208 protein-coding genes, 12 pseudogenes, 3 riboswitches and 1 other annotated feature are annotated in these 194,437 nt (G+C 34.5%); of the genes and pseudogenes, 164 read left to right on the forward strand and 56 right to left on the reverse strand.

Features of this window, described 5'->3' with window-relative positions; all coding sequences use genetic code 11:
• The first annotated feature begins 202 nt into the window (after nt 1-202).
• Nucleotides 203-988 (forward strand): glycosyltransferase family 2 protein, encoded by a 786-nt coding sequence (locus tag ABH961_RS15795; RefSeq protein WP_098078140.1) that lies wholly within the window; start codon nt 203-205, stop codon nt 986-988.
• Here the strand turns inward: ABH961_RS15795 and ABH961_RS15800 are convergent.
• The 5 genes and pseudogenes from ABH961_RS15800 to ABH961_RS15820 form a co-directional block, all read right to left on the reverse strand.
• Entirely contained in the window at nt 957-1,880 is a 924-nt protein-coding gene (locus ABH961_RS15800; protein ID WP_098078143.1) for an NAD-dependent epimerase/dehydratase family protein, read from the reverse strand. The genes ABH961_RS15795 and ABH961_RS15800 overlap by 32 nt on opposite strands.
• On the reverse strand, nt 1,877-3,100 hold the full coding sequence (locus ABH961_RS15805; protein ID WP_404519626.1) for a methyltransferase domain-containing protein: 1,224 nt from the start codon (nt 3,098-3,100) through the stop codon (nt 1,877-1,879). Before ABH961_RS15805 ends, ABH961_RS15800 begins: the two co-directional genes overlap by 4 nt.
• A gap of 12 nt (nt 3,101-3,112) precedes the next feature.
• Entirely contained in the window at nt 3,113-4,168 is a 1,056-nt protein-coding gene (rfbG, locus tag ABH961_RS15810; RefSeq protein WP_098078147.1) for a CDP-glucose 4,6-dehydratase, read from the reverse strand.
• A gap of 1 nt (nt 4,169) precedes the next feature.
• A complete protein-coding gene (gene rfbF, locus ABH961_RS15815) occupies nt 4,170-4,937 on the reverse strand; it encodes a glucose-1-phosphate cytidylyltransferase (RefSeq protein WP_098048014.1) in 768 nt (255 codons plus the stop codon).
• Between the two features lie 114 nt (nt 4,938-5,051).
• A pseudogene (locus ABH961_RS15820) lies at nt 5,052-5,847 on the reverse strand (glycosyltransferase family 2 protein).
• A gap of 275 nt (nt 5,848-6,122) precedes the next feature.
• Between ABH961_RS15820 and ABH961_RS15825 the strand changes: the two are divergent.
• From ABH961_RS15825 to ABH961_RS15840, 4 genes are all read left to right on the forward strand, one after another.
• Nucleotides 6,123-6,530, forward strand: coding sequence for a MerR family transcriptional regulator (locus ABH961_RS15825; RefSeq protein ID WP_000285638.1), 408 nt, complete (start codon nt 6,123-6,125; stop codon nt 6,528-6,530).
• Nucleotides 6,531-6,651: 121 nt separating this feature from the next.
• On the forward strand, nt 6,652-7,980 hold the full coding sequence (locus ABH961_RS15830) for a hemolysin family protein (RefSeq protein ID WP_046957914.1): 1,329 nt from the start codon (nt 6,652-6,654) through the stop codon (nt 7,978-7,980).
• A 52-nt stretch (nt 7,981-8,032) separates the two neighbouring features.
• A complete protein-coding gene (locus tag ABH961_RS15835; RefSeq protein ID WP_048546511.1) occupies nt 8,033-8,446 on the forward strand; it encodes an ATP synthase subunit I in 414 nt (137 codons plus the stop codon).
• A gap of 354 nt (nt 8,447-8,800) precedes the next feature.
• Nucleotides 8,801-9,349: a DUF2179 domain-containing protein gene (locus tag ABH961_RS15840; protein ID WP_048546510.1), complete on the forward strand. Its 549-nt coding sequence runs from the start codon at nt 8,801-8,803 to the stop codon at nt 9,347-9,349.
• A gap of 95 nt (nt 9,350-9,444) precedes the next feature.
• Here the strand turns inward: ABH961_RS15840 and ABH961_RS15845 are convergent, their stop codons facing one another.
• Nucleotides 9,445-9,684, reverse strand: coding sequence for a DUF3923 family protein (locus tag ABH961_RS15845; RefSeq protein ID WP_000747680.1), 240 nt, complete (start codon nt 9,682-9,684; stop codon nt 9,445-9,447).
• Nucleotides 9,685-9,760: 76 nt separating this feature from the next.
• Nucleotides 9,761-10,141 (reverse strand): hypothetical protein, encoded by a 381-nt coding sequence (locus ABH961_RS15850; protein ID WP_098078153.1) that lies wholly within the window; start codon nt 10,139-10,141, stop codon nt 9,761-9,763.
• A 354-nt stretch (nt 10,142-10,495) separates the two neighbouring features.
• On the opposite strand from ABH961_RS15850, the gene ABH961_RS15855 reads away from it, so the two are divergent.
• A complete protein-coding gene (locus ABH961_RS15855) occupies nt 10,496-11,410 on the forward strand; it encodes a tetratricopeptide repeat protein (RefSeq protein WP_098078156.1) in 915 nt (304 codons plus the stop codon).
• A gap of 81 nt (nt 11,411-11,491) precedes the next feature.
• Here the strand turns inward: ABH961_RS15855 and ABH961_RS15860 are convergent, their stop codons facing one another.
• On the reverse strand, nt 11,492-12,688 hold the full coding sequence (locus tag ABH961_RS15860) for an MDR family MFS transporter (protein WP_098078159.1): 1,197 nt from the start codon (nt 12,686-12,688) through the stop codon (nt 11,492-11,494).
• 112 nt (nt 12,689-12,800) lie between these two features.
• Between ABH961_RS15860 and ABH961_RS15865 the strand changes: the two genes are divergently transcribed.
• The 4 genes from ABH961_RS15865 (at nt 12,801) to ABH961_RS15880 (ending at nt 19,330) form a co-directional block, all read left to right on the forward strand.
• The gene (locus ABH961_RS15865) at nt 12,801-13,343 is read left to right on the forward strand and encodes a CGNR zinc finger domain-containing protein (RefSeq protein WP_141519997.1); all 543 of its coding nucleotides are present in this window, start codon (nt 12,801-12,803) and stop codon (nt 13,341-13,343) included.
• A gap of 41 nt (nt 13,344-13,384) precedes the next feature.
• Nucleotides 13,385-14,140 carry a class I SAM-dependent methyltransferase gene (locus ABH961_RS15870; RefSeq protein ID WP_098078164.1) on the forward strand — a complete coding sequence of 252 codons (756 nt, stop codon included), beginning with the start codon at nt 13,385-13,387 and terminating at the stop codon, nt 14,138-14,140.
• Between the two features lie 149 nt (nt 14,141-14,289).
• Nucleotides 14,290-16,794 (forward strand): collagen-like protein, encoded by a 2,505-nt coding sequence (locus ABH961_RS15875; protein ID WP_142330308.1) that lies wholly within the window; start codon nt 14,290-14,292, stop codon nt 16,792-16,794.
• A gap of 22 nt (nt 16,795-16,816) precedes the next feature.
• The gene (locus ABH961_RS15880; protein WP_404519631.1) at nt 16,817-19,330 is read left to right on the forward strand and encodes a BC_3345 family exosporium-associated protein; all 2,514 of its coding nucleotides are present in this window, start codon (nt 16,817-16,819) and stop codon (nt 19,328-19,330) included.
• Nucleotides 19,331-19,384: 54 nt separating this feature from the next.
• On the opposite strand, the gene ABH961_RS15885 is transcribed toward ABH961_RS15880, so the two are convergent.
• Both ABH961_RS15885 and ABH961_RS15890 read right to left on the reverse strand, forming a co-directional pair.
• Complete coding sequence (locus ABH961_RS15885) at nt 19,385-19,528, reverse strand: hypothetical protein (RefSeq protein ID WP_000945246.1); 144 nt, start codon at nt 19,526-19,528, stop codon at nt 19,385-19,387.
• Nucleotides 19,529-19,624: 96 nt separating this feature from the next.
• A riboswitch (cyclic di-AMP (ydaO/yuaA leader) is annotated at nt 19,625-19,767 on the reverse strand.
• A gap of 29 nt (nt 19,768-19,796) precedes the next feature.
• On the reverse strand, nt 19,797-20,267 hold the full coding sequence (locus ABH961_RS15890) for a GNAT family N-acetyltransferase (protein ID WP_404519632.1): 471 nt from the start codon (nt 20,265-20,267) through the stop codon (nt 19,797-19,799).
• A gap of 136 nt (nt 20,268-20,403) precedes the next feature.
• Between ABH961_RS15890 and ABH961_RS15895 the strand changes: the two genes are divergently transcribed.
• Both ABH961_RS15895 and ABH961_RS15900 read left to right on the forward strand, forming a co-directional pair.
• Entirely contained in the window at nt 20,404-20,652 is a 249-nt protein-coding gene (locus ABH961_RS15895) for a GlsB/YeaQ/YmgE family stress response membrane protein (protein WP_000539721.1), read from the forward strand.
• Between the two features lie 63 nt (nt 20,653-20,715).
• Nucleotides 20,716-21,837: an AI-2E family transporter gene (locus ABH961_RS15900; protein WP_048546503.1), complete on the forward strand. Its 1,122-nt coding sequence runs from the start codon at nt 20,716-20,718 to the stop codon at nt 21,835-21,837.
• A gap of 28 nt (nt 21,838-21,865) precedes the next feature.
• On the opposite strand, the gene ABH961_RS15905 is transcribed toward ABH961_RS15900, so the two are convergent.
• A complete protein-coding gene (locus ABH961_RS15905; protein ID WP_048546501.1) occupies nt 21,866-23,023 on the reverse strand; it encodes a 1-deoxy-D-xylulose-5-phosphate reductoisomerase in 1,158 nt (385 codons plus the stop codon).
• Between the two features lie 138 nt (nt 23,024-23,161).
• Nucleotides 23,162-23,370 (forward strand) — a binding site (T-box leader).
• A 43-nt stretch (nt 23,371-23,413) separates the two neighbouring features.
• On the opposite strand from ABH961_RS15905, the gene ABH961_RS15910 reads away from it, so the two are divergent.
• From ABH961_RS15910 to ABH961_RS15945, 8 genes are all read left to right on the forward strand, one after another.
• Nucleotides 23,414-24,412, forward strand: a complete 999-nt coding sequence (locus ABH961_RS15910; protein WP_404519634.1) for a tryptophan--tRNA ligase — start codon at nt 23,414-23,416, stop codon at nt 24,410-24,412.
• A gap of 77 nt (nt 24,413-24,489) precedes the next feature.
• Nucleotides 24,490-24,639: a hypothetical protein gene (locus ABH961_RS15915; RefSeq protein ID WP_000256359.1), complete on the forward strand. Its 150-nt coding sequence runs from the start codon at nt 24,490-24,492 to the stop codon at nt 24,637-24,639.
• Nucleotides 24,632-25,390: an ABC transporter ATP-binding protein gene (locus ABH961_RS15920; protein WP_141501819.1), complete on the forward strand. Its 759-nt coding sequence runs from the start codon at nt 24,632-24,634 to the stop codon at nt 25,388-25,390. Before ABH961_RS15915 ends, ABH961_RS15920 begins: the two co-directional genes overlap by 8 nt.
• Nucleotides 25,387-27,876, forward strand: a complete 2,490-nt coding sequence (locus tag ABH961_RS15925; RefSeq protein WP_404519636.1) for an FtsX-like permease family protein — start codon at nt 25,387-25,389, stop codon at nt 27,874-27,876. The genes ABH961_RS15920 and ABH961_RS15925 overlap by 4 nt, the downstream gene beginning before the upstream one ends.
• 374 nt (nt 27,877-28,250) lie before the next feature.
• Nucleotides 28,251-28,814: a maltose O-acetyltransferase gene (locus ABH961_RS15930; RefSeq protein ID WP_048546494.1), complete on the forward strand. Its 564-nt coding sequence runs from the start codon at nt 28,251-28,253 to the stop codon at nt 28,812-28,814.
• A gap of 69 nt (nt 28,815-28,883) precedes the next feature.
• Entirely contained in the window at nt 28,884-30,077 is a 1,194-nt protein-coding gene (locus tag ABH961_RS15935) for an MFS transporter (protein ID WP_000417597.1), read from the forward strand.
• A gap of 122 nt (nt 30,078-30,199) precedes the next feature.
• On the forward strand, nt 30,200-31,240 hold the full coding sequence (locus tag ABH961_RS15940) for an ROK family transcriptional regulator (protein WP_141497561.1): 1,041 nt from the start codon (nt 30,200-30,202) through the stop codon (nt 31,238-31,240).
• A 45-nt stretch (nt 31,241-31,285) separates the two neighbouring features.
• Nucleotides 31,286-31,666 carry a VOC family protein gene (locus ABH961_RS15945; RefSeq protein WP_098847466.1) on the forward strand — a complete coding sequence of 127 codons (381 nt, stop codon included), beginning with the start codon at nt 31,286-31,288 and terminating at the stop codon, nt 31,664-31,666.
• A 75-nt stretch (nt 31,667-31,741) separates the two neighbouring features.
• Here ABH961_RS15945 and ABH961_RS15950 read toward each other — a convergent pair whose 3' ends face one another.
• A complete protein-coding gene (locus ABH961_RS15950) occupies nt 31,742-32,191 on the reverse strand; it encodes an NUDIX hydrolase (protein WP_098152270.1) in 450 nt (149 codons plus the stop codon).
• Nucleotides 32,192-32,208: 17 nt separating this feature from the next.
• Nucleotides 32,209-33,048 (reverse strand): DUF2785 domain-containing protein, encoded by an 840-nt coding sequence (locus ABH961_RS15955; RefSeq protein WP_098847464.1) that lies wholly within the window; start codon nt 33,046-33,048, stop codon nt 32,209-32,211.
• Between the two features lie 123 nt (nt 33,049-33,171).
• Here ABH961_RS15955 and ABH961_RS15960 point away from each other — a divergent pair, with 123 nt between their 5' ends.
• Both ABH961_RS15960 and ABH961_RS15965 read left to right on the forward strand, forming a co-directional pair.
• Nucleotides 33,172-33,894: a GNAT family N-acetyltransferase gene (locus ABH961_RS15960; RefSeq protein WP_048546483.1), complete on the forward strand. Its 723-nt coding sequence runs from the start codon at nt 33,172-33,174 to the stop codon at nt 33,892-33,894.
• 175 nt (nt 33,895-34,069) lie between these two features.
• On the forward strand, nt 34,070-35,092 hold the full coding sequence (locus ABH961_RS15965; RefSeq protein ID WP_098847461.1) for a tyrosine-protein phosphatase: 1,023 nt from the start codon (nt 34,070-34,072) through the stop codon (nt 35,090-35,092).
• Between the two features lie 93 nt (nt 35,093-35,185).
• On the opposite strand, the gene ABH961_RS15970 is transcribed toward ABH961_RS15965, so the two are convergent.
• Nucleotides 35,186-35,692 (reverse strand): DUF1648 domain-containing protein, encoded by a 507-nt coding sequence (locus ABH961_RS15970; protein WP_306472363.1) that lies wholly within the window; start codon nt 35,690-35,692, stop codon nt 35,186-35,188.
• Between the two features lie 237 nt (nt 35,693-35,929).
• Between ABH961_RS15970 and ABH961_RS15975 the strand changes: the two genes are divergently transcribed.
• Nucleotides 35,930-36,640 (forward strand): YjjG family noncanonical pyrimidine nucleotidase, encoded by a 711-nt coding sequence (locus ABH961_RS15975; protein ID WP_098202103.1) that lies wholly within the window; start codon nt 35,930-35,932, stop codon nt 36,638-36,640.
• Nucleotides 36,641-36,812: 172 nt separating this feature from the next.
• Complete coding sequence (locus tag ABH961_RS15980; protein WP_098222354.1) at nt 36,813-37,775, forward strand: tubby C-terminal domain-like protein; 963 nt, start codon at nt 36,813-36,815, stop codon at nt 37,773-37,775.
• Nucleotides 37,776-37,983: 208 nt separating this feature from the next.
• Here the strand turns inward: ABH961_RS15980 and ABH961_RS15985 are convergent, their stop codons facing one another.
• Together ABH961_RS15985 and ABH961_RS15990 are read right to left on the reverse strand one after the other, a co-directional pair.
• Nucleotides 37,984-38,187 (reverse strand): helix-turn-helix transcriptional regulator, encoded by a 204-nt coding sequence (locus tag ABH961_RS15985; protein WP_048544541.1) that lies wholly within the window; start codon nt 38,185-38,187, stop codon nt 37,984-37,986.
• Complete coding sequence (locus tag ABH961_RS15990) at nt 38,175-38,534, reverse strand: DUF3796 domain-containing protein (protein ID WP_033656368.1); 360 nt, start codon at nt 38,532-38,534, stop codon at nt 38,175-38,177. The genes ABH961_RS15985 and ABH961_RS15990 overlap by 13 nt, the downstream gene beginning before the upstream one ends.
• A gap of 180 nt (nt 38,535-38,714) precedes the next feature.
• On the opposite strand from ABH961_RS15990, the gene ABH961_RS15995 reads away from it, so the two are divergent.
• The 5 genes from ABH961_RS15995 to ABH961_RS16015 all read left to right on the forward strand — a co-directional run bounded on the left by ABH961_RS15995 (nt 38,715) and on the right by ABH961_RS16015 (nt 43,238).
• A complete protein-coding gene (locus tag ABH961_RS15995; RefSeq protein ID WP_000958865.1) occupies nt 38,715-38,909 on the forward strand; it encodes a hypothetical protein in 195 nt (64 codons plus the stop codon).
• 88 nt (nt 38,910-38,997) lie between these two features.
• On the forward strand, nt 38,998-39,723 hold the full coding sequence (locus ABH961_RS16000; protein WP_048544545.1) for an ABC transporter ATP-binding protein: 726 nt from the start codon (nt 38,998-39,000) through the stop codon (nt 39,721-39,723).
• Nucleotides 39,716-41,374, forward strand: a complete 1,659-nt coding sequence (locus ABH961_RS16005; protein WP_098122787.1) for a putative ABC transporter permease subunit — start codon at nt 39,716-39,718, stop codon at nt 41,372-41,374. Before ABH961_RS16000 ends, ABH961_RS16005 begins: the two co-directional genes overlap by 8 nt.
• A gap of 56 nt (nt 41,375-41,430) precedes the next feature.
• Nucleotides 41,431-42,189, forward strand: coding sequence for an SDR family oxidoreductase (locus tag ABH961_RS16010; protein ID WP_048544550.1), 759 nt, complete (start codon nt 41,431-41,433; stop codon nt 42,187-42,189).
• 338 nt (nt 42,190-42,527) lie between these two features.
• A complete protein-coding gene (locus ABH961_RS16015) occupies nt 42,528-43,238 on the forward strand; it encodes a hypothetical protein (RefSeq protein WP_098132335.1) in 711 nt (236 codons plus the stop codon).
• A 50-nt stretch (nt 43,239-43,288) separates the two neighbouring features.
• Here the strand turns inward: ABH961_RS16015 and ABH961_RS16020 are convergent, their stop codons facing one another.
• Nucleotides 43,289-44,221, reverse strand: a complete 933-nt coding sequence (locus ABH961_RS16020; RefSeq protein WP_098069011.1) for a hypothetical protein — start codon at nt 44,219-44,221, stop codon at nt 43,289-43,291.
• Between the two features lie 71 nt (nt 44,222-44,292).
• Nucleotides 44,293-44,769: a XoxI protein gene (locus tag ABH961_RS16025; protein WP_098847457.1), complete on the reverse strand. Its 477-nt coding sequence runs from the start codon at nt 44,767-44,769 to the stop codon at nt 44,293-44,295.
• A gap of 269 nt (nt 44,770-45,038) precedes the next feature.
• Here ABH961_RS16025 and ABH961_RS16030 point away from each other — a divergent pair, with 269 nt between their 5' ends.
• Nucleotides 45,039-46,109 carry a pyruvate kinase gene (locus ABH961_RS16030; RefSeq protein ID WP_088110342.1) on the forward strand — a complete coding sequence of 357 codons (1,071 nt, stop codon included), beginning with the start codon at nt 45,039-45,041 and terminating at the stop codon, nt 46,107-46,109.
• 146 nt (nt 46,110-46,255) lie between these two features.
• Here ABH961_RS16030 and ABH961_RS16035 read toward each other — a convergent pair whose 3' ends face one another.
• Together ABH961_RS16035 and ABH961_RS16040 are read right to left on the reverse strand one after the other, a co-directional pair.
• Complete coding sequence (locus ABH961_RS16035; RefSeq protein WP_002008111.1) at nt 46,256-46,537, reverse strand: DUF1292 domain-containing protein; 282 nt, start codon at nt 46,535-46,537, stop codon at nt 46,256-46,258.
• A gap of 155 nt (nt 46,538-46,692) precedes the next feature.
• On the reverse strand, nt 46,693-47,376 hold the full coding sequence (locus ABH961_RS16040) for an NAD(P)H-dependent oxidoreductase (protein ID WP_048544559.1): 684 nt from the start codon (nt 47,374-47,376) through the stop codon (nt 46,693-46,695).
• Between the two features lie 129 nt (nt 47,377-47,505).
• Here ABH961_RS16040 and ABH961_RS16045 point away from each other — a divergent pair, with 129 nt between their 5' ends.
• Complete coding sequence (locus tag ABH961_RS16045) at nt 47,506-47,886, forward strand: winged helix-turn-helix transcriptional regulator (protein WP_000340656.1); 381 nt, start codon at nt 47,506-47,508, stop codon at nt 47,884-47,886.
• A 121-nt stretch (nt 47,887-48,007) separates the two neighbouring features.
• Here ABH961_RS16045 and ABH961_RS16050 read toward each other — a convergent pair whose 3' ends face one another.
• Both ABH961_RS16050 and ABH961_RS16055 read right to left on the reverse strand, forming a co-directional pair.
• Entirely contained in the window at nt 48,008-48,319 is a 312-nt protein-coding gene (locus tag ABH961_RS16050; protein WP_098847455.1) for a hypothetical protein, read from the reverse strand.
• Between the two features lie 162 nt (nt 48,320-48,481).
• Nucleotides 48,482-49,759: a histidine--tRNA ligase gene (locus tag ABH961_RS16055; protein WP_048544563.1), complete on the reverse strand. Its 1,278-nt coding sequence runs from the start codon at nt 49,757-49,759 to the stop codon at nt 48,482-48,484.
• 340 nt (nt 49,760-50,099) lie between these two features.
• Between ABH961_RS16055 and ybaK the strand changes: the two genes are divergently transcribed.
• From ybaK to ABH961_RS16075, 4 genes are all read left to right on the forward strand, one after another.
• Nucleotides 50,100-50,576 carry a Cys-tRNA(Pro) deacylase gene (gene ybaK / locus ABH961_RS16060; RefSeq protein WP_048544564.1) on the forward strand — a complete coding sequence of 159 codons (477 nt, stop codon included), beginning with the start codon at nt 50,100-50,102 and terminating at the stop codon, nt 50,574-50,576.
• A 93-nt stretch (nt 50,577-50,669) separates the two neighbouring features.
• Nucleotides 50,670-51,521: a P-loop NTPase family protein gene (locus ABH961_RS16065; protein ID WP_098047993.1), complete on the forward strand. Its 852-nt coding sequence runs from the start codon at nt 50,670-50,672 to the stop codon at nt 51,519-51,521.
• Between the two features lie 314 nt (nt 51,522-51,835).
• On the forward strand, nt 51,836-52,960 hold the full coding sequence (locus ABH961_RS16070; protein ID WP_404519643.1) for a helix-turn-helix domain-containing protein: 1,125 nt from the start codon (nt 51,836-51,838) through the stop codon (nt 52,958-52,960).
• Nucleotides 52,961-52,976: 16 nt separating this feature from the next.
• Nucleotides 52,977-53,936 (forward strand): alpha/beta hydrolase family protein, encoded by a 960-nt coding sequence (locus tag ABH961_RS16075; protein ID WP_098653445.1) that lies wholly within the window; start codon nt 52,977-52,979, stop codon nt 53,934-53,936.
• Nucleotides 53,937-54,130: 194 nt separating this feature from the next.
• Here ABH961_RS16075 and ABH961_RS16080 read toward each other — a convergent pair whose 3' ends face one another.
• The 3 genes from ABH961_RS16080 to ABH961_RS16090 form a co-directional block, all read right to left on the reverse strand.
• A complete protein-coding gene (locus tag ABH961_RS16080) occupies nt 54,131-54,787 on the reverse strand; it encodes a GAP family protein (protein WP_048544572.1) in 657 nt (218 codons plus the stop codon).
• Between the two features lie 12 nt (nt 54,788-54,799).
• Entirely contained in the window at nt 54,800-55,558 is a 759-nt protein-coding gene (locus ABH961_RS16085) for a MerR family transcriptional regulator (RefSeq protein WP_000581359.1), read from the reverse strand.
• Between the two features lie 65 nt (nt 55,559-55,623).
• Entirely contained in the window at nt 55,624-55,767 is a 144-nt protein-coding gene (locus tag ABH961_RS16090; RefSeq protein ID WP_001183897.1) for a hypothetical protein, read from the reverse strand.
• 215 nt (nt 55,768-55,982) lie between these two features.
• Here ABH961_RS16090 and ABH961_RS16095 point away from each other — a divergent pair, with 215 nt between their 5' ends.
• From ABH961_RS16095 to ABH961_RS16125, 7 genes and pseudogenes are all read left to right on the forward strand, one after another.
• Complete coding sequence (locus ABH961_RS16095; protein ID WP_048544577.1) at nt 55,983-56,558, forward strand: TetR/AcrR family transcriptional regulator; 576 nt, start codon at nt 55,983-55,985, stop codon at nt 56,556-56,558.
• Nucleotides 56,559-56,607: 49 nt separating this feature from the next.
• Nucleotides 56,608-57,828 carry an MFS transporter gene (locus tag ABH961_RS16100; RefSeq protein WP_098048035.1) on the forward strand — a complete coding sequence of 407 codons (1,221 nt, stop codon included), beginning with the start codon at nt 56,608-56,610 and terminating at the stop codon, nt 57,826-57,828.
• 127 nt (nt 57,829-57,955) lie between these two features.
• Complete coding sequence (locus tag ABH961_RS16105; protein WP_048544578.1) at nt 57,956-58,414, forward strand: DUF2262 domain-containing protein; 459 nt, start codon at nt 57,956-57,958, stop codon at nt 58,412-58,414.
• A gap of 349 nt (nt 58,415-58,763) precedes the next feature.
• Nucleotides 58,764-58,895, forward strand: a pseudogene (locus ABH961_RS16110) (helix-turn-helix domain-containing protein); the annotation flags it as partial.
• Nucleotides 58,894-59,229: pseudogene (locus ABH961_RS16115) on the forward strand (alpha/beta hydrolase); the annotation flags it as partial. The pseudogenes ABH961_RS16110 and ABH961_RS16115, both read left to right, overlap by 2 nt.
• Before the next feature lie 195 nt (nt 59,230-59,424).
• A riboswitch (purine riboswitch) is annotated at nt 59,425-59,528 on the forward strand.
• A gap of 175 nt (nt 59,529-59,703) precedes the next feature.
• A complete protein-coding gene (locus ABH961_RS16120; RefSeq protein ID WP_404519645.1) occupies nt 59,704-60,582 on the forward strand; it encodes a 5'-methylthioadenosine/S-adenosylhomocysteine nucleosidase in 879 nt (292 codons plus the stop codon).
• 473 nt (nt 60,583-61,055) lie between these two features.
• A complete protein-coding gene (locus tag ABH961_RS16125; RefSeq protein ID WP_048544587.1) occupies nt 61,056-61,883 on the forward strand; it encodes an endonuclease I family protein in 828 nt (275 codons plus the stop codon).
• 142 nt (nt 61,884-62,025) lie between these two features.
• Here the strand turns inward: ABH961_RS16125 and ABH961_RS16130 are convergent, their stop codons facing one another.
• Entirely contained in the window at nt 62,026-63,456 is a 1,431-nt protein-coding gene (locus ABH961_RS16130) for a YfcC family protein (RefSeq protein ID WP_098122793.1), read from the reverse strand.
• Between the two features lie 200 nt (nt 63,457-63,656).
• On the opposite strand from ABH961_RS16130, the gene rraA reads away from it, so the two are divergent.
• From rraA to ABH961_RS16160, 6 genes are all read left to right on the forward strand, one after another.
• Nucleotides 63,657-64,136, forward strand: coding sequence for a ribonuclease E activity regulator RraA (gene rraA, locus ABH961_RS16135; protein WP_098069020.1), 480 nt, complete (start codon nt 63,657-63,659; stop codon nt 64,134-64,136).
• A 338-nt stretch (nt 64,137-64,474) separates the two neighbouring features.
• Complete coding sequence (locus ABH961_RS16140; RefSeq protein ID WP_404519648.1) at nt 64,475-66,229, forward strand: DUF4430 domain-containing protein; 1,755 nt, start codon at nt 64,475-64,477, stop codon at nt 66,227-66,229.
• 57 nt (nt 66,230-66,286) lie between these two features.
• Nucleotides 66,287-67,099 carry a DUF4430 domain-containing protein gene (locus ABH961_RS16145; RefSeq protein ID WP_141559063.1) on the forward strand — a complete coding sequence of 271 codons (813 nt, stop codon included), beginning with the start codon at nt 66,287-66,289 and terminating at the stop codon, nt 67,097-67,099.
• 22 nt (nt 67,100-67,121) lie between these two features.
• Nucleotides 67,122-68,000 carry an energy-coupling factor transporter transmembrane component T gene (locus tag ABH961_RS16150; RefSeq protein ID WP_098047986.1) on the forward strand — a complete coding sequence of 293 codons (879 nt, stop codon included), beginning with the start codon at nt 67,122-67,124 and terminating at the stop codon, nt 67,998-68,000.
• Nucleotides 67,979-69,634 (forward strand): ABC transporter ATP-binding protein, encoded by a 1,656-nt coding sequence (locus tag ABH961_RS16155; RefSeq protein WP_048544600.1) that lies wholly within the window; start codon nt 67,979-67,981, stop codon nt 69,632-69,634. The genes ABH961_RS16150 and ABH961_RS16155 overlap by 22 nt, the downstream gene beginning before the upstream one ends.
• Nucleotides 69,607-70,308 carry an ECF transporter S component gene (locus ABH961_RS16160; protein ID WP_048544603.1) on the forward strand — a complete coding sequence of 234 codons (702 nt, stop codon included), beginning with the start codon at nt 69,607-69,609 and terminating at the stop codon, nt 70,306-70,308. The genes ABH961_RS16155 and ABH961_RS16160 overlap by 28 nt, the downstream gene beginning before the upstream one ends.
• Before the next feature lie 168 nt (nt 70,309-70,476).
• Here the strand turns inward: ABH961_RS16160 and ABH961_RS16165 are convergent, their stop codons facing one another.
• A complete protein-coding gene (locus ABH961_RS16165) occupies nt 70,477-70,668 on the reverse strand; it encodes a hypothetical protein (protein WP_000545003.1) in 192 nt (63 codons plus the stop codon).
• Between the two features lie 122 nt (nt 70,669-70,790).
• A riboswitch (SAM riboswitch) is annotated at nt 70,791-70,889 on the forward strand.
• Between the two features lie 40 nt (nt 70,890-70,929).
• Between ABH961_RS16165 and ABH961_RS16170 the strand changes: the two genes are divergently transcribed.
• The 6 genes and pseudogenes from ABH961_RS16170 to ABH961_RS16195 form a co-directional block, all read left to right on the forward strand.
• Entirely contained in the window at nt 70,930-71,247 is a 318-nt protein-coding gene (locus ABH961_RS16170) for a hypothetical protein (RefSeq protein ID WP_002096439.1), read from the forward strand.
• Between the two features lie 253 nt (nt 71,248-71,500).
• The gene (locus ABH961_RS16175; RefSeq protein WP_098047983.1) at nt 71,501-71,890 is read left to right on the forward strand and encodes an SWIM zinc finger family protein; all 390 of its coding nucleotides are present in this window, start codon (nt 71,501-71,503) and stop codon (nt 71,888-71,890) included.
• A gap of 23 nt (nt 71,891-71,913) precedes the next feature.
• Nucleotides 71,914-72,489, forward strand: coding sequence for an NAD(P)H-dependent oxidoreductase (locus tag ABH961_RS16180; RefSeq protein WP_098069024.1), 576 nt, complete (start codon nt 71,914-71,916; stop codon nt 72,487-72,489).
• Nucleotides 72,486-72,626 (forward strand): annotated as a pseudogene (locus tag ABH961_RS16185) (group-specific protein); the annotation flags it as partial. The gene ABH961_RS16180 and the pseudogene ABH961_RS16185, both read left to right, overlap by 4 nt.
• Before the next feature lie 253 nt (nt 72,627-72,879).
• On the forward strand, nt 72,880-73,992 hold the full coding sequence (locus ABH961_RS16190) for an RNA-guided endonuclease TnpB family protein (RefSeq protein WP_098047982.1): 1,113 nt from the start codon (nt 72,880-72,882) through the stop codon (nt 73,990-73,992).
• Between the two features lie 141 nt (nt 73,993-74,133).
• Nucleotides 74,134-74,333, forward strand: a pseudogene (locus ABH961_RS16195) (hypothetical protein); the annotation flags it as partial.
• Nucleotides 74,334-74,373: 40 nt separating this feature from the next.
• Here ABH961_RS16195 and ABH961_RS16200 read toward each other — a convergent pair.
• Nucleotides 74,374-75,720 carry a short-chain fatty acid transporter gene (locus ABH961_RS16200; protein WP_098078209.1) on the reverse strand — a complete coding sequence of 449 codons (1,347 nt, stop codon included), beginning with the start codon at nt 75,718-75,720 and terminating at the stop codon, nt 74,374-74,376.
• A gap of 265 nt (nt 75,721-75,985) precedes the next feature.
• Here ABH961_RS16200 and ABH961_RS16205 point away from each other — a divergent pair, with 265 nt between their 5' ends.
• Nucleotides 75,986-76,114, forward strand: coding sequence for a hypothetical protein (locus ABH961_RS16205; protein ID WP_255256184.1), 129 nt, complete (start codon nt 75,986-75,988; stop codon nt 76,112-76,114).
• The gene (locus ABH961_RS16210; RefSeq protein ID WP_098069026.1) at nt 76,104-76,580 is read left to right on the forward strand and encodes a hypothetical protein; all 477 of its coding nucleotides are present in this window, start codon (nt 76,104-76,106) and stop codon (nt 76,578-76,580) included. Before ABH961_RS16205 ends, ABH961_RS16210 begins: the two co-directional genes overlap by 11 nt.
• A gap of 97 nt (nt 76,581-76,677) precedes the next feature.
• On the opposite strand, the gene ABH961_RS16215 is transcribed toward ABH961_RS16210, so the two are convergent.
• A complete protein-coding gene (locus ABH961_RS16215; protein WP_098069027.1) occupies nt 76,678-77,223 on the reverse strand; it encodes a transcriptional regulator in 546 nt (181 codons plus the stop codon).
• 122 nt (nt 77,224-77,345) lie between these two features.
• Here ABH961_RS16215 and ABH961_RS16220 point away from each other — a divergent pair, with 122 nt between their 5' ends.
• Genes ABH961_RS16220 through ABH961_RS16230 form a run of 3 tightly spaced genes read left to right on the forward strand, consistent with a single transcriptional unit; the run spans nt 77,346 to nt 79,272 of the window.
• Nucleotides 77,346-77,585, forward strand: a complete 240-nt coding sequence (locus ABH961_RS16220; protein ID WP_098078211.1) for a PLD nuclease N-terminal domain-containing protein — start codon at nt 77,346-77,348, stop codon at nt 77,583-77,585.
• Nucleotides 77,582-78,487, forward strand: coding sequence for an ABC transporter ATP-binding protein (locus tag ABH961_RS16225; RefSeq protein WP_098047980.1), 906 nt, complete (start codon nt 77,582-77,584; stop codon nt 78,485-78,487). Before ABH961_RS16220 ends, ABH961_RS16225 begins: the two co-directional genes overlap by 4 nt.
• Nucleotides 78,484-79,272, forward strand: coding sequence for an ABC transporter permease subunit (locus ABH961_RS16230; protein ID WP_048544619.1), 789 nt, complete (start codon nt 78,484-78,486; stop codon nt 79,270-79,272). Before ABH961_RS16225 ends, ABH961_RS16230 begins: the two co-directional genes overlap by 4 nt.
• 420 nt (nt 79,273-79,692) lie before the next feature.
• On the opposite strand, the gene ABH961_RS16235 is transcribed toward ABH961_RS16230, so the two are convergent.
• The 3 genes from ABH961_RS16235 to ABH961_RS16245 all read right to left on the reverse strand — a co-directional run bounded on the left by ABH961_RS16235 (nt 79,693) and on the right by ABH961_RS16245 (nt 82,685).
• The gene (locus tag ABH961_RS16235; RefSeq protein WP_404519652.1) at nt 79,693-80,952 is read right to left on the reverse strand and encodes a serine hydrolase domain-containing protein; all 1,260 of its coding nucleotides are present in this window, start codon (nt 80,950-80,952) and stop codon (nt 79,693-79,695) included.
• A gap of 101 nt (nt 80,953-81,053) precedes the next feature.
• Nucleotides 81,054-82,253, reverse strand: coding sequence for an MFS transporter (locus tag ABH961_RS16240; RefSeq protein WP_098069028.1), 1,200 nt, complete (start codon nt 82,251-82,253; stop codon nt 81,054-81,056).
• A gap of 15 nt (nt 82,254-82,268) precedes the next feature.
• The gene (locus tag ABH961_RS16245) at nt 82,269-82,685 is read right to left on the reverse strand and encodes a MarR family winged helix-turn-helix transcriptional regulator (protein ID WP_000343678.1); all 417 of its coding nucleotides are present in this window, start codon (nt 82,683-82,685) and stop codon (nt 82,269-82,271) included.
• A gap of 174 nt (nt 82,686-82,859) precedes the next feature.
• On the opposite strand from ABH961_RS16245, the gene phaZ reads away from it, so the two are divergent.
• The 44 genes and pseudogenes from phaZ (at nt 82,860) to ABH961_RS16465 (ending at nt 115,940) form a co-directional block, all read left to right on the forward strand.
• Nucleotides 82,860-83,777 carry an intracellular short-chain-length polyhydroxyalkanoate depolymerase gene (phaZ, locus tag ABH961_RS16250; RefSeq protein ID WP_116443062.1) on the forward strand — a complete coding sequence of 306 codons (918 nt, stop codon included), beginning with the start codon at nt 82,860-82,862 and terminating at the stop codon, nt 83,775-83,777.
• 61 nt (nt 83,778-83,838) lie between these two features.
• Nucleotides 83,839-84,072: a hypothetical protein gene (locus ABH961_RS16255; RefSeq protein WP_098078214.1), complete on the forward strand. Its 234-nt coding sequence runs from the start codon at nt 83,839-83,841 to the stop codon at nt 84,070-84,072.
• 114 nt (nt 84,073-84,186) lie between these two features.
• Nucleotides 84,187-85,383, forward strand: a complete 1,197-nt coding sequence (locus ABH961_RS16260) for an MFS transporter (protein ID WP_404519655.1) — start codon at nt 84,187-84,189, stop codon at nt 85,381-85,383.
• Complete coding sequence (locus tag ABH961_RS16265) at nt 85,367-85,567, forward strand: NETI motif-containing protein (RefSeq protein ID WP_000166305.1); 201 nt, start codon at nt 85,367-85,369, stop codon at nt 85,565-85,567. Before ABH961_RS16260 ends, ABH961_RS16265 begins: the two co-directional genes overlap by 17 nt.
• A gap of 307 nt (nt 85,568-85,874) precedes the next feature.
• Nucleotides 85,875-86,297 (forward strand): hypothetical protein, encoded by a 423-nt coding sequence (locus ABH961_RS16270; protein WP_098078218.1) that lies wholly within the window; start codon nt 85,875-85,877, stop codon nt 86,295-86,297.
• Between the two features lie 26 nt (nt 86,298-86,323).
• On the forward strand, nt 86,324-86,629 hold the full coding sequence (locus ABH961_RS16275) for a WXG100 family type VII secretion target (protein WP_098078221.1): 306 nt from the start codon (nt 86,324-86,326) through the stop codon (nt 86,627-86,629).
• A 22-nt stretch (nt 86,630-86,651) separates the two neighbouring features.
• Nucleotides 86,652-87,371, forward strand: coding sequence for a DUF5081 family protein (locus ABH961_RS16280; protein WP_404519657.1), 720 nt, complete (start codon nt 86,652-86,654; stop codon nt 87,369-87,371).
• On the forward strand, nt 87,371-87,697 hold the full coding sequence (locus tag ABH961_RS16285) for a hypothetical protein (RefSeq protein ID WP_001198193.1): 327 nt from the start codon (nt 87,371-87,373) through the stop codon (nt 87,695-87,697). Before ABH961_RS16280 ends, ABH961_RS16285 begins: the two co-directional genes overlap by 1 nt.
• Nucleotides 87,698-87,730: 33 nt before the next feature.
• The gene (locus ABH961_RS16290) at nt 87,731-89,608 is read left to right on the forward strand and encodes an ADP-ribosyltransferase (RefSeq protein ID WP_404519659.1); all 1,878 of its coding nucleotides are present in this window, start codon (nt 87,731-87,733) and stop codon (nt 89,606-89,608) included.
• 42 nt (nt 89,609-89,650) lie between these two features.
• Nucleotides 89,651-90,430, forward strand: coding sequence for a hypothetical protein (locus tag ABH961_RS16295; protein WP_048544637.1), 780 nt, complete (start codon nt 89,651-89,653; stop codon nt 90,428-90,430).
• Nucleotides 90,431-90,449: 19 nt separating this feature from the next.
• A complete protein-coding gene (locus ABH961_RS16300; RefSeq protein WP_048544639.1) occupies nt 90,450-91,163 on the forward strand; it encodes a pentapeptide repeat-containing protein in 714 nt (237 codons plus the stop codon).
• A gap of 215 nt (nt 91,164-91,378) precedes the next feature.
• The gene (locus ABH961_RS16305; protein ID WP_350472228.1) at nt 91,379-92,113 is read left to right on the forward strand and encodes an HNH endonuclease; all 735 of its coding nucleotides are present in this window, start codon (nt 91,379-91,381) and stop codon (nt 92,111-92,113) included.
• Entirely contained in the window at nt 92,110-92,598 is a 489-nt protein-coding gene (locus ABH961_RS16310; protein WP_001233226.1) for an SMI1/KNR4 family protein, read from the forward strand. The genes ABH961_RS16305 and ABH961_RS16310 overlap by 4 nt, the downstream gene beginning before the upstream one ends.
• A gap of 615 nt (nt 92,599-93,213) precedes the next feature.
• The gene (locus tag ABH961_RS16315) at nt 93,214-93,996 is read left to right on the forward strand and encodes a recombinase family protein (protein WP_098635548.1); all 783 of its coding nucleotides are present in this window, start codon (nt 93,214-93,216) and stop codon (nt 93,994-93,996) included.
• Nucleotides 93,997-94,154: 158 nt separating this feature from the next.
• Complete coding sequence (locus tag ABH961_RS16320) at nt 94,155-95,390, forward strand: IS110 family RNA-guided transposase (protein WP_404519664.1); 1,236 nt, start codon at nt 94,155-94,157, stop codon at nt 95,388-95,390.
• Nucleotides 95,391-95,482: 92 nt separating this feature from the next.
• Nucleotides 95,483-95,995 carry a hypothetical protein gene (locus ABH961_RS16325; RefSeq protein WP_016118296.1) on the forward strand — a complete coding sequence of 171 codons (513 nt, stop codon included), beginning with the start codon at nt 95,483-95,485 and terminating at the stop codon, nt 95,993-95,995.
• A 15-nt stretch (nt 95,996-96,010) separates the two neighbouring features.
• On the forward strand, nt 96,011-96,520 hold the full coding sequence (locus tag ABH961_RS16330) for an Imm6 family immunity protein (protein ID WP_000526867.1): 510 nt from the start codon (nt 96,011-96,013) through the stop codon (nt 96,518-96,520).
• 235 nt (nt 96,521-96,755) lie between these two features.
• Nucleotides 96,756-97,556, forward strand: coding sequence for an HNH endonuclease (locus tag ABH961_RS16335; RefSeq protein ID WP_141520063.1), 801 nt, complete (start codon nt 96,756-96,758; stop codon nt 97,554-97,556).
• Nucleotides 97,557-97,573: 17 nt separating this feature from the next.
• Nucleotides 97,574-98,041, forward strand: a complete 468-nt coding sequence (locus tag ABH961_RS16340; protein WP_098079964.1) for a DUF6985 domain-containing protein — start codon at nt 97,574-97,576, stop codon at nt 98,039-98,041.
• Between the two features lie 244 nt (nt 98,042-98,285).
• Nucleotides 98,286-98,498 (forward strand): polymorphic toxin type 15 domain-containing protein, encoded by a 213-nt coding sequence (locus ABH961_RS16345; RefSeq protein WP_098079962.1) that lies wholly within the window; start codon nt 98,286-98,288, stop codon nt 98,496-98,498.
• Nucleotides 98,499-99,068: 570 nt separating this feature from the next.
• On the forward strand, nt 99,069-100,076 hold the full coding sequence (locus tag ABH961_RS16350) for a DUF7018 domain-containing (lipo)protein (RefSeq protein ID WP_404519665.1): 1,008 nt from the start codon (nt 99,069-99,071) through the stop codon (nt 100,074-100,076).
• Nucleotides 100,077-100,517: 441 nt separating this feature from the next.
• Complete coding sequence (locus tag ABH961_RS16355) at nt 100,518-101,033, forward strand: SecY-interacting protein Syd (RefSeq protein WP_170957022.1); 516 nt, start codon at nt 100,518-100,520, stop codon at nt 101,031-101,033.
• Nucleotides 101,034-101,433: 400 nt separating this feature from the next.
• On the forward strand, nt 101,434-101,904 hold the full coding sequence (locus ABH961_RS16360; RefSeq protein WP_000700046.1) for a DUF6985 domain-containing protein: 471 nt from the start codon (nt 101,434-101,436) through the stop codon (nt 101,902-101,904).
• Nucleotides 101,905-102,130: 226 nt separating this feature from the next.
• Nucleotides 102,131-102,586 (forward strand): immunity protein YezG family protein, encoded by a 456-nt coding sequence (locus ABH961_RS16365; RefSeq protein ID WP_098069157.1) that lies wholly within the window; start codon nt 102,131-102,133, stop codon nt 102,584-102,586.
• Nucleotides 102,587-102,739: 153 nt separating this feature from the next.
• A pseudogene (locus tag ABH961_RS16370) lies at nt 102,740-103,154 on the forward strand (SMI1/KNR4 family protein).
• Between the two features lie 99 nt (nt 103,155-103,253).
• A complete protein-coding gene (locus ABH961_RS16375; RefSeq protein WP_098069156.1) occupies nt 103,254-103,532 on the forward strand; it encodes an immunity protein Imm33 domain-containing protein in 279 nt (92 codons plus the stop codon).
• Nucleotides 103,533-103,637: 105 nt separating this feature from the next.
• Nucleotides 103,638-104,033, forward strand: coding sequence for an immunity 22 family protein (locus ABH961_RS16380; RefSeq protein ID WP_098069155.1), 396 nt, complete (start codon nt 103,638-103,640; stop codon nt 104,031-104,033).
• A 137-nt stretch (nt 104,034-104,170) separates the two neighbouring features.
• Nucleotides 104,171-104,587, forward strand: a complete 417-nt coding sequence (locus tag ABH961_RS16385) for a hypothetical protein (protein ID WP_098069154.1) — start codon at nt 104,171-104,173, stop codon at nt 104,585-104,587.
• 307 nt (nt 104,588-104,894) lie between these two features.
• On the forward strand, nt 104,895-105,551 hold the full coding sequence (locus ABH961_RS16390; protein ID WP_404519667.1) for an SMI1/KNR4 family protein: 657 nt from the start codon (nt 104,895-104,897) through the stop codon (nt 105,549-105,551).
• 336 nt (nt 105,552-105,887) lie between these two features.
• Nucleotides 105,888-106,376 carry a hypothetical protein gene (locus tag ABH961_RS16395; RefSeq protein WP_002096458.1) on the forward strand — a complete coding sequence of 163 codons (489 nt, stop codon included), beginning with the start codon at nt 105,888-105,890 and terminating at the stop codon, nt 106,374-106,376.
• A gap of 79 nt (nt 106,377-106,455) precedes the next feature.
• A pseudogene (locus tag ABH961_RS16400) lies at nt 106,456-106,548 on the forward strand (cytoplasmic protein); the annotation flags it as partial.
• Between the two features lie 113 nt (nt 106,549-106,661).
• Entirely contained in the window at nt 106,662-107,315 is a 654-nt protein-coding gene (locus tag ABH961_RS16405; protein WP_098069151.1) for an SMI1/KNR4 family protein, read from the forward strand.
• 72 nt (nt 107,316-107,387) lie between these two features.
• On the forward strand, nt 107,388-107,855 hold the full coding sequence (locus ABH961_RS16410) for a DUF2004 domain-containing protein (RefSeq protein WP_048566031.1): 468 nt from the start codon (nt 107,388-107,390) through the stop codon (nt 107,853-107,855).
• A 28-nt stretch (nt 107,856-107,883) separates the two neighbouring features.
• Entirely contained in the window at nt 107,884-108,339 is a 456-nt protein-coding gene (locus ABH961_RS16415) for an immunity protein YezG family protein (RefSeq protein ID WP_098069150.1), read from the forward strand.
• Between the two features lie 56 nt (nt 108,340-108,395).
• Nucleotides 108,396-108,920 carry a hypothetical protein gene (locus tag ABH961_RS16420; protein WP_098069149.1) on the forward strand — a complete coding sequence of 175 codons (525 nt, stop codon included), beginning with the start codon at nt 108,396-108,398 and terminating at the stop codon, nt 108,918-108,920.
• Between the two features lie 87 nt (nt 108,921-109,007).
• A complete protein-coding gene (locus ABH961_RS16425; RefSeq protein WP_098069148.1) occupies nt 109,008-109,475 on the forward strand; it encodes an Imm30 family immunity protein in 468 nt (155 codons plus the stop codon).
• 12 nt (nt 109,476-109,487) lie between these two features.
• Nucleotides 109,488-110,027, forward strand: coding sequence for a T6SS immunity protein Tdi1 domain-containing protein (locus ABH961_RS16430; RefSeq protein WP_098069147.1), 540 nt, complete (start codon nt 109,488-109,490; stop codon nt 110,025-110,027).
• 85 nt (nt 110,028-110,112) lie between these two features.
• Nucleotides 110,113-110,598 (forward strand): annotated as a pseudogene (locus ABH961_RS16435) (immunity protein YezG family protein).
• Nucleotides 110,599-111,014: 416 nt separating this feature from the next.
• Nucleotides 111,015-112,778, forward strand: a pseudogene (locus ABH961_RS16440) (VaFE repeat-containing surface-anchored protein).
• A gap of 322 nt (nt 112,779-113,100) precedes the next feature.
• Nucleotides 113,101-113,535 carry an SMI1/KNR4 family protein gene (locus ABH961_RS16445; protein ID WP_000409723.1) on the forward strand — a complete coding sequence of 145 codons (435 nt, stop codon included), beginning with the start codon at nt 113,101-113,103 and terminating at the stop codon, nt 113,533-113,535.
• A gap of 102 nt (nt 113,536-113,637) precedes the next feature.
• Nucleotides 113,638-114,108 carry an Imm30 family immunity protein gene (locus ABH961_RS16450; protein ID WP_046957988.1) on the forward strand — a complete coding sequence of 157 codons (471 nt, stop codon included), beginning with the start codon at nt 113,638-113,640 and terminating at the stop codon, nt 114,106-114,108.
• A gap of 254 nt (nt 114,109-114,362) precedes the next feature.
• On the forward strand, nt 114,363-114,818 hold the full coding sequence (locus ABH961_RS16455; RefSeq protein ID WP_048544690.1) for a YrhA family protein: 456 nt from the start codon (nt 114,363-114,365) through the stop codon (nt 114,816-114,818).
• Nucleotides 114,819-114,877: 59 nt separating this feature from the next.
• Complete coding sequence (locus tag ABH961_RS16460; protein WP_000444063.1) at nt 114,878-115,369, forward strand: ankyrin repeat domain-containing protein; 492 nt, start codon at nt 114,878-114,880, stop codon at nt 115,367-115,369.
• Between the two features lie 97 nt (nt 115,370-115,466).
• Nucleotides 115,467-115,940 carry an Imm30 family immunity protein gene (locus tag ABH961_RS16465; protein ID WP_098069143.1) on the forward strand — a complete coding sequence of 158 codons (474 nt, stop codon included), beginning with the start codon at nt 115,467-115,469 and terminating at the stop codon, nt 115,938-115,940.
• Between the two features lie 184 nt (nt 115,941-116,124).
• On the opposite strand, the gene ABH961_RS16470 is transcribed toward ABH961_RS16465, so the two are convergent.
• Entirely contained in the window at nt 116,125-116,379 is a 255-nt protein-coding gene (locus ABH961_RS16470; protein ID WP_000900620.1) for a SunI/YnzG family protein, read from the reverse strand.
• Nucleotides 116,380-116,691: 312 nt separating this feature from the next.
• Between ABH961_RS16470 and ABH961_RS16475 the strand changes: the two genes are divergently transcribed.
• Both ABH961_RS16475 and ABH961_RS16480 read left to right on the forward strand, forming a co-directional pair.
• Nucleotides 116,692-117,024, forward strand: a complete 333-nt coding sequence (locus ABH961_RS16475; RefSeq protein WP_098079956.1) for a DUF3895 domain-containing protein — start codon at nt 116,692-116,694, stop codon at nt 117,022-117,024.
• 96 nt (nt 117,025-117,120) lie between these two features.
• A complete protein-coding gene (locus ABH961_RS16480) occupies nt 117,121-117,477 on the forward strand; it encodes an Imm3 family immunity protein (protein ID WP_098079954.1) in 357 nt (118 codons plus the stop codon).
• A gap of 252 nt (nt 117,478-117,729) precedes the next feature.
• On the opposite strand, the gene ABH961_RS16485 is transcribed toward ABH961_RS16480, so the two are convergent.
• The 3 genes from ABH961_RS16485 to ABH961_RS16495 all read right to left on the reverse strand — a co-directional run bounded on the left by ABH961_RS16485 (nt 117,730) and on the right by ABH961_RS16495 (nt 119,027).
• On the reverse strand, nt 117,730-118,113 hold the full coding sequence (locus tag ABH961_RS16485) for a DUF1433 domain-containing protein (protein WP_000758183.1): 384 nt from the start codon (nt 118,111-118,113) through the stop codon (nt 117,730-117,732).
• Between the two features lie 82 nt (nt 118,114-118,195).
• Nucleotides 118,196-118,567, reverse strand: a complete 372-nt coding sequence (locus ABH961_RS16490; RefSeq protein WP_048544696.1) for a DUF1433 domain-containing protein — start codon at nt 118,565-118,567, stop codon at nt 118,196-118,198.
• Nucleotides 118,568-118,643: 76 nt separating this feature from the next.
• Nucleotides 118,644-119,027 carry a DUF1433 domain-containing protein gene (locus ABH961_RS16495; RefSeq protein WP_046957991.1) on the reverse strand — a complete coding sequence of 128 codons (384 nt, stop codon included), beginning with the start codon at nt 119,025-119,027 and terminating at the stop codon, nt 118,644-118,646.
• 58 nt (nt 119,028-119,085) lie between these two features.
• Between ABH961_RS16495 and ABH961_RS16500 the strand changes: the two genes are divergently transcribed.
• From ABH961_RS16500 to ABH961_RS16560, 13 genes and pseudogenes are all read left to right on the forward strand, one after another.
• Entirely contained in the window at nt 119,086-120,267 is a 1,182-nt protein-coding gene (locus tag ABH961_RS16500; protein ID WP_404519670.1) for a cytoplasmic protein, read from the forward strand.
• 12 nt (nt 120,268-120,279) lie between these two features.
• Nucleotides 120,280-120,663, forward strand: a complete 384-nt coding sequence (locus tag ABH961_RS16505; protein ID WP_048544701.1) for a hypothetical protein — start codon at nt 120,280-120,282, stop codon at nt 120,661-120,663.
• Between the two features lie 228 nt (nt 120,664-120,891).
• The gene (locus ABH961_RS16510; protein ID WP_060487696.1) at nt 120,892-121,860 is read left to right on the forward strand and encodes a hypothetical protein; all 969 of its coding nucleotides are present in this window, start codon (nt 120,892-120,894) and stop codon (nt 121,858-121,860) included.
• A 20-nt stretch (nt 121,861-121,880) separates the two neighbouring features.
• A complete protein-coding gene (locus ABH961_RS16515) occupies nt 121,881-122,336 on the forward strand; it encodes a DUF6630 family protein (protein ID WP_404519672.1) in 456 nt (151 codons plus the stop codon).
• Between the two features lie 394 nt (nt 122,337-122,730).
• Nucleotides 122,731-123,189, forward strand: coding sequence for a toxin-antitoxin system YwqK family antitoxin (locus ABH961_RS16520; protein WP_097858647.1), 459 nt, complete (start codon nt 122,731-122,733; stop codon nt 123,187-123,189).
• A 184-nt stretch (nt 123,190-123,373) separates the two neighbouring features.
• On the forward strand, nt 123,374-123,862 hold the full coding sequence (locus tag ABH961_RS16525) for an SMI1/KNR4 family protein (protein ID WP_098802428.1): 489 nt from the start codon (nt 123,374-123,376) through the stop codon (nt 123,860-123,862).
• 61 nt (nt 123,863-123,923) lie between these two features.
• The gene (gene imm47, locus ABH961_RS16530) at nt 123,924-124,712 is read left to right on the forward strand and encodes an Imm47 family immunity protein (protein ID WP_142330331.1); all 789 of its coding nucleotides are present in this window, start codon (nt 123,924-123,926) and stop codon (nt 124,710-124,712) included.
• Nucleotides 124,713-124,883: 171 nt separating this feature from the next.
• Nucleotides 124,884-125,435, forward strand: coding sequence for an SUKH-4 family immunity protein (locus tag ABH961_RS16535; RefSeq protein ID WP_048544719.1), 552 nt, complete (start codon nt 124,884-124,886; stop codon nt 125,433-125,435).
• A gap of 70 nt (nt 125,436-125,505) precedes the next feature.
• Nucleotides 125,506-125,769, forward strand: coding sequence for a hypothetical protein (locus ABH961_RS16540; protein ID WP_048544721.1), 264 nt, complete (start codon nt 125,506-125,508; stop codon nt 125,767-125,769).
• Between the two features lie 13 nt (nt 125,770-125,782).
• Nucleotides 125,783-126,421 carry a hypothetical protein gene (locus ABH961_RS16545; protein WP_098069135.1) on the forward strand — a complete coding sequence of 213 codons (639 nt, stop codon included), beginning with the start codon at nt 125,783-125,785 and terminating at the stop codon, nt 126,419-126,421.
• Nucleotides 126,422-126,429: 8 nt separating this feature from the next.
• A pseudogene (locus ABH961_RS16550) lies at nt 126,430-126,573 on the forward strand (SecY-interacting protein Syd); the annotation flags it as partial.
• A 19-nt stretch (nt 126,574-126,592) separates the two neighbouring features.
• Entirely contained in the window at nt 126,593-127,015 is a 423-nt protein-coding gene (locus ABH961_RS16555; RefSeq protein WP_048544725.1) for an immunity 22 family protein, read from the forward strand.
• Nucleotides 127,016-127,242: 227 nt separating this feature from the next.
• On the forward strand, nt 127,243-127,704 hold the full coding sequence (locus tag ABH961_RS16560; protein ID WP_098069134.1) for an Imm30 family immunity protein: 462 nt from the start codon (nt 127,243-127,245) through the stop codon (nt 127,702-127,704).
• Nucleotides 127,705-127,771: 67 nt separating this feature from the next.
• On the opposite strand, the gene ABH961_RS16565 is transcribed toward ABH961_RS16560, so the two are convergent.
• On the reverse strand, nt 127,772-128,479 hold the full coding sequence (locus tag ABH961_RS16565) for a DNA alkylation repair protein (RefSeq protein ID WP_262720870.1): 708 nt from the start codon (nt 128,477-128,479) through the stop codon (nt 127,772-127,774).
• Between the two features lie 291 nt (nt 128,480-128,770).
• On the opposite strand from ABH961_RS16565, the gene ABH961_RS16570 reads away from it, so the two are divergent.
• From ABH961_RS16570 to ABH961_RS16585, 4 genes are all read left to right on the forward strand, one after another.
• Nucleotides 128,771-129,109 carry a DUF4064 domain-containing protein gene (locus ABH961_RS16570; RefSeq protein WP_060486431.1) on the forward strand — a complete coding sequence of 113 codons (339 nt, stop codon included), beginning with the start codon at nt 128,771-128,773 and terminating at the stop codon, nt 129,107-129,109.
• Between the two features lie 101 nt (nt 129,110-129,210).
• Entirely contained in the window at nt 129,211-129,540 is a 330-nt protein-coding gene (locus tag ABH961_RS16575; protein WP_098122567.1) for a hypothetical protein, read from the forward strand.
• A gap of 55 nt (nt 129,541-129,595) precedes the next feature.
• Entirely contained in the window at nt 129,596-130,552 is a 957-nt protein-coding gene (locus ABH961_RS16580) for a DUF3994 domain-containing protein (protein WP_000992215.1), read from the forward strand.
• 155 nt (nt 130,553-130,707) lie between these two features.
• Nucleotides 130,708-131,166, forward strand: coding sequence for a hypothetical protein (locus tag ABH961_RS16585; protein WP_098069131.1), 459 nt, complete (start codon nt 130,708-130,710; stop codon nt 131,164-131,166).
• 144 nt (nt 131,167-131,310) lie between these two features.
• Here the strand turns inward: ABH961_RS16585 and ABH961_RS16590 are convergent, their stop codons facing one another.
• The gene (locus ABH961_RS16590) at nt 131,311-132,561 is read right to left on the reverse strand and encodes an MFS transporter (protein ID WP_098222027.1); all 1,251 of its coding nucleotides are present in this window, start codon (nt 132,559-132,561) and stop codon (nt 131,311-131,313) included.
• A gap of 224 nt (nt 132,562-132,785) precedes the next feature.
• Here ABH961_RS16590 and ABH961_RS16595 point away from each other — a divergent pair, with 224 nt between their 5' ends.
• Nucleotides 132,786-133,367 (forward strand): TetR/AcrR family transcriptional regulator, encoded by a 582-nt coding sequence (locus ABH961_RS16595; RefSeq protein ID WP_098079561.1) that lies wholly within the window; start codon nt 132,786-132,788, stop codon nt 133,365-133,367.
• Between the two features lie 81 nt (nt 133,368-133,448).
• Here the strand turns inward: ABH961_RS16595 and ABH961_RS16600 are convergent, their stop codons facing one another.
• The gene (locus ABH961_RS16600; RefSeq protein ID WP_048544744.1) at nt 133,449-133,892 is read right to left on the reverse strand and encodes a DUF7832 domain-containing protein; all 444 of its coding nucleotides are present in this window, start codon (nt 133,890-133,892) and stop codon (nt 133,449-133,451) included.
• A 632-nt stretch (nt 133,893-134,524) separates the two neighbouring features.
• On the opposite strand from ABH961_RS16600, the pseudogene ABH961_RS16605 reads away from it, so the two are divergent.
• From ABH961_RS16605 to ABH961_RS16615, 3 genes and pseudogenes are all read left to right on the forward strand, one after another.
• Nucleotides 134,525-135,438: pseudogene (locus ABH961_RS16605) on the forward strand (S-layer homology domain-containing protein).
• 326 nt (nt 135,439-135,764) lie between these two features.
• Nucleotides 135,765-136,514: a DnaD domain-containing protein gene (locus tag ABH961_RS16610; RefSeq protein ID WP_098079563.1), complete on the forward strand. Its 750-nt coding sequence runs from the start codon at nt 135,765-135,767 to the stop codon at nt 136,512-136,514.
• An 82-nt stretch (nt 136,515-136,596) separates the two neighbouring features.
• Nucleotides 136,597-138,987, forward strand: coding sequence for a penicillin acylase family protein (locus ABH961_RS16615; RefSeq protein ID WP_098079565.1), 2,391 nt, complete (start codon nt 136,597-136,599; stop codon nt 138,985-138,987).
• 259 nt (nt 138,988-139,246) lie between these two features.
• Here the strand turns inward: ABH961_RS16615 and ABH961_RS16620 are convergent, their stop codons facing one another.
• The 3 genes from ABH961_RS16620 to ABH961_RS16630 all read right to left on the reverse strand — a co-directional run bounded on the left by ABH961_RS16620 (nt 139,247) and on the right by ABH961_RS16630 (nt 143,406).
• The gene (locus tag ABH961_RS16620) at nt 139,247-141,034 is read right to left on the reverse strand and encodes a helix-turn-helix transcriptional regulator (protein ID WP_098079567.1); all 1,788 of its coding nucleotides are present in this window, start codon (nt 141,032-141,034) and stop codon (nt 139,247-139,249) included.
• Nucleotides 141,035-141,148: 114 nt separating this feature from the next.
• A complete protein-coding gene (locus ABH961_RS16625; RefSeq protein ID WP_048544752.1) occupies nt 141,149-141,727 on the reverse strand; it encodes a sensor domain-containing protein in 579 nt (192 codons plus the stop codon).
• Between the two features lie 353 nt (nt 141,728-142,080).
• Nucleotides 142,081-143,406: an erythromycin esterase family protein gene (locus ABH961_RS16630; RefSeq protein ID WP_048544754.1), complete on the reverse strand. Its 1,326-nt coding sequence runs from the start codon at nt 143,404-143,406 to the stop codon at nt 142,081-142,083.
• Between the two features lie 361 nt (nt 143,407-143,767).
• Between ABH961_RS16630 and ABH961_RS16635 the strand changes: the two genes are divergently transcribed.
• The 8 genes and pseudogenes from ABH961_RS16635 to ABH961_RS16670 all read left to right on the forward strand — a co-directional run.
• Nucleotides 143,768-144,646: a CPBP family intramembrane glutamic endopeptidase gene (locus ABH961_RS16635; protein WP_048544756.1), complete on the forward strand. Its 879-nt coding sequence runs from the start codon at nt 143,768-143,770 to the stop codon at nt 144,644-144,646.
• 363 nt (nt 144,647-145,009) lie between these two features.
• A complete protein-coding gene (locus ABH961_RS16640) occupies nt 145,010-146,077 on the forward strand; it encodes a glycoside hydrolase family 113 (protein ID WP_098077719.1) in 1,068 nt (355 codons plus the stop codon).
• Nucleotides 146,078-146,166: 89 nt separating this feature from the next.
• Nucleotides 146,167-146,358: a DUF378 domain-containing protein gene (locus tag ABH961_RS16645; protein WP_000670803.1), complete on the forward strand. Its 192-nt coding sequence runs from the start codon at nt 146,167-146,169 to the stop codon at nt 146,356-146,358.
• Nucleotides 146,359-146,568: 210 nt separating this feature from the next.
• Nucleotides 146,569-147,651, forward strand: coding sequence for a 3-phosphoserine/phosphohydroxythreonine transaminase (gene serC / locus ABH961_RS16650; RefSeq protein ID WP_048544850.1), 1,083 nt, complete (start codon nt 146,569-146,571; stop codon nt 147,649-147,651).
• Nucleotides 147,652-147,663: 12 nt separating this feature from the next.
• Nucleotides 147,664-148,836, forward strand: coding sequence for a 3-phosphoglycerate dehydrogenase family protein (locus tag ABH961_RS16655; protein WP_087984206.1), 1,173 nt, complete (start codon nt 147,664-147,666; stop codon nt 148,834-148,836).
• Nucleotides 148,837-148,851: 15 nt separating this feature from the next.
• Nucleotides 148,852-150,099: a DUF1015 domain-containing protein gene (locus tag ABH961_RS16660; RefSeq protein ID WP_404519676.1), complete on the forward strand. Its 1,248-nt coding sequence runs from the start codon at nt 148,852-148,854 to the stop codon at nt 150,097-150,099.
• Nucleotides 150,100-150,242: 143 nt separating this feature from the next.
• A complete protein-coding gene (locus ABH961_RS16665; RefSeq protein WP_098643119.1) occupies nt 150,243-150,752 on the forward strand; it encodes a DUF4303 domain-containing protein in 510 nt (169 codons plus the stop codon).
• Nucleotides 150,753-150,824: 72 nt separating this feature from the next.
• Nucleotides 150,825-150,962, forward strand: a pseudogene (locus ABH961_RS16670) (enoyl-CoA hydratase); the annotation flags it as partial.
• Between the two features lie 234 nt (nt 150,963-151,196).
• Here ABH961_RS16670 and ABH961_RS16675 read toward each other — a convergent pair.
• The 5 genes from ABH961_RS16675 to ABH961_RS16695 form a co-directional block, all read right to left on the reverse strand.
• Nucleotides 151,197-151,592, reverse strand: a complete 396-nt coding sequence (locus ABH961_RS16675) for a DUF3224 domain-containing protein (protein ID WP_404519677.1) — start codon at nt 151,590-151,592, stop codon at nt 151,197-151,199.
• Nucleotides 151,593-151,718: 126 nt separating this feature from the next.
• The gene (locus tag ABH961_RS16680) at nt 151,719-152,750 is read right to left on the reverse strand and encodes a S66 family peptidase (RefSeq protein WP_404519678.1); all 1,032 of its coding nucleotides are present in this window, start codon (nt 152,748-152,750) and stop codon (nt 151,719-151,721) included.
• A 644-nt stretch (nt 152,751-153,394) separates the two neighbouring features.
• On the reverse strand, nt 153,395-153,613 hold the full coding sequence (locus ABH961_RS16685) for a hypothetical protein (RefSeq protein WP_097843133.1): 219 nt from the start codon (nt 153,611-153,613) through the stop codon (nt 153,395-153,397).
• Complete coding sequence (locus ABH961_RS16690) at nt 153,610-154,713, reverse strand: tetratricopeptide repeat protein (protein WP_404519679.1); 1,104 nt, start codon at nt 154,711-154,713, stop codon at nt 153,610-153,612. The genes ABH961_RS16685 and ABH961_RS16690 overlap by 4 nt, the downstream gene beginning before the upstream one ends.
• A 285-nt stretch (nt 154,714-154,998) precedes the next feature.
• Nucleotides 154,999-155,511, reverse strand: a complete 513-nt coding sequence (locus tag ABH961_RS16695; protein WP_404519680.1) for a hypothetical protein — start codon at nt 155,509-155,511, stop codon at nt 154,999-155,001.
• 467 nt (nt 155,512-155,978) lie between these two features.
• Between ABH961_RS16695 and ABH961_RS16700 the strand changes: the two genes are divergently transcribed.
• The gene (locus ABH961_RS16700) at nt 155,979-156,620 is read left to right on the forward strand and encodes an ATP F0F1 synthase subunit alpha (RefSeq protein ID WP_098079575.1); all 642 of its coding nucleotides are present in this window, start codon (nt 155,979-155,981) and stop codon (nt 156,618-156,620) included.
• Nucleotides 156,621-156,797: 177 nt separating this feature from the next.
• Here the strand turns inward: ABH961_RS16700 and ABH961_RS16705 are convergent, their stop codons facing one another.
• Nucleotides 156,798-157,052, reverse strand: coding sequence for a SunI/YnzG family protein (locus tag ABH961_RS16705; protein WP_000900575.1), 255 nt, complete (start codon nt 157,050-157,052; stop codon nt 156,798-156,800).
• 274 nt (nt 157,053-157,326) lie between these two features.
• On the opposite strand from ABH961_RS16705, the gene ABH961_RS16710 reads away from it, so the two are divergent.
• The 4 genes from ABH961_RS16710 to ABH961_RS16725 all read left to right on the forward strand — a co-directional run bounded on the left by ABH961_RS16710 (nt 157,327) and on the right by ABH961_RS16725 (nt 161,011).
• Entirely contained in the window at nt 157,327-157,596 is a 270-nt protein-coding gene (locus ABH961_RS16710; RefSeq protein WP_048544779.1) for a 2TM domain-containing protein, read from the forward strand.
• A 338-nt stretch (nt 157,597-157,934) separates the two neighbouring features.
• On the forward strand, nt 157,935-158,774 hold the full coding sequence (locus tag ABH961_RS16715; protein WP_000747489.1) for a YitT family protein: 840 nt from the start codon (nt 157,935-157,937) through the stop codon (nt 158,772-158,774).
• A gap of 181 nt (nt 158,775-158,955) precedes the next feature.
• Nucleotides 158,956-159,633 carry a response regulator transcription factor gene (locus ABH961_RS16720; RefSeq protein WP_088110328.1) on the forward strand — a complete coding sequence of 226 codons (678 nt, stop codon included), beginning with the start codon at nt 158,956-158,958 and terminating at the stop codon, nt 159,631-159,633.
• A 1-nt stretch (nt 159,634) separates the two neighbouring features.
• The gene (locus ABH961_RS16725; protein ID WP_098706660.1) at nt 159,635-161,011 is read left to right on the forward strand and encodes a sensor histidine kinase; all 1,377 of its coding nucleotides are present in this window, start codon (nt 159,635-159,637) and stop codon (nt 161,009-161,011) included.
• 186 nt (nt 161,012-161,197) lie between these two features.
• Here ABH961_RS16725 and ABH961_RS16730 read toward each other — a convergent pair whose 3' ends face one another.
• Nucleotides 161,198-162,457, reverse strand: a complete 1,260-nt coding sequence (locus ABH961_RS16730) for an MFS transporter (RefSeq protein ID WP_098847762.1) — start codon at nt 162,455-162,457, stop codon at nt 161,198-161,200.
• Between the two features lie 69 nt (nt 162,458-162,526).
• The gene (locus tag ABH961_RS16735) at nt 162,527-163,150 is read right to left on the reverse strand and encodes an ArsR/SmtB family transcription factor (protein WP_088122595.1); all 624 of its coding nucleotides are present in this window, start codon (nt 163,148-163,150) and stop codon (nt 162,527-162,529) included.
• Nucleotides 163,151-163,335: 185 nt separating this feature from the next.
• Here ABH961_RS16735 and ABH961_RS16740 point away from each other — a divergent pair, with 185 nt between their 5' ends.
• On the forward strand, nt 163,336-164,400 hold the full coding sequence (locus ABH961_RS16740) for an ABC transporter permease (protein WP_098048344.1): 1,065 nt from the start codon (nt 163,336-163,338) through the stop codon (nt 164,398-164,400).
• Nucleotides 164,400-165,071, forward strand: coding sequence for an ABC transporter ATP-binding protein (locus tag ABH961_RS16745; protein WP_000202604.1), 672 nt, complete (start codon nt 164,400-164,402; stop codon nt 165,069-165,071). The genes ABH961_RS16740 and ABH961_RS16745 overlap by 1 nt, the downstream gene beginning before the upstream one ends.
• Before the next feature lie 64 nt (nt 165,072-165,135).
• Here the strand turns inward: ABH961_RS16745 and ABH961_RS16750 are convergent, their stop codons facing one another.
• Complete coding sequence (locus ABH961_RS16750; protein WP_048566079.1) at nt 165,136-166,254, reverse strand: LPXTG cell wall anchor domain-containing protein; 1,119 nt, start codon at nt 166,252-166,254, stop codon at nt 165,136-165,138.
• A gap of 150 nt (nt 166,255-166,404) precedes the next feature.
• Entirely contained in the window at nt 166,405-166,986 is a 582-nt protein-coding gene (locus tag ABH961_RS16755) for an ATP-binding protein (protein WP_141499146.1), read from the reverse strand.
• 216 nt (nt 166,987-167,202) lie between these two features.
• Here ABH961_RS16755 and ABH961_RS16760 point away from each other — a divergent pair, with 216 nt between their 5' ends.
• The 14 genes from ABH961_RS16760 (at nt 167,203) to cuyA (ending at nt 183,651) form a co-directional block, all read left to right on the forward strand.
• Complete coding sequence (locus tag ABH961_RS16760; RefSeq protein WP_404519685.1) at nt 167,203-168,123, forward strand: class I SAM-dependent methyltransferase; 921 nt, start codon at nt 167,203-167,205, stop codon at nt 168,121-168,123.
• 365 nt (nt 168,124-168,488) lie between these two features.
• Nucleotides 168,489-169,247, forward strand: coding sequence for a DUF975 family protein (locus ABH961_RS16765; protein WP_098124343.1), 759 nt, complete (start codon nt 168,489-168,491; stop codon nt 169,245-169,247).
• Nucleotides 169,248-169,418: 171 nt separating this feature from the next.
• Nucleotides 169,419-169,832 (forward strand): DUF6892 domain-containing protein, encoded by a 414-nt coding sequence (locus ABH961_RS16770; protein WP_098079596.1) that lies wholly within the window; start codon nt 169,419-169,421, stop codon nt 169,830-169,832.
• A gap of 91 nt (nt 169,833-169,923) precedes the next feature.
• Complete coding sequence (locus ABH961_RS16775; RefSeq protein WP_098079598.1) at nt 169,924-170,568, forward strand: hypothetical protein; 645 nt, start codon at nt 169,924-169,926, stop codon at nt 170,566-170,568.
• A 677-nt stretch (nt 170,569-171,245) separates the two neighbouring features.
• On the forward strand, nt 171,246-172,235 hold the full coding sequence (locus ABH961_RS16780; protein WP_048544797.1) for a beta-ketoacyl-ACP synthase III: 990 nt from the start codon (nt 171,246-171,248) through the stop codon (nt 172,233-172,235).
• Nucleotides 172,225-173,388, forward strand: a complete 1,164-nt coding sequence (locus ABH961_RS16785) for an ATP-grasp domain-containing protein (protein ID WP_141500211.1) — start codon at nt 172,225-172,227, stop codon at nt 173,386-173,388. The genes ABH961_RS16780 and ABH961_RS16785 overlap by 11 nt, the downstream gene beginning before the upstream one ends.
• Nucleotides 173,385-174,371, forward strand: a complete 987-nt coding sequence (locus tag ABH961_RS16790) for an NAD-dependent epimerase/dehydratase family protein (protein WP_098048349.1) — start codon at nt 173,385-173,387, stop codon at nt 174,369-174,371. The genes ABH961_RS16785 and ABH961_RS16790 overlap by 4 nt, the downstream gene beginning before the upstream one ends.
• Nucleotides 174,368-175,219 carry an MBL fold metallo-hydrolase gene (locus ABH961_RS16795; RefSeq protein ID WP_098079600.1) on the forward strand — a complete coding sequence of 284 codons (852 nt, stop codon included), beginning with the start codon at nt 174,368-174,370 and terminating at the stop codon, nt 175,217-175,219. Before ABH961_RS16790 ends, ABH961_RS16795 begins: the two co-directional genes overlap by 4 nt.
• Nucleotides 175,212-176,549 (forward strand): F390 synthetase-related protein, encoded by a 1,338-nt coding sequence (locus ABH961_RS16800; protein WP_098079602.1) that lies wholly within the window; start codon nt 175,212-175,214, stop codon nt 176,547-176,549. The genes ABH961_RS16795 and ABH961_RS16800 overlap by 8 nt, the downstream gene beginning before the upstream one ends.
• Nucleotides 176,546-177,691: a hypothetical protein gene (locus tag ABH961_RS16805; RefSeq protein WP_098079603.1), complete on the forward strand. Its 1,146-nt coding sequence runs from the start codon at nt 176,546-176,548 to the stop codon at nt 177,689-177,691. The genes ABH961_RS16800 and ABH961_RS16805 overlap by 4 nt, the downstream gene beginning before the upstream one ends.
• Nucleotides 177,692-177,889: 198 nt before the next feature.
• On the forward strand, nt 177,890-179,002 hold the full coding sequence (locus tag ABH961_RS16810) for an aminopeptidase (RefSeq protein ID WP_098077675.1): 1,113 nt from the start codon (nt 177,890-177,892) through the stop codon (nt 179,000-179,002).
• A gap of 371 nt (nt 179,003-179,373) precedes the next feature.
• Nucleotides 179,374-180,915 (forward strand): serine hydrolase domain-containing protein, encoded by a 1,542-nt coding sequence (locus tag ABH961_RS16815; protein WP_404519689.1) that lies wholly within the window; start codon nt 179,374-179,376, stop codon nt 180,913-180,915.
• A gap of 196 nt (nt 180,916-181,111) precedes the next feature.
• Complete coding sequence (locus tag ABH961_RS16820) at nt 181,112-182,344, forward strand: DUF4073 domain-containing protein (RefSeq protein WP_098048353.1); 1,233 nt, start codon at nt 181,112-181,114, stop codon at nt 182,342-182,344.
• A 311-nt stretch (nt 182,345-182,655) separates the two neighbouring features.
• Nucleotides 182,656-183,651, forward strand: a complete 996-nt coding sequence (cuyA, locus tag ABH961_RS16825; protein ID WP_098122555.1) for a D-cysteate sulfo-lyase — start codon at nt 182,656-182,658, stop codon at nt 183,649-183,651.
• 170 nt (nt 183,652-183,821) lie between these two features.
• On the opposite strand, the gene ABH961_RS16830 is transcribed toward cuyA, so the two are convergent.
• The gene (locus ABH961_RS16830; RefSeq protein WP_098048354.1) at nt 183,822-184,112 is read right to left on the reverse strand and encodes a hypothetical protein; all 291 of its coding nucleotides are present in this window, start codon (nt 184,110-184,112) and stop codon (nt 183,822-183,824) included.
• 102 nt (nt 184,113-184,214) lie between these two features.
• Here ABH961_RS16830 and ABH961_RS16835 point away from each other — a divergent pair, with 102 nt between their 5' ends.
• The 3 genes from ABH961_RS16835 (at nt 184,215) to ABH961_RS16845 (ending at nt 187,580) form a co-directional block, all read left to right on the forward strand.
• Nucleotides 184,215-184,637 carry a hypothetical protein gene (locus tag ABH961_RS16835; protein WP_098048355.1) on the forward strand — a complete coding sequence of 141 codons (423 nt, stop codon included), beginning with the start codon at nt 184,215-184,217 and terminating at the stop codon, nt 184,635-184,637.
• 956 nt (nt 184,638-185,593) lie between these two features.
• The gene (locus tag ABH961_RS16840) at nt 185,594-187,039 is read left to right on the forward strand and encodes a L,D-transpeptidase family protein (protein ID WP_098847770.1); all 1,446 of its coding nucleotides are present in this window, start codon (nt 185,594-185,596) and stop codon (nt 187,037-187,039) included.
• Between the two features lie 325 nt (nt 187,040-187,364).
• Nucleotides 187,365-187,580 (forward strand): hypothetical protein, encoded by a 216-nt coding sequence (locus ABH961_RS16845; RefSeq protein WP_001104093.1) that lies wholly within the window; start codon nt 187,365-187,367, stop codon nt 187,578-187,580.
• Between the two features lie 178 nt (nt 187,581-187,758).
• Here ABH961_RS16845 and ABH961_RS16850 read toward each other — a convergent pair whose 3' ends face one another.
• Both ABH961_RS16850 and ABH961_RS16855 read right to left on the reverse strand, forming a co-directional pair.
• Nucleotides 187,759-189,132 carry a sensor histidine kinase gene (locus tag ABH961_RS16850; protein ID WP_098079611.1) on the reverse strand — a complete coding sequence of 458 codons (1,374 nt, stop codon included), beginning with the start codon at nt 189,130-189,132 and terminating at the stop codon, nt 187,759-187,761.
• A complete protein-coding gene (locus ABH961_RS16855) occupies nt 189,129-189,803 on the reverse strand; it encodes a response regulator transcription factor (RefSeq protein WP_098079613.1) in 675 nt (224 codons plus the stop codon). The genes ABH961_RS16850 and ABH961_RS16855 overlap by 4 nt, the downstream gene beginning before the upstream one ends.
• Nucleotides 189,804-189,979: 176 nt before the next feature.
• Between ABH961_RS16855 and ABH961_RS16860 the strand changes: the two genes are divergently transcribed.
• The gene (locus tag ABH961_RS16860) at nt 189,980-190,450 is read left to right on the forward strand and encodes a lipoprotein (protein WP_048544827.1); all 471 of its coding nucleotides are present in this window, start codon (nt 189,980-189,982) and stop codon (nt 190,448-190,450) included.
• A 20-nt stretch (nt 190,451-190,470) separates the two neighbouring features.
• Nucleotides 190,471-190,794, forward strand: coding sequence for a PepSY domain-containing protein (locus ABH961_RS16865; protein WP_141520043.1), 324 nt, complete (start codon nt 190,471-190,473; stop codon nt 190,792-190,794).
• A gap of 260 nt (nt 190,795-191,054) precedes the next feature.
• On the opposite strand, the gene ABH961_RS16870 is transcribed toward ABH961_RS16865, so the two are convergent.
• On the reverse strand, nt 191,055-191,387 hold the full coding sequence (locus tag ABH961_RS16870; protein WP_404519692.1) for a DUF1904 family protein: 333 nt from the start codon (nt 191,385-191,387) through the stop codon (nt 191,055-191,057).
• Nucleotides 191,388-192,068: 681 nt separating this feature from the next.
• On the opposite strand from ABH961_RS16870, the gene ABH961_RS16875 reads away from it, so the two are divergent.
• The 4 genes from ABH961_RS16875 to ABH961_RS16890 all read left to right on the forward strand — a co-directional run.
• The gene (locus tag ABH961_RS16875; protein ID WP_000272493.1) at nt 192,069-192,257 is read left to right on the forward strand and encodes a DUF4177 domain-containing protein; all 189 of its coding nucleotides are present in this window, start codon (nt 192,069-192,071) and stop codon (nt 192,255-192,257) included.
• Between the two features lie 495 nt (nt 192,258-192,752).
• Nucleotides 192,753-193,193, forward strand: coding sequence for a DUF7018 domain-containing (lipo)protein (locus tag ABH961_RS16880; protein ID WP_098706572.1), 441 nt, complete (start codon nt 192,753-192,755; stop codon nt 193,191-193,193).
• Between the two features lie 91 nt (nt 193,194-193,284).
• Entirely contained in the window at nt 193,285-193,767 is a 483-nt protein-coding gene (locus ABH961_RS16885; protein WP_048543670.1) for a hypothetical protein, read from the forward strand.
• 418 nt (nt 193,768-194,185) lie between these two features.
• Nucleotides 194,186-194,437 (forward strand): MarR family transcriptional regulator (locus ABH961_RS16890; protein ID WP_404519693.1); only part of this gene is annotated, 252 nt, incomplete at its 3' end.

Genomic DNA, 194,437 nt, shown 5'->3' on the forward strand with positions numbered 1-194,437 from the left:
TAGTACATGAGTGCATTCCTCCTTCATATTTTATAATGATATTATAACTTAATTTTCAGCTTATTGGGATGTTTCTTTAGAAAATGGAAATGGTCGTTGTTTAAGAAAGCATAGTATATGGTAGAAAAACATATTTTTAAAATATAAGAAACCAATTACATAACTGATAAGTATAGTAAGAGTAGGATGAAAAAGTAGATTAATAGAGAACGAGGAGGAGATTGTTATAACTACAACCGTTATTTCTCATTTTTATAACGAAGAGTATTTATTACCGTGGTGGCTTGCTCATCATACGAAACTGTTTGATCATGGCATTTTAATTAATAAAGGTTCAACAGATCGTTCGGTTGAAATTTGTAAAAAATTCGCGCCGCACTGGGAAGTACGAGATTCTGCAAATCCAGAATTTGATGCATTAGCGACAGATCATGAAGTGATGAGGGTAGAACAAGAAGTAAAGGGATGGAAAATGATTTTAAATACGACTGAGTTTCTTTGTGTGCAAGATAAAAATCAGTTTTGGAAATCACTAAATGAATTGGGAGGGAGGATGTATTGGCTGGAAGGGATTATTATGGTCGATGATCTTAACTATAATTATCCGGACCTTAACTTTGGAATATCTTTAATGAAACAGCGATTTCACGGTTATTTACCAGAAGATTGGCCGTTATGGAGAAGAGGTAGATTTATTCATAATCATGAACATGGAAGTTATACGGTTGGAAGACATTTATCTGCACATGAATCTATGATTTATCCGCCACTTGCGTGTATTGCATGGTTTGGTTTCAGCCCTTGGAACGATGCGATGAGAAAGAGGAAATTACAAATTGGCCCGACTCTTTCTGAAGCTAGTAAGCATGGGGGAATGGGAACACATCATATTATTACACCTGAAAAATTAGAAGAATGGTATAAGGATTTAGCGAGAGGTACGAAGGATTTACGTTTTAGTGGTGCGTATCGTTATGCTTTTTTATAAATGATTCCCACCATAAAATTGTTTCTTCAATCCCAGTATTTAGATCGTATGTTGGTTTCCAGTTTACTTCAGTTTTTAAACGTTCTACATTAACGCCGACGAATAAAGGTTCATCTTTAGAGAAAGGGATCGCACCTAGTTTAATTAAATATTCTTTTCCTATCTTTTTAGCAATGATAGAAGCTAATTCTTTAATTTGTACAGATTGACCAGAAGCGATATTGATTGTGCCTGTAACGCCATGTTCTAATACTGTTACGAGAGCATCAGCGACGTCGCTCACATGGAGGAAATCTCTTGATTGTTTTCCATGTGTACATAGTGCTTCCTCATTTTTTAATAAGGAAGTGATAATGTTAGAAATGAGCCGATTCCCTTGTTCGTGAGGGCCATACATATGAAAGATGCGGCCCCAACACATGCTGAGGCTGGTTTGCTCAGCGTACGTTTGTAGCCAAGAGTGTAGTGCGTTTTTACATAATGCATACGGTGTTTTATAGGAAAGAAGCGGTGAATCTTCAAATAGTACGCCGTTAAACCATTCATATTCTGCGCCAGTACCTGCAACAATGACTCGCTTTCCACCGCATGTTGTGAAGTGTTGAATTAATGAGATACTGGATGTAAGCCAATAGTAATTATTAATAGATACGTAACACGCTGGCGGCACCGCTTCCCAAGCTAAATGAATGAGATGACTAGGTTTAATGTCGTAAATGAGTTTTTTTACTTCTTCATCGCAAAGTAAGTTTACTTTATGCCAATGGCAAGTAAGGTGAGAAGGCTTATTTGTATTGTAGGTGGCGTGCACTTCATAGCCCTTTTGTATAAGAGAATTTACAACATATTTACCAATCCATCCACTACCGCCTGTTACAAGGATTTTTTTCATGGCTCAATCACCTCAACTTCTGGAATCGTTACTAAAAATTTGCCGCCCCATTCACGAATGAAAGAGCATTCTTTCATAATTTCATCTTTTAAATTCCAAGGAAGTATGAGAATGTAATCGGGTTTTGTACGTTTAATTTCTTCTGGAGATTGTATTGGAATACGGGTGCCTGGTAGAAGGAGATTTTGTTTGTGAGGGTTTTTATCTACTGTATAAGCTAGAAATTCTTTGCCTATCCCGCAATAATTTAAAAGGGTGTTTCCTTTAGCTGGAGCACCGTAACCGATAATTTGTTTGTTTAAAGCTTTTGCTTCGATAAAAAATTTTAAAATATTTATTTTCAACTGTTCGATGCGTTTAGAAAAAAGGAGATAGCAATCTAATGTATCTAGCCCGTGATCTACTTCTTTTTGGATTAAGTTTGTAACATTGGAATGGATAGTGGATGAGTCACTATAATGCTTTATAAAAATGCGCAAGGAACCACCGTGCGTTGCAAGTTCTTCTACATCGACAATTTGTAAATGGTGATGAGCTAAAACTTTTTGAAGACTTATAAGTGAGAAATAGGAGAAATGTTCATGGTAGATCGTATCAAACTGTTTAAATGATATGAGATTTAATAAGTGCGGGAATTCAATTGTTATCGTGCCATCTTGTTTTAATAACGTTTTTAAACCGGCAACAAAATCATGCAAGTTCGGGACGTGTGCTAATACGTTATTTGCGACGATTAAATCAGCTTGTGGTAATTTCTCTGCTAAATCATTGCTGAAAAAATTCACTTCAGTAGGAATTCCTTTTTGAATAGCGATTTCTGCTACATTTTTTGCTGGTTCAATTCCTAACGTTTCGATATGTTCTTTTTGAAAGTATTGTAATAAGTACCCGTCGTTACTCGCGATTTCAATCACTTTCGAATGATTGGTTAAGTTGAAACGCTTAATCGCCATTTCTACATATTGCTTAGCGTGTAGTAGCCAACTGGAGGAGTAAGAGCTGAAGTATAAATAGTCATGAAAAATGTTGTGCGGAGATTCAAATTCATCTAATTGTACAAGTAAACAAGAGTTACAAACAAATGTGTGCAGCGGATAGAATGGTTCCATTTTATATGAGTGTTCAGGATCTACAAATGAGTTAGCGAGAGGGGAAACACCTAAATCTAGAAAAGTATTTGTTAGTAATGAGTGGCAAAAACGGCATTTTTTCAGTTCCATTTTATAGCCCCCTTATAAATTTTTGAATGCATCGATTTGTTGGCGCGTGAAAGATTCCATATTTTCACCAGATGCATATTTCTTGTACCAATCAACAGTCCAAGCGATAGAGTGATCTGTTGATAACTTAGGAGTCCAACCGAGTTTATTTACTGCTTTTGTACTATCGAGTGTTAAAATAGGTGATTCATAAGGAGTGTTTGTATGAGGAGAAAGGATTGTTAGTGGTTTATTCCATAATTTCATTATAGATTGAATGACATTATGAACGGTTCTGTTAGGTTCATTTATCGGGCCGAAATTCCACGCCGCTGCACATTCGGCGTCTTTCCAAAGTTTTTCAGCTAAAAGGATATAGCCATGTAAAGGATCTAATACGTGTTGCCACGGGCGAATAGCGTTTTTGTTTCTAATATTTAATGTACCATCTTGTAAATATGCACGAATGATATCCGGGAATAATCGGTCTTCTGCCCAATCACCACCGCCGATGACGTTACCTGCTCTTACTGAGGCAAGATGCAGAGTGTTAGTGCGAAAGAATGATTTTTGATATGATGTTGCAACTAGTTCAGCACAAGCTTTACTAGCACTATAAGGATCGAAACCTCCTAGCCGGTCAGTTTCCACGAATGCCCGGTTACCGCTCCCGTCATTTTCATAACATTTATCACTTGTAACATTAATGATGCCGCGTATACTTTCTATATGTTTTGCCGCTTCTAATACGTGAACAGTACCTAAAACATTCGTCTTAAATGTTTCGATAGGATTTTTGTATGAAGTGGTGACGATTGGCTGGGCTGCTAAATGAAATAGTATGTCCGGGTTATGTTGTTTCAGGGCATGGAATAAAGAATCGTAATCTGTAATATCGCCTTTAATTGATGTGCATTCTTTTGCTACGTTACCTTGTTCAAAAAGGTTAGGGAAGGATGGGGGATGAGAAGAATAGCCAACTACTTCTGCGCCTAAAGAACTTAAAAAAAGGGTGAGCCATGAGCCTTTAAAGCCAGTATGTCCCGTAATGCATACTTTTTTCTTATTCCAAAAAGATGATGAAGCCATATTACCAAACCTTCCACGGAGCGTTATTACTTTCCCATAGCTCGACTAATTTATTTTTATCGCGCAATGTATCCATCGGATGCCAAAAACCAGTATGTTCATATGCAGCCAATTCGTTTTTGTTTACTAACTGAACTAAAGTGTCTGTTTCAAAAACAGATGTATCTCCACTAATGTAATTGAAAACATCAGGATTTAAAACGAAAAATCCACCGTTAACCCATCCGCCATCACCTAGTGGCTTCTCTTGAAAGGATGTTACAGATTGTTTATCTAAGACGAGAGAACCGAATCTACCAGGAGGTTGTACGGCTGTAACAGTAGCCGTTTTGCCGTGTTTTTTATGAAATGCAATGAGTTCTTTTATATTTACATTACTTAATCCATCGCCGTAAGTGAGGCAGAAAGGTTCGTCCCCGATGTAATTTTGTATTTTTTTAACTCGTCCACCTGTTTCGGTATTTAGACCGGTATTAATCAGTGTAACTTTCCATGGTTCTATACGATGAGAATGGTTAGTAATCGTATTGTCGTTTAAATGTATCGTGAAATCGGACATGTGTAAGTTGTAATTTAGAAAAAATTCTTTAATTGCATATCCTTTATAGCCTAAGCAAATAATAAATTCAGTAATCCCGTAATGGCTATACAAACTCATAATGTGCCATAGAATAGGTTTTGTTCCAATTTCAATCATAGGTTTTGGTTTTAAATGAGTTTCTTCCCCAATCCTTGTTCCGTATCCACCTGCAAGAATAACAGCTTTCATTTTTTCCTCCTAAAATAAAAATTTATAATATATACAGTATTCATATGAAATACAAATGGTATGGTTTTTAGCTAAGTGCGTAAAAATATGTGAAACATGATAGGATGAGAAATATTAAGGTTTGAATTTAGGGAATAATTGTTGATACTCAGGGTGATTACGTAGATCTTGTGTCGTCTTAGTTAGCAGTAAAAATCGAACTTCGAGTTCCTCAGAGGACTGACCATATTGTGTTTGAAGTCCCATTTGAACGGCCTCTTTTAAAAGGGTAGGTGTAATTTGTAATTTTCTTGCCTTTGTATGTTCGTTCCAAGGGCTAAAATAAAATTTAAAAATGAATGAAGGGGAGTTATAAACGATAGGTTGGTGCTGCGTAAAATGTCTGCCTGGTAAATATGCGCCGTCAAGATGGTTGTGTATAAATCTCCAGGCACAGCCGATTTCTGGTTTATAAGGAAAGAGCCCGTGATATCGTTGCTCTACTAATGGAATAGAATATCTTAGTTTTGAATAATTGTAATTATGCTTATCAATCATGACAATCATTCTAATCGCATACATATTTTGGCCTAACGTATGAAGTGATGAGAAAAACTCTTCTATATTGTTACAACAAAGAAATTCCGTAGTATTTAATACCATTTTCCAACCTGAAACCTCTCTTTCAATTTCCATCACCTCAATATCAGTATTAGTGGGATCGAAATCAAGGAATCTTGAATTTCGTACTTCCCAGTTGGGAGCAAATAATTTACAAATTACAACAGAACGATCTGTAGAACCTCTATTAATTAATATGCCGTGATCAAATATTTTTGTATGATGGCATAAGCCACCATGGTAATAAATACTCCTCGTTATAAAAGTGAGAGATAATTGTCCTAGTGATTTTAATCTCCTCCAGTTGCATAAATAATGATTTTATTTCAATATTATTATCATATGTTTTAAATTAAGGAAGGTTGAAAGGAATGTGTGATTCCATTTTTACATTTGGTATCGGCATATCGAAAAAACAGTAATCTAACTATTTAGATAGAGTTATAGAGTGAGAATATACTACATACTTAGATAGCATGTGGAATTTTGTATAAATTATGAATAATAAACCGTCACGTTTGACTGTACAGTTTATGTATTGTATGATGGTAGTAATATAAACAAGGGGGGAAGATCGTTGGGAAGGTGTATCGAATCGGACAGTTGGCTCTCATGGCTCACGTGTCGAAACGCACGATTGATTATTATACGAATCTAGGAATCTTAAAAGCGGAGCGATCTCAATCTAATTATCGCTATTACGATGAAACAGCATTTGAGACATTACAATTTATTGAGAAGTGCAAAGAAATGCATATGCCGCTTTGTGAGATTAAAGAGAAAATCGAGGAGAAGAAGAAGCTGCTCGGTATCAATGAACACGTTTCGAAACAAGTGAATGAAGTGACAGACCATATTCATCGATTAGAAGCAGAGTTAACGGAGTTAAAGCCGCTTTTAGATGGATTGACTGATTCACAACGTGAAAAAATATCGAAATCTTTATCTGGTCAAACGACAGCTTTAATACAGACACTTGTTCTATTATTATAGAAAAAAGTGAAATCCGACCTCTTTAATTTTTGTATCGGGCTATGTTTTCTAATGAACAAATAAGAAAACATTATAGTATACAGGAGGTGGACACCTTAGTTTTTTAAACTAAGGGGATTCATTGGAAATATTTAATTTAGTCATGGTTGCGATTTTAATCGCATTTACTGGATTTTTCGTAGCAGCAGAGTTTGCGATTGTAAAGGTACGTTCAAGTCGTATTGATCAGCTTGTTGCGGAAGGGAAACGCGGTGCTTTAGCAGCGAAAAAGGTAACAACAAATTTAGATGAATATTTATCTGCTTGTCAATTAGGTATTACAGTTACAGCTATGGGATTAGGTTGGTTAGGTGAACCGACAATTGAAAAGTTATTACACCCGTTATTTGAGAAATGGAACATAAATCCTTCTATCTCATCAGTATTAACATTTGGTCTTGCTTTTATGCTAATGACGTATCTACACGTTGTAGTAGGGGAATTAGCTCCGAAAACGATGGCAATTCAAAAGGCTGAACAAGTAACATTGTTATTGGCAGGTCCGTTAATGATGTTCTATAAAGTCATGTATCCATTTATTTGGGTATTAAACGGTTCAGCTCGTGTTGTAACTGGCTTATTCGGTTTAAAACCGGCTTCAGAACATGAAGTAGCTCATACAGAGGAAGAATTACGCCTTATCCTTTCAGATAGCTATGAAAGTGGCGAAATTAATCAGGCTGAATACAAGTATGTAAATAACATTTTTGAATTTGATAATCGTATTGCAAAAGAGATTATGGTACCGCGAACAGAAATCATTGGTTTCTACCTGGAAGATTCAGTAGAAGAACACATGAAAGTAATCCAAAATGAACGATACACACGTTATCCGATTTTTGGAGAAGATAAAGATGATATTATCGGTATGGTCAATGTAAAAGATTTCTTTATTCGATATATGAACAACGATAAAGAAGATTTATCATCGATTCGCACGTATATGCGTCCGATTATTGAAGTGATGGAAACAACTCCAATTCACGATTTATTACTTCAAATGCAGAAGAAGCGAATTCCGATGGCTGTTTTATATGATGAGTACGGAGGAACAGCCGGAATTGTAACGCTTGAAGATATCTTGGAGGAAATCGTCGGCGAAATTCGTGACGAATATGATGAAGATGAAGCACCACCAATTCAGCATGTAAATGAGCACCATAAAATCGTTGATGGAAAAGTGCTTATCTCCGAAGTGAAAGATTTATTTGGATTACACATTGAAGAAGATGATGTGGATACAATTGGTGGCTGGATTATGATGCAAAATCATGAAATTGAAGAAGGACAACACGTTGAGGCGGAAGGTTATGAATTTAAAGTGTTAGAAAAAGATGCTTACCAAATTAAACGTGTTGAAATTCGTAAGATGGAACAAGAGCAAGAAGAAGAGAAAGCAGCAACTGTGTAAGTTGCTGCTTTTCTTCTAAAGTATAAAAAATGTGAAATTAGGAGCGGATATTTTGATTCAAGCAGCCTTACGTGTATATCGATTACAATTGTATGCGATCTTTAGTGGTTTACTACTTATGTGGACGATTACTCCGTTTGGAAAACAAGTAACAGGGTTTGGTATCGGATTAGCTGTAAGTGCATATTGCCTTTGGTTATTGGCTCGCAGAGTGGAGAAACTCGGGAAAAGTATCGTAATGAAAGAAAAGGCTCCTGGATTAGGAGTTTTAAACCGATTTGCAGCAGCCATTTTAGGAGCTATTATTATGTATGAAATTGAGCATGAAATGGAAATGTGGGCATTCGGTACAGGCATTTTAGGTGGTCACTTTTTAATGATTGCGAATTTAGCTTATGCAAATGTGCAGTTAGTGAAAGAAGAAGAGAAGCAAAGAGAACAGGCTTCGAAAAACATAGAGCTATGATGAAAGGGACCAAATCGAGGTTCCTTTTTTAGTTTAGCGATAATATAAAGTGAAGGCTAATAATCAGTGGGGGTTTTCTTCATCCCCCACTGATTATTAGCCTTCACCAATCGGACTTTTATGGGCAGTTGATCCCCCACCTAACTTCTTTGCTTTCGCTGGATTTTGAGGTAGGGGTCTTACTGCCCATTAAAGCGGGATAAAAGGAATCAAATTAACGACAAATATAATACGCTTCTTTTTTACGTTTTTCAATAGTATGAAAAATAATAAAAAAAAATTAAAAAACCCATCGATTTCTAAAGGTTATGTATGTTATCATGACAAAAGACTTTTTGAAAGAGGTGGATACCAATGTTACAAGCGTTACTTATTTTTGTGCTTCAAATTATTTACGTTCCCATTTTAACAATCCGTACGATTTTGCTTGTAAAGAATCAAACAAGATCCGCTGCTGGTGTTGGATTGTTAGAAGGAGCTATTTACATTGTCAGTTTAGGTATTGTGTTTCAAGATTTATCAAATTGGAAGAACATCATTGCCTATGTCATTGGCTTTAGTGCGGGACTGTTATTAGGCGGTTATATAGAGAATAAATTAGCAATTGGTTATATTACGTATCAAGTTAGTTTACTAGACCGTTGTAATGAATTAGTAGATGAATTACGTCACTCTGGATTTGGCGTTACAGTATTTGAAGGTGAAGGTATTAATTCTATACGTTATCGCTTAGATATCGTAGCAAAGCGTTCTAGAGAAAAAGAACTGTTAGAAATTATTAATGAAATTGCACCAAAAGCGTTTATGTCTTCTTATGAAATCCGTTCATTTAAAGGTGGATATTTAACGAAGGCGATGAAGAAAAGAGCGTTAATGAAGAAGAAAGATGAACATGCATCGTAAAAAAGGGGAGTATAAGCCCATATGTAAAAGAGAGGAATCTATTTTGATGTAGATTCCTCTCTTTTTTATGAAAAAATTATCTGTTAATTGAAAAACTAAATCGTATAATTATTTTTTCTACTCATTCTCAAATTTATGATTAGCCATATAACTTGAAAAAATACCGGTATGATAAACGCGATTAATAAAACGATAAGTGATATGGATTTAATTTCGGGTGTTTGGATAACACCAGCACCATCAACGTCGCGTAACCAAATAATAGCGGCCCATATTCCAAAAACGATAATCCAAAATATGTTACCGATCCACCAAGAAATCCATCGTTTTTTCATGTTAACACCCCTTACATTTCTCCTCTGTTAAAAGTATATTTTTGTTTGTTACATTTATAAGGAAATACCTATAAAATTAATCTTTTTTAACTGTATATCTAACTTGTTTAAACGTTACCATCTCTCCATCTTTATGATCATCTTGCGTTTGCAAAAGTTGAACTTTTGGTTTGTAATCTGTCCTATGAGCGTGCTCGATATCTTTAATGTTAACTTTGTAGGATTCGCCATTATTAATTTTTTGTTCCAATACTTTTTTATTGGCGACATAAATAAACGTCACTTTATTTTCATCAATGCCTTCAGTCTTAAATTCTAATTCGTTATCTTTTGTTGTAATCGTCGGTGTTAATAATTCAATACTGCCTTTTCCAGTTTCTAAAGAATTTTCTGCTATAGTTGAACATCCGGATAATATGATTCCGATGAATAGAAGAGCACTTAATTTCTTTCTCATAACATCCCCCAATTTTAAGTAATTTTTGATTTTGGCATTGCTAGACTGCTAGTGTGGAACGTAACTGTTTAGCTAGCACTCTTTTTAATTGTACCATAATATGTAAATTTAAACAGGCTGTATATCCAATTTAAGGGTTTTGAAAAGTTTACTTATTGTTTTAAATCAGTATCTTTCCAGTAGGTATATATTTTCTGTAGAAAGCAGTGTTGTCAAAATCATTATGAATTGGCTATCCAACTACATGATGACATGTAGACAGGCGAAAGAACTTATTTTTATAGAAATTACAATTTTTTCATATTAAAATAACGATGTGGAATAGATGAATTCATTCACTTCGGAGGTAGTTACTTGAACATTAACGAGAAGGCAATTGAAATGTTTGAACAAAATAAATATGAGGAAGCAATGGAACTGTTTCAACGAGCTGTACATGAATCTAGAGGTGTACAATCTCTCAATAATCTTGCTTGGATGTACTTTTATGAGGAAGAGGATGATGATAAAGCTCTTGAATTAATAAGAGAAGTTGTTAAGTTGAATCCTTCCTCATACTTTCCTTATAACATCTTAGGGGAAATTTACACGAAACAAGAAAAGTGGGAAGAAGCGAAAGAAGTATTACAAAAGTCTATTTCGATGCAACCATCGGGTGAAGCATTTCACAATGTAGCTGTAGCGCATTATAACCTTGGAGAGTTAGAAAAAGCTTCGGAATTTTTCTTGCGAGTTGCAGGGGATTCGGACTATATCATGTATAGCTATGTAAAATGTTTAATTGATTTAGGGCGAACGACAGAAGCGAAAGAGAAGTTAGATGCTTTTAACAGGAGATCTGATGATTTTTTAGGAGAAATTCATGTAGCAGATTTATATGTTGAGTTGAATTGCTATAAAGAAGCAATTGAATGGTTCGAAAAGGGATATAAAGAAGTTTGGAAAAGCCCCAATTGGATTGGTAGATTTGTTTATGCTTTATATAAAGCTAATAATTTCACCCGTATAAATGAAGTTATACGGGAATCTATCGAAGCGAAAACAGCAGAAATAGAAGATGTTCAGAATGAAGAAGTAGAAGAAAACTGGACAGAAAAAGATAAGAAAGAGTTAATTGAGGAATATACAGAAGAGAATAATTGTTATAAAAAAATGATAGAACGTATCAAATCTGGATATGTTCCAGGGTTAGAATTTGAAAATTATCATATAGGGGCTTGTTATTTGTTTGGTTGTAAAAGACATAATTATCTTGAATATGAAGAATAAAAAAATTCGACTGTCACATATGATGGTCGAATTTTTTATTATAGGCTGGTTGTCTAAAGGTACCATCTCAATTGTAATGTGTTAAAGGTGTTTTGTATTATTACATAGGTATATATCTTCTTTAGAGAATCCTTTTTTAATATTTAAAATATGTAGTGAAATAAAACCGATAAGTCCAATTCCACCGAAAATAAGCCATGGTGTATACATTCCGCTTAAGTTGGCTGTAAAAGATGTACCGGTATAATTACCGATGATAAAACCAAATGCGAGTGATAGTTGATAAAATCCGAAGTAAGTAGCTGTATATGATTCGTTACTGTAATTTGCAATAGCGATATCAGCGTTAGGTAATACGAGTGTTTCGCCAATTGTAAATAAAATTACACAAATAAATAGCCAATATGGGTGTGGAAATAAAGGAATGAGTAAAAAAGAAAAACTCATTAATAAAACACCGTATTTAATAATCGAAAGTGTATTGTATTTATGAAATAGTTTACGAAATAATACCATAAATATGACGCCTGTTATTGCATTTATCGTAATAACGAGTGTAGCAAGCGGATTGCTATTACTAATGTTTTTCATATGAAGTGGAAGTGCGACAGTAAGCTGAGTAAACATAATATAGAAGAAAATCATGATAAATGAAAACAGAAGAAAAGGCTTGTTTTGTAAGATAGCCTGTATTCCAAATGTAATAGACGTGTTTTCAGTAGTGACTTGGAAGTGATTTTTAAGTAAGTAAAAGATAAAAGCGAATAACAGCATAAGTGATCCTGTTAGAGAGAAAGCATAGATGGGATTGAGTAAGAGTAAGAACCCTCCTGCAATTGGTCCGATTATTGCACCGCAATTAAAACTAAGGTTTAAATATGTAAATAAATTTTTTCTCATATGAGCTGGTTGTGAGCCGAATATGGCGCGCGCAGCAGGTTCGTAAAATGCCGTTCCGAAGCCAATAAGTGCAGAAGAAATAGAAATTGTATAGAAATCAGAGCATATTCCTAAAGCGATAAATCCGATTCCTCTTAAAAATAATCCGGCTATCATCATGATGATATAGCCTATTTTGTCAGCAATTAATCCTGAGAATAAAGGGATAACTCTTGATGTGATTGTCATAACAGTCAACACTGTTCCTACTTGAACAGCAGAAAAATGAAGAAAGCTTAATAGATAAATAGCTAAAAATGCGTATACTGCAAAATACCCAAAAGACATAAAGAATGAAGAAATAAGCATGAAACGTATCGGTATTGAGAAACTTTTCATAGAACTCCTCCTAATATTGTAACCAGTAAAATTGTTTAATGGTTAACTAATTTATATTATAATTATACATAAAGTCAGAAAAAAGTAAATTTTAAGAAGAAGGTGGATGAAATTGAATCAAAATGCACCAAATGAATTAGAATATATTCGGGAATTTTTAAATACATGGAAAATACCAAACGATACGAGAGAGCCAATTGATATGCTGCAAACAGAAGAGGATATAAACCTCTTTATGAAAAAATATTTTCATAAAGAGGTTCCATTTCATACGATAGAGGAATTAAAAAGTTTTCGAGAAGATATTCGGTTAACGGTTGAAGGCGAAGGATCATTGCAAAAGTGGTTAGAGAAATACCCATTTCATGTACATGTAAAGGAAGGTATGAAAGGTATTACATATGAGCCTGTGCACGAAGAGAATGTATATACAAAAGTATTAAGCATTGTGTTAATGTCAATTCAAGAAAATTTGTGGGGGAGGTTAAAAGCATGCCCAGATTGTCGCTGGGTATTTTATGATCATTCGCGAAATGGAAGTAAAAGATGGTGCGGTATGTATGCTGGAGAAGAAGGTGGAAGAGCGTGCGGTACGATTGCGAAAGTGAAAAATTACCGGGCGAAGAGAAAAGGAAGATCAGGTTATAATGTGTAATTTATATTAGGGGAAGAAAATGGGATGGGGGAATGTAGAATATGAAAGGGACACAAATGTTAACTTTAAATAAAAAGTGCTGGGATAAAGTTGCGCCATATTTTTTTCAAGTGGATTGTTTACCGAAGTATGGTCCGTATACCGCGTCTGAAGATGAGATTCATTTGTTCGATTCAATTAGTAATAAAAAGGTTCTTGATATTGGATGTGGAAGTGGGCATTCGTTGCAATATATGGCAGAACATGGGGCAGAGGAAGTATGGGGTCTTGATCTTTCTAGTGAACAAATTAAAACAGCGAATGAAACGTTAAAGTGTTGGAATCCAAAGTTAATATGTGGAGCAATGGAAGAGGAAGGAGATATTCCGAAAGGGTATTTTGATATTGTATATTCCATTTATGCATTAGGTTGGACTTCAGATTTAGGAAAAACGTTGGAATTGATTTATTCGTATGTAAAGCCGGGAGGAAGTTTTATTTTTAGCTGGGAGCATCCCATATATTCAAACTTACAGTATGGTACAGAAGAAATTACTTTAAAGTCTTCTTATCATGAGGAAACTCCTATTACGTTTGAAACATTTAAAGGAGAAAATGTACAAGCGACATTATATAAGAGAAAAATAAGTACATACATAAATGAGTTAAATAGAGTGGGATTTACAATTGAGAGAATAGAAGAGCCTGAACCAGCGACCTCGTTTGATGGAGAACGAGCTGAGACGTCTACGAAATATTATTCATTATATAAAGCGAGAATGGTGCCAACTACTTTTATTATTAAGGCGAGAAAGTAAAGTGTTTTTATAAAAAGAAGCCTATCATTTCAAATAGATGAAATGATAGGCTTCTTTATTTTTTAAAAAATGAGGTCAGAGGTGTACTTTTCTTATAAAAATGCATTTCATATAAAAGGTGTAATTATTTTTGGGGAAGGGGGATTGTTGTGCGTCGTCATAGAAAGTGCAAAAAATTTGGAGTGGCACTGCCTCTTCCGCTTATAGGAGCAACGGGTCCTACTGGTAATAGTGGTCCAACTGGTCCAACTGGAGGGCATGAAGGTCCTGTCGGGCCTCCGGGAATCACTGGACCTATAGGAGCAACGGGTCCACAAGGCTCTCAAGGTATTCAAGGCATACAAGGTTCGCGAGGAACAATAGGAGCTCAAGGAATACAAGGTGCCATTGGTGATACTGGAGAGCAAGGAATTACAGGTCCAGTCGGCTTACAAGGTCCTCAAGGATTAATTGGAGAGCAAGGTCCTGTTGGCGATATTGGATTACAAGGACTAGAAGGAATACAAGGAATTACAGGCCCTGCTGGTAGTCAAGGTATACAAGGCGTCCAAGGGATACAAGGAGAAATAGGCGAACGAGGACAAACGGGAGCACAAGGAATGCAAGGTGTGACAGGTGAAGCTGGTATTACAGGTGTAACAGGTCCACAAGGTCCTCAAGGTGCGCAAGGAATACAAGGGGAGGACGGAACTACAGGTATACAAGGAGAAGAAGGTCCACAAGGAATACAAGGAATTACTGGAGAGCAAGGACACCAAGGTGATCAAGGGATACAAGGTGTAACTGGTCCAACTGGTTCTACTGGAATACAAGGCCCTCAAGGCATAAGCGGAATAAAGGGGATAACAGGTGTAATAGGCCCTCAAGGTCCACAAGGAATACAAGGGATACAAGGAGTAAGGGGATCCACAGGTTTTCAAGGACCAAAAGGAATACGAGGGATAACAGGAGCAACCGGATATACTGGTACACAAGGTGCAGAAGGTCCACCTGGAGGGCCAACAGGAATAACCGGTCCAATTGGTCCCTCTAGTGGAGTGACTGGTCCATCTGGCCCGCCCGGTCCACCTGGAGGACCAACAGGTCCAACGGGTGAAACTGGTGAACGTGGTGTAACAGGGGGAACTGGTGTAATAGGAGTGCAAGGGTTACAAGGAATAGCTGGTCCAACTGGTCCTCAAGGTGTAAGAGGAGCGCAAGGAGCTCAAGGTGTAGTTGGAGCAGTTGGATTTCAAGGAGCACAGGGGCCCCAAGGCTTTCAAGGAATAACAGGAGCAACCGGTGTAGAAGGCCCAATAGGCATACAAGGTCCACAGGGAGAAATTGGTCCAACTGGTGCAGAAGGTCCTAAAGGTGTGCAAGGTATACAAGGGGTAACAGGTCCAACAGGGGCACAAGGAATACAAGGGTTACAAGGAATAATAGGTCCTGCAGGAGTGGCAGGAGCGGCAGGAGTCCAAGGCCCACAAGGAATACGAGGAGAAACAGGAGCAACTGGAGCACAAGGTATACAAGGCCCTCAAGGGATACGAGGGGAAACAGGAGCAGCTGGCGTTCAAGGGCTGCAAGGACCTCAAGGAATACAAGGGGAAAATGGATTGACTGGTCCACAAGGTGCTCAAGGTATGCAAGGAGTTCAAGGAATAACAGGTCAGGCAGGTGCCATTGGTTTACAAGGGTCTCAAGGAATACAAGGTATAGTAGGCCCAACAGGAGCGCAAGGCTCTCAAGGTATGCAAGGAATACAAGGAATAACAGGTCCGACAGGTGCGCAAGGAATTAGAGGTCCTCAAGGGAATATAGGGGAAGATGGGATAACGGGCCCACAAGGCGTGCAAGGTGCGCAGGGTATTCAAGGCCCACAAGGTCCACAAGGAAACGTTGGAATTATTGGTGAAACAGGAGAAACAGGAGCGACCGGAGCAACAGGGGCGACCGGAGTACAAGGGATACGAGGCGTTCAAGGGATTATAGGGATACAAGGAAGTACAGGAAGTACAGGACCTACCGGAGCAACCGGAGTAACTGGAATACAAGGTACTCAAGGTATTCAAGGTTTGCAAGGCCCAACTGGAGTAAGTGGAATGACAGGGGTTAGTGGTAGTCAAGGGCCAGCCGGGGCGCAAGGTAGTCAAGGGCCGATTGGAGCTGTGGGACCTACCGGAGCCACTGGTAGTATAGGGGTTATAGGTTTCTTAGGAATAGCAGGTGCAACAGGGGCGACTGGTTTACCTAGTGGTGGTTATTTCTTTTCTACTTCAACGAGTGCAATTGCAGCGAATGCGTTAATATCAATTAATTCCGGAGCTACAGTTTTTGGTTCTGATGTCAGTTTAACAAATGCAACAACTGTAACGTTAAGTACGCCGGGAATATATTTAGTCAGCTATTATTTTCAAGGTGATCCAAATGGGGGGAATGAAACGATTTCCGTGAGGCTCACGTTAAATGGAACGCAAGTCGCAGGGAGTTTTATTTTTTATGTTACAGGAGGTACTTTTGTATTAGAACCAGCGGTTTCGAATACGATGGTCATTAATGTTACTTCTTCAAATGCTACTTTATCTTTGCAAAATGGTCCATTAGCTATTGGGCATGTAACGACATTATCTGGTGTGATAACAGCTAGTTTAAATGTATTAAAAATAGTTTGATACGTTAGTTATAACGGGGGAGATGCTTGTGAGGGATCAAGATAAGTGTAGTAAGTTTCAAGCACCTATTCCTTTTCCGGCGTCAGGTATTACGGGGCCAACTGGTCCAACGGGTCCGACAGGTTCTTTAGGTGGACCGACTGGCCCGCAAGGAATACAAGGCGTACAAGGATCAATTGGTCCAACAGGTCCGACAGGAATTCAAGGAGTGCAAGGGGTGCAGGGAGAAATTGGCCCAACTGGTCCAACTGGCTTAACAGGACCACAAGGTGCTCAAGGTAGTCAAGGTCCGATGGGTCCTCAAGGCCCGCAAGGAATTCAAGGTGTTCAAGGTATACAAGGCGAAAGGAGTTCGACTGGTCCAACAGGTATTCAAGGGATACAAGGAATACCTGGACCAATGGGAGAAACAGGTCCAACCGGAATACAAGGTATACAAGGAGTGCAAGGAGAAATTGGTCTAACCGGCCCAACCGGAATACAAGGTATACAAGGAGTGCAAGGAGAAATCGGTCCAACTGGTCCAACTGGAAATACGGGTATACAAGGTGTTCAAGGTAATTTAGGGAGTAGTGGTTTACAAGGGGTAACAGGAATACAAGGCATTCAAGGGCCGATTGGTCCAACTGGTCCAACAGGTTCTCAAGGAATACAAGGGGAACAAGGGCCGATGGGACCAACAGGAGCAACTGGCATTCAAGGTTTACAAGGTCCACAAGGTGAGATGGGTCTAACCGGTCCAACCGGCTCTCAAGGAATTCAAGGGGTGCAAGGTGTAATAGGCCCAACAGGGGCAACTGGCTTGCAAGGGGATCCAGGTCCAACCGGCTCGACAGGTCAGGCGGGAGTAACTGGTCCAACGGGATCTGCAACAGGTCCAACAGGAGCAACGGGTCCAACAGGTCCGCCAGGAGGCCCAACAGGTCCAACGGGTCCAGCAGGATCACCAGGAGGTCCAACAGGTCCGACGGGAGCAACTGGTGCAACGGGATCGACAGGAGCAACGGGAGCGACTGGAATTCAAGGAGTGCAAGGAGTACAGGGACCAACAGGAGCAACAGGTTTAACGGGTTTGCAAGGAGTGCAGGGACCAATGGGGGCAACAGGTCCAACGGGTGATCAAGGTATTCAAGGACCCCAAGGTGTAATGGGAGTAACAGGCCCAACCGGTTTACAAGGTTTACAAGGTTTACAGGGACCGGTAGGAGCAACCGGCCCAACCGGCCCGCAAGGCGTGCAAGGCGCGCAGGGTCCAATCGGGCAGGCAGGCCCGCAAGGAATACAAGGCATACAAGGTGAGCAAGGAGTAATGGGAGCAACTGGCCCAACAGGCTTACAAGGTCTGCAAGGAATCCAAGGTCCACTCGGTCCAACCGGTCCTCAAGGTTTACAAGGAGTGCAAGGTCTAAGTGGAATAACAGGTCCAACTGGCCCTCAAGGTATACAAGGAATTCAGGGGCCACAAGGAGATATAGGTCCAACGGGAGCGACTGGAATACAAGGAGTACAAGGTCCAGAGGGTCCAACAGGTCCAACTGGTGCAACAGGCCCGCAAGGAATTCAGGGAATACAAGGGATACAAGGTCCAACGGGTCCACAGGGCATTCAAGGTCTGCAAGGAATCCAAGGTCCGATTGGTCCAACAGGCCCAACTGGACCTCAAGGAATACAAGGAATAACCGGATCAACAGGTCCAACCGGTCTAACCGGGGCAACAGGACCTACGGGAGCAACTGGTCCACAAGGAATCCAAGGAATCCAAGGTCCACAAGGGGTAACGGGGCAGGCGGGAGCAACAGGAGCGACGGGAGTAACGGGTCCACAAGGGATCCAAGGAATCCAAGGCCCACAGGGGATAACGGGTCCGACGGGAGCAACTGGAGCGACGGGAATAACAGGTCCACAAGGAATCCAAGGAATTCAAGGTCCACAAGGTGTGACGGGAGCAACCGGATCAACCGGAGCGACTGGAGCGACTGGTGCAACAGGACCGACAGGAATCCAAGGAATACAAGGAATAACAGGAGCAACAGGGGGAACGGGAGTAACAGGCCCAACAGGTGTCACGGGCCCAACCGGTTTAACAGGAGCAACTGGATCATCTGCTATATCAACAGGTGGCGGCTATTTCTTTTCTACATCAACGAGTGCCATTGCAGCCAATGCCAATATTCCAATTAATAGTGGATCTACAGTATATGGAACAGGTGTATCTTTAACTAGTGCCACAACGGTTACCGTATCTACGCCAGGAATATATTTGGTAAGTTATTATTTTCAAGGAGATGCAAGTGCTGGGAATGAGACAGTATCTGTCAGATTATTATTAAATGGAGCTCAACTAACAGGGAGTTTTATACAAAACGTAACGACATCAACTGTAGTAATCGAACCTGCCATTTCAAATACACTTCTTGTCAATGTAACGAGTGCTAATTCCACGTTAGTATTACAAAATGGTCCGTTAGGTGTAGGGCATGTGACGACTATAGCAGGTGCGATTACGGCAAGTTTAAATGTAGTGAGAATTTTATAAGAAATATAAAAAACACAAGGAATGTCTATACAGACACACCTTGTGTTTTTTTCTTTATCTTTTCGGTTGAAAAATATGTTGAAAGAAGTATTTGTGATGTAAGTTATCTACAACTTTATTTGCTTGATATGTGCGATGTTGTTCGAGTCGAAGTCTTTGCTCCATCATTTTTATTGCGTGATCAGATAAACGTAACATTATACATGTCTCCTTTTCTATAAATATAGGTGTCTATTGGTATCGATTCCATATTTATAATTAAGGAGGTACACTTTGTAACATAGGCAAAAAGCACCTTCCTCTCCCATTACGCTTACGAGGTTAGCTGTCGGACTCGGGAAGTGAGAGTTTCCCTACTTAAAAAAGATTCGCCCCAAGTAGCATGGCTACAAAAATGGTTCCCCCGCTCCAAAATTTGGACTCAGCAAAAGGTTTTATAAAGTAAAAGATAACATAAATAAATTAATTAGTCAAACTGTTTATTGTTTTCTGATTTTTTTAGTGAGGTTAAAACCACTCCATCAGGTAATATAATATCATTTATTTTAATAAATCCATGTTTTTTATATAAAGACAGAGCAGGTGTATTTTCTTTCCCTGTTTGTACAATATATGTTTGTGAAGGGGAGAACATGTCAAATACATAAAGTAGTAGTTTTGTGGCGATTCCTTTATGAAAATGATCGGGGGATACTACTAAACGATGAATATCAACTTCCTCTTCATCCGTTTTAAAAGAAATAAACCCAGCAAGTGTATCTTCATAAAAATAGCCGTAAAAAATTTCATCACATAATTGAATATCGGCTACAGTATCATAAAGACGAGGAATAGCCGTACTATTTATATATTTTGCCTCAATTTCATAAGCGGGTATTTGAATGTTTAAAATAGAAGTAGCGGTGTTGTGAGAAGTTGTTATTAATTTTTGAATCATAGGGTAAAACCTCCTTATAGGCTTTATTTTCATAGATTTGACAAGATTTTTCTTTATTGGATATAATAATTATAATAGTTACATAATAATTTAGTATTAAAAAGAAATACACTATAATAGAAATGGAGGACTAAAAATGGGATGGATTATCACATTAATAGTTGGTGCTATTATAGGTGCAATTGCAGGTTCTATAACGGGTAAAAATTTTCCGGGTGGTATGTTTGGAAATATTATCGCAGGTTTGTTAGGTGCTTCATTAGGTGGTAGGCTATTTGGATCTTTTGGGCCATCATTTGGTGGGATTCATGTCGTGCCAGCATTATTAGGTGCAATCGTATTAATTCTTATTGTATCATTTGTAGTGAAAGCTGCAAGAAAATAAAGATATAGATCATGATGAAAAGCCCTGAATAAGGGCTTTTCATCATTCGAAGAGGTGGTTTCATTGGAGAAATTAAATATTAGAAAAAGAGATAAGTTGAAAAAGTTTTTTAGAGAACAAAATTATTTAGCGGTGTTACTCGGCTTTGCGTTATTGTTTATTAACATATTACTGCTAACGAAAATTTCTTTTGTTTTTACTCCGTTTATCGTCTTTTTAAAAACAATTTTCTTCCCCGTATTATTAGCGGGAGTGCTATTTTATATTTTGCATCCATTCGTTTCGCTTTTAGAAAAGAAAGGTGTTTCCAGAATCGTATCAATCGCTTCTATATATATAATAGTACTAGGATTATTTGTATTTTTAGTTGTAACAGTAATCCCGATTATTAAAGATCAAATTGATGCATTAATAGATAACTTACCGTATTTCGGTCATGAAATTGAACGAGCAGCACGTAGATTCGGGGAAAGTAATTTACTGGGCAAAATTCAAGAGAATTTAAATATTGATGTAGCAAGTATGGTAAAAGACTACACCGTTGATTTTACGAAGTCACTATCATCAGTAACTGGAAATGTAACTGGATTTTTAAGTACTGTTACAGAGGTCGTTTTAACGTTTGTAATGGTTCCGTTTATATTGTTCTATCTTTTAAAAGATGGTGAACAATTACCGAACCACTTTTTAAAGTTTATTTCAGAGCAAAGACAACCAGCAGCGATGAGAATACTAGATGATATGCATTATGCGATTAGCTCGTATATTAGAGGACAAATTATCGTTAGCTTGTTTATCGGTATTATGCTATTAATCGGTTACCTTATTATTGGTATTAAATATGCGGTATTACTCGCTATTTTAGCAATGATTGTAAATATCGTTCCGTACGTAGGACCAATCATTGCAATTACACCAGCATTAATTATCGCATTTATTGACTCGCCAGCAATGGTGTTAAAAGTAATTATCGTTATGATGGTCGTACAATTAGCAGAAGGTAAATTTATTTCTCCGCAAGTTATGGGAAAAAAGCTAGACATTCACCCAATTACTATCATTTTTATTATTTTAACTGCCGGAAATTTATTTGGAATTATGGGGATTATTTTAGCAATTCCAGGATATGCGATATTAAAAGTGTTAGTAACGCATAGTTATAGATTTGTTAAGTTGAATACGTAAAAAAAGAGCTAAAACAGATAAAACTGTTTTAGCTCTTTTTTATTAATAATTGATTTGCGTATTGGCGTGCCCATTGATCAGCTTCTAATATAGCATCGAGTGAAGGATCTTTTACATTATGATGGGCTTCAACTGTATTGTAAATTGTTTTTTCAATATCGAAAAATGCAATTTCATTTTTAAGAAATAATGCATTTGCAATTTCGTTCGCTGCATTTAATACAGCTGGAGTTGTACCGCCAATTTTGCCACATTCAAATGCGTATTGTAGACAGGGGAACTTCTCTAAATTTGGTTTTTCAAAATGCAAACTACCAATTTCTAATAAATTTAATTTTTCATAGGATGAAGGTAGTCGAGTAGGGTAGTGAAATGCATATTGAATCGGCATTCTCATATCAGGGGCACCGAGCTGTGCCATGACTGATCCATCAATAAACTCTACTAAAGAGTGAATGATACTTTCTTTATGAATCATAACATTAATTTTTTCATAAGGAATATCGAATAGCCACTTAGCTTCCATCACTTCAAACCCTTTATTCATTAACGTGGCAGAATCTATCGTTAGTTTTGCCCCCATTAACCAGTTTGGGTGTTTTAAAGCATCCTTCGCTTGTAATGTTTTCATTTCTTCACGTGTTTTATCACGAAAAGCGCCGCCAGAAGCTGTAACAATTAATTTTTCGATTTCCTTATTATTTTCCCCATTTAAACACTGGAAAATAGCTGAATGTTCACTATCGACAGGAATTAGGCGGCATCCGTTTTGTTTCGCTAGTTCGGTTACGATATGTCCAGCTGCAACTAAAGTTTCTTTGTTAGCGATGGCGATATCTTTCTTCGCCTTTAATGCTTCAATTGTTGGGAGTAAACCTGAAACACCGACAACTGAACTTAATACAAGATTTGTATCAGGATGGGTAGATACTTCAATTAAACCATCAGTTCCATATGTAATTTTTGTATTTGTTGAAATACGAGAACGCAATGTGTCCGCTAATTCTTTTGTCGCTACGCTTACAATACGAGGCTGAAACGATTCGATTTGCTTTTCGAGAAGATCGATATTATAATTTGCGGTTAAACCGACGATTTTAAAATGTTCAGGATGAGCGGAAACGACATCTAATGCAGATGTGCCAATGGATCCCGTTGAACCTAAAATGGATATATATTTTACCATGAAAAAACCTCCAAAGTTGTTTCGAGTATTTCTGCAAACCTATATATTATTAGACAATCAAGGTGAAAATTCCTGCCATATAAAACAGGAAATTAGGGTTTAATTGGAAAGGGAATGTGATAAACTGTAAAAAAATAACGAAAAGCAATGAAAGAGAAGAGTACATATTCGAAACTTTTCAGAGAGCTGATGTGTGGTGGAAATCAGTAAGGGATGAATATGGAATGGGCTCCGGAGCTTCTCGCTGAAATGAGTAGGCAAAGACGGTTACTTCACGTTAAGAAGTTGAAGTGAGCTATTAATGATAGCTAATTAAGGTGGTACCGCGGGAGTCTCTCGTCCTTTTTTAAGGATGAGGGGCTTTTTTATTTTGAGAAAGGAGGGGTTAGTGTGAGTGAAAAAATAATGTTAACAGGAATTAAGCCAACTGGTTATCCGCATCTAGGAAATTATATTGGTGCGATTAAACCTGCGCTGCAAATGTCAAAGAATAATGAAGGAAACGCATTGTATTTTATAGCGGATTATCATGCGTTAAATGCTGTGCATGATTCAGAAAAGTTCAGTAGTTATACGAAAGAGGTAGCAGCTACTTGGTTATCACTCGGACTTGGAGAAGATGTTATTTTTTACCGACAAACAGAAGTGCCAGAGATTTTAGAACTAGCTTGGATATTAGCTTGTCTAACTCCGAAAGGTCTTATGAACCGTGCTCATGCGTATAAAGCGAAAGTAGAGCAAAATAAAGAAGCAGGGTTAGAGGTAGATGCTGGAGTGAATATGGGATTATATACGTACCCGATTTTAATGGCAGCTGACATATTATTATTTCAAGCTACTCATGTACTAGTCGGGAAAGACCAAATTCAGCATATTGAAATCGCGCGTGATATTGCGTCATATTTTAATCATACATTCGGCATAACATTTACGCTTCCGGATTATGTCATACAAGAAGAAGGTGGCATTTTACCTGGTCTTGATGGAAGGAAGATGAGTAAAAGTTACGGAAATGTGATCCCATTATTTGCAGAACAAGAAAAACTACGAAAGTTAATATTTAAAATCAAAACAGACTCCTCACTTCCGAATGAACCGAAAGAACTAGAAACGTTATATACAATTTATAAAGAATTTGCGACAGAAGATGAAATACAGTCGATGCGTGAAAAGTATGAAACTGGTATTGGATGGGGCGATGTAAAAAACGAGTTGTTTCGCGTTGTAGACCGCGAATTAGCTGGACCTCGTGAGAAATATGTGATGTATATGAATGAGCCGAATTTATTATATGAAGCGTTAGAAAAAGGTGCTGAGAAGGCGCGTGAAATTGCGAAGATAAATTTAGCAGAAATTAAAAAACGGATTGGATTTGAGAGGGGGCGCTGAGCGTTCCCTTATTTTTTTACAAAAAAAATCGAACGAAATCCCAATTTGTTACCAATATAGAGTGAGGAGGGATAAAAATGGTTACAATTCTCGAATTAAAAATGTTGCTAGTTCAAATAGGAACAGAAATTGTACCACCTAGTAATTTAAAAGAAAAAATTTTAATTCAGGTTAATTTGGTGGAGGGAATAAAACTTAATAATGTTGAGGTGAATAATGATGAGTGAAGTTGTGTTAGCAGTTCAAGATTTAAGTAAAACATATGAGAGTATAGATACAAATGTTAGGGCGTTACAAAATGTAACTTTGGAGTTAAATAAAGGAGAACTCCTTGCCATAATGGGAACGAGTGGATCTGGAAAGAGTACATTACTAAACATTCTTGGTGCTCTAGATAAGCCTGATGAGGGGGTTATCTATGTAAATGGTGAAGTGCCTACAAATATGTTTGTTGAACCATATGCGACGGAGTACAGGCGGGATAACATAGGATTTATCTTCCAGTCATTTCATTTATTAAAGGATTTATCTGTAGAAGAAAATATTGCGTTACCCCTCATATTATCAACTGATTCAGAAGAAGAGATACGAGAAAAAACAAATAAAATATTAGATGTTCTTGGTTTAGTAAATTGGAGAAATCATCGACCAGTTCAGCTTTCTGGGGGACAACAACAACGTGTTGCAATTGGTAGGGCATTAATAACATCTCCTCCAATTGTTCTTGCAGATGAACCTACTGGAAATTTAGATTTCAATACGTCTAATGATATTTTACGAGTACTAGTCAATATGAAACAAAGATTCAATCAAAGTATGATTCTTGTTACTCATGATCCTCACATTGCTACGTATGCAGATCGGGTTCTCTTCTTTCATGATGGAGAAAATGTTGATGATTATACGTGTACTCATGGAGTAAATGATATGAATATCATTTTAGATAAATTTAAAAAATTACTGGAGAAATCAAAATGATAAAATCAGTACGAGGATTAAGTTTACGCTTTTTTAAGACGAATAAATTTACTGCTATTTCCTCTATAGTTAGCGTTATGTTGGCTGTTTGTCTAATTGTTACGATGGTTGTATTTTCGAGTCATGCGAAACAGTCTGTTATAAATGAAGTGAAAAATGTATATGGAGATATGGATTTATCAGTTGGATATAACCCTGATCAAAATAAGTTGATGGATAAATCTTTACTACAAAATATTAAAGAACAAAAAAATATTGAATACATATCAAAAGTATTAGTAAATCATTTGCAAGTGAATAAATTGAATACCGCTATTTATACAGTAGGTGTTCAAAATGATTCGTTATCGAAAAGTCGATATCACTTCTCTAAAAATCTATCAAATGAGGAAGTAACATTAAATGATGGATTAGCGGAAACTTTACAAGTAGAAGTTGGGGAAAGGATTGAAATAGAAAATAAATCCTATGTAGTAAAAGAAGTGTTACCTGATATAGAAGCTGGAGGTTCAGCTCCGGATATACTCGTTTTATCAGAAGGTGCAGTGAAACAGCACGTATATGAAAAAACAGGTAAACACAATGAGGCTACTTATGTGTTGATAAAAGCAAAAGAGAATGCCGATGTATTAGCATTGTCTAGTCAAATTCATAAAATAGACAAAGAATTAAGAATCGATATTGCGGAGGAAGACGAGTTTTTAAAAAGGAACTTAGCATCATTACATATTTTTATAATCGTTTTATCTATATTAATACTTATTATTACTGCGTTATTATTGATATCTAATTTTGAAGTGTTTTTATATAAATATAAAAGTCAATTTGCTATTATGCGATCAATGGGAGCAACAACGAAACAAATGTTTAAAGTTATATTTATTCAATGTAGTGTAATTAATTTCTTTGGTGGAATATTTGGTCTGTTACTAGCTATAATCAGTAACCGTTTTTTACAAAGTTGGCTAGAGCATATATTTGCTTTTCAAATTAAATCAATGAATTTCGATTATGAAGTAGCAACTATAACGATGGTTTGTAGTATCTTTTTTATTGAAGTGTTTATGTTATATCCTTCATACAGAAGTTCGAAAATATTGCCAATAAAGCTTATGCGCGAAAATGAAGAATCCGATTTTTCTAATGAAAAAACACGCAGTATGATGGGGAAAGTCCTTTTAATTAGTAGCATATTTTTAACTGCTTTAGGTGGATTTGTAGCAAATACAGGAGATACGCAGGCGATAGTGATATTAATTGGAGCTATATTTCTCGTTTTAGGAGTATATATTTTATTTCCGACTTATCTTTCTTCGATATTAATAGCATGTCTACCTATGATGAAAAAAATATTTGGAAGAAATACATTTGTTGCTATTAAAAATGTAATTCCGCAAGTAAGGAAAAATACATTTGTTATCCTAATGATAAGTACAATGATGGTGATAGTTGTCTTCGGCTCCACTATATTTAAAACGATGCAAAAAAATAATGAAAGATATTTAAAACGCGAATTTCCAACACATATTGTTGTGGAAAATCGTTTGAATAATGATTCAACAATTACCTTACCTCATATACAAAATGTATTTAAAGAAATAAGTAGTGTAAAAGGAGCAAGTACAATTAGTACGAACTCACTGGCAGAATTAAAGCAAGGTAAAAATTATATTACTTTTGACTATAGTTTAGGTGATTTGAAAGAAATGGAAAAGCAAGGGTTACTGTCAGAAGTACCAGCAAATTTGGAGAATAGTATAATTGTTACAAAAGAGTTAGCGGAGCGGTATAAACTTCATGTAGGTGATATCGTTCAATTGGGGCTATTTTCAGAACAGGAACAAAAAGTTAGACCGACTAGTAAGGTGGAAATTGGGTTAATTGTTAATGAGCTACCGAATTCTCCTGCGGTACTCATGGATTGGAGGAATGTAACATATAAACAAGATTATACAGCCTTTGAGCGTGCATTTATTAGTTCAAATAATGAGAGAGAGACGTTGGAGCAATTAAAGAAATTGAAAGGCCAATATCCACAATTAAAAATAAGTAGTTATACTCAATCGTTAAAGCAATCTAATTTAATGTTTCAGCAAAGGTGGTCCATCTTCATCGTTGTTATTGTAGTAATTTTGTTTAGTGTAACATTAGGGGTATGCAATACACTTATAAATAATATTCAATCTAAAAGAAAAGAATTTGCTATTTTACGAGCAATAACAGTTAAGAAAAAGGGAATTGTACAAGTTATTTTGACGCAAGTTAATTTATATGTACTTATTGGAATCGTACTAGGGGCTGTTATAGGAATATTATTAACCTATATGGTAAGTATAATAGATCGTACATCTTTATTTTTTGATTTCAAACTTATCGTAACGGTAATAGCGGGGATGTTCGGAATAGTCCTTATTATTTTTATACCTTTTGCTAATAGAATAGGAAAAAGGGATCTTATTCAAGAGTTAAATAAGGATAATAAATGAAAGAGATTAACCCAAGTAGTTATTCAGCTACTTTTGGGTCAATCTCTTTTTTATTAACACTTGATTTGCATATTGGTTTGCTCATTAATAAACATATAGTATAGCGCCTAAAGGAGAGGATTTCATGTAACGATGAGTCTCAACGGTTTTAATGAAAAACAATGGATAAATCATTATATTAGTTAAATGTCACCAAGTAATATCATTAGGTGAAGTAAGAATTCACATTTCCTTTCAAAACTTATTAGTTGCACATATTAAAAAATATGCTAATATAGGGATACTTATTAAACCTGTTTAATAAGTATAATTAAAGTCACTTATTAAAGTTGTTTAATAAGTGTAATTCATTCTATAACGAGGGAGAGGATTGTATGAAAACAGAGAAAGAAAAGATGTTAGCGGGAGAAATGTATGTTGCGGAGGATGAAGAATTAGTGGCTGATAGGGTGGAGGCAAAACGTTTAACACGCCTTTATAACGAGGCGATGGAGACAGGAGATGAAAAACGTTTTACATTATTAAATCAGCTTTTAGGTTCTTCAGCTGATGGGAAAGCCCAAATTAATCCTGATTTTCGTTGTGATTACGGCTACAATATCCATGTTGGAAAGAGCTTTTTCGCAAATTTTAATTGTGTGATTTTGGACGTTTGTGAAGTACGAATCGGTGATAATTGTATGTTTGCACCAGGTGTCCATATTTATACGGCCACTCATCCTTTACATCCGGTGGAACGGAATTCTGGTAAAGAATATGGAAAGCCTGTAAAGATTGGTAACAACGTTTGGGTTGGCGGGGGAGCTATAATTAACCCTGGTATTTCAATTGGAGACAACGCTGTAATTGCCTCAGGGGCAGTTGTGACAAAAGATGTACCTTATAATGTAGTTGTTGGTGGTAATCCAGCTAAAGTTATTAAAACGATAGACTTATAGAAATCGTTTTTTACGGGTATATGAATAAACTGGTGTCTTATCGTATAGACAATGTGAAAGGTGTTTCATATGGAGAAATATAGTGCGGACAATCATACAAAGACATTACTTGCCTCTCGAAACGCTCTTTTTCTCTTATTTGCTTTGCCAGGTGTCGCGTTTGCTACATGGATTTCAAGAACAGCAGCTACTCGAGATATGTTAGCAGTGTCAAATGCAGAAATGGGCTGGATTTTGTTCGGACTATCTGTTGGTTCAATAATTGGTTTACTGAGTGCAAGCCGCTTCATTGACTGTAAGGGAGCTAGAGACGTTATTATAGGCAGTATGTTTTTTATGATTGTTGGATTGATTTGTTTAGGTATAAATATTTATTTTGTTTCTAGTATGGGGGCTTTTAGTAGCTTACTAGTATTTGGAGTAGGCTACGGATTGGCGGAAGTCGCATTGAATGTAGAAGGTTCTTCCATTGAGCAGAAATTAGGAACAACTCTTCTTCCGAAATTCCATGGCTTTTTTAGTGTAGGAACTTTAGTAGGCGCGCTCAGTGGTTCTGTCGCAGCGTCGCTTCACATCCCGATTCTGTATCAGTTTCTTGTGATTTCGGTCATGTTTCTATTACTTGTATGTATGGTGTATCGTTTTCTTCCGCATGGAACAGGAAAGAAGGAGAAATCGCGGAACAAAAGGAGAGAGAAGCGTACTTCCTTACGTATGGAAAAAAAGGTGCTTTTAATTGGTCTTTTTGTGCTTGGAATGGCATTTGCAGAAGGTAGTGCAAATGATTGGCTACCTATCGTGATGGTAGATGGACATGAGCAAAGTATAGTGGCAGGTTCTATTATGTACGCAATTTTTGTATTAGCAATGACGTTAACTCGTATGTGTAGCAGCTATTTCCTTGATCGATTCGGTCGTGTCGCTGTCGTACGTGCCACTATTATGATGGCGATTCTAGGAATTTCAATCGTAATATTTGGGAGTAATTCGTATTTTCTAGCATTTGGTGTAGTACTGTGGGGGATTGGTGCAGCGCTAGGGTTCCCAATTGGTCTGTCAGCTGCTGGAGATGACCGTGAAAATGCGACTTCTAATGTTGCTGCAGTTTCTATCATTGGTTATACAGCCTTTTTAGTCGGACCACCATTTTTAGGGATACTTGGGGAAGCATTCGGAATACGTAATGCCTTGCTAGCTGTTTTATTATTTGTTCTTTTGTCTGGAATTGTATCGTCTATTACGAGAGAGAATACACCGAGCTAAATAAGGATTGCATGCAGCGGAAATATATCATCTCTATTGCTTTAGAAAATGATGTATGATATATTGTCAACGCAACTTATTAAAAGTGTTTAATAAGTATGTTGATTAAGGTGGTGAGCGATTTGAGTGAACAATTTGTTACTCAAAAATCGATTAAAGAGACGATCTTTCGCGGCATTCGTACGGCTCTTCTAGAGCAAGGAAGTGCGACGAAAGTTGAACTTAGTAATACATTAGAAATTAGTTTTCCAACGATAAGTAAATTTATAGAAAATATGAAACAAGATGGTGAAGTCACTTTAGTCGGTTTAGATGATTCAAGTGGCGGAAGAAGAGCGAAACGATATGCGTATAATCCGGAATATATGTTAGGATTAGCGATATTTTTAGAGAAAAATGAAACAAACTATACCATTTTTAACTGTTTAGGGGAAGTAAAAGAACAAGGAAGTACTTCAAGTTTATTAATTGATACTGGCGTAAATCTATTATCTAAACATATTGAAAGTCTTATAGCTACATTCCCGAAAATAAGCTCTATATCAATTGGTGTGCCTGGTTCGGTTGATAATGGTCGTATTTTTTATATACCTGGTTATGAAAAGTTCCAAAATTTTAATTTGAAAAGTCATTTGGAGGATCTGTTTTCTATACCTGTAGTAATAGAAAATGATATGAATGCCGCAGTCCTTGGCTATTATAAAAATACTGGAAATAATGATAAATCATCTCTTGTATATTTGTATTCAGGTCAAAACGGCCCAGGGGCGGGAATTATGATAAATGGAGATGTGGTACGAGGGAGTACCTTTTTCTCAGGGGAGATATCTTTCGTTCCACAGTATGATAATAAAAACTTCTTACAATCTTTGAGAAGTGAAGATGCAGTAAGAGATTCAAATAATCCAGAGCAATATAATATAGATGCTATTACTCGTTTAATAGCTACATGTATAGCTATTATTAACCCGCATGCCTTTATCTTTTGTGATGATGAAGTGAACCAATTTGTAATAGATCAAATTGTAAAAACTTGTCCGAAGTACATTCCAGCGGAACATATTCCGAAAATAACAGTGAGCGATTGGAAAGAAGATTATTTATATGGATTAAAAAGCCTTGGACTTGATCTGATGATTATAAGAGCAAGTAAAGAAAATTAAATATCAAATTGTTGGTTGAATACTGTAAAAGAAAAGGTGTCGATTATGAAAATTGAACATGTAGCAATTTGGGTAAATGATTTAGAAGGTATGCGTGATTTTTATAAACAGTACTTCGGTGGTGAAGAAAATAGCTTATATCACAATCCGAAAAAGCAGTTTGAATCTTATTTTATAACTTTTGAAGGTGGAGCGCGTCTAGAACTTATGAGGCAAGTAGGGATAGACGGTAATACACAAACACAAACAATGGGATATGCGCATATTGCTTTTTCTGTAGGTAGTAAAGAAAAAGTGAATGAATTAACTAATATATTAAGAGAAGCAGGATACCCTGTATTAAACGGCCCACGTACTACAGGGGATGGTTACTATGAAAGTGTAGTAAGCGACCCTGAAGGAAATCAGATTGAGATAACAATCTAACATAAACAAGCTCATTTCGCGTTATCATGACGGGAAATGAGCTTGTTTTATTTCTATAAAAATATGTAATGTTTTTTAATTGGAGTGCTGAAACTCCTTAATAATTCTCTCAATAACAGGAGGAAGATTACTAGGTAACTCATCAAGCGGAAAGAAGCGTAGTTCTTTCGATTCCGTTTGGTCGCATACAAGTTCGCCATTGAATTCGCGGCAAATATAAACAACGAGTACACCGTGTACTTGATCGCCGTTTGGATAGATTTGAAAGAGATCTGGTCCTGAGTATGTACGGAATAGTTCTGGATTTTTAATGAAAAGTCCAGTTTCCTCATATACTTCTCGTTGTAAAGCGTCTTCTAACGTTTCGTTATATTCTAAGGCGCCGCCAATAATACCCCAGCGCTTAAAATCTGTACGTAGCTGCAGTAATATTTCATTTTTCTCATTTAATATAATGGCGTGTGAACCTATTAAAATAAGTGGATGATTTCCTATTAAATTTCTCATATCTTCAATATAACCCATAGTTGTTCTCCTTATAGTTAATAATAGTTAGGAAGTTCTTTTAACATTCTTTCTGTTTTACGTGCTGTATAGGCTAAGTTATGATCATCTTTCGTTCTGAAAAATAATGTGCGTAAAAAGGTTTTAATGTTGGCACATAATATACAATACTCATTAAGTGAAAGGCGTTTTCTAATTTGAGGTAGCCTTTTTATTTTTTTATAAATAATTGAAATTAACTCATCTTGCGGAAAATCATGATATAGCATCGATAGTAACGGTGTAACAATTCGTTCATCTTCATTATTATGAAATAGATCCGATGGGATAAAAATTTTATTTAATAAACAATGAATTAATTCTTCATACCACTCAAAGGTCGTATAGGAATTGTGAACAATTTCAGTAAAGGCATCTGATACGTGGGCAAGACAATGAGCCCATCCTTTATTTTCAATATAGCCTCGAAAATCCGTTTCTAAGTTTGTATATGAAATGAGTTTGTTTTTTATTTCTTCAATATCTTCCTCTGTGAAAAAGTAGTGCGAGTTAGCGAATTGGAGTATTAGCGCGATTAACGAAACAGTGTAAGAACGTGTGAAAACCCCATCTGTATGTGGGGAGTGAATATCACAATATAAATACTCATCGCTTAAACAAGTTTGCAGAAGTAATTTCAGCTGATCATCCATAAGGAATTCATGATGAATGAAATAGGAAAAGCATTTATATATAAGTTGGTAACGAACGTAACTATCAGTCGTTCCGACATACTGAAGCATATTGAGCGTTAACTCATTTATATCTATATGTTGCAGTTGCGTATAGTCATTTTGTTGTATAAGCTCTAACTGTTGTTGTAACGTTGTAATATCCAATGGAGAACCTCCTCCGCACTTTAAAGATGCGATGTTTTCTAGTATTCTATATATTCAAGGACAATCCTGCTCATGCAAGGAGAACAAGTAGAAATTCGAGTATGACATAGATGAGGGAAGTATATGATGACTATAGAACAGTTAGAAAAACATTTTAAAATAAGAAGAAATGCTTCTTCTATCATGATAAAAGAAAATAATGCAGAGTCTTTTACAGAAGAGCAATTAAAGGAAATGATGCAATATTGCGTTGCTGAGGCTAAAAAAGAGGGAATAGAAAACTTACATTTTGAGATTTCTTCAAAAAGCCCAAATTACGATGTGTATAAGAAATGTTTTGAAACGTATTTATTTGAATATGTTACTGAAAACATGATTGTGTTTAAGGATATATATGAAGTAGAAGATGTAGGAAGTGAAATTGATTTTAAGCTGATTGAAGAAGTAGGAGAAGATACATTTTATTCTCTTTGGAACGAAATGACGGAAGAGCACGTCACTTATGATCAATTTGTAAATATGATGCTACAAGAAATTGGTGAGCAATGGAAAGAGCATTGTTTAACAGCGAGTGTAGGTGAAGAGCCGGTAGGAATTGTAATCCCGCATATTGAAAAGGGGACGTTAGAAGAAGGAAAACTCATGTATTTCGCAGTCGCTCCAAATATGCGAAATAAAGGGTATGAAACGGTATTCTTTACAGGAGCAATGTTTGTCTTAAAAGAAATAGGCGCATCATATTATATTGGCGAGACAAATGTACAAAATGAGTGGATGAAGGATGTTTTTGAAAAGAATGGATGTCAGTTATTAAGTTCTACTGAGCGATATGTGAGGAAGGTTTAGGAGGGTGAAAAAGGTTCTTGAACTTGTTTAACGGGAATCCGTGTACAAATTTTGAACAAGTAAAAGAACTTCTTGCCTGTTTGTAAGATAAAAAGAAAAATGAGAACGACAAAATAGATATTTCTATAATACAATAAAGAAAGATTCGATTATACGAGAAAGTGTTGGTGAAAGAATGGAGCAGCAAAGAAATTGGTTACAAGCGACTGTAGAAAGAAATGAAGACAATACGCTATATATAAAGTGGGAAAATAATATAGAAGAAGTTCGTATTTATTGGAGTACTTCACCAGATCATATTGAAGAAACTGGAGAATTACTTGCAACGGTAAATGGAGAATCATCATGTACAATTGAAAACCCGAGTGAAAATGAGCGTCCATATTTTAGACTAGTTGGAAGTAATGGACAAGCAGTGACAGTAGCTGAGCGTAGATTGCCATTACAAGGCGCGTTTAACTTCCGTGATATGGGAGGATATGAAACGACTGAAGGCCGTAAAGTAAAATGGGGTAAATTGTACCGTTCTGAAGAATTAGCAGGACTAACAGAGTGGGATATCGACTATTTACAAAAGTCTGGCTTAAAGTTAATTTGTGACTACCGTACAGACTTTGAGGTAAAGCATAAGCCAAACCCAGAAATTACAGGCGCTCGTCAAGTGTGCTTACCAGTTATGCAAGACTTAGCGAAAGATTTAAATATAAACGAGTTTTTCCAAGTTGGTGACCTTTCTATGCTAGGGAAGCCGGGTGAGTATCTTGTGAAAATGAATCAAGATTTCGTAAGTGGTAATGAGGCATTTGTGAGCTTCTTAAACTTAGCGCAAAACCCGGAAAACTTACCGTTAGTAAACCACTGTACAGCTGGAAAAGACCGTACAGGATTTGGATCAGCACTATTATTACTTTTACTAGGTGTACCGGAAAAAACAGTAATGGAAGACTACTTACTAAGTAACGGTTTCCGTGAAAAGTTAAATGAAAAAATGATGGCCTTTTTAGGTGCAAAATTACAAAACGATGAAAGTAGAGCAATATTAGGTGCAATGTTTGAAGCGCGTGCTGAATATTTACAAGCTGCGATTGATGAATTGAAAAAGCAATACGGTTCAGTTGAAGCGTATGCTGAAAAGGCACTCGGCTTTACGAAAGAGTCGTTAGAGGAAATGAAAGAGTTATTGCTAGAGGATAAATAAGAATTCGGGAGGCTGATGTGGATTAGCCTCCTTTTCTTATTGTTGATATAATTTCGTTCCATAAAGAGCTCGATAACGAAATATCGGTTCGTATTATGAGATGTTTCGTTGCTTTATTATTCCTATCACAATTGGAATAGCTGTCCCAATTAATAATATCGGTAAAAATAATTTTCCAAAACCGCCGCTCCAATCTAGAGCTATTGAAATTGTTTCAAATTGGATGAAAGCAAAAATAAGTAAACAGACATTTTTTAATTGATTAAGCATTTTTCTGCTATTTAAATAAAACTGTTTAGCATTCGATTCATTAAATCTTTTTGGATAGTTATGAACTTCTGGAAACTTTTCTAAAGTCTGCATGAGAAGGAGTATGAATGCCCCTATTCCTGGTAGAAGTAAAAGTTCCCACTTTGATCCCCAACGATCTACAGTCCCATATGCGTTATAATGTGCGGGTACTTCCTCAGGTAATCTTCCCCAAATGATAATCAAAAAAATGATTGATCCAAAGAATAATGAATATCCAATGATATCTCCAACCCATTCACTTTTTGTTTTTGGGATTTGTATTTTAGGTCTTCCCCATGAATTTACTATGTCTTTCCGCCCCTTTCTATTCCTGTATTCCTTTTTAAAAATTGGATTCATTATCCAAATTATCTCAAATTTATAGTATTTTCACAATTAATTATTTTTGAATAACATGATTCGTGTGTCTGAAACAACTTTAAGATTGCTGTACAGCTATTATTCGTAAAGGGAAAAAGTTCGACTTAAGAGACGATTAATGAGAAAATACAAGTTGTAAATAACGTACTAGTTGAGGAGAGCATAATGAAATACAAAGTTATATTATTCGACGTAGATGATACATTATTAGATTTTCCTGAGACGGAAAGAAACGCATTACATAACGCGTTTGTACAGTTTGGCATGCCTACAGGGTATAATGATTACCTTGCAAGTTATAAAGAGATTAGTAATGGATTATGGAGAGATTTAGAAAATAAAATGATTACACTAAGTGAATTAGCGGTAGATCGATTTAGACAATTATTTGCACTGCATAATATAGAAGTAGATGCGCAGCAATTTAGTGATGTATACCTTGAAAACTTAGGGAAAGAAGTACATCTTATAGAAGGTGCAGTACAATTATGTGAGAAACTACAAGATTGCAAGTTAGGTATTATTACGAATGGATATACGAAGGTGCAACAATCGAGAATTGGAAATTCGCCTTTATGTAATTTCTTTGATCATATTATTATTTCAGAAGAGGTTGGTCATCAAAAACCAGCACGTGAGATTTTTGATTATGCATTTGAGAAGTTTGGAATTACTGATAAATCAAGTGTATTGATGGTTGGAGATTCGCTAACTTCTGATATGAAAGGCGGAGAAGATTACGGCATTGATACGTGTTGGTATAATCCAAGTTTGAAAGAAAATAGGGCAAGTGTTAAGCCGACTTATGAAGTGGAGAGCCTGCTACAAATTTTAGAAATTGTGGAAGTGGCGGAAGAAAAGGTAGTTTCATTTTAAATGTGTTGATATTTGTCGATAAGTCGATATTCTTTGTCGAATCGTCGATATATCGAAAAAATCGTTGATATATTTTGAGTTACGGTAGATATATTGGAAAAATCGTCGATATAATTTGAGTTGGGTTCAATTTATAGGTACGATCGGTGTAATAACTAGAGGTGAGTAAAGAATGTTAACGTTTTTATTTGAGTTAGACAAGAGTATTCCGCACAAGGAAGAGCCACGGTATACCGCTTATGCAAATGGCTTTATTGAAGGGGATGTAACGATTCTTGTCGGTGACAGCGTACTGTTCCAGAAGTCGTGCATGAAGGTTGCAGAGCTTGGTATTTATTTAGGACAGTGGATGGAACAAGTGCAACATGGGCAGAACGAACAGTTGAATTATGAAACGAGTGATCGTGAGGAAGTAATTCTTGGATTCTTATACGAAGAGGAAGATCAGTGGAGAATAGCTTCCAGTTGGCAGCAATTTGAACTTAAGGAGCGTATATCCACTACAGCATTAGTAGAAAGTGTTGAGCGTTATTTAAATGAGCTAAATAAGGAACTGCGCGCGATAGAATATCCTGTGACGTTTGATCAGTACTTAAGAGGAGAGCGAATGATGCAGCTTTCTTACAAGCGACTGTGTGATAGTAAGGCGGATACGACGTCAATAGAGGTTTATAATGAAAGCGAAAGAGTAGGCGCAGTACGGGGCTATTATAAAAATACGTTGATGAAAGTGCTAGACTTTATTCCGAAAGTCGGTAGTAATATCATTTATGAAATAAAGGATAGTAAGGACAATATTCGCGTCGTTGCAAAGGATGTAAGTAGGCAGCGTCAAAGAAGGATTTTAGTAACGTATATCGATAATAATGATGCAGAGCATGAAATACTTGTATGTGACGGAAAGTTATTAGATGCAAATTTCTTATTTACTTTTACATATAAGGGAGAAGAATATGTTGTTCACAAAACTTCAATTGGGCTTGGAAAGTTATTACGAAACGGCTATGTAATCGCAGATTGGAATATTCGTCTTGAGGAAGATATGTATGATATTGAGATGAATGTATATGATGAGAATTATATAGAGGATCAATATTTATTGTTAGGCGTATTTCATGCGATTCTGTATGGGTGATTAGTTGAATAAATGAAAAATACCGGTATTCTTTGTGAAAAGAATGCCGGTATTTTTTATCCCACTTTAATGGGCAGTAAGACCCCTACCTCAAAACGCAGCGAAAGCAAAGAATTTAGGTGGGGGGCGGGCTGCCCATAAAAGTCCGATTGGTTCAACTAATAATCAGTGGGGGGTGAAGAAAACCCCCACTGATTAAAGTTTCACATTATTTATCCTCAAAAATAAAAATCTCATCAATCGTACTATGAAGTGCCTTCGCTATATCGTGAGCTAGTTGTAAGGAAGGGTTATATTTTCCTTTTTCGAGATGGCTTATCGTTTCACGACGTACACCAACAGTTTTCGCTAAATCTTCTTGTGTCATGTTCGATTTGGCGCGGTATTCTTTTATTCTCGTTACGAACGCCATGGCGCATCTTCCATTTCATCAACAGGTTTATCATAAAAGAACATAGAGAAGCCGAACGTAAGAATGAGTGTGCTGAAAATAAGAGCGATATCAATCTCTTGTAGCGCCGGGTTTGGAAATAACATTTCAATAAACATAATGATAGCGGTCGTTAGTAATGTAACGATAAATGCATTGCGGCACGATTTATTGACGATTTGTTCAAATAGTTCATCGTGTTGAACCGTTCTATACGTTGTGAAAAAGGAGAAGAAACAAAACATAGTAAACAATCCTTTTTCATAAAAAAAGCCGAGGAAACCGAAGAAACCGAGAAATCCTAAATATTTTATCCAAGTTGTTTTCACGATAGATTCTCCTTTCAGTGTTAGAAATAAATCACGTTATGTTATAAATATATCACATATAAAAATGTATAGTAATAATAGTTTTCCAATTCTTTTCATAATAATAGTAAAAAGAGGAAATATACTGCGAAATAAAGAGGATAATATTGTAAAATGGTTGTAAGGAGGGGGGAGGAAGGAATGTTAACTTGGATCATGATCGTTGTATTACTTGTAGTCATTACTGTAGTGGCGACGGTGTTAATTGGGCGAAATGGTGATGCGAATTATAGTAAAGCGACAAAAGGGAATATTAAACGGCTGACGATGATTTATATTATATTAGCTGTCGTTTTAATCGTTGGATTAGGCGTGTATATTTATTTTAAAGGTTAAAAAACTGAAAAAATATAAAAATCTAAAAATAGAAGTATGCTATAATATTAATATAGTTATTTGGTAATTAAGGAAAGGATTGGATGGAATGATTGAAATTACGAATGTGTCAAAAAGTTATAATGGGTCTACCTATGCAGTAAAAGATTTAAGTTTATCTGTGCCTAGCGGAGAAATCTTTGGATTTTTAGGACCGAATGGCGCGGGTAAATCAACGACAATTAAGATGATTACTGGTATTCATGGTGTGGACAAAGGAACGATTACGATTAACGGTAAAGATATTATGAAATATCCGATGGAAGCGAAAAAGACGTTTGGTTATGTTCCAGATAGCCCAGATATGTTTTTACGATTAAAGGGAATTGAATATTTAAACTTTATGGCAGATATGTATGAAGTGCCGAAAGAAGTACGCCAAGAACGAATCGAGTCTTTAGCGAAGAAATTTGATCTTTACAATGCGTTATCGGATCAAATTCAAAGTTACTCGCACGGTATGAGACAAAAAATCGTTATTATTGGTGTGCTCGTGCATGAGCCAGATGTATGGATTTTAGATGAACCGTTAACGGGGCTTGATCCGAAATCTGCATATATTTTAAAAGAAATGATGAGAGAACATGCGGATAAAGGAAAAATCGTATTTTTCTCGACACACGTATTAGAAGTGGCAGAAAAAATATGTGACCGCGTTGCAATTATTAATAAGGGAAATCTTCAGTTTAAGGGGAATTTAGATGAAATGAGAGATCATTTTAAATCCAATGAATCACTTGAAAAAATGTTCTTGGAGATGACGGGCAATGAGTAAAATTTGGACGTTAACGAAAGTATTATTGAAATTAAATTATGCAGATTTCATAACAGATAAGAAGAAGCGATGGGCGTATGTATTTTCATTTGCAGCCATTTTATTTGTAGGATTTTTAATATTTGGTTCTATCACGCACGGAATGTATGAAGGTATGAAACATTTAGGGCAAGACCCAGGAATGATTATCGCAATGGGACTTGCGATTGCGAGTATATGGGTATTTTTAATGAGTATAACGAACATTTTAACTGTATTTTACTATAGTAATGACATTGAAATGTTATTACCGTTACCATTGAAACCAGCCCAGATTATTTCGGCAAAATTTTTAACGGTATTAATTACACAATACGTAATGAGTTCATTCATTTTATTACCAATCTTTATTACGTACGGGTTAAAAAGTAGCGCATTTATTACCTATTACATATACATGATTTTTATTTACTTACTGTTCCCGATTGTGCCGTTAGTATTAGCTTCGTTACTGATGACAGTTATTATGAGATATACAAATATAGCGAAAAATAAAGACCGAGGAAATATATTTATTGGAATCGTCAGTATACTATTTATTGTAGGAATTAATGTATTTTTACAGTGGAAAAATAAAAGCTCGTTTTCTGAAGATGCAATTACGAATTACCTTGCGAACAACCAATCTTCTCTTCTAGTACAAATGACAAACTATTTTCCAACTACATATTTTGGAGCAGTGGCATTAGTAGAAAATGCAAATTGGAAGGGACCTTTATACGTAATCATCTTTGCACTTATTTCATTTGTATTTTTTGTGTTGTTTTATTACATTGCAGAGCGTACATATTTAAAAGGGGTTATTGGACTTTCAACGAGTACAGCAAAAAAAGAGGTTATTTCAGCAGAAGGCTTACAGAAATCAACGGTACAAAGTTCACATTTGAAAGCGTATGTGAAAAAAGAATTTAAAACGTTATTCCGTACACCACAATTTTTCTTAAATTGTATCGTACAAACTTTCGTTATGCCGATTATGTTATTCTTTGTTTTATTCGTGCAAGATGGGAATTTAAAGTGGATTACAGGGTATATTGATAACCCAAAATCAGCAGGATTGGCGATTGGTGTAGGACTTTGTGCATCGTTATTTTTAATGGGAAGTAACGTTATCGCAACAACATCATTTTCACGTGATGGAAGCTCTTGGTTTGTGAATCGTTATTTACCTGTAAAAGCTTCGGATATCTTTTTTGCGAAAGCAATTACTGCTTGGTTAATTAATGTGATTATTTTAGCAGTATTCGGTATTACGATGGCAGTTGTAGCTGGGATTTCTCCTGTATTCATGTTACTGTGGTTTTTACTAAGTGCGAACGGTTTACTGTTAATTAATTTAATTGGTACACGCTGGGATGCACAAACTGCAGATATACATTGGGATACAGAGCAGAAATTATTTAAGAGCCGATATACAACTTTGTGGAACTTTTTAGCTAATATTTTTATAGCTTTAGTTATTGTAGCGGGAGTAAGTCTATTATACTTCTTCCTTCAAGTAGGACTGTGGGTTATGTTTATCGTTTTATTTGTAATGTTTACGATTGTAAATTATATCTTCATTAAAATTTTAAAATTAGGTGCAGAACGCATATTATCAAATATTGAATAAAAAGATAGATCCTCTGTATTCGTGCAGGGGATTTATCCATAGATGGAGGAGAAAAGGTGAAGAAAATAGCAATTGTAACAGGGGCAACTCGTCTGAATGGAATTGGTGCAGCTGTATGCAAGGTGCTTGCTCAAAAAGGGATAGACATTTTTTTCACGTACTGGTCTCAGTATGATAAAGCGATGCCGTGGGGAATGCATGACAAAGAGCCCTTTTTGTTGAAAGAGGAGATTGAAAGTTTAGGTGTTCGATGTGAAATGGCAGAAATCAATTTATCGCAGTCGTATTCGCCAAATCGTTTGTTTTATATGGTCTCAGAACGTTTAGGTGATCCATCTATTTTAATTAATAATGCAGCGTATTCTACACATACGAGAATTGAAGAATTAAATGTAGAACAGCTAGATAAACATTATACAGTAAATGTCCGCGCTACTATGCAATTAAGTTCATTATTTATAAAACATTATGCACTGAAAACGAATGGAAGTATTATTAACCTTACTTCAGGACAGTCACTAGGGCCAATGCCTGATGAACTAGCATACGCAGCAACGAAAGGAGCAATTGAAGCATTTACAAAATCAGTAGCACCAGTTGCGATGGAGAAGGGGATTACAGTGAATGCTGTTGATCCAGGACCGACGAATACAGGATGGATTACAGAGGAACTGAAGCATCATTTAGTATGGAAGTTCCCACAAGGTAAAGTAGGAGAACCGTCAGATGCAGCACGCTTAATTTCTTTTTTAGTAAGTGAAGAAGCAAAATGGATTACGGGGCAAGTCATTCATTCGAACGGTGGTTACTCATAAATATATTATGTTAACAATTGTTGAGAAACAAAAAAATAAAAGAAAATTTTATTTTTTTGTTTAAATAAAATGTCAAGAAAGATAAAAATTTGATAGGAGAGTATATCGTCATATGAAGATAGTAATTATTCATTTGACAATATACTCTTTTTCTTTTACTACAGAGAAGAAAAATGAAGTAGAAGAAACTCGAATATTCAAATGGGTTTATCAGTTTTTGTACGTATTATTATGAAGATTACTGTCGGAAAGATGGTGATTCATGTGAAAAGGGATTTTTTAAGGGGAAATCGAATCGTAAAGGGGAGGATAAATAAAGTAAACATAGGGGGATTTATATGAAAATGAAAAAGGTCGCTATCGCATCGATAACAATTGGTACAATGCTTACTATGGCAGCTTGTAGTCCTTCAGCAGAGAAAGAGACAGAAAAGAAAGAGCAAGTAACAGCGCAAAATGAAGGAGAATCAAAAACGACAAGTGCAGATGAGACGTCAAAAATAACGAAAGATACTGAAAAAGATACAAATACTTCTTCAAATGAAAAAACAGATAAGGATGCAAAAAATACGAAAGAATCATCAGGAACAGAGAGTAACGGTAAAACGTCATCTCAAAATGAGAATGTGAAAACAAAAGAAAAAGAGACGACAGGAAAAATGAATGACGAAACGACTAGCGGAAAAACAACAGATCAAAGTACAAGTACAAACTCAAACGGAAAAACAACGAAAGATCCGAAGAAAAGCGTAGCTGTGAAAACAAATGTAAAAGAAGTTGCTGCATTGATTGATAGTTTAGACAAGCAATTAGCTGCAAATCCGAAATTAGAAACAGTAAATAAACTTGGAAAACAAATTAATGAAAAGTGGGATGTAATCGAGAAAGAGTTAGAAGCATCTCATCCAGCTGAATATAAAACAATCGGACAAAGTATGTATCCGTTAATTGTAGGAGCGGAGAAAGAAAAGATAGATATTAATAAAATGAAATCATTAACGACGAAAACGAAAAAAGATTTAACTCAGTTATTAACGAAACTTTCGTAGTTTGAAAAGCCTACTGTGGAAGTAGGCTTTTTTGTATTTTTTGTAAAAGTCTATTTATTTTCAATTACGATACGAAATGAACCGAATGCTTGTTGACTGACATAATCTTCTTCGCTAGTTTTATAAGGAAATGGAAAAGCGACGAGCTGAAAATTACTTTCCTGATCCACTGAAGGCAATGTAAAATTGAAAATTTGTCTCGTTTCAGGTGCGACCGCAGTATAAACGACTTTTTTATCATTAAATATTTCAACTTGTTCCCAATCTTTAAATGCCACGATTGCGTAAGTCATTTCATCTTTTGTTTCATTACCATTTGATAAGGTTAATTGTCTGCCTTCTTTATCAGAGAAGACAGTTTGTAAGTTCTCTTCATTGTTCGTAACAAATAATGGTTCATAAAGACCATCTTTTAAAATAGCATTTGGATCTATAAAGGTGAGTTTTATTTTTTCGCTTCCCTCCTGAGGGGGATTTGTTGAGTATCGCATACTTAAAATTTCTTCTAATATAACCGCTTTACTTAAGTCATTATCTTTTAATTTATATTCAGGTTTTTTAATTATTAAAAAGGTTAATTCACTTGCATTAGGAGAAGTGTGTAAAGAGATTCTCGTAGTAATTGAACTATTTGGTTTCATATCAAAAGAATAGTGTGATACTTCATTAGCAGCTTCTTCTATTTTAAAAGGTTTTTGTTCGTAATCTTCTAGGACAATTAATCCATATTTTCGGTCTTCATCAACATTATGTATGAATGATAACGATACATTTATTTTATTATTCTCCATAGTAATTTTACTACCATTATTAATATGTTGACCTTTAGTATTCTTCAATCCGTAAGAAATAGTATTGGTTTGTTGCTCTCGCTTATTTTCTTTAGGAGATGTATGTGGTTGTATGATTGAAGTAGGGAACAAAACATAAATTATAATTAATGAAATAAGTATAACACTGATAATAATATACATTTGTTTCATAAATAGCACCTCAATATATTTAAAATATAAGAGAAAAAAGATATGCAAGATGCATATCTTTTTTCTCTTTCTTACCAGGAAGCTTTAGTTTCGTGATTCACATCATTATAACCACTCAATTTATAGGTATGATTACCAATAGCGTAATCATCTCCATAATAAACACTTGTGTTGGTCGCTGTAGCACTTACATAAGTTGATTTTTTGGCACTATTACTTTTCATATTCACTAATGAGCCATCGCCATTGAAAGTTCTTGCTTTTGCATAAATATAGTCTTCGATCGTAGTTGATTTCGATTTAGCAACTGCATATGGGTTACCAAAAAAGGGAGTATACACGCTAATATTAGAGTCATTCTTAGGTGCAGCTGCAACAGTCAAACTAGGAACATTAGATGTTTTTGCTGATTGAACAGCATCATTGTTAACCAAAACGGGCTGCTTGTCTGCAGTGCCCACCTCTGAAGCACTTGCGTTATTAGTAAAACCAAAACCTAAAACCGCTAACCCTAAAGTTGTCACCGTTAAAGATTTTTTCATATTCACTAATTTTCCCACCTTTTTTAATTTTGAGTTCGAACTCAATTCATACAATATATGAGAATTTTGAAACTCTCAATAACTTGTCCCATACTTAACTGTTCTTTTACTTTTGATTCAACATTTCTTCATTTGCAAAAAATCGAATATATCTTCTAATGCTTAGCTAGCAAGGGAAACAGGTTTAACTTTATGAAATTCGTGTAAATTTAAATCTATTCATTACATGATCTCTGTTATTTTTAAGGTTATGTGGGAAACTTATCTAAAAAAGGATGGTGATAAAAATGACAATCGATCGAGTTTGTACAATTGGGCCAGCAAGTCATAATAAAGAAACGTTAGCGCAGTTAATAAACAATGGTATGAAAATAGTGCGCTTGAATTTATCACATGGCACGCATGAAAGTCATAAAGACATCATTCGTTTAGTCAAATCGTTAGACGATTCTATTAAAATTTTAGGCGATGTACAAGGTCCTAAAATAAGGTTAGGTGAAGTAAAAGGAGAACAAATTACACTTCAGGCGGGAGATTCTTTTATTTTACATACGCAACCAGTTACAGGGAGCAATAGAGAAGCAAATGTTGATTATGCAGGAATCGCGAATGATGTGAAAGTTGGAAGTAGAATTTTAATTAACGATGGCGAAGTTGAGTTAATCGTTGAAAAGATAAGTACGGAAAAAATAGAAACAAAGGTGAAAACAGGTGGTAATATCTCATCTCATAAAGGGGTGAATTTACCAGGGGCAATCGTTAGTTTACCAGCTATTACAGAGAAAGATAAAAAAGACATTCAGTTTCTTCTAGAAGAGGATGTTGATTTTATCGCATGTTCTTTCGTACGGAAACCTAGTCATATAAAAGAAATACGAGATTATATACAACAGTACAAAGAAACGTCACCTAATGTAATTGCCAAAATAGAAACGATGGAAGCGATCGGGAATTTTCAAGATATATGTAAAGAAGCAGACGGAATTATGATTGCAAGGGGGGATTTAGGAGTAGAGTTACCGTATCAATTTATTCCGCTCTTGCAGAAAATGATGATTCAGGAATGTAATCGAACGAATACATATGTTATTACAGCAACACAAATGCTTCAATCTATGGTAGATCATTCTATTCCAACAAGGGCTGAGGTAACTGATGTGTTTCAAGCTGTACTGGACGGAACGAATGCAGTTATGCTTTCTGCTGAAAGTGCATCAGGCGAGCATCCGATTGAAAGTGTAAGAACATTACGTCTCGTTTCTGAATTCGCTGAGCATGTGAAAAAAGAGGGGCCATTTGTGATGAAAGATGTACTGGAATTGTTGCATAAGTCTTTGGGTGAGTGATAAAGTGAAACTTTAATCAGTGGGGGGGGGGTGTCCATCCCCCACTGATTATCAGCCCTCACCAATCGGGCTTTTACTGCTCGGCGAATAGCGGGATAAATAAAAAGAGGGCGGATATGCATCCACCCTCGTGTTTTTCATTCTTATTATTCTTGCTCTTGCTCGTCCAAAATTTTATCAAAAGCAGCAGATACTTTATCAAACTCTTCATCATTTTCAATGTATGAAAACTCATTATCTTCTTCTACTTTTAAAAAGAAAATATCAATGTCTTCCTCAGATTCTGTTTGAATGTCTTCTACGAAGGCAACTGCAATATATTCTGCGCCTTCGACATCCATCGCTCCGAGTACTTCTACTTCCTGATCCTCATTATTCTCATCACTGAGAGTAAACACTTCGCCAACTTCAATATCAGACATATCCATTCTCCTCCTGTTCGACTCTAAAAAATAGAGCGCTCAAACTGTATACATACTAACATATCTTTCCATGAAAAATCAATTTCATACATTAGAAAAACAACTGATTCTTCAATAGAATAAGTATTTAGCTAGAAGGAGTTTTATTTGTGAATGCTATATTACTTAATCCATTCAACAATTGTATCCATAGTTTGTCTTGTTTTATCACGCTTTGGCTCTTCTTTACGGTAACCAAAGGCAACCATAACAGATACTTCAAGATTATCGCCAGTGATAATGCCTTCTTGACGAAGTAAAGAATCTATTTTCTCTTTATCAAATCCTTCTATTGGACAAGAATCAATGCCGATTTGAGCTGCACTCGTCATCATATTACCTAAAGCAATATAAGTTTGCTTAGATGCCCAATCAAATACAGCACGATCGGATTGTAATAAGTTAAAATCTGTTTCCTGGAACTTTTTGAAGAATTCATATCTAATTTTTTGAGTGTCTTCAGGTAATCCAATAATATCGTTCATCATATGTTTAATATACTCTGCATCATAATGCATATCTTTAATATTTCTTGAAAGAACAATGACAAAGTGACTAGCTGTTGCAAGTTGACCACCAGCGCCCCATGAATATGGTTGTAGTTTTTCTCTTACTTCTTTATTTTGTACGACAACAAATTTCCAAGGTTCATATCCGAAAGAAGAAGGGGATAATCTGCCTGTTTCTAAAATGAAATGAAAATCTTCTTCTGAAATTTTTTGCATAGGATCGAACGCTTTACATGCATGTCTGAAATGGAAAGCCTCCATAATTTTCTCTTTTGTAATTTGTTTTGTATTTGTCATAAAAGTTCCTCTTTTCATTAATTTATTTTTGTAAGTAAATTATATTTTTAAAGTAACATAGATACAAGTACGCACATTTATGTGTTATAGTATCAAAAAAGATACTATTGGTAAGGGAAGGGACTTATGATGGATTGTTCAAACGAAAATAATATAAATTACCCATTTTTAAATAAATATTCTTGTCCAGTGGAAGCTATGGTTGAGGTTATTGGTGGAAAATGGAAAGGGGTTATTTTGTATCATTTATTAGATGGTACAAAGAGATTTAATGAATTAAAAAGATTAAAACCTAATATCACACAAAGAATGTTAACACTGCAGCTGAGAGAACTTGAAGCAGATGGCATTATACATCGTGAAGTATACCGTGAAGTGCCGCCAAAAGTAGAATATTCGTTAACGGAGCTTGGTGAATCACTACGTCCAATGATTCTATTAATGATGGAATGGGCAACTCATAATATGGAGAAAGTTTTGGAGAGTAGAAATACGAAAAATAATAGTTAAGAGTTGTAGAAATAAAAGGTGTTTTCCATATGTGAAGAAACCTTTTATTTTTTACTTTCTTAAATTTTGGTTGTAATTAAAATGCATGTGAATCTATTCTGGGGATGTGCTGTTGATTTTGCTATGAATTAAAAACTTCCTTTTTAGTAGTAGAAGCTGCATCTAATAAAAGGAAAACAGCTGCTATAATATGTAGAACGACGTCTATATAAGGAAAGAAGGCAACTAGAGTAACGATAATACCTATATAATGAGCGTACGTATTCATGCCTGCTTTGTTAGCTAATAAAATAGTAGTAATATGTAAAGCAATCAATAGTAGTAAAGGTATCCAGTCTAGATTAACAAGACTTGGAAATATATAATAGCAAGGAAGTAATAATAGATGATAGATCCCTGTAGTCCACTTTAGTGTTTGTATGTAAGTTTTCAAAGTAAATCCTCCTAAAACAATTAATATCTATATATTACCAAAAATAATAGGTAATTGGATATTAAATACTTGTGATTTTTAGTAGGATATAATTGTTTTATGTTAACTAATGGTTTCGTTATCTATAAAATAGAAAAACCACCCAAACGAGGGTGGTTCGTATTATAAATAACTATTTAAAGAAGAAAGGGGAACCTTCACCTCACTACCTTCCTTCATATTCCGCAGCATAACGGTTTCTGTACTAAGTTCTTCTTCCCCAATAATAAGCACATAAGGGATATTCTCTTTATTTGCATAATTAAGGGCACGTTTTAATTTGCGGCCTGCTAGTTCGAGTTCGACTTTTAAGGAAGTTGTAGAACGTAATTGCTGGGCAATTTGTAAGCATTGTAATTCTGTCCCGAGTGGGATGATAAATACATCCGCTGTAGATGATATTGTTTCTTTCTGCGAGAGTGCTGTGTAAATAACGTCTAAGCCGAATGAAATACCGACTGTTGGATAGCTCATATTATCACCACGGAATGCCCCAATAATATTATCGTATCGACCACCGCTACCGATACTAGATGTAATCGATCCATCTTTTAAAAAGATTTCATATACGGTACCTGTATACATTGTAAGTCCTCGCGCTAAAAATGGATTGAATATAGCATTTTCATTTATTCCGAGAGCGATTAAATATTGCTGTAATTGTTGTAGTTCGTTTACTCCATCGGCAACGAGTGGAGTATTGAAAGCGTCTTTAAAGTCATCAATCGAAAGCTTTAGACAAGATAAAACGGTATTACATATTGTATCAGCCATTTCTTCAGAAATTCCGCGCTCAAGTACATCTTTTCGTACACCATCAATCCCAATCTTTTCGATTTTGTCTAATGATAAAATGACGTCACTCGTTCGTTCAGTAGGGATGTTAATAGACTGGAGAATACCGTTCAACAATTTTCGGTTATTATATTGGATCGTTACTTCTAAGTTTAACGTTCGGAACAGTTCAAACGCCATACTCATAAGTTCCGCTTCTGCCATGACAGATTCTACACCGACTATATCAACGTCACATTGAATGAACTCACGAAATCTTCCTTGTTTAATGGGCCCATCTCGAAAGACTTTTCCAATTTCATACCGTTTAAAAGGGAGGCGGATGTTCGGATTCATTGCCACGACTTTTGCAAATGGAATGGTTAAATCATAGCGTAAGGCAAGTTCGCGTTTTCCTTGATCTTGAAGTGTATATATTTCTTTTAAAATTTCATCACCGCCGCCGTATTTGTAAGACATAAGCTCATACATATTTAACGTTGGTGTTTCTAACGGTTTACATCCGTATCGTTCAAACGTATCTTCACAAGCTCTTTTAATTTTATTTCGCAACACTTGCTCCTCTGGTAAATAGTCTTTCGTTCCTTTTACATTTTTCATTTCCATTGTAATCACTCCTTTTTAAAATTAAAAAAAGCTATGCAGGTATAAAAATACCCACATAGCTTTATGAACGCTTCGTGGGTCAACAGGAAAAGCCCTGTACCCACGAAGAAAAATTTTTCTTCGGATACACGGCGTTACGTATGATGATGAAGTTGGAAAGAAGTATTAACATTTCGCATGACAAATCTCTCCTTAACATAAGTTTTTCCAAATTATATCAGATGATTTTTGAATTATCAATATTTTTAGTTTTGAAATATACGTGAAGTTATGTAGGATAAATGGAAAAAGGTGTATAATAAAACTTAATAATATGAAATAACCTTTTAAGGAGAAACCCATGAAAAAAGATAAAACAAATGCGATGCGAATATTAGATAAAGAAAAGATCGAATATTCGATGATGTCATATGATCCGGAAGATGGAAAAATTGATGGCGTATCAGTAGCCGGGAAAATTGGACGAGAAGTGAGAGAAGTATATAAAACGTTAATCGCTCAAGGAAATAGTAAAAATTATCATGTGTTTATCATCCCGGTAGATGAGGAACTAAATTTAAAAGCTGCCGCAAAAGCGGTCAGCGAAAAGAAGATTGAAATGATTCCTGTAAAAGATATTACGAAAGTATCAGGATACATTCGCGGTGGTTGTTCACCAGTAGGAATGAAAAAGTTATTTTCTACATGCATTGATGCGACTGCTCAATCGCTTGAAACGATCATTGTAAGCGGCGGGAAGATTGGTATACAAATCGAGCTGAAAGTGGATGACTTAGCGAAAGTAACGAGAGCGCAGTTTGGTGAAATAACGAAATAATGATACATAGGAAAAGAAGTTCTAGTTTTATTAAATTTAGATAAAGATTTATAGGATAATTAGTCCGTTTTGTCTTTGAAAGGTGTAGATTTTTTGAATACGAAATTAATCATAGTAGAAGGGCTTCCTGGCTTTGGGAAATCCACCACTGCAAGCTTGCTTTACGATATTCTAATTGAAAAAAATATTGACGCTGAGTTATTTCTTGAAGGGAATCCAGATCACCCTGCTGATTATGATGGGGTATCTTGTTTTGATAAAATTGAATTCGAAAGTTTGTTAGTGAATAGTGGTAATTTTAAGGAAGTAATTAGTGATAGAGTCACGAAGCGAGAAAACAATTATTTATTGCCATATAAAAAAATTAAAAATGAATACAGCTCTAATTTTCCTGAAAATTTATTAAATACCATTTTTAAAAATGATATATATGAATTACCGCTAGAGAGGAATATTGAATTAATAACTGAAAAATGGAGGAATTTTGTTGAAATAGCCAACAACGAAAATAAAATTTATATTTTTGAATGTTGCTTCATACAAAACCCATTAACAATCGGGATGGTTAAATATGGTGCAAAAAAAGAGAAAGTTATAAGTTATATTAATGCATTAGAGAAAATTATAGAGAAATTAAATCCAGTATTGTTTTATATAGAACAAGATGATTTGGAATTCTCATTCAGAAAGGTATTTAATGAAAGAGATAAAGAATGGTCTGCTGGATTTATTGAGTATTATACAAATCAAGGGTATGGGAAGATGAAAGGCTATCACGGTTTAGACGGAACAATTAAAGTTTTAGAAGCAAGAAGAGATATTGAAAGAGAAATATTTGATATGTTAAATATAAAAAAGACAAAAATTGATAATTCACAGTATGAAGCTATCAAATATAAGTCAATGATAATTGAAAAATTGGAATCACTTGAATTTCTAGATTAATGTAGTGCTTTAAGTGAGCAAGAAACTAAGGGTTTTTAACTTCGGCTTTCGAAAATTATACAAATAATCTGTTCACTGGATTCTCATAGAAAACTGTAGTGAGATAAAATATTTGATGTTGAAGCATGTCAAAATCTTAACTAGATGGTTAGTATCGGTACCCCACAATAAAAAGGCAGGAACATATCAAATATGTTCCTGCCTTTCATTTTAGAGAGATGTTTCCTAACAGTTGATTTTGTTAACGAAAGTCGACTTTAAATTCATATTTTGTATAGAATATAGTACATATAATAAACGTATGAGGTGATACAGTGAGAGAGATTCATATTCATAAAATTATTGCGGATAAGAGAAAAGAAAAGGGAATTACGCAGGAAGAGTTAGCGGTGTATATCGGAATTACGAAGGCGTCTGTTTCCAAATGGGAGACGGGGCAGAGTTATCCAGACATTACATTTTTACCACTGCTAGCATCGTACTTTAACATAAGTATAGATGAATTAATCAGTTATAAACCGCAAATGGAACAGGAAGATATTAAGGATTTATATCATAGACTAGCGGAAGCTTTTAGTGAAGAACCGTTTGATGAGGTAATGAAGGAGTGCAGAGAAATAATCAAAAAATATTATTCTTGTTTTCCGCTATTACTTCAAATGGGACTACTTTTTATTAACCACCATATGTTAACAGAGGATACGGATAAAAGAACTGAAATTTTAGAAGAGGCAATGTCTCTCTTTAGCAGGGTACAGGAAGAAAGTGATGATGTTTCTCTTGTGAAAGAGGCGGCATCGTTTCAAGCAACTTGCTATCTTATACTCAATAGACCAAATGAGGTGCTTCAATTACTTGGCGAAACGATACGTCCTAATTTTCCAGAAGAGGATTTAATCGCACAAGCGTATCAAATGCTTGGAAATGCTGAAAAGGCGAATGAAATGATGCAAATTAGTATGTACCAACATTTAATACAACTCGTTGCCACAATACCGAATTATGTAGTAGTAAATGCCTCAAGCGCTGAAAAGGTAGAGATAATCTTAAATAGAGCTTTCATGTTAATAGATATATATGAAATAGAAACATTACATCCTAATATGACTTTAAAAATATACTATGCTGCTGCACAAGTATATTGTATGCAAGGCAATTTTGAAAGAGCATTAGAAATGTTGCAGAAATATGTAGCAGTTTGTGCAGCTAGTTTCACAGTAAATAGCCTGCATTTACACGGCGATTCATATTTTGATGCGATTGATGAATGGTTTGCAGAATTTCCGCTTGGTGCTAAAACGGTTAGAAATGAAGAGATTATAAAGCGAAGCATGCTAAAAAGTATTGCAGAGAACCCCATTTTCGCATCTATGAAAGATGTAAGAGAGTACAAAAATATAATAGCGAGTTTGAAATTTAAATTGGATATAAAAGAATAGAAGGAGGATAAATATAATGACTTTTGACGAATATGAAGTAGCGATAAATAGTGAATTTACTTTGCGCGGTACGATTACTAAACCGAAAGCTGACGGGAAGTATACTGCGGTTGTTATTATCGCTGGATCTGGAGAGATTGATCGTGATGGAATGATCGTACCGTTAAAGCTTGAATCGAATATTTATAAAGGTTTAGCGCATGTAATGGCGAGACTTGGAGTAGTGACGCTCCGTTTTGATAAGCGCGGAGTAGGAAAGAGTGAAGGGGAATTTCTGAAGACTGGGATGTGGGATTTAGTTAGTGATATAGAGGCTATGATTACGTATTTAAAAGAACAACCATTTGTTGATCCGGAAAATATCATTTTAGCTGGTCATAGTGAAGGATGTATGTTAGCGACTGTAGTAAACGCAAGAACCCCAGTTAATGGACTCATACTTCTTACAGGAGCTGCGGAATCGTTAGAAGAAGCTACTAAAAGACAAAGGGAGATTATTTATAAGGAGTTAAAAGAGCAAAAAGGAATAAAAGGAAAGTTAATGCGTCTTCTCAATATTGAGAAACGGGGAGAAAAGCAGGCACAAAAGGCAACAGAGAAAATGATAAACTCCAAAAAAGATATTGTTAAAATTGGATTTAAGCCAATGAATGCAAAATGGCTTAGAGAGCATTTTCAGCATGACATTTATAAAGATTTAATAAAAGTAACATGTCCAGTACTAGCAATTGCTGGTGATAAAGACTTTCAGGCAAATCCTGAAAAAGCGAAGAGAATTGGTGGTTATGTGAAAGGTAATTATGAAGTACATGTAATAAAAAATATGGATCATACCTTGAAATATTTCGAAGGTGATTTTAAAGCGTTGGAATTTAAAAAGATTTATGTGGAAGGAGCAGATAAGCCACTACATCCGAAGCTGGAAGAAATAATTACGAATTGGATGAATACGAATTTTATCCTGCATCAAAATTAGATGAATATGAGGAAGATGGAAGGGAGAGTAACTGCCTGTAAAAGACGGATTGGCGCAGGCTAGGCTTGTAGGTGTAAGTTCTTCTACATTAGTAATTTCGAGCATAATAATCCCTTCCTTATTGTAAATTCTCTAATTCGTTTAACATCACTTTTGAGCTAATAAGATCTTTTCTAATACTTTGGTAAAACACCCTATAAATAATCCAGGCTATTTAATATTAAGAGGAAGCCAACTATACACATAATCCATGACAGAGCTGATCCTGTACTATTAGCGATTTTCATTCGGAGCCTCTCGAGAGGTTTTTGCATCCACCGACCAAACAGGAGATAGAAGAGAAATAGCACGAGAGAGGGCAATACCATAATAAAGTTGTATCCAGCTAAAATAGAAGACCATTCTACCCATGATAGATTAGAAGTAGTTAGTATGCCAATTGCTGCAAAATAAGGAAAGGCAGTTCCCGCTTCAATTAATGTAGTAGTGAATCCGAGTGCAATTATTGAAAGAATGCTATTTGATTTTGGTGAAGGGAGCTTTGAACTTTTCTTTGGTGGAATATAAAAGCTTGCGATGAATAATAGGGCTCCAATAATAAATAATGTCCAGCTTACGATTCGGTTTTGAAATACGCCAGAAATAATCTCAAATAAAAAATTTAACCCTAGCATGAGTGAAACTCCAACAACAAAATAACATCCAGCTACCGTCAATAAATAAACGAATAAACGTTTCGTGAGACGCTCTTTATCTGTTAAAAGTAGATATATTGTTACTCCTATTGTAGTAGGGCTTAGCGTGTCCAATATAGCTAATCCGCCTATTAGGAGAAGTTGTTCTGTACCCATCGTGATTTCCCCTTATTTCGGCTCAGGCTTATTTTTTTCATTCATAAAAATGGCATATGCCTCGTTCATAAACTGAAGCACATCTTGATCAATTGGGTATAAACTAAGTTTCTCTGATTGTTTGGGAGACATCCTTATCTCCCAAAGCTTATTTAGAAATTCATCCTCACCTTCAAATTCTTCTAAGCGTTTTTCCTCCATTCTTCTCATGATATTTTGAACTTTTGTTGCCTTTGGACCGTCCTTCATATAACGTTTTAACTGGCCGATGAGAGCAATCCATTCAAGTGAATCAGAACAGTCACTTGACATTTTAGGAACCTTTTCCAATAATTTTATTTCTTTTTCTTTAAATACAGATTCGCGATAATACTGTTGTATATCTTTATCTTTGCTGGATAATTGCATAATCTTCTGAATCGCAATCCAGCTTTCTTCTCCTTCTATCGCAATTCCATTTATCAATTCCCGTAAGGATAATTCTATTTTCTTTAGATGTTCCTGCTCTTTTATTACATAAGATAATTGATTCTGTAAACTATCCGACCAATCCCATTCATTGAAGTCGAGCATATTTTTAATCTCTTGTAACGGAAATCCAACTTTTTTTAAAAATTGAACTTGCTGTAGTTTTTTTATTTCTTCATTTGTATATAAACGATGGCCACCTTCTGTTTTTGATGCTGGTTTTAATAATCCGATTTTATCGTAATAACGCAGTGTCCTTACTGTAACGCCTGCCAGTTCTCCAACTTTATTAATGTGTATCAACTGATAAACCTACCTTTCTGAACGTTAAGATTTTATCGTTAACGATTATTTTCTTCATACCACATCTATTCTTCTTTACTAAAAAGATTTTTAAGTAAGTAACCTGATCCTAATCCAATTAGTACACCAGGAAATGCATAATCCAATGTCAGTCCGATCCCTGCACCTATAATGACACATCCATAAATAATAATATCGCCTTGTTGCATCTAAAAACCTCCTATTTTTCTAATTTCTTTTATGAAATTGCGAAATAGTAGCTACTTAACAGTATATAAAATGACCCAACGTCAACTTCAAGTGTTTTTGATTTGTATTAATAAATTTATAAAACCTTCTAACGGAAGAGTTAATTTTGAAATATTTTGTGGACTTACCGTTCCGGAATATTTATACTAAATTATATAATAGGGGGTGTTGTTAAATGGGTAGAAAGATTAGTTTTAACAAAGAACATGCTTTAAATAAAGCGATGCATTTATTCTGGGAGAAAGGTTATGATGCTACATATATATCAGATCTGATTGAGACGATGGGTATAAGTCGATCTACTCTCTATGATAGTTTTGGAGATAAGGATGCACTATTTAAACTAGTTTTGGAACATTATAAAAACTATGGCTCTCAAAAGAGAAATTTACTTTTTAGTGGGATAAACACGAAAGCATCACTTACATCCTTTTTTTATCAACATATTGAAAAATGTTATTCAGATGAAATTCCAAAAGGTTGTATAATAACAAATTCTTCACTGCTTATTGGACAAATTGATCCTGCCATAGAAGAAATACTTATAAATGATTTTAATGAACTTGAAAACGTATTTAAGCAAGTCATTGAAGAAGGAAAAAGGAGTGGGGAAATTTCACAAGAGGCTGATACTGAATTAGTTGCATATTCTTTATTAAGTTTAAATCATAGCCTGAATGTAATGTCCAAATATAAAAAAGAGAAAAATTTAGCCTATCGTCTAGTGGATAAGACTATTGCAGACCTATAGTCTTTCTTTTTTTAATGATTTCGGAACGGACGTTCCGAAAAAGAAAGGAATGGTAAAGTTGAATAACAAGACAAATTTTCTAATATTTATTTTGGCGATTAGTTGTGGCTCACTTGCTGCAAATATTTATTATGCACAACCAATTGTACAATTCATTGCAAAAGACTTGAATATCTCCTCGGATTTATCTGGATTGCTCACTACTTTGACGCAAATTGGGTATGGATTGGGATTGTTTTTTATCGTACCAATGGCAGATTTATTTAAAAGTAAGAAAATAATAGGGATTCTTATCGGGCTAACTATTCTTTCATTAATTGGTACGCTAATTTCGACAAATGGAATTATTTTTTTACTATTAACCACTATAATTGGTATTGGAGCCTGTGCGGCTCAAATGTTAGTTCCGCTAACAATGAGGATTGTGCCTATTGAAGAGACTGGGAAATATGTCGGTAAAGTAATGAGTGGTTTATTGATTGGCATTATGATTGCTCGCCCATTATCTATCGGAATAGCTGACTGGTTCGGGTGGAGAATGGTATTCGTTTTTTCATTAATAGTCTTAGTTGTTATCTTACTGTTAATTATAAAATTTTTACCCGACTATGAAGTGGTATCAACTAGTAACATGCGATATCAAAATTTAATAGCTTCTATGGTAAAACTATTAATACATACTTCATCGTTACAACAAAGAGCTTTTTATCACGCATGTTTATTCGCGACATTCAGTCTTTATTGGACAGTTATTCCAATTTTATTAAGGGCAGAACCATTACATTACTCAAATAATGAAATTGCATTGTTTGGCTTTGTTGCAATAGCTGGAGCTTTATTAACTCCTACTATTGGTAAAATAGCAGATAAAGGTTATATTTTTACAATGACTAATGTATCAATGGCGCTTGTATTATTATCAATCATACTATTATTTTTTGTTCAAGATCATTCACTATTTAGTATGATATTAATACTTATCTCAGGCGTTTGCATCGATATTGGTGTAGCAGGAAATTTATTATTAGGTCAAAAAGTTATCTTTAGTTTGAATCCCGAGATAAGAAACAGACTGAATGGATTATATATGACCATCTTCTTTTTGGGGGGAGCCGTTGGTTCATGGGTTGGAAGTTATACGTACTATAAATTTAATAGTGAAGTAACTTTACTCATTGGAGCAGCTTTTCCTTTAATCGCCTTATTTGTTCATTTCATAAAGAATAATACAAAAAAATTATCGAAAACCAAAAGTGAGTTCATATCATGACTATTTATGTCTCTAAAAAGTCAGGGTTAAAATCTAGTTTGGGATACCTTTGATAGGCAAGGGGATCTTCACATGCCTATCAAGCTAATTAAAGTTTCTTTTTCACAGATAGAAAGGAAATGAAATCATGGAAAAATCAATAAAAAGTGAATTAATTGGAATGTTTATCTTTAATGAAACTTTTCATACATATGAACAAAACGAAGGAAAAGTACATTGGGGATTGGATATTGGAAAAGAGCTTGTACATGTACATGAAATGATGAAAAGAGCAGAAAAGCTTTATGTATGTTTAGAAGAATTTGATAAAAAAGCTAAGGTCGCTATAGCGAAAGAATTAATAGAGTATAAAAATGATTTTTGGCCTGAATATGATGAGAATGATGAACATTTAGATTGGGATGCTGTAGATGCAGGCGAATATGATATGACGAAAGAAACATTTGAGCAATCTATTACTCTTATGGACATTGTAATTAGAGAAAATGATATATATTGCGAATATAATGATGGAGATGTATTTGGTGGACATAGAATCCATGCTTCTTTTGACAATGAGTACAATTTATTAGATGCAGAGATTTAGTTTTGAGCGGTGAAAGTAAAAAGGATTGATTACTATAATCAATCTTTTTTGTCATTATTATAAGATAACGGTGAAATACTAGGTAGAGAGTTGCATAGTTTTAACGTATTATCCGAAAGGAGTCTCCTTCCTGGGGCGTGTGAAAGGCGATAGTCTAGCGGTAGGCGGGAGATGAATTTCGGTTTGGTGTAGCCAAACATTTGGTTTTCCTATTTATTTCGCCCTTGATATAATCAGTCTTATAAGAGGTAACGTTTGGTATAACAATGAAAGTAGATAATAATCTTTTAGGTTGTGTGATTACCGTCATAGCTTATGGGAAATGAAGCGAAAAATGAGGTGAATGGATATGGCAAAGCAGAATAAGGCGTACAAATTTCGTCTGTATCCCACAGAAGAACAAGCACATCTCATACGTAAAACGTTCGGATGTATACGCTTTGTGTATAATAAAATGCTGGCTGAACGGAAAGAACTATATTTATAAAGATTTAAAACAAGTAACATGTTCAGTACTAGCAATCGCTGGTGATAAAGACATTCAGGCTGATCCAGAAAAAGCGAAGCGAATTGGTCATTATGTGAAAGGTGATTCTGAGGTACATGTAGCAAAAAATATGGATCATAGTTTAAAAAGTTTTGAAAGAGATTTTAAAGTATTAGAGCTTCAAAAGAACTATAAAGAGGGAGCGGGAAAGCCACTTCACCCGATGCTAGAAGAAATAATTGTGAATTGGATAAGTGCGAATTTTATCTCGCAATATGAGGGGAATAAGACTTCCAGCTCAATATTAGGCGGAAGTGAGGAAGATTAATTGTTGGTACAAGGTCTGTTGTTGTAGGCGGATTTAGTTTAGTATTTGGGTTGTAAGTTTTTTGTGATATTTTCCATTTTAAAATGGGGGATATGATTAATTAACCTATTAAAAACGAACATTAAAAACATTTTTAATAAAAATGTTCACTTTTAGATTGCGTGCACACTAAAAGTTTGATATATTACCAATATAATAATTTTACACATCATCACTCGTATATACTCGGTAATATGGTCCGAGCGTTTCTACCTAGTTCCCAATGAAAGAACTGGACTACGGGTTAAAGTGTTCGGCCGTGCTGTTCAATGAGCGCTATCGATCTATAATTTTGCATTTGTTTTACCTTATGCTTAATTAACTTTGACTATCGTAGTTCTAGAAAGTAGAGATTCTTCTACAATTTCTAGAACTTTTTTGTTTGGACCAAAAGTATCGAGTATAGAAAACAACAAGAGAAAGAGGAGATTATTTATGAAGAAGAATACGTTGAAAAAATGTGCTGCCCTAGTAACTACTGTTGCATTGTCATTCTCGATACTTGCGGGATGTAATGCGAGTCCGAAACAAGTTGAGGCAAAAAACAATCAAAAACCAATCTTAATTCAAGGGCCAATGCCGATAGAAGCTGAAAAGTTTGCAAAAAAGTTGAAAAATGTGAAAGAAGAAAAGTCTGGAACTTTCGTATTTTATAAAGGCACTGTCGATAATTATCCTGTAATCGTAGCGAAAACAGGTAAAGGAATGGAAAATACAGCAGCTGCTACAGCAGTGGCTATTGAAAAATATAAGCCTAAGGCGATTATTAACCAAGGAACATCAGGTGGACACGATCCAAATTTAAACGTATTTGATATTGTTTTAGGAAAACAAGTAGCAAACATAGGTTCATTAAAAACAACAAATATGGATGAGAATCAAGGGATTGAACCGACAAAATGGATTTCAATGGACTTAATGGCTTCTGAAGGAAGTGCAGGAGAAGATCCAAATGCTGAGAAAATCCGATACTACGAGGGAGATAAGGATTTACTTGCAGCAGCTAATGCGGTAAAAGATAAATATACAAAAGGTAAAGTGGTTGAAGGGACTATAGGTTCAGCAGATCTTTGGAATAATGAAGTTGATAGAATTAAATGGTTCCATACAAAATACGGTACATCTGTTGAAGAAATGGAAGGTGCTGCCGCAGCGCAAATCGCAAAAGCTTATGACGTACCATTTTTAGGGATTCGAGTATTATCTAACAATAAAACAAACGGCGGAAAATACAATCCAAATACAGCGGCGGCAAATCAAGAATATGTATATGAAGTAGTTAAAAAGTATATAGATTCGATACCAAATAAATAGTAGTAGTTCTGTCTCAATATAAAAATGTTATCATTACTGCGCAATGTGTTGTGAACTCAGAATTACCAAAGTTTCTTTAATTAAAATAGATTGGTGCCTTACATGGTATCCAATCTATTTTTGTACTTATTTTTCAGAGGAAGAAGGGTTTTACACCAAAAAATAAAGACAATTATAGAAAAAGGAAAAGTCGAACGATTGATCAAATATGCATAATTGCATGAAAAAATTGAAATTTATAAGTTAACATTAAACTACTTTTTAATTGTAAAGAATATTTTAATAATCTTTACTAGAGAAGGATATTCGTTGAGAAGTAGATAAACCAAAAGTGTGGAAATAATACAGACTCAATAGAGTTTTGTATTAAATAAAAAGAAAAGGATGGGTATGGCTTTCTAAAAGTTTTTTGGGGTTAGAAAGCATTTTTTAGTTAATAGCTTCAAATTATATTTTAAAGGGGAAATGGGTATATGAAGTTTCGAAATACAAAGCTTGCTATGGTTACACTATCTTCATTTTTTATTTTAAGTACTGCATCTCTATCATTCACAGATATCATACACGGTGAAGTAGCTTCTGCATCACCACAAGAGATTACTGTAAAAAGCTATGATGATACATATTATAATAATGCAATAGGAAAAACGGGTTTAGAGTTAAAGAAGGAACTTCATAATATTATTGATGATCATACAAAGTTATCATACAGTGCGGTTTGGGAAGCACTAAGAGATACTGATGAAGATCCAAATAATAAAAACAATGTGATACTCTTATATACTGGGCGTTCGCAAGGGAAACTTACGAATGGTTCAGGAGTTGATAATTGGAACCGAGAGCATGTTTGGGCAAAATCTCACGGTGATTTTGGAACGACTGCAGGAGCTGGAACAGATTTGCATCATTTAAGAGCGACGGATGTATCTGTAAATAGCTCACGTGGAAATCTGGATTTTGATAATGGTGGTGTGAATCATTCGGAAGCGACAGAATGTAAATATGATAGTGATTCTTGGGAACCTCGTGATAGTGTAAAAGGAGATATCGCTAGAATGCTATTTTACATGGCTGTTCGTTATGAAGGAGATAACGGCGAAATAGACTTAGAATTAAATGAAAAGGTGAATAATAATAAAGATCCATACATGGGCAAACTATCCGTTTTACTAAAATGGAATGAACAAGACCCTGTAGATGATTTAGAGCGAAAGCGTAATGAAGTGATTTTTACGAAATATCAACATAATCGTAATCCCTTTATTGATCATCCGGAATGGGTAAATAAAATTTGGAAGTAAAATACTTAAAGGTATTTTACTTTGAGAGAAGGGATTGATCACTATGATCAATCCCTGTTTATATCTATACTAGAATAAGTGATCTTTATAGGATTGGAGAATAGAATCGATATTTTATTAAGTAAAGTATAATATGAGTCTTTTAATACGGTCCCCACTCAATATTCACACCAACAATAAGAAAAATAAGTCCGATGATAAACCAAATGAATGCAAGTGGAGCCATGAAGCGAATCCATTTGCCGTAAGAAATGCCGCTCGCTGCGAGTACGCCCATTAAAACACCGGAAGTTGGATTGAGGCAGTTTACTACACCTTCTCCAAGCATAACAGCTTGTACTGTAACTTGACGTGTAATGTGCATGAAATCAGCTAATGGAGCTAATATCGGAATGAAAATAACAGATTCTCCTGTCCCCGATGAAATGAGGAAATGTAATGCGGCACTACTTACATACATGCCGATAACGCCAAATACAGGGCTTTGTCCTTCGAGAGACTGTGCGAGTTGGTTAACGATTGTATCAAGTAATTTGCCTTGTTCTAAGATGACTGAAATACAACGAGCCATTCCGACGATCAAAGCACCGTATATGAGATTTTGGCAGCCTGCTAGAAAAGTAGAAGCGATATCGTTCGCTTTCATACCACCTATTATTCCAGCTGTAATTGCTATGAAAATAAAAGTAGCGGTCATTTCTGCGTCCGTCCAATGGAGACGAAAAGCGCCTATTAAAAATGCAATTAACGATAAAGCCGAAACGAGTAAAATTAATTTGTGACGTATTGTCCAAGGAACTTCAGTTTTCTCTAGTTCTTTCTCACTTGAAAGAGCATTACTTGGAAACCAGTTGTCGCCGAGTAGGCTTCCTTTATTCGATTGTTTTAAGCGTTTTATATACCAATTAATATATAGAATGGTAGCCAATAAAAAAGAGATATAAATTGCCGTACGTAAACCAATTCCCGAAAACATCGGAAGTTCTGCGATTTTTTGTGAAATGCCTAAAGGTGAGGGAGATAAAATAGTAGCATTAAAACCAGCATAAGTGCCTAAATAAATAATTGCTACGCCAACGATAGCGTCCCATTTTAATGTGCGTGCCACGATGATGCCAATGGGGATAAAGCCGATAACTGAGTTAACGATAATGCCAGTCGTTCCGAGAATGGAAAAGAGTGCGGCGACAATACATATGAAAAGTAATTGCTGATTACGAAATTTGTTAATAACATGATAGATTAAACCGTCAAGAGCACCTGTTTTTTCAAGAATCGCAATAGCGCCACCCGTAAATAAAATTAAGAAGATGATCGGAGCAGCAAGTGTCATTCCTTTTTCAATAGCAGTAAAAAAAGAAACAAACCCTACTGGCGATTGTGGAACAGAATGATAACTTCCTGGTATTGTCGTCGTAACAGTCCCGTTTGTAACTCTTTTAAATTCTCCAGCAGGAACGAAATAAGTAGCTATTGCACATAGTAAAGCAATAAAAAATAGTAGTACATACGCATCAGGCATTTTAAACTTTCGTTTACTAGGTTGTTTTTTTACTTCAGTTTGTAATTGCATAAAACCCCTCCTTTTTCACCTAATTAATTTTTAATATTCTGAAATTTATCTGTGAAATAGATTATAATAAAGGTGGCTTCTTAAGGCAATAGTTTTTGTGTCCTTTTCCTGCATATATAAATTATCGCAACAATAGACAGGGAAACGAAAATAATCCAAGAATATGTTAAATAGAAAGTAAAAGGAAAAGAGGGAAAAAGATGTGGAAAACTACGGATCTATGTGATGAGTTTGAAAAAGAATTACAAATATGTCGCCAGTCTTTTCGATCTTTTGGGAAGAAAGAACAATTTCACGGGAAAATTGCAACGGTGAAAGTGAAGGATGATAATGTACTAGTGAAGGAAGGGTTGCAAACATTACCAGAAGGAACGGTATTAGTTGTTGATGGCGGAGCGTCTACGAATTGTGCGTTACTCGGTGATAATTTGGCAGCTATTGCGGAGGAAAGAAAGCTAGCAGGAATTATTGTATATGGATACGTTCGTGATTCTAGTGAACTAAAGAACATTAATATAGGTATTTTAGCGTTAGGGACAATGCCGAATAGAAGTGTAAAAGAAGGGAAAGGAGAACGAAATATTTCATTGCAATTTGGGCAAGTTGAATGGAAGCCGAATGAATATGTGTATGTGGATGAAGATGGCGTCATTATTAGTGAAAAGAGTTTGCATCGTTAATGGTTAGTAAGTTACTATTCTTAGAAAATAAATCCGATAAAGCATGGACAAAATTCTTTGTCAATAGTAAAATAATACAGAAATTTATAATTAACAGAATGTATAGGTTTATCGTTTTACGATAACTGAAATGGAAGTAAGTAGTGCCTAGAAAAGTGAATGTTATCACAATGATACGTTCATAAACAAAATTATTTTTCCTATACAAATATAGCCGCGAATGATGTGGGTAGGAGGTGTTGCACAGTTTGTTCGACACTTACAAAAAAAGAGTGTCAATTGCACGCCCTTGAAGGGTCTTTTTTTGTGTGAATAGTAGTAAGGGAGGAAATTTTGGGATGGCAATGTTGAAAAAATGGCTGCTTACGTCGTTAATGGCAGTTACACTCGTATTTGTTTCTTTTGCGAATACAGTACATATTACGTTTGCTGAAGGAAATACAGCAAAACTTGCAATTATTGGTGAATCACAAAAGGGCATTATGTTATGCCCGAAAGAAGAGCAAATTACAGATGGGGAAACAGCTTTAAGTTTGCTGCAAAAAGTCATGGGGGACAAAGTAACAGCAGAGACGATGTCGTTTGGAACGTATGTTAAAGGCATTGACGGCTTAATGGCTGGGGACACAAGCGGCTGGTTGTATGATGTAAATGATAAATCTGCAGAAGTTGGAGCAGATAGTTATAAATTAAAGTCTGGAGATGTTGTTGTCTTTCGTTTTGTTGCAGACTGGAGCAATATGAGCCAGGAAACATTACAGCAAACATTAGATAAATTTGGTACTTGTAAAACTGTAGAAGAACCAAAGACAGATGACCCAAAACCAGAAGAACCAAAAACAGATGATCCAAAAACGGATGATCCAAAACAAGAAAAACCAGAAGAACCAAAGACAGATGATCCAAAACCAGAAGAACCAAAAACAAATGATGAAAAGATAGAACAACCAAAGCAAGAGAACATTCAAGTTCCAGCAGCGAAAGTAAATGACGCGATCTCTAAGACATCTGAAAAGATGTTACAAGATGGAATTGAAAGTGATTGGGTAGCTTTAGGCCTTTCTCTTTCTGGAAAGAATGTTCCAATTGAGGCGAAATTAAATTATGTTAAGTCAGTAACTGAAAAAGTAGAAAAGCGCATTAACCGTTTTTCAGCGACAGATTTAGCTAGAACGATTATTATGATGAATGCAATGCAAGCAGACCCTACAAAGGTTGGCGAACATAATTTAGTTCAAAAATTGTATGAATCAGATAAAGTAAATTCTGTTACAGGTTATACATTTGCTTTACTTGCATTTGATACGAAGAAATATGAAGTGCCAGTGAATTCAAAATGGAATCGAGTTGCTTTAGTAGATGCGCTTTTAAACTCACAGCATACAGATGGCGGCTGGACTTACGATAGCGCAAGCAGTAAAGACAGTGCTAGTAGCGTTGATGTAACAGGTATGGTTTTATCAGCATTAGCTCCATATCAAGATCGACCAGATGTGAAGACAGCTGTAGAAAAAGCTGTTGCCTATTTATATAAAGAGCAACTAGAAAATGGTGGTTTTTCTGCTGATGGACAAGAAAACTCTAATAGTGTTGCGCAAGCAATTATTGGACTATCACTTGTGAAAGATGTAGATCAAAACCGTCTACATAAGGCAGTGCAAAATCTACTGTCATATCAACTTCAAAATGGTGAATTCAAATGGTTACCAAGTGATCAAAACGGTAGCGGAATGGCTACAGAGCAAGCATTCTTAGCTTTACTTCAGTTTAAAGATCTTGGAAAATCGATTTATGACTGGTCAACTGTATCTGTTCCTGAAATCGATAAAAAACCAAATGTGGATTCAGAGAATGTTGTAGTAGAAAAAGAAGTTACTGAACAACCAGAAGAACAAAAGCAAGTACAACAAGAAACGAAAGATGACACTCTAAAAGTTGTTGTTGATAACGAACCGGTTAAAAGCAAAAAGTCAGGAAACGGTAGCACGTTACCAAAAACAGGAGCATCTTCTCATAGTGCAGCTACAGAAGTAGGTATGGGTGTATTATGTATTGCTTCTGCATATGTATTATGGAGACGTAAAGCAGCTTAACAAAAATTAGGAGCAATCATTTGCTCCTAATTTTTAATATGAAAGGTGAGAGGCAACATGAGTAAGATGAAATGGTTTATTTCTTTAATGCTTTCACTTGGGCTACTTGCCGGGTGTGAAGAGGCAGCTGTAAAGCCTGAGAAGAAAGTAGAACCAAAACAAGAAGAGAAAAAAGATGAAGCGAAGCTGGAAGAAAAACCGGAGGAAAAACAAGCTGAACAAGAGAAAAATAAGCAAGACGAACAGAAAGAGAAACAAGAGCAAAAAGTAGAAGAGAAGCCGAAAGAAGAAAAGCCGCAGGCACAACCGGAAGTAAAGCAAGAAGAGAAACCTAAAGAACAGCCTGCTGCTAAGCAACCAGAACAGCAAAAAGCACAAGAAGAGAAACAACAAGAGCAACCGAAAGCACAAGAAGGAAAAGAAGAAGCGAAGGTTGTGAATCAGCCGAAAGAAACACCGAAGCAGGAGCAGAAGGTTGATCCGAATAAAGAGCAACAAGCAACTGTACCAACGCCACCAACACCGGTACCAGATCCAGTACCGCCAGTGCCAGATCCAGTAATACCAAAACCAAAACAAGTCACTATCTCAGTAAAAGGTGATAAAGGGTACTTATTAGGTGCGAAAAAAATGGATGTACAAGAAGGCGATACTGTTTATAAAGTATTGCAGCGTACAGGTTTAGATGTGGATGCGAGTGGATCTAAAGGCGATGTTTATGTAAAAGGGATTAATGATTTATATGAAAAAGATATTACAGCTACTAGTGGATGGAAATATCGTGTGAACGGTTCGTTTCCAAACCATAGTGCGGGTGTAGTGACAGTGAAGCCAGGAGATACAATCGAGTGGGTGTATGTATTAAAATAAGAAAGGTATTCGGTAAAGGACTATGAAAATAAGTTTTTCTTCTTTACATCCTTTTGTGAATTTTTTCTATTATATCGGGGTGATGATACTATGTATGATGTGTCTTCATCCTCTTTTTTTAATTGGGGCAATTCTATTAATCGTTATAATCAATGTGATGCAAGGGAATAGCGAAAAGATAAGAAAGATGTTACCGAGCACAATCGTTTTCTTTTTTATGGTCATTTTATTTAATTCATTATTAACACATAGAGGTCGAACTACATTATTTTGGTTAGGTGATAGCCGTATTAAGCTTGAGGCGATTATGTTTGGAGTAGTAATGGGGTTATTACTAGTTGCAATTATGTTTACGTTTGCTTCGTATAATGATATTATTTCAAGTCATAAATTTTTATATTTGTTTTCTAGAATTTCACCGAAAGTGGCATTGTTAACGATGATTACAGTGAGATTTGTTCCTTTGTTTATGAGGCGATTACAGAAAATAACACTCGTCCAAAAGACAAAAGGTGTACAAGTAGATGCAGGCTCAATTGTGGAACGAGTGAAAAATGGTATGCAATTGCTGCAAGTATTATTAATTTGTTCATTAGAAGATGCGCTGCAAACAGCAGATTCTATGCAAGCCCGTGGATTTGGTGTAACGAAGCGTACGACATATATTCGGTATAGAATGGAAAGACGAGATTGGTACACGCTCAGTTATTTAAGTATTCTACTTATCATTGCTATTATATGTAGTACGTATGGCGGAGGAAAGTTAATCATTTATCCGAAAGTCGAATCTATTCTATTTCAGCAATACGATGGAATGATGTTTGGCGTATTTACGATGTTTATTAGTCTACCAATTATAATGGAAGGAAGGGAGTGGATATGGTGGCGCATGCAGAAATAAACAATTTATCATTTGTATATGCTGATGAAAACGAATATGCGTTACAGCATATTTCTCTTTCTATTCAAAAAGGAGAGTTTATTACACTTGCTGGAGGATCAGGATCCGGGAAGACGACTTTATTAAAACATTTTAAAAAAGAATTACTTCCAATTGGTAAGCGTACTGGGGATACATATTATGATGGTACTTTATTAGAAAATGTACCGGATTTGTTATCTGCCCAAGAAATTGGTATGGTATTTCAAAATCCAGAAAATCAGCTCGTAATGGATACGGTCATTCAAGAATTAGCATTTTCTTTAGAAAATATCGGGTTACCATCACAGATTATTCAAAAACGAATAGCAGAGCTTATTAGCTTCTTAGGATTTCAAGATTTATTGCATCAATCTGTTCATACGTTATCTGGCGGGCAAAAGCAGCTTGTCAATTTAGCTGCGGTATTAGTTATGCAGCCGAAATTATTATTATTAGATGAACCAACGGCGCAGTTAGATCCAATTGCTGCGAAAGAGTTTTTAGGATTGTTAAAACGAATTAACGAAGAACTTGGCATTACGATCGTTTTAAGTGAACATCGTTTAGATGAGGTGGTACCACTTGCTACACGTGTTATTTGTATGAATAATGGTCAAATCGTGTATGATGGAAATCCTAAAACGGTTATAGCGAACATGTGGGAAGTTGAAAAATTCCGTCCATTTATTCCGCAAATTCCAAGATTATTTTTAGAATGGAACGCGGAAGATATTCCGTTTACAGTGCGAGAAGCGCAAATGAAACTGAATAATTTTTCAGAGATATCCTATGTGAATGAGCCAATAGCACAAAGTGAAAAGCACGAAGTTATTTTAAGTGCAGAGCATATATCTTTTCAATATGAAAAAAATAGTCCACTTATTTTACGAGATTTAACCGTATCGATTGAAAAAGGAAAATGGGTAGCACTCGTTGGGAAAAATGGGACAGGGAAGTCTACACTGTTAACGATTTTGGCGGGGTTACAAAAAGCGAGAAGAGGGAAAGTAAAGTGGAATGGGAAAGTGATACATAAAATTGATTCGAAAGAACGATTTAAAAGTATTGGGTATGTATCACAGCATCCGTATTATCATTTTACATTTGATACAGTGTGGGAAGAAGTGTATGAGCGTGCACGTGAATTATACGGAGAACAAGGAAAAGAAATAGCAGAACATCAGCTTAAAAAGTTTTGGCTATATGCACTTAAAGAACGCCATCCACATGATTGTAGCGGGGGAGAGCAACAACTACTTGCATTATGTACAACGTTATTAACAAAGCCAACTTTATTACTACTTGATGAACCGACAAAAGGATTAGATCCGTGGAAGAAAGAAAGAGTAGGAGAGCTATTTAGAAAACTGCAAAAAGTAGGTACAACAATTGTAATGGCAACGCATGATATTGAGTTTGCAGCGAAATACGTTGATCAATGTATGATGTTATTTGACGGAGCAGTCATTATGAATGATGCACCGAAAGAATTTTTTAGTGGAAACTTCTTTTATACAACATCTATCAATCGATTCATTCGAAAAGAATTGCCATATGCATTAACGTGGGAGGATGTGTACGAAGCGTGTCCAAACGATATGTTGCATTCATAATATGTATTTTTGCAGTTATAATAGGTACATTACTCTTTACTACACTTATCATGGATGGTTATTACATGTTAAGTAGTTTGTTTTTATTAGTCGTTATTATGTTACCTTTCTATATCCGTTTTGAAAGGAAGGTGTTTGTTTCACGTGAAATTGTTCTCGTTGCCGTGTTAGCGGCAATTGCAGCAGTTAGCCGTGTACCGTTTTCTCTTTTACCAAGTGTACAACCGACTTCTTTTGTTATTATCGTTTCTGCAATTGTGTTTGGAAGCGAAACTGGATTTATGATCGGGGCAACAGCGGCGATTGTGTCTAACATCTTTTTAGGGCAAGGTCCGTGGACGCCGTGGCAAATGTTTTCATGGGGTATGATTGGTTTTATAGCAGGCTTACTTCGTAATACGTTTTTAATGAAAAAGTTATGGGGGAGACTACTATACGGGTTCTTCGTGGGCTTTTTATTTGGCTGGATCATGAATTTCTGGGGGCTTCTCGGTTTTATACGTGAAGCAACGTGGGAAACAGTCATTTCGTATTATATCGCAAGTTTTTATTTCGATTTGAGCCATGCAATTTCAAATGTTGTGTTCTTACTATTATTTAGTACGTCTTGGATTACGATTCTTACGAGATTTAAAAAGAAATACGGCATATTAGATAAGCATAACATGGTATAGAAAAGCATACTCATATAAGGTAGGGTCGCGACTTACATATTCGTTTGCCTCTTTCATGCTTCTTACATATTGTAAGGAGCATTTTTCTGTATATTTTTTAATTATAACGGTAATAATTATGAAGTATGCCATTTGAAAAAACTTCCCACCTTATGATGGGAAGTTTTTTCAATCTTGTTCTAAAATATGAACCGTGTAATCACAACGTTGAATAGCTTGTTCGATCGCATAAAGTGATTGTTCAATACGAGCGCGATTAAAATCTTTTTCAACAGTCTGTAGCGCTTCTTCTAAACAATGTTTTGCTTCTTGTAATGATTGAAAAGAATTTTGGACATATCCGCGAGCATTTTCGTGCATTTCATAATCCTCCTTGCATATTCATATATGTATAGTATGAACAGTAAGGAACAAAATATAATTTGTTATATTTGTTTGACAATTAGAATGAAATTACGTATAGTAAGAATTAAGTGAATATTTTCTTATCCAGAGAGGTGGAGGGACTGGCCCGATGAAACCCAGCAACCGCGATGCAGGTGCTAATTCCAGCAGAACATATTTGTTCTGGGAGATAAGACGAAGATATATACGTAACTTCTTCTTATCGGAGAGGTTTTTTTGTTGCAAAAAAACCGATTACGAAAATTTATATTAAGAAGAAAGGGGTTGCGAAGTACTGTGACACTCGAAAAATACGTAAAACTGCGTAGTACAGTTTATGAATATATGATAGAGCAAGATAAGCCAATATCATTGTTAGATATTCAAGAACATATCGTTTCGCATCATGAAGGAAAATTCACGAAAAAGATGTTACATCAATTTTATTTATCAAGACTATTAGATGAACTGAAACTGGATGGGAAAATTACATTAGCTGATGAATATCTCTATACTGAAAAAGGGGTATTTTATAAGGCGGGAAAAGGGAGCTAAGCTCTCTTTTTTTGAAGTATGTAGAGTAAAAGACTGCTTAAGCAGCCTGATACAAGGGAATGGTGTTGAGTGTGTAGTGTCAAAGATTGAATGTGCCTGAAAGAGGCACTTCATATCGGCTGCAAATGAAAAGAGACACCTCCGCCGAATAGGTGTCAGTCGTTTTGTCATATAGACTTGCTATTTGACAGTTATTAGAATAACATGCAGGGGTTGTGGAAGTCAAAAGGGAATTAAAGGAAGAGGTGTTGTTATGTACGCTTATTTATTACAGGATATAACGAAATGGATTCCGAAATACATTGTAGATAGAGGATACGAATATTATGAAGATGGACATGTAGAAGATGTTGAAATACACGATAAGAAAATATTTGCTTTCGTTACTGGAAATGCAGGAAATTATGAAGTAATTATTGACCTTGAAGATTTTACAGAAAGTAGCTGCGAGTGTCCTTATGAGAATCTTTGCAAGCATATGGCGGCAGTTGTTTATGATATTCAAGGTGCTGGTGAAAGTACGGTAAAAGAGAAACTGAAAGATTTAGAAAAGGAAGAGTTACTTACAGTATTAAATCGTTTATTACAAAGTTCGAAAAACGTACAAATTGTAGAGAAGATGTTAAAGAAGGGGAAACTTTAACTTATAGAGGGAGTTGTTTTGTAGTGAATGTACTAATTGTATACGCTCATCCTAGTCCTTCCAGTTTTAATGCGGGGATATTAAAGCATGTGCAAAAAGGATTACAAGAAACTAATCATTCGGTTACGGTACTTGATTTATATAAGGAGCAATTTGATCCAGTCCTTGTATTTAATGAAGAGAAGAAAAGACGTGATTTAGTAAATGAAGAAGAAACAGCTCGGTACAGAACGTTAGTGGAAGAAGCAGATACTCTTCTCTTTATATATCCAGTATGGTGGTGGGGGATGCCTGCTATTTTAAAAGGATTTATTGATCGTATTTTTGTAGCTGGATTTGCTTATAAATATGAAGGGGCCCTGCCGAAAGGGTTATTGAAAGGTAAGAAGGCATGGGTAATTAATACATTAGACTCACCGTTATGGTATGTCGCGCTACTATATAGATCAGCGGATTGGATTATGATGAAGAGAGGTGTGTTACGTTTTTGCGGCATTCGCCATATAAAACGATCAGTTTTTCAATCTGTGAAAACGAGTAAAGTAGAGAAGCGGGAAAAGTGGTTATTACAAATAGAAGAAAAGGCTCGTACATTATGAGTGAAATCGAACGTATAATAAAGTGTTGCAATTATGATAATGAACTTTTTCGTACATATATTAATTGTTTAATCCAATTGAAGAAATGTAGTGAAACGTTTCTTCAAATTCAAATACAATTAAGAAATGATTATTTAACATATTATCCGAAAGAAGTCTCTTTCCTCAGGCATGTGAAAGACGATAGTCTAGCGGCAGGTGGGAGATGAATTTCGGTTTGGCGTAGCCAAACATTTGGTTTTCCTATTTATTTCACCTCTGATATAATCAGTCTTATAAGAGGGGGATTTTGGTATAACAATGAAAGTAGATAATAATCTTGTAGTGTTCAGGTTGTGTGATCACCATCATAGCTTATGGGAAATGAAGCAGAAAATGAGGTGAGTGGATATGGCAAAGTATAATAAGGCGTACAAATTTCGTCTGTATCCAACAGAAGAACAAGCACATCTCATACGTAAAACGTTCGGATGTGTACGCTTTGTGTATAACAAAATGCTGGCTGAACGAAAAGAAGTATATGAAAAGTATAAAGAGAACCAGGAAGAACTGAAGAAACAAAAATTCCCTACTCCTGCGAAATACAAAGTAGAGTATGAATGGCTGAAAGAAGTCGATTCTTTAGCATTGGCTAATGCGCAATTAAACTTGCAAGCTGCGTATAAGAATTTTTTTAGTGGTCAAAATGATTTTCCTACATTCAAAAGTAAAAAGAGTAGAAAATCTTATACAACGAATCGAGTAAACGGAAATATTATGTTATTTCATGGTTATATCAAATTACCGAAACTGAAAATAGTGAAACTGAAGCAACATAGGGCAATCCCGCTAAATCATATCATTAAATCGTGTACGATTTCGATGACACCTACTGGTAAATACTATGTGTCCATCTTGACTGAATATGAAAAAGAGATTGTACAAAAAGAAGTACAAAGTGTAGTTGGATTAGACTTCGCAATGGCTGAATTGTATGTGAGTAGCGAAGATGAGAAAGCCAATTATCCTCGCTTTTATCGTCAGATGTTAGACAGATTAGCAAAAGCGCAACGAGTATTATCAAGACGCATGAAAGGTTCAGAGCGCTGGAATAAACAACGCATTCGTGTAGCGAAATTGCATGAAAAGGTAACCAATCAACGTAAAAATTTCCTTCATCACAAGTCTAAAGAATTAGCTACGATTTTTGACGTTGTAGCAATCGAAGACCTACACATGAAAGGAATGTCACGAGCACTTAGATTTGGTAAAAGTGTAGCGGATAACGGTTGGCGGATGTTCACGACATTTTTAGCATATAAGCTACAAGAACAAGGAAAACAGCTTGTAAAAATAGATAAATGGTTTCCTTCTACAAAGATGTGTAGTCGTTGTGGAAATAAAAAAGAAATGCCATTATGTGAACGCACATATGCGTGTTCGTGTGGACTCACAATCAGTCGTGACTATAACGCAGCGATCAATATCAAAAAGGAAGCCATCCGCTTATTAGTGTTGGCATAAATAGTAACAAAAGAACCTTTGGAACAAGGGAGTTAGCTCGGCTGTCCTAGGGCAAATTCGTTAGCTATCAAAAGTAGCGATGAACCGAGAAGCCCCCACTCGGGGTAAGCTCGTAAGAGGTACTAAGTGGTGGGTAGTTCACTAAGAGGAATTTGTGAAAGTGAAGTGGATGAGGTAGTAAGAGGAAGTAAAGAGTATGATACATATTTTCTTCCTAAAGCATTACAGTGGAATTTCCTTAAAAACAATCCACATTTAATTGAAAAAGTATGTGAAGAATTTTTTGCATTTGAGGCGTTATGGAGTGGGAGGACGTAATAAATTGCGTGGGAAATAAGTGATTTATTATGTAAAAAAGCTAGTATAAAACTAGCTTTTCGTTTAAATAAATAAGAAGCATAGACTAATGATAAATCCTGCATATAGTAAGTTAACAACGCAAAATCCCATAATATCACGAGCACCTAAACCAGCTATCGCTAATGCCGGTAATGCCCAGAATGGTTGAATCAAATTCGTCCAAGCATCGCCCCACGCAATGGCCATTGCTGTTTTTGCAGCAGGTACACCAAGTTCGGCACCAGCTGGAATCATAATTGGTGCTTGCACAGCCCATTGACCGCCACCAGATGGAACAAAAATATTAACGATGCCAGCACTTAAAAAAGTAAAGAGTGGGAAAGTCGTTTCGTTTGACATGCTAATAAAGAAATTCGAAATAGCTCCTCCAAGTGAAAGTCCGTCACTATTTGCTCCAATCATCATTCCCATAATTCCAGCATAAAACGGAAATTGAAGTAAAATACCAGAAGCACTTTTCGTAGAGTCCGAAAAAGCGCGAATATATTGAATCGGAGTACGGTGGAAAATAAGTCCAGCAATTAATAACATAAAAATCACGATATCGAGAGTAAGGTTAAAGCCTTTCGTATAAAAGTAATTGAAAATATAAATGAGACCTAACAATCCAACACAAAGTGTAATAATGATGCTATTTTCCATTTTTTCAGCGAACGTATTGTTCCCTACTTCTTGAGCGGCAGCTTCTTCATGAAATACGCTAGGATCTACCGTTATCGTATGTTTTTCATCTGGATGCATCGCTTTATTAATGAGAGGCATCGTAACGAGAAAAATAATAACTGGAACGAGAGCGTATGGTGAGAATAATGTTTCTGTTATTGGAATCGCTTCTTTTATACTTCCCGCTGTCGTTTTAATTAACGTTTCGCCGCCAGTTGCTAACGTAAGAGGAATAGAAGCAGAAAGCCCCGCATGCCAAATGAGAAATCCAGAGTAAGAAGAAGCAATTGCTAGTCTATAATCTAATCCTTCAAGCTGCCTTGCCACTTCTTTTGCATATAAAACAGATACAACAATACCAAATCCCCAGTTTATGTATGCTCCTAGTAAACTTACGATTGAAATGGCAATAATACCTTGTCCATTCGTTTTCGGTAGTTTTGCCGCTTTCGTTAATCCTTTTTTAATGAGAGGCGCGTTTGCTAAAGCAGATCCTGTCACGAGTACAAGTGCCATTTGCATAGAAAAGGCGAGTAGTCCCCAAATGCCATTACCCCAGTGATTAATCATTTCCACAGGTGTTTGGTGCGTTGCAAACATGCCGAAGAAGATAACAAAAACAGTTAATAAACATGATAAAATAAACGGTTCGGGCAAGAAACGTTGCACTAAGGCAACGCAACCATTTGTAAAAGAACGAAACAAAATAGATCAACCTCCTTATGTATATGTATTACAATTATTCGAGGTTGTTTTTGGGATTACCTTTAATATACTGAAAAATAAGATAATTATACAAGTAGAGAAAATAAGAGCAAGATTATTGCGAATTTCTAATATAGTATATAAATGTCTAGCATTTACACCAAAAAATACAAAGGGAATTCAAAATAACTATTGATTTGAAATAACACCGGTTGTAAAATAGTGGTGGATATTCTTGGTTTTGGAAAAAGGGAGTGGTGTTGTAATGAACAAAACGAAATTGTTTATTGGATCTTCTTTAATTGCTTCGTTAAGTACTTCAGTTTTTCCAAATTCTTTAGTTACAATCACAAGACAATACAAAGAGAATTTAGTGTGTACGAATGGGTGGTAATAGATCAGCGAGAAAATGTGGAATAATCATATTGGTTTTGTTTTTTATTTTGAGTGCTTGTTCTAGTGAAAATAATAATACTTTTAAACAAGCAGATATTGAAAAGGGAATAGTGTATGAATTACTTTCTAAAAATACAAATACGAACACTGAAATATCTTATAAAATAAAAATGACGAATAATACCGATTATGTTATTGCGCAAAATAATGTTATGTTTTCATTTCCTAAATCCCCAACAAAATCTGCTCAAACAACTAATCCATTTAAAGTGTTAGCTAAAGGTAATAAATTAAATGTTAAACCTGGGGATAGTGTTGTTTTGGAAGTATCATTTTCTCCTGATTTTTATTCTGAATTTAAGAATACAGAAGTGACTAAAGCGAATTTGTATATAACGGGTTATATCGATAAATTAGCTGATGAAAATCATTTTGATTTTATTAAAAGTATTAATTTAGATTGAAAAAGTGAGCTATTTAACATGTTAGTGTTAAATAGCTCACTTTTATTTAGAAGAATGCACTAAGTTAAGTTAGACAGGCAAAATGGGGGTATGTAGTTTACGTTTCTGGAATAATTGTAATAGCGATGGTCCGAATCGAAGCCTCAATTTCGTCGTTTTTACTTTGGCTATTGTAGTATTTAATCATTAATTCGTTAAGTTCATTTTGAAACTTTCCAAAGTGTTCTTCATCTAGCTTTAATTCTACTACAGAAAAAGTAGCCTTATCTTCTTGACTGTTTTGTTCCTCTAATTTCTTAAGGTAACTTTGATATTGTGTCATAAGTGATAACTGGTAGTAGGAAATGTAGTTTAACTTTTGATCATCAGATAAGCCTTTCCATTCACTTCCTTCAATTTTTGCATCTTCTTCATTGATTGCGTAATATTTTTCAGAAACAGATTTCACCTTTTTTTCTTTAATTACATGGACGATACCAGAATCAACCATAGTTTGTAGCTGTCTATATAGTGTTGCTTGTGGTACATTTTTAATGATTTTTACCATTTCTAATGGTGTTAGCCCATCGTCCTTATTTCTCATTAACACTTGGCAAATTTTCATTCTTACAGGATGCATTAAAATTTCAACTTTATTACTCATTATATCACCTTATGTATTGTTTTTTATTCTCATTATAAATAATGAGAATAATGATTGCAATCCATCCGTTTTTATTTTATCATTATCAATAATGATAATGAGATTTGAAAGGAGTGATGACAATGAAAATACATTATGGATTGAATGATCTTAAAGACATTGATATTATGGCTTTTCTACCCATTATATTGCCAGTTATTGCAGTCGGGGCACTTTTAGTTTTCATTGCATTCATTGATTTATACCGAAATAGAAAAACAAGAAAAAATGTACTTGTATGGACGCTAATTATTATTTTTGTTAACGTATTGGGACCTATTCTGTACTTTGTTATAGGGAGAAAGGACAGTGAGAAATTATGAAATTAGAGATTAGAAATGTAACAAAATCATTTAAAGGGAAAATTGCTGTCAATACTTTCTCGATGGAACTGCAATCAGGGGAATGTGTAGGGTTAATCGGACCAAATGGAGCAGGGAAATCCACATTAATAAAAGTGATTTCGGATATTATTAATCCAGATGTTGGTGAAGTGTTATTGAATGGGATAAAAATATCAAAAATGAAAAGAGAAATTGGCTACTTACCGCAATACCCTAATTTTTTTCATTGGATGACGGCGCGAGAAACCCTTATGTTTATGGGGCAACTTTCAGGGGTGAAAAAAGAAGTGTTGTCAAAGTCTATACCAGAAATTTTGGAGAAAGTTGGATTAAGTGGAGAAGAAGGTTCAAAGGTGAGTACCTTTTCTGGAGGAATGAAACAAAGACTCGGTATTGCACAAGCATTACTGCATAAACCTTCGCTGATTGTCATGGATGAACCGGTATCCGCATTAGATCCAATCGGTAGAAGGGAAGTATTAAATCTCATTGAAGAAATAAAAAAAGATACGACTATTTTATTATCAACCCATATATTAAGTGATGCAGAAGAAATCTGTGAACGATTTGTCATGATTAAAGATGGAACAAAGATAGAAGATACAACAATTACTGAACTTTTACACCGGAATAGTGAAAATAAATTAATGATTGAAATAACAGCTAAAGATCAAAAGTGGATTGAAGTTGTAAAAAAATTACCGTATGTGAAGGACGTTGAAGTGGTTGGGCTTAAAATCAAAGTGAAGGTTGAAAGTATTGAAATAAATAAAAATATGTTATTGCAAAATGCACTCGAACATAAAGTGGACATCGTTAAATTTGAAATGAGCAACGATACTTTAGAAGAAATTTTCTTGAAATTGGTGGTGCAAAAATGAATAACTCAATTGTATTGATAAAAAAAGAATGTGTTCAAATGTTACGTGATTTTAAGATTATTTGGCTACCAATTGTTTTTATATTTTTAGGCGCAACACAACCGATAGTAACTCATTATTTGCCATCAATTTTAGAAGCGTTAGGTGGAGGACAGGGAATTACTATTGATCCGAATATGGCAGCGCAACAAGGGGGTGAAGTATTAGCGAGTACTTTGGGATCTCAGTTTGATCAGCTTGGACTTATGATTCTAGTGATTTCTATGATGGGTACTATTCAAACAGATAAAGCAAATGGTATGTTGGCTTTTATTTTAACAAGACCCGTTACTGTTACTTCATATGTAGGTGGGAAAATAGTGTCGAACTATTTAATGGTAGCGTTTAGTGTAACAATTGGATACGTTACTTCTTATCTATATGTAAATTATCTTTTTACTGCTGTTCCATTTGCACAACTAATTACTGGATTACTATTTTATCTAATTTGGGTTCTTTTTATCGTATCTTTCACAACAATGATAAGTGCTATTTTTCACAGTCAAGGTATGATTGCGTTAATTTCAATTGTTTTCCTTTTAGCCTGTAGAGTAATCGTCGGTTTGAATCCAATAATGGATCAGCTTAATCCAGCCAGTATGAGTAAGTATGCAATGGAAACGTTAGTTACGGGGGGAGTAAATTCAAACGCAATAATTACTGGATTACTAACTATAGTTTGGATTTTATTTACACTCTTCGTAACGTATTATTGGATTGCTAGTAAAAAGTTTAATGATGAATAACCGTGATGAGGGTAATGGTTTTAAGTAAAACACCCCAACAAGAAAAAGCTTCCACTACTGTGGAAGCTTTTCGAATTGAAAGTGTTGGAAGTACTACGAGAACAGTGGTGCCTTATGAATAAGGGGCAATAAAAAAATTCTGGATGCAAGAGGATTTTTTTATTGGGAATAGTAAGGATGAGGGGAGGTGCATTACATATGGGAAAAGGTAGAAGTAATAATGCTGGTAAAAAGCAACCAAATTTCGATGATTCATCTAATTTCGCTAAACAAAGTCAACCGACAGAAAAGAAGAAGAAATAAAAAAAGGAGCTCTCTTTATCAAGAGAGCTCCTTTTTTAGAGATATTGATGTTTCAACACAACAGATCGTGTGTTCAATCAAATAGTCATAAATGTAAGGTTTAAACTCCTGCTTCCACTACTGTGGAAGCTTCTCTAAATGATGTGCAATATCAATATACATATTTGAGTAAATTGAATGGATTTCATTACTTGGTGTAGCGTTAGAAGAGAAGTGGACAATGACCATATTTGCTTTCGGATCGATGTAAAGTGTTTGTCCATAACTGCCTAACACTTCGAAAGCACCTTGTTCATTGTGCGGAATCCACCATTGATTATGATAAGAAATGGAAGCTCCAGGGCCAACTGCAAGTTCACCTTCTTGGACATTTTTTATATCTTCAGTAATAGTAGAAGGGAGAATTTGTTTTCCGTTATATTCCCCGTTGTTTAATAGTAATTGCCCGAATCTAGCCATATCTCTAGCAGTTGCATTTAAACCAGCGCTAGCTTGTTCAACTTTTGTTTCATCGGTGACATAATAAGCATTTTCTTCCATACCAATTTGAGACCATATGCGCTCGCTAACATTTTCAGCTAATGATTTACCAGTGATCTTTCGAATCACCCAAGCGAGTGTTTCAGCTGATCCGTTATCGTAAGAAAAATCGGAACCAGGCGGTGCAGTTTCTTCTGCTTCTCGTAACATATCATAAATTTTCATCGGACCGTCGTAGTTTTTACCTCTAGGTAAAATATTGCTCGCTAAATATAGTTGTGCATCTTGATTTTCTAACGCTGGATGTTCGTATCCGTGAGTAGGGTATTCTACAGAAACTTGCATATCCAATAATTGCTGAAGCGAGGCATTACCGAACGGTGTATTTTTTAATTCTTTTATATATGTGTCAGCTGTTTTTTCTAAGTCAATACGATTTTCTTCAGCGAGAGATTGTATAATTGCACCGGTAAAAACCTTTGCTAATGATGCCATGCCATGAGGTTCACTCTCGTTATATCCATTGAAATATCGTTCATAAACAAGTTGTCCATTATGTACAACGACAAAAGCATCCGTTTTATTATCGTCTAAAAGTTTTTTTAGAGGAGTTGTATGTCCAAATCTACGCTCCACAGCAAAATCGTCTAAGTTTTGTGATGCGGTAGAGAAGTGGGAAACGTGATCCGGGTTATTATTTACCTCGTTAATTAAAGTGAATTCTTTCATATGTGTGTACGACCAACGTAAGTAAGGATCATCTAACCAATTTTTCTTCGTCACGTTATTTTTCGACGGGATTGTTTTATTATGTTTGAAGTATGTAAAAACGAGCCCTGTAATTACAAATATGAATGTGATTATGAGTAAGAGTAGGGGAGATTTTTTAAGTTTCATATCGGTCCCTCCTTTTTTATTTCTATTATAAGTATACGCTTCTATTAAAAGAAATACAAAATAAGGAAAGTAAACGGGGAAGTTTACTTTCCTTATTCATGTTAAGCGGAAACTTTTCCATCTGTATGCTGTTTCTTGAATTTTTGTTTTCGTCCGTGTAATCCATAATATAGAAGTAAAGTGAAGGCAACGATAATAGCTGCGATAAAATACATGTTATGGTAACTGGATTTCGCTGCGACGATACCTAAAATGAAAGAACCAAAGCCAATACCACTATCAAAGAATGAGAAGTAAGTAGCTGTCGCAGAACCACGTCGGTGGTTTGGAGCGGCAGAAATTGCAATCGTTTGGAAGCTAGGAATTAATGTCCCGTAGCCTAAACCGATTAGCATACCTGCGCCAAGGAACCAAAATGAAGTTTGTGCTTGACTTAAAATGAACATCCCAATTGTGAAAATAAGGATAGCTGGGTAAACAAGTACATTTTCACCGAAGCGATCAAAAATCTTACCTGTAAATGGACGAGAAATTACAACAACAAGTGCGTATAAAATAAAGAAGTAACTTGCAATGTCAGCTAAACCGAGCTCTTTTGCATAAATAGGAATAAAGGATAAAATGCCACTATAAGAAAAGGCTAAAACAAATCCTGTAAGAGCGATCGGAATAGAAGATGGTTCAAGTAAGTCTTTCCATTTCATTTTTTCTTGTCTTTGTTTCTTTATTGGTGCTTCATGCGGAATATTTACAAGTAGTCCTAATAAAAATGCAAGTAATGAAAATACGGAACAAACGATAAATAATACAGTAAATGAAAAATGAGAAATAATTGTTAAACCTAAAAAAGGACCAATTACCATCGGCAGACTCATGAATACGCCGAAATAGGCAAGTGCTTCGCCGCGTCTATGAGCTGGCGCAACATCTGTGACAATCGTACCTGTTGCTGTCGTTGCCATACCGAACCCAATACCATGTAAGAAGCGAAGGGAAAGTAATAAAAATAAACTTTGCGCACCGAAATACATAACAGTAGCGGCTAAAAATAATGAAAGTGAAATAAATAATATTTTCTTTCTTCCTAAATCATCGAGCCATTTTCCTGTAAATGGTCGACATAAAACAGATGAAATAAGAAATACAGTTGCAACTAAACCGATTTCCTCAGGTTTTCCTTTTAGGTTGTCTATAACGTAGACAGGCAAAGTAGTCATAAGCATATAAAATGTTAAGAAGAGAAATAGACTACTAAAACAAGTTCCGAGGAAATCCTTCGTCCAAAGTTTCTCACTTTGCATCGTCATCCCTCCAATTTAATCTAAATTTTTAATAATTTGTTGTAACACTTGAAATGCTTGATGTAACTCATCTTCGTTAATATCTTCTAGCGTCTTTTCTTCAAAAGTATCAACTTCTTCTTGCCATACCGGAATCATTTTTATCGCTGTTTCTGATAAAGAAATAAGCTTTTCACGGCGATCTTTTCCTTCTGTACGAATAATCCATCCCATCGTTTCCATACGTGTTAACGTACGAGTCATCGTTGGTGATTCAACATTTAAATACTGACATAATTCTGTTTGCGTACAAGAACCAGTTTGATTGATGCGGAAAATAACAGCCCATTGCGCACTAAATAACCCAGTTGGAGATACGCGTTCATTAAATTTCTTTGTGAATTTTCGAGAAGTCTGGCTGACAATGTGAAAAAAATGTTGTTTTTCGTCCATGTATTTTGATCCTTTCAAATTAGTTACCTAGCTAACTATATACTTTTTCATTATAATTGTCTAGTAATAGACATGTTGATTTATGTAAAAAATTCGTATAGGTTTTATGTTGCGAACATATATTCTGCATGCTATTCTTTAAGTAAGTAAAGAATTTTCTTTCTATTAAATAGAATGGGGGAACTTGTGATGATTAAGCCTGCAACAATGGAGTTTGTTTCACTATCGAATGGAGAAACGATTGCGTATCAGGAAGTTGGAAGGCAAAATGCAGAAAGTCTTGTACTCATTCACGGAAACATGACATCGTCACAACATTGGGATTTAGTAATTGAAAAGCTGCAAGATCAATACCATATTTACGCTCTTGATTTAAGAGGATTTGGCCAATCAACGTATAATCAATCGATAGATTCATTACAAGACTTTGCAAGAGATGTAAAACTATTTATTGATCAATTAAAACTAGAAAAATTTTCATTAATGGGCTGGTCAATGGGCGGTGGTGTTGCGATGCAATTTACAGCGAATCATCCAACGTTTGTCGAAAAGTTAATTTTAGTAGAATCAGTGGGCATGAAGGGATATCCAATTTTTAAAAAAGATATTAACGGGCAGCCGATCGTATCAAGTTTAGTAAAGACGAAAGAAGAGGTCGCACAAGATCCCGTACAAATTGCTCCAGTACTAGACGCGATAAAAAATATGAATAAATTATATTACCGTACAATATGGAATTTATTAATATATACACATAATCAACCTGAACCGGATCGTTACGAAAAGTATTTAGATGATATGTTAACACAGCGTAATTTCGTAGATGTAAATTATGCGCTCATTACATTTAACATTTCGGATGAACATAACGGGGTTGTAGAGGGAAATAAGCAAATTCATCATATTAAAGCGCCGACACTTGTCATACAAGGTGACAGAGATTACGTCGTACCGCAAGTAGTCGGTGAGGAATTAGCAAAACATTTGCCGAATGCAGAGTTGAAAGTGTTAGAGGATTGCGGTCATTCACCGTTTATTGATTGTTTAGATGTATTTATAAAACATGTGGAGGATTGGTTAGAAGAGAAATAATCCCCGAAATGAGAAATGTTGCATATACTATAACATTTGTATGTAAAAGGGGAGAGTATTAATGCATAAACCATTTTTAATCGCTTATTCGCCATATAATCATCATATATATACAAAAATAATGATAGCTCCGATGTATATGCAAGTTTCACCAGCTGTAGTTCCTTTACAAATGCAATACCCGCAGCCACCAATTGCTAGTGCACAGCAATACGTGTATGAAACGGATTTTTATAAACATCCATATTTCAAGCAATTCCATAACAATGTGAAAGCACAAGTTTGGGAAGGATAAGAAGCTAAAAGAATCATTCTTTTAGCTTCTTTTTTTATTTTGAATATTCGTACACGCGTTTGAAGAAACAGTTTATAATGAAAGGTGGAAAGCGTGAGAAGGAGAGGGAAAGGGATGTCACTGCGTTTTACATTTTGGATTATGGTTGGGATTGTAGCAATCTCGGGTTTGTCACAAGGGATGCTCTTACCGGCCATTGCAATGATTTTTGAACAAGAAGGGGTTAGCTCAAGTATTAATGGTATTCATGCAACGGCATTATACATTGGGATATTAGTTATTTCGCCGTTTCTTGAAAAACCGATGCAAAAGTTTGGAATGAAGCCAATTATCGTTATTGGTGGGTTTCTCGTTATTATTTCATTATTCTTCTTTACACAAATTTTTTCATTTTGGGTATGGTTCGTACTTAGATTTCTAGTTGGAGTCGGAGATCATATGCTTCATGTCGGAACACAAACATGGATTACGACAACATCAGACCCAAGTAAAATAGGTAGACAAGTATCGATATACGGTGTATTCTTCGGAATTGGTTTTGCCGTCGGCCCGTATTTAGCAAGCACTGTGCAGTATGGTCTTGCAACGCCGTTTATTATATCTACTATACTTTGTTTAATAGGTTGGCTCCTATTACTTCCAACGAAAAATGCATTCCCAGCGCAAGATGAAAGAGAAGTGAAGAGCGAATCATCATTTTCTCGTTATAAACAAGTTGTTGGATTAGGATGGATTGCGCTACTGGGACCACTTGCATATGGCGTACTGGAAGCAATGCTAAACAGTAACTTACCAGTATACGCGCTTCGTAAAGGATGGTCTGTTTCAGAAGTATCCTTCTTATTACCAGCATTTGCAGTTGGGGGCATTATTACACAAATTCCGCTCGGGATATTGAGTGATAAATACGGAAGGGACCGTATTTTAACGTGGACGTTCAGCGTAAGTACGGGCATTTTCTTGCTGGCAGCCGTATTTGATCAATATTACTGGATCGTCTTTGCCTGCATGTTGTTAGCGGGTATGGTCATTGGATCGTGCTTCTCTTTAGGGCTTGGATTTATGACAGATTTATTACCGAGACACTTATTGCCAGCAGGTAATATATTATCTGGAATCGCCTTTAGTTTAGGAAGTATACTGGGACCTGTATTAGGAGGCGTATTTATAGAAAAAATACAGTATACAAGCTTTTTTATTGCGGTTATGATTATAATGGGAATTCTCGCAATGGTATATATGATCTACATGAAGAATCAATTCGCATCAAGAAAAATAGAAAGTAGGTTAGGGCATGACAAAACAACCTAATAAAAAGAAATTTGAAGTACTCGAAAACGAAACAATTACAGACTGCTTAGCACGTATGGAACAAGAAGGCTATGCACCATCTCGTCGTATGGAAGAACCAATCTTTCATGAAGTGAAGAAAAACGGCAAAACAGAAGTTGAACCGTGCGGTAGAAAGATTGTCTTTGAGGGGAAATTGAAGTAATCCGAATAGCAAATTCTCTTTATAGTATAGAGCCACCCAATTCATTTGAGTTGGGTGGCTTTTTTTAACTGACTAATGAAAGACTAGGCTAAACGATCTTCATTTGTAAAGGTAGTATAGATAGGAATTAACTACATAAAATTGAAGAAAAATGCGAAAGCTTTTTATAAAATATGGAAATGTTAAAACCCCTTTGATAAAATAGCAATATGCAAAAATAATTATTTATAAATTCTCAATGTAATGAATATTCATGTTTAAATATACGAATTTAACTACGTAGTTATTGTGCTAAAGGGGGAGAAAGATGTTAGATGAATTGTACAATGCTTTTTTAAATGCATCGGGTTTTACAGAAAGCGCGAGGAAACGAGATCGATATGATGATTTACATGATTATTTAAAAGATCAAGAAAGAGAGTTAAAACAATTCATTCAAGAGGCTGAATCAGCGAAAAGAGATTATGAGAGTAAAAGTAATGGCTTAGAAGCTAATAAAATTCCGGCAGTTGAATTTGAACAAAAACGTCATGAAAAGGATGAAGACTTACATACAGTATTATCCTATTTTAAAAGTGCATTAAGCGATGTTGGATCTGCAAAAAGTACAGCTTATGCAAAGTATTTGGAATATAAAGCGAAAGCAGAAGCGGAGAAAGCGTCAGCATACGCTGCAGCGAACAAGGCTTTTGAAGAAAAGAAAAAGGAATTTGAAAACTTTATCCATTAAGCATAAGAAGAATGGAGGGAATCCACATGAGTGGTAAAGAGGTTGAAATTATAGGAAGTAACACAGCAAGTGCCATTTCTTACGCGCAAAATATTGAAAATGGTATGAAGGATTCTTTAAATCAAGCGAAAAACTTAAAAGCGTACGTTACATGTGCGAACTGGAATGGAAAAACGAGAGATGCCTTTTTAAGTTATCTAGATTTAATCATTCAATATAACTCAGAAATGGTAGAGGCATTTGAAGGACATACGAAAGCTTTGAAAGAGTTAGAGAAAAGTATTCAAACGTATGGCGATATATCGGAAGTAAGGGCGATAAAAAAATTGTGATGGAGAAATGAGGGATAAAAGAATGAGAAAAGAAATGGTTTTTGCACCTGCTGAATTATATGTTCTCGCGGGTGCAGCTGGGGTTACGGATATATTTGGATTGCCAAACCGTGACGTAATTATTTTACTTGATGAAGAATGTGTCACGAAAGCAACTACGAGTTTAAAAGAAAAAGGCTTACTTACAAGTGAAAATGGAATTACCCCTGCAGCTTTTCAAATAATTGAGCTATTAAAGGAATATGAAAATTGTCATGAATACACGAGAATGAATAATGTATTAATTGGCTTTTTGAAAGATGATAAAGACCGAGTGGCTGTATTAACAGAAATAGAACCAAATAAAAAATACGAGATCGACTACATACCAAAGCCAGACGTATATTTTTCCTTATTAACACGCATCCCTTTCTTATTGAGAGAACCGAGGGACATAGAAGATACATTTTTCTCAAAGAGAATGACAGAAACAGAACAACAAACATTTGAGGAAAAAGATTTATCAAATAAAGATGTTATAGCGATAGAAACGTATAAGAGGCCTCGTAGTAATAGAGGAGGAAAATGGGAATGTTTCTTATATTTCACTGAAGGAGAAGATTACGTTCAAATAGATGTAGAACGTAATCGATATGACTGGGTGAGCCTCTATGCGGTGAATAAGAAATTGTATGACGTGTTAAAAATGCCGTATAAAAAATTAATTGACCCGAGACAATTTTCGTTAGGAGGTATTGAATAATGCAAGTATCAATGGGAGACGGTGGTTCTGGTGGTGGAGAAGAAGTATTAGTTAATTTTCAAGAACTACTTGATATAGTAATGAAATTAGAAGATATATATAAAATCCATGTAGACGTCATTGGAACGAATATTGAGAGTTTATTAAGCAGTGATTTTTATCAAAAAGGTGAAGCGATGAGAGTAATTGAAAAATATCCTGATATATTACACAAAACACTTGAATTTGCTGAACACTATTCTAGGTCGGCGAGACTTGTAAGGGTCGCATGTGTAGAAATGCTTGAAAAGGACGAACAATTACGTGAAATATTAAGTAAGTTGTAGAAATCACCATACGGCTGGGGGGATGAAAACGAAATGGATGTGAAATATAGACCTGAACCATGGCAAAACATGGGGGATGGTATGAATCGAATTACAAAAGATGCACTCATAAAATTACAGCGCGCAAATGAATTATTGAAAAAAATTGATGGAAGAATACGAGATTTAGACTCAGATGGCAGTATACATTTTAACCCAAAAGATCAATCGCAAAAAATCGGGGAATTACTTGATAGCTATTCGACATTACAAAGATATTGCGGAGAAGCAGGGCGATTGGTCTCTGAACATATAGATAAACCTTTTTTAGTAGAAATGGATAAATTCGCTCAAAAAATGAGAGATACATCTATTCTCAGTTTCGAAACAGATAACCGAATTGGCTCCACAACAACGACAGTATTACCAGATGCGCACGCAGGGTACGGAAGTGTACCACAAACAATAAAAACAAAAAAAGATAAAATAACAGTAGAAGATATTTTTAGAGATTCACCTGCATTTGATAACGTACTGAGAGAGGAATACAAAGAACTAAAAAAACAAAACCCAGATGCAAAATTAAATTATGAAGAATACAAGAAAGTAGTCCCATCCACACGAGGATTTGAATACAAATCGATAGAAGATGAACAGAAAAAACTAGAAATGGTGCGAGACATAGGAATAGGCGTAGGAATCATCATCACAACAATCCTTTGCCCACCACTCGGAACCGCTGCGGCAGTTGTATACGGCGCTGTACAAATCAAAAGTGGTATCGACGGAGAAGACTGGGGAACACACCGGAAATTGAGCCAAGAAGAGCGGGTAGGAAACATCATTTTTGGCGGATTAGACGCAATCCCAGTTGTTGGAGCAGTAGGAAAAGGAGTAAAAGCATTCAAAGACACGAGTGAATTGGCTGATTTAGCGAAATTATTAAAATACAAAGAAGGAATGCCTGGTTTTAATCCAAATTTGGGTGGAAATGTGGTACAATCGCTTAAGGAAAATAATCTATTAAAAAATTTAAAAATACAAGGCTGGAAAACCGTAGGTAAGATTAATGATGCAGACTACTTCATTAAAGGTCTAGTGGCAAAAGGTGTGGACTCCGTAACCCCATTCGCTAAAGGTGTAGAAATAATGCCAGATGGAAGTGTCGTTAGATCTGGAACGAACTATAGCGGGAAATTCCAAGAAGCCCATGATGCCTCAAAGGCGAGTATTCAGAGTAGGATCTCGAATTTGGAGAGTGGTGGGGTTAAGGGTACGGGTAGTAACGTAAACCCAAATAAAATTACGCTAACTCAGGAAAGAGAAAAATATTATCGAAAGAAAATAGATGAAGCTAAAGCGCGAGGAGATTATAAAGCAGCAGATGATATTAGATATGATCGTCATTGTGAAGAAACGAGACAACCTTTAGAGCGTAAAGATTGGGATGCTAGGACTGAAAATTTAAGAAAGAGCCAAGAGCGTGGAAGAGAAGAAGAAATAAAAGGGAGAAAAGCTTTGGGAGAACACCTAAATCGTACATTAGAGGACAATAACTCTGGCAAGGTTGTTACGTATACATCCAGTGAAGGGCATCTTACGCGTCCAGATAGTATAGGTCGTAATGCTAAGGATGAAATCGATTTAGTTCATGATCACAAACACAAAATAAGTGACAAAGAACACGTTATTCATAATGACAGTCAAATGCGTGCTGAAAGAGAGATGCTCGAAGATAAAAGTGGAAGTCATATTGTGACAATATCAAGTGATAAACCCGATTTGAATGGAATTCCTCCTCATCCAAGACCAAGTGGACCTTTAGCGAAGGAGAGTGACATTTTCTATACTGATCCGAATAGTGGTAAAGTGACACATAAGTGGGAAACACACCCAGATATCCCAGGTGGAGGTATATGGATAAAAATATAGATAAGTATGTAACTTTACTTTTTAGTATTAAGGGGGATTTAAATGAAACCTAATTATTTTACAATTGCAATGTATCCTACAGTATCGATTAATCAGGAAGAGATACTAGGTCGTCTTTTGGACGTGTTTGATTCGAATGAAAAATTTGCTCCTACTCATTGGGGTAACAGTGAAACCGTACGTGTAGAATATAATCGTGGGGAAATTCTTGAAAAGGTGATTTTGGAACGTAAAGTATCAGAAGTACACTTGTATCGTGATAAAGCAGTGCACTATAGAGGAAGCTTTAAAGTTAACTGGAGTCATAGGTCATATCTTGAGTTTGAGTTTCATAAATCAATACCTAAAAGTTTATGGTCTGCTTTTTTTGAGCTATCCGATCAAATCGCAGAAATTGTAAAACCACGTTTTGGGGTGTCGCAAATTTTTTGGAAAGCGTCTTATCCATGGAATACTGAACGTGAACGGTTACATATGTGGATGAATATGTCTGCCTTACCTATACCGGTAAGGTTTCTTCCTAACGGTCCTTTGGGGATAGGCGCTAGAACATATTTGAGTGGTCATATTTTAGACATGTTTGATAAGGAATTATTACTAAATAGCCCAGCTGTCGTATCAGAGCTGGATTGGGGTGGGATTTGTATAGATCTTTTACAAAATCCATTAGAAGCCGATATAGATATGTTACTTGATAGTTGGTTACATGTAATGAAATACTTAGAACCAGCTCAAGTAATGGCCATGCCAAGTTTTCATGAAAGTCGAATGGTTGTAACTTATTCTCCAAATGTTGCTTGGAAGGAGTATCTGGAAAGTTAAATGAAAGGAATTTTTAATCATGGATGAGAAAAATAATGATAGAATAAGAGTCATGGAAATATTAAATCAATCTCAATACAATGATGAAATTATAGATGGGCTAGATATGAGCAATTTAGACCTTACTTTTTCTGATTTGTCAGAGGTGATGGCAGAGGGTATCATGGCAAAACAAGTCCATTTAAGAGCTTCTTCACTAATGAGAGCATCGTTTTTTGATTGTGATTTTGAGTTTGCTGATTTCAGAAGCTGTAATTTAGAGGAAATACATATTGCAGATTGTAGATTTGGTGAAGCTAATTTCTCTAAAGCCAATATGAAATATGCAAAGGTAAATATAAGTAGTTGTTTTGAAACATGTTTTGATGAAGTTGATTTTTCATATGGAGAATTAGTTGGAACGATATTAAATCATGCTACTTTTCGACGAGCAAATTTATATAAAATAGATGCAAAACAGGCCGACTGTACGGGAACGGATTTCAGCAGCGCGAATCTTACAGAAGGCCATTTTGAAAAATCATATTTAGGAAATTCAAATTTATCAGAAGTAAATGCTAGAAATGCTGATTTTACAAACGCAGATTTAACAGGAGCAATCCTTTTAAATGGGAATTTCACGGATGCGAATTTTACCGGTGCTAAACTTGACAATGTAGTTTGGAAGGGAGCAAAGGTAGAAGGAGCCAAGTTTGACGAAGATGTTAAGGAACAAGTCTTAAAAATGATTTAAATATGATGGGAAGTATATACATTTAAGCACTCGAAAACCTATGATTGGTAGCGAGTGCTTTTTTCTTAGAGATATTAGAGATTGATAAATAAGTAAAAATCAATATAGATTATTTTTAAGGATTGTTAGATAGATTAAGTCGTGAATATTATATAATTGAAAAATTAGTAAAAGGTGTGGACTCCGTAACCCCATTCGCTAAAGGTGTAGAAATCATGCCAGATGGAAGTGTCGTTAGATCTGGAACGAACTATAGCGGGAAATTCCAAGAAGCCCATGATGCCTCAAAGGCGAGTATTCAGAGTAGGATCTCGAATTTGGAGAGTGGTGGGGTTAAGGGTACGGGTAATACTGTTCATAGATCTGAAATTGACGAAGTAATTAAAAATAATTACGATAAAGACGGAAATTTGATTAATAGATCAATTGTGCCTAAGGGATATGATAGTGTTGAAGATTTCTTAAAACAAGTAGATGATACTACTATCAAAGAATTTGGGTATGATAGTGTTGAAGAGTTTAAAGAAGTCGTGGGACTAACAGAAACATATTTGAATACTAAAACGAAAAATAATATATTAAATAAGCCTTTAGCAGGAGGAACACATGTGAAAAAAGGAGTAGATTTTGATATTTTAGGATTCCCAATATTTAAAGGGGACGATGTTAAATTTACAATGAGACTAGATAAGAATTTACATATTAGTCCAGATGAGGCACAGTTTAAGGAATGTACAAGGAAATTAAAAGAAGCGATTGATTCAGGCAAGATTCCAAAAGAATTGTTTTCTCCAGATCAATTAGCTCAAATAAATGCTGGTAAGGCAAGAATAAAAGGATTAACTTGGCATCACCATCAAGTCCCTGGCAAGATGCAATTAGTTATTTCAAAAGTACATAAAGTAAATCACTTAGGTGGAAATAAATTATGGGGAGATGGAATTAGATGAGAAAAGTAGAGTGGCAATTTGCTGATGCAACTGTAAGTGAAGATTTTGTAGGGGAAATTGGTAATGAAATAGGTGTTAAATTTCCAAACGATTATATAAAATGTGTAGCTGTGAATAATGGTGCTAATGTGGAACCAGAAATATTTAATGTGAATAATCATGAGAGAGTTTTTGGGACTTTATTATCTTTTGATGAAAATAGTGACGAATATATAGTTGAAGTATATAATGACTTTAGTGATACATTACCTAAAGAATTAATTCCATTTGCATTTGACCCAGCAGGAAATTTAATTTGCTTTGATTATAAAAATCATGAAGAAAATCCAATTGTTGTTTTTTGGGAACATGAAGATGCATGGGAAAAGGAAGCGCTGATGGAAAGTGAAGGGATTACGGCAGAAGAAGCAGAGAAAATCGCAAGAGAAAATGTATTTTACATTGCAGATACATTTACTGATTTTTTAAGTAAATTACACGATTAAAAAATATAATGATGAATGAAAAATAAATTTTATGTGAAGTGGATAGAAAAAATAATAGGGTGTTTGAAAATAGATACTCCATGATGGTTGTACCATCATAGAGTACTATGTACAATGATAGAATAGAAAACGAAGTACGAGCTTAGGCGATATGACATTTTACTGTGCGACGAATACAAAGACATGGAATGGACATAAAACTAACGAACTCGTACAAGCTCGTAATTTTTACTGTAGTAGTTGTCACGACATATAAAAGGTGTCATACTGTTGCCATAAAACTTACAAATTTAATGCTACTTAAAAACAGATGAACTTAAAGCACTTGATTGTCAACTAGAGGCAACAAGTGCTTTTTTGCGTTTTAGCGTAGAAATTTAAAAGAGCATTATAATTTTATAAGTGCATTAAGTGTTAAATTTTTATTGTTGTTTTATAGATTGTAATGGCTATGTACAGTGTACGACGATAGTAGAGGGAAAAATAAAGGGTTGTGTTATTTTTTGAAGTCATCGTAAAGTACGTTTTAACGGATGGACGTTATGCACACGTTATCCGCAAAAAACGGGTAAACGTTACAGGGATTGTAATTGCTGTAACGGGAAGGGACTCAATATGGAAGAGAAAGTAGTTGGTTATGTACGAGTTTCAACAGAAGGTCAAGTACGTGAAGGGTACAGCTTGGCGTATCAAGTAGAAGAAATTGAACGGTACTGTAACGAGAATGAATTACAACTGCTTCACATATACGAAGATAAAGGAATTAGCGGAGCGACAGTAGATGAAGATGGATTAACAGTTGAACGTGAAGGTTTACAAGAATTATTGTCAGATATGACATATCATCAAGTGAGCCACGTGATTGTACTAAATACATCTAGGTTATGGCGCTCTGATATGGCAAAAGTGTTAATACAACGAGAGCTAAAGAAATACAAGGTAGATGTGAAAGCAATTGAACAACCCAATTACAGTATATACACACATGACCCAAATGATTTTTTAGTAAATGGCATGTTAGAGCTATTAGACCAATATCAACGTCTCGAGATTGCGTTGAAGCTAAGTAGAGGCAGAAAGAAAAAAGCGGAACAAGGTGGATATGCAGGGGGCGGTGTGATGTTTGGTTATAGGGCAAACAAAGGACAAAAAGTGTTAGAAGTAGATGCTAGTAAAGCAATCGTTGTACGTAGGCTATTTGAGCTACGACACTTTTTTAAGCATTGGTCACTTACTCAATTGGCAGAGCGACTGAATACGGAAGGCTATCGTACAGAGAAAGGAAAGCTGTTTACGAAAGTACAAGTGAAACGCATGTTAGACCGAGAGAGTTTTTATCGAGGGATATATACATACGGGCAAATACAAGTAAACGGTAAACATCCAGCAATTATATAACAGTCGTACTTAAAAAAATCGCTCATTTTACTATAAGTACTTATGAAATTATGAAAATGGATAGGCTTGCGTACCTATGCGCATCGGAAGATGAACGCTCGAACTAAGGTTGCCGACATTTTTATATATGACTAAATCATTGAATAGAGGGATGAGTTATGCATAATAGACAGAACTATTTGTATGTAGGAGTAGATTTACATAAGGAGCATCATACGGCTGTTATTATTAATTGTTGGCAAGAGAAACTAGGAGAAATACAATTTGAGAATAAACCATCTGCATTTTCGAAGTTCTTATTAGAAGTAGAGACATATGTGTGTGATGGGATAACTGTTGTATTTGGTTTAGAAGATGTTGGTGGTTACGGAAGAGCGTTAGCGAAATATTTAGTAAATCATGAACAAGTAGTGAAAGAAGTAAATCCAGCTTTATCATTTTTAGAGCGAAAAAGCCATGTGACGACACAAAAAAGTGATAGTTGGGATGCGGAATGTGTAGCACGCATATTGGTAAACAAATTTAATCAATTGCCAGATGCAAAGCCAAACGATTTATTTTGGTCGATACAACAACTAGTATCAAGAAGGAATGCATTAGTAAAAGCACAAAGTGCGTTAAAGAATCAACTACATATTCAATTAAATCATCATTATCCAAGCTATAAAAAGTTTTTCTCAGAGTTAGATGGGAAAACAGCATTAGCGTTTTGGCAGCAATATCCGTCATCCTCTTGTTTAGAGGGGACGAATATAAAGCAATTAACAGCTTTTTTATTAGATGTTAGCAACAATACATGTTCAGTAAAGAAAGCAAGCGACATATTAAAACTTGTAAAAGAAGATAGACAAACAATGAAAGAGTATCAGGAAACGCGAGATTTTTTAGTAAGAAGTATTGTAAGGGACATTGAGTTTAAAAAGAAGGAAATGAAATACATCGAAAGAGAATTAAAACAGCTAGTAAAACTACTAGATTATCAATTAGAGACGATGCCGGGAATAGAACTTGTGACGGCATCAGCATTAATTGCAGAAATTGGGGATGTAAGACGATTTCCAAATGCCAATAAATTAGCACGATTTGCGGGGATTGCGCCGGTTTACTTTGGTTCTGGCGGAAAAGGTAAGACACATAAAAGCAAACAAGGAAACAGGGCGTTACACGCTTTATTTTATAATTTAGCTGTACAGCAAGTGCAAGTAGCGAAAAGAAGTAAGATGCCACGAAATCCAGTGTTTCATGCGTACTATCAGAAGAAACTAAAAGAAGGAAAAACAAAGGGACAAGCATTGGTATGTATTATGAGAAGGCTTGTAAACATTGTTTATGGCATGATGAAATATAAAACAGCTTATGAATTGCCGGTAGTGGAAGAAAAAGAAGAAGTTTAATAAGGTTTACGTGGTTTGTTTTTTTATTGTGAGGGTTTAAGATTACAACATAGGGTACGGGTAATAGTAAAATCCAATTAGGTAAAGAAGATTTGGATGCTTTACGGAAAAAGTGGAATGTTCCAGAGACTAATACAATAGCAGTTGGTAAAACAGATGTAAAAGGCCTTAGGGATTTGGCTTTTGAAGGAGGGTCTCCAGAAGTTAGAAAAGAAGCTGGACTGCCTTCATTGGATACAATCTTACCAAATAGGGAGATTAGGGCTCCATATGACCATTTAAAAAATCCTAAGTTAGCACAGTTTACAAGACATGCTGAAGAAGGAGTTTTAAATGAGTTTGATTATGCTATAAAAAAAGCAGGAATCGAACCAACGGAAGTAACGGGTACACTTAGAATTCATCAATCTAACCCAAGAGGTGTATGTAATAAGTGTAGCAAAGGATTACTGAAACCACATCCTATTGAAAAGAGTGGTATATTTTATCAAGCTAGCAAAAAATATCCTAACTTAACAATAGAAGTAACATCGGAGATTGATGGCAGTGTTAAAACTAATGGATTGTTATCTTTTGTTTTAAAAGATGGAAAGATCATTGAATAATTTAAGGAGGAAATCATGGGTAATATATTAATCGAGAATTTACAAAAAGAAGTTAAAGTAGGCTTTGTTTTAGCAGTTGCTGAAAGAGTATTTTCTATAATCAGCAAGGATGATGAAAGATATCCGGATGGAAGGGAAGCCTTGGACAAATGTTGGTTATGGATTGAATCTCATGCTGTTACTGGGGATGAATTATATGAGCTTATTGATAACGCAGACTTTACAGGAATTTCAGAATTTGCAGAGGAAGAAGAAGATTTGAATATTGCTAGGATCTGGTCACTATTAGTTGATGCTGTCGCTTATACTTCTTGGGAAGCCTATAAAAATGAAAAAGTAAAATATTTACCACAGTCATTAGAAAGTATTACTACCGATAGTATTACAATTTTCTTAAATAGTGCAGTGGAAACCAGCTTTATTACTGTAGAGGAAATCAAAGAAATGGAAACAGTTATTAATAATTACTCGAGTACAAATACTGAAATTCCAACAAAAAGAGAAGATTTTATAAATATATTTTAAGTAAGTAATAAATTTGGGGATTTTTTATAATATTTAGCTCTTGGTTTGTTTATAAAGAATAATTAAGCTAGTTTGCATATATTAGACATATAGAGCATTGCTATTTGTAATAAATTGATATAGGTTTCTTAATATTTTTTTGTTAAACTGCACTTAAAGTTTAAAAAAACACTTGATTGTGAAGTGAACCCAAAAAGTTAGACAAATATTATAAGCATCTAGTGAGGAATGAATCTTGTATTGTGTAGGATTCATTCCTTTTAATTTTGTCTTAGCAAGTGTCAAGGTTCCTGTTTACAGAACAAATGATAACGGAACTCTCGAACGTGTTGGAACTAACGTAGAAGGCTGGGTACATGGGCACTGCATTGATAGTAATCAGAAGATACAAGATGAGATTGATAGTGTTAGAGCTTCGCTTGCGGAGATACGGGGAAGTGGTGGTACTAAGGGTACGGGTAATAGAGAGGCTGAAGTTCCACCAGCCTTCAAGCAAGAGGAATTTGCCAGTACATATGAATCAAGATTCAAGCAAACACCCGCAGAAACGAATTCAAATGTCGTTTTTGAAGGGGTTAGAGGTGAGTCTTTATGTACCCTAAAACCACCACCAGATCCTACGTTACAGAAAATCTTAAATGAAGCTGGTATTAATGGAATTGAGTATAAAAATGGAGTTCCTGATTTTTCACCAGTAGCAAAAGCGCAATTTGAAATTGAATACATGTTAGGCGGGACCGGCAAGCACGGAACAAAAGCTAGAACTATTAATTTTAAACAAGCAGATCAAAAGTTGGCTGAACAGCTTAACAATTCACCAGAGTTGGCAAGCAAATTTGGAATGACTCCTGGGAAAATTAAAGCGGGAGACATTGCAGATTATCGAGAAGAATACAAGTTAACGTGGCACGAATTAAATGATGTGAAGACTATCCAACTTGTACCATCAGAAATAAATGGCAAATTTGGACATCTTGGCGGCGTAGGAGAGATAAATGCAGGAGCGTTTAAGTCAGGGGAATTTGCCAATAAATAGAAAGGGGAAAATTTAAAATGAAAATAAATGATGAAGTTTTTGGTGAGCTTGAATATGATTATGTCTGGAGTAGAGATACTACCATTGAGTTTTGCGGCAAAGAAGCCGATATTGCTTTGATGATAGATGGTGAAGAAGATGGTGAATTTAGTGAAAAACAGTATGCTTCGTATAATTCTTTAATACAAAATTGGGGGCATCTTCAACAAAGTATTTTGCAACCAATTTTAGATTATTACAAGCAAAAACGACATGAGCTTGGGTATGATGTTTCATATAATGAAAATTATCCTTTAATTGAAACGATTGATCAGCTTCTTGAAAGGATCAGGCTAGTGGAGATTTATGTCCCATCTGCTAGACGCTTTGAAGGCAGATATATTGGACTAACATTTGACTGTACATGGGACATGGAAAATGGGGTAGGTATTCGTCTAATAAATGAAGAAGTAGCTAGGGTAGGATACCAAGATGTTGCAATTTAAGCATTACTATTTGTTATAAATACACATAACAGAGTATGAAAAATTAGTTCGTTTTGGAAGTTAATGAAAAAACAGTAGAGATAGGTACTAGAAATCTCTGCTGTTTTTTTATGCAAATGGAAGAATTAATATTGAAGGTTATTCCTATCGTACATACCATTGAGGTCTTTTCCTATTTGTAAATCCATCTGATAAGGGTACGTGTGAAGTAAAGGACCTACATAACGTTCCGCGAATTGATGAAATGGAAGTAAACTGTAATTATAAAACTAAATTAGATTCAGAAGAATTTGCAAGACAGTTAAAGGATCAAGAAAAAGGTATGAATGCATTAAATGTATATGAGTACCAGCAAAATCGGAAGCGATTTATTGATGAAGGTAGAGCAATAGGAGGAAATGTAGCACAACAAGCAGCAGGAGAAAGAGTATTAAGAGATAAATTGAATAAGGATTAACACTTAAAGAAGTGAATGAATGAAAACTCAAGCGGTCTTATATAATCCAGGTCAAGTCGCTGGGGAGATTTAGTATTTATGTTCTCAATGGAGGATTGAATAAATGTTCTAGATGAACAAATTTGAAAAATATCTTCGAGTGTGAATGAAGAGCAATTGAAGGAATTTGAAATGATATCGGAGGTTTCTAAATTTGGAAGATAAAATATTAAATGAAGAATACGTTATGAATAATGGCGAGAAGTTTGGAGAGGATTTATCCTTTTTATGTTTGTTATTTGATGAGAACGCACAATATTTGGAAGTCTAAGTCCAAGCCCATCGACTTAAGATTTTTATAACAACCCATTCTAAAAATCACATATATTTTTGTTTCGGGATGAATAAGGATAAATTTGGAATAAAGGTATACAAAGGGGGATTCTCTACAACCGTAATACATGTTATCATATTATTAAAATCCCTAAAATTTCCTTTAAGAGCAAAAATGAGCTTATATTTGTTTATTTATTTTATGTTACAGTTCCATATGGTAGTCAATTAAAAAACTTTTAAATAGGAGTATACATAATGAAAGCAAAGAAACTCGTAATGTTAGCAATTCCAGTTATGTTATTAGTAGGTTGTGGGACAGATAAAGTAGACTCAAAAGCGAAGGATAAAGTAGAGTCTAAAGCAGAAACAAAAGAGAAGTTATCGAAAGACATTTATCCAGTACGTATGACTAGCTTATCATCTGAGTTAATGGGAAAAATCACGAATATAGTAGAAGTAGCAATGAATAAAGAAAAGGATGAGAAAACTTTAAAGAAAGAAGTCCTAAAACAAGAATCTGAGTTACAAACAATCATTGCTAAATTTGATAAGATTGAACCACCAAAAGAGTATGCAAAATCACATAAAGATTTACTAAAAGCAGTTGATTGTTATAGTAAAGCTTACTCAAAACAAGCTAAGTATTTTAAAGCAAATGAGAAGGATATAGACCCTGATAAGAAACAGGAAATCACAGAGTTAATCGAACGAGGTAATAAGTATTGGATATCAGGATTCCAACCTGTCCAAGACGAAACATCTAGAGTAGGCGCTGTGAATGCAAATAAAGCTGTAAAGGATAAGCAGAGTGCATTGGGGGATACAGACTCTGACACGATAAAAAGAACAGATGATGCCCCTAAGTCAAACGATGTATCTAATTTAGAAGAAGTTACGAAGTATAAGCAAGACATTATAGACAGTTCGAATGCAATTGCAGATACAATGCACTTAATTGAAGGAATAGCAGGTTCAGACATCAAGGCTTATGTACAGAAGAAAAGTGAAATCCAACTAAGTGTAGGTGGAGCAAAAGCAAATGCTAAGAAACTAAAGGAATTAAAAGCACCTTCAGGATTTGAGGGAGAACAAAACGAGATAAAACAATCCATGCAATATTATGAAGATGCTTTCCAACTTCTATTTGATGCAATAGAGCAAGAAGACCAAGCTAAACTTCATGAGTCAATGGGTAAGACGCATATAGGTGCAAAGATATTTGATGAAGCAACAAAGGGTATTGCAGATAAATCAAAACAATAAAGGGAATATGTAAATAAAACGTAAATTGTTATCTTTAGTTGTTCCAATCATGTCATTGTCAGGAGTAGCTTGTTCTAGCAAAGACATTGCAGAAGAAAAGAAGACTGATAGTTTGCAAGTAGCTGTAGATTATCAACTACCCCCACTGAGATGAAACATTTCAGTGGGGGCTTGAGTTAGGACGCTAGGTCTTTTCGTCTATCGCTAGGAAGTTTGACGCTCTAGCATTCATGCCACCTTATGGTAACGCCCCAAGTATGTTTTTGGTTGGTACTAGAAACGAACAATCGTTTCGAAAAACGGCAGTCCTGTTGTGATAATATCAAGTGATAAACCCGATTTAAATGGGATTCCTCCTCAACCAAGACTTTGGGGAAATGACCAAAAATATGCTGAACTATTAGAAAAGTAAGGGTGATTATTTTGGTAATGAAGGATGCTATGAGCAAATATTTTAATTTAAGAAAAGAATATTTTGATAAAGGGTTAGATTTTTTATTTAAAACGCCATATAACGAAGAAGTGGATTCATTTATATATATAGGTGAAATGGATGATGAAGAAGAAATTTCATGGAAACCTATTGAAAAAAATAATAAGAATGATTTAACGACGATTGAGGAAAAATTTGAAATTAAATTGCACACTTCAATTGATGATTATTTTAATTCTTATTGGTTTGCTGATTTAGATGGATTTATTGATAATCATTATATTAGGTTAGAACCTGTATTACCAAATATCGAATTGGATTCCTTCGAAAGTAATTTAGAAGGGTATAAAAACAATCATAATAAGGTTGATAAGACTCCAATAGGTGTAGAAGGGAACGGTTTAATAGTTGTATTAGATAATGTAAGTGGTAAGGTTGAATTGGAGGGGTTTGAACGAGGTTCGTTTGAAGCGCTTTCGGATAGTCTAGATGAGTTAATTTCTAATTTAAAGTTACAAAAATAATATACTAAGAACATTTATATGAAAAAATGTCTGATATGAAGTGTAGACCGAGTGTTAGATACAATTGGACTGCAGTATTTTATAGAAAGATATGATTAAGATCAAGCTAAGACCTACAAAATTTATGCTATTTAAAAAACATATGAAATTAATGCACTTGATTGTCTACTTAAGGCAACAAGTGCTTTTTTTATTAGTGCATGCAATGCTATAAAATTATTTTATATGAATTCAAGTTAACAAAATTTGCTAATATTATATAATTAAAAATATATTAGCAAAAGACATGGAAAATACCCCATTCTTCATAAAAGATCAAGAAACATTACTTAATGGAAGTACACGTAAATAGGGTGGAACGAACTTCGGGAGAAAGAGTAAACAATAAAGGAGATATGTAATGAAAATAAATGATGCCGATTTTGGCGAACTTGAGTTTAATAATTATGATTGGATTGGATATAAAAACATTGATTTTTTTGGGAACGAAGTTAAGGTGACGTTAATAGTTAGGGGAGAAGATGATGGTCATTTTGAGAAAGAACAATATACGGCATATAACTTTTTAATAGAAAGATGGCTACAATTACAACAAAGTATTTTAGAGTCTATATTAGATTATTATAAACAAAAAAGAGATGAACTTGGTTACGATGTTGAGCCTAACGAAAGTTATCCTTTAATAGAAACAGCTACTCAAGTTCTTGAAAAAATAACCTTAGTTGGAATTTTTATTCCGGATAATGATCTTATCGATTTTCTTGATATTGGACTTACATTTGACTGTACGTGGGATATGGAAAATGGATTAGGTCTTTGTCTTATGAAAGGTGAAGTAACAGAGGTAGGTTATCAGGATGTTGTACTTTAAATTTTGAAGCCTATTTTTATAGAGACAATAATATTGTTTAATTATTCATTCGTAATATATGAGCTGCAGCTTTAAAAGTAAAATCACCAAAAGAAGTAACAGTTAAGGTTGATGTAATATACTTTGGGAATGATATGAGTCTATACAAATTTATAGTTACTTACAATATAGATGGTAAGCCAGGTAATGCAAAATTAAAAATTTTATAAAAGGAGGGAAATGTAGTATGAAAGAGTTTGAAGATAGATTTAGTGAATTGCAAGCTGATATGGTATCCATATGCATGGAATATGTTAAAGATAGAGCGGATAAAGTATATGTGTACGCTTCATGTGAAGAAGATATGATTTCTAGTAGTTTCTTTTATTTCATTAACAATAAGTATGTAGAGTGTCACAAGGTTAATGATGCATTGGAAAATGGAGAAAAAAGATATGATGTATCTCCAGAACAAATGTTTCAGGTTCTACAAATTATAAGTGAAGATATCGAAGGAATTGAAATGTTATGCAAAGAATACGAAAAAGATATGCCAACTGAGATGAAATTAATATACGATGCTAAGAGTGGTAAGTTTAAAGCTGAATATGAGTATGATTTAATCCATACAAGTGATGATATAAAAACGGCGGATGATTTTGCTGATGAGTGGTTTGAGGAAGTGAAAAATAATAACCTTTAAAAAATCAAAATTAATAGATATATTTAAATTGAATTAATAACTCATGAAAGTTTGAGCATTCATTTGTAGAATAGCGATAATACCAAATTCCAGATAAAGTGCAATTGGTATCAACCACTTAGATGAAAATAAATTATGGGGAGATGGTATTAGATGAGTCATATAGAATGGGATAACCCAGATAAACTTGTTAGTCGGCATTATGTGCTAGAGGTAGCCCGAAGCTTTTGATGTAAACGAAGTAGAGCGGGTATTTGGCTCGTTACTTTCTTATGATGAAAAACGCATAGAGAATATATTAAAGATTTATGAAAATTATAAAGGAACAATTCCTAATCAGGTTATTCCTTTTGCAATTGATCCTTCAGGAAATTTGATCTGTTTTGATTATAAAAATCATGAAGAAAATCCAATTGTCATCTATTGGGAGCATGAAAGCGCATGGGAGAAAAAAGTGTTAATAAAAAGTGAAGGGATTACAACAGAAGAAGCAGAGAAAGTTGCAAGGGAAAATGTATTTTTTGTTGCTAATACGTTCACAGAGTTCTTAAGTAAATTACATGATTAATAGAAAGTTAAAATGAAAGGGTTATATCATAATTAATTAGAGGAATGGGGAAAAATGAATCAAAAAAAACTATTAAATTATTAAAAAACTGGTGCCTGTATTGTTTCAAAAAATATAATTAATAAAACAGGAAAATTGAAACGGATATTGAGAGAGAATTTAATAGAAGCAGCAGATGATAGTTGGAAATTCGTTTCGGAATTTGATGATGATAATTCCATTGATGATTCTGAAAATTTAGCGTTGTGTGATTTTAATGCCGTAGCAAATATTGAACTGGCCATTCTGGGAATATACGAGCTACCAATAGGTAGTGATTTACAATTAGTTTCTGAAAATGGAAAAATAAGATTTATTAATAATTTAACTGGTGAATAATTGAAACATTAAAAAAGAATTTAAGAAGCTGATTACATTATATCTGTAACAGTGTGCCTAATTTATTACTATTAGAACATAGAAAAATTGGAAAGGAGGATTAATATGGAAAGTCCAGGAGTTGTTTCTCTTTGGTCTGGAAATTGTACTAGCAAAATGGTGTTAAGAAAGTATGTAGAAATAAAATATGATAATGAGGGGAACAGGATTCCTTCGCGTTTTATGACTGATTTTCAAATAGATTTCATTGAGTATAACCAAGACTTATTAGAATGTACATATAATGAACATGTTACATCGTCTTTGTCTGAATTACTACAGAATGCTTCGTATTCTGAATTAATTATAAGTGAACTTATAGATTTTTATGGTGAAAATTTAGAAGAACAATACAATACTGTCATTAGGTTATATGATTTTGAGTATGAAGAACTTGTTGAAGAAGCAAAACTGGATAGTAGGAACTTTAAGTATATAGGATCGGTAATTTATGAAGATTAGAAATTTAATGTAATGACCACGTATATATATTACACCGGATTAAATGTATTAAAGTATTTTTTGAAGTAAAGAAAAGCCTTTCTTTTCAAAAGACAAAAGGTGCTTTTTTACATAGGTAATTTTGGAGGTAGATAGGAATGGCTTATGTAACAGGTGAAAAAGGTATCTTTATACAAAAATTAATGGATAAGAGTAATGAAGAGTTTGATAAAGGGAATTTAGAAGAGTCTGTTTTTTTATTGGAGCAAGCATGGGGAGAGCTTCCAAATGATAAAATAACTTATGATGAAAGTTTTTTAATAATATGGGGTATTTTAGATATCTCGATTTTATTAAGTGATGTTGAACGGATGAAAAAATGGGTTGATAAAATATTTGTCGCAGATCCTGAAAGAGGAGATACAGGCGAACGAGAATTTTGGGCTGGCAAGGTGGCTTATGAAGTAGGAGATTTCTCTAAAGCTAGAGGGTATTTAGAGATAGCTAATAAGAAATCTAGAGGTAGATGTTTTAGTACAGAGGATGGAGAGTATTTGATTTTTTTAAAGAGTTAATGAAATAATCTCCAATCGACTAAATTGAAGGATTTTAAAATGATATCGGGAGTTTCTAAGTTAGGAAGATGAAATATTAAAGGAGGTTTCACAGATCTTATAAACAATTTATTTATACCCTCGGCATAGTAGTCCTGCAAATACATATTCGGATATAAATTACTTTATTTTGACTGTATATACAGAATCTTCATATGAGGTAAAGAAAAAATAACAATATCTATTATTAATATTCTTGGCTTAGTTTGTTAGTAAACAACCAGATACAAAAGAATACATATAAAGTATGAATAGGGATGTAGTAAAAATGACAATGATACAATTTAATTCTTATCATCAAAAAGTAGAGATAAAGAGAAATTTAGAACTTATTAACTTAGAACATAAAAAAATTAGAGAGTATGTAAATTTTGATGTATGTTCTTTTGAGCAATTAGATGAATTTCAAGTAGGATACAGTATTGACACCGATGGAAACTCCCTTGTAACCGATGAGGAAGATACTTGGGACGCAAATTGGATTGTTATTGCATATGAAACTATGTGTGGAGATCCAATTATTATTGATTTAAGTGAGGAAGGATACCCTATATCTTCACTCATGCACGGAATGGACAGTTGGAGTGGTGGCGATTTTCTTGCAGATTCCATGGACTCATTTATTAATTTTATGAAAGATATAGGCGATTTTCTTACTGAGAAACAAGTGTTAGAAGGTAAAAGAATGATACAAACTAAAGAATTGGAAATATTGCTAAATGAGTTTTTGGAAAGAAATAAATTTACTGATTTTGAAATATGGCACTCTTTATTAAATCCATTATTTGATATTGCAGAAGAATATGAGCAAACAATGGAGATAAAAGTAAAAAAGATGAAGGAAGAAGGAAAGAAAATAACGGAGATTGCTCACATGCTTAATATAAAACCTAAAGAAGTGTATGAGTATATTAAAAAAGTTTAATAGAAACTCTTCACTTTTAAGAGAATAATCAAGCACGGTGAATGGAGCAATACAGGCAGAAAATGCTCGAATTTTTATAAAGCCGAAACAAAAAATCTGCTGAAGAAGAATCCATTTTGATCAATCTTTTTTTCAAAATGGATTCTTTTTATTTATTGTAAAACCTAGGATTAAGAGTTGTTTTCGATTAGACTTTAGGGTATTGGGGTTTCGAGGCAGCTCTGCATGAGCAAAGATACTTACAAAAAATCAATGAAATTCAAATGAATATCCATAAGTGAATACAGTATGGAGAATGGGACTGAAGGACGAAGGACGCGAAAGGTGGCTACTGGGATGAAGTATGGTGAAAATACTAAGTTAGTTGAGGAAGTTATCGAGTATATACAAAAAAGAAGCTTATTTGATAGGAATGATATAAAGTTACATGAATTATTACATGACATTGAAATGATTCATGATTTTGATAAAGCACAGGAATTGGCTTGGTCTCAAGATTTGGATGTTACCCAAATCGTTTGGGATGATATGAAATCGGATGAAAGTGCAAAATTATTAGAAGGAACTTATAACCCTAATATGGAATCAAAAAAAGAGATGTTATATGAAGTTTTTTCTGATAACTATAATTATTATCAGGCGTTTATTTCTATTGATCATATAAATATTCTTGAAGAAGTAGAAAGAGACCTTGAGATGTGTGCACTAAATCGTTTAGTAAATGGAAAAGTGGATAATTTTTATCCCGCATTAACGGGCAGTAAGACCGCCACCTCAAAATTCAGCGAGAGCAAAGAAGTTAGGTGGGGGATCAACTGCCCGTAAAAGCCCGATTGGTTCAACTAATAATCAGTGGGGATGAACAAAACCCCCACTGATTAAAGTTTCACTTTATGAAAAGGTATTTAAGGTGTATAAAATGGGAGGATGGCCTTGTGGATGGAAAGGTGAGTACATGAAAGGGAAAATGATTGTCTACTTACCAAATGAAAAATGAAGGCTTACATACCGACATACTTTATGAATTTCATGAAATCTATTGCGAAACGATTATAGAGAGATGACAGGCGATACGTTTAAATATCTTGATAGTTTAGGAGGAATTATTAAATGATTAATCTATTTAATATTCCAGATTTGATAGAAAAGTCAGCAGCGAGTGATATTGAAATTCAAGCAGTAGAAAATCGTATGAATGTTACATTACCTAATGTATATAAGGAATTATTGAGATGTACAAATAGCTTTTCAATCGGTAGTGGGTTACTTATTTATGGTACGGAGCATATTGCAGAAAGGAACGAGGTTTTGGAAGTAGATGAGTATGCGAGGGGGTATGTCTCAATTGGTGATGACGGTGGGGGTAATGTATTTTTAATGGCTCAACATGCAGAGGAAAAAGAGGTGGTAGTAATTGATTCTGGGGACATGAATCCAAGCCATGCTACTGTAATTACCACTGATTTTAAAAAATGGGTAAATAGTGGTTGTGTAAGTGAAATAGAACAGAAAACGATACATAAGTCGTCTGATATTTGTAATATAGTGTTAGTGAAAACTCCTAGTGAAGGTTTGAAAGATGTAATAAGAATAAAGAACGTATTAGGGCTTGAGATTTCCGCAATTGATTTGCTAAAGGGTTCAAAAAATCTGCCTTATATATTAGTAGAGAGATTTCCATACGGGAAGGCGAAAAAACTCATTGAAAAATTAGCAATTGATAGTACTATACTGAGTATAGAAACTACTGGAAAAAACAGTTAATATCAGAGGGTAACTTTCATACGAATAGAGAAATCGATATGGATCCAAGGGAGTAAATAGGGAGAGTTAAAAATGATTATAAATGATGCAGTTTTTGGTGAGATTGAGTATACATATGGATGGGTTAAGGACATTAACGTTGAATTTTGTGGAAAAGAAGTTGAAATAGCATTGATAGTAAAAGGTGAAGAAGACGGTAAGTTTGATGAAGGACAATATACTGCTTATAATTCATTATTGCAAAATTGGGAACAATTGCAGCAAGTTTTTTTACAAGCAATTTTAGACTATTACAAGCAAGAGCGTCAACAATTAGGGTATGATATTGGATTTAATGAAAATTATCCGTATATCGAAACTATTGACCAATTACTTAGGAGAATCACTTTAGTTGGAATTGTAGTCCCATATGGAGATATTCATGAAGAGCGAGATATTGGGATAACTTTCGATTGTACGTGGGATACAGAGAATGGACTAGGAATACGTCTACTAAATGAAAAAGTAGCTGAAGTGGGGTATCAAGACGTTGCCATATGAATTTTAATCTAAGGAGTGAAAAAGTAGTATGAAAGAATTTGAGGAAAAGTTTAGTGAATTGCAAGCTGATATGATATCTATATGTATGGAATATGTTGAAGATAGAGCGGATAAAGTGTACGTTTATGCTTCGCGTGAGGAAGGAATTATTTCGGGAAGTTTCTTTTATTGCATTAACAATAAGTATGTAGAATGTCATAAAGTAAATGATGCATTGGAAGATGAAGGGGGAAGATATGATGTGTCTACCAAAAGACAGTCTATGGCATTGCGCATTATATGTGAAGATATTGAGAAAATTGAAGAATTATGCAAAGGGTATGAGCGTGACATGCCAACTGAGATGAAATTGATATATGATGTTCAAAGTGGCAAGTTTAAAGCTCAATATAAGTATGATTTAGTATATACGAATGATGAAGTTAAAACAGCTAGCCATATTGCTGATGAGTGGTTTGAGGAAGTGAAAAATAATAACCTTTAAAAGGGGTACAGTAATAGTTATATTTTAGTTAAATAGATAATGAGTGGGAGGAGAAAATGGAGAAGTCAGTATTAGAAAAAATAGAATTAGTTAAGGGTATTTTAGGTAATGATCCATTTTGTTTGCTTATTGGTGAAATTGTAGAGGTAGAAAAAAAGATTGATGAAAAATTAGAAGAAGGCTCTTTGAAAGATTATAATTTTATTATAAAAAAATATGAAATGTTGAACGGTGGAGTAATTACTATATATGGTCATCTAAAACGCGAAAGTATTCAATTTTATACGGAGGACATGCCTGGCGGTGCTGATAATTGGATTTGTATAGGGAAAATTGAAAGATATCCATTGTTTATTAATAAGATGAATGGAGAAGTTTCTTGTTTGTATGGAGAATTAAGTAATCAAAATTTTATTATTGAGTCATATGGTGATTTTAATAATTTCTTACAACATTTTTATGTAGGAAAAAGATATTGTGAATTAGGTAATAAGTTTGTTCAATTTGGAGGAATTAGTGAAACCGTAGGAAGCAAAGAGGATGATTGGTATCAGTTATTAGAAAGTAATGGTTTATTATGATAGATTAATTGAACGTATTATGAACATAATGATGTGAAAATATGTGGAAAATTATAATAATGATGTTATAAAAAGGTGGAGAAGTCAATGGATTTTAATGAGCGAATATCAACTTTATATAAAATGCGTTTTCTAGAGAATGAAGGGGATGATATTGAAGTTTTTGAGGGTATTCTCAATGAATTAGCGAATGAAGGGACAAATGATATAATTCCTGATCTATGTATAATTTTTGAGGATGATATGGCTGTGCCATCAGCGGGTGACTACCTTATTGAAACGATTTTTTATATTGCTGAACATTCCGGGGTAGAGGAAGGGCTATACAAATTAGCTATTAGTATTCCTAAAATGTTACCTCATGCAGAATTCTGGGCGGAAAGAATTCATCGGACACTTTTACATTCAAAAGGTTTAGTCGTATCGTATATGAATGTTTTAGAAAATATAAATAGTTCAACAAAGCAAATAATTAAAGGAATTCTTCTTGAGATAAGAGAGGACGACCCAGATTTATATTTAGAACAAGTAAATTCAATCTTAGGGAAATTGTGATAAGGAGATACTATGGAAAAGATAAGTGATTTTATATGTTTCGAAAAGTCGTCACAAGAGATTGTTGAAAAGTATACAGGTAAAGTTCCTGAACAAATAATAGCTTTATGGAAACAATTTGGATTTGGAAGTATGTTAAACGGATATTTAAGGTTGATAAATCCAGAAGAATACTTAGATATATTAAAGGAAAGTTATATCCGTTATGAAGAGGCTATCCCGGTTTTTACAACAGGTATGGGAGATATTCTTGTGTGGGAAAATAACTATTTATTATTACTTAAGTATCGAAAAGGTACGGTAGATGTAGCAGGTGGAAAATTTAAGTTTTTCTTTAAAAATACGAAAGATGACTATTTTTTAGAGAAAGTATTGGATTGGATGCCTTACAAACAGGCAATACACAGGTACGGAAGCCTTGAAATTGATGAATGTTTTGGTTACACACCGTTACTTCCATTAGGTGGATCAGAAAAAGTAGAAAACTTACAAAAGGTTAAACTTATCGAGCATGTTTATTTCATTACTCAATTTATAGGTCCAATAGAATAATGAACGAAGAAACTGGAGGCAAGATAAAGAGGCTTTCAGATTTATTATTTTGACAAAAGGATATTACTGTAAGGGAGTAAAGTAAATGAATGTAGAGAACGTGGAAAGTATTTATCAAAAAGTAGTTATGCAGTTAAACAGTATTATTCCAGAACCGTGGGAAAAAGTAATGGTATATTCAGAAGTTGATGAATATAGTGATTCGACGGTATTTTTCTACTATCCAAAAAATAAGTAGGAACCGATATACAGTTTAGATATTGAAGATATGGAAGGGATTGATGAAGATGAGACTGATCACCAATTAAATCTTCTTGACAGTATCTTTAGAGAGTTATGGGAAGAATTTAAAAGAAATAAGAAGGAACCATGGACTAATGTAACATTTGAGTTATACTCTACTGGTAAGTTTGATGTTGAATTTGATTATACTTTATTAGAGGAAGAAAATAATTATAATCATTATGAGAGATTACTTATATGGAAGTATAAAAAGTTAGGAGTTTCTCCTGATGAAAAGAGAGAAAGTGATGTGAAACTAATTAGAGAATATATTCATACACAAAAATGATCTTTACTAGGGTTATAGATATAAGGTGTTTGAAAATAGATATCCTATGATAGCTGTCCTATCATAGGGTAGGTGTCTCATTTTTTACTGTATCGAATATCTCATCTCATACGTTTTTATACTTATTATCTATGGTTACACACACCTCATCGTTTACTCTTGCCAACAACCTATTTTCCTCAATGATTCTCACCGAATCATCTTTCATGTATAAATTAAATCGAGCACGTAATTCCTAGTTTGTTTCAGGAAATACGCTTCATTTCATAACAAGTCATTGGCAAATCCCAATAATCAAAATTTGGAAAATTAAAATAAAATGTTAAAGTATGTAATTATTTGTTTTATAATGGAATTGTGTTTTGGTAAGAATATTTTAAATGTTTGTAATCTAAATCAAACAGGAGGTTGTAAATATGGGGAGGAAATATGTAATTAGGATTCTAGCTTTACTCTCTGTCATATCTCTTTTCTTTAACTTAATGTTACCAAAGGCTAGCGCAGAAATTGAAAAGATTCCATCATTGAAAACAACAGCAACAAACAAAGCTGATGGCGGAAAAGAGATGCATGCAAAGGAGTCTATCACGATCCAAGACAAAGTAGAGTACACTAACTTAGTTGTTGGTAAAGAGTACACTGTAAAAGGTAAACTAATGAATAAAGTTATAAATAAGCCATTATTAATTGAAGGAAAAGAAGTAACAGCTGAGACTAAGTTTACAGCAAAAGAAACGAATGGTTTTGTAACATTAGACTTTCCTTTCGTTGGTGCAGAACAACAAGGAAGAGAAGTGGTAGTGTTTGAAGAACTATATGAAAATGGTGTTTTAGTGGCAACTCATGCTGACATTAATGATGTAGGGCAAACGGTTCGATTCGTAGAACCAACAATAAAGACAACAGCAACAAACAAAGCGGATGGTGGAAAAGAGATGCATGCAAAAGATTCCATCACAATTCAAGATAAAGTAGAATACAAAGATTTGATCGTAGGAAAAGAATATGTTGTAAAAGGTAAACTAATGAACAAAGTGATGAACAAACCATTATTAATTGATGGAAAGGAAGTAACAGCAGAGACTAAGTTTACTGCAAAAGAAAAGAACGGTTTTGTAACATTAGACTTTCCTTTCATTGGTGCAGAGCAGCAATGAAGAGAAGTGGTAGTATTTGAAGAGGTATATCAAGACGGTGTTTTAGTGGCAATTCAATCTGACATTAACGATGTGGGGCAAACGGTTCGATTTGTAGAACCAACAATCAAAACAACAGCGACAAACAAAGCAGACGGTGGAAAAGAGATGCATGCAAAAGATTCCATCACGATTCAAAATAAAGTGGAATATAAGGACTTGATCGTAGGAAAAGAATATGTTGTAAAAGGTAAATTAATGAACAAGGTTATGAACAAACCATTATTAATAGATGGAAAGGAAGTAATAGCTGAGGCTAAGTTTACAGCAAAAGAAAAGAATGGTTTTGTAACATTAGACTTTCCTTTCGTAGGTGCAGAACTACAAGGAACAGAAGTAGTAGTGTTTGAAGAGGTATATCAAGACGGTGTTTTAGTGGCAATTCAATCTGACATTAACGATGTAGGGCAAACAGTTCGATTCGTAGAACCAACAATCAAAACAACCGCAACAAATAAAGCGGATGGTGGAAAAGATATGTATGCAAACGAATCTATCACGATCCAAGATAAAGTGGAATACAAAGACTTAATTGTAGGAAAAGCATATGTTGCAAAAGGTAAACTAATGGATAAAGCAACTAAGAAACCTTTACTAGTAAATGGTAAAGAAGTAGCAGTAGAATCTAAGTTTACGGCAAAAGAGAAGAATGGTTCTATCACACTTGATTTCACATTTAATGCTTCTAAACTACAAGGTAAAGAAGTAGTAGTATTTGAAAAACTATATCAAGATGATATTTTAGTAGCAATCAACGTTGATATTGAAGATGCGGGCCATACAGTGAAGTTCAAAGCGGAAAATTTAGGAAAACCGCAGCAGGAAAAGCCGCACTTAGAACAACCTAAAACAGGAAAAACGTCAAAAGCTGGAACATTACCAGCTACAGGTGGAAATACGTCCTTTATGTGGTTCTCAGTCGGAGCCGGTCTTTTGGTATTAACTCTTGGAGCAATATTATTTATGAAACGTAGAAATGCATAATAATTAACTAGTCTTTTAGACAGAAGATATGGATAGGAAATATAGTCATAAAGAAGGGCTCTCTTTTGATTCGTTTTTTCAAAAGAGGGTCTTTTCTTAGTAACATGCTGGTTGGTAAACGAAATGTTACTAAGGAATATATGTATAGAACTAGATACAAGTAATAGTTGAGAAAAAAACATTGTTATTTTACTAATGGGCTTGATGTATGATTACAAAAATTAATGAAAAATGGCGTTGAAGCAGCATTTGACTTTAATCGAGAGAATACTTGTAAATAAAATAGAATTCAGCCGTTTTTCTAGTATAGGGGGGATAGTTTGTGGAAAAAGATGAAATTGCAAACTTATTAGACAGTATGTTAGATAAAGAATTAGAGGATTTAGATTCCCCTTCAGATAATGATTGGAGGGAACTGGAGAAAAAATTTGGATGTCAATTTCCTAAAGAATTTAAATGTTTTATTGAACTAATGTCTGAATATGTATTTCCAGGGGATATTTTAAATGTTTCTAGTGGTAAGACGAACGGAAATGATACTATTGAATTTATTTATGATTATGAAATGAAAGAAGGTTTTTGGAAAAACGAATTAATCCCTTTTTATAGTATAGGTAATGGAGATTACTTTTGTCTTCATTCAAAAGAGGGCCAGCAAACGGGAGTTTATTTTTATTTTCATGAAGAGAATTGTGTAACTAAGGAAGCGGATAATTTTGAAGAATGGTTAAATCAATTACCAATTTATTTGAATTAATAACTAAAGATAGATTTGTATTCTAGAAGTTAATTCTTTTATTAAACTATAAATTTTTTGAAACTCATCAATAAACTCTACTCAAAGTATGGAGGGAAATAAATGTCATTAGAAAAAAAGATATTTATTTTAAAAAGAATACGTTTTCTGGATCATGAAGATGATAGTATTGAGCTATTTGAGGAAATCTTAAATGAAATATTGCAAATGGCAGATAATAAAGTAATTATTGATTTGTGCAGTGTATTTCATGATGAAATAGATGAACCTTCGATTGTTGGTGATTTAATTGAATCGATTTTTTATATAATCGAAAAAAATGGAGTTGAAGATGGTTTAAGTAAACTGATTGAAGGGATAAGCATTGTTTTGTCACAAGCTAAATATTGTGCTAAAAGATTCTATAGAAGTCTTCTAGCTTCAGATGATTTTATTATTCCATTTATTAATGTATTGAAGAAGGCTAAAACTACAAATAAAGAAGACGTTATTAAAATTTTGAAAGAAATAAGTGAGAAACAACCACAACAATATTTTGAAAAAGTTGATTTGATTTGTAAAGAGGTTATTTAATACTTTAATTATAAAATAACTCTAAAGTTTGCGTGTAGGATCATGAAAATAGCTTTAATATGTTTCATTAAAATATCAATCTAGATAAATCATATGGTTAATACTAGCTAGAGTGGCTTCGAAAAATATTTGAATAGCACGCCAAAAGCAATGGGCAATTTGAAACCAATCCTTGTAATGGGGCGTACTATTGAGGATTACTTTGTGTAATTCTAGCCTAGAAAAGGATTGAATATTTATTAGAAGGTGAAGTTATGTGGAGAGAGAAGATTAGTCATATATCCAAAATAAGAGAGAAACGAAATCGAAAACTCAATTTACCTATCAACGAAAAGGAGTTATCAAAATTTCGTAAATCTGTAGTAGAAAAATTTGGTGAAGATGTCCTGCCACAGCAGTACTATGAATTTTTACAAACAGTTAATGGAATTGAATTTAATGGATTAATAATATATGGGATTGATCAAAGTTTTTTAGATTTTAAGCCAATAAATCAGGTAGATAGTTTTTTTGATGCTAATGAAATATGGGAATCAATTAAAGACGAAGAGGAACTGATTTTTTTCGGAGATTCAGATATAGCTTGGTATTGTTATAATGTTTCCAAAAAGAAATTTGTTGAACTAGACAAGCCTTCAGGCGAGCATATGGAAACTTTTTGCGATTTTGATACTATGCTTAAATCTGCTCTCTCAGCAGCACTTAGCTAAATGTATAGTAGTCAATGTCTAACTGTTTAATCTAGATGAAAATAGTGCAGGGGGATTCTATGGAAAGTAAGGGAAAAGCGATAAAAATCTATGATTTCATTAAAAAAGGGGATATAGAACAAGCGAAAGAGATCATTATTACTGATAAAAGTTTGCTTGATTTTGTAACGCCTTATGGAACGTGGCTACATGCTGCAGCTAGAGCTGGTGAACTGGATATGATAAAATTTCTTGTTGAATCTGGTATGGATATTAACCTTAATGAAGGTGTACCAAAGTCAGCGCCTATTGCACATGCAGCTAGTGAAGGTGAAATTGGTATTGTAGAGTACTTATTTGATAATGGTGCAATATTAGATGTTAGTGACCCAAATAGAAATCCTCTATTCTCAGCGATTTATGGTGGGCATCTTAATATTGTAAAGTATCTTGTTCAGAATGGTATTGATAGTACTGTAAAGTATACAGGGGATACTATGAAAGAGATGGGAGCTTACGAATTTGCTATTGAAAGAGGAGAAGTGGAAATTGCTGAATATTTAAAAATGTAAACTTGAGATGGAAGGCATATATTGATGTAATAGAAAAGTTGAAAACTAATGATCATATTAATTTAATTATCCAATTCATTTAAAAGGAGAAATTTATATGGACTATCAATCTGAGGTTAAGAGATTATATAGTTGTAGATTTTTAAAAAATCAATCGGAATGTGAAGAGTTTGACAGTGTATTAGAAAACTTAGCAGATTGTGATGATGAGAAGCTTATTAAAGAGTTGTGTATAGTATTTGAGGATGAAACACAAGAGGAAGAAGTTATGTTTGGTCTAGTTCATTTTATTGAAGATTTTGAAATGGGAAAATATCTAACAGAGATGCCTAGAGCTTTACCAAAAATGGTTGAGAGTGCAAAAGAGTGGGCAATGCTACTAAACATAAGAATTTTAAATAATGATTTATATAGAAGTGAGTATGCTAAAGTACTTGTAGGAATGAATCATGATATACAACTAACGATAATTAATTTACTTAATGAAATTATTGCTGATAACCCTAAAAGATTTGAGAGGACTGCCAATGAGGTTCTTAGTCAATTACAAGGAGTTCATAAAAATAAATAAGAATTGTAGAACTACTGTATTATAGATAAAACTAAGAACACCCTAGCGAAGAGCTAGGGTGTTTGTGTTATATAGTTTCACCATATGCTTCCGAATTAGGAGCAGGAGTAATCAACGAACCTTTTGTAGCGTTTCCTATAATAGAATGAAAGTGTTTAACGTTTAAATATAGGAAGAAAAACAATTAAGCTTTTATTTTATTTAAAATGGTTACTCTATTAGTAGTGAATAATAAATAATTTTGTTTTACTGTCTTAATTAAAATACGATCAGTTGTACCATATGCTGTTCCAATTCGAATTGCGCTTTTTTCTTCAACACCAGCATATGTATTATCTTCCGTTACCTCAGTGATTTCACATAATGGAATATGAATTTTAGAGAATTGCCATGAAATAATTAGTTCATCTTTTGTTTTTTCAACATGAATACCTAACATATTACCAGAACCTTTCTATAATAAAATTTTACTCGTACTATTTTATTATACAAATTTATAAATTTTATTTCTATTTTTTTACAGAGAGTATACAATTAACAACGAGAAAATGTTCATTATTACTTTCATTCCTATTATAACGAATTCTACAATAGAAAACAGAACGTATATTTGGTATAATCGAAATATACTATATGAAACGATGTACATGAGTTTGAGATTTATGAAAAAAGGTAAGTAATACATAATAATACATACGCTATAGGATTCAGTTCATGTTATACAAATCAATCGTTAGAAAGGAAAAGAAGTATGAATCAAATTTCATTCGAAGATTTATTTGAAGAAGAAAACAAACCAGAAAAGGTGGAGGTAGCTGAGATTTCCGTACTTTTATCGCCCTTACAAAAGGATATTTTAGAATTAATTAATTGTGAAGAAATAAGTGCACTTGAGTTATGCGAACAATTAATACGAGCTGGTAAAATATCAGATGAAAGATTCACAACGAATAAGCCTAAAGCATACGGGCAAGTATGCTTACTATTAGAAGGGTTTGTTAAAGAAGAAAAGCTTATTTTTGTCAAAAGTGATGAGAAAAGAGATAGAGTATATAAATTGAAAGACGAAGATTCTAACGAATAAAATGTATAAAGTATAGTAATGAAATATGGAAGTCCTCATATTTGTGTTGAAAGATTATTTTCACATAAGCGTGGGGATTTTTTTGAGGGAGGATGTATGAAAGATTGGGAGTATAATGAATTATTTCATGCAATTCGGGAGGCGTATGAAGAGTTATTAGATGAAGAGAGAGGGGATCGATATGCTATAGCAAAGCTAGCGGATGAATTTGATAATTTAGGAAAGATTGAAGATGTTATCGTTGATACTGCCATAGGAGAAATAGCAGTCAATCATCATATGGTTTTTGTTGGGCGTGTTAAAGGTATAACAAAGAGGCTAAGTATGTTTAATCTTCAAGAGGCAGAAGGTGAATTGACAGTAGAGGAAATAAAAGATTTATCGATAAAAATAAATAATGTAATAGAAGAATTAAAAAATATAAAGAGTGATTATAAATTTTTGGTTGAATAATTCATGTTTCTGCAAATGTAAGAGACATAGCTAAACAAGAGAATAGAAATCGCTGCATACATAAAACGTAAGATGGATGAGAGATAATAAAGGTTGGAAAAAGAATAAGACTAAAATAAAGAAATTAATAGTCATATGGTTATCAAAAATAAAAAAATTTATCTTATAGATAGTAAAATGGTTATTACTATATTACAAATAACCAACTTTTGGTTTATTTTTTATAGGAAAACAAAAGAGTAATCGTAAAGACTACTCTTTGATTTTTTTCTTTTCTTCCTTTTCAATTTCGGATACGGATTTTTCAGGGTCTTTTATAAGGTTTCCTAATTCCCCGGAACAGTCAAATTTATCTTCGAAATTTTCAGTAGTACTAATACGAGCTACAAAATCTAATTGTTGGTCATTATTTATATACCCTTTTAGTCTAGGTATGCCCATAGGACTAGTTTCGTGTTCTGTAAATGTAATAGATTTAACATCTTTAACATTATAATGAATATATTTTGCTACTCTTGTTTCTTGTACTTTCCAAAACTTTTCCTCTTCTTCTTTATGTTTTAAGTATTCCAAAGTAAAAAATCCTCCTGCCATGAGTAACAAAGCAGATACGCCCAAAATAACTACTTTCTTCATTGGAAATCTCCTTATGAAAAACTTACGATTGCATTCTTCTTAAAATGGGGTAGGGAAGACAAGAGTAGTGCAGAGACTATTCTTATTTCTTTTCTTTCTCTTCCTTTTCAATTTCGGATACGGATTTTTCAGGATCTTTTATAAGTTTTCCTAATTCTCCAGAACGTCCAAAATGATCTTCAAAATTCTCTGTGGTACTAATACTTGCTACAAACCATAATTCTTGATCACCATTTATATATCCTTTTATAGTAGGGATTCCCATCGGGTTCACCTCATGTTTTGTAAACGTAGTAGATTTCACATCTTTAATATTATAATGAATATATTTTTCTACCCTTGTTTCTTGTGTTTTCCAAAACTTTTCTTCTTTTTCTTTATGTTTTAAGTATTCCATTGTAAAAAAAACTCCTGCTATAATACAAATAATGGATAAAATCATTACTTTCTTCATAAAAAATCCCCTTATAAAAAACTTACCATTGCACTCTTCTTAAAATAGGATACAGAAAATAAGAGTAGTGCAAAGACTACTCTTGATGTTTTTCTTTCTCCTCCTTTTCAATTTCGGATACCGATTTTTCAGGGTCTTTTATCAGTTTTCCTAATTTCCCAGAACGCGTAAATTGGCCTTCAAAGTTTTCAGTTGTACTTATACGAGCTATGAAATCTAATTCTTTATTATTATTTATATAGCCTTTTAATCTAGGGACTCCCATAGGACTTACACTCTTTTCTGTAAACGTAATCGATTTTACATCCTGAATATTATAACGAATATACTTTTCTACCCTTGCTTCTTGTACTTTCCAAAACTTTGCCTCTTCTTCTTTTTGTTTTAAGTATTCCATTGTAAAATACCCTCCTGCTATAATACAAATAATGGATAAAATAATTACCGTTTTTTTCTTCATAGAAAATCCCCTTGTATTTAAATATAGTTAAAATATACCATGAAACGAGTTGAAACATATGGGTGAATTTAAAAAGAATCCAATTGCGACAGATGAAAATTATTTCGAACTAGCAGATCAAGTTTATGATGACCAAGTTTTAGAAAAAGGTAAAGAAATAAAAATGGCAGATGGTAAAAAGTGGGTAGTTATAGAATCAATTGATGCAGATTGTCAAAAAGTAAAAAATGGATTAGAAGCTATCGCAGTAGTACCAGCAGACAAATATGATGAAAATGCAACACATTATGATGATATAATCCTAGCATTTCGTGGGACAGAGCCTAACCAATTAGCAGATTTCGAAACAGATATCGATCAGATTACGTTTGGAATTAAAACACATTCTAAAGTAATTACTCCAAGTAACAGTCAAACTATAAAACCTGATTCTGAAACATCATTTGATACTGGATTAAAATGGGCAAAAAATGACATCGTAGCAAAATATAACCCTTCTTCTCTTCATACTACTGGACATAGTAAAGGTGGTGCAGAAGCGGACCTTATCGCTGCAGAATTAGATTGTTATGCAACTACATGGGCTGCACCGAATCCCTATGGTGTACTAAGTCCTGAAGCAAAAAAACGAGTAAATGAAGGAAAAATGGAAAATAAAGCAACTGATTATACACATGAAAATGACCCGATTGGTAACCACACTCAATTCGGTGCACCTCTAATTGGTAAGCAATACACAGTGAGACAGAACGATACAAAACAAGGACTTTTTACACGTTTAACTATGGACGGACACGGCAGAGATACATTTAAGGGATCCTTTCATTCAAATGGAAGTCCCCTATTAAAATTAGAACCTGAAGATATTATAAGACAAGCACAAAAAATTCAAATGCTCAGTAATCGATTATCAGATATAGCAAAAAATATAGAAGAGTTTCAAAGAAGAGAGGCTGAAGCGGTTCAAAAGTTGAAAAGTCAATTAAAATATGAAACAGGGCCAGGTGGGAAATATCATCTATTAGAAGCCTATGAAATAGATGAAGCCATCTCACGAATTGCCAAAACGAAAGAAGGTGGAAATGACTATTTTCACGATGTATACATGGCAGAAGAATTAATTCATCTTTTAAGAAAAGAACAAAAAAGTTTAAGTAGATTTGGGGACGAAATTAGTGATGCAGCAAATTCACTTAGGGATAAAGATAATCAATTAGCGGGGAATTTTCAGTTTAGATAAGGAGAGAATTATATGATGGGTTTTATGGAGGAAATTAAAAAGATAGAAAAGCAAATCGAAAGTGTTACAGGAGATTTAGCGGATCAGGTTGTTGAGGAGTTACAAGCTGCTAAAAAACAGATTGAAAGAGAAATGCAGCGTATGATGTTAAAAACAGAAGTAGGGTTTAAATCAATAGACATTATAAAAGAAGATACATATGCTCTTCAAAAAAACATAGGGGCATTTCATGAATTACAAACAAGTCTAAGAGATATAGCAGCAGAATTAGAGAAAAGTTTTGAAAGTAAAACCGGCAGTAAAATCAATGAAGAATTAAAAAAATATGAAAAACAAATTAACAACAACATTTTTAATGAACATGTTCACTTAGCAAACAGTTGTGGGAAAAAATAAGAGAAGAGGAAAAACTAAAGATAGTTTCTATTGCTTTAATTTACTGAAAGAGATGCAATATGTAAATGCGAGATTTGGATTGAACAGAAAAGTGTGTCTGGTGATAAGTTATATGAATGAATAGATAATACAAATTGTATAGAAATATATGAGTTCGTTGAAGGTGAGAGTGAATTAAGGGGAAAGGTTAAAGAAGGAAATAGATGTATTCATAGGAAGGATGCAGTTATGAATCAAAAAAAGTTAGAAATGGCTTTTAAAAGATATAGCAAAAATTTTGTGGATGGAATCAAATTTGAAGATGTTAAAGATAAGTATAATGTCAGTAAAAATAAGATTGAGAAAATTGTTGAGCAAAATGAAACAGAGAAAGATCACATCTTATTAATAAATTTAAGCAAAATTTTCTCATATCACTTGTCACTATGGAAAAACGATGTATTGATAAACGATGGAAACAATGTAGAAGGATTAAAGAACATGCAGAAAGTCTTATTTTACCAGTGCATGGGACAGGATCTCTATACAATCAGGTATCCAAAGATGATTTTGGGATATACGTTTAGAGAAGTCGCCCTCACAATAGTTCATTTTGCAATGTATGGATGGGAGAAAGAAGAGAATATATTATATGATTTTATGGTTCATCACTTCTGTGGACATTTAATAGATGCTAATGAAGAGAATAGACATATTTGGTTTTTGCTAGAGCTGTACTTGCAGTATAAAAATAAAACCATCATGGGAACAAATCAAAAATTGCACTTAATCGTGAAAAATAAGTTTAAGGAAGCTAAGCTGCGATGCGATTTAATTCCTGAAGACCTTAACATGTATGATGAAGTGTTGGGACGTTGGGCGACTGATGATTTAGAAGAAATAGAACATCTAATTTCAATAATGGCTCAGTATCATTCTGCATTAGTTTCTGAAATCGGACAACTAGGTGAATTTGGCGATTTCAGATACGGGTTTTATCCTGTTGAAATCTTATTTTTAATTCATGTAAGGAAACAACTAGGGTTGCCAGTACCTACTCAAATTGATAATTTTCTGATGAATACTCCAGAAGCGAGAATGGTATTTGGGGAACGTGAGCCATATCCTGAATGGGATCCTGTGCTTCAGATGATTGATCAATTTTATCGTAAAAACTATCCGGAATATATTCCTAACAAGCATGGAGAATTATTTTAATAAAAAAGGAGGAAGCTAATATGCATAATCAAGGTATAGCGCAGAGTATATTTCCTGATAGCGAGGGTTTGGAAACGTTTTTGAAGGAGCAAGGAGGTTATGGCTTACATGAAAATCTATTAAAATATGGTTTGATGACGAAACTGTTTTTATACGTTGACTATAAAGGTGAGCAATATCAAAAAATTGTCAACTTTATGCTTGATTACGAATTTACAAACCAAATTGAATTAGCGACACAAGAAGAACTCGAGAAATTAGAAGCATTTCACTATGATTATTTACCTGAAAAGATTGAATTGGCCAACAAAATACTGTCACCAAAGGGGTATGGACTATTTTCATATCCTAATTCGGGCGATTTTTTCGCATTATTCATTGCGAAAATAGAGGATATAATAAAGTTTCTGCAAGAAGAAGTGCTGTTTGATGATAGAATCCCTTTCCAAGAAAGGTGCATTAAGTACTATAAATAAACTTAAGATAATGCAGTTTTGAAAGAGACACCACATTATCCCTATGATATAGTACGTTATCAAGAAGAGTAAATGTAAGAATCTACAGTGATATACTTTTAGACTGTAGTTTTTTTATTTGTGCGTAATTAATACATACTGTGCAAAATGAAAAATAACTAAGGGGATCTGTTAGTTCATTAGGCGATTGAGTAGTGAATTTAAAAATCAGAAAAAATATGTATTTAAATGTTAAAATTATATATTATGGATAGCATACGTTATAAACAAATATTAGAAAATACCTCTCATTACATGTAGAAATTACGTAATAAAAATAGAAGTATATTACGATAAAAACTTACTTTTACATAACAGCTTAACCATTAGCTAATATTGTAAAGGAGGATTGAAAATGTTAAATGATGTGTTAACGAAGGAGTATATAATACAGAATGGCCTTGAGTTTGAAGAGTGTTTAGAATATGGGGGACCTTATGGGCTAGGAATAGTAGAGTGTGCAGATGATGGTAAAGAAAAATTGTTTACTGGCTTAGCTTATGATGTCTATGAGAATGGAAATATAGAATGTTATTTCTATGTAGAAAATGGTGTTAAACAAGGAGAGTATGTGGAGTTGTATATGAATGGAAATATAAAAAGAATCAGCAATATGAATAGAAGCACGGTTGAAGGCTACCATGTTGAATTTTTTCAAAACGGAATGAAGAAGCATGAGTCTGAATGTATTGCGGGACGTGAAATGACTTTTAAAAAGTATGATGAACAAGGGAATATTGTAGAACAAAAAATAGAACCAACTGAATTCGATATATTATATGCGGAAAAATTCAGTAGCGGTTTAAACAAGTAAGAAGCATTACATTAAGAATATTGAATATTGATAAAATAACAAATTGTAATTCGATTGAGAGATAGTCGTAGAAAGATATATAGGAAATGTGAAGAGGTATCGAAATATAGAAGTATGTTTATGGCGCGAACAAACAAATATAAATGAGAAAAAGACTTGAGGAGATTCAGTGGGGTGGTAGGAGATGAATAAAGTAGAATGGAGATCACCAGATAAGCCTTTATTGCGAGAAAATGTAAAGAATGTGGAAAAAGAGTTGGGCATTCATTTTCCTTTAGATTATATAGAATGTGTAATGAAGAATAACGGAGCACATGTTAGCCCAGAAGTATTTGAAGTTGAGGGGAAGAGAAAAGTTTTTGGTACATTACTAACTTATGATATGGATGATGATGAAAATATTATTGAGGTATTCTATGACTACAATGACACATTACCGAGTGCATTGGTGCCATTCGCATTTGATCCAGCAGGAAATTTAATTTGCTTTGATTATAAAAATCATGAAGAAGATCCAATTGTCGTCTTTTGGGAACATGAGGGGGCATGGGAAAAGGAAACATTGATGGAAAGTGAAGGGATTACGGCTGAGGAAGCAGAGGAAGTAGCGAGAGAAAATGTATTTTTTGTAGCTAATAAATTTACGGAGTTTTTAAATAAGTTACGTGATTAATAATATTATCCATATAAAATGGTTCGTATAAATGTAAGCAGCAATAAAAGGAGGGAGAATGATGGAATTAGAGGATCTAAAAAAAGATATTTGGTATGGAAAAGTTTCTAATCATACAATTGAAACTCTTAAGTCTAACTTAAGGGATAGTACAACAGAGACAGAATGCTTTATTTTAATTAACGAATTGTTAAAGTTAGGTGATTTCTCCGTAAAGGGGTTACTAATTGAACTTATGAATAGTACTGGAAATGAGCTTGTTTTGCATTTATGCACTAGACTATTTTGTTCAGTAGCTACTCACGATGATTTATTAGAAACGAATAATTTGAAATTCCTTTCAAGTGCTTCAGAGGATGGAGTTCATAATTTTGTAGTAAGTGCTGGTGAAACTCTTTCGTATCATGTAGTACCATATCTTTTAGCGTTACTAGAAGAGTGGGAAGATACCTTTGTTGAAAAAGCTATAAGAAATGAACTTTCATGGATGCTTGGAATGGAGGACGAGTATTATGAAGTATCGTTAGAAGAATTTAATGAAGCTTATTTTGGTTTTATCGAAAATAACGATACGCAAGAATACTATTATCGTAATAGACTATCTTTTCCTGGAGATTTGGCAAAGGAGTTAGTTTCGGAAGTTATGAGTTCTTTAAGAGATCGAACTACTTATAATGTTGTTACTATACCTTCCGTTTTATCAATTTGGAGTGGAATCAAATGTCCTATTCAATACGATACGATAATAACAAATGAAAAAAATAGAGAGTTGATGTCATATATTGATGTTCTAACAAAGAAAGAATGGAAGATTGGTAAAAAGTATTTTTATGGACATGTAGTCGTATAAGAAAACGATATATGTGATGAATATAAAACATTCTATGGCATACTGTTAAGGAGTGATTTTTACTTTAACGGAAAGCTTTAATAGAAGGTATTTTTTATGTGGAAAAGTAAAAAAACAATTAGTAGCCCAATTAAATCTTAAAAGATATAAACACATTAAGAAGGTGAAAAAATGATACTACCAGAGGATTTTCGGGAGAAATGGGATGTTAATAAAGATGGCCCACTCATTACATTTCCTGAAAAAGAATTAATAAACAAAAACTTTTCAGCTGAAGTGAAACGATTTTTGTCTATAGGAGGCTTACCGGAAACACCGCCACCATATTTAGAATTTACTTCATCTCAGTCTTTCGTAAGGTCTATTATAAATGTATTTCATATGCCAGAAGAGTTTCGAAAATATTGGTATTTAGGAACAACAAGTTCTGGAGATCCAATTTGTATAATTGAAAAACAAGAAAAAATAGTATTTCTAAGTAATAGTGATGCGTATAAAGAAGTGTTTATGAATTCTTCTATACAACAATTTGCAGCATGTTTATTAGTATATTCAAAAATGATTGATAAGACAGTAGACATAAATGGTGAGGATGCCTTTATCGATAATAATATACCAGAGTGTACAATAAGTTGGTTGAAGGAAGAATTGAAAAAAATTGATGATAAGTGTATGGAAAAGGGTTCTTTTTGGTGTATTGAAATTGAGAGCTTATATGAATAAGTGGAAGTGAAAAGGGGATATTCCGGTATTTTTATAGTTGTAAAAAGTTATTCTAAAAGGGGTATGTTGGGTGAATCATAGACGCAAGAAAAAGAAGCCGAAACAAATAAGAAAAGAAGCTGTTCAGATAAAACCGATAGTAGAAGAAGAAAAACCACTAAAGAAGAGTAGTAACAAGTTGGTTGACATTCTCCTTGGTATTCTTCTTTTCCCAATTCTTATATGGGCTGTCTTGGAAGGTTGTACAACACAAGTAAGCAAAGGGAAGACTTTCCTTATTATCGTTTTCTTTCTCTTAATTGCAGTAGGGTTATCTATGATAGGAGACAAATAAAGGGGGAGTTCAGATGTTTAAGAAGAAGGAGAAAAAAAACATTTACGTTAGACTTGTAAACACACAAGGGGAAATCATTCGAGAGTTTGATTGTACAGAAAAAGACTTGCGGAAAGTAAAAGAAAATGGTGCTGAAATTCGTGTGGTTGGAGATAATTCATATGAGATGGTAGCAACCGATGAACAACTAGAAAAACTAGCAAGAGCCGAAGCGGAAATCGAAGCAGAAATTAAGGCGTGGGAAGACGCTTTAAATAAGAGTTTGGATGAACGCGAAGAAAGAGAAGCAAGACAAAAAGAATTGAAAGAAAAGAATAAATGGAGTACAAAGAAGAAAGTAATCGTATTTGGACTGATATTCTTTGTATTTATTGGATTACCTATTATCGAAGGGTATCAGAATAGTAAATTAGTTGAAGAAGGTACATCATTACATGCAGAAATAGTAGGTAGGCATGTAGAGGAGGAATTCATATTTACACACCCAACATTAGTAGTTGAGGTAGATGGTAAAAAGCATAATGTATGGGTAAGTGAGGAGACATATAACGGAGCAGAGTGGTTAGGTAGACTAAAAGTCATCAAAACAAAAGATGGTAAAGTGGAGAAAGACCCTAGATATGAAGGCGAAGACTTAATCACGAGTTATTAAGGGACTAGATAAGGGTAGAAGGAAATGGTTCACTAGTTGTTTTAAATAATGTAAGTGGAAAGACTCAATTTGAGGAATTTGAACGCGGGTCGTTTACAGAGGTTTCGAATAGTTTAAATGAGTTAATTTCTAGTTTGAGGTTACAAAAATAGTAAAGTGAAGAATGTTTATATGAATTATAGACCGGCTAGATGGGGTGGGAAAGTGGAATATAGTGGAATGGTTTCAGTTTGGTTTGGAATTTCTAAATCACTCCAAAATCTTGAGGATTATGTCGATATAGATTACACGATAGATGGTGATTCAGTTCATTCAAAGTTTGGGACGAGCTTTGAATTCGGTTATTATGATGAAGATAATATTGAAATTTGTTTTTATGAGAATAATAAAAGGGAAGTTGAACATATTTTAAGTGATTTTTCTTATAGTGAACGAATTATTCCTAAAATAAAAAAGCTAGTAAATGGAGATAGTTTAGCGAACGATATTAACTTTGTTATTGTTCTTTATGATTTTAAATATAATGAAGCGAAAAGAGAAGATATGTTTGATGGTTTAGAGGTTACATTTATTGGTTCTATGCCGTACAGGTAGTTTGTACAGAGTTGCTAATTTGTACTATAAGCATTTCTATGAAGAAATCAAATACAAGGTAATTGAAGGAGGTTATCAGAATATTACTTTTTAATTTCAATACGTTTCAATAAACGCCTGTATATTACTTTAAAAATAAAAAAGCTGATTCACTGATGGAATTTATGATAAAGATCTATCGGGACAGTGAATATTTTGAAGATGAAAAAAAGAAAGGATAATCTCTTTTGGATACTATAGAACATTTAAATCGATTATATGATAACCGTTTGCTAGAAAATGAAAATGAGATACAAGAGTTTAATGAGTCATGCATACGAGTGATTGAGTGTAACGATGTTTCTATTATTCCAGATTTATGTTTAGTCTTTGATGATGATACTGAACAACCTGAAGTGATGTTTAGTTTGATTCATGGGATAGAGGGCTTATATGAAAATCATATAGAAGAGGGATTGAAATGTATTGCTACAGCTACTCCATCGATGATGAGCGGCGCTAAAGACTGGGTAGAGATTATACATTACAGAATACTTAATGATCCCCAAATAAGAACGGTGTATGGAAAAGTACTTTCGCAATTTGATTTATCCATTACAAGTAGCATTAAAGAACTATTATTGGAAATAAAAAATGAAGATCCTGATATGTTTAGTAAATCTATTAATGAAGTCATTGAGCTTATCTAATAGTCGAATAATCTCAATAAAAAAGGGTGTCAATCTTTCTCGAATTGACACCCAGATACGAATTTGTTTAACATCTTACATACTTACGTTTGAAACCTAGTCTTCCTCTATCAAGTTCTTTCTGAATACTCTCTGTAGCATGTAGCAAACTGCTTTTTTTATTATTACGTTTGACTTCAACTATACCAACTTCTTTTGCAATCTCGACTGCTTTTTCATGTAGTGGTACATATGAAATTGCCACAGTGTTTAGGAAATTATTCATAGCGGATTTTGTTCGTTCTGGGGAATGATGAATTGTACTTTTTACCATTTCAAGCATATCGGAAATTTTACTTTCGGAAAATTCATTGTCTTTACGGTTTCCTAAAAGCCAACAGTAGCAACTCCAGCCTGCAGACATTTTAAGCTCGTCCCCACTTGCAATCCATGTATCAGCAACGTCTTGTGCAATATTTGACTCCGATAAAGTTACTGCTACTACATAATCAGACAGCATATAAAAATAAGCCCCATCTATCCAACGATTAAAATCCGATTCACTCATAGCTTTTGGATCGGCAATAATACCTGCAAAGTACATAGCATCGTAGTTGCCTGTGGCATAAAGTTCTTCAGCTAATTCTTGATTTAATTTTATTTTTTTAGCGATTGGTTTCATGGCACCTGTAGCTACGCCAAAAACTGGCTCATGCGCACCGTTAGATATGTATATTTTTTTCGTTCGTTCCTTACCTAGAGATTCAAGTTCTTGCATAACTGTTTTAAAATCCATAGTTGTGCAACTTCCTTTCTTCATGTGAAAGCCTTTTTAAGCCTTTCGTATTTCTTATGTTAATACTAATTGTATTCAAGAGGTATGTCTACTTTCTAAAGGTATCAAAACCAGTTAGTAATTTTGAAGGCTTTGATTTTGTAACTACTACAAGCTATCTATAATGGTAAGAAGGTCACTGTAAGGTAAGGGAGAATAAAAAGTATGTATAGTTTTTCCAATAAATATTTGGTATGATGGTGAATGGGAAAAATATACAAGTTGTTAGTGGCTCATAAAAGGAGGATAGTATTGAAAAGAACGCTTGAATTCGTACTAGGTTTAATTGGTGGCATTATAGGAATTATTATTTCCATACTATTAATAGTTGTAGCGTTTAATATTATGGAAGGTTTTGATTATGAACTTTTAGCTTATTACTCTATTATTTTAACGGCTCAAATAGGGTTGCTTATTTTATCATGTTTAGTAAATAAGGTTAATAATAAAGTTTATGGAGTTTGTATGATTGTGATTCCTATAGTTATGTTATTTATGTCATTATTCTTTTTGCTTATTCCAACAATATTACAAATTATGTCTGGTTCATTTGCATTTAGAACATTAAAGTTAGAATCGAATGTAGGATAAATATAATTATCCACGTCTGAATATTCGGTTTTTTTGATGTTTTCGTTCGTAGTTCAAATTAACATAAGGTACAAAGTTGTACGCTTTAGGAGGAGAAATAGATGATTATTTGGTCTGGTTGGGGTTTTTTAGTCGCAATTATTGTAATTATTAATACTCTTTTGGGTAAGATTATTTTTGGATCTATAACGGGGGACGCTACATATTTTCAAGACCATAGTTGGCCAATGGCGGTAATGTTAATTATATCAGGGGTTATGTCTTGGTATTTAGGAAAATATATTAATAAGCCAAATGGGAAAGTTTATATAGATGCCGAAACTGGTGAAAAAGTTATGTTTAACAAAAAGCATTCACTATTTTTTATAAAAATGGAATATTGGGGACCGATTTTAGGAGTTATTGCGATTGTAACTTTATTTACAAGATAAAAAAGAGGATGGGTATAGTAAGAGTAATCTATTTAAGTAGAAGGAGAAATCAGTCATGAATGCAAAGAAACTACTAGGGGTAGCAGTTCCGGTCATGTTGTTATTTGGTTGTGGAGTGTCTGAGAAAACGAACACTTCTAAACAGGAGAAAACGGAAGAGTCTAAAGTAAAAGAATCGAAGTCTAATAGTAAGAAAGAAAAAGTTTCAAAGGAAGACTATCCTAATAAAGTGTATAAATTAGGGGTAGAGTTTGATAAGTTGTTTGCGGAGCATAACAATATTACAAGAGAGGTTTTTGACGGTAAGAAAAAGAAATCAGATGTAGTAGATAGTGTGAAAGAATTAAATAAAATGTTAGATAAATTCGAGTCGATAGATCCCCCTGCAGAGTATGTAAATCAACAAAAGGATTTTGAAAAAGCAATTGGTTATTTTAGAGAGTCTTTTTCTTTAATAAATGAAGTATTCACCCGAAAAGAAAAAAGAGAAAAAGGCGATAAAACTGATAAAGAGTTAATCGAGAAATCCGAAAAGTTAGTGAAAGAAGGAGATATTTACTGGCTTAAGGCATTCAAAGATCTTGAAGGGGATATTAAAATCGGTGATGGTACAGTATCTGTGAAAGATTTGAAAGAGTTAGATAAGAAAGCTGGAATTAATACGGATAATGTTATGAAGAATGTGAAAGATGGTACGGAATTAATCGGTAATTGGGGATTCAAAGGAACAGACGGTTTCATTATGTCACTCATTCTAAAAGGTGATAAGACATTTGAAACGTATGGTAAAGGTGAGTATCCAAATAAAAAGAATTATATTGAAGGAACTTGGGAATATGATAAGGAAGCTTTTACAATCTATTTACATCTCAATAAACGTTTAGTAGACGGTGTAGAAGATACAATTCAAAAAAAGAAAATAGCATATAAAGTTCAAGATTATGATGGGGAAAACTTACGATTATTTAATGAGACTTCATTCAATACAATTAAGTATGTGAAGCAAAGGTAAAGTTATGTAGGACTAGGTTTAAATGGCCTGGTCCTTAATTAAATTGTGGGAATGCAACGAATATTTTATCGTTGGCTTTGCCTATTTTATATCATGTTATTTTTTAATAAATTGATAAACGGAATTTAAATGTAAGTATGGGGAGTTGCTTATAAATGATAAAGAAATTTACTAGAGTAGTACTAACTACGGTGATGCCAATTAGTCTTATCATGGGCTGTGGGAATGCTGAAAAAACTAAAGTACAAGAGACGAAAGCGGTACAATCTGAGAAAAAGGATTATATGGATTACTCATATGGTAGCAAAGGTATATTAGTAAGTAGCAAAGCGAAAGAGCGTCAACAATACGAGGTTGGATTTATAGATGACAACAAGTTAATAGGAATTGATGAAAATATTGAGGACTGTATGATTTTAGATAATAAAGATGAAGCAAGTCTCGTTTGGAAACAAATAGAGCGTGGAGCTATTATTGAAGTGCAATATGGTAAGGATCGCAATGATATTGTAGGTGTACAATTAGTAGGAGACCGTGAGTCATACGAAATTAGTGATAAGTTTGATCGGAATACGATAAATGAGATTGTTGAAAACGTTAAAGGGAATTTGTAATAGATGTATTTCGATAGTATAGGGTCCCTTATCATGAAATTATGAATCAACGGCATTTTTTATATGAAAATGCCGTTGATTTGTATTGAAAAATAAGTGCTATTCTATAGTCTTGTAGAAAAACACGTATGAAACATAAATGAATTATTCTTCGTTCAGCTGTGATGATCGCCGTAAGGTTATTATCCAAAATAAAAGAGCGCAAGCACTAACAGATACACCTAATATACATACTCCATCCCAACCATATTTTGCATACGTATTTGTTGAAAGAATTGCACCTGTTGCACTACCGATGGAATAAAAAATCATGTAACTGGCAGTGATTCGACTTCTTGCTTCGGGACGCACTGTGAACAGTATACTTTGATTGGTGACATGTACAGCTTGCACAGCTAAATCTAAAAGGATAATGCCGAAAATTAGTAAGAATAGAGAGTGGTTTATAAATTTAATTAGGAGCCATGAAAGTACTAATAATGATAAGGCTATGCCAGTTGTTCTTTGTCCGAATCCTTTATCAGCTAATTGCCCAGCTTTAGTAGCAGCTAATGCACCCGCCACTCCAGCAAGACCGAACGCACCAATAGCTGTATGGGAAAGATTATGTGGTGTAACACTTAGTGGCAATACTAAAGAAGTCCATAAAATACTGAATGAAGTGAAAATAAGCAATGCTAATATTCCGCGAATGCGTAAAAGTCGTTCCTCCATAAATAATAAGAGAACAGAGTATATTAATTTTCGGTAAGACATAGTTGTCACTTTTTTATGTTCAAGAGTAGGTAAATTTCGGTGTAACAAAAAAGTTACGCAGAGTAAAAGGATAGCAGAGGTGAGATAAACGGACCGCCATCCAGCTAAATCCGTTAATATGCCTGCAAATGTACGAGCAAGGAGTATACCTATTACAACGCCACTTGTAACGAAACCTACTATGCGTCCACGTTCTGCTGGATTAGCTAAAATTGATGCATATGCGACGAGTGTTTGCGTAACAGTTGCAAGAATTCCTACTAAGGCCATACCTATAAAAAGTACGGTGCTTGAGGAAGCGCATCCGATTATAATTAAAGCGAAAACGGATAAAAGCATGTGAGCAATAATAAGTTTCTTTTGGTTTAATAAGTCACCAAGTGGAACGAATAAAAGTAATCCAAGTGCATAACAAACTTGAGTAATAGTAATTACAATACCGATAGTTGAATGACTAATCTTAAATTCATTTGATAAAGAATCAAGTAGTGGATGAGCGAAATATATGTTTGCCACAGCCATTCCGCAAGCTATTGCGAATAATAGAGTCATATAACGAGACATTGTTGCATGAACAGGTGAATGTACCTGAGTGTGAGTATGTTTTCGAATAGTCATCATTTTTTCTTTACCATTCATAAAATCAGCTCCTTTTTGGATTATCGAAAATAATGTACCGAACGGTATGTTATTTTGTAAGTAAAATATAATCTTGAAGAAACATATATGTCAAGTTTATTTTGAGTTTAATGTGATTTTTTGACACATCGTTTATAATTTAATACGATATATACTATACTGATTGGTACACAAATGGTGATATGTAATCTTAATAACTAGATGTAGAAAGGAGATTGTTTTAAATGGCACGACTACGCGAATTTGATGAAGAAAAAGCTTTGGATGCTGCTATGCAACTTTTTTGGGAGAAGGGATACGCAGCTACCTCATTAAGCGATTTAACTGCTAAAATGGAAATACAAAAGCCGAGTTTATATTCAGCCTTTGGTGATAAAGAAGAGTTATTTGAAGCAGCATTAAGGAGATACACAAATTTACATGCGGCTAATATACGAACAAAACTTCAAAACGAACAATCTGTAAAAGGAACAATTCGGACGTTTTTTGAAAATATAGTGGAAGAGGAATATAAAAAAGAGTTCAGTAAAGGTTGTTTTTGTATTAACACAATGGTTGAACTTGCTCCTCATAATGAAAAATTTGAAGTACTGACTAGAGAGCATCAAATGTATCTTGCAGTTATTTTTCAAGAATTAATTACGAAAGGAATTCGATCAGGAGAACTTCAAAGTGATTTGAACGCTAAAGCAGTAGCGCAAACATTAGTCACATCCTTAATTGGATTAACAGTGTTAATGAAATCACGTCCAGAACGTTCTGTTATAGATAATTCGGTATCAATAATAGTATCGTTAGTAAAATGATCTTTGGGTGAGGTGTTAATCAGCAAATTAGATAATAAGAAAGTCGATTCCTTATTAACATAAGAAATCGACTTTCTATAATTATTTATTTTGTAAGTTATCTTTCCAAAAATTATAGCTATTATCAATAACGTCTTTTAATTTGAAATAGTTTTCCCAAGTATCTTGCACATGGTAGAGAGTTTCTTCGTTTATAAAAACATTACTATAATCATTTATATATTTCCAGTCCTCATCATGGTTAAAGTAGTACTGTGCGAATCGGTTGCCCTCATCATTTAACATGTCGTCTGCTAAAACGCCATCCCAGTTCATATAAATTTCTGTGCCAGTCATTTGTCTAAGTTTAAACTGTTTAATTTCGTCTTGAGACTCTTCTTCAAATTCTTGACTACATAAATGATGTTCAATTATCCATCCTAAAAACATACCAGTATGTACAAAAGCTTGATCAATTGGTAAGTCCTCAGGAAAATCACCTTGATAATGGTACTTCGCTTTATCGTAAACAATCGTATCTAACAATTCGTTCATCCCCTTTAACGTATGATCTAATAAACTTGTACTGTTTGTTTTAATAGTTTAACTATGTTTTCAAGCCATTCTAGTGGTGTTATTTCTAGCTCTTCAAAATATATCCCATCTGATGAATATCGAATGTACTCTCGTTTTTCTTCATCATTTTTTGGTCTTCTTTATTTCAGCTATCAATATGAGCAATCTTTTCCAAATAAAACTCCCTTCAATATAAAAAGTTACATCTATATTATCGCAAGAATGTAAAAATGTTAATATTTTCAAAGAGAACAAGTACAAAGAAACAGGATTTATTTAATAGATACATAGTAGTTATGAAAAATCATAATGTTCCTTCTTATTGAAGAAAATCAGTAAAAAAGTATCCTAATCTATTTTTGAGAAGGAGTAGTGTGTATGAGGGTAAGTGCTTTTGACGACATTTGCAATTGGTTATAAAATAATGTCTGTTAAGGAATTTTCTAGAAACTATAATTCGCCTGCTGGGGATAAAATGAAGTGTTTATAAAAAGGCGGAATAAACATATTTTTATACATAGTAGATTCATAGTCTTTCACGAATGAGAAAATAAAGGGAAGTTAGGATGCTTACATGAACTGTGTAGGTATTTCATACAGCAATGAATATTAAAAAACGAGTAATCACACTATCAACAAGTTTAGTAATGTTCGGGAGTGCACCTTTAGCGATATCAGCAGAAGAGATAAACAAATCTCATACTGACCAGCTTAGTATTGCACAAGGGGAACGTGGAACAAGCGGTTTAAGTTATTCGAATTTCAATCTAGAAACTCCAGATTACATGTAAATTAATGAGGCAGAAGTATCAGAAAATGAGAAAGTTCTTCTGGAAGAATATAAGCATAAACATTCTGAATCAGAAGAATTACATAAAATGAAAGAAACGAGCTATTTGATTCAAATGAATTTAATCCAGCTGAACCTAGCATGGAGCTAGTCGTTAATGGTGACGGTATAAACATACGTAGCGGTGCAGGACTTGAACATCAAACTGTTCGTAAGGCTTCAAAAGGTGACCGTTACAAAGTGTTAGCAGTTAAAAACGTTTGGTACAAAGTAGGAAATGGTGTATTTGCGCCTTATCGTAATGTAACAAGAGCTGAGTTTGCTGCATTAATTTCAAATGCTCTTCAATTACCAGAAGGAAATAAGTCATTTGTAGACATTAACAAAGCGCATCCGTCACTTCATAATGGTATTAAGCGAAGTGCAAGTGCAGGAATTATTAGCGGTCGTGGTGGAGGTATTTTTGACCCGAATGCACCAATCACTCGTGAAGAAGCATCGGTTATGATTGACAAGGCATTACAGTATAAAGGTGTTACAGGTAATTTAGTCACATTACCATTTACAGATCAACATTTGATCGCATACAAACAGCCTGTTCAGCGATTATACAGCTTACAGGTAGTTACTGGTGTTGGAGATAACAAGTTTAACCCTAAAGGGACAACAACTCGCGGTGAAGCAGCTGCCTTTTTAGTGAAGATGTTAAACTCTATGCAGAAATAAATGAATTGTATGTAGTAGTTTGTACTGGTACAAGAAAAAGTAATAAGGGTTTTAAAGGAGCTATCCAAAATGAAAATTTGGAACAGCTCCTTTTTATTTTAGCCTCTATGAAGCCCCTTATAAGCACCTACCAAGTAATAAATCACTAAGAAAAAACAATACAAAACAAAAACAACTACAAGAACAAAAAAGCGCGAAAAAATAAAACCGCGTTGTAGTAGTTAAAAAAAGTTGGAATTCAACTGCAAAAACAAAGTGCTCATTCCTATATGTATATTGAAGGGTTGAATTCTGTCTTTTTATGAATAAAAGGAGGAGGGGAATATATGGCGGTGTACCGTAATGTGCAGGTGAACTTTTGGCAAGATGAATTTATATTAGATTTAACGCCAGAGGAGCGTTATTTTTACATATATTTGTTAACTGGTACGAAAACGAAGCAATGTGGAATTTACGTATTACCGATGCGAGTGGCAGAGCTTGAAACAGGCTACAGTATGGAGACTGTTGAGAAATTGTTGAACAGGTTTATTGAATACGGAAAGATTTTATACGATGCGGAAACGAAAGAGTTATACATAATAAATTGGCTACACTACAACCCTATTGTAAACACGAATGTAGAAAAGTGTGTGTTGCGTGAATTAAAGACTGTAAAAAATAAAGAATTCATACGTATGTTTTTACGTAAATGTCTGGAAGAAGAATGGAAGATTCCATTGTTATTGCAGCATTTTGGTATGCCGAAAGAAGAGGATAATAGTAGTTTACAAGAAGTTACTGAGGAGAAGGAAGAGATAGAAGAGGATACTTCGCATAGTGAAGTTTATAAGTTTTACGAACAACATATAAGTAATCTATCTCCTTATATCATGAAGGAATTAAAAGAGTGGATACAAAAAGTTTCAGGAAAGAGAGTATTAGAGGCTCTGAAGATTGCGTTTGAACAGAATAAGCGAACGTTTGCTTATGTGAAGGGGATTTTGAGGAATTGGTGTAAGAAAGGGCGGGGAGATTTCATTGAAGGAAAAGAAGGTTTACATAAGAGAGCAGTATGTAGTTTGTATGATCCATAGTATGAGAAAGTATGGGTTTTTCAACTTTTCTAAAAGGTGCTTCCTTAAATAGAAGCGAATAGTTTGAGAAAGGAGGGGTTATATGGAAGTCGTCATAAAGAAGAAGCGAACTAGAGGTAAGAGAATTTTTATTTGGTCTAGTAGTGTCGTTCTTTTGTTAGTTATTTGTACAGTAATTTTTTTGAACATATATACGCTTAGTTCTGTGCCAAAGATAGATGGGACGATAAAGCTAGAGGATTTACAACATGCTGTTCAAGTAAAGCGAGATAGCAAAGGGGTACCGCATATTAAAGCGGAAAATGTACATGATTTATATTTTTCGCAAGGGTATGTACAAGCGCAAGATCGTTTGTTTCAAATGGATTTAAGTAGAAGGCAAGCTTCTGGGATGTTGAGTGAAGTTGTAGGGGAAGCAGCTGTTGATCGAGATAAGTTGTTTCGAACGCTCGGTTTACGACGAGCAGCCGAAGCGTCTGTTAGTCAATATGACGGGGAAGCGAAATATGCCTTGCAGTCATTTGCTGATGGAGTGAACGCTTTTATACGTGAGGCGAAAGCGGAAAAGAAATTGCCAGTTGAGTTTACTATATTAGGCTATGAGCCTGCTGAATGGTCTATTGTTGATACGTTAACGATTGGAAAGTATATGGCGTTTGATTTAGGTGGACATTGGCACGGACAGGCGTTTCGATATTGGGCGCTGAAAAATTTGCCGAAAGAGCAAGCAAATGAGCTATTTCCTACATATCCGAAAGATGCACCTAGATTGCTAGCTGAACTGAAGAATACAAATGTGGACGTAGCACAAAGTTTTGCAAAAACAATCATTCCCCCAGAGTTTAATGGTAGCAATAACTGGGTCATAAGCGGTGAGAAGAGTGCGTCTGGTAAGCCAATCTTAGCGGATGATCCTCATTTATCTCTTGCGACGCCTTCTATTTGGTATCAATCAAAACTTGAAACGAAAGATTTAAATGTAAGTGGCGTTATTTTCGCTGGTGTGCCAGGTGTTATATTAGGACACAATGACAAAATAGCATGGGGCGTTACGAATACTGGCCCTGATGTGCAAGATTTATATATTGAGAAGAGAAATCCTAATAATGAAAATGAATTTTTGTATAACGATAAGTGGGAAAAAGCTACTGTTGTTGATGAATCTATTAAAGTAAAAGGCGGGAAAACAATTCCGTATAATGTGACGGTTACGAGGCATGGTCCAGTTATTTCAGAGTTTGCGGATAAAGGAAAAGAGAAAACAAAAACAGTATTCGCTTTGAAGTGGACTGCTTTGGAACCTTCCGCTGAATTAAAGGCTGTATTAAATATGAATAAAGCGAAAGATTGGAATGAGTTTGAAACGGCACTTCAAGATTTTCATACTCCAACTCAAAACTTTGTATTTGCATCAAATGACGGCACAATTGCGTATAAAGCGAATGGAAATATACCAGTGCGTAAAAAAGGTGACGGGAGTTTGCCAGTGCCAGGGTGGACAGATGAATATGAATGGGAAGGGTATATCCCATATGATCAACTGCCAAAAGTAATAAATCCAAAACAAGGGTTTATTTCAACTGCGAATAATAAAATTGTAGATGATAATTATCCGTACCATATTAGTAATACGTGGGCACAGCCATATAGGCAAATGCGTATTCAAGAATTTTTACAAGAGAAAGAAAAGTATACGGTGAAAGATTTAGAAGAGTTACAGATGGATCAAAAAAATTTATACGGGAAAGAATTTGCTCCTATATTGTTAAAAGAGTTAAATAAAGCATCTTTAAATGAAGTAGAGAAAGAAGGCGTAAAACAATTAACAAAGTGGAATTTTAACGATAGTAAAGATGAAGCAGCACCATTAATATTCCATTTGTTAATGAAAGAGATTTCGAATACGTTATTTTCAAAAGAAATACCGAAAGATGTGATGGAGTTATTTGAAGGAAAGTCACAAGTTGTTGATGAATTGATTCGAAAAGAAGTAGCAGGAGAAAATAGCGCTTGGTTTACGAAGTACGGAGGCTTCACGAAAGTTGTGCATACATCGTACGAAAATGTAATGAAGAAATTACAGAAGGAATATGGACCTGATGTTGCGGAGTGGAAGTGGGGCGATTACCATCAACTTGCTTTTACACATCCAATCTCAAAATCATCTAGTATGTTAGCACTACTTGCATTTAATCGTGAAAAACCAATTCCAATTGGCGGAAGCCAAGTTACCGTTCAAGCAGCGAGTTACGGAGATAACGGTATTGTAAATCACGGAGCTTCTTGGAGATTTGTTATTGATACGAAAGATATGTCAAACGGTTATCATATTGTAGGGCCAGGACAATCAGGACATTTTAGAAGCGATTGGTATCATGATCAAATAGATGATTGGGTAAATGGAACGTATCATACGACTACATTGAATACGGAGGGGATAGAAGGTAAGGTGTTAAGTTTACAGCCGAAGTGATACTATTTCCACTGATGAAAACTTATAGACTAGAACATAACCCAGTTCTTAAATAATTTTAAAAGCCTACTATCAGTTAAATTGATAGTAGGCTATTGTATTTTAGAGGATAAGATTCAATAATTTTATTATGACAAAACAGTAAGTGTTTTAACATTTACTTATACGATAACGGGCCTTATTTACTCTGTTACAAAAGAAACCACACAAAGTGTTCTTTTTCTTTGTTACTCATTTTTATACATCGCAAAACATTTTGTTATTCAATAATTCCAATTTCTAGAGCCTTTTGAACAGCTTCTTCTTTGTTACGGACTCCTAGTTTTGTGTAAGCTGTGGAAGCATAATTTCTGACCGTACCACCCGATAAATATAACCTTGATGCTATAGTAGTGTATCGAAGTCCTTTTGCTACTAGCTGCAATATTTCTATCTCCCTAGCTGTTAGCTCATAAGCGGTTGCTTTTGATTGTGGTGTCTCTTTTTGCTCATCAAACTTCTCAAATATTTTGTGAGACATTCCCTGATCAATTAGTGTCCCACCTTTGTGAATAAGTCGGATTGTATTAGCTAGCTCCAACGTTTCAATAGATTTGAGCAAAAAACCATCCGCACCGTTGCGAAGTGATTCCAACGCCTGTTCGGTATCCTGAAAAGTTGTGAAAATCAATACGCGGATATGTGGCCATTGTTGCTTAATCTTTTTGGTTGCTTCAACTCCATCCATGTGCTGCATATCTAAATCCATAAGTATAACATGGGGTTGAAGGCGCCCACACAAATCGATGGCTTGATTGCCATCCTCAGCTAAACCGACTACATTTAAATCTTCATATCTATCGAGTAGTGTCCTCAAACTTTCCCGAACGAATGGTTGATCGTCTACAATTAACAAACGAATAAGTCCATCTTTTATTTCAGTTTGTCGCGGTATGGTACATGTAACAAGCATTCCTTCCTCTGGCTTTGTATATACAGACAAATGACCTTGTAAATTCATTGCCCGTTCTTTCATCGCATTCATACCGAAGCCTTCCTGCCATTCTACATTTCCTTTTCCATTATCTTGAACTTCTAACCTCGTATATTGTTGTTCAAACTGCAATGAAACTATAATTTCAGTTCCCTGACCATGACGTACTGCATTCGTAAGGGACTCTTGTAAACAACGAATGAAGGCTATCTTCGCTTGCCGAGATAGTTGATATTCCTCTCCGAATATCCTAAAACTTACATTTACCTGAGCGTGCTCCTGAAACTCGGCTCCAAGATTTTGTAGAGATTGAATCAAGGAAGGCGATTGACACGGAGAATCCATTTGATGTAGGTAACCTCTCACGTCCTCAATACTTTTACGTCCCATTTCAAGCAAAGAATCTAGCCTCTGTATACCGATTTCAGTAGCAAGTTCGGTACGCAACGTTTCCATCCCCATAATAATAGAAGTATAAGCGTGACCAACTGTATCATGAAGCTCGCTCGACAGTCTGTTCCGTTCTTCTGCCAGTGTAATACGTTCAATCTGAGACATATATTGCTCAAGTACCGCGTTTTGTTTACGAATCGCTTCATTTTGCTTATGATTGACGATTAATAAATGGAAAGCGAAGCCCATTACATAAGCAAGTCCATAGTAGGTAACCATAATCCAATAGCTATTACTTGGCGCAACCGCATAGAGAATTCCAGTTGTTATAAAAACTGTTGTTGGAGCTGTCCAATAATAGGAAAAGTGCTGACTATTCGCAGCAATCAGAAAAACAGATATAAGAAATGTAACGTTAGCTCCCGGAAATAAAGAAGTTAAATATATACACAGTCCACCATATAGCAGTATTTCTGTGAACAAGTAATATTTGTAATTGAACAATAAGGCTACCCATGGAATCGAGAAGGCAACAACCTCCCAAAAAATAATAATCCAAAGTGGCAATGTTAAACTAGCCTGAAAATCAAATGTGGTTATGGCGATAGAGACACTAATAAGTATACGGACTCCTAACATAATCCAATCGTACCAAAACCAATACTTAACCATATCTAACAAGTCATTTACCCCCTAAATAGCCTACCTTTTTACTTCCTATATTATAAATTAATCCTTCATACATTGTTGTACTTTTTAATTTTACACTACAATTCTCTCATAGAAGGTAAACTTCTATTGATTTAGTTGCCGGATCATACTACGTGTATAGCCCCCAATTTTCTTTGTCAAACGGTCTACTATTCTAATACTTATGGCGGTAAATACTATACCCATAAACATTACAAAAAGTGACTTGGCAAAAGTATCTATCTGTATGAATATAATATTCATTTCGATGTAGTGATACAGTAGTGGTGCCAACAGCAACATAAGTGGCATTACATAAAAAATGATTGCACTAATGAGACTGAAAATACCAATTACTAATTTCTGCATTAGCCAAAAGACAGCAGACCAAGTGCGACGATCAGTAAGCACTAATTTCACCTGAGCCCAGTTCGATGTATCTATTGTTATATTTCTATCATAAGAGTCTGTTGAAATATTTGTATAAATTTTCGTCTGTATGCGCTCGAATTGGATAAAAGGTGTAGTAGTCTGTAGTACGCGTATAACTAGTGGAATCCCAATTACCGTAAATGAAAGGGTGAAACTGAATAGCAGAGCTATTAGATAAAAACAAAAATAAAACAATCCTGTAACGAAAGTTAGCAATAAAAAATAACCATTCTGGATGAATCTTGATTTCATAAAGTTCTCGCTCCTATCTATGTAATAACCGAATTGTACTGCTTTTTTTGTCATGCTCACTAGTGTAAAAGTGTCATATGACATTTCTAAATGATGCTAAAAAGGGGAGAGTAACCTACTTCTGGTTAAAAAAGATGCTTATATGAATCACCATAAAACAATCCCGTTCTTGCAGATGCAAGAAGGGATTGTTTTGTACTTTTATCCCACTTTAATGGGCAGTAAGACCCCCACCTCAAAATGCAGCGAAAGCAAAGAATTTAGGTGGGGGATCAACTGCCCATAAAAGTCCGATTGGTTCAACTAATAATCAGTGGGGGATGAAGAAAATCCCCACTGATTAAAGTTTCACTTTATTTAATATGAGATGGACTTGTTTTTCGAATATGAAAAATAATATCAAATTGCTCAAGCAATGACGTATCAAAGTATGCCGATTCGTTCGGTAAGAGTCGTGCCCCTATACTTAGTAATGGTCTTTTTGCTTTAACCCATTTCTTTGCTGGTCCTTTAAGGTGACGGTTATCCAATAAAAACATTTTATATGGTACTTTTCCGAGGGTATAATTGAAACTATTTACATCTTGTGGAATCGGATCCGTTATAATCTTATCTCCGGTGTCATTGTATAAGGTGAAATTCCCCTCCGTAGTTGTACTGCCAATTGTGACATAATTATTGTCTAAACGTTCCTTCAAATACTGCCCCGCAACATAAGGGTATAATTTCTCATCGATAATTCCTTTAGCTATATGAATATTGTGTCCCCATACCATCGTTTTACCACCCAATGTCTCTTGTGCCCACATTGCATGATCGGCCAAGTATTGCTCATGTAGCTTTAACATACTTGGATAGTCGTTAGGAATTAGCATTGTGGTATATTTCTCTATTACACTTGCCGTTGCTTTCGCCCAGATGTACTCAGGTGAAACTAATTCTGTTTTGGCTTGCCCATTCTCATCTTTTAGTAATTGGACTACTCTCTCAGCGTTTGCTTTGAACTTTTCTTTTATTTCAGGAGCAAGATTCATATATTCCTGTAAACCTCCATTAAAAGCCGACAATTCTTTATAATTTTCTTCTACTTCTGCCAGCAAATCTGGTCGATGCAGCCTTACATAATCAATTACTTTATTAAAGCAACCTTGGTCCAACTCCTTAAAGTCAAGCCCAATAAATTGAATCTTTTTTTTATTGGATGGATTAGCATTATAATCTTTCATCCACTCAATCATGGCTATAATTTCATCAGTAGGATATAACAAGTTTAAAAATTCCCTAGGATTTCCTTTTCCTGTTTGGATATATTCATTTAACTTTAAGCCGTTTCCCCAATCTTCTTCCATTGTGAAATTTGTAAAACCCATCTCAGTAACTAAATATTTCACAAGTCGAAACTTCATAGTGAAAATTTCAGAGCTTCCATGAGTATTCTCTCCTAATCCTACATATTGTGCGCTCCCAATCATTTTCTTAAGTGGTTTTAAATCCTCAAATGATTTTGACGGCTCTATCGTTTTTAATGGGTAAGCCTGTGATTGTATTGATTTAACTATATTTTTTTGTATGGATTGACCTGAATTTTCGACTGCTACTGTTTGAGCCTTTCCTACTTCTACACATCCTGTGACTAATAAAGCTGTACTAACCATTGCAATGATTCTTTTCTTATTCATTTTTTTCCACCTCAATTGAATTATTTGTAAAAGCAAGATTGATTCATTGTACTTGCACGAATCAATTGCCTTAATTCAATTGTTATTTATTCCATATCATATTTTCTAGTTACATATTGTCATAAGGTTAATTGACACAGGTCATTTGCTAATCATTACATTTTTGTACTATCGGCTATGACAACTTATAAATAATAATTACATTGATGAGTCGTAAGTAAGACTAGATTATAAATTTGGGAGGGATTTTAAAGATGGATTAATCTGTATGCCAAAATGTTTTTATTCTAAGTTGTGTCTGTGGAAATGATAAGAAGTAAATTCGATAAACAAGTGAATAAAAGGGGAAGGGCGGATTACAATGATATTAAACGTAAAATCGTTCCACAATAAAGATAAAATCCAACGTGCTAAAATAGGACTTCAACTCTTTCTGAGTATTTTAATCATTACTTCTATTATCCTAAATGTAGTAGTAATAATTACGAAAAGTATGCCGCTTATTGTGGTATATATGTTTACCCCAGCAATTTCCTCTATTTTGACTCGCATAATACTGAAAGAAGGGTTTAAAGATGTATCTTTTAGTCTCGGTAACTTAAAGATATGGAAGGGGATCGGTTTTGCTCTGCTAATACCTATGATTATTTGTGGAATTACTTATTCTATCGCCTGGTTGAGCGGAATTGCGAGGTTTCAGCATCCCGAAGGTGGTATGTTAGAACCGATCTACAATATGTTTGGACTGCAGTATGTAACGGCACCATTCAGTTTCATTTATCTAGTAGTATTGAGCGGCATTTTCGGAAGTTTGCTTAGCTTAATCCCAGCTTTGGGAGAAGAAATGGGTTGGCGAGGTTATATGCTCACAAGACTAGTCGATGCAGAGTTTTCACGGCCCATCCTTATTAGTGGATTGATTTGGGCAACGTGGCATGTTCCAATAGTTATTGCTGGTCTATATGTAGCGGGACCATCTGTCGTTCTTTCAGTACTTGGTATCTATCTTTGTATTGTGCCATTCGGTTATATTATAGCTTATTTACGACTTATCACAGGTAGCATTTGGCCTTCGGTTATCATCCATGCTACTTGGAATGCCATTATTCAAGGACCTTTCGCACGTGCAAGTACAGGATATCAAACTGAGATTTGGATTGGAGAATCTGGCTTGATAACCGCTAGTATTATCTTAATTACTGCAATAATTACGTCTCGAATAGTAAATTTCACTAAATAGCATACGGATGTGTTTTAAATTCAATTAGTGAAATATGAGGAGGCACAATTATGAATGTTCAAAGACATGAAAGTAATACAAACAAAAAACGAATATAGATAAAAATTTAATTATACGAAAAAGTAGATTCAGTTAGGGTATCAGAAAAAATTAAATAACTTCAATTGTAAAAAGATAAGAAAGGAGCGGAAATACGCTCTTTTTTTATTTACCTTACTATTTTTAGGAGGTTAGTATGAATAAGATATGGATAAAGGGTGAATAGCATTTTTATTGATGAAATTTCATTAAATATTCTTGTGGAATATATGTGAAACATTGTATAGAATAAGCAAGAATGCCAAAAATTATAGGGGGAAAGTTGTGAAGAAAAATAAGAGTTTAATAAGTTTTTTAGGAGTGTTTATTATGTTGTTTTCTTTTTGTTTTCAAGGAAATATACAGGCAGATGTGAATACTGTTCAATCAGGAAAGATAAAGTCAGGGAATGTAACGGTATGGGAAGTTGGAAATGTGGCGAAAGTGTTAGCTGATGTAGAGCGCTTAAATTTAAATACAGTAAATGTACCGATTCAGGTAGATATTCCGAATGTAACTTCTACGAACATGGTAATTAATCAAGCGCAAAAGCAACAGGCTATTCTTTTAATTCAAGAATTATTAAAGCGTAATATTCAAGTTATTGTGGAACCGTTCCCATATATTCAGCAAGGAAATGTTGGGGAAACGGAATGGAATCCGAGTAATATTAATGATTTCTTCTGGAATTGGAAAACGGTTATTCTACAAGACATCTTTAATTCAATTACAAGTAAATACAATGTGTACGGGCTCAAGATTGCTTCTAATTTTGTGAATATGGAATATGCAGAAGGATATTGGAGCGATACGATTGATTTCGTCCGTCAGCAGTATAAAGGAAATGTTTTGTATCAAATGAATTGGTGGTTAACAGCAAGCTTTGATCCTTCTTATGAAGCGAAGTTTAAAGAGAAAATCAGTCGTCCGTATTTAAAAAAGGTGGATATTGTAAGTATTGATAGTTGGTTTGAAGTTTCAGGAAAAAGAAATCCAACATATGAAGAAGTAAAGAAAAGTTTATTTGCGACGACAGTGTATAATCGTGGGCAAAATGTTGTGCAGCAGTTGGAACAATTACATAAAGCAACAGGAAAACCGGTTTACTTTGGTGGATTTAACGTTCCGGCACGTGAACTTGGACTACAAAATCCGTGGAATCCAGATGTATCTAATGTGTTTTCAAAGGACGTACAATTAAACGGATGGCGTGCTTACCGAGATGTATTAGAACCAAAACCGTATTTTAAAGGTTTTTCAATTTGGTTTATTGGCTCTCATAATAGTACGCATGCGTATCAAATACATAGTAAAGAAGCAGAGGCAGTTATTAACGGCTGGTACCGAAAATAATTTTTATAAAGTAGGTAAGTTTTGAATTTTACCACATATATTTCTAGTGAAAGGCCTTTCACCATCTTATCACCTAGGGGGCAATCATAATGAAATTTTTGTCTTACCTTACAGTAATTTTGGTGATTCTTGGCGGTTTGAATTGGTTGTTTGTAGCGTTAGATTACAATGTAGTTGAGAAATGGTTTGGTTCTATGCCGGCGCTTGTGGACACTATTTATTGGCTCATTGGTCTTTCTGCTATTTATCAAATTTTTGATCGGTTCTTCACGGACAATTAGCAATTATACTTTATTACTAGAGTGTTAAGTACGATTATGTACTTAACACTTTTTTGTATGTTTATAAAAAGTAGTTTGCACATGCAAGCGATTCCATTGCGTCTTACGCCGTAATAATAGAAAACAAATTGACCACGTATTATATTTCAGGTTATAATTCAGAAAGTTTAAAAATTAATAAAAATAAGAAATAGGGAGGTTATCAGGGTGATGGAGAGAGTATATAATTTTTCAGCTGGACCATCAATACTCCCTTTGCCAGTTTTAGAGAAAGTGCAAAAGGAGCTTGTAAATTATAACGGGACAGGCATGTCTATTATGGAAATGAGTCATCGATCTTCTTATTTTCAAAGTATTATAGATGAAGCGAGTAGCCTAATTCGTGAATTAATGAACATTCCTGATGAGTATGAAGTACTGTTTTTACAAGGCGGTGCGTCATTACAATTCTCTATGATACCGCTGAATGTAATGAATACGTACAAAAAAGCAGGGTACGTATTAACTGGCTCATGGTCTAAAAAGGCGATGCAAGAAGCTGAAAAAATAGGGGAAGTACAAGTGCTTGCTTCTTCTGAAAAAGAGAAGTTTACTACAATTCCTAAACTGGATGGTTTACCAAATGATGAAAAACTAGATTATGTACATATTACAACGAACAATACAATTGAGGGTACGAAATATGTAGACATTCCACGTTTAGATAGAGTACCGCTCGTTGCGGATATGTCCTCAAATATTTTATCAGAACAATATGATGTTACGAAGTTTGGTCTTATATATGCGGGAGCGCAAAAGAATTTAGGGCCAGCGGGCTTAACGATTGCTATTATAAAAAGAGATTTAATTGGGGGAGCAGATCGCTCTTGTCCTACGATGTTAAACTATGAAACTTACAGCAAAAATAACTCCTTATATAATACACCGCCATCCTTTAGTATTTACGTAACGAAACTTGTACTAGAGTGGTTGAAAGAGCAAGGCGGGGTATCTGCGATTGAAGAACAGAATAGAATGAAATCTTCACTTCTTTACAATTTCTTAGATGAATCAAAATTGTTTACTTCACCAGTTGATCCTACGTATCGATCACTTATGAACATTCCGTTTACAACACCGTCAGAAGAGCTGAACAATGAGTTTTTACAAAAAACGAAAGAACGCGGCCTTGTTACGCTAAAAGGACATCGCTCAGTCGGTGGTATGCGTGCAAGTATTTACAATGCGATGCCAGTACACGGTGTACAGCAATTAGTAAATTATATGAAGGAATTTGAGCTTGAGAATAGATAGGGAGATGGGGATATGTTTCGTGTTCAAACGTTAAATCAAATTGCGGAAAAGGGTTTGCAAGTACTTAGCGGAGAGCGTTATGAAGTAGGGGATAGAATGGACCACCCAGATGGTATTTTACTTCGCAGCTATTCTTTACACCAAGAAGAATTTTCAAAAGACTTAAAGGCGATTGCAAGAGCTGGTGCTGGTGTAAATAATATTCCTGTCGAGCGATGTACAGAAAAAGGGATTGTAGTATTTAATACACCAGGAGCGAATGCCAATGCAGTAAAGGAACTTATTATCGCCAGCCTTATTATGTCTTCACGTAACATTATTAACGGTGTAAGCTGGACGAAAAATTTAGAGGGTGAAGAAGTACCGCAGCTTGTTGAATCAGGAAAAAAACAATTCGTTGGATCAGAAATTGCAGGGAAACGTCTAGGTGTAATTGGCCTCGGCGCAATCGGTGCTTTAGTTGCGAACGATGCGTTAGCTTTAGGGATGGACGTTGTCGGATATGATCCTTACATTTCAGTTGAAACAGCATGGCGCCTTTCTACACATGTACAAAGAGCATTTAGTTTAGATGAAATTTTCGCAACATGTGATTATATTACACTTCATATTCCTCTTACGAATCAAACGAAGGGAATTATTGGTGAACACGCTGTAGAGAAGATGAAAAAAGGTATGCGTTTATTCAATTTCTCTAGAGGAGAACTTGTAGATGAAAATGTTCTTCAAAAAGCGTTAGAAGAAGATGTTATTACGCATTACGTAACAGACTTCCCCAATGAAAATGTGATAAAGATGAAAAATGTAACAGCGACGCCTCACCTTGGTGCATCTACATCTGAATCAGAAGAAAATTGTGCAATCATGGCAGCGCGCCAATTACGTGAATATTTAGAGACAGGAAATATTCGTAATTCAGTAAACTATCCAAACGTCGAACTCCCTTATATCGGAAAGAAACGTATTACAATCATGCATCAAAACGTTCCGAACATGGTAGGACAAATTACAGGATGTTTAGCAGAACATCATATTAATATTGCGGATATGATTAATCGTAGTAAACATTCTTGGGCGTATACAATGATTGATATTGATAACGGAATTGATGATATAATAAAAGAGAACATTGTGGAAAATATAAGCAAAATTACAGGTGTTGTAGCCGTTCGAATGATTGTGTAAAGGAGAGAGGAAAACTTGGCAAAAATCCGACCGTTTCGGGCCATTCGTCCAGTAGAAGAAAAAGCAGCGGAAGTTGCAGCTTTACCGTATGACGTATTAAATAGTAAAGAGGCAAGAGAGGTTGTAAAAGGGAATCCGTATTCTTTCTTACACGTTGATAAAGCAGAAATTGATTTAGACCCGGCACTTTCACCGTACGATGATCGTGTATATGAAAAAGCGGGTGAAAATTTAAATCGATTTATACGAGAAGAAGTATTCATACAAGATGAAGAGCCATCACTGTACATTTATGAACTGACGATGGAAGGAAGAACGCAGTCAGGTCTTGTCGTTTGTACATCTATTGATGAGTATGAAGATGATACAATTAAAAAACATGAAAGAACGCGTCACGAAAAAGAATTAGATCGTATTCGTCACGTAGATGTGTGTGACGCAAATACGGGTCCTATCTTTTTAACGTATCGTACAAAAGAAGAGATAAAGCGTTTCATTGCCAGCTGGAAAGAAGAACATGCGCCAATCTATACATTTACAGCAGAAGATGGCGTGGAGCATGTTGCCTGGAAAATAGTTGATGAGGATGTAATTGCTACTTTAGTAAACTTATTTGAAGATATTTCTAATCTTTATATTGCAGATGGGCATCATCGCTCAGCATCAGCAGCAAAAGTAGGGCTCATGCGAAGAGAACAATATCCGAATTACACAGGAGAAGAAGAGTTTAATTTCTTCCTATCTGTATTATTCCCTCACGATGAATTATCCATTTGGGACTATAACCGAGTTGTAAAAGACTTAAACGGCTTATCAGAAGAACAGTTTTTAAAGCAAATCACGCAATACTTTTATGTAGAAGAAGCAGCTGTTTCTCCGTATAAACCAAATGAGCCAAAAACATTTGGTATGTATGTAAACGAGAAATGGTATAGACTCACAGTGAAAGAGGAAACGTTTGATGCGAATGATCTCGTTAAAGGTTTAGATGTATCTATTCTGCAAGATCATTTATTAAGCCAAGTACTTGAAATACACGACCCGCGATCGGATTCACGCATTGACTTTGTCGGAGGAATCCGCGGATTAGAAGAACTAGAACGCCTTGTAAATAGCGGTGAATATAAAGCAGCGTTTTCATTATATCCGACATCAATGGAAGCTTTATTATCAATCGCAGACGCTGGAGAAATTATGCCGCCGAAGTCAACGTGGTTTGAACCGAAACTGCGTAGTGGGTTGTTTATACATTCTTTAAAGTAAATATAGACTTCTTTAGATTGAAAAACCGAAATGATTATAGTTTCGGTTTTTCTTATTTTGGCTCAGTTAACGTTACATGTTGATTTTCATGTTAAGATTGAAATATGTAACGACAGGTCGCTACAAAAAACGGAGGAAATACGATGAAAATGCAACTGCAAGAAAGTTTTTATGTTGAGTTAAAAAATGCAATTCGTTGTCATTATAACGAAATTATAACTAGGTGCGGTGTTGACACAATATATGGGTACTCCATATTAACAGACGATTGTGTCAATAGCATTGGACCAGTGGCTAATAAAGAAAGACTAATCAAAGTTAATAAGTCGGACCCTTTATACAATTATTATAGATACGGAGCTGTTGAGTGGAGCGAATGGGACGATTTTGAAATGTTTGATGAAGTGCACAAAATTATCAAGAAATATCATGATATCGTCGAAGATGACTTTAACATACGAGTAAATACACTGTTGAAAGAAACGTTAAATGTGTTAATGGAACTTGAATCAGAAGGCTTGTTTGGAGACAGAGATGATCATCGATTTATTGTCATTTGTGTAACTGATTCATCGAACGAAATCATGATTGAATCAGCTCGATTGCTTAATACATTAAAGACATACGAAGAATATGCTTCAGAATTTGCATAAGAATGAATATAAGTAAAACTGCGCTCTATAAGAGGCGATTTTCATTTAATCAAAAGTCACAAATTAATAGTAACAATTCGTTGTGACGTAACCATTGAACAATTTGAGCCCGATAAAAAACATCGTACAAAAATTATTGTGATGTTTACATGTCGGAATCAACTTGAAAAAGAAGTTATGAAGGGAATTTTTTCGGGGATTATTCTTTAGTTAGTAGGAAAAGTAATGAATAGGTGGGGGCCACATGCCTCTCGAGCTTAGATTTTTAATTCCCCCCATAACGAAAATTTTATGTATCGTTGAATACTGATAATAAGACGTTATGTAATATACCCTGTTCTTTTCTTAGCTAATAGAAGAATAGTTGAATAAGCTTGTCAACAAAAAAAGGACATTCCTAGTATTACAAGAAATGTCCTTTCCACTAAATTATAGGATATTTTGCTAAAATTCAAACTCTAAAATTAGTTTACTAGTTTGACCTGTAAATTGATAATTATAGGACCCTCTCAGATTTTCTAAGTTACCAGTAGCTTTAATAATTGTTCCTGGGGAATTTAGATTTCCTTTATCGAATATTCCTTGCTCTATAGCTGTAAATGTTCCTTGTTGCCCCTTATAAATTCCTTCAAAGTGTAAAAATCCAGAAATGTTAGCAGTAGCCAAGTGACCATCATTTATATTTGAATCTAAATAATATAATAAATATTCAACAAAAGCTTTTCCTTTTAATTCACCATCAATATCATATTCAACATGGGCAATATTAATAGGGAAATCTTTTCTAGTATCATCAATTAGTTTTTCATCCCATTTACTTACTGTAAATGTTGCTTCCATACACGTAAATCCCCCTTTATCATTAGATAAGTAATCTCCCTAAAATGAAAAAATACGCTATTCTTCCTGTAGGATCAGGAAAACATAATTATAAAACTTATGGCTATACTTATTTGAAGTTTTCCTTTATTCCACGCCACTCTCTAAAATAGAGAAAGACCCATTTTCACAATCAATTTCTGCCATTGCGCCGTAAGGTAAAATAAACTTCGGTTCAGTATGGCCAAAATTTAAATTATAAAGAATCGGCAAATCTTCTAAGTTATGTTCTTTCATTACTTGCAGTATTTCATGTTTATATTCTTCATAATACATTTCGTCTTTTGGTTTACCAAAGATGATACCCTTTGCTTTTTGGAGAATGCCTTGCGCTGCGTAATTTCGTAACCAATACTTTATATAGCTTGGTTCTGGATGGTCTTCAGAAGTTTCAAAGAAAAGGATACTATTTTCCCAATGTTTTTTCTCAGGCCAAAGCTCCGTTCCTTTTGCAAATTCCAATACTTCTATACAACCACCAATTAAGCGTCCTTGTAAGGTAGTAGAGCCTTGAAGTAGTTCATAGCCATTGTTTTGTTGCATCGTACGCCTTGTATCTTTATTTACCTCTATCCATTCTAAACGCTCACTCGTCCATTCATGAGCTGGTTGAATTTCGCCAATTGTCTCATTTGAAAAGAGAGTCCGATTTACCATTTCAACCGTATATGGATCCATCTCTATATTTTCGGCAAAATCAGTTAAAATTGCTGGACCGTAAAAAGAGGAAATTCCTGCTTTATGACAAAACAAGTGTGAAATGGTAACGTCAGAGTACCCCATAAAAATTTTCGGGTTTTCACGTATTACATTAAAATCTATATAAGGAAGTAAGCGGATGCTATCTTCACCGCCAATATTCGCAATAATTGCTTTCACGCGCGTATCTTGAAATGCAGTCATTAAATCTTCCGCACGAGCTTGTGGATTGTTATAAATGAATTCGCTACCTTTTAAACTATTTGGCATGGGAACAACCGTAAGACCGAAAACTTCTTCTAATCTCTTTACTCCTTGGTCATATCGCCATCTTATTTCAGAATCACCTGCGCCTCCCCATGAAGGGCTTACTGTTGCTACGATATCACCTGGTTGTAATCTGTTTGGTTTTATTAACATGTTAACTCCACTCCTACATAATGTAATGGACTACGACTGTACAAACTGTAGCTTTGAAAAAATATGATGCATCACATTATTTTCTTCATCATCAATCTGTTTACCTGCTGGTATTCAAGAATTCAGTCTTAGTGTTGAATTGCACTTGAGAATTACAGTATGCAACATTGTGTGAGAAAGAGGGTTGCTATTTTCTGCAATCTGTAACTGTAATGATTATAAGTTGGTCGTATTCAATCCAAAAAATAAAATCATCATGAATGGAGAGGGGGATAGCTTTTCCTGAACAAGAAAGCTATTGCCTTTAGGCACTTGGGATGAAAGTGGGATTGGATCTGGAGTGGCACTAAAAATTGCAACGTTCGTGGTACTTTAAGTGTCTGAAGTATAGGGAGTTTCTTCGTTTTTTTGTTGGGGTTTTTAGGGGAGTATTTTTTAATTATTAGATAGAGAGATAAAATGAAAAATACACCTAATTACTAGGTGTATTTTTTAGACTTGAAAACCACATATGTATTGAAAATTTCTCTTGGGTAGAGTGTATCACAATAAAAATCATGTATATACATAATATTCGTTACATCGAATGGTTTCCTTGTAAATATATGAAAATGGTAAACTAAATAGATTTCAATTTGGGTAACTTAAATATCTGTACCATGTTCAGTGTTAGCAGGAGCACCACCAGTGTCACCGATGTTTAATGCAGGAGCACCGCCAGTATGGCCCTCAGAAAAAGAAGGAGCTGGTGGAGAAGGGAAGTGAGTATGTCCAGCTTGATTTGTGAAACCTGCGTTTAAGCCAAATGCAGCAATACCCGTAAATGCAATACCTAAAGCGATTTTACCAATTGTTTTTTTCATTTCTTTAACCCTCTTTCATTTGATTTTTTTGCTACTGTACTATTAAAGAAGTATAAACTTGCTTTCTCATGTTGTTGTTTGTTATAAAACGCAAGAGCTAGTTTTTCAAGATACTCAGAAACATAGATATATAAAGATTCTTTATTGAAGTATTCAATTCCTTCTAAAACAATCGGTTCAATTTTGTCTAATTCACTTTGATTCGTGAATGCTTCTAATATAGCAAAGTGATGTTTGTGCTCTTCATTACCAAGTTCAGAAATAAGTTGTTTCCCTATTTTAATGTAGTGGTTTGCTTTGTCGATAAGTCCTAATTTTTCATGTTCTTGTGCAAGTAAGAATATAGCTTTGTAGTGAGATGGGATTTTTTCAACAACTTGTGTCAAGTGACGGATCGCTTCTTCAGAAAGATTCTGGCTAGCATATAGATGACCTAGATTACCGCGCACATACAGTTGTAATGATTCTTCATTTAATTTTTGGAGAATATCTAACGCTTTGTTATAGCTTTCCTCAGCTTGTTCAAAATGTCCTACGTCTACATAAGAAGCACCAAGTACACTTAAACAGGATGAAATATTTCTTTCACATCCGTGTTGCGTTTCAAAAAATTCTAATGCTTTAGAAACATTTACAATCGCAAAACTTGGTTGTTGTTGGTGACAATGATAAGCAGCGTATCGGTAATAGAAATCAGCTTGTTCAATTTGACTGTGTCCGGATAAAAGTGCCTGTGCTTTTAAGAAATATTCTTCTGCCTCTTGATAATGATTAATTGCTGCAAAATGAACCGCTTTATAATAATGATATAGATAAGATAAGTGTTTATCTTCTGGTTTTTCCTGGTCTTCTATGATTTGAAAACTATCTTTCGTGATTGATAGTCCATCTGTCAGAGCTGTATGTCGGAACTGCAGTAATGCGTAATATAAGTGATAAAGAGGAAACGTTTCTGTTTCTTTCAAAAGCATTTCTTCATGTTCTTTTTTAGCTTCTTGAAACTGAATTTGTGCTTCCTTAACGTTTTGCGTTAAGATTGCATGGTACCAAGCTTCTAAATGTTTTGTTGTATATGTATGTCCCTTTAATGAAATGTTCATATTAGCCCCCTTGTATATTTTTCTATATAATTGTAACTATAATGGTAACATATTAAAAAGTAATTATATGGAATTTTTTATTGATAAACAATATTCAGAATTATGTATGTCGGTAAAACCTGTCAGTCCATGTGTTTTTATGAAGAAAAGGACACAATTGACTATAGAATCTTAATACAATGATGTCACATACACAATGCTAAAATAAAAGTTGAGAAAGTAGGCATGAGGTGTGAATAGGGTAAGAAGGTAAAAATCCTAGCTATAGTAGCTAGGATTTTTGTGTTAAATAGTCTCACCGTGAGCTTCTTGTTTAGGAGTAGGGAAATGTTCGTGCCCTTCAAGCTTAGGAGCAGGAGTATCCCCATGAGCATCTAATTTTGGAGCAGGAGTATCGCCATGTCCTTCAAGTTTCGGAGCAGGAGTATCGCCATGTCCTTCAAGTTTCGGAGCAGGAGTATCGCCATGTCCTTCAAGTTTCGGAGCAGGAGTATCGCCATGCCCCTCAAGTTTCGGAGCAGGAGTATCAGCATGGCTCTCAAGTTTCGGAGCCGGCGTATCACCACCATTTAAAGCAGGAGCGCCACCGCCATCCCCAATGCTTACTGATTTAGGAGCAGGAGTATCGCCAACATTGAAAGCAGGAGCACCACCGTGGTCCCCATGGCTTTCTAATTTCGGAGCAAAAGTTTCACCGTGCTCAGCTTTTACAACGCCGCCGTCCCCAATATTTACACCAAAAAGACCAAAGCTAAACACTGATAACCCTACAACAGCTGTACTAATTTTTCTTTTCAATCTATATCTCTCCTTTTGCTATGGTTTTCCATTTTGTCTAAACGTGGTAGATAAAATGAAATAAATCGTAAAAAATTACCAATTATACTACGATATACGAATAATTCTGTGTAATATTTTGTAAAACCTTCTTGAAATTTGAATTTTATGAAAATAAAATTCGACATGGTTCATTTTTCAATTCGTTGAATAGATTTTGATTGAGTTTTTATAAAGCTATTCGCTAACTTTAGGACCGAAAGCGGCTCTTAATTTCTTTATACCGTGCCCATAAGGTTATTTTAGCTTTGAATTAAATTAACTATTATAATTCGAGAATTTAGTCCTCTTGCTGTATATTTAAAATTTACTGTATGCAACATTGCATAAGAAAGAGGGTTGCTATTTTTTATAACCTGTAACTATAATAGTTACAGGTTGGTCGTATCCAATCAAAAATAAAATCATCATGAATGGAGAGGTTACATATGGGTATGAAAAAAATAATTTTAGCAGGTGCTTTAGGGATCGCAGCGTTATCAGGAACGAATTTACCAGGGTTAGAAGTAACAAAAGCGAGTGCAGCTTCTATTGAATCGAATTTTTCAACGTTAGAAGGACGAGTAGTAGAAGTAGATAACGGTGTAATTGTTGTTAAATCTAAGCAGTATGAAGAACTTGTTAGTGTGTATATAGATTCTCTTTCAAACGTGAAAGTAGGAGATGAAGTAAAAGCTACTGGATCTATGATGCGTAATTTTACTGAATATATGATTGCAAATACAGTTGAAAATACGTCAAATAAATTAGGTATGCATATAAAAGAAGATGGTTCTCCTGATTATGTAATTGGGGAAGTAGCAAAAGTAGGAACGATGGAAGATGAGGGAGACGGTGCTACTAAATATGTCGTAGTGGAGTATCCATCGCTAAACGGGAAGAAAGTGATTATTGATGTTTTCTTAACGAAGGGACAAGTATTTAATACGGGTGAGAAAGTGAAAATTGATATGAAGTATGTGGGCTGGGGTGGAAGTTCTATTAACTGGAACACTACGGATCATATCGAAAAGGTTTATGAGGTAAAGAGCAATGTTGAAAATAATGATGATGTTTGGATTTGGTCTTAATTAGAATTCTGTAATTAACAAATATATCCCTTAGTACCCAGCAAATTGTCATACACATGATCATTTGCTGGGTACTTTTTGTTTATTTTTACATCATTGTATCTATAATAATTTTTAAAATGCGGGTATACAGTTGAATCGAATAAACCCATATAGACAAGTGTTTTATCCTATTGCTTATGCATTGATTTTATTCAAAATTGAGACTCTATTGGTCGTAAATAATAGATAATTTTGTTTTACTGTTCTGATTAAAATCCGGTCTGTTGTAGCGTATGCTGTTCCAATTCGGATTACGTTTTCTTCTTCTACACCAGCATAGGTTTCATCTTCTGTAACTTCAATAATTTCACTTAATGGAATTTGAATCTTAGCTAGTTGCCATGAAATAATTAATTCTCCATCTGTTTTTTTGATATCGATACCTAGCATGTTACCAAAACCTTTCTGTATTAAAATATGTCTATTAATTTTATTATACAGATTTAAAGGGTTTATTTCTATTGTGAAGTTTGATTTTTCAATTTTTTCACAAGGTATCGTACTACGAACAAAAAAGGGTATCCACTAGCACCTGCAATCTTCCTGAAATGAAGACGATCTTTTTTATTTTGTGAATTTTTGAGAATAAGAGATTTTTGATTAGAATATGATGTTTAAATCGGAGCGAATTTAAAAAATACAAAAATGAAAGAGGTGTTTATATATGGAGCAAGATGAGAATTATTTACGAGCTAAAAAAAGGGTGGAGAATTTAAAAGCGTTTTACATTCATTTAACGGTGTATATACTAGTGAACGTAATGCTTTTTATTATAAATATAATCTCTGATTCCAGTAAATTGTGGTTTTTATATCCACTTGCAGGTTGGGGAATCGGTATCGTTATACATGGTTTGACAACTTTTCCAGTTGGGATATTCGGAAAAGAGTGGGAAGAACGAAAGATTAAAGAATATATGGAGAAAGATAAGTAAATTTATTTCTGGAATGTATGAATATAAATCTCTGTGATAACATGTTTGATGCGAAGTCTATTCTATAGCTTCGCCTATTTGTTTTGTATTCGAAGTTTGTACGAGTGAGTGTTCATATTCATTTTTTAGCATCAACTGCATGTGAAATCAAAACTTTACTTGTAGTACATAATAAATACAGTTGTTTTACTTTTTAAATTACATGTGGATATAGGATAAAGTTGTTTTATCATCCTATATTAAAATAAAAATAAACCACTGTTCGATTTGAATATTCCACGATATAATGGTGAGAGTTTATGACAGAATAAATATTTACATAAGAAGTGAGGTACTGTATGAAAAAAAGAACGACAGACATTATTTTTATTATTATTGGTGCATTTCTTTTTGCGTTAGGTGTCAATTTGTTTGTTATCCCGAACGAGTTTGGTGAGGGTGGAGTAACTGGTATCACGATTATTACGTATTATTTATTTGAATGGTCACCAGGCTTAGTTAACTTAATTTTAAATGCGATTTTGTTAATAGCTGGTTATAAATTTTTAAATAAGATTACAACAATTTATACAATTATCGCTGTAGTTACGAACTCGCTATTTCTTCATTTGACAGAAGGTTGGACGATTACTTCGGATGAAATGCTTGTAAATGCCATTTTTGGAGGAATATTTATTGGGTGCGGGATTGGTCTTATTATTCGAGTTGGCGGAACAACAGCAGGTACTACCATTTTAGCAAGGATGACGCATAAATATTTAGGATGGAGCATTAGCTATGGTTTACTGTTCTTCGATTTAATCGTTGCGTTTTCATCTTATTTCATCATTGGTGCAGAAAAACTGATGATAACAATTATTATGCTATATGTAGCAACGAAAGTGATGGAGTTTGTAATTGAAGGTTTAAATCCGAAGAAAGCCATTACGATTATTTCTGATAACCCGAATGAAATTGCCGGGAAGGTAACTACCTTAATGGGCAGAGGGGTTACTGTGTACTCAGGTCATGGCTATTACACGAAAACTCCGAAGGAAATTCTTTATGTTGTTATTAATAAGCAAGAAGTAGTCAAGCTAAAACGGATTGTTCAAACTACAGATCCGGCTGCGTTCATTGCTATACACGATGTTCGTGACGTATTTGGAGAAGGATTCGTTGATATTTCTAAAGCATAGAAATTACTTTTCATTAAAATAATCTTAATACTAAAACGTAAGAATCTATTTTGAATAATCTTTTTTCAAAATAGATTCTTTTTATTTATCTTAAAATGTTGGTTTGTTTTTCTTTTTCTTGCAAAAAAACCAATTGTTTCTTAATGTAAGAAATGTAGAAGGATGAACAAGAGAGGGTTTAATGAAGATGATACATATTTTATTAGCTGATGATGATAAGCATATTAGAGAGTTGTTACATTACCATTTACAAAAAGAGGGGTTTACAGTTTTTGAAGCAGAAGATGGAAAGGTAGCGCAAGACGTATTAGAGAAAGAGAATATTCACCTTGCGATCGTAGACATTATGATGCCGTTTGTTGATGGCTATACGTTATGTGAAGAAATCCGGAAGTATCATGATATACCGGTTATTTTATTAACTGCGAAAGATCAGTTAGTTGATAAAGAAAAAGGATTCATTTCTGGTACGGACGATTATATTGTAAAACCATTTGAGCCAGCTGAGGTCATTTTCCGTATGAAAGCTTTATTGCGCCGTTATCAAATGCTGAGTGCTGATATGATTACGCTGCACGGAACGACTATTGATCGAAAAGGGTTTGAAGTGAAGTGTAACGGTCAAACAATTTTACTACCGCTAAAGGAATTTGAATTGTTATCGCAACTGGCTAGTTATCCTGGAAGAACATTTTCAAGAGAAGAACTAATTGAATTAGTATGGGGAATGGATTTTGAAGGAGACGAACGAACGGTTGACGTTCATGTGAAGCGACTGAGAGATCGTTTCTCAAAACGAACAGATGATTTTCAAATTACGACAGTACGCGGACTCGGTTATAAGTTGGAGTTGAAATAAAATGAAATCACTATACTCTAGATTTGTTTTTATGACGGTTGGAATCATGTTACTTAGCAGTATTATCGGTTTTTTATTAACGAATGTGTACTATCAAGTGAAGTTAAAACCGTACAATAGTGAAAAGATTTTAATGTATGCGGTAGAAGTAAAATCGTTATATGAAAAGCAAAGTGAAGAAAATCAAGAGGCATACTTACAGTCTATTGCGAAGTTAGGATATGAAATTTATATTGTCGATGATCAAAAGAATGGAAAGCGTATTGGCAATGCGTTTCGTAAGACCTCTATTAGCGATGATACTGTTCATAAAGTGTTGCAAGGGGAAACGTTTAACGGCGTTTCTACATATCCAACACGCCTCTTTATTACGGGGTTTTTCGATAATGAATTAATTAATAGTGTCGGTGTGCCGGTACAACACGGTGATAAACAGTACGCTTTATTCATTCGTCCTGACATTCAGCAACAATTTGGTGAGATGCGAATTTTTCTAGCGGTATTACTAGGGTTTATCGTTTTATTAAGTATTATTTTTATTGCGATTGCAGCAGGTTATATCGTTCGTCCCATTCGTACATTTACGAAAGCGACGCAAAAGATTGCAAGTGGTGAATATGATATCGAATTAGATGGAAATCGAAAAGATGAAATTGGTACATTAGCAACTAATTTTCAAAAAATGACGAAAAGTATTAAAGAATTAGATGAGATGAGACAAGAATTTGTTTCTAACGTTTCTCACGAATTCCAATCGCCGCTTTCTTCTATTCAAGGGTTCTCAAAAACGTTACAGTCAGAAGAGATGAGTGGGGAAGAAAGAAACCATTACTTGCAAATTATTGAGGGCGAAAGTAAGCGAATGTCTAGTTTATGTAAACAGTTACTTACGCTCGCTTCTTTAGATAAAGAAGAAAAAGTATTACAAATAAAAGAATTCAATCTACAAAAGCAAATTAAAGACGTCATTTTTATGCTCGAATGGAAATGGCGTGAAAAAGATATCGCCGTTGAATTTGATGTGCCGGATATTACAATACAAGGCGATGAAAACTTACTTCATCAAGTATGGAGTAATATTTTTACGAATAGCATTAAGTTTTCAAACGACGCTGGAACGATTGAATTTGTTGTAGAAGAATTAGAATCAAGTGTGATGATCTCTATATCAGACAACGGAATTGGTATGGAAAAAGAAGAAATGGACCGTATATTTGATCGTTTTTACAAAGTAGATACTGCAAGAGCGAGAAACATAGAAGGTAGTGGCTTAGGATTATCAATCGTGCAGAAAATTGTGGAACTGCATAACGGAAAAGTTTCAGTGTATAGTACGAAAGGGGAAGGGACGACTGTTCAGGTGGAGCTTCCGAAATAGATAAAAGAGGCTGTTTGGGAACAGCCTCTTCTTTTTGTCGTTTTTTGTCGATAAGTCGATATAATCGGAAAATCGCTGATATAATTTGAGTTGCGCCAATATATTATGAAAATCGCCGATATAATCCGAGTTGAGCTGACATATTTGAAAAATCGCTGATATAAATTTCACGTACTGCCACTTCTGCTATAAAGCTGTACTTTTCCCACGCTCTACTTTAAACCGAACCCCAAAAGTATCCGCTGTAATCTCATCAGCTTTCGGCAATGCTCGTAATTTTGGATGAAGTAGCCATACGAGAGAAATAAATAAAATACCGATGCTAGCGAGCGCGAAAATGAGTTGGCTACTAAATACATTTGCGGCGTATCCACCAATTAAAGAACCAAGCGGCATAGCAATTGTGCCCATACTGCGCATAACTGAGTTAATGCGTCCAATATACTGATTTGGAATTACAATTTGACTAATTGTCGCAAATAATATGTTGGTTGCACCAATTGGAATCCAGGCTAGACCGAATAAGAGAATAGACAACCACTGAAACGGTACGATCGTAGAGAGAAACCAAAAGATAGCACCAGTCGCAAAGCCAATAATAGAGACACGGCCAACATTACGTTTACCAACCCATGAACTGAATAATGCTCCAATTAAACTGCCGGCTGATATAGCGGCTAAAAAGAAGCCATATGATTTCACGCCTCCTAAAGAATCAGCGAAAGAAGGGAGTATCGCCATCGTCATACCGATTGAAAAATTAGCGACTACTGAACCGATTAAGAATACGCCCATTAATGAACGGAAGACGATCGAAAAACCTTCTTTTAAATCAGAGAAATATTGTTTAGTTGAAAGTGATGTATTGGTTTCTGCTTGCTTTGGCATTTTCAATGAAAAGAACAAAAGGGCAGTAATCGCGAATGTAATAGAGTCAATTACATATAAAGTGATTGCGCCAAGTAGTGCTACTAATATGCCAGAAATCGTCGTGCAAATTAAATCAATGCCTTGATACGCAAATGAAAAGAGTGAATTTCCTTTTAATAGTTGTGTTTTATGAAGTAGAAGTGGTAAAGCTTTTGATTGTGCGGGATAGGCGAATTGTTCGATAAAGGCTACGATGGGCATGATGATGAGTAGTAGTTGAACTGTTAATAGATCGAAGTAGTGTGTAATAGGAATGATTAAAATAAGCATGCATTGCAGAACTTGTGTAATGACGAGGGTGTTTTTTATTGACCATCTATCAACGAATGGACCAGTAAGAAATTGTAATGCAGAAGGTAATAATGTAAGAAAACCAGCCAATCCAGAATAAAAAGGATTACCACTCAGCTTATATACGAGCCACATCGCAGCTACATAATACAAGCTATCTCCTATGTTTGTAAAAATTCTCCCTAAAAACAATAAGAGGAAATTCCGGTTTTTTAATATGTCCATTTAATCTACTCCTTTATAAAAAAATTATTTGGTAAAATAAATTTGACCGTTTAAGTAAAAAAAATCGTATTACGATTTTTCTTCTTTTTTCACAAAGCGCTGCATTGCTTTTTCATCGATTTGTAGTGCAGTAGTAGAAATGTAATAAGATTTACTATTTGGATCTTTATCCGCGTCTTTTGCGATATCATTTAATTCAGCCATTAATTCATGAAATTTTTTCACCCACACTTGAAATTGTTCTGGCGTGGCATCAAACTCCCAGCAAGATGAAACATAATTCCACTCAGCTGGATCTTCGCTTACTTTTCGTAATGTAAAAGCTTCTTCTGGTGCAGCGAGAATATGGCTTTTCGTTCTTTCCGTCATTTGTAAAAAGATTTGGCGACCTGATTCGCTTAATATTTCTAAATGAGGTAATAGGTCCGCGGCAGGGGTGAAGCCTCTAGCGACAGATTGATAAAACTTTTGAATGATGCCATTCTTTTCTTCTGTATAAACAATTTCTATAAAACCATTCTTTTCTAATTCTTTTAAATGATAATGAATTTTAGCCCTTGGAATGCCGAATTTATCAGATAGTAGTTGTCCTGTATAAGGACGTTCGCATAGACGCATCATCATTTCGACACGAAGTGGATCGCTTATTGCTTTTAGTTGGCTATAAGTAGTTATTGTTAACATGGGCTTCAACAAGATCAACTCCTCAAATAAAATTACTCGGTCAAGATTATTTGACTGAATTGTATCAAGGATTCTGATTGTTTTCAATACTTTCCGAAAATTAAATCTTCTCCTCTGTAATCTTCTGTTCATATTCCGTTCATATTTCTTTTTTATGATAAGCGTATAGAAAGTAAGAGGAAGGAGCGAGCGAAATGTTTTTAGCTCTGCGTGAATTAAAACAATCAAAATTAAGATATGGATTAATCGGACTTATTATGGTGTTATTATCATTTTTAGTTCTTGTTATTTCAGGATTAGCAAATGGATTATCATATGATAATGCTTCATCGATTCAAAATATGGAGGCAAATAAATTTGTATTAGCGGATGATGCGGAAAATAAATTACTTCGTTCACAAATTAAGAAAGAAGATGTAGATAACGTAGTAAATCAAGTAGGCGAGAAAGAGGCCGTTCCGTTTCGTGTGAAAGTTTCAACTTATGAAAAGAAAGATAGTTCGAAAAAAGTGGATGTCGCTATTTTCGCAAGTGAACGTGATTCATTTTTAGAACCGAAAATTGTAAAAGGTGAGAAATTAGGCACAGCAAACAACGAAATGGTTGCTGATGAATCAATTAAAGAAAAAGGAATCGATATTGGAGATACAATTATTGATCCTGTTTCAAAGAAAGAATTTACAATCGTTGGATTTACGAAAGATCAAATGTTTAGCCATACACCAGTCGTTTATGTAAATGAAGACGTATGGGGAGCTATTTCACAACCAAACCAAAAAGATTATAGTGCGATTGCGCTGAATACAGATAAAGAAATTAAAAATGCACATGTTATCGACAAAAAAGAAGTACTACAAAGTATTCCCGGATTTAAAGAGGAGCAAGGAACATTAACGATGATCATTGCATTCTTACTTGTTATCGCTGCGTTACTAATCGGTGTATTCTTCTACGTCATTACATTGCAAAAAACACAGCAATTAGGTGTATTAAAAGCAATCGGTACAAAAAACTCTTATTTAGCAAATAGCTTAGTCGTGCAGGCGTTATTCTTATCAGTCGTTGCGATGGTAATCAGTATTGTTCTTGTACAAGGATTAGAACAAATTTTACCAGCGGGTATGCCGTTCTTATTAACAACACCGATGATTGCACAATATGCAGCAATCTTCATCGTAATTAGTATTTTAGGAACACTTATTTCGTTATACCAAGTATTAAAAGTTGATGCATTAGAAGCAATTGGAGGCGGAATGTAATGACTTCATTATTAAAATTAGACAAAGTAAGTAAAGTGTACGGAGAAGGGAATACGGAAGTAACAGCCCTTCATCCGATGTCGCTTGATGTGAAAGCTGGAGAATTTATCGGAATCGTCGGTCCTTCTGGATCAGGGAAAAGTACGTTATTATCAATCGCAGGTGCATTATTATCACCTTCAAAAGGGGATATTTACATTCGTGAGCAAAATATTACGAAGTTATCAGAAAAGGAAATGACAGACATTCGTTTGAAAAAAATCGGCTTCATTTTCCAATTCGCAAATCTTGTTCCATATTTAAATGTAAAAGAGCAATTGCTTTATATTGCAAAGCTTAAAAAAGAAAACAAACAAGAATCAGAAAAACGTGCGGATCATTTATTAGCGGCATTTGGATTAGGTGAAAGAAAAAATCATTATCCAAATCAACTATCTGGTGGGGAAAAACAAAGGGTAGCAATCGCTCGTGCGTTCATGAACAACCCAGACTTAATATTAGCGGATGAACCAACTGCAAGCTTAGACTCAAAACGCGCACGTGAAGTTGTAGAAATGATGAAACGTGAAGTGAAAGAAAGTCAAAAAGCAGCAATTATGATTACGCATGATGAAAGAATGCTTGATGTATGTGATCGTATATTGACGCTTAGAGATGGGAAGTTAATATAAAGAAAAAGGACAATCGCACATAAATGTGCGGTTGTCCTTTTTATAAAATATAGTTATAAGGGCCTTATTTTGAGAATAACGCTTTAATTTTATTTCGTGTTACTAATAAAACGCCGCCTAAGACAGATAACATACCTAAAGCCATATTGTTTGATTGCTCACTACCAGCGTTAGGGAGTTCTCTAGCATTATTGTTTGTGTTTGTAGTACCAGTCTTTGTTTCAGTTTGTTTCGCTTGAGATACTTCATTAATTTTGTTATCTACATTTTGCTTCGTAGTATGTACCTCAGCTAATTTGTCATCAATTTTTTTCTCAGTATGTTTAAAGTCGTTAATTTTAATATCTAAGTCTTGTTTTTTCTTTGTTAAATCGTCTGAAACAGTTTGTTTCGCTTGTTTCATTTCGTTAATTTTATTTAGTAAATCTTCTCTAGCTTTTTGTAATTCAGCTAGTTTGTTTTTTACATCTTGTTTAGCTAGTTCTAAGTTAGCGGAAAGACTATCTAAATTGCCTTTAATTTTCTTAAGTTCCTCTAACGTGTTTCCAGTATTCGGCTTGTTTTCTTTTAGCTCAGCAAGTTTGTCCTCAGCAGTTTGTTTCGCTTTCTTTAACTCAGCTAATTTTTCATCTACCTGTTTTTTAACTTCCTTAAGTTCATTAACCTTTTGATCGATATTTTCTTTATGTTGTTTAATTTCATTCACTTTTTCATCGACAGTTTGTTTATGTTCTTTAATCTCATTAACCTTATTATCGATATTTTGCTTATGTTCTTTCACTTCAGCAACTTTATCTTCTACTTGTTTTTTATGCTCTTTAATTTCAGCGATTTTATCTTCGGCGATTTGCTTGTCTTGCTGAAGTTTTGCATCTAACTCTTGTTTACGTTGTTTCATTTCGTTAATTTTTTCATCAGCAACTTGTTTACGCTCATGTAGTTCATTAACCTTCGTATCAACATTTTCCTTAACCTTGTTAAGTTCATTCAATGTTTGATCCACGTTTTCTTTGTGTTGCTGCAATTTCGCATCTAACTCTTGTCTATGTTGCTTAATTTCAGCTAATCGATCTCCCGTACTTTGCTGAGGAGTAGCATCAGTTACTTCCGCATGAGCAGAGTTTGCGCCAGCAATCATTGCTAAAGCTAGTGTAGACGCAGCGATTGTTTGTTTTGTTTTCATATTTTTATACCTCTTTTCTTTCATATGCATGAGCTGTTTTGTGTAAAATTGAGCATATAGAAGTAGATTATCTTATCATTATATACCATGTACGATGTCTAGAGGAAGTATTTGCATAATAATCTATCATTATGTAATACTTATAGTCTATTATTTTTGGGTAGGGGAGAGATTTTTAGCTAGATGAACAATTTCTTCTATAGTAGAGTTTACATCCTTACGATTACGAATAACAAACAAATAATCAGCCTCGTTTTCTATAGGATTTACCACATCCTCGTGAAGTGATTCAGACTGTTGTCGATCGAGTACTTCTTTGAAACTACAATAATCACCTCTAAAAATATTGGTACTTCGCGTGCTTCGAGCTACTCTTTCGTAAAGTACATCATTTGGAATGTCAAAATGAACGAGTATACGTACATATTCCTCTTTCTGAAACAATTCATTTAGCAAATACATCCGGCCGTTTCGGCTTCTATTTGAGTTGCAAATAATAAGATGTAAACTTGTATGTTCTTTTGCATAATCAACAATGAATTTCGAAAGACCGTGTTTAAATGTATTTGGGCCTTCGTCCGGCTGTAATTTTTCATAATGCGTGTTAATGAATTCAGCTTGGTTATCTTGATCCATAACGAAAGCGTGGGGTAACTCTTTTTCTAGTTCTTTAGCAAATGTAGTTTTTCCACTGTGTGTTTTTCCTACGGTAATGATCACTAATCGTTTCATATTGGCCTCCATATGTATTGTTATCATTTGGGATATTCGGTGTGAATCGACAATTTTCCTGCCAGAGAATATACAAAGTTTCGGAGTGCTAGTAGGCTGAAAACTTGACAAAAAAACTTATTTATGCTATAATTTACCAATGTGAAAATAAAGTGTAAAATAGGGTTCTCCTGGCCAGGGGAACCCTATTTTTGTTGTGAAAATGAAGGAGAGTGTATGTGCGTGAAACAAGGTGAAGCAAGTGTAACGTCGTTAGTATCAGCATTCGGAAGGGCGTATCATAGTGAATTTGATCGTCCTAAAATCTTTGATGATTATGTAGCTAAAGATTTTATTTCACAAAAAGAACGTAACGATATTGAAACGAATATGGTTCAAGGGATCCGTTTTTTCAATACAGACATTGCTGAGCGGTTTCGAGATAATCCGAAAGAAATATTAAAATGGATTACACAAGTTCAATTATCACCAACACCTTTGGCACGCGCAGCATATTGTGAAAGAGTATTACTACATGAAATTGCATTAGGCGCAAAGCAATGCATCATACTCGGTGCGGGCTTAGACACATTTAGTTTTAGACATCGAGAATTAGAAAATAAAATTGAAATATTTGAAGTGGATCACCCTTATACGCAAGCGTTTAAAATACAAAGAGTGAAAGAAATAGAGTATGAAATTCCAAACAACCTTCATTTTGTGTCGATGGATTTCACTAAAGATTTCTCGAAGCAAACATTAGTAAATGAAGGATTTGAAAACCAAAAGACGTTCTTTAGCCTATTAGGTGTTACGTACTATTTAACGAAAGAGGAGCTTTCTAGTTTAATAGAATACTTATTCGAGATGGTTCCAGAGGGGAGCTCTATCGTATTCGATTATCCGGATGAAAACTTATTTACAGAAAAGGGACTGTCCAATCGAGTTGAAAATATGGTAAAAATGGCTGCAGTAGGTGGAGAACCGATGAAATCGTGTTTTTCGTATACCGAAATGGAAGCACTGTTAGAGAAGGCGGGCTTACTCATTTATGAGCATTTATCGCCAGAAGACATAAATACATTATATTTTGAAGGACGAAACGATTATTTAAAAGCTTTTGAGACGGTACATTATGTGCATGCGGTGAAGAAGTAGAGGGTTAGTAGGCATGGGGAGGAATCTCTGTGTCTTTTTTTGTGGAAAACAAGAGGAGAGGATTTATTGAGAAAGATAATGATAGATATATTGCTACATGAGTTACTACATCTAGATGAACATAAGGAAGAATTTTTTTGGAGGATTTATCACAAAAACGGAATGTTCAACAAATATTCACAATTATGTTATATAATGATTTTAATAAACCATATTTTAGAAATTAACCCCGATTGTGTAGAAAGTATATTTTGTTTTGGTAAGCTAAAATGTTTAGCTAAAAGAACTTGTAGTGGGGCTTGCTACAAGTTCTTTTATTTGTAAAATTTTCATTAACTAAATTATAGAAAAAGGAGGGTGCAAGTTTGATCAGAAATTTAAAGAAAGCAGCACTTAATTCGTTAGATGGGAAATGGGGAGTAAGTATAGGGGTATCGGCGTTATACTATTTTGTACCAACTTTAAGTGCATCAGTGATCGCTAGTTTTATATATTTAATATTTGGCCTGTTTATTGGGGTAATTGGTTTGGATGTTTTCTTGATTTATTCAATTGGTGGGCAACCACAAGTAGATCCAACAGCACTAGTTTTACTTATACTAAGTTATGTTTTTATAGGACTGATTTGTTTCTTAATTTACAGTGTCATACAAGGTATCTTTAATTATGGTTATTCTGTTTTCACCTTACGCTTAGGTAAAAATGAAGATGCTAAGGTGGACGATGTATTTGTGGGGTTTAGGAAGAACAATTTGTTTAAATCAATGAAATTAGGATTGTTGCAGGCTATTTTTCTATTTTTATGGAGCCTGTTATTAATTGTTCCAGGTATTATTAAATATTTTTCTTATTCAATGGCATATTATATTTTAATAGAGAATCCGGATTATACAGCAAGTGAAGCACTAAGGGAGAGTAAAAGAATAATGAAAGGGCAAAAGTTCAAGTTATTTGTTCTTTGGTTATCTTTTATTGGTTGGTTTTTATTAACAGCATTTATAGGTATGTTTACATTTAATCTGTCATTCATATTTATTTCTCCTTATTACAACACAACTGTCTCGCATTTTTACTTAGACTTAATTAAGAAACAGGATGCTAGAGAAGCGAAGGTAAGTATATAAAGAATATAATTAGTAAGAAAATATTTTTAATGCATATTTTCTCGATTGTGGTCATGCAATTAAGCATATCCCTTTTTAATATGATATTGAAAGAAATAAAGTAGCTGCAATTGGATATGTTTTACTTATAATAATTTGGGTAAGGATATTATAACATTGGAGGGATTTAAAATGGGGAAGAGTGAGATATTTCAGGATTTTAATTTTAAATTAGTAGTAATTGATGCTTTATTAGATAAAGAGCCATTATTTTTAAAAGAATTAAAAGACTTAATAGAAAAGTATACGAATAATTTCGAATGGTATTCAGGAGCTGGCCCGATTGTTGAAATTAGAGCTTTTTTAGAAGAGTTAATTTTGGAAACAAGTGATTTGGAAAAGATTGAATCCCTTTGCTTTGATGGAGGAAATGAAATTTATCATATCTTAAAGCCAGATTGGGATGGTGAAGACAGTTTGTTTGATGTAATATCTGTTGAAGGATTTCAAAATTTAAACAATCTAAAAACAGTGGAATATATTTCAATGTGTTACCCAAAAGTATTAGAACCATTTAAACAAGCTGGAATTGAAATTGAGGATTAATGAGGGAAAAGTTATAAAATAATGGAAGTGATTCTTATTAAGAAAGAGTCACTTTTTCTTATGCAACGAACAAAGCAGAATGGAGGATATTATGATAATAATCGATAAAGATGGTGAAGGCTACTGGAGTAAAACTGTTGATTTGGGCATTTTAGGTAAATTCAATAGCATTTTTATAGATTTAGATGGATGTGATATAACAGGGGCGACGGATAATATGACTCAAGAAGAAAAAGTAGAAAAAGCTAAAAAATATTATGGTAATAGATTCAAAGAGTTAGAAACCAATGTTGGATTTATAAATGAGCAATTTCTAATGTGGATTATAACGCATTTATGTGATATAGAATATCCATTTTGGGAATTTGGTGATGAAGATGAAAGTAGTGAAGATTATCCAGATTATATAGTAAAAGAAGAAATAAAAAAATTCGAAGATGAAAATGGACAATTGCAATATGATCCGTATAGTCCAAGTCCGATTTATAGAGAAATTCAGAAATATAATGCATATAATAATGAAGATAATTTATTAAGCTATGAAATCATAGCGAAATATTTACCGGTTCTTGATTTCAAAAAACTTGTAGATACAATTAGACCTAATAGTATAGATACATTTGAAGATAACATAAACTTTCAAGTGAGTAGTGAGGTTTGTGGTGGAATGTTACTTTGTGCTACTTACGGAACAATTTATGCTAATAATGAGATAGAAGTTACGCATAATTGTTAATACAAAGATTACTGATAGGTATATGGCTACACATCTATTAACTGAAAAATATTAATTGCAATCAAGCGTAAAAAACTCGATTCTTATTAAAAAAATAGCGTTCTTTTACTATTCAAATATGATTACATCTGAAGTTAATGAAGATTTCTTCTGCAAAAGTAGTAGATTTTTTATTTGAATTTACTACCTCAGTTTGATTTATCATATTTCAATCTCAATAGAATAGTAAATAGGTATAAAAGATATGGAGATACATACTTTAGGTTTTAAATTACAGTAACTTTTATGGAAACAAAAAGGGAAAAGAAGATGTTGAAATGAGTTGTATGTACACTCTATATGTGTATATTTGCTGCTCAATAAACTACCATCTCACTTAAGTTTATACCACATTTTCACTTTTATTTACAAAAAATACTATTAAATATTTTCGGATAATTGTTATAATATAATTAAATTGATATAAAAGTTTTTTTCTAGAGTATGTATTTGAAGAATTCTCATGCAAAAAGAGCAAGTTCTCAAGTAGAGAGCTTGCTCTTTTTTGAAGAGAAATATGATTAGAAGTACATAAGGGGATAGCAGGATTTTATAAAAATACTTTCTGTATGTATCCACAACAATGTTTAGATGTATATGATTTTTAAATTTATAAAAAGATTAAGAGGCGATAGAGAATGAAAAGGTATATTAGTATAAAAGGAATTGGCACATATCTTCCAAAACGAAAGGTAGATTCTTTTGAAATAGATCGTATGCTACATGTGCCAGAAGGCTGGACATTAAAAAAAGCTGGGGTAAAAACAAGATATTTTGTTGATGGGGAAACGTCTTCTTATATGGGGGCAGAAGCTGCAAAAAAAGCTGTAGAAGATGCGAAGTTAACTTGGGATGATATCGATTGTATTATTTGCGGAAGCGGAACGATTCAACAAGCGATTCCTTCTACAGCATCACTTATTCAAGAACAGCTCGGGCTACAGCATTCTGGTATTCCATGTTTTGATATCAATTCAACATGTCTAAGTTTCATAACAGCACTTGATACAATTTCTTACGCAATGGAATGCGGGAGATACAAAAATGTTGTTATTATTTCTTCTGAAATTTCTTCTGTTGGATTAAATTGGGGACAAAATGAAAGCAGTATTTTATTCGGTGACGGTGCGGCAGCTGTTGTTATAACAAAAGGCGATCATACATCTTCTATTATTGCTTCCCATATGGAAACATATAGCTCTGGTGCGCATTTATCAGAAATTCGTGGCGGTGGAACGATGATTCATCCTCGCGAGTATAGTGAGGAACGAAAAGAAGACTTCTTGTTCGATATGAATGGAAGAGCCATTTTTAAACTATCTTCTAAGTATTTGTTGAAGTTTATTGACAGGCTACTTATGGATACTGGTTATACGCTAGCCGATATTGATTTAATTGTTCCTCACCAAGCAAGTGGACCAGCTATGAGACTCATTCGTAAAAAATTAGGGGTTGATGAAGAACGCTTTATGACCATTTTTGAAGACTACGGTAATATGATTTCCGCATCTATTCCAGTCGCTCTTTTCGAGGCGATTAAGCAAAAGAAAGTGCAACGTGGAAATAAAATACTACTATTAGGTACTTCTGCAGGACTTTCAATCGGGGGCATCCTTCTTGAATACTAAGAAAACAGTATTAATTACAGGGGCACGTGCACCAGCAACTCTGCATGTATGCAGACTGTTTCATAACGCTGGACATACCGTTATTATTGCAGATAGTATTCCGTATCCATTAAGTAAAGTTTCAAAGAGTACGGATTACTTTTATGAAATTCCTTCTCCAAAGTGGAAAACAAAAGAAAGTATCCGTGCGCTACTATCCATTATTAAACGTCACAATGTGGATTTGCTTATTCCTACTTGTGAAGAAGTGTTTTATATATCTAAATATAGAGAAGAATTAAGCGCATTTTGCCATGTATTAGTAGATGATTTTCAAAAGCTATCATTACTGCATAATAAGTGGGAATTTATTCAGTTCGTAGCGAATTTAGGGTGGCAAGTACCTGCAACATATAGAATAGATGATGAAGAAGCGATACGTTCAATGATGCACAAAACGCCAGCTCATACTCCTTTTGTACGAAAGCCGATTTTCTCCCGTTTTTCTGATAAAGTGGAATTTATTACAAAAGAGGATGCTCTAAAAGAAAGCATGATAGATAAGTCGAATTATATTATGCAAGAGTTTATACGAGGAACGCAGCATTGTTCTTACAGTATCGCACAATCTGGGGAAGTATTAGCTCACGCTACGTATAAAACGGAATTTACGGCAGGCTTAGGTGCTACCATTGCGTTTCAGCATATGAATCAACCTAAAATTGATCAGTTTGTGAGACATATTGTAAAAGAGCTAAATTTCTCAGGACAAATTGCTTTTGATTTTATCGTTACAGAGGATGGAGATGTGATTCCGATTGAATGTAATCCACGTACTACAAGTGGATTACATTTATTCGATGAGGAAATATTGCCGGCCTTCTTTCATGAAAAGGTAAACAATACACTCATTCCAAGACCAAACTCTGAGTGTGCAATTCGGTTAGCGATGCTTCTATATGGATTTCCTTATTTAAAAAGTAAACAAAAACGTAAGCGATGGTTAAAAGTTCTATGCTCTTATCCAGATATCGTTTATCGCCACAATGATTGGAAACCATTTTTTTATCAGTTTTTTAGCATGTATAAATTGTGGCGTGAAAGTTATAAACAGGAACGGACTATTTTAGAACAAACAACATATGACATATCGTGGGATGGTGAAGATTTATGAAAATGCTAGTAACTGGTGGAACGGGCTTTCTAGGACAAAAACTCGCCTTTCGACTGAAAAATATGGGCCATGAAGTAACGGCAACGGGAAGAAATAAAACAATCGGTAAGGTATTAGAACAAAATGGAATTGAGTTTGTTCATTGTCCTCTTGAAGACAGGGATCGTGTGCTACAAGTTTGTAAAGGTAAAGATTACATCTTTCATAGCGGCGCACTTTCTTCCCCTTGGGGCAAATATGAAGATTTTTATAATGCGAATGTGTTAGGAACGAAACATATTATCGAGGGGTGTCAAAAGTACGGTATAAAACGCCTGATCCACGTATCAACACCAAGTATTTATTTCTATTATGATGAGCGACAAAATGTAGTTGAAAACGCGAAACTTCCTGATACATTTGTAAATCATTATGCAACAACGAAGCACATGGCTGAACAAGCTATTGATCAAGCTTTCGCGCATGGTTTACCAGTTATCACAATACGCCCGCGCGCTTTATTCGGACCAGGAGATAATGCGATTCTTCCGCGTCTTATTAAAGTATGTGAAAAGGGTGCTTTACCGAGAATTGGTACTGAAGATGTTCTTGTTGATATTACGTATGTTGAGAATGTTGTAGATGCTTTACTTCTTTGTATGCATTCCCCAAAACATACATTAGGGCAAAAGTACAATATAACAAATGACGAGCGTGTAAATTTATATGAGGTTATAGAAAATGTAATGAAGCGTCTTGATAAGGAAGTAAAATATAAAAAAATTTCCTACAAAACCGCTTTTTCACTAGCTGCTATACTAGAAGGAATCTCAAAAACTATTTTATTCGGAAAAGAACCTATTCTCACAAAATATACTGTTAGTGTCCTTTCAAAAAGCCAGACATTAAATATTGATAAAGCTAAAGAAGAACTAGAATATGCTCCAAAGATCAGTATAGAAGAAGGAATTACAAAATTTGTAGACTGGTGGAAAATACAATGAAAATCAAATCTTTAAAGCTATATGATACAGGATATTGCACACATCCAGAAAAAATTGCATACTCCAAGGGAAGTTGGAAACAAATATGCTTTCCTGCTACAGTAGGGTTACTCGAGCATCCAGTATTAGGATATATTTTATTTGATACTGGATATGCGGGACATTTTAAAGAGGCGACAAAAAAATTCCCTTACTCTGTATATGCAAAACTTACGCCTGTTCATTTTACGGAAGAGCAATCTATTAAAGAGCAACTTCTTCTTGATGGTATTCAGCCAGAAGAAATTAAATATATTATTCTATCTCATTTTCATGGCGATCATACAGCTGGTTTACCTGACTTTCCAAAAGCGAAAATATTAACCTTCGCAAAAGCTTATGAGGATATTAAAAAGAGAAGTAAATTTGGTGCTCTATTAAAAGGGTGTCTAAAAGATACACTGCCGGTGGATTTAGAGAAGAGGATGTCATTCATTGATCAAACTCCACCGCAAAACTTACCTTCTACATATGGAAAGTTTGAAGAGGGGTATGATGTATTTGATGATGGCTCATTATTTGCTGTTGACTTAACAGGACATGCAATTGGTCAATTTGGTATATTCGTCCATTTGCAGAGTAATAAAATTGTTTTTCTTTGTGCAGACGCAGTGTGGCTAAGTAAAACGTATCAAAACCTTGTATTTCCTAGTAAGATTGCCAACCTTTTAACGAGCGATCCAAAATCTTACCGAAAGAATATTGAGAAGTTACACCATTTATCACAAACATCACCTGAGATTGAAATTGTACCAACTCATTGTGAACATACATGGGATAAAATTAAAGCAGGGGTGTACTATGAATAAACTACGAATTCTCAAGCAATACTTGAAAACAAAATATGGCTCGAGATTTTCAAATCGTAAACAGTTGGAACAGTTTCATAAACAACAAATAGAAAAACATCTTTTGTTTACGATAGAGGCGTCTCCTTTTTATCGCCAATTATATACGCCGTTTTCAAATGAAATTCAAAAGGGGAATTTGGCTGCGCTTCCTATTATTGATAAAGAAGTAATGATGGAACATTTTGATATATTAAATACAGCCCATATTTCAAAGGAAGAAGCGTTTCATGTAGCATTTGAAGCAGAAAAGACCCGGAATTTCTCACCAACCATTCGTAATATAACTGTCGGTTTATCATCAGGTACTAGTGGAAATCGTGGGGTTTTTCTCGTTTCTGAGGAAGAACAAACGTTGTGGGCTGGCTCGATTATTGGAAAGGTGCTTCCTTCTAGCATTCTACATAAACACACGATTGCTTTTTTCTTACGTGCAAATAGCAATTTATACGAAGCGACAAAAAATAAGCGAATCTCATTTCATTTTTTTGATTTACTAGATTCGTTTCAGCAGCATATCACGCGATTAAATGAAATACAGCCCTCTATTTTAATTGCACCCCCGTCTATGTTACGGAACATTGCTGACTGGCAGCAAGAAGGACTCATTACGATTTGTCCTAAGAAAATTATCTCTGTAGCAGAAGTGCTTGAAGATATTGATAGAGAGTTTATTTGTGCAACTTTTAAGCAAACAGTACACCAAGTTTACCAATGTACAGAAGGTTTTCTTGCTACCACCTGCAAGCAGGGGACGTTACACATTAATGAAGATCTCGTTCATATTGAAAAAGAATACTTAGATCAAGAGAAAGGGATATTCGTTCCCATTATTACTGATTTCATGAGGAAAACACAGCCGATTATACGCTATCGTCTCAATGACATATTAATTGAGAAGAAAACGCCGTGCAGCTGTGGTTCACCTTTTTTAGCGCTAGAACGAATTGATGGTCGATGTGACGATATATTTATTGGAATAAGTGAATTGGATAATAAAGAAATATCTATTTTTCCAGATTTCATTAGAAGAGCAATTTTGTTTGCATCTAGTGACATTCAAGAATTTAAAGTAATACAGCATAGCGTAGACAAAATTGAAATTAAACTTAAAGCACTACCTGAAAATCTGGAATTATGTAAATCAAATGTAATGAAAGAGTTACATACACTATGGTCTACTAAAAAGTGTGCGATACCACATTTTTTCTTTTCCCATTACGATATTCAAGTATATGATAAAAAATTAAAAAGAATAGAAAGTCTTGTAAGGCGTGGTGAACATAAATGATTCAGTTACACGATGTTCATTCCTTGCATAGCATTGATTGGGAATCAAAAAAAGATGGGGCATATGTGCGAGATAGTTTCCTGCCTCTTTTTCAAAAGGGCGTTACAGCATGTATTGAAAATGTTAACACGGAGCTCTTTCTATTAGAAATCGATGATCTCATCTTGCCAGTTACCCTTAATAACGCAGAGTTCGAAAATTCATATGTATGTTCTCCTTATACACATTACGTATCTTATGCGTTAGAAGAGCTATGGGAGTTGAAAAAACCGTGGCTAGAGAAGCTATTAACCTATCCGATTCATCTTATGGGAAGTTGGCTACGACAAACGAATATTAATAAAGTAATTGTCGTAAATAATTGGATGCTTTCAACAAACCTTTATCACTCTATCAACGAACGACAAATCGAACAAATTACAAATCTATTTGTTGAGAAATTTCCAGAGCATACAATTTTATTTCGCTCTTTAAATAATGCATTATATCCTGTAACGACAGAAGCACTATCTACAGTAGGTTACAAGAAAATTATGTCTCGTTCTATATACTTATTTGATCCGAAACACTATAAAAAAATGAATCGAAAAAAACGAAAAGACTTATTAAACGATAAAAGCTTATTAGAGAAAAGCAATTATGAAATCATTACGAATGAAGAATTAACAAAGGAGGATATTTTACAAATTTCCCATTTATACAACCAACTATATATCGAAAAATATTCCGCCCATAACCCAATGTTTACACCCGCTTATTTATGGAATGCTCTTCAGCATCGTTTATTTGAGATAAAGGCCATAAAAAAAGGGGATACAATTGATGGTGTTATTGCTTATTTTATTCGGGATGGAGTTATGACAACGCCGATCCTTGGCTATAATACAAACTCTGACCAGCAACAAGGTTTATACCGTATACTTTCCCTCCTTATTACAATGGATTCTATCGAAAAAGATTTAATTTGCCATTGTAGTGCTGGGGCTGGAGAGTTCAAACGAAATCGTGGTGCAACACAGGAGATTGAATACAGTTATGTATATAACGATCATCTACCACCTAGCCAACAAAAGGTATGGAAAGTATTAATGTGGATATTAAATATATATATAGAACCGATGGCAAAAAAACATCGCTTTTAAACAAAAAGACTTTTAGGATTGCTTGTTACCTGGAACTCTTTATTTAAGTGTAGCTGCACTACCTATGTTATGGGGTTTATATAGTATATTTTTAATAATTTATTTTATATGTATCGTTTGGATGAAAGAGAGAAGTGCTTAAAAGAGTAGTTCTCTTTTTTCAGTTTTTGAAACGGAAATGAAAGGGTGAGAGGTGTAGTGAAGCAGAGATTATCGAAATTAGCAGATGTACTAGTCAATCATTCTACAAAAGTACAGCCTGGTGATCAAGTGTTGATCCAAAGTGTTACAGAAATAGATCCCGCAGTCGTTCGTGAAATTATTAAGTCCGTAGAAAAAGCAGGTGGATATGCGCATGTATCAATGCGCGATGTGTCTGTAACGAGGCAATTAATTTTGTCAGGATCTGAAGAACAATTTAAGTTGTTAGCAGATTGGGAGTGTTACCGATTAAGTAAGATGCAAGTGTATATTAATCTCCGAAGCCCTAGAAATGCATATGAATTAGCAGATGTACCAGCAGAAAAAATGAAGTTATATCAAAAGATATTTGGAAAAGCTCATAGTGAAGCTGTGTATAAAACGAGATGGGTGACAACTCGCATTCCAAATGCGGCTTCTGCGCAAGAAGCAAATCTGAGCACGGAGGCTTATGAAAAATTCTACTATGATGTATGTACGCTAGATTACAACAATATGTCAAAAGAAATGGAGCCATTAAAAGAATTAATGGAAAGGACAAAACGAGTGAGGATTATTGGAGAAGGAACAGATTTGGAGTTTTCCATTGAAGGAATAGGCGTTTTAAAGGGAGATGGTACGGATAATATCCCTGATGGCGAAATATATACAGCACCTGTCAAAGATTCTGTAAATGGAGTAATAACATGTAACACAGTATCCGTTCAACAAGGTTATGCGTTTCAAAATATAAAGTTACATGTGAAACAAGGGAAAATAATAGAGGCATATGCAAATGATACAGAGCGAATAAATCAAATTTTGGATACGGATGAGGGAGCAAGATATATAGGGGAATTTGCACTAGCGTTTAATCCCTACATATTACACCCGATGAATAATACGTTATTTGATGAAAAAATAAATGGTAGTTATCATATAGCAATTGGAGATTCGTTACAAGGCGCAGATAACGGGAATACATCAGCGATACATTGGGATTTAGTAAACATTCAAAGGCCAGAGTATGGCGGTGGTGAAATTTGGTTTGATGATGTATTGATAAGAAAAGATGGGCGTTTTATTTTACAAGAGTTATTTGGATTAAATGAAGAAAATTTGAAAAGGTAAAAACTACGTTTATGTAAGTAGGTTACATAAAATAATCAATCTTTTTCATGGGAATTTAAGGAAGACGAAAGAACCTCACACATTTTAATCAAAATGTGTGAGGTTCTTTTTTTATAAAATAAACATTTGTAGTGTGGAATATATCTAATTAACCAAACTAGTATTTTAGGGACATTAACTGAAACTATAAATATAACTGCATGTCTATCTTTTTTATGAATCTCATTGCCCGCGGATAAAGGACAATAATAGTAGAGCTTTGATTTTCATTACAATTTTGTAAGGTTAAGTAATAAAAATCGATAGAATGCGATATTAGAATAGGATACTCTGATTGATGGGTAGAATATTCTGAAAAAGGGGTAGAGCAAATGAAGAATAGACAAAAAGCATCGATAATATGCAAAAGTATTTTATGTTTCATCATTTGTATATTTATTACGAATGAAGCATGGTTTACAAATGTGGTGAGGGCAGAATCGAGTACGTTGACTGATAGGAGTATAGAGGATTTCAAAAAAAAGCTGGATGAACATGTACCAAAATGGCAGGGGAATTATGAGGTGCCAGGGGTTGCAATAGGGATTGTACATGAGGGGCGTATTACTTATACACTAAACTACGGTTATGTAGATAAAAAGACAAAAAAAGCGGTGAATGAGGATACATTATTTCAAGCTGGTTCCATATCTAAAAGCCTTACAGCGTGGGGAATCTTGCATCTTGTAGATGAAGGACGTTTATCACTAGATGATCCCGCTGAAAAATATCTGACCAAATGGAAATTATCTAATTCAGAGTTTCATAATAATGAAGTCACAATAAGAAGATTGTTAAGTCATACAGCAGGGGTGTCTGCACATAAAGGATACCTCGGGGTTGCACCAGGGAAACATCTTGACTCTATCGAGGAGTCTTTGTCTGGAAAAGGATGGCTTAATGAACCAGTGGAAGTTACCAATAAACCAGGTTCAGAAGCAATATACTCTGGTGTAGGATATACAATTTTACAACTTGTAATTGAAGAGGTTACCGGAATACCGTTTGATCATTATATGGAAGAACAAATTATGAAACCTTTAGGAATGAAATCTAGTTTATTCTTACAACGTCCTGAAAACCAAAACCTTTCGAAAGCTTATGGATATTTTGGAGAGGAGCTCCCTAGTTACCAATTTACCGAACAGGCTGCTGCAGGCCTCAAGACAAATGTTACGGATATGATGACATTGATACTTGCAAGCGTGGATGCACATAATAAAGGGAATGGTGTCATCAAAAGTGAACGTGTTGAAGAAATGCAAAAGCCGGTATTAGGGGAGAATGGTTTAGGTATATTTGAAAAAAAACTATCTAATCAATGGAAATTACTTTATCATTCTGGTGACAATCGAGGCTGGCATTCTTTTTATGGTTTCATTCCTAATACAAAGGATGGATTGGTAATCCTTACAAATGGTGAAGGTGGTATAGACTTACGACAGGATATTTACCATGCATGGATTGAACATGAAACTGGAAAATTACCCGAAAGTTACTTCTCTCTAGCTGAGCAGAGAAAAAACAACTCTATTACATCAATTGTTATTGGAGCCACACTTGGTTTATATTTGCTGCTATTTGTAATTAGATTGTACAAAGGTAGAAGAACTTTCATTTTTAAGCAAGAGAAGAGATCCTACATCGGATTAGTAGTTAGGACATTTTTACTTATTATTACTGCTATCCTCGTTTTTTGTGCTGCCTATTTGTGGAGAGTTTTCAGCTTAAATTCCGGTAATACAATAAATTTTATTCTAATAATGGTATGGATTATAACATTATTAATTAGTGGATTTTTCCCGAAAATTAGAAGTAATAAAAAACAATGTATGAAACGAAAAGATTTAACATCAAAATTTACATTTATGTAATGTTAAAAGCTAGAAAGCTAGATTGGCGTAAATCGCTAATTGTGGTTTGCAAAAAACGACAAAATCTCTTAAAAAACACTTAACTTTTAACGTCATCTATCTTTACAATCCCTCCCTATAATGTGAATTGGACAAGCACCTAAGAGCAAGTAGAACATGTCAGTTTATACATTCTATTATTAGGGGGAGAATTTGTATGAAAAAGGCAGTTGCTTCGTTAGCTGTTATGGCGGCATTATTACCGACATTTTCAGTACATGCGGAAGGGAAAGAGCAAACCCGAAAATCAGCTACAACTTTTAACGTTATTAGTGATATTCAAGGGGATTTAGGAGACTTTGATCATGTGTTAAAAGATATGAACAAAGTGACGCCACTTTCTAGAGCGCTTATTATGAATGGGGATATAACGCCAACGGGACAACAATCACAATACGATGATGTGAAGCGTGTGTTAAACAAAAATAAGCACCCAGAAAATGTATGGTCAACTGTTGGGAATCATGAGTTTTACGCTGGTAAATGGACAGCTGATGGAAAGCTCTCTCAAAATACATGGCCAAATGGTGTAACGGAAGAAACGCTATTTAACCGCTACTTACAATTTAGCGGGCAAGAAAAGGTATATCATAAAAAAGAATTAGACGGTTATCCGCTTTTATTTTTAGGAACTGAAAAATATATGAAATACCACGATTCAAAAATGTGGGATGAAGTATTTATGAGTGATGAGCAATTAGGTTGGTTAAAACAAAATTTAGAAGAGTACAGTCAAAAAGATAAAAATAAGCCAATCTTCATTTTCTCTCATCACGTTTTACCTGATACAGTATCTGGATCGAGACAATCACCGTATTTAAATGACTATTTAAACGTGGATAAATTGTACGATATATTAAAAGACTATCCGCAAGTTGTTTTCTTCACGAGTCATACGCATTGGGATTTAAACTTACCAGACTGGGCTGGTAAAAAGAAAATTGCAGGCGGAGATGAAAAAGGATTTACAGTTGTAAATACGGGTGGGATTGAAACAGGCTGGATGTCAGCTGGACCAAATGGCGGAGAGAAGACTGCTCCAGATGGATATTCATTTAAACAAGGATTACAAGTGAAAGCATATGGTAACGATGTAATGGTAACAGCTTACGATTATAAACGTGATAAGGATATAAAGAAGCTATTAATTAGTGATGCGAAAGTCGCACAAATGGCACCAAATGTAACAGCTGACGATAGTAAAAATGTAATTGTCGGTGCAACGGAATATATGGAGTACTCTGTAGAAGGAACGAGTGAGTGGAATACGTATAATCCAGGAAACCCACCAAAATTTGATGGGAACAAGACTGTATACGTACGCCATAAAGGTGAAATGAATTTAGAGCCAGGATTAACACAGCTTCTTCGGTTTTCGGCAAATAAGTGATTAGTAAGGGCCTACTTTTTAATAAGTGGGCTCTTTTGTGTTGTCGTTTTTTATCGGTAAGTCGATATATTTCAAGTTATGGACGATATATTTGAAAAAATCGTTCATATAAACTTCATGTACCGAAATAAAGTGAAAGTTATTAATGTAATTTCACGTACCGTATTGAGGTTAAAATTATTAATACAATTCCATTCACAAAAACCAAATTCCAACACATTTTTCACCCAGAAAGATGACTTCAACATTTTTACATGTAATAATAGTATCGTTACATACATTGTGAAAGAAGTACAAAAGGAGCGTTATTAATGAATTTAGCTAAATTCCCGAGAAAAAAATATACAGAGTCATATACTCCAATTGAAAAATTAAACAATTTTTCTGAAGCACTTGGTGGGCCGACTATTTATTTTAAACGAGATGATTTACTTGGTTTAACAGCTGGTGGTAATAAGACGAGAAAGTTAGAGTTTCTAGTTGCAGATGCACAGGCAAAAGGTGCAGATACGTTAATTACAGCTGGTGGTATTCAGTCAAATCATTGCCGTCTAACACTGGCAGCTGCGGTAAAAGAAAAAATGAAATGTATTCTTGTATTAGAAGAAGGGCTTGAGCCAGAAGAGAAGCCAGACTTTAACGGAAACTATTTCTTATATCATTTACTAGGTGCTGAAAATGTAATTGTTGTACCAAACGGAGCAGATCTTATGGAAGAGATGCATAAAGTAGCGAAAGAAGTAAGTGAAAAAGGTAATACACCATATGTCATACCAGTTGGTGGATCAAATCCTACTGGTGCAATGGGATACGTTGCTTGTGCGCAAGAAATTATGGCACAATCATTTGACCAAGGAATTGATTTCAGCTCAGTTGTTTGTGTAAGTGGTAGCGCTGGTATGCACGCTGGTTTAATTACTGGTTTTGCTGGAACACAAAGTCACATTCCTGTAATCGGAATCAACGTAAGTAGAGAAAAAGCAGAACAAGAAGAGAAAGTAGCAAAACTTGTAGAGGAAACGTCAGCTCACGTTGGTATTCCGAACTTTATCCCGCGCGAAGCTGTTACATGCTTTGATGAATATGTAGGACCAGGTTACGCGTTACCAACACCAGAAATGGTGGAAGCAGTTCAATTACTTGCGAAAACTGAAGGTATTTTACTCGATCCAGTATATACAGGTAAAGCAGTAGCGGGACTAATCGACTTAATTAAAAAAGGTACATTTAATAAAGAAGACAACATTTTATTCGTACATTCAGGTGGTTCACCAGCGTTATATGCGAATACATCTTTATTTGCGTAAGTGTAAAAAAGCATTGGGTATCCAATGCTTTTTTGTTATATACTGGAATTATTATGAAATGAGAAGGGAGATTATATGAGTTCAAATGTAAAATGGATCATATATACGGTACTTAGCATTTCTATTCTGTTAATTTTATTTGTGGCTTATGGAATTTATTTATATTTCACTTAAGCGAAATGGTAACCAAACCAAAGGAAAAATAAAATAATTGTTGTGTTAAATAGAGTAAAACATAAACCGATAATGGCTAAAATTTTCTTCTCAGCTCGGCTACAAAAAGAGATGATTGCTAAAAGGATTGCTATAACAGCGGAAGCTAATATGAAGTAGGCGAAAGGCACGACATATTCTACTCCAACTCTGTCTAAAATAGGTGCGAAGAGAAAGAGATTAATAGTAACGAATATACTTACAATGAGAAACATATAACTTTTCCAAGTGTATGTTTGTAACTGCATAGAACGACACTCCTTTCTCTTTATTATTTATATTTTTAAGTTTAAATTAATTACCTTTATTTTACAAATCGAAATATTTTGTATTGAAAAGAGGGTATGAATATGAAAATTAGAAATTGGTCTCTAGTCTTTATTGCGATCTGTATACTCATAATAACCGGCTGTTCAAATATAGTAGGAAATGAAGATCAAAGAATTCAAGTGCAAAAACATATTGGTGATAATGAATATAAAGATTTTAAGATGGCGACAGATAATAACGAAGTGTTGCAAGTAAAGAAAATATTAAATGATGCTACTTTTGAAAATAAAAAAGTGGAAATGTCTCGTCTAGCTGATTATCACTTTATTTTTCAATTTAAAAATCCGAAAATAGAGGCGAAAGCTGTGTTGTATCAAATTTGGGTAAGTCCTAATAAGGATAAAATAGAGATCATAGCGGGGGATAGTCGGTACGTTCAATTAGAAGGGAAACATGCAGCTACTTTGTTTCAGATTGTTACAGGGGAGAAACTAGTTGAATAAACGTATATAGGGTTATAGGAACTCAGCTCGTATTTTTCATTTTGGAGATAATTAGTATTCAACAAAAATAGCTATCTTTTTATATTGGAATAAATATTGAGAATCGGATAAAATGGAAATTGGACATTGACTTGATGAGCATGAGGTTCTCCGCTTATAAGCAGGTTAATGAACATTAAGGTGTCCATTAATCCGCCATTGAATAATAATGCTAGGAAATATATTGTTTTTACAAAGATTCGATGTTATGTTTAATTTTCTCAATATAATATTTTCCTTATATAGGAGTGGCTATTTGAAGAAGTTAATATTATTAGTTTTATTAGCTACATGCTGTCTCACCATTGCAGGATGTTCTAATAATAGGATTACACCAAAGAATGATTCTAAAACTTCAACACCTGAAAAGGTTAATCGTATCAATAAAGCGTGGTACAAACATATATAATAGTTTTAAAGAAACTTGAAATTGTTGATGATAAAGGTCATAAGGTGAAATTCGTTAGGCCGATAGTAGGGGCTGTGAAACCGGGTAAAAAGCGGGAAGCATAGCTCGCATTTAAATTAATAAAATATTCGAAATTAAAATATTCACACAAAAGAGTCTACATGTAGGCCATTTTTTGTGGATATTTTTCATAGATAAAAGACATTCTAATGTGCCTGCCTCTAACTTTAACCTTCTAAAAATTATTTTACTAGGTTAAAATGTTTATAGAGAGTATCGCCCTTCAAAATTCAGTGAATGTGAAGGGCTCATAATAACTCGATTGGTGTGGTCCTTTTTCACTTTATCTACCATCTTTATATATCTTTCTATTAAAAAATCTAACTTTAATCGATTAAATGGAATAAAACTTGGTTAAAAATAATGAAATTTCAGGAAAAATAAGGTACACTAATCAATGGTTTTGGTTTAAAATCGATTGACGTTTATGTATACGGGGGAAAGATTGATGAACAACAATATAGTAAATGAATCTGTTGAAGAAGTTGAGAAAAAACGGGTAAGATCAAAAAAACGTTTTACAAATTGGAAGCTAATCGCAGCGGGTGGCGGTGTAATTGCACTTCTTATTGGAGGAATGAGCTATTATCAAGCAACTCACTTCAATTCGAATGTTACGATTAACGATACAAAAGTCGGTGGTTTGAGCGCTGATCAGGCAATACAGGAATTAAAAACATCTGGACTAGCAAACAAAGTCTATATTGATCAACAACAAATTTTAGATGAACAAGATACAAAAACGGAACTGACGGAAAAAGACTTGCCACAAGTTAAGAAACTATTAAAAAGTCAGTGGACATTTTTCCCTTCCACAAAGGAAAAAGATTATTCATTGCTACCGAAAGAAGCGGATCAGTATCGTAGTGAAACGATGAAAAAACTTGTAGAAGAAAAGCTTGTCTCTATGAATGAAAAATTAAAAGCGCCTCAAGATGCTATGGCTAAGCTCGAACAAGGAAAAGTTGTTATTGCGAAGAGCGTTGATGGAAAACAGTATGACGTTACGAATCTACTAAAAGATTACGACAAGCAGAAGCATAAAAGCGAAATTCATCTAAAGTCTGCATACATACAGCCTATTAAAGAAGACGATCCGATTATTAAAAAAGAAGAGAAAGCATTACAAAATCTTCTTACGCAGTCTGTTGATTATAAAGTGCAGGATGAAGTGTATTCATTAAAAGCGAAAGATTTAATTCAAAATGCTACTATGTCAAAGGATATGAAAGTAACAATCGATGCGAGCGAAATTCAGAATAAGGTTGCTGAAATTAATAAGGCTAAATCTACATTACATAAAGACTTCGCTTTTAAAACACATTCTGGTTCGGTTATATCAGTAAAAGGACAAGGATACGGCTGGGCACTAGATGTGGAAAAAGAAACAAAACAAGTTCAACAAGCCTTTGAGAAAGGCGAGAAATCGCTTTCTGCTTCTAATATTCACGGGAATGGTTGGGAGAAGGAAGGGATCGGCTATAAAACAACATCGAATAATGGCATTGGAGACACATATGCAGAAGTTTCTATTGCAGATCAACAAATTTGGATTTATAAAGATGGGAAATTAGTTGTCACAACTAATGTAGTAACGGGTAAACATAGCACGAGTGAAGATACATCACCAGGTGTGTGGTACGTTCTATATAAACGAACACCATACACGCTTAAAGGAAGCGCAGTAGGTAAAGCTGATTATGCAGTGAAAGTAGATTACTGGGTTCCATTCACAAATAGCGGTCAAGGATTCCATGATGCAGGCTGGCGAAAAGACTGGGGAAATAATGCTTATTTAACAGGAGGATCAGGCGGGTGTGTAAACCTTCTTCCTAACGTTGCAAAAACTGTATATGATAGTTTGAACACGTATGATCCAGTTATTGTTTACTAATAGCTATGTATTAAGACCATAAATGAATAAACAAAGCAAGAAATCTTACTTGATGTATATGAAAAAAAACCTCTTGAATTCGCATGCAAATTCAAGAGGTTTTTTTGTTTGAAAACAAGAGTTCATTGCTTATAAGAAACAAAGTAGAAAGAGATTGAGATGAAGAAACAGGTATTCAAATAGTCAATAAAATTGACATTGAATATCATTTTCACTTATTATAGAATCATTGCATTTAATTAGACATGACTTTTTTATTAATATAATAGATTTTTAATAAGGTGTCCCATTAAAGAATTTAAACGTAGGAAAGGGTAATATAAAAATGAACTGGAAAAAAGGCGGATTATGGATCATTATTTTTTTCATTGTAAAAGGTACGATTTCTACACTGTTAATCGTTACAGGTGCTAAATATTTTAATTTATCATTTATGCAACTTTTCGCACTAGTACTGATCTTATTACTGATTTCTCTCATAAGCCGAAAATTGCTGTATAAACATAAACAAAACAAAAAGCAAAAAGAGCTAAATATATAATAAAACCCCAGAGACCTTTGGATTTCTGGGGTTTTATTTCGATAGTTTTTTCTACATGTATATCAACTTAACAGAAAAGGTTGTCCAAAATGATAAAATCGATGTTGTTTAAAATGCGTCGGTTACTTTTATATAAGGATTGAAGAATCTTTATTCTGGGGCTACAAACATTTATAAATTATGCTCGTTTTTCAATTGGTAGTTTAAAGGTAAAAGTACTGCCTGTTCCTAATTTACTTTCAACCGTAATTTCTCCTCCGTGTAGTTCGACAATCCATTTTACCATCGACAATCCTAAACCTGTGTTTCCGGTGCTTGAAGATGTTCTTGCTGCGTCAACTCGATAGAAGCGGTCCCATATTTTCGTAATATGTTGCTCACTGATGCCTATGCCATTATCGGAGACTTTACCTATTATGTTGGTTCCATCGCGGAACAATTGCATATTCACAGTGCCGTTCGCTTTGCTATAAGCAATCGCATTCGTTAGTAAATTCATTAATAAACGCATCATCAATGTTTGATCTGCTTTCATAAACAGGTCTTCCTCTATATGAGTTATTATATCAATCGAAGATTCTTGAACCATTAATGAAAGCTCTTCTACAACGATTTCCGTTAATTCACTCATATTGATACATTCAAATTGGAAAGTGTTATGGTTTTCTTGGTCAGCTCTTGCTAATAATAAGAGTTGTGAGATTAGCGCGGACATTTTACGTGATTGCTTTAAAATTACTTCTAACGATTCTTCCATTTCTTTCGGATTATTCCTCTGCGATAATGCGTATTCGCATTGCGAAATAATAACTGATATTGGTGTTCTTAATTCATGAGATGCGTCAGATGTAAATTGTTTTTCACTTTCAAATGATGTTTCCAATCGCTCAAACATTTTGTCAAAGGTTTGTGCCAAATGATACATTTCGTCTTTCGGTGAACCTTGTAAATGAATTCTCTTGGAAAGGTCTTTACCATCACCAATTTTACTAGCTGAATCACTCATTTGTTGCACAGGTCGAAACGCTCTTTGCGTAATAAAATATCCTCCCACTGCGGCAATGAGAATAAGTAATGGAAATGAGATGAGTGTTACCACGATAAGCGTATTCATCGTTGATGATAATTGGTTCATGGTCATAATTCCGCGAACCCAGACTTGCTCATCGCCGCCTGCATTATGGAGAAAATCATATACAATCCATTCTTTATTACCGTCTTTAATGGTTTGTATTTCATCGGATTTAAGCGATATCTTTTTATTAAAGCTTGTTGGAATATTTCCTGCCAGCAGCTCACCTTGTTTATTATAAATAATGATATTTACTCCATCTTCTAAGGGTTCAAAATCATCGTCCATCTTTAATTGTCCATGCTTATATTCAATATCTTCCATGCTTTCTTTTACTGTGCTCTTCAATTGATCTTTCATATTAAAAAGCAAAACTTTATCTGAAGAAGTTAAAATAAAAGCTAACACGAGTGCCATAATAATTACAATTAGCCCTGTATACCACAGGGTTACTTTCATTTTGATTGATAGTCTTTTCATGATTCTACTCGCAATACGTAACCAGTTCCTCGTATTGTATGAATTAACTTCGTTTCAAACTGGCTATCAATTTTTTTACGAAGATAGCGGACGTAAACATCAATAATATTCGAGCCACCTTCATAGTCGTAATTCCACACATGTTGTTCAATTTTATCTCGTGTCAGCACAACGTCTTTATTACGAATCATATATTCTAAAATAGCAAATTCTTTACTGGAAAGAGTGATAACTTGGCCTCCTCTTGTTACTTTATGCATATTGCAGTCTACCACTAGGTCAGCGATTTCAAACACATTAGATGTGCTTCCTGTTTTTCTTCGCATTAACACTCGAATTCTTGCTAGCAGTTCGTCAAAAGCAAACGGCTTTACTAAATAATCGTCCGCACCTAAGTCGAGTCCTGTTACGCGATCATCAATTGTATCTTTAGCTGTAAGAAGCAAGACAGGAGTTGTATTATTATCCGCGCGTAACCTTTGTAATACTTGTAAACCATCTATTACAGGAATCATAATGTCAAGCACAATCAAATCGTAGGTAGCCATGTTTATATAATCTAAGGCATCTTCGCCATTCCCACATGCATCGACACTATAATGTTCTGCATTTAATCGTTTTACTAATATATTTTGTAAGTCTTGTTCATCTTCGACAATAAGAACTCGCATTAACATTCTCCTTTTCTTCTTATTAATATGTATCACTATAATTCCAAAACATTAAAGAAAGATTAGAAACTATTTAATTATATCATTTTATTTTTTTGTACATTAATCTTCCTTTAATGTTTATTCAGTAATATAAAGGCAAGGATAAGGTGCACATGTAAAGGGAGGAAAACAGAATGAGAAAGTGGATGTTGATTGGAGCAATGTCTTGTTTATTCTTAACAGCTTGTTCTACTCAAGCTGATAACAATACAGAAGTACAACAACTGAAAGTGGAAAATGATAAATTGCAAAAAGAAAGTTCTCAACTACAACAAGAACTACACAAAACAGGGCCTGCTGTGAATGATACGAAGCAAATACAAGATTTTAAAAACGAAGTCACATCTATCGTTGAAAAGGCAAATAACACGAAACCAGTTGGAGCTAAAGAAGAAAACTTAAATACGTACTTAACAGCAAAAAAAGAAATTGATCAATTAGATGACAATATAGATCTATCTGATAATCAGCTTGAAGCAGATTATCGTGCTGGAACGATAACAGTTGAACAATATGAAACGCAAGAAAGAGAACACGATATACTAGAAGATCAATTAGAGCAAGCAGAAAATGCACTTGAAGCAAGATTCGGAATAGATGATTAATCATGAAGGAGTGGATGAAAATGTTAAAACATAAAAAGAAAATAATGATAAGTGTAATTGCTATTTTAGTAAGTGGTATTGCTATTGTTGGTGGGTATTATGGTATGGGTTACAATTATGCCAAAAAGAATGAAAACTACACAGAGAAACAAGTTCGTGAAATTTCTTTAGCTCATACAAATGGAGAAATTATTAATGTGAAAAAAGAATTCGAATTAGAAGATGACAACTTAGCACAATCTAAATTTGAATATGAAGTGGAAATTAAGACACCTGATAATCTGTTAAATAGTTTAAAAGTTAGTGCTAGAACAGGTACAATAGAAATCGATAATGAAGATTAAAAAAAAATCGCATATTTGAAAAAGCTCCTAACGAAATTTGTTAGGAGTTTTTTCATGTTTATACTCTACTATTTTAAAAGGGGACCGCTACAACACAAGCTAATATTTTGATGTCCCCAAAAACAAAAATTTAATCTCTTCACAGTTAGTTGTCTATGAGAATTGAGTTCATTTTATTGTGTTTGGATATTCGCTTTTCTTAGCATGATGGCAATGTGGTTCTACCCCTTATAAATGTTACAAAAATCTTTTAAATAGCTCTAACTTGCACAATGCTTCCCGTTAATATAATACGCTGATTCTGTGAAAACCGTAAATACAACCTCTACTTCTGGAAGTCCAAAAGCCATTATATATGTAGTAATGGCCTTGGCAAATCGATCACGAATTTCCTGTCCGCGCTCGAACCATTTCACTTCAATAAGAGGAAACGCTTCTATTTCTTCTCCATTGAATACAAACGTAGAACTTGGTAGTTCCAACGTAAAATTATCCGTACCACACTCACAAATCTCTGCGAGTTCTTCTACTAATGGCTTGCTTATGCGTTTTAATTGTTCAGTAGTAATTCCACGAAATACAACATGTGGCATATGAATCCCTCCGTTAAATAGCTTTATATTTGCTCACATCATAACACAATTTATTTTACTGCACTAACATCTATTGGTACATTTCAATGACATTCTTAAGAATGATCATATGTTATTGAAGCAATACATGTATTGTAACTATTTAAAACATTTGAGAGCTCAGTAATTGGGTAAATAAAAAAAGCCTTATCATTCTCTCTGTAAGGAAGCATGAGGGGAGGCCTCTGTTAGGAAAGGGATAAGTGCGCTTATATATTTTAAAAAGAAAAGACACCCTAAGGTGCCTTCCTCCGACTTGATAACCACTTTAATTTTAATAACATTGGATTCCCATCCGAATACTATTTTACTATGTTAAGTAATGTTGGTCATTGAGAAAGTCAAATACGTAGTGTTCATATATAGTGACACCTAGGAGGATGCAAGATGTAATACAGTTTTTTATTTATCCAACAACAAAAAAGAATCCTAAAACCGTGCCGGGATAGGAATGTATAAAAAAATGCATAGATCGATAGAACAAAGAAAGGAGGTTCCCTTGTAAGGAGAAGATGCCTCCTTGTCCTTGCTACTGATAATGATGCGTTATGTTAACTGCATATGTATAGAGTATACAGTCAAAAAAGTACAATACATCGCTTCTTCTAAATGGTACAATTAGGGAAAAAGGGGTGGAAGAATATGTATGATTATAAATTTGTGAAAGTCGAAATTGATGGATGGAAAGGGCAACCCAAAGAAGATTATAAGCGTATTATTATAGAACATGCTGAGGATGGTTGGGAATTTGTTCAAGTCCTTACGCTAACACTCGCAGGATATACGACTTCTTTGGAGATTATCTTCAAACGAACCAAAGAACTTCTTTAAAAAACGAAAGAGGTTTGCCTTAACTAACATACAAAAATAACTGGAATATTTTGGGGTCTAATTGTTCTCGATTTAACTTATAAGACAAATAAGCTAATATTAATCAACTGCCGATATCGATAATTATGTAAAATCATCTGTCCACATGGACAGATGATTTTATTTTTCGGCATAGCATAGATTATTTTGAAAAATGCTGACGGTATCCTAGGGAGCATAAAAAGCAACAAAATATTAAACTTTAGAAGTTGAATAAAGGATTATTAAAAAAGTATATGGAGCCAGATACTTTATAATTGTGATACATATTTTAAGGTTGTTAGAACACTCAAAATTTATCGTAAGAATCGCTATTTTTTTATAGTCTATTTACGTAATTTATGTTATGGTTTCATATGTTAATTACTTACAATTTTTTAGGGGTGTAGGGGTGTAGGGGTGTAGGGGTGTAGGGGTTTGAAGGTAAAGAATCTAGTATTATTAGCATTTTCACTTATGTTTGTAGCAGGGGGGGCAGCAGGGTGTACTACAAAGGAAGACATTTATGCAGGTAACCTACTCCAATTAAATAAAGAGTTTAACACTATTATTGAAGATCTAGCTATAGCTGAGGAAAAGGGGTATAGTTCTGAATCATCCAAAGATGAGTTTGAAGAGAAATTTAAACAAGCAAAGTCAGTTACAGCACAAATGAGAAGATTAGCACCAAGCTCAAAATATAAAGATGTATATAAAAAGGTATCTCAAGCAACTACAATGTTAGATAAATCTTTTAATAAGCAATTAGACGCCATTAAAAAAGAAGATTCAACCAAACTTAAAGAAGCTACAGACGGTATGAACGAACCATTTGACAAGTATTTAGAGGGGATAAGTGATGTAAACGATATATATTTAAAAGAGATTGAAAACATTGCTGAAACAATAGGAAAATAGGTAAAATAAATGATATTCGTAGTGCCGAATAAAATGGAAACAAATAAAAAAGTGGGAAGAATAGAAAAAGCATTCTAAAACAAAGGGGTATATGTCAATGAAACGTAAGATTTTATCTTTTTTAGTAGTTCCAATGTTAATGTTAACCGGGGTTGGATGTGAGACTAAGGTTAAGAAAGATGAAGCAATGGAAGCTTCTGTTAAACAGAATAAAAAAGAAGACTTCAATAAGAACCTAGCATATTTAATGAAAGATTTCTCCGAACAATCTAAAGAAATAGACGGTATTGTAAAAAGTAGCAAGTCAATGAAGAAAAAGTCAGAAGAGTTAAAAGAAGTATCTAAACCTTATTTAGAGTTAGTGGAAAAAATAAGTAAGTTAGAGTATGAAGTAAAAGATCACCCAGTACAACATAATGTAGGTTTAGCGATGATTCATGTAAAAGATGGGGTGGAAATCATACAAGAAGGTTTAGATAAGGGGAAAGAATATGAAGTTGATGGTGGGGTTGAAAGATTAGAGACTGCTTCTAAGTTAATAGATAAAGCAAACAAAGAATTGAAAAAATCCTAACTATAGGGGAGTGTGTTAAATCTATAGGCTATCCTATAATTAATGGATCCTAAAGCTTAATACCATTTAAAATACCGGTTCTTATTAGAACCGGTATTTTAAATGGTATTATTTTGAAGTACACACTAAATGAAAATTCTCTTTCTCTACAATTAGTTATTTTGAGAATTCAACTCATTTTTTCTTTTTGGGTAGTTTTATTTTCTTAGCTTGATTGCGATGAGCGGTACCCCATAAAGGCCCCTGATACATAATTGATGTTCTGCCATTTGTAGAAAACAATCCACTTATACCATTTTAACAAGAAGAAATATCTCGTCCATGTTGTAATATTGGCTTACGTTAAGCTTGTGAAAAAAACATATTCATGTATAATACAATTGATGTATGATACATTAGTTGTAGGAGGGTGACCTTTTTGAAAAGAGAAGATGCCTTAAAACTAAGAACAGATATTAAGAAAATGATTATAATAACTGGGGTTTTTGAATCTCAAAATTTGCCCAATGGACCATTTGAAAAACCTTTACCAACTTCTCAAATGATGGCGTTAGAGGAACTAGAGGTGGAAAAATTAACTGTTTGGCAACTATCCAATAAACTTAGATTAGAGACTTCAACTGTAAGTAGATTGGTAGATAAGTTAGTAAAAAAGGGGCTTATTTATCGT

The organism is Bacillus sp. RC251 (genome assembly GCF_044908765.1).
In the GTDB taxonomy this organism is placed as follows: domain Bacteria; phylum Bacillota; class Bacilli; order Bacillales; family Bacillaceae_G; genus Bacillus_A; species Bacillus_A wiedmannii.

Bases quoted from the DNA above. Each gene is read 5' to 3' on its own strand.
- ABH961_RS16125 (WP_048544587.1), top strand. From the start codon at position 61,056: ATGAAGTTTCGAAATACAAAGCTTGCTATGGTTACACTATCTTCATTT.
- ABH961_RS16490 (WP_048544696.1), bottom strand. From the start codon at position 118,567: ATGAAGAAAGTAATGATTTTATCCATTATTTGTATTATAGCAGGAGTT.
- ABH961_RS15905 (WP_048546501.1), bottom strand. From the start codon at position 23,023: ATGGTAAAATATATATCCATTTTAGGTTCAACGGGATCCATTGGCACA.
- ABH961_RS16790 (WP_098048349.1), top strand. From the start codon at position 173,385: ATGAAAATGCTAGTAACTGGTGGAACGGGCTTTCTAGGACAAAAACTC.
- ABH961_RS16805 (WP_098079603.1), top strand. From the start codon at position 176,546: ATGATTCAGTTACACGATGTTCATTCCTTGCATAGCATTGATTGGGAA.
- ABH961_RS16330 (WP_000526867.1), top strand. From the start codon at position 96,011: ATGGGTAATATATTAATCGAGAATTTACAAAAAGAAGTTAAAGTAGGC.
- ABH961_RS16145 (WP_141559063.1), top strand. From the start codon at position 66,287: ATGAGTAAGATGAAATGGTTTATTTCTTTAATGCTTTCACTTGGGCTA.
- ABH961_RS16105 (WP_048544578.1), top strand. From the start codon at position 57,956: ATGGAAAAATCAATAAAAAGTGAATTAATTGGAATGTTTATCTTTAAT.
- ABH961_RS16035 (WP_002008111.1), bottom strand. From the start codon at position 46,537: ATGGATATGTCTGATATTGAAGTTGGCGAAGTGTTTACTCTCAGTGAT.
- ABH961_RS16780 (WP_048544797.1), top strand. From the start codon at position 171,246: ATGAAAAGGTATATTAGTATAAAAGGAATTGGCACATATCTTCCAAAA.
- ABH961_RS16575 (WP_098122567.1), top strand. From the start codon at position 129,211: ATGATTATTTGGTCTGGTTGGGGTTTTTTAGTCGCAATTATTGTAATT.
- ABH961_RS15885 (WP_000945246.1), bottom strand. From the start codon at position 19,528: ATGTTACGTTTATCTGATCACGCAATAAAAATGATGGAGCAAAGACTT.
- ABH961_RS16690 (WP_404519679.1), bottom strand. From the start codon at position 154,713: ATGAACATTTCATTAAAGGGACATACATATACAACAAAACATTTAGAA.
- ABH961_RS16395 (WP_002096458.1), top strand. From the start codon at position 105,888: ATGAAGTATGGTGAAAATACTAAGTTAGTTGAGGAAGTTATCGAGTAT.
- ybaK (WP_048544564.1), top strand. From the start codon at position 50,100: ATGAAAAAAGATAAAACAAATGCGATGCGAATATTAGATAAAGAAAAG.
- ABH961_RS16710 (WP_048544779.1), top strand. From the start codon at position 157,327: ATGGAGCAAGATGAGAATTATTTACGAGCTAAAAAAAGGGTGGAGAAT.
- ABH961_RS16220 (WP_098078211.1), top strand. From the start codon at position 77,346: ATGAAAATACATTATGGATTGAATGATCTTAAAGACATTGATATTATG.
- ABH961_RS16475 (WP_098079956.1), top strand. From the start codon at position 116,692: ATGAATCAAATTTCATTCGAAGATTTATTTGAAGAAGAAAACAAACCA.
- ABH961_RS16745 (WP_000202604.1), top strand. From the start codon at position 164,400: ATGACTTCATTATTAAAATTAGACAAAGTAAGTAAAGTGTACGGAGAA.
- ABH961_RS16000 (WP_048544545.1), top strand. From the start codon at position 38,998: ATGATTGAAATTACGAATGTGTCAAAAAGTTATAATGGGTCTACCTAT.
- ABH961_RS15985 (WP_048544541.1), bottom strand. From the start codon at position 38,187: ATGGCGTTCGTAACGAGAATAAAAGAATACCGCGCCAAATCGAACATG.
- ABH961_RS16300 (WP_048544639.1), top strand. From the start codon at position 90,450: ATGGATGAGAAAAATAATGATAGAATAAGAGTCATGGAAATATTAAAT.
- ABH961_RS16495 (WP_046957991.1), bottom strand. From the start codon at position 119,027: ATGAAGAAAAAAACGGTAATTATTTTATCCATTATTTGTATTATAGCA.
- ABH961_RS16045 (WP_000340656.1), top strand. From the start codon at position 47,506: ATGGATTGTTCAAACGAAAATAATATAAATTACCCATTTTTAAATAAA.
- ABH961_RS16880 (WP_098706572.1), top strand. From the start codon at position 192,753: ATGTTTGTAGCAGGGGGGGCAGCAGGGTGTACTACAAAGGAAGACATT.
- ABH961_RS16390 (WP_404519667.1), top strand. From the start codon at position 104,895: ATGACAATGATACAATTTAATTCTTATCATCAAAAAGTAGAGATAAAG.
- ABH961_RS16715 (WP_000747489.1), top strand. From the start codon at position 157,935: ATGAAAAAAAGAACGACAGACATTATTTTTATTATTATTGGTGCATTT.
- ABH961_RS15930 (WP_048546494.1), top strand. From the start codon at position 28,251: ATGAAAACAGAGAAAGAAAAGATGTTAGCGGGAGAAATGTATGTTGCG.
- ABH961_RS16595 (WP_098079561.1), top strand. From the start codon at position 132,786: ATGGCACGACTACGCGAATTTGATGAAGAAAAAGCTTTGGATGCTGCT.
- ABH961_RS15945 (WP_098847466.1), top strand. From the start codon at position 31,286: ATGAAAATTGAACATGTAGCAATTTGGGTAAATGATTTAGAAGGTATG.
- ABH961_RS16190 (WP_098047982.1), top strand. From the start codon at position 72,880: ATGGCAAAGTATAATAAGGCGTACAAATTTCGTCTGTATCCAACAGAA.
- ABH961_RS16120 (WP_404519645.1), top strand. From the start codon at position 59,704: ATGAAGAAGAATACGTTGAAAAAATGTGCTGCCCTAGTAACTACTGTT.
- ABH961_RS16760 (WP_404519685.1), top strand. From the start codon at position 167,203: ATGTGCGTGAAACAAGGTGAAGCAAGTGTAACGTCGTTAGTATCAGCA.
- ABH961_RS16505 (WP_048544701.1), top strand. From the start codon at position 120,280: ATGATGGGTTTTATGGAGGAAATTAAAAAGATAGAAAAGCAAATCGAA.
- ABH961_RS16430 (WP_098069147.1), top strand. From the start codon at position 109,488: ATGGAAAAGATAAGTGATTTTATATGTTTCGAAAAGTCGTCACAAGAG.
- ABH961_RS16385 (WP_098069154.1), top strand. From the start codon at position 104,171: ATGGCTTATGTAACAGGTGAAAAAGGTATCTTTATACAAAAATTAATG.
- ABH961_RS16290 (WP_404519659.1), top strand. From the start codon at position 87,731: ATGGATGTGAAATATAGACCTGAACCATGGCAAAACATGGGGGATGGT.
- ABH961_RS16635 (WP_048544756.1), top strand. From the start codon at position 143,768: ATGATATTAAACGTAAAATCGTTCCACAATAAAGATAAAATCCAACGT.
- ABH961_RS16270 (WP_098078218.1), top strand. From the start codon at position 85,875: ATGTTAGATGAATTGTACAATGCTTTTTTAAATGCATCGGGTTTTACA.
- ABH961_RS15935 (WP_000417597.1), top strand. From the start codon at position 28,884: ATGGAGAAATATAGTGCGGACAATCATACAAAGACATTACTTGCCTCT.
- ABH961_RS16625 (WP_048544752.1), bottom strand. From the start codon at position 141,727: ATGAAATCAAGATTCATCCAGAATGGTTATTTTTTATTGCTAACTTTC.
- ABH961_RS15980 (WP_098222354.1), top strand. From the start codon at position 36,813: ATGTTAACGTTTTTATTTGAGTTAGACAAGAGTATTCCGCACAAGGAA.
- ABH961_RS16590 (WP_098222027.1), bottom strand. From the start codon at position 132,561: ATGAATGGTAAAGAAAAAATGATGACTATTCGAAAACATACTCACACT.
- ABH961_RS16275 (WP_098078221.1), top strand. From the start codon at position 86,324: ATGAGTGGTAAAGAGGTTGAAATTATAGGAAGTAACACAGCAAGTGCC.
- ABH961_RS16820 (WP_098048353.1), top strand. From the start codon at position 181,112: ATGAAAAAGGCAGTTGCTTCGTTAGCTGTTATGGCGGCATTATTACCG.
- ABH961_RS15915 (WP_000256359.1), top strand. From the start codon at position 24,490: ATGGTTACAATTCTCGAATTAAAAATGTTGCTAGTTCAAATAGGAACA.
- ABH961_RS16305 (WP_350472228.1), top strand. From the start codon at position 91,379: ATGCCAGATGGAAGTGTCGTTAGATCTGGAACGAACTATAGCGGGAAA.
- ABH961_RS15840 (WP_048546510.1), top strand. From the start codon at position 8,801: ATGTTACAAGCGTTACTTATTTTTGTGCTTCAAATTATTTACGTTCCC.
- ABH961_RS16845 (WP_001104093.1), top strand. From the start codon at position 187,365: ATGAACTGGAAAAAAGGCGGATTATGGATCATTATTTTTTTCATTGTA.
- ABH961_RS16615 (WP_098079565.1), top strand. From the start codon at position 136,597: ATGGAAGTCGTCATAAAGAAGAAGCGAACTAGAGGTAAGAGAATTTTT.
- ABH961_RS16585 (WP_098069131.1), top strand. From the start codon at position 130,708: ATGATAAAGAAATTTACTAGAGTAGTACTAACTACGGTGATGCCAATT.
- ABH961_RS16855 (WP_098079613.1), bottom strand. From the start codon at position 189,803: ATGCGAGTTCTTATTGTCGAAGATGAACAAGACTTACAAAATATATTA.
- ABH961_RS15995 (WP_000958865.1), top strand. From the start codon at position 38,715: ATGTTAACTTGGATCATGATCGTTGTATTACTTGTAGTCATTACTGTA.
- ABH961_RS16340 (WP_098079964.1), top strand. From the start codon at position 97,574: ATGAAAATAAATGATGAAGTTTTTGGTGAGCTTGAATATGATTATGTC.
- ABH961_RS15860 (WP_098078159.1), bottom strand. From the start codon at position 12,688: ATGAAAAGTTTCTCAATACCGATACGTTTCATGCTTATTTCTTCATTC.
- ABH961_RS16450 (WP_046957988.1), top strand. From the start codon at position 113,638: ATGTCATTAGAAAAAAAGATATTTATTTTAAAAAGAATACGTTTTCTG.
- ABH961_RS16150 (WP_098047986.1), top strand. From the start codon at position 67,122: ATGAAAATAAGTTTTTCTTCTTTACATCCTTTTGTGAATTTTTTCTAT.
- ABH961_RS16515 (WP_404519672.1), top strand. From the start codon at position 121,881: ATGCATAATCAAGGTATAGCGCAGAGTATATTTCCTGATAGCGAGGGT.
- ABH961_RS15850 (WP_098078153.1), bottom strand. From the start codon at position 10,141: ATGAGAAAGAAATTAAGTGCTCTTCTATTCATCGGAATCATATTATCC.
- ABH961_RS16205 (WP_255256184.1), top strand. From the start codon at position 75,986: ATGAACAAAACGAAATTGTTTATTGGATCTTCTTTAATTGCTTCGTTA.
- ABH961_RS16210 (WP_098069026.1), top strand. From the start codon at position 76,104: ATGGGTGGTAATAGATCAGCGAGAAAATGTGGAATAATCATATTGGTT.
- ABH961_RS16005 (WP_098122787.1), top strand. From the start codon at position 39,716: ATGAGTAAAATTTGGACGTTAACGAAAGTATTATTGAAATTAAATTAT.
- ABH961_RS16095 (WP_048544577.1), top strand. From the start codon at position 55,983: ATGGGTAGAAAGATTAGTTTTAACAAAGAACATGCTTTAAATAAAGCG.
- ABH961_RS16725 (WP_098706660.1), top strand. From the start codon at position 159,635: ATGAAATCACTATACTCTAGATTTGTTTTTATGACGGTTGGAATCATG.
- ABH961_RS15960 (WP_048546483.1), top strand. From the start codon at position 33,172: ATGATGACTATAGAACAGTTAGAAAAACATTTTAAAATAAGAAGAAAT.
- ABH961_RS16740 (WP_098048344.1), top strand. From the start codon at position 163,336: ATGTTTTTAGCTCTGCGTGAATTAAAACAATCAAAATTAAGATATGGA.
- ABH961_RS16380 (WP_098069155.1), top strand. From the start codon at position 103,638: ATGGAAAGTCCAGGAGTTGTTTCTCTTTGGTCTGGAAATTGTACTAGC.
- ABH961_RS16165 (WP_000545003.1), bottom strand. From the start codon at position 70,668: ATGCACGAAAATGCTCGCGGATATGTCCAAAATTCTTTTCAATCATTA.
- ABH961_RS16835 (WP_098048355.1), top strand. From the start codon at position 184,215: ATGAAAATTAGAAATTGGTCTCTAGTCTTTATTGCGATCTGTATACTC.
- ABH961_RS16015 (WP_098132335.1), top strand. From the start codon at position 42,528: ATGAAAATGAAAAAGGTCGCTATCGCATCGATAACAATTGGTACAATG.
- ABH961_RS16130 (WP_098122793.1), bottom strand. From the start codon at position 63,456: ATGCAATTACAAACTGAAGTAAAAAAACAACCTAGTAAACGAAAGTTT.
- ABH961_RS15800 (WP_098078143.1), bottom strand. From the start codon at position 1,880: ATGAAAAAAATCCTTGTAACAGGCGGTAGTGGATGGATTGGTAAATAT.
- ABH961_RS16565 (WP_262720870.1), bottom strand. From the start codon at position 128,479: ATGGATTTTAAAACAGTTATGCAAGAACTTGAATCTCTAGGTAAGGAA.
- ABH961_RS16705 (WP_000900575.1), bottom strand. From the start codon at position 157,052: ATGCTAGGTATCGATATCAAAAAAACAGATGGAGAATTAATTATTTCA.
- rraA (WP_098069020.1), top strand. From the start codon at position 63,657: ATGTGGAAAACTACGGATCTATGTGATGAGTTTGAAAAAGAATTACAA.
- ABH961_RS16525 (WP_098802428.1), top strand. From the start codon at position 123,374: ATGAATAAAGTAGAATGGAGATCACCAGATAAGCCTTTATTGCGAGAA.
- ABH961_RS15845 (WP_000747680.1), bottom strand. From the start codon at position 9,684: ATGAAAAAACGATGGATTTCTTGGTGGATCGGTAACATATTTTGGATT.
- ABH961_RS16175 (WP_098047983.1), top strand. From the start codon at position 71,501: ATGTACGCTTATTTATTACAGGATATAACGAAATGGATTCCGAAATAC.
- ABH961_RS16080 (WP_048544572.1), bottom strand. From the start codon at position 54,787: ATGGGTACAGAACAACTTCTCCTAATAGGCGGATTAGCTATATTGGAC.
- ABH961_RS16245 (WP_000343678.1), bottom strand. From the start codon at position 82,685: ATGGACGAAAAACAACATTTTTTTCACATTGTCAGCCAGACTTCTCGA.
- ABH961_RS16535 (WP_048544719.1), top strand. From the start codon at position 124,884: ATGATACTACCAGAGGATTTTCGGGAGAAATGGGATGTTAATAAAGAT.
- ABH961_RS15890 (WP_404519632.1), bottom strand. From the start codon at position 20,267: ATGATTCAAAAATTAATAACAACTTCTCACAACACCGCTACTTCTATT.
- ABH961_RS15870 (WP_098078164.1), top strand. From the start codon at position 13,385: ATGAAAGGGACACAAATGTTAACTTTAAATAAAAAGTGCTGGGATAAA.
- ABH961_RS16415 (WP_098069150.1), top strand. From the start codon at position 107,884: ATGAAAGAATTTGAGGAAAAGTTTAGTGAATTGCAAGCTGATATGATA.
- ABH961_RS16260 (WP_404519655.1), top strand. From the start codon at position 84,187: ATGTCACTGCGTTTTACATTTTGGATTATGGTTGGGATTGTAGCAATC.
- ABH961_RS16655 (WP_087984206.1), top strand. From the start codon at position 147,664: ATGTTTCGTGTTCAAACGTTAAATCAAATTGCGGAAAAGGGTTTGCAA.
- ABH961_RS16470 (WP_000900620.1), bottom strand. From the start codon at position 116,379: ATGTTAGGTATTCATGTTGAAAAAACAAAAGATGAACTAATTATTTCA.
- ABH961_RS15805 (WP_404519626.1), bottom strand. From the start codon at position 3,100: ATGGAACTGAAAAAATGCCGTTTTTGCCACTCATTACTAACAAATACT.
- ABH961_RS16800 (WP_098079602.1), top strand. From the start codon at position 175,212: ATGAATAAACTACGAATTCTCAAGCAATACTTGAAAACAAAATATGGC.
- ABH961_RS15965 (WP_098847461.1), top strand. From the start codon at position 34,070: ATGGAGCAGCAAAGAAATTGGTTACAAGCGACTGTAGAAAGAAATGAA.
- ABH961_RS16645 (WP_000670803.1), top strand. From the start codon at position 146,167: ATGAAATTTTTGTCTTACCTTACAGTAATTTTGGTGATTCTTGGCGGT.
- ABH961_RS16755 (WP_141499146.1), bottom strand. From the start codon at position 166,986: ATGAAACGATTAGTGATCATTACCGTAGGAAAAACACACAGTGGAAAA.
- ABH961_RS16480 (WP_098079954.1), top strand. From the start codon at position 117,121: ATGAAAGATTGGGAGTATAATGAATTATTTCATGCAATTCGGGAGGCG.
- ABH961_RS15950 (WP_098152270.1), bottom strand. From the start codon at position 32,191: ATGGGTTATATTGAAGATATGAGAAATTTAATAGGAAATCATCCACTT.
- ABH961_RS16870 (WP_404519692.1), bottom strand. From the start codon at position 191,387: ATGCCACATGTTGTATTTCGTGGAATTACTACTGAACAATTAAAACGC.
- ABH961_RS16885 (WP_048543670.1), top strand. From the start codon at position 193,285: ATGTCAATGAAACGTAAGATTTTATCTTTTTTAGTAGTTCCAATGTTA.
- ABH961_RS16865 (WP_141520043.1), top strand. From the start codon at position 190,471: ATGTTAAAACATAAAAAGAAAATAATGATAAGTGTAATTGCTATTTTA.
- ABH961_RS16665 (WP_098643119.1), top strand. From the start codon at position 150,243: ATGAAAATGCAACTGCAAGAAAGTTTTTATGTTGAGTTAAAAAATGCA.
- rfbG (WP_098078147.1), bottom strand. From the start codon at position 4,168: ATGGCTTCATCATCTTTTTGGAATAAGAAAAAAGTATGCATTACGGGA.
- ABH961_RS15925 (WP_404519636.1), top strand. From the start codon at position 25,387: ATGATAAAATCAGTACGAGGATTAAGTTTACGCTTTTTTAAGACGAAT.
- ABH961_RS16630 (WP_048544754.1), bottom strand. From the start codon at position 143,406: ATGAATAAGAAAAGAATCATTGCAATGGTTAGTACAGCTTTATTAGTC.
- ABH961_RS16815 (WP_404519689.1), top strand. From the start codon at position 179,374: ATGAAGAATAGACAAAAAGCATCGATAATATGCAAAAGTATTTTATGT.
- ABH961_RS16875 (WP_000272493.1), top strand. From the start codon at position 192,069: ATGTATGATTATAAATTTGTGAAAGTCGAAATTGATGGATGGAAAGGG.
- ABH961_RS16685 (WP_097843133.1), bottom strand. From the start codon at position 153,613: ATGAAAAAAACAATTGGTAAAATCGCTTTAGGTATTGCATTTACGGGT.
- ABH961_RS16545 (WP_098069135.1), top strand. From the start codon at position 125,783: ATGTTTAAGAAGAAGGAGAAAAAAAACATTTACGTTAGACTTGTAAAC.
- ABH961_RS16215 (WP_098069027.1), bottom strand. From the start codon at position 77,223: ATGAGTAATAAAGTTGAAATTTTAATGCATCCTGTAAGAATGAAAATT.
- ABH961_RS16850 (WP_098079611.1), bottom strand. From the start codon at position 189,132: ATGAAAAGACTATCAATCAAAATGAAAGTAACCCTGTGGTATACAGGG.
- serC (WP_048544850.1), top strand. From the start codon at position 146,569: ATGGAGAGAGTATATAATTTTTCAGCTGGACCATCAATACTCCCTTTG.
- ABH961_RS16520 (WP_097858647.1), top strand. From the start codon at position 122,731: ATGTTAAATGATGTGTTAACGAAGGAGTATATAATACAGAATGGCCTT.
- ABH961_RS16420 (WP_098069149.1), top strand. From the start codon at position 108,396: ATGGAGAAGTCAGTATTAGAAAAAATAGAATTAGTTAAGGGTATTTTA.
- ABH961_RS16730 (WP_098847762.1), bottom strand. From the start codon at position 162,457: ATGGACATATTAAAAAACCGGAATTTCCTCTTATTGTTTTTAGGGAGA.
- ABH961_RS16075 (WP_098653445.1), top strand. From the start codon at position 52,977: ATGACTTTTGACGAATATGAAGTAGCGATAAATAGTGAATTTACTTTG.
- phaZ (WP_116443062.1), top strand. From the start codon at position 82,860: ATGGGGGAACTTGTGATGATTAAGCCTGCAACAATGGAGTTTGTTTCA.
- ABH961_RS16410 (WP_048566031.1), top strand. From the start codon at position 107,388: ATGATTATAAATGATGCAGTTTTTGGTGAGATTGAGTATACATATGGA.
- ABH961_RS16040 (WP_048544559.1), bottom strand. From the start codon at position 47,376: ATGACAAATACAAAACAAATTACAAAAGAGAAAATTATGGAGGCTTTC.
- ABH961_RS16225 (WP_098047980.1), top strand. From the start codon at position 77,582: ATGAAATTAGAGATTAGAAATGTAACAAAATCATTTAAAGGGAAAATT.
- ABH961_RS16030 (WP_088110342.1), top strand. From the start codon at position 45,039: ATGGTGATAAAAATGACAATCGATCGAGTTTGTACAATTGGGCCAGCA.
- ABH961_RS16315 (WP_098635548.1), top strand. From the start codon at position 93,214: ATGGAAGAGAAAGTAGTTGGTTATGTACGAGTTTCAACAGAAGGTCAA.
- ABH961_RS15975 (WP_098202103.1), top strand. From the start codon at position 35,930: ATGAAATACAAAGTTATATTATTCGACGTAGATGATACATTATTAGAT.
- ABH961_RS16255 (WP_098078214.1), top strand. From the start codon at position 83,839: ATGCATAAACCATTTTTAATCGCTTATTCGCCATATAATCATCATATA.
- ABH961_RS16320 (WP_404519664.1), top strand. From the start codon at position 94,155: ATGCATAATAGACAGAACTATTTGTATGTAGGAGTAGATTTACATAAG.
- ABH961_RS16425 (WP_098069148.1), top strand. From the start codon at position 109,008: ATGGATTTTAATGAGCGAATATCAACTTTATATAAAATGCGTTTTCTA.
- ABH961_RS16460 (WP_000444063.1), top strand. From the start codon at position 114,878: ATGGAAAGTAAGGGAAAAGCGATAAAAATCTATGATTTCATTAAAAAA.
- ABH961_RS16485 (WP_000758183.1), bottom strand. From the start codon at position 118,113: ATGAAGAAAGTAGTTATTTTGGGCGTATCTGCTTTGTTACTCATGGCA.
- cuyA (WP_098122555.1), top strand. From the start codon at position 182,656: ATGAATTTAGCTAAATTCCCGAGAAAAAAATATACAGAGTCATATACT.
- ABH961_RS16350 (WP_404519665.1), top strand. From the start codon at position 99,069: ATGAAAGCAAAGAAACTCGTAATGTTAGCAATTCCAGTTATGTTATTA.
- ABH961_RS16500 (WP_404519670.1), top strand. From the start codon at position 119,086: ATGGGTGAATTTAAAAAGAATCCAATTGCGACAGATGAAAATTATTTC.
- ABH961_RS16770 (WP_098079596.1), top strand. From the start codon at position 169,419: ATGGGGAAGAGTGAGATATTTCAGGATTTTAATTTTAAATTAGTAGTA.
- ABH961_RS16675 (WP_404519677.1), bottom strand. From the start codon at position 151,592: ATGGAAGCAACATTTACAGTAAGTAAATGGGATGAAAAACTAATTGAT.
- ABH961_RS16860 (WP_048544827.1), top strand. From the start codon at position 189,980: ATGAGAAAGTGGATGTTGATTGGAGCAATGTCTTGTTTATTCTTAACA.
- ABH961_RS16465 (WP_098069143.1), top strand. From the start codon at position 115,467: ATGGACTATCAATCTGAGGTTAAGAGATTATATAGTTGTAGATTTTTA.
- ABH961_RS16055 (WP_048544563.1), bottom strand. From the start codon at position 49,759: ATGGAAATGAAAAATGTAAAAGGAACGAAAGACTATTTACCAGAGGAG.
- ABH961_RS16700 (WP_098079575.1), top strand. From the start codon at position 155,979: ATGGGTATGAAAAAAATAATTTTAGCAGGTGCTTTAGGGATCGCAGCG.
- ABH961_RS16840 (WP_098847770.1), top strand. From the start codon at position 185,594: ATGAACAACAATATAGTAAATGAATCTGTTGAAGAAGTTGAGAAAAAA.
- rfbF (WP_098048014.1), bottom strand. From the start codon at position 4,937: ATGAAAGCTGTTATTCTTGCAGGTGGATACGGAACAAGGATTGGGGAA.
- ABH961_RS16155 (WP_048544600.1), top strand. From the start codon at position 67,979: ATGGTGGCGCATGCAGAAATAAACAATTTATCATTTGTATATGCTGAT.
- ABH961_RS16140 (WP_404519648.1), top strand. From the start codon at position 64,475: ATGGCAATGTTGAAAAAATGGCTGCTTACGTCGTTAATGGCAGTTACA.
- ABH961_RS16100 (WP_098048035.1), top strand. From the start codon at position 56,608: ATGGTAAAGTTGAATAACAAGACAAATTTTCTAATATTTATTTTGGCG.
- ABH961_RS16405 (WP_098069151.1), top strand. From the start codon at position 106,662: ATGATTAATCTATTTAATATTCCAGATTTGATAGAAAAGTCAGCAGCG.
- ABH961_RS16310 (WP_001233226.1), top strand. From the start codon at position 92,110: ATGAGAAAAGTAGAGTGGCAATTTGCTGATGCAACTGTAAGTGAAGAT.
- ABH961_RS16510 (WP_060487696.1), top strand. From the start codon at position 120,892: ATGAATCAAAAAAAGTTAGAAATGGCTTTTAAAAGATATAGCAAAAAT.
- ABH961_RS16295 (WP_048544637.1), top strand. From the start codon at position 89,651: ATGAAACCTAATTATTTTACAATTGCAATGTATCCTACAGTATCGATT.
- ABH961_RS16240 (WP_098069028.1), bottom strand. From the start codon at position 82,253: ATGCAAAGTGAGAAACTTTGGACGAAGGATTTCCTCGGAACTTGTTTT.
- ABH961_RS15920 (WP_141501819.1), top strand. From the start codon at position 24,632: ATGAGTGAAGTTGTGTTAGCAGTTCAAGATTTAAGTAAAACATATGAG.
- ABH961_RS16580 (WP_000992215.1), top strand. From the start codon at position 129,596: ATGAATGCAAAGAAACTACTAGGGGTAGCAGTTCCGGTCATGTTGTTA.
- ABH961_RS16345 (WP_098079962.1), top strand. From the start codon at position 98,286: ATGGAAGTAAACTGTAATTATAAAACTAAATTAGATTCAGAAGAATTT.
- ABH961_RS16720 (WP_088110328.1), top strand. From the start codon at position 158,956: ATGAAGATGATACATATTTTATTAGCTGATGATGATAAGCATATTAGA.
- ABH961_RS15895 (WP_000539721.1), top strand. From the start codon at position 20,404: ATGGGATGGATTATCACATTAATAGTTGGTGCTATTATAGGTGCAATT.
- ABH961_RS16365 (WP_098069157.1), top strand. From the start codon at position 102,131: ATGAAAGAGTTTGAAGATAGATTTAGTGAATTGCAAGCTGATATGGTA.
- ABH961_RS16775 (WP_098079598.1), top strand. From the start codon at position 169,924: ATGATAATAATCGATAAAGATGGTGAAGGCTACTGGAGTAAAACTGTT.
- ABH961_RS16265 (WP_000166305.1), top strand. From the start codon at position 85,367: ATGACAAAACAACCTAATAAAAAGAAATTTGAAGTACTCGAAAACGAA.
- ABH961_RS16355 (WP_170957022.1), top strand. From the start codon at position 100,518: ATGAGCAAATATTTTAATTTAAGAAAAGAATATTTTGATAAAGGGTTA.
- ABH961_RS16555 (WP_048544725.1), top strand. From the start codon at position 126,593: ATGAATTATAGACCGGCTAGATGGGGTGGGAAAGTGGAATATAGTGGA.
- ABH961_RS16230 (WP_048544619.1), top strand. From the start codon at position 78,484: ATGAATAACTCAATTGTATTGATAAAAAAAGAATGTGTTCAAATGTTA.
- ABH961_RS16795 (WP_098079600.1), top strand. From the start codon at position 174,368: ATGAAAATCAAATCTTTAAAGCTATATGATACAGGATATTGCACACAT.
- ABH961_RS16285 (WP_001198193.1), top strand. From the start codon at position 87,371: ATGCAAGTATCAATGGGAGACGGTGGTTCTGGTGGTGGAGAAGAAGTA.
- ABH961_RS16235 (WP_404519652.1), bottom strand. From the start codon at position 80,952: ATGAAACTTAAAAAATCTCCCCTACTCTTACTCATAATCACATTCATA.
- ABH961_RS16020 (WP_098069011.1), bottom strand. From the start codon at position 44,221: ATGAAACAAATGTATATTATTATCAGTGTTATACTTATTTCATTAATT.
- ABH961_RS16360 (WP_000700046.1), top strand. From the start codon at position 101,434: ATGAAAATAAATGATGCCGATTTTGGCGAACTTGAGTTTAATAATTAT.
- imm47 (WP_142330331.1), top strand. From the start codon at position 123,924: ATGGAATTAGAGGATCTAAAAAAAGATATTTGGTATGGAAAAGTTTCT.
- ABH961_RS16610 (WP_098079563.1), top strand. From the start codon at position 135,765: ATGGCGGTGTACCGTAATGTGCAGGTGAACTTTTGGCAAGATGAATTT.
- ABH961_RS15880 (WP_404519631.1), top strand. From the start codon at position 16,817: ATGCTTGTGAGGGATCAAGATAAGTGTAGTAAGTTTCAAGCACCTATT.
- ABH961_RS16680 (WP_404519678.1), bottom strand. From the start codon at position 152,750: ATGTTAATAAAACCAAACAGATTACAACCAGGTGATATCGTAGCAACA.
- ABH961_RS16090 (WP_001183897.1), bottom strand. From the start codon at position 55,767: ATGCAACAAGGCGATATTATTATTTATGGATGTGTCATTATAGGTGCA.
- ABH961_RS16830 (WP_098048354.1), bottom strand. From the start codon at position 184,112: ATGCAGTTACAAACATACACTTGGAAAAGTTATATGTTTCTCATTGTA.
- ABH961_RS16455 (WP_048544690.1), top strand. From the start codon at position 114,363: ATGTGGAGAGAGAAGATTAGTCATATATCCAAAATAAGAGAGAAACGA.
- ABH961_RS16280 (WP_404519657.1), top strand. From the start codon at position 86,652: ATGAGAAAAGAAATGGTTTTTGCACCTGCTGAATTATATGTTCTCGCG.
- ABH961_RS16750 (WP_048566079.1), bottom strand. From the start codon at position 166,254: ATGAAAACAAAACAAACAATCGCTGCGTCTACACTAGCTTTAGCAATG.